Below are 222,700 nucleotides of genomic sequence, written 5' to 3' on the forward strand. Positions count from 1 at the left end.
ATGTTCGGTGCGGGCGTGCTGTTCTTCCTCACCGTCTATCCCGCGTTCCTGCTCTTGAACGCTCATCCGTCGCTGCTCATGCTGCTGGCCGCCGTGATCTGGATCGCAGTGCTCAAGGTCACCTATTTCGCGGCGATTCCGGCGCTCATGGCCGACTTCTTCCCTACGCGCACGCGCACGACGGGCATGGCGCTCGCGTACAACATCGGCACCACCGTGTTCGGCGGCTTCACCCCGCTCGCGGTCGCGTCGCTCATTGCGGCGACAGGCAACAATCTCGCGCCGGGGCTCTGGCTCATGTTCGCGTCAGTCGTGAGTCTCGTCACGCTGATCTGGGCGCGGGCGCGCCTGGGCGCACGCTGAACCGCAACGCGACGCAAAGAAAAAGGAAACACGTACGTATGCAAAACGATTTGCCGCAGGACGTTCAGGACGCCATTCAGTTTTCCGTCGATCACGAATCGGCATGGGACCGCAATGCCGATGGCAAATTCGGCGTGCACGTGAACGACCCGCCGCCCTGGAACCGCCTGCTCGGCCCCATTCACGACCGCGGCCCGGTGTCGGGCGCGGTAGCCGTGGAGGGCCGCCTGCTCGCGCAGTGGGGCGAGCCCGATCGGCCCGACCTGACGTTCAGCATTGCGAAGACGTACCTCGCGCTGCTCGCCGGTGTCGCGCACGACCGCGGCCTCCTGCCCGATCCCGATGAGCCGGTACGCTTGCGCGTGCCGGGCATCGGCTTCGACGACGATCACAATGCGCCAGTCACGTGGACGCACCTGCTGCAGCAGACGAGCGAATGGCAGGGCACGTGCTTCGGCCTTTCGGATCAGGCCGATCATTATCGGGCCGTGACGTTCGGCGAGCCGCCGAACGGAAAGAAAGGCGATTTGCGCCCCTTGCAGCAGCCCGGCACGTACTGGGAATACAACGACGTGCGCATCAATCAGCTTTCGCTCGCGCTCCTGCATCTGTTCGGCCGCTCGTTGCCCGAGGTGTTTCGCGAAGCGATCATGCGGCCCGTCGGTGCGAGCGAGAACTGGCAATGGGTCGGTTACGACGACGCGTGGATCGATATGGGCGGCAGGCGCGTGCAGTCGGTACCCGGCGGCTCGCATTGGGGCGGCGGCATGTCGGTGAGCGCGAACGATCAGCTCAAAGTTGCGCAGATGCTGCTCGACGACGGCGTGGCCCGGGGCCGCCGCGTGCTGTCGAGCGAATGGATCGCGCGCATGAGAACGCCATGCGCGCTGGCTCCGTTCTATGGCTCGCTGGTCTGGCTCAACACCGGGCAGCGCGTGTTCCCGAGCGTGCCGGAGTCGAGCTATTTCGGCGTGGGCGCGGGCAGCTCGTTCATGTGGATCGAGCCCGAACGCAGGATCGCGCTGATCGTGCGCTGGCTCGACTCGGCGTTCGCGGATGCGTTCTTCGGCAAGATGCTGCGCGCCATCGACGCCGTGCGCTCGCGCCAGAGCGCCGGCACACTCGCGCACTAGCGCGTTATCGCAGCGCCATTTCCAGCACGCGCGCCACATGCAGGGCCGACGTGTTCGCCCCGTCGTGGATCTGGTGGCGGCAACTCGTGCCGTCCGCCACCACGAGATCGGCGCGACCGGCTTTGCGCACGGCAGGCAAGAGCGACAGTTCGGCCATCGCCCGAGAGGCCTCGTAGTGCTCCGCTTCGTAGCCGAAGCTCCCCGCCATGCCACAGCACGACGATTCGATCGGCTTGACGTCGAGGCCCGGAATCCAGCCCAGCACCGTGAGCACCGGAAGGAAGGCGTCGAAGGCCTTCTGGTGGCAGTGGCCGTGCACCCAGGCGCGCGGCGCATCGAGTTCGCGCAACGGCAGGTCGAGACGGCCCGCGCTCTTCTCGCGCACGAGGAACTCTTCGAACAGCAACGCAGCGGCCGAGAGCTTGCGCGCCTCGTCGCCGTAACCGTATTGCAGGAACTCGTCGCGCATCGAGAGCAGGCACGACGGTTCGAGGCCGACGATCGACACGCCGCGCTCAACGAACGGCATCAGCGTATCGAGCAGCCGCCTCGCCTCGCGCTTCGCTTCGGCTACCCGCCCCGCCGCGAGGAACGTCCGGCCGCAGCATAGCGGGCGTTCGTCGCCGCGCACGTTGAAATGCACGAAATAGCCGGCCGCTTCGAGCACGCGGCGCGCGGCGCGTGCATTTTCAGGCTCGAAGTTGTCGTTGAACGTGTCGACGAACAGCACCACTTCTTTGCTTGCCGCCGCCGAGTCACGTTTCGCCCCCGCAACGCCCGAGACTTCGGAAAGAAACGAACGCTGGAACTGCGGCAGCGAGCGTTGCGGCGCGAAGCCGACAACTCGCCTCGCCCATGCCGTGACGAGCGGAATACGCGCGGCCACCTCCGCGAGCGAGCCCGCCTTCGCGGCGTGCCGCGCATAGCGCGGCAAATACGCAATCAGCTTCTCGCGCAGCGTCATGCCGTATTTCGCGCTCCACGCGGCGCGCGCCTCGATCTTGAGCTTCGCCATGTCCACGCCGGTCGGGCAGTCGCGCTTGCAGCCCTTGCATGAGACGCACAGATCGAGCGCGTCTTTCACGTCGGCGCTCGCGAGACCGTCTTCGCCGAGCTGCCCCGAAATCGCGAGCCGCAGCGTGTTCGCGCGGCCGCGCGTCACGTGCTGCTCGTCCTTCGTCACGCGGTAGCTCGGGCACATCGTGCCTGCGTCGAACTTGCGGCAGTGTCCGTTGTTGTTGCACATCTCCACCGCTTTCGCGAGGCCGCCGGTCACATCGTCGCCGCTGCCCGGCGGCGTTTGCACGCCGGACAACGGATCGCGCCGCACGTCCCACGCCGACCAGTCGAGTTCCGGGCGCATCTGTCGTTCGCGATAGCCGGGCGGGAAACGAAACAGCTTCGTGTCGTCCATCTTCGGCGGCCGCACGATCTTGTCGGGATTGAAACGGTTCTCGGGGTCGAATAGCTGCTTGATCTCGGAAAATGCCGCGTTGAGCTTCGGTCCGTACTGCCAGGCAATCCATTCGCCGCGGCACAGGCCATCGCCGTGCTCGCCCGAAAACGCACCCTTGTACTCGCGAACGAGTTCCGCGGCCTCTTCCGCTATCGCGCGCATTTTCGCGGCGCCGTCGCGGCGCATGTCGAGTATCGGGCGCACGTGCAGCGTGCCGACGCTCGCGTGCGCGTACCAGGTGCCCTCGGTGCCGTGCTTGTGAAAGATGTCGGTCAGGCGGCTCGTGTACCCGGCGAGATGCTCGAGCGGCACCGCGCAGTCCTCGATGAACGAAACCGGCTTGCCGTCGCCCTTCATGCTCATCATGATGTTCAGGCCCGCCTTGCGCACCTCCCACAGCGCCTTCTGCTCGTTCGCATCGGTCATCTTCACGACCGAATCGGGCAGGCCCAGGTCGCCCATCAGCGCGGTCAGTTCGCCCAGCCGGCGAACCTGCGCATCGTGCTCATCACCGGCGAATTCGACCAGCAGAATCGCATCGGGCCTGCCCGCCAGTGCTTTTTCGATGACCGGCCTGAAACCGGGATTGCCCCGCGCGAGTTCGATCATCGTGCGGTCGACCAGCTCGACCGCCGTCGGCTCGAGCCTGACGATATGCTGCGCCGCGTCCATCGCGTGCCGGAAGGTCGGAAAGCTCACCACGCCCAGCGTCTTATGCGCCGGCAGCGGCGCCAGCTTCAGCGTGATCTGGCGGCTGAATGCCAGCGTGCCTTCCGATCCCACGAGCAGATGCGCGAGATTCGCCACGCCGTCGTCGGTATAGGCGAGCGGGTTCTGGCAGTCGAACAGGTCGATGTTGTAGCCGGCCACGCGGCGCAGCACCTTCGGCATGCGCTCGGCAATTTCGCCGCGCTCGCGCGTGGCGATGCGCTGCAGGCCTTCGAGCAGCGCCGCCAGGCGCGCGCCTTCGTGCGGGCTTTTGAGGGATTGGAAGCGCGCTTCGGTGCCATCCGCGAGAATCGCGTCGATGCCGAGCACGTTGTGCACCATGTTGCCGTATTCGATCGAGCGCGAGCCGCACGAGTTGTTGCCCGCCATGCCGCCGATCGTGCACTGCGCCGCGGTCGATACGTCCACCGGGAACCACAGCCCGTGCGGCTTGAGCCACGCATTCAGATGATCGAGCACGACGCCCGGCTCGACGGTCACGGTGCGCGCATCGGCGTCGAAATCGACGATGTTGTTGAGCCACTTCGACGTGTCGATCACGAGCGCTTCACCCACCGTCTGCCCGCACTGGCTCGTGCCCGCCCCGCGCGCCAGCACGGGCGCGTGCTCGACGCGCGCGACGTCCAGCGCCGCGCGCAGGTCGTCCTGATCGCGCGGCACCACCACGCCGATGGGCAGGATCTGGTAGATCGAAGCATCCGTTGCGTAGCGTCCGCGGCTCGCGGCGTCGAAGAGCACGTCGCCGCGCAGCGCGTCACGCAGGCGCCGCGCGAGGGGCGAGCCACGGCCCGCGCTCGATGGAACGAGATGAATGGGCTTGACGAGCATGCCTGGCGCGCGGGTGGAACGTGTGTCTTCCATCGGGATTCACACTCGCTGATGCGAAACCGCGGCGTCTCCAGGCTTGCCGCCCAGCTCGAAGCGGCTCTCGGGCTGCATGCGCAACGCAAGGACCACACCGCACCCCATCAGCACCATGCTGCCCACGAACGGCAGATCCCAGTTGCCGAAGCGGTCGATCAGAAAGCCGCCGACCACCGGCGAGATGATCGCCGCGAGCGCCGAGCCCGTGTTCATCATGCCGCTCGCCGTGCCCGAGAATTGCGGTGCGATATCCATGGGAATCGCCCACATCGGCCCGATCGTCATTTCGGCGAAGAAGAAGCCCGCCGCGAGACACGCCATCGAAATGACGGGATCGTGCACGAACATCAGCGGCACCAGCACGATGAGCGTAATGAGCATGCACACCGACACCATCCAGCTGCGCGCGCGCTTGAGGTTGCCCGTGCGCTTGAAGAGCCAGTCGGTCACGAGACCGCCCAGCGTGTCGCCCACCACGCCCGCGAAGAACACCGCCGAGGCAAAGATCGCCGACTTGCCCAGCTGCAGGTGGTAGTTGTGCAGGAAGTACTGCGGAATCCAGCTGAGGAAGAGCCACAGCGTCCAGCCGTAGCAGAAGTAGACGATCGTCACCGGAATCATGCGCCTGAAGAGCGCCATCCACGGCAGGCCCGTCGCGCGCGGCTTGGGCGGCGGCAGAACGGCAAGCTCGGCCTCGGTGATGCGCGGGTGATCCTTCGGATGCTCGGTGAACGTGAACGCCCACACCACCACCCACAGCAGGCTCAACGCCCCGCATACGAAGAACGATTCGCGCCAGCCGTAGCGCGCCATCACGAGCACGACCACCGCGGGTGCCACCGCATTGCCGATGCGCGACGCCGAATGCGTGACGCCCTGCGCGAACCCGCGCCGCTCCTTCGCGACCCAGCGCGACATCGCCGAGGTCGAGGCGGGAAACGTTGCGCCCTCGCCGAACCCGAGCAAGAGGCGCGCCGCGAGCAGCGTGGCGAGGCCGCCCGCCATGCCCGTGAGCACCGTCGCCACGCCCCACACCGCGCCGCAAAAGAGCAGCGTGCGGCGCGCGCCGAAGCGGTCGCTCACCCAGCCGCCAATGATCTGAAACAGCAGATACGGATACGCAAACGCCGAAAAGACCAGCCCCACCTGCGTATGCGAGAGCTGAAACTCCTTGCCGAAGCCCGCCGCCGCCGTGCTCACGTTCACCCGGTCGAGGTAGGTGATGAAGTACATGATGCAGAGCATGATCAGCACGATGCTGCTCGCGCTCGTCAATCGATACCGTTTCATCGTCTGTCTCCGTTGTCTGGTTCTATCGGCCGCGTCGCTCTTCTTTGGGAGCCTCGGGCATGGGAGCTGCCTGTCGCCTGTCATTCGCTCGCGCTTCGTGCCGCGCCCCGGGCGCGGCGCGCAATCACGCACGGAAGCACGCCTGGAAGCACGCCTCGATTCAGGCGGCTTTCAGCGACACCACGTTGGGCTGCGCCGCGAGATACGCCATGGCGGCAGGCAAGCCGCTGTCCTTCAGGGGCACGCCCGCGATGCGCAGCCCCATCTCGCAGCCGGCCAGCGCCGCGAGCAGCGTGAGGTCGTTGCAGTCGCCGAGATGCCCGATGCGGAACATGCGGCCCTTCACCTTGCCGAGGCCCGTGCCGAGCGAGAGATCGAAGCGCTCGTAGATGATCTTGCGCACCGCATCCGCATCCACGCCCTCGGGCATCATCACGCCGGTGAGCACGGGGCTGTACACGGCGGGGTCGGCGCACTGGATCTCGAGGCCCCACGCACGCACCGCGCGCCGGCACGCTTCGCCCAGCCGTCGATGCCGCGCGAACACATTGTCGAGGCCTTCTTCCTCGATCATGTCGAGCGCCTCGGCAAGGCCGTACAACAGGTTCGTGTTCGGCGTGTACGGCCAGTAGCCGCTCTTGTTCATCTCGATGATCTCGGCCCAGCCCCAGAAGCTGCGCGGCAGCCTCGCCTCCTCGCTCGCCGCGAGCGCCTTCTCCGACACCGCGTTGAAGCTGATGCCCGGCGGCAGCATGAGGCCCTTCTGCGAGCCGGAGATGGTCACGTCCACGCCCCACTCGTCGTGCCGGTAGTCCGCGCTCGCGAGACCCGAGATCGTATCCACGAGCAGCAGCGCCGGATGCCCCGCTGCGTCGATCGCGCGGCGCACCGCGGCGATGTCCGAGGTCACGCCCGTCGAGGTCTCGTTATGCACCACGCAGACGGCCTTGACGGCGTGCTGCGTGTCCTCGCGCAGGCGCGCTTCGATCATGTCGGCCTGCACGCCGCGCCGCCAGCCTTCGATACCGGGCAGACCGAGGAATTCCGGTTTCAGGCCAAGGCGTTCGGCCATCTGCTTCCACAGCGTCGCGAAATGACCCGTTTCGTACATCAGCACCGTGTCGCCGGGACTCAGCGTGTTGGTGAGCGCCGCTTCCCACGCCCCCGTGCCCGAGGCCGGATAGATCACGACCGGCTGCTGGGTCTTGAAGATCTTCTTGATGCCTTCGAGCACCTTGAGCCCGAGCGCGCCGAACTCCGGGCCGCGATGGTCGATGGTCGGATAGCTCATCGCGCGCAGGATGCGATCGGGCACGGGGCTCGGCCCGGGAATCTGCAGGAAATGGCGGCCGGCGGGGTGGAAATCGAGCTTCGGCATGCAAGCGCTCCTGTTTTGAATTTTGCATGCAAAAAACTATAATCCGCTCAGCCAACGCGTACACAGACAATTCCGATGTGGTTTACCCCAAGCGCTGTCGCCCTCGTTGAAGTTCTGTCCCTCAGCTAAAATTCGGTGAAAATCGATGGCATTGCCTTTTGTATGCAAAATCCGAACCTGAAACCCGCTGTCGCGAGCCCGGCAATCGCCCCAGAGCTGCCGCCCATTGCGCGCCAGCAACTCCACGACACGGTCGTCGACCATCTGCGGCGGTTCATCGTGGAAGGCGTGCTGGAGCCCGGCCGCAAGCTCAACGAACGCGAACTGTGCGAGACCTTGGGCATTTCGCGCACGCCGCTGCGCGAGGCGCTGAAAGTGCTCGCGTCCGAAGGGCTGATCGAGATTTCGCCGAATCGCGGCGCATCGGTCTCCAGGATGTCGGAGGCGGAACTGCGCGAGACGTTCGAACTCATGAGCGGGCTCGAAGCGTTTTCGGGGGAGCTTGCCTGCGAGCGGATCACCGAAGCCGAGATCGCCGAGATCAAGGCATTGCATTACGCCATGCTCGCCTGCCGCGCGCAGAACGACCTGGCCGGCTATTACAGCCGCAATCAGGCGATTCACGACAAGATCAACGAAGCGGCGCGCAACTCGGCGCTGCGGCAGACCTATATCGCGGTGAACCGCCGCCTGCAGGCGCTGCGGTTTCGCTCGAACTTCGAGACGCCCAAGTGGGACCGCGCGATCCGCGAGCACACGCAGATGCTGGAGGCGCTCGACGCGCGCGACGGCAAGCGGCTCGCCGCAATTTTGCGCCAGCATCTGCTCGCCAAACGCGACGCAGTCCTGAGGATTGGAGAATCGCCGGCCGCGCACGATCAGCAGGACAATTGATTCGCTGCGCGCGCAACGATCTTACTTCGTGGCCGTTTCCAGAAAGCTCTGCGCGAGCTGCTTTCTCAGGTGATCGGCGGCTGGGGAAAGCCTGCGGCCCACGCGCGTGACCATCTGGCTCGAAAAGCCCGCCGCGATCGGATGATCGATCGGCACGGCCACCAGTTCGCCCAGGTCGATGCCGCGGCGCGCCGTGATCGACGACATGAACGCCACGCCGAGCCCGGCGGCCGCGAGCGTCTGCGCGGTGTTGAAGAGATCGACGCGATAGGCGGGAATCACGTTCAGGCGCGCGTCGTCGAACAGCGACTGCACGAAGTGCTGCACGCCGAACGCTTCGGTCATGAAAATGAGGCGCTCACTGGCGAGTTCGGCGGGCGGCACCTTCTGCATCTTCGCAAAACGGTGCGACGGCGCCACGAGCGCGCAAAGCGGGCGCGACGCGAACGGATGAATGCGCAAAGCGGGGTCGTCTGCGGTGCGCGTGCACAGGCCGATATCGACCATGTCGTCGCGCACGAGGGAAAGCACGACGGGCGTCGGCCCCGACCGGATCTCGACGAGAATGTCCGGATACGTCATCGAAAAACGCTGCAGGGCACGCGCGACCAGGTTGCCGATGAAACCCTCGCCCACGCCGAGCGCCACGCGCCCGCGCTTCAGATGCCGGTACTCTTCCAGCCGCGTCGCCAGATCGCGCTGACGACGCTGGCCGTCGCGATAGTGATCCACGAGCAGCTGGCCGATCTCGGTCACCACCACGTTGCGCCCACGACGTTCGATCAGCGAAAAGCGCAGCCGCCGCTCCAGCGCGGCCACCTGGCGGCTGATCACCGAGGCATTGATGCCCAGCGCCTCCGCGGCCATGCGCACGCCTCCCGCCGCGGCGATCTCGGCGAGATAGCGCAGCGGCCGCTCGCCGATGTCCTCGATCACGCCTTGCGGCGCGCCCTCATGCTCTCCCTTTCCCCGCACTGCACCGCTCCCTTTTGTTGGCTCGCCGTTGATCCTGTCAGTCAAGGCCGCCGGCGAAAAGACCGATTGTGGGCTTACCGCGTGCCGGTACACGGTAAGCCGGTTCGTTGGAATCTCCCGCGATCTTACAGGTCGGCGTCAGCGGCCGGATTACCACGCCCCGACACCCTGCGCAGCAGTTCGACTGGCGCCTGGCCGGTCGTCTGCGCCGAGATCGCGGGTGCCGCACGCGCCGCGATGATCTTCGCATGGCTGTCGCCGGGGAGCTTCGGGAGCGTTCTATCGCGCAGGATCGCATCCGGATCGCGACAGACAGCCTGCTGACTTGCGTCACGCTGGAATGCGGTGTATTTGAGGCGGCCTTTGCCGCTGGGCGGGGAATCCATCGACGCATCGGTGCATCCCCATGCTTCGCTGAGCGAGCGCACCATGCCCATTTTGCAGCGAGGTTGTTGCCTCGTAATCCGCTCCTTGACGCTCAGAAAAGCGGTGTCGTGCATCGCGACCAGCCGCTCATACGCGCGCCCCGCCGTGTCCAGATTCAGGGCGACCGCATCACGGTAAGCTTTGCGCGCATCTTCGGCGTCGTTCGCCTCCGAGGCTTCCAGCCATGCGGGACGACGATCGGCGGACGTCAGCCGCGCCGGCATAGCCGCGTCGCCCCGATTCGGGAAATCAACTTCCCGATAGTTTGGAGTGAGACGCGGTAGCCTCAGCGCGTCGCCTCGATTCACATAGGCTTCCTGATAACCCGGATCCAGTTCGATTGCAAGCTGGAGCATATCCAGCGCATCCCTGCGATAGTCGTGCAAGGCAGAGGTTCCAGCGGAGGCCCGCAGCCCGGCGTCGCTCTGCGCAGTGGCCAGCGCCAGCCAGGAACGGGCGAGCGCGTTGTAGCCGGCGGCATAGCGGGGGTTGAGCGTCACCGCCTGCTGCAGTACATCGGCGGCCTCTTCGTAGCAACCGAGATCGTTGAGCGCCACGCCCCAGCTGTAGTACGCCCATGGCTTGGCGGTAACCCAGTTGGGATCTGACTCGCTGCGCTCCACAATCTGCCGGGCGTGACGGATTGCGCCCGCCAGGTTGTGGTCGAACACATCGAGCTTGGCGAGCGCGAGATGCGCCCATGCCGCGTTCGCCACCCCATGCTTGTCATCGCTTTCTCGGGCAGCCATCCGTTCATAAAGCTCGCGCACTTTCCGAAAATCGCAGGCGAGGCCGTGTTCGATGCATCGCAACTGCTCCGTCTGCGTGAGATAGCCCGCGTAAGTCAGCGGGCTTTGGCGATTCAGGATTTCCTTTGCGGCGTTACGCATCACGTCCCTGAGAGCGTTGGTTTCCGCTGCAAGATGGCGTGCTTGTCCGCTACCGGATTCCCCCCTGGAAACCGCCACTCCGGGACTGGAGAGATCGAAGGACAGCACATCGCCGTGTGATTCGCGCAACGTGACCATCACCGAAAAGACGGCTGTCGACCCCGTCACGCTCGCGGATACCGAGGCATCTTTTTCCAGCAGGGATCGCGCATACTCGACCAGCGGACGCACCGAAGAACCCGTCCCAGGGATGGGGATATCCGGGAGTTCGAGCCCGGAAGCCACCACGTTGTCCGAAGACCTTGGCGTGACGGATCTGGCCACGCCGCGCAACTCGTCGAACGTATCGACCAATATGTGCTGCAGTTCCTCTTCCGAGTAGCCGCGTTCCTTGAATTGCTGCGACAGGTAAATCGGCTCGATGAGTGTCTCGGGTCCGCGCACGAATACTTCATAGGCGAAGAGGCACAGCCCGACCCCCGCAAGCAGAGCGATGCCCGCATTCTTGATATGGGCAAGCAAATTCATTTCGGTCTCCTGAAGCGCGCCTCGACGAACGGGGATACCGCCATCCGGTGTGGTGGATGTTTCAGTCGGCGCGACGGGGCTTTTGCATTGTCCGTGCCAGCGCCCGCAACGCCTTGCGGGACGGGCGAGACAAGCTTTAGCGCCGGCGCTCGCGCAGTCCGTCTGTCGGTCTTGCGGCGACGGTTCTTCGGAACAATGTTGGCTGCATACCATCAGAAAAGCGCTGGGTCCGTGGCGCGGCATCGCTGTCCGTGCATCGTCCGAAACGTGGCTCCAAGACGTCCGGACATCAAGGGGGCAGCGCCATCGCCGAACGTTGACCTATAGTCAACGTTTTCAGTGCATTTCAGTCATGGGTCGAGTTTTTCGACGGTGCAATACTCGGCGCTTGTCTTTTCCCTCACACCCTGTTCCAAATACAAGGAGCCCCCTTCGTGAGCCCTCGCTGCTACTGCGAAGTCGCCGACCTGGCCTACGCCCGCCCCGAACTCGACGAGATTCGCCATCACATCCACAAGCACCCCGAACTGTCATACGAGGAAGCGAACACGTCGCGTTTCGTTGCAGGCAAGCTCGAAGCCTGGGGCTACGAGGTCACGCGCAACGTAGGCGGGCATGGTGTCGTGGCGTCGCTCAAGGTGGGCACGGGCACGCGTACGGTGGGGGTGCGCGCCGATATGGACGCGCTGCCCATCCAGGAGCTGACCGGCCTCGACTACGCGAGCGTTCACGACGGCAAGATGCACGCGTGCGGCCACGACGGCCATACGACGGTCCTGCTCGGCGCGGCGCGCCAGCTCGCGAAGACGCGCAATTTCGATGGCACCGTGCACCTGATCTTCCAACCCGCCGAAGAAGCGGGCGCCGACAGCGGCGCCGAGCGCATGATCGCCGACGGCCTGTTCGAGCGCTTTCCGTGCGACGCCATTTTCGGGCTGCATAACCATCCGGGCGTGCCTGCTGGCACGTTCGGCTTTCGCGCCGGTCCGCTCATGGCCGCGTGCGACACCGTCAAGCTGCGCGTTCACGGTCGCGGCGGCCACGCGGCGCGCCCGCATCTGGCTATCGATCCGGTACTGGTGGGCAGCAGCATCGTTATGGCCTTGCAGTCGGTGGTGTCGCGCAACGTCGATCCCAATGAAGCGGCGGTCGTGACCGTCGGCGCGTTCCGCTCGGGCCACGCGCCAAACGTGATTCCCGAAGACGCCGTGCTGGAAATGAGCGTGCGTTCGTTCTCGCCCGAGGTGCGCGCCACGCTCGAAGCGCGCATTCGCGCGATCGTCGACGCGCAGGCGCGCAGCTACGGCGCGACGGTGGAGATCGACTTCATCCGCGGCTATCCGGTGCTCATCAACAGCGAAGCCGAAACCGAATTCGCCCGCCAGGTGGCCGAGGAGCTGCTCGGGCCCGAGCACGTCATCGCGCCGTTTCCACCCATTGCAGGCAGCGAGGACTTCGCGTACTACCTGCAGCAGCGCCCCGGTTGTTTCGTACGCCTTGGCAATGGCGAAGGCAAGCCGATGCTGCACAACGCACGCTACGACTTCAACGACGAAAACCTGACGATCGGCGCCGCCTTCTGGACGCGTCTCGTCGAACGCTTCCTCGACAAGGACCGCGCATGAACACCACGACCGAAACGCTTCTCAAAGCGGCCGAAGCCGCCCCGCTCGCACCCGGCGAGCAGCGCAAGATCGTCCTTGCGGCGGTGATCGGCAACCTGCTCGAATTCTTCGACTTCACCGTCTATAGCTATTTCGCGCTGACGATCGGCCATCAGTTCTTTCCGGCTGACAGCCAGGTCACGTCGCTGCTGCTCGCCTTCGCCGTCTTCGCGGTGGGCTTCGTCATGCGGCCGCTCGGCGGCATCGTGCTCGGCCGCTACGCGGACCGCGCAGGCCGCAAGCCGGCGCTCACGCTCACCATCCTGCTGATGGCGGTGGGCTCGGCGTCCATTGGGCTCGCGCCCACCTATGCGCAGATCGGTCTTGCCGCACCCGTGCTGATCGTCGTGGCCCGCCTCGTGCAGGGCTTCGCGCAAGGCGGCGAGTTCGGCGCGGCAACGGCCACGCTGCTGGAAATGGGCGGCCAGGCAAGCCGCGGCTTTCGTGCAAGCTGGCAGCTCGCGAGCCAGGGCGCGGCAGCGCTGCTCGGTTCGGGCCTGGCCGCGAGTCTCGGCTTTCTGCTTTCCGCCGAGACGATGCACAGCTGGGGCTGGCGCGTTCCGTTCCTGCTCGGCACGCTGATCGCGCCCGTCGGCATCTATCTGCGCCGGCACATTCGCGAGGAGCCGCCAGCGCAGCGCGTCGTGGCGGACCGCAACGATCCGAAGCGCGGTTTGTATGTGCGCAACTGGTTCCTCACGATCTTCGCGATCATGGGCATGTCGGTTTCGACGTACGTGATGATGTACTACATGCCGACCTACTGCATCCAATACCTGGGACTGCCACCTAAAATGTCGATCCTCGCGGGCGTGGCGTCGAGCACGATCTCGCTCGTGATGTGCCCGATTTACGGCGCGTGGTCGGACCGCATGGGCCGTCGCAAGCCGCTCACGGTGATCGGCCGCATCGCACTGATTCTGCTGCTCTATCCGGCGTTCTGGATCATGACGCATTTTCCGTCGCTGCCGGTCGTGCTCGCCGCGCTCATCGCGCTCATGCTCTGCTACACGATGGGCTCGGCGCCCGCTTACGCGCTGATGCCGGAGAACTTTCCGAAGCATCTGCGGGCGGGTTACATGTCGAGCGCCTATGCGATTTCCGTCTCGGTGTTCGGGGGCACGGCACAGCTCGTGGCCGGCTGGCTCATCCACGTGACAGGCAGCAAGATGGCGCCCGCGTGGTACATGATCGGCTGCGTGCTGATCTCGCTCATTGCCGTTTCGATGTTCGAGGAAACCGGCAACAAGGCGATTGATTGAGCACGCCCTTCAGGCCTGGCTAGGTCGTACGACGCGATCCGGTCGCAGGAAAGGCGTCGTCCGATGCTGTTCAGCCCTGCCTGCGTGCGCCGGACTGCGGGCCTGGCGCCGTCACCGACGCGGGGTTTGGCGGTACGGCCTGCTGGGGTGCGTCGCGCTTGACCGGCTGGGAGTCCGCCCCTACCAGCACCAGCTCGTTGCCGTTGACCTCGATCTTCACCGGGTCGGTTTTCTTCCACTGCTTCTTCAGGACGGTGAGCTTCCACGTCCTGTCCTGTACCGGCTCCCGAAAAAACGCGACCACACCCACGACTCGGGCATCCGGGTCCATCGGTTCGCTGAGACTCGCGCTCGCGCCCGGTCGCAGCACAACATCCTTCGTGGCCAGCAGGTCCGCCTTGAGCAGGTTCAGATCGTCAGACTGCAGTTGCGAATAATTGAGTTGTGTGAAGGTCCTGGCGTCCTTGAGCTGGTAGAAACGTACGACCGTCGAGAGCGATTGTCCCTGGACGTCCGCGTTAAGCGACGCACGACCGGAGAGATCCACGTTCATCGACTTGACCTGGGTCGTGAAGGCCCATTTCGCGGCATTCACGGTACTGTCGCCGACTGCCTGTGCAACACCGCATCCGGCTGTAGCAACAGCCGACAACATCGCAATCGCGAGAATGGCGTGACTTGACGCGCGTTTCATTTTCTTGTCCTTTTCGAGGATGCCCCCGTTCATATTGGTGTTCCTCATGCGTTTGCTTCCTCTGCTCCGCTCCAGCGACCGAGCTGTACGCGCGTGATGCCCACCGGCGCGCCACCCGAGGGCTGGACCGGCGCTTCCAGTTGCGCGGTAAAACCCAGGATTGCCTGGCGCGGCTCGAGCGTGGGCCTGGCCATCAGGTCCGCGCGCACGTGCATTTCCAGATCGGCTTCGCTTTCGTAGCCGAGATAGAACCGCAGCAGCGTCATGATCTCGCGATGGGTGGCCTGCCCCGGCACGAGCGACAGCACGGTTTCACGCGAAGCCGGCGTAATCACCACGCGGACCACGTTCGCACGGTCGTGGAAACCGCGGCCGAGCAGGCACTGTTCACCGAGCGCTGCCGCCTCAAAGTCAGTGATTTCGCGCCAGACCGGATGGAATTCCTCGACCGTGATCGAGGCGTCCGGCACGGCATGCAGCAGCACGCCTGCCAGCCCTTCGGCCGTGCGCGTTTTCTGCATCGCGAGCCCGAGCATCGAGAGCAACCGGCGCTTGTCGGTCAGTTCTGCGAGCCTCTGGCGTGCACCGGCGGATTTCCGCTCATCGCCGCTTGTGGCGGGAGAGAGGTTGGGGATCGAAACGGTGGTGCGCGTGGGTGCGCTGAACGCAAAGCCGGCAAAGCTGAGCAAATAGCGCGATACCGGGTCCGTGCCGTCCCGCCTGAAGCCGACCGGGTACCGGTATTTGCGCGCGACACGGTAGAGCTGCGTGACGATGCGGTGATGAAAGATGTCGAGAAACGCCGACAGCGGCTCCGCCCCGCCGCGGTGCTGCGCGATCTCGTCGACGAAATACGCGGGCATGCGCGCATCGACGCCATAGAGCCCAAGGAATGTGGTCACCACCGACGGCGGGCCTGTGGGATTGTCGATGTCGTATCGGACGGCATCGATCTCGCGGCCCGGAAAACCGAGTTGCGCACGCGAGCGAAACCGGACCGGGTCCGCTGCGGGCGAATCCGTCGTTCCCAGGGACGGCATATCCGGTGCGGCCAGTTCGAGCAATTCGCAGAAACGGATGAAGTTCATCCGCGTTGCCTGGGCGAATAGCGCTGGCAGCAAAGGTGCCATGTTGCCCGGCGCAGCCGCGCGCATCGTACGTGCGTTCAAAACGGCGCCCCCTCGCCCTTCGTTTCGGGCCATTCGATTCGCCGCCCCGTCGGCTGGGACACGATCACGAGCCTGGTGTAGAGGTTCAGCGTCGCATAGAGGCCAATGAAGCGGTTGAGCATGCTGCCGAAAAGTTCGAGGTCTCCATCGCCGGCAAAGCGCCCCGCATCAAGCGTGACGGTGATTTCCACGCCGCGCATCAGCCCGCCCTTCACGAGCTTGCTGAGCGGCCGGTGCCGCACGTCGGTGATGGCGTTGATGCGCCGGCTGTTGAGCTCGCCATCCGTCCAGTCGTAGAGCGCGAGCGAGCCGCGCAGGATCTCCGCGTCGAGCAGCGACAGATAGTTCGGCGCAAGATGGGAGAGCACGCGCCAATGGTACCGGTCGCCCGTGGGCGGGTAGACCGGGAGCGTGGGCGCGGTGAGGTTGCGTACCGCGCCAATGTTGGTGAAGCCCCCACGCATGCGCGTAATGCCCGCTTCGCGCAGGGCCTTGCGCGGCAGCATGCCGTTGGTGCCCGTCACCGACAGCGTCAGCGTTTCCGTGGGGAGGGTATTTGCCTGGTCCCACGCATGGCCGCCGAGCACGAGCCACGTATCGAACCGTCCGGAGGGGCCTCGCCGCATGCGGGTGTGGTAGTAGCGCTCAGGCATGTCGTGGCGCAGCATGCCGCCGCGATGCTTGAATGCAGCGAAAGGCACGTACTCGAAGCGCTGGCCGCGCTCGAAATACTCCACGCCATCGACCGAATAGATGTCGATGAGCGAACCGTGCCCGGCCCGCGCGCGCACGCGGTATTCGGTCTCGTACTGCGTGACCGTCACGGGATCGGCCCCAACCGTGAAGAGATTGATGACCGGCGTGCAATAGAGGCGGACGTTGTCCGCAGTGAAGCGCATGTCGTCCGGCCAAGGCCGCTCGAGCACGACCTCGAAGTCAACCGATGTGGCCGACGCAGGGATCGCCTGCAGATCGAGTCCGAACAGGTCGACGAACATGAACTTCTCGGGGAACGTGAAGTATTCGAGCAGCAGCTGGTAGCCGCCGAACGCGTTATCGGCCTTTGGCCAGAGGCGCTCTTCGGCTGCGAACCCGGCGGCCGCGAGGCGCAGGCCCGGCATCGCGACCGGCGCACCCGGCCTGTCTTCGGGCCAGCCGGGCACACGCACCTGCATCGCCACTGGCTTTGCCGTGAGGGCGGCATAGAGGGAGAGCGCCACGGGCCGGTCCGCATTGAGGTACAGGCGCAGGCGTGGCACCTGAAGCCGTGCGCGTTCGGTCTGCGTCTGGATGTCCAGACGCAGGCGGATGACGGAGCGTCCGTCCTCGCGCGCATAGACCCCGGCTTCGCTCAGAGCCAGCGGATACATGTCGACCGCCTGGGTGGTGCGGTACACGCACTCGGTCGCGGCGTTGCCCTCGCCTACCGGATCGGAGGTGGCCTCCAGACCTGCCTCCAGCGTCTCGTGCTTTTGCAGCGCACCCTTTTCCGGGATGAGTTCGAGAATGGCGAGCGAGGGAATCATGCGCAGGTAGTGCGGCCACAGCATGCTGACGAGCCCCTCGGTCAGCTCGGGCAGCTCGTCGTCGAGCTTGTGGCGAAGCCGCCCCATCAGGAAGGCGAAGCCTTCGAAGAGCCGCTCGATATGCGGATCGCGCTCGCCCACGCGGTCAAGGTCCAGCTCGCGCGCGCGATCGGGAAACGCCTGCGCGAACTCCTTGCCGGCCTCGCGCAGGTAGCGCATTTCCGCCTCGTAGTAGCGCAGGATCTCGTTGTCTCGGGTTGGGTCTGTCACGATCGCGACCTGTCAGTGGTTACTGGTTTCGTCCGCGTGCAGCCGGTCAGTCCGCAGCAGCGCTGGCGCGACGAAAAGCAGCTTGCGGACGCCCGAGCGCGGTGAAGCAATGTTGTCGCGTTCATTTAGGGCTGCCTCCGGGGATGGGAACGGCCGAGAGCTTCGCGGCGGCAATAGCGGCCCTGGGCAGCGGCGGCGGCCCGGCAGGCTGGGCCGTCTTCGCGCCGGGCGCTGCGCGCTCAACGAAGATGCGCGATGGCAACGTGAAGCCGCGCAGTGCCAGCAGTTCGAGCGGGCCCTTGCCGACATCGGTGCGTATCAGGTAGCGCAGCGGATGCGTCATGATCGATGGCGCCGGTGCGAGTGGCTCCTGGGCCGTCAGCGCCGCTGTGTCTGGCGCAGCGTCGGACTTTGCCGGGGCAGACTTTGGATCGGAGAGTTCCGTTTTGGCCTGCCACGTGAGCTGATACGTCGCGCTATCCACGGAGTCGACGCTTGCCCGCTCCAGCATACGCACGAGCGCCCAGCGGCCGCCAAATTCGAAGCCCCGGTTCGTGCCCGCCGTATCCGTCTGCCATTCGAGCCGAGTGCCGGCGCTGCGCGGATCGTTCGACGGCCATGTCATCGTGTGCCACGGCTGCACCTGGTTGTAGTAGTGCAATGTCTGTGCGTCGAGCGTAAGCAGCGTATCCGTGATCCCAGGTGTGGGCACGGGCTGGAGCGCAAACGTGTATTGCGGCTCGCCCTGGGCGAGCAGGTGCCCGGCGATCTGCTGCAGCGTATTGATAGCCTTCAGGAAATCGGGATCGAATGCACGTGTCATGCTGCCCGCGCCTGTACCACCCGACGTTGCCACCCACTGATCGCCCTGCAACTGCAGGGCGCCGGCAAGCTGGGTGGAGAGGAACGTATTGATGAGGCCGCCCTGGGGACGCACAAAGCGGGCGAGTTCGGGCAGCGAGGCATCGTTGGACGTGTTCGCAAACGGATAGCGGCCGGCAAATGAGCGGTTCCACGTAGCTACGATGGTCTGGCGCCAGGCATCGTTCAGGCTCGCCTGTGCGGGTCTCAGCACGGTCTGCGTGGCCTGCTCGATCGGCTGCACGAACAGCGCGCTGCCCATGCCCACCCATTGTTCGCCCAGACTCGCGGCGATGAGCTGCGCGTACGAGAGGGTATCCGAGAGCTCCGAGCCCTTGCCCTTGAAGAGCGACTGCGCGACCTGGCGCGCCTGGTCATCGGGGTCGGCGCTGTCGCTGATCTGCTGCAGCTTCAGTCGCAGTGTCGTCACGCGTTCCGCGAAGCGCTCCATGCTCAGATCGCTGCTAGCGGGGGGCGCAGCATTGCTCCTCCCAGCCTGCCCCACCAGCTTGAGCACCGTGCCGAACGAAGCGTCGAGCGGCCCGGCCGGCTCGGCCTGCGGAGCATCGTCCTTCCTGCCGAACAGATTCTGCGCTTTGCTAACCAGCGCATCGGATAGCGAGGCCTGCTGTGCGCCCGCCTCACCCTGCCAGGCGACCGACTTCATCAGCGCGATGAGCGGCGACTGCCGGGCATCGGCGATGAGCTTGAGCTGACCCACGGCGGCTGGCAGCGTGGGGGCCGTTGCGCACCGGATGCTGTTCATGAAGTCCTGCCAGTGCTCGGCATAGTCGGAGAAGTAATGCGCACGCAGGGCCGTACGCAGCGCATCAGCCGTCACGCCGCTGCCGGGCTGCGCAGCGCCGGCGTTGCCGAGCACCCAGTTTCCCTCGACGCCATTGTGTTTCGCGGCGGCGTCGATCGCGGCCTCGATGGAGCCTTCCCAAGCCTGGCGCGTGAAGACGCCCGGGACCGTTGCCGACGTCGCGAAGAGGCCGCGCGTGTCCGTGCCCGCCGTGAGTGAGGCGAGTGACTGGTCGGGATACTTGTGGCCGACCGAATCGAGGATGCCCTGATAGATGGTGTCTTCGGAGTTCCTCACGCCGATGACCGCGAGCAGCGTCTGGCGAGCGCCGCCCACGAGTTCCTCGCGCGGCTGGATGCGCCAGTCGGGATGGTCCGGCAGGTGCTGCGCCCAGAAACGCATGAGCTGCGCGGACAAGTCGAGCTTTTCGCCGGGCCGCAGGCCTGTGTCGAGGTTCCAGTGATGCACAAGCTGAGGCGTCATGAAGGCGGGATCGGCACGTTGCGGGTCGGCCATCATGAGATAGGTCTTCAGCGCCTGCTGGCCGTCCTGCGCCATCTGGCTGCTCTGGGTGTCGACCTGGGCGGTCGACATCTGCCCGAGATCGACGAGCTGGCCTTCGATGTCCTGCTGGGCCGGCGCGATGAGTAGCGGTTTTGCGGCACGCGCGTAAGGTGTCCACAATGCGTTGAGCACGGCCCGGTCGCGGTTCAGGCCGAAGCGGGCAAACAGCGGAGTATGCTCCTGCACGCGTGCCTCGTGCAGACTGATGCGTTGCTGGAGTCCGTGCAGTGCGCGCAGGCGAGCGGGGGTGTCGTTCGCGCGGGCAAGCGCCTCCAGTGACGCTTTCGTGAGCATGACTTCACGTGCGTTGTTCGTGCCCGAGATGAGCATGCCGATGCTCCATAGGCCGATGAGGGCAAGGGTGATCGCCGAAACGATCGTCACTGGATTGGAGAACGTGCGGCGGCCCGGAGTGCGGTTTGCGCTGGCGACCAGATAACGCCACAACGGCAGTCGCGCGCTATTCGAGCCACTCGACGACGCACCGCTAACAAAAAGCGGCGCAAAAAAAGCGCCTGCGACCGGCAAGGGGCGTCGCTGCCAGTCCGAAAGGCCTGCGATCCATTGTGCGAGTGGCGCCGCACGGGTATCGAGCCGCCTCGATAGGTCCGATGCATAGGCGTCTTCCCCGTTGGCGGCGAGCTGATGCACACTTCGATCGGCGAGTCGATCACGCAATTCAAGCAGTGCCGCTTCAATCGCGTCCGCACTGACGGGATGCGTAAATTCGCAGCCGGTCACCGGTGTAGCGGTCCGATGTACGGAATCCGTGCCGGCGACATCGACCACATACACGGGTGCCGACCAACGCAGGATTTCGGTGATGCGCGCCAGGTGAAGTCCCCAAGGATTCCTGTCAACCAAGTGGTCCGGCAACAAGGTCTTGTCGTCGAGCACCAGTGCAATCGCATCCAGGGGCCGGCTGCACCTCAGGCAGCTGAGCTGGCGCAGCCATGCCGCGTCGGGACGACCGTTTGTCCCCAAGCCTCTCCACAGCAGCACGGCATCATCGGTGATCAGATAGCCATACTCCACCAACTCGGGCAGCAGGCGCGTGATCGCCGCACTCTCACCCGTCACCAGCAGCCATGGCAACCGGTCCCGCCAACGCCAGCCATAACGGCTACGCATGTCGGCCCGAAAAGTCAGGAATGGCTTTTCCTCCGATTCAGGCGCCGTTGTCGTTTCATTGATCTTTGCCGAGCCGATCTCGGCCATGGCCGCCTTGCGTCGTGCGCGTCGACCCAACACGATACCGGCAATCACCACCAGCAAATAAAAAATAGCGAGACCGGCAACAACCAGCCAACGTGCAAGTGGAGACGCTAGTCCAAATTCACTTCCCTTCCACAGAACAAGGAGTGAGGCACCTACCACCGTGGCAAAGAGGGCGGCAAATTTGAGGTTCAATCGCATAGTGAAATTCTTCAGGACCGGGGTGCAATCACCGCAATAGTCAATACGTTGTCACCCGTCACGCTAACGAGCTGTTTTCGTGAGCACATGCCCGCGTAGGCTGCTGCGAGCGCGATGACAAGCCACGGTGCCACGAAGCGGGCGCTACCAATGCGCAAATCGATGTCGTGGTGCCCTTGCAAGCCAATTGCCTCTCCGACGGCCACCCCCTGCGAAACGAGCTGACCTTGCAGCGCCCGCTGAAGCGGCGCTTGCGCGCCTCCGCTGAACCAGTGGTCAAACAGTTCACCCCCCTTCGCCCGGCTCCAGAAGAGTGCCTGCAGAAGCAATTGAGACAGATCCGCCTCCCCCCCTCGCTCCGGTCGATAAAGCAGCGCCATTCCAGGCAGTCGTTTGCGCCGAACCAGTGAATCCGATGCGAGCACGAGAATCGCCCCCGCCTCGGCGACTCCGGCGTTGGGCACGACGTTCAGCAGAGGTTCGAGCCGAATCGCACAAACGACTTTTACCTCATCGGACGCGAAAGCCGGGTCGCCGTCCAGCCAGTTGTCGACGTCGATCAACTCCGGAGCAATGATGCGGACTATCGGCGCAGGGACTGGTCGAAGCCGTTGCGCCTCCCACGCGGCACGCCACAGCGCGTCCATGCAGGAAAGATCGAGCAGGGAATCGACTCTCACGTCGACCGTCAAGCGAATATTTTCCGGTAGCGCCCGAATAGTCTCCGCAATCTGCCCGACCAGGTAATTGGTCACGGATGCGAATACGTCCTCGTGACGTGCGCTGTCTACTGCGTCATCGCCAGGAAGCCAGCCCAAGCCGGATGGCGCTATCCATCGCGCCTCCACTGTCCGATCATCACCGGCAAACCGGCTGCGCGGTTCAAGCCGCAATTCCTTGTTGGCCACTGCCACCGGCGTGTTTTCGTGCTCGAGAGCGGAAAAGATAAAGCCCGATGCGAGGACGTGCAACGGAACACCGCCCTCTCTCTGAACCGCACGGATATAGTCGGCCCGGTCTTCATTGAACTCTTCGGCACGATGACGCCTCGATTGAAGGACTCCCAAGTACGCAAGGAAAGGAATTAGCCAGAACAAGAAGGGAATTCCCACGACCCAGAACCAGAACCATGTTGTGTGAGTCGGCGCGGCGCTACCCCACAGTCGCAACATGCCGAATGCGCCGCCACCCACAACGACTACGAACAGCGCCGCCCACCGTTTCCAGGCAGGTTCGAACGGGGGTATTGCTTTCTCCGGAGCCAGGCGGCGCAGGTCGTAGGCCATCAAGCGCTGCCCGTCTTGCCGCTCGATGAAAGGAGGATTGCGCCACAGCGCGTACGATGGCCGTGGAAAGCGAGCGGCAATTCTCCGTCTTTCATTCGCTCGTCACCCTCGGCGATCTCATTATCTCCACAACGAGGGCACGAAACCCTGTCTGTCTTGCGGGCTGCTCCGCGACCGTCCAGAGAAACGCGCGACGAGCCGGTCTGCACCACGCCGCCGTGGCTGGTGGCATCGCCGACATAGATGAGGTCAGGCATTTTCGTATCCTTTCAGATGGATGATTTGGACGCAGTGTTTAGTCGCACTGAAAAACTTTATATCATTCGCATATCTTACTGTTTGCCCTGTGTCACTGAAACCCCGTAGGATTGGTTCTCGAATCCCGTACAAAGGGGTCGCCCGCCTCGATGCGGCTGGCCGCCGCCACGTCCGCCGGCCACAGGGGCACTTTGGACACCGCACGCCAGACCAGACGGCCGATGAAAAACAGCACATGAAGCGGAAACATCAGCCATTTGATGACCGGGTTCCAGGCGTCATTCGATACCAGCACCACCCAGCCCTGATAAGCCGTTTCCTTCCTGTCCGCAATCGGCAGGCAGTACCGGAATCCTTCCGCGTTCAGCACCGCCTGCGGGTCATCCTCCATGTAGCGGCGCATGAATTCCCAGTGGCGCAGGCAGTCCCCCTTCTTCGGCGAGGAGTATCCAAAGAAGAACTGCTCCTGAACCGTTTTCTCATCCTTCATTACCAGCCCACAGATGCCCAGTGTGCGCATGCCGGCCACGTTCTTCACCACGTAGAGCGTGAAATACGTCGAGTCCCATGGCGTCTCGAGCACCGTGCCATCGCCACGGAACACATAGACCATGCGATTCCGCCGGTTCAGGCGGATCGGATAGTGCGTGTAGCCGAACCATTCCCCAATCCAGCGATTTAAAGCAACCATGCCCCAAACAAGCAGGGAGCAAATCAATATTGCATATGCCAGAGACGCAAACATTGGGACATCCTGGTTATGATCCCAAGCTGGAGCGAAATAAGCGCGGGCCGTCTGATACAAGAAGACAATAATCGAGACTGCACCAACACCTGCTGCGAACGCCCCAACCACACTCATCACGCCGCGATTGGAGTAATACCCATCAACAACCTCCAGGTAGGTCGAATTCATGCGAATTGCCAAGGCCGACGCATGCGGCTGACCTGCCGGTTGATTGACCGGTAAATGCCAGGCCCGATCCTGTTCGGTAAGGGGGCGCTCCTTTCTGATTGACTTCAGTGCGCGCGGTTTCATCGTCTTTACGCCCCCGCCATCACGTTGTTAAAGTCGGTCTGTTCCACATTCGCATCGGCATAGCGTGCCGTTTCGTTTAACGCCCCCCCAGTAGGATCGCGCCAGCCACTGCGCGATCTTGTTGTCTTTGACCGCATCGAGCCAGAGTGCAATGGCCGTCAGTAGTACGGCAAGAACGAATCCGATTCGGGTCAAGGCTAAGGAGACTGTCACGCCGGGAACACCAGGGAATTCATTCGCACAATTTACTGTTTTCCGCTGTGTCACTGAAACCCCGGAGGATTGGTGCTCGAATCACGTACAAAGGGGTCCCCCGCCTCGATGCGGCAGGCCGCCACCACGTCCGCCGGCCACAGGGGTGTCCTGGACACCGCACGCCAGACCAGACGGCCGATGAAAAACAGCACATGAAGCGGAAACATCAGCCATTTGATGACCGGGTTCCAGGCGTCGTTCGATACCAGTACCACCCAGCCCTGATAAGCCGTCTCCTTCCTGTCGGCAATCGGCAGGCAGTACCGGAATCCTTCCGCGTTCAGCACCGCCTGCGGGCCATCTTCCATGTAGCGGCGCATGAATTCCCAGTGGCGCAGGCAGTCTTCCTTCTTCGGCGAGGAGTATCCAAAGAAGAACTGCTCCTGAACCGTTTGCGCATCCTTCATTACCAGCCCACAGATGCCCAGCGTGCGCATGCCGGCCACGTTCTTCACCACGTAGAGCGTGAAATACGTCGAGTCCCATGGCGTCTCGAGTACCGTGCCATCGCCGCGGAACACATAGACCATCCGGTTCCGCCGGTTCAGGCGGATCGGATAGTGCGTATAGCCGAACCACTCGCCTGACCAGCGGTAGAAGGCTAAAAAAATGAAGACGAACAGCGCAATGATGACTGTCACGACCACCATAGTTACGAGCAGTGGTACTTCATCATGACGATCCCAGTCCGGGTTCAGATAGTTATAAAAAACGGTGATATATAGAGACGCTAACCATGCCGCACATACGGCGGTTAGGAAAAACACTCCGAATATGCTCAGTATTCCGCGATCGCCGTAATACCCATCCACCATCTCAAGATAGGTCGAGTTCATGCGAATCGCCAACGCGGAGGCATCCGGTTGACCTGCTGGTTGATTGACCGGCAGATGCCTGGCCCGATCTTCCGCCGTAAGCGGGCGCTCTTGCCTGATCGATTTCAGTGCGCGTGGTTTCATCGTGTTTATGCCCCCGCCATGACGTTGTCAAAGTCGGTCTGTTCCACATTCGCATCACCATAGCGCGCCGTTGCGTTCAACGTCCCCCAGTAGGATCGCGACAGCCACCCCGCGATCTTGTCGCCTTTGACCGCATCGAGCCAGAGTGCAATGGCCGTCAGTAGTACGGCAAGAACGAATCCGATTCGGGTCAAGGCTAAGGAGACTGTCACGCCGGGAACACCAGGGAATTCATTCGCACAATTTACTGTTTTCCGCTGTGTCACTGAAACCCCGGAGGATTGGTGCTCGAATCACGTACAAAGGGGTCCCCCGCCTCGATGCGGCAGGCCGCCACCACGTCCGCCGGCCACAGGGGTGTCCTGGACACCGCACGCCAGACCAGACGGCCGATGAAAAACAGCACATGAAGCGGAAACATCAGCCATTTGATGACCGGGTTCCAGGCGTCGTTCGATACCAGTACCACCCAGCCCTGATAAGCCGTCTCCTTCCTGTCGGCAATCGGCAGGCAGTACCGGAATCCTTCCGCGTTCAGCACCGCCTGCGGGCCATCTTCCATGTAGCGGCGCATGAATTCCCAGTGGCGCAGGCAGTCTTCCTTCTTCGGCGAGGAGTATCCAAAGAAGAACTGCTCCTGAACCGTTTGCGCATCCTTCATTACCAGCCCACAGATGCCCAGCGTGCGCATGCCGGCCACGTTCTTCACCACGTAGAGCGTGAAATACGTCGAGTCCCATGGCGTCTCGAGTACCGTGCCATCGCCGCGGAACACATAGACCATCCGGTTCCGCCGGTTCAGGCGGATCGGATAGTGCGTGTAGCCGAACCATTCCCCAATCCAGCGATTGAAAGCAATGGAGACCCAGATAAGCATGGAGAACAGCAAGTTGACATATAGCAGAGACGCAAACATTGGAACATCCTGGCGATGATCCCAATCCGAAGCGAAATAATTGCCGGCCGTCCGATACAAAAAGACGATAATCGAAACTGCACCGACACCTGCGGCGAACGCCCCAACCACACTCATCACGCCGCGATTGGAGTAATACCCATCAACAACCTCCAGGTAGGTCGAATTCATGCGAATCGCCAACGCGGAGGCATGCGGCTGACCTGCCGGCTGATTGACTGACAAATGCCAGGCCCGATCCTCCGCGGTAAGCGGACGCTCCTGTCTGATTGACTTTAGTGCGCGCGGTTTCATCGTCTTTACGCCCCCGCCATCACGTTGTTAAAGTCGGTCTGTTCCACATTCGCATCGGCATAGCGTGCCGTTTCGTTTAACGCCCCCCAGTAGGATCGCTCCAGCCACTGCGCGATCTTGTCGCCTTTGACCGCAGCGATCCAGAGTGCAATGGCCGCCAGTAGTACCGCAAGAACAAATCCGAGCATGGTCAAGGTTATGGAGATCGTCGTGCCGAGGACGCCGATCGATCCGATCACGGTAGCCCCTCCTTCTGATGCCAGCGCTGCCCATATGCTTACGATTGCTGCGATAACCCCAGCTGTGCCTGAAGACGCTTGAAGACTGAGAAGTTTCCACTGGGATTCGCGGTAGCTCTGTTCAGCATCCACAATATCCATCACCGCATACACCCCCGCAATCACCCCGGTCAGCACGCCCACCACGCGTAGCGCTATGGTCGCACGCGCCACCAGCTTCTCAGCCGACAACCGTTCAACCATCCCCACTGCATAAACGTTCCGCCAGTTGCCATACGCCTTGACGACGTTGCCAGCCCCCGTCGCCAGTGCGCCTACGTACAGCGCGCCCCCGGTCGTCACGCGCACGTCCTGCGTCCATGCTTTCTGCGACGGCAACGCCGATGCCTCGTCACTGATGCATTGCTGCCAGCTCGCGTATTTCGCAATCGCGTCCACAACAGTCAGTACACCTTCGGACACGGAGCCATAAAGCTCCCGCCGTTGCGCCACCCTCAGCGTGCCGTACTCGTGCAGGTTCATGGGCGTCCTGACATGCTCCGTCAGCCACCGGATCTTCTGCGTCGGATCCTTGATCGCGTCCAGTTCCCGGTTCATTTCCGGCGTGATGAAGACGGCCATTTTCGACCTTGTCTTATTCCCCAGCTGCGTCTCGAACGAACCGATATTGCCAGCCGGAAAGCTGGCCCTCACCTGACGCTCGGCATAGGTCGTCAGCTGCCGGATCAAGTCGTTCGAAAGCGGCTTGCCGCTTTGCCTGCCCGCCTCCACCAGGTTTGCCACGAAGATCTTCGCCAGACTTCGGGTCGTCTGCCCGACGTTGCCGTTGACTTCGATGACTCCCACCGGCGACCTGAGCGAAACGCCGACGATCACCATCCACTGCATCAGCTTTTTTTCCGCCGCGTTGCCGTTGAACTCGCGCAGCACGGTCGCCAGCGCCGAAGTCGTATAAACGAGCACCGTCGCGGCCCAGTCGGGAAGCAGCTTCGGGTTGGTATCCTGCTTCGCCTGCGCAGCAACCGACTGGCTGTTCTTCCATGCAGCCTCTGTCTTCTCCATCCGGCTCTTGACTGGGTTGTTAGACCATGCCACTCCGGGGTGATCGTTCACCGCCTTCATGTAATCCGCGAGGGCGTCCTCATATTCCGCTCTCGCCTTCGCCTCGGCCTTCTGTGACGCAGCCGCATTGGCCGGCGCAGTCGGGTCCGGCTTGAGCAGCGCCTTCAGATGGGTGGCGTACTGGTCCATCAGCGCCTGCCAGGGAACGCCCTCGGGAACCAGCGGGGCAGCAGCAACCAGCTGGATCAACCCGTCCTGTCTCAACAGCAAGGCGCGCAGCAGCAGGTTGCACTTGTCCGTGACATCGCCGCGAAGCCACGTTTCACAGACTTTCCGGCATCCTTCGATCTGCTGCGTGGCGCCGATGCAACGATGGAGCGTCCCGGCATAGACGTCACCGGAGAACGGGTCTGCGCCGTCGTGCGTACTTTCGAGCACGTTGGCGAGGCGGTTGCTCTGCAGCCACGCGGCATGCGCCTGGGCCAGGGGCGTGATGTGCTGCGACTGCAGCGTGTCGGAGGCTTCCCTGAACGCCGTTTGCCACTGCGTATAGGGCCCACGTGGCTGGTTGATGACCGTGCGCCCCAGATACCCGGTCCAGGACGTCGTCTGCGCCGTCTCAATAGTTTTCGGCGTGGGGTTTCTCAGCAACGCGTCGTACTTCTGCTGGCTGGCGAGTTCCTCCGCCGTCGGCTTCGCAGGGAACGATCCCGGCAAGACCGGGCGCCCGGGCATCGAAGACGTCGCGGCGCGTTCCGCCGCCTTCTCCCGTTCCATCTCCGCCAGCTGCTCGCGCGCGACCTCGTAACTCAGCTTCATGTAGTCGGCCAACGCCTCGCGGTCAGCGAAAACCTGAAGCTTGACCTTCTCGTCGTTGGAGCATTTCAGCGCCTTGAGCGAGCCCTCCAGGGCAACCAGGTTCCGGTAGGTCGTCGCATAGCCATACCCGTTTCCGAATCTGTTTTTTGGCACCGGCGTATCCAGCAGCCGATCCTGGTGCCACTGGATGAGCGCGGCAAGATCTCTCGCGATGCCGGAAGGATCGTCCAGTGCGACGATCGCCGCCTGCATGCCGGGACTGCGGCGCTCGCAGGCGGCAAGCATGGCGCCCGCATCGAACGATGCCAGGGCTTTCCCGCCGTCGCTCCTGTGATAGGCATGCATATGCGAAAACGGCGCAGTGTCCGGTATGAACGGCTTCGATGCTGCCTTGACCGCACTGGACACCGGTGCGTATTCCGCAACGGTGTCTGCAAGCACCGTGAGGGGAACGGCATGCGGCGTGCCGCCACGCTTGCCCGAGGCAGGTTGACCCGGCGTGGTCTTGTGCGCCTTCGCCCACGCCCCCGCATCGAACGCTCGCATATGCAGTTCACGCTGAGCCTTTCCGGCACTACCCCGATGCGCGCGGATCACGGCCGCCGTCCATTGCACGTCGGAAAAACCCAGCCAGACGATACCGGCGTGCCCGGCATCCTCAATCGCGATGCAGCCCGCCAGCTCCTTGTGACCGTCAAAATCGCATGGCGTCGCGGATTGGGCGCCCGGGTGAATCGGTAGCTCGGGCGGGAATTGCATGAAGCTGCCGTCCGCGGTGATCCAGTATGCAGACAGGCGATCGCGCAGCTCGTCGTAGACGTAGAGATAGCCGCTGCGCATGATGCGGGCCGTGTACTGTGCACTGCCCCGCAATGCGAGGTCCTGCTTCTTTCCCTTTCCGACGCTTTGCGCAGTGTCTTCCACCTTCAGTGGCGCGGAAACCGGTGGCAGGTGCATATCCTGCGGCGCTACGGCGTAGCGCACCGGCATGATCAACAGGCCCTGCTTGTCGCAAAAGGGGCAACTCGGTTCATTCATTGAGGAAGACATCGATTGAGCGCTCAGAAAGTCGAGGGGGGCTGATGCGGATGACGGCCGTTTCCGTCGAGAGCGGGCTGCTGCCGCTCCAGCATCTCGTAGTCGTCGTCCGTCAGTAGACGGGCGGCTTCAGCCCAGCCGCCCGACGCCTCGCGCGCTTCGCGCGATCGCCAGTACGCCGTGAGCCCGGGATGATTCGCGAAGGCCTCACCGTATCGGATAACGTGCTCGGCGTAGGGCAGCAGATCGTCGGCCCGATGCCAGTGAAGACGGCGCCGTGCGGTCTCCAGTGCGGACTCGATGCGTCTGGCGATGGAGACCCGCTGTGCCCAGACAAGATCGTTGGGCAAGCCCAGGCGTCCCAGCACCAGATTGATCTGCGCAATGCTTTGGGCCCTCTCCCAGACGCTGATCTCGACAGGCGTGGGACTGGTCGGCGAGATATCGCTTGCGGCATGCTCCGGCCGCCATGGCCATGTCCTTTCGACGGTGTACCAGTGCCCGAACCACGGAAACGACCAGCATGACACCGGCCCGAGCAGCGTGTGATGATCGCCTGCATCGAGCATCCAGCAGAGGTTCGCGAAGACGCGGGGATCGAAAATGCGCCAGAGGGCAGCGACACCTGACCGATACCCTCTCCTGTCGACGGGCAGCACGAGTATCTGCCGCGCGATGTGCGCGGCGACGTCAGCCAGCGAAGTCGATGCCGTGAGATGCCCGCAGATCGCCTGACGCGCCAGAGGAAAGTGCTCGCGCTGACCCTGCTCTGCAACAAGTTTCGATGTCAGCCATTCACGATGTACCGGCTCGCATCGTTCGAGATCGATCACCATTGGCAGGCCAGTGAGGTCGGATCCCCAATTGACGGGCGTGCATGTCGACGCGGCAAGCGCAGTCAACGGTGCATCGCTCTCCAGGGCACCGGGATCCACGAGCAGGAATCCGCGTTGCAATGACGGGCACGGTAGAAGTTCCGGTTCGGCGCCGCGCACGGCGGGCGCAAGAGTACGGTCGTCTTTCATGCCAGCGCTACACTGTTTTCGCCAGCGGTCGCTGCGGCGGCGTTGGAAGCATGGCATGCCTGAAAACCGGGCAATTTCCCCTTGATGCTGTCGGGACCGTCCCATTTGAAATTCGCCATCCTGATGGCGACTTGCGCCGGCGAGCCGATTGTCACGTGGCCGTTCTCGAGCTTGATGTAGGCCCCGCCTCCTTCGCTCAGCGTGAGCGACTTTCCGGCTTGCATGACCACATGGCCCTGGCTGCTCGTGATTGTCATGTTTTGCTGTGATGTCAGTTCGAGTTCGTCGTTTTGCGCCTCCATCTGGATTTTTCCCCGATTGGCGACGAACTTCATGCCCATATGGTGCGCGAAGAGACTGATCATCTCGCCCGCAAAGACCCTGAATCTGCGCAGCACGCCGAAGTCCGCGCTATCTCCGGCAGTCAGCATCAGGTTTGCTCCCGCGCTTTGGTGAATGGAATCGGGTGTAACAAGAGCGATTGAGGAGCTGGCCGACAACAGCATGACGGCCTCCTGCAAGTCCCTGATCTGTTTCTGCTGGACTTCTACAATTGCTTTCAGATCGGCGGCTTCGACCTGCGCAAGTTTCGCTGCCTGGGCAAGACCTTCCATACGCCTGTAGGCATCGTCGAGGTGTTGCAGCGCGTTGTCCATGTCGAGCTGCTTTCCCGACGCGCGTGGCTGGTCGTAAGTCGTTACCAGCAAGCCCTTTCCCGAGCGAATCGCTCCATACCCCGACGTCCGAAGCTCAAATCCCTCGCCCCGGTATTCAAGTTTCTGATTCACCAGATACCCGAGGTTCAGCTGCGACTTGCCGGAATGCTCCGTACTGAGCTTGATACCTTCCTGGCCCTCCCAGTCCTCCATGCGCAGCTTGTTGTTCTTCTGCGTGCGGATCACGTTGCGCGAGAGCCAGCGGCGATCGTTGGTCACCAGATCGCGGGCCTGGCTATGGTGATGGAAGCCGCTGATTTCCGGTTTGTCGGGGTCCCCATCTCTAAATGTGATCGTGGCCTCGTCGTTATCCAGTGCGACAAAGTGCATGCCGGTCTGCAGCTTGCCCGCGAAGGGTTTTGCGAGGCGCAGCGGCACACTCTCACCGCCCTTGGGCCAGTCCGCAAAATCCACGTCGAAACGCACGACGTAATAGCCGACGGAATTCAGGTAGCCGTAGGTGTACTTGTCCGGGCTGCAAATTCGCGCCGAAAGTGTGCCGGCGATCCTGGGCCACGTTTCCGGCCTCAGTTCCAGACGGAAACGCCGGTCGGCAGGAATGGCCTTGTAGCTGTTCGAATAAGCTTTATCGCGCGCGCCGCTGTGCGTGATCTCGATGATCACCTGGCCCTTCGGCGCTTCGGGCAACACCACATCCGTTTCGAGCACCCGCGCGCACTGCAGCCCGAGCACGTTACTTTCGCCTTCGTGCACCACCTGCCTTGCGATCGCGGCTTCGTGGCGCAGTTGCGCCTCCCACTTCGCACCCTTCTGATCAAGGTGATTTGTGCCGTAAATGTACGGCCTGCCGTACGTCGTTGGATCGTCTGGCGCGACGTTTGCCTCATCCCGGAAACGCTCCCAGGCGCTGTCCGGGTTGTAGTCCGCGACCATGACCGACTTCGGCACCGTTTGCATGTGCGTCCTGACGTAGGTGACGGCTTCTATGCCTCCCGCTTCGAGGCCCGCCGCTTCACGGTACGGCACAATGAGTCGCGGGTCGTAGAGGTAGTGGTCGATGTCGTCGCAAAACACGACCTGAGCGCCGTGCTCGGTCTCGACGATATAGAAGTAGATACCCGACTTCTGCATGAGCATCTGCAGATAAGCCAGATCATCGATCCTGTACTGGAAGCGAAAGAGGTGCTTGGGGTACTGCTTGCGCAGGCGGAAAACGAACTGGTGCTCACGCAGGTCATGCCGTCTCAGAATCGACGCCATGATCTCCGGCGTCGTCTGATGCTGGTAGATCTGCGTATTGGTGACCGCGCCAAGCCGTCCAACGTGCGATTTCAGAACAATCTCATATTTCCTGAAATCCTTCGTGGTCTGTACGATGGAAAAGCGCTCGATATATCCCGAAAACATCTTCGGCGCACCGTAGTCCGGCACGATCCTGAAGACCGCATCGCGGCTCAGATAATCGGCACGCTCAAGCTGGCCCGGATGGGTCACCACGATACGCACGATGTTGGGTTCGCCCATCTTCTCGGATGCGTCGAATGACACGACCGAGAGTTGCGCTGCACTGTCGGCGCCAGGCACATCCAGGAAATACGCCTGCCTTCCTGGTATCGCCCCCAAATTCGATACTAACTTCCCCGCTGCGTCAAACAGGCTTGCCATTCTCATCCATTCCTCACCTGATCAGTTTTGCTACAAAACCGCCATGCATAAATGATGACTTCGCGAGCGATGGGGATTTTGGGTGGTCGGTAAAGTACGCGCGTTTAGTCTGCTAGTGAAGCGCCAATCGCGTCGCGAAACATCGTTTATTGCTCTCGATCAGACTATTGTGACCGCTTGCACTTATTGATTTTTTTGAGATGCATCGCGTGCTAAACATCATCGCCCAAGCGAAGCCGGAATAGATTCACTCACTGAACGATGAGCGCAAGCTTCCAGAACAGCACCGGGCAAGACCTGAAGACCACGACACCCGACTCCTCCGCGCGCACTCGTGCGCGTGCTGAGCGTGTTCGGGCGAATGCCGTGGATGCATTGCGCATCGACCACGGTCTCGCCACCATCGACCTGTTGCTAGGCAAGCAGATCGACGCCATCCTGCACCACCCCGCTTTCCAGACGCTCGAATCGGCGTGGCGCGGCCTGCAGTTCCTCGTCGACCGGACGGAATTCCGCCGCAACGTGCGTATCGAGGTACTCGACGTCTCGAAGGAGTCCTTGCGTCAGGACTTCGACGATGCGCCAGAAGTCATCCAGAGCGGCCTGTTCCTCCAGACCTACACCCAGGAATACGATACGCCCGGCGCATACCCGTTCGCCGCAGTCATCGCGAACTACGAATTCGACGCGAGCGCGCCCGACATTGCGTTGCTGCGTAATCTCTCGAAGGTGGCGGCCGCAGCGCACATGCCGTTCATCGGCGCCGTCGCGCCGGCGTTCTTCGGCAGGACGTCGATGGAGGAAGTCGCGGGCATACGCGATCTACCGGGCCACTTCGAGCGCGCGATCTATCTCAAGTGGAAGGCGTTCCGTGAAACGGAGGATGCCCGCTATGTCGGGCTCACGCTGCCCCGGTTTCTCGCGCGCCTGCCGTACGGACCCGACTTCAATCCCGTGCACGCGTTCAACTACACCGAGGATGTTCGTAGCGGCGGCAGCGAAGCCTACGTGTGGGCAAATGCGGCGTTCGCCTTCGCCGTGAACCTCGTGAGAAGTTTCGTTCGCAACGGCTGGTGCCTTCAGATCCGCGGTCCGCAGGCCGGTGGCGTGATACCCGACCTGCCGGTCCATCTTTACGATCTCGATACCGGTCATCTGGGGAAGATCGCCACCGATGCGCTGATCCCTGAAACCCGTGAATTCGATTTCGCCGAGCAGGGTCTCGTTGCGCTTTCGTACACGAGCAATCACGACTACGCGTGCTTTTATTCCGCGCATTCGACCCAGAAGCCTGCTATTTTCGACGCGCTCGACGCCGCAGCCAACAGCCGCATCAATGCGCGCCTGCCATACATTTTCCTGCTCTCGCGTATCGCGCACCATCTCAAGATGATCCAGCGCGAGAATATCGGCACAACCAAGGATCGCAGACTGCTCGAGCTCGAGCTGAACACGTGGATCCGTTCACTCGTCACGGTCATGACGACACCGGGTGACGACCTGCAGACCTCACACCCGCTGCGCGAAGCCCGCGTCGTGGTGGAAGACATTGAAGACAACCCGGGCTTCTTTCGTATCGCGCTGTTCGTTGTTCCGCATTTCCAGATTGAGGGCATGGATGTGAGCCTGTCACTCATGTCGAAGATGCCGAAGGCCAGGCGTTGAACGCCATCCACCTCCCTACCTGAATCACGACCACTCTCATCGATGAAGATAACGAAACCCCTGTGGACGCGCGGCATTTTCATGACGCCACAGCACTTCCAGCAGCAGGCGCTGTGGGAGCAGTTCGCCAATGACCAGATCGCCCGTATCACAAGTCCCGACGCCTGGGGGGTGATCGGTGCCGCACTGGATACACAGGCGCTCGCGGTCGACCGGCTGCAGCTCGCGAGATTGACGGCGCGTCTGCGCGATGGCACGTTCATCGACAGCGAAACCGCCGACTGGCTACCTGGCGCGCGCAGTCTGTCCGATGTGCCGACCCATGTGGAAGCGGTGACGGTACTCGCCGGCGTGGCGTTGGTCGATGCCCAGGGCGGCAACTGCGTCGAGCCCGGCGAGAAGCCAGCACGGCCACGGCGCGTGACCCGCGAATTCGTCCATGTCGTCGACCTCAATGGGCAAGAAAAGGAAGAGATCAGCGTCGAGCGCCACGTCGTGGCGCTGCTGTTCGACTTCGAGAAGCCGGACGATTATGTAACGTGTCCCGTTGCCCGCCTTGTGCGTACGCCTCAGGGGCGCTTCGAGGTGGATGAGACGTTTGTGCCGCCGTGTCTATTCCTGTCGGCGAGTACGCGGCTCACGCAACGCATTCGGCGCCTCTCGGAGATCCTGACAGCCAAGAGCGCCAGTCTCGCGGTGCGCCGCAAGGAGCGTTCGGACCAGATCGCGGATTTCGCGGTGTCCGACGTGGCGCTATTCTGGCTGCTGCATTCGGTCAACAGCACGTGGCCGGAACTCGCGCGCCTCGCCCAGGCGCCAGACCAGCATCCCGAACGCCTGTACGTCTTGCTCGCGCGCTTCGCCGGATCGCTCCTTACCTTCTCGACCACGGAAACGCTGCAGGCCATCCCGGCATACGACCATCGCGCGCCGGAACCCGTGTTTGCGGAACTGGAATCGCTGATCCGCGCGCTGCTGGATGCCGTGATTCCTTCGCGGGTCGTACCCATTGCGCTCGAGCGCCTGCGCCCTTCGATGTGGCGTGGCCAGATCAACGAGGACCGGCTTACCGAAGATGTCGACTATTACCTGTCGGTGCGCGCGGCCCTACCCGCTTACGCCCTTCTCGAACAGATTCCGGCATTGTGCAAGATGGGCGCGCCGGACGAGGTCGAACAGGTCGTCAATTCCGCCCTGCACGGCATTGCGCTGCGTCCGGTGTCGCGTGTGCCTGCCGCGATTCCCGTGCGCATCGAGAACCAGTACTTTGCGGTGGACAGTACGGATCCGGCTTTTGCCCGCATGATTGCTGCGCGGGCCTGCCAGATCTACCTGCCCGGATCGATTCCCGAAGCCGAACTCGAGCTTTACGCGGTGCTGCCGTCATGAAATTCGCCATCGCACAAGCGGCCCCGGGCCCGGCCCTGCCGCCCCACTTGCCTGTGTCGCTGCGCGACACGGCACGCACCGTCGTTGCACTTGTGAGCGGGAACGCACCCTCGCTGGAAGCCTTGCGCAAGGACGCCGATGCCCAGATTAACGGCCTGCGTGAGGAACTGCAGCGGCGCGGCCATCCACGCGATGTGATCGATGACGCGCTTTATGCGCAATGCGCTCTGCTCGATGAAGCAGCCCTCAATGGACTTGATGGGGAGGCGCGTGACGCGTGGGAACGCGAGCCGCTGCAGGTGCGCGTGTTCGGCCGCAATGACGCGGGCGAAGAACTGCTCAGGCGGATAGGTCAGCGTCTGCGTGAAGCGAACCCAGTGCCGCCCCTGCTGGTGATCTTTGCGGCTGTGCTCGGACTCGGGTTCAAGGGCCGTTATGCCGTGAACGAGGGGGAAGCGCGCGCGAGGCTCATTCATTCCATTGAAGAGCGTCTTGCGCGCGCCACGGGCGCCAGCATGGACAGAAGTGCGCCCGATCGGTCAGGCCCCGTGGTGGTGAATCCGTCGCGTCGGCGCCGTCGGCCGCTGCCCCCGCTCGCGTGGGTGCTTCTCGCCTGTCTCGCGGCGGGACTTGGCTGGTTCGCGATCGACCGGTGGCTGCTTTCGTCGATCGCCGGCATGGGGCACTGAGGCACCATGCGTACGGGACCCGGACTTTTCGAGCGGATCACGGGGCATTTTGCCGATGGATCAACCGTGAATGACTTTACACCGCAGGAGCAGACGTTCCTTTCGGTGCGGGACAACATCGAGCGCATCCTGAACAGCCGGCGTCGCTCGCTCGCGCACCTGCCGGACTTCGGGCTCGATGACCTGTCGGAGATCTACCGGCACCTGCCCTCGTCCACACACCGGCTGCGCAACGCCATCGAGTCGACATTGCTCAAGTACGAGCCACGGCTGAGAGCGGTCGAGATCGAGGTGCACACCCCGGAGCCTGGCATGATGGTCAGCTTCACCATGGCTTGCCATCTGCATCAGGAGGGGCTCGTGCGTTTTGACACGGCCTTCACGCCTGACGGCAAAACGAGGCTCAAGATGTTGCAGGCGGCGCTCGACAAATATTGACGCACTACGAACGATTTGGAGACGAGAAGGCGCACGACATGGCAACGATGCTGGCAATCAAGGGGAACAAGACGACAACCGGCGGCGAAGTACTCGATGGCGACGAGGACTTCTTCGACGAGAACGGCGCGCTCGCGAAGGACGGGGGACTGGCGTCCTGCGGACGCTGCGGACATCACGGCCCGATGCTGGGCACGGCGAAAGGCTGGGGACTGTCGGGCGGCACGGCCGCTGTGAAGGACAACGATATCGTGGCCTGCCAGTGCCCGCGCGGTACGAACCGCGTGATCGCCCGCTCGGAGTATTACGACGAATGATCGGCTGGGCTCGAAGGCGACGCCGGCCCGATCACGAGAGCCGGCGAAACGCTCCTCACAGTCCCCGTACGTGGGCGTGCTGGTCAAGCACTACAGGCACTGCACCGCTCCTTGGCGGGAGGTGATGCGCCTGCCCGCTCCGGCAACGCCGCGCGCCTGCTCGCACGCTGCGCGGAAGAAGCCGTGTGAAAAAAAATCAAAAGAATCTGCGCGCCTTGAAACCACCGAAGACCCCGAATTGCAGACCAGTTGGCCGCCCAGGCCAACAGCCGCATCCCCCTCCTTGCACAATCCGCCAACCGCACCTATATTGGTTGCGAAGCGCAACCATCAGCGGTTCGCGCCTGCGTGCGGCCAGGCGGAGAGCATCATGGATTATGTCGACATACCCGTACAACCCCGCGAAACGACGATCCTGGAGTTGCGCGAGTTCTCCCGCAGGCTTGTGCGCGAGCTGGGCTTCATGCGCTCGACGCTCGCGGACAGCGATCTCGCCCCCTCCGCCGTGCACGCCATCATCGAGATCGGCGCCCAGCCGGGCATCAACGCGAAGGCGCTCGGCGACATCCTGCGGCTCGACAAGTCGAACACGAGCCGCCAGGTCGCGCGGCTCCAGGCGGCCGGCTTGGTCAAACGCAAGACAGCGGATGACGACGCGCGTTCCTCCGAGCTGTACCTGAGCGCCGCGGGCCAGAAGCTGCGCGCGAGGATCGACCGCTTCGCGACCGACCAGGTTTCCAATGCGCTGCGGCGTCTCGTGCCCGCCGACCAGCAGACGCTCGTGCGCGCGCTGGCGCTCTACGCCGACGCGCTCGCGCACGACAACCCCAACGCGACCCGCGAGGCCGCGCAAACGGCGGGCGTGCAGATCGTCGAGGGCTATCTGCCCGGCTGCATCGGTGACATCGCCAGCCTGCACGCGCGCTTTTACGCGGCGAACTGGGGCTTCGGCGCGTTCTTCGAGAAAAAGGTGGCAACGGAACTGGCGCAATTCGCGGGCGCGTTACCCGCCGAAGGCAAGGCCCTGTGGCTCGCCGTGGAACGGGGGCGCGTACTGGCTTCGCTCGCCATCGACGGCCACGCCGACCAGGTCTGCGACGCGGCGCATCTGCGCTGGTTCATCGTCGACGATTCGTTGCGCGGCACCGGCATCGGCCGGCAGCTGATGACGAACGCCATGCGGTTCGTCGATGCGCGCTACGGCGAGACTTATCTGTGGACGTTCAAGGGCCTCGACGCCGCGCGCCACCTGTACGAATCATTCGGCTTCCGCTTCGATGAGGAATCCGAAGGACATCAGTGGGGCACGAAGGTCACTGAGCAGCGCTTCGTGCGACCGAGGCCCTGACAGGCTCGTCCGGCCGTGAAGGCTACCGCCATGCTGAGTCCTTCGCCGTGCATCGCTTGTCGAGCAGATCGTGGAACGGCTTGTTGACGAGACGTCGACGCTCGGCGAACAGCGCGACGTTCATTCGCGTCTTCATCCAGTCGCCCCTTCGCACGCAATGCCCCGAGCGCATAGACAGAGGCCCGCCAGCCGCTAGAGACTGCACCAGCGTCTTGCCCGCCAATCACGATATCGAGCTGAGGGGCGTCGACGAGCTTCGGCACGCGCAGTTCGAACGGGCTCGGGTAAGATGGGAGCCTCGCTGGCGCCTTGACCTCTAACGCCTTCACCCAGCCGCGGATCCACCATCGTGAACTATTTCAATGTCCTGCTCGCCCTTTCGGGCGTCCTGCTGCTGAGCGTCGCCAGCCCTGGACCGAACTTCGTCATCGTCACTTCGACAGCCGTGGCTTCGCGGCGCGCGGGCCTCGCGACCGGCCTTGGCCTCGCCGCGGCCTCGGGCACGTGGGCATGGATCGCCATGGCAGGGCTGAGCCTGATCGTCGCCCATGTCGCCTGGATTGGCGTGGTGTTGCGCATTGCGGGTGCGAGCTACCTGATCTGGCTCGGCGCCAGAATGCTCATGAGCGCGCGCGAACCCATGCAGGTTGCGGCGCAAGCGGGCGCATCGGGCTGGGCCGCCGCGAAAATGGGCTATGTCGTCAGCATGACGAATCCCAAGGCGATTGCGTTCTACGGCAGCATCTTCGCGTTGATGGTCCCCGCCGCCGCGCCGCGTTGGCTGGAGGTGGCCGTCGTCGTGATCGCCGTCCTCATTTCGTGCGCCTGGTATTGCACGATGGCCCTCCTCGCCTCGCACCCCGCCGTGCGTGCGTTTCTTGTTCGGCGCAAGGCCGCGCTCGACTCGGCCGTGGGCGTCGTGCTGATCGCGCTCGGCGGCCGCATGCTCGCGGGCCGCTGAGTTTCGCGCTGCGGCCGTGATCCGACGGATACGTTCCCGGTCGCTGCACGACGCGCTGCTGGCCTTCGTGCTCGCCGCCTTCAGCCTGCTCGTTCACGCGCAAACGGCCCCGAGGGTCGTCGACATTCCCACGCGGCCCGGCGTCACGCAACGGTTTCTTTTCATCGTGCCTGCGGCGCCAAAGGCGGCCGCCATTCTTTACGCGGGCGGGCACGGCGGACTGCAACTGGACCCGCAGGGCAACTTTGGCTGGGGCGCCAACAACTTCCTCGTGCGCTCGCGCATGCTGTTCGTGAACGACGGCGTTGCCGTGGCCGTCATCGACGCGCCGAGCGACCGTCAATCGCCGCCCTGGCTGAACGGTTTTCGCCCCACGCCCGAGCACACCGCGGACGCACGCGCCGTAATCGCATGGTTGCGCGAGCAACTACATGTGCCGGTGTGGCTCGTGGGCACGAGCCGCGGCACGCAGTCCGCAGCGGCTATCGCCATTGCGCTCGCGAACGACGCAAGCCCCGGCAGCGGACCGGACGGCATCGTGCTCAGCTCGACCATCCTGCGCGACAACCGGGGCGGCGATCCGGTTACGGGCATGAATCTCGCGGCGCTGAAGATTCCCGTGCTCGTGGTCCATCACAAGGACGACGCCTGCAAGTTCTGCCCCGTTTCCGAAACGGACACGCTGATGCAAAAGCTCACGCAATCACCGAGAACGAGGCTGATGCTCGTTTCCGGAGGCGCCTCGCACGGCGACCCGTGTGAGGCGTTCGCGTATCACGGCTTCACTGGCATGGAAAGCGACGTCGTGCACAGCATGACGGCGTGGATGCTGGCGCCGTGAGCGCGTTCACACGCATCGACATTTTGAGACGCGTCGCGTGATGCACGCCCGCTGTGTCGAAAAAACCATCAGATGTCTCTGTGCGGCGGGCTTCGCCTCGAACGCGCTAACTGCGCTTTCTCCGCACTGGCGCGCTGTTGTGCCCGAACGAGCCCGGCGGCTCTGCGCGCCCGTGGCTGCCCAGCGGCACTTCCGCCGTCTGTTCCGGGTGCGGGCCGCCCTCGCGCGGCATGGACTCCGGCCGCGGCTCAGGTTGATCGAAGCTGCCGGGCGCACCCCGTGCGGGCTTTTCGCGAGCGGGTCGCTTGCCGGTGGCGACTTCGTCGCCGGCTTTAGAGGAATCGTCTGGACGTGGATTTTGCGTTGAAAGACCCATACTTTGCTCCTTGAATGGCCTATGTGTGCGCGCATCGCTTCGCACTGCTTTTCCTTTAATCCATCCCTCGTGTGCAATTGCAATTGCAATTGCACACGCGCTGGTTGTAATTCTTCTAGCCTGCGTCCCGCAGGACCGCCGCTTCGATGCGCGCACATGAACCCGCTGCGTCGTGCGCTTTCGCTGTTGCCCCCCGCTGTTGCCCCGCTGTTTCCCCTATTCCCGGTACGCCGCCATGACGATCCACATATCGCGTTCGCCGTTGCTCACTTCGGCAGCGAGCGCATAGGGGTCGTACGGGCTGCAGGCGTTCTGGAGCGCCTTGCGCGCCTGCTCCGTGTTGTCGTACTCCCGTTTCTCCATCGGGCGCACTTCGTCCCGACCCTCAAACATCTTCTGATCCTTGCGGTAGATGAGCGTCTCTTTTTTCCATTCGCGAAAGCATTCGCGCACGTGCTGAAAATCGCCGCCGCAAATATTGATCTCGTAGCGTGGTGTTGACTTCATGATCGCCTCCCTTTGCAGGTTCTGCGCGTATGCGAAGGGTGTTCTCGCGGCATTGCGCAGTGCACAACAACACCGTCGCATCGCGCGTGCCTCCCCGGCGCGGCGAGCGGGGAATCGCGCTTGCGCAACGAGTGAATCGTCACGTGGGAGAGGTCATGAGCACGAGTCAGCATCCGTCCACGCGCCGCAAAAGCGGCCGCCCGGCGCGACAGCGCCATGCCCGCACCAGCGCCGCGAAAGCGCGCACGAAGAGCGGTCACAAGAATGGTGCATCGAGCAACCGCTGGTCGAAACACGTCAACGAGACGAGCGACGCCATGGATATCGAGTCCGGCGTCTTCAAGTCGGGAAGCGCCGAGACCATCGCCCGTTCGCTCAAGGAGTCGTCGCTGCGCAGCCGCCGGCGCAAGGGCACGCCGTTTCAGTCGGCCATGTCGATGCTGAACTTCTATATCAACCGCGCAGGCAGAAACTTGCCCAAATCGCAGCGCGACACGCTTGAGAAGGCCAAAGGGAAGTTACGGGAAGCCTTTGGCCGCAAGCCCTGAGTGTCAGGCTTTCTTCACGTAGGCGTTGCACCAGCCTTTTGCATCGACGATGCTTGCCGCCGTAAATCGTGCACGGGCCATTCGCGGCGCCGGGTTTGCCCTGAAACAGCTGGCAGTTTCCGCAGGCCTGCCCCGCCTGAAAACGCGGAAACTTCGTCTTGTCGACCTGGCTCGCGTCGGTTTTGTAGCCGAGCGACATCGCGGTCGGATCGCTCTCGGAGAGCACCGCCGCGTCGGCGCGCGATTCGTTGGAGAGCACCGCCGTGGAAGCCACGGATGCGGCAATCATCATGAAGCGACGACGGGAAATCGGCATGGTGAGTCTCCTCAATAGGGAAGGTACCCCGGCTCTCGCGCTTGTCGAACTTGCCGGCGCCTTGCCGTGCACGTACTGTTCATATAATGCTGCGATGCGTCGCAAAGCAAGGAGGCGAAATCCCCAACTTAATTAGCAAGGCGAATCAATCTATTCGCACGCGCCATCATCACCCGCGAGAGCGGTGCTGCCTTACCACGCCGCGCAGATCTTGCCGAAATGCGCCCCGGCCTGCTGATGGGCGAACGCATCGGCCAGCTCGTCGAGACCGAAGGTGCGGTCCAGCACCGGACGGATGCCGGCCTGATCGAGCGCCGCGACATACTCCTGCTGCTGGCGGCGGCTCCCGACGATCAAGCCCTGCAAACGCGCCTGCTTCGCCATGAGGACCGAGGTCGGCACCGTGCCTTCGCGCCCGGTCAGCACGCCGATCAGCGCGATATGGCCACCCACGCGCACGGCGTCGATCGACTGCGCGAGCGTGCCCGGCCCACCCACTTCGACCACATGATCCACGCCCTTCCCGCCCGTCATGTCGCGAACGAGTGCGCCCCACTTCTCGTGCTGCCGGTAGTTGACCACCTGGTCGGCGCCCAGCGCTTTCGCTCGCGCAAGCTTCTCGTCCGACGATGATGTCACGATGACCGAGGCACCCATCATCCGCGCGATCTGCACGGCGGCGATCGACACGCCCCCGGTGCCCAGCGTCAACACGGTGTCGCCTGCCTTGAGGCCGCCGTCGGCCACCAGCGCGCGCCATGCCGTGAGGCCCGCCGTCGTGATGGTGGCCGCCTCGGCGTGCGTCCAGCCGCGCGGCGCGAGCGTGAATGCACTCGCGGGGCGCACGGCGTGCAAGGTCGCGAAGCCGTCCGCGCCGTCGCCGGGCGTCTGGGTGAAATTGCCCACTGCCTGCCACGGCGCGCCGTCCGCCCACTGTGGAAAGAAGCAGGACACCACGTGATCGCCGCGCTTGAACTCCGTCACGCCCGCACCGACCGCCGAGACGACGCCCGCCCCATCCGACATCAGTACGCGAGCGTCCGCCGTGGGGATCGCGCCATTGGCCACCAGCAGGTCGTGAAAGTTGAGCGACGTGGCGTGAAGCTCCACCCGGATCTCGCCGGCGCCGGGCGCGCCGGGCTCGGCGATGTCGCGAATCTCGATGCGGTTCAGACCGCCCGGCGCACGCACCACGGCGGCCTTCATTGCCGTGCTCCCTGCGCCCGGCGCGCGGCGCAAGGTTCAGCGACGGCGACTTCATCGGCGCAGACGTTGCCGGTAGTGCCGGCCAAGTCGTCTTCGGGCCAGAAAATCTCGTTCATGTTCGTTCCCTTTCGATGCTGACAGTTCAGGTTCGGTAGACACGAGAATCATGCGGATCAGCTGAAAAAATCCTGTCGCGACTCGCTATTTCGGTCATGAACACGTTCATAGCCAGAACCGCTCGATCCGAACCTATCGAGGGCGTTCGCCTTGCTCGGCGAACGCAACCTTACGCGCGCCGCGCGATGCACTGAGTCTCGCTCACGTCGCAGGCGGCGGCGAGCGCGATGCTGACTCGTCGATGCGACAGTTTCCGCGATCCGGCCGCGCCGCGCTCGCAACGTGCCAATGTGCCGACGGAACGTGCGCCGGTCATGCCTATGTGGGAGGAAGCTTAGCCGCGTGACGGACGAGGCGCTGTTGACTAGCCGGCGAAGCGAGAAAGAAATCTTCAGCAGGACGGGCTGCCGTTGGCCGTGCAGAACGCCGCGGGCGCGCCCGCGATCAGCGGCAGCGGCGTGACCGGGCGCGGTGGAGGGGGCGGAATCGTCACGGCCCCGCACCACGAAGTGTGGCTGTGCCCCACGCTGGGCAGGCACGGCGCATGACGCTCGCGCAGTTCCTCGGCGGCTTGCTCATTGCGTTCGTTGAGTTCGCGCGCCTCGAGCGCGGGCCGCAGTTGATCCTCCAGCCAGGACGCGAATGTGATGACGCAGCCCGTCGCGACGGCCAGCAAGAACAGCCGGGACTTGTGCTCGCGCAGCGTTTTGAGCACGCGCAGCGCGCGGCCCGTGCGGGCAGCGTCGCGCGTCGTACCCGTGTGGCCGCCCGCGGCCGGCGCATCGGCGCACGCGCGCACGCGCCCTGCGACAGGTGCCTGCTCCTGAACTTGTATCCTTGTCGCGGCCCGCACCGCCGCTCCTTCGATGATTCTCGTTGCCACTGTCTTTTCGTCTTGCTCTTGTGATTGCACCTGGCCCGCGTCGAGGCATACGGGTTAACGGCAAGACAAAGCAATACGAAAGGGGCCACGCGAAATTATTTCCGGCGCAAGCGTCACGGCAGCCCGCGCGATTGGCGTCGCGCAACGGTCGAAGCGGCGCGTGGCAGCACCGTAGCCGCCGTCAGGCCGGGGCGGCCGTCGTATCATAGCGGCTCGATTTCCGCCGGACGCGAGCACGCGAGCGTCCCTTCAACGACCGCCATGAGACGCCTTCCCCCGCTCAACGCCCTGCAGATTTTCGAAACGGTTGCCCGCTACGGCAGCTTCACGCGCGCGGCCGAGCACCTCTGCCTCACGCAAGGCGCCGTGAGCCGGCAAATTCTCGCGCTCGAGCAGTACTACGGCCTGCCGCTCTTTCGCCGCTCGTCGAGAGGCCTCACGCTCACCGCAGAGGGCGAGCAGTTGCTGCCGGCCGTGCGCGACGGGTTCGGCCGCATCGAGGAAGCCTCGCAACGTCTCACGCGCCAGCGCACCGAACTGGCGCTCAAGGTGCCGACCTGCGTGATGCGCTGGATGCTGCCTCGCATCATGCGCTTCCAGAACGAACACCCCGATCTGCAGATCCAGATCACGACCACGTGGGGCCATGAAGTCGACTTCCAGGCGGAACCCTTCGACGCGGCGATCATCTACGGTTCGTCGCCCGGCGCCGACGTGCACGCCGTGCCGCTCTTCGACGAATACCTCACGCCCGTCTGCACGCCCGAGGTGCTCTCGCGCCGCCCGCTCGCAACGGCCGACGACCTGGTCCATCAGACCTTGCTGCACCCCACCCGCGACCACGCCGACTGGCGCCTGTGGCTCGCGCACGCCGGCGCGAACCACGTCGACGCCAATCTCGGCCCCACGTTCGAATCGCTCGACCTGGCGGCCACTGCTGCCATGCAGGGCTTCGGCGTCGCCATCACCGACCGCACGCTCGTGCGCGAGGACGTCGAGGCGAGGCGGCTCGTCATGCCGTTCGACCTCGCCGTGCCAACGGGCTCGCGATACTGGTTCGTCTACCCGGAGTGCGTGGCCCAGCAGCAGAAGGTGCAGTTGTTCAGCGCGTGGATGGAGCGGGACCGCACCGCGACCCCAGAGCCGTCATGAGAACTGCGCATGGCGGGCATGAGAATTAATCGATTGCGCGCGGGCCGCACTTTCGGCGTAATGGGCCGCTGCGCGCGAGGCTCGACACCGGGCCGGCTGCGACCCTCGCGCCCGTAAGTCAAGCGGCCGCGCGCCGCCCGAAGGGAGACCGAACATGCAGAGCGCCGCCCAGGCCCGCTCCAAGCTGCCCGACGTGGGCACGACGATTTTCACGGTGATCGGCCAACTGGCCGCCGAACATCAGGCGCTGAACCTCTCGCAAGGCGCACCCAATTTCGACCCGAGCGCGAAGCTCGTGGAAGACGTGGCCGCCGCCATGCGCGCGGGCCACAACCAGTACGCTCCCATGGCGGGCCTCGGCGCATTGCGCGAGGCCCTCGCGGCAAAGTTCGAAACGCTCCACGGCGCGCGCTACGACCCGGCGAGCGAAGTGACCGTACTCGCAAGCGCGAGCGAAGGTCTGTACGCCACCATCAGCGCGCTCGTGCATCCCGGCGACGAAGTGATCTACTTCGAACCCGCGTTCGACAGCTATGCGCCCATCGTGCGCCTGCAAGGCGCGAAGCCCGTGGCGATCAAGCTCGCACAGCCGGACTTCCGGGTGGACTGGGACGCGGTGAGCGAGGCCATCACGCCGCGCACGCGCATGATCATCGTGAACACGCCGCACAACCCCACGGCCACCATCTTCGGCGAGAACGACATCGCGCGGCTCACGGCGCTCACGCGCAACACCGATATCGTCGTTCTCTCCGACGAAGTGTACGAACACGTAGTGTTCGACGGCGCCCCGCACCGAAGCATGGCGCGCTACCGCGAGCTGGCCGAGCGCAGCGTGATCGTCTCGTCGTTCGGCAAGTCGTACCACGTCACGGGCTGGCGTGTGGGCTACTGCCTCGCGCCTGCCGCGCTGATGGACGAGATCCGCAAGGTCCACCAGTTCATGGTGTTTTCCGCGGACACCCCCATGCAATACGCGTTCGCGCAGGCGCTCGCCGAACCGCAGAGCTATCTCGGCCTTTCGGCGTTCTACCAGCACAAGCGCGACCTGCTCGCGCGCGCGCTGGAACCCGCGCGCTTCGAGTTGCTGCCGAGCGAAGGCAGCTTCTTCATGCTCGCGCGCTTCCGGTCGTTCTCGGACGAGCGCGACAGCGACTTCGTGCTGCGGCTCATTCGCGACGCCCGGGTGGCAACGATTCCGCTTTCGGCGTTCTACACCGACGGCACCGACGAAGGCGTGATCCGCCTGAGCTTTGCCAAGGATGACGAAACATTGCTCGAAGGCGCGCGCCGCCTTTGCGCGATCTGAAGCAGGGCAGGATCCACGACGCGTCACCTTCATTCGCAACACAAGCAAACCACACGGCAAGGAGATTTTCCATGAAGCGACTCAAGGCGCTCTTCGCGCTGGCATGCGTGTACGGCGTACTGGTCCCGGCATCGGCATTCGCGGATGCGAAAGTGCTGCGCTTCGGCGTCGAGGCGCAGTACCCGCCATTCGAGACCAAGGCAGCGGACGGCACCCTGCAAGGCTTCGACATCGACATCGGCAATGCCGTATGCGCGAAAACGCAGATGACCTGCAAATGGGTCGAAACCTCGTTCGACGGGTTGATTCCAGCGCTGCAGGGGCGCAAGTTCGACGCCATCAATTCGGCCATGAACGCCACCGAAAAGCGCCGCGAAGCCATCGATTTCACGACCGTGATCTATCGCGTGCCGAGCCGTCTGATCGCACGCAGCGACAGCGGCCTCGTGGCCACCGGCGCATCGCTCAAGGGCAAGCGCGTGGGCGTGCTGCAGTCGTCGATTCAGGAAACCTACGCGAAAGTGCATTGGGAGCCGGCCGGCGTGACCGTCGTGCCCTACCAGGACCAGAACCAGATCTACGCCGATCTTGGCGCGGGTCGCCTCGACGCGACGCTCGTGCTCGCGCCCGCGGGCCAGAAGGGCTTTCTTTCGCAGCCCGAAGGAAAAGGTTTCGCATTCGTCGGCGAGGCGGTGCACGACGACAAGATTCTCGGCAGCGGCGTGGCCTTCGGCATTCGCAAGGGCGACGACGCCTTGCGCAAGAGCCTGAACGCCGCCATCGAACAGCTCCAGTCCGATGGCACGGTCGCGTCGCTCGCGCGCAAATACTTCGGCGATATCGACGTGACGCCGAAGTAAGCCACCGCGAAGCGGTTGCGAACTTCGAGCGCCGCAAGCACTACCGCTTGCCTAACCTGCTGCCGCGGCGCGGCGCTCCACGCGAGAGCGCCACGACGCGTGCAGCCCGAGGTTCGCCACGAGCGCGATCGACGCCGAACCGATCACGTACCACGCCGGCGCGGCGGGCGATCCGCTGATCCGCACGAAGGCCGCGCACAAGAGCGGCGCAAAGCCGCTGAACACGACCACCGAAACGTTGTACGCCAGCGCAATGCCGCTAAAGCGCACCTGCACCGGAAACAGATCGGCGAGCACCGAAGCCCACGTGCCGCTCGCAAGCGAGAACACCAGCGCGGCAAGCACGAACAGCACGACGACGTTCACGCTGTGTGCCGCGAGCGCCGTGTAGAACGGCCAGGCGAGCGCAACGAGCAGCACGCATGAAAGGCGCAGCAAATAACGGCGCGGCACGAAGTCGCCCGCCCAGGCCGCGGCGAGCAGCCCCACCGAACTCACGAGCAGGTACGCGTTCTGCGCGATCGCGGCATCACGCGGCGCGTAGTGCAGCGTCTCGATCAGATACGCGGGCATATGCCCGTAAAGCACGCCGTTGAAGCCCGCCATCACCGCAACCGAGAGCGCGCCGCTCACCACCGCGCCGCGATGATGCCGCAACGTCTCGCGAAACGGCTGCTTCACCACGGCGCCGTGCATCTGTTTGAACTCGGGAGATTCGTCGAGCTTGCGCCGCAGCAAGTATGAAACGATTCCGCAAAGACCGCCCACGAGGAAGGCAATGCGCCAGCCGTAGCTCGCGGCATCGGCGGGCGCGAGCGCGGACTGGACGACGAGATTCACGATCGTCGCGAGCAACACGCCCGTATTGATCGCGCAGACGATCACGCCCGCTGCGAGGCCGGCGCGACGCGGCGCCGCCTCCACCGCGTAGGTGATCGCGCCGGGCATCTCGCCTCCCACGCAAAAGCCTTGCAGCACGCGCAAACCGATCAGCGCGATGGGCGCGGCGATGCCCCAGTGCGCGTAATTGGGCAACAGACCGATGCAGATCGTCGCCAGCGTGACCACGACAATCGAGCCTACGAACACGGGCCGACGGCCCACACGGTCGCCGAGGCTGCTGAGCACGATGCCGCCGAGCGGCCGGATGATATAGCCGATAGCGAGCACCGAGAACGTGAGCAGCGTGCTCACGAGCGGATCGCTGGCCGGGAAGAACTGCGCCGCGATGGCGTGCGCGAAAAAGCCGTAAATGACGAAGTCGTAGAACTCCAGCGAGCCGCCCAGGCTCGCGATCAGAATCATCTTCCATTGCGCGCGAGTCAGGCCTGGCGCGGCGGCGGGCAACGCTGGCAGGGAGGGGGTCGTCTCCATCTGTGTCTCCTTGATAAGGGATAGGGCGGCGCGTGTGCCTTGGTTAGCGGATCTGCGTCCAGCGCCTGCGCTTCGAGAATGCTTCGATCATCTTCGCTTACATCGGGCCCGGCGGCCGCCAGGGCGACGGCTGACCGCCCGGCAATCGGGTCAAGCTGCGGCAGCCTCACGCGGCTGCATGCGCGCAACGCCTGCACGGTCGAGCAGCGCTTCCAGCTCGTTCGCATCGTGCGCCACGCCGGCGACATAGCGGTCGGGCCGCAACAGCACGGCGCGTGCGCCCGCGTCTGCGAGCCAGGCCCGCAGCACATCGCACGTGGCCGGCACGACCGCCACGCGCTCGCCCTGAGCTTCCGAAAGCGCGTCTTGCGCACGACGGGCCAACGCTTCATCGGCTAGCAGTGCGAAGCGATAGCCCACGCGATCGTCGAAACGCGAACCATCTTCGAGCAGGGGCTGCGGTCCGATCTGGCCTCCAGCGGCGCCCGCATGCCAACCGGGCCCCAGACGCGGCTGCGGCGTGCGGAACTCGCGAATCGCCGCAGTCATCTCGCGATCTCGCGCGGCAACGGTGTCGCTGTCGGTCGCCTGGATCACGCCGCCCAGCTGCACCGCCGTTTCGATGAACGTGCGCACGTGCGGCTCGCGCTCGCTCTCGTAGGTGTCGAGCAGCGTATCGGGCAGTACGCCGTCGATCACGTCGGCGAGCTTCCACGCGAGGTTCGCGGCGTCGCGTATGCCGGCCGCCATGCCCTGCCCCATGAACGGCGGCGTCTGGTGCGCGGCGTCGCCCGCGATCAGCAGCCTGCCGCGGCGCCAGCCCTGCGCGATCACCGAATGGAACGTGTAGATGGCCGAGCGTTCGAGTTGCGCGTCCTCCGGTGTGATCCAGCGCGCGAGGCGCTCCCAGATCCATGCGTGCGTGCCGATGAGGCGCTCGTCGTCGCCGGGCATCACCATGATTTCCCAGCGGCGGCGGTTATGCGGCCCGCGCGTGTAGGTGGTCGGGCGAGCGGGGTCGCAGTACTGGATCGAGTAGTCGCCCAGATCGGCGCGCTCGCGCTCGAGCAGCACGTCCACCACGACCCAGCGCTCGTGCGATTTCAGATCGGCCAGCTCCGTGCCGATGAAGCGGCGCACCGTCGAGCGCGCACCATCGCAGCCCACCACGTAGCGCGCCGTCGTTTGCGCTAGACGCCCTTGCGCGGTGTCTTCGAAGCGGATACGCACGTGGCCGTCGCATTCGTCGAGTGCGAACACCTCGTGACGCAGGCGCACATCGGCTGCGCCGCGCTCGCAAAGTTGCGCGCGCAACGCACGTTCGAGATCCGGCTGATGAAACTTGTAACTCGCGCACCAGCCCTGCGGGCCAATGCCGCCCGGACGGCTCCAGTCGATCATGAGCTCGCCGCGCGCGTTTACGAACTTCATGCCCGGCCCGACGAAGAGATCGGGCAGCAGCGCCTGCGCGACACCAGCGGTCTGGAACACCCGCATGCACTCGCCGTCGAAGTGCACCGCGCGCGGCAGTTGAAATACGTCCTTGTCGCGCTCGAACACCACCACGCTCATACCGCGCAGCGCGAGCAGATTGGCGAGCGTCGCACCGGTCGGCCCGAAGCCGACGATCGCGACGTCGTAATCGGGCGCCGGTCTCTGTGGAACCGATTCGCATACCGAATTAATCACGATGTCCCTCCTTCCATTCACCTGATACGTAGTCAATGCGTGAAAGACTGCGCGGCCCGCCAAATTGGGGGCCGCGCTCCACGCCTCATGCTTCGTCCGCGACCGGATTCGTCAGCGTGCCGATACAATCCACCTCGACTTCCACCACGTCGCCCTGCTTCATGAAGAGCGGCGGATTGCGCTTCGCACCCACGCCACCGGGCGTGCCGGTCACGATCACGTCGCCGGGGAAAAGTGGCGTGAAAGTGGAGAGATACGCGATCTGCTTCGCGATGCCATGAATCAGCATCTCCGTGGTCGCGCGCTGCACCTCCTGACCGTTCAGGCGCGTGACGAGCGTCATCAGCGCGTTCGGCTCGATCTCGTCACTCGTGACCATCCACGGGCCGAACGCGCCCGTGCGGTAGAAGTTCTTGCCGGGCCCCCATTGGCCCGTGTGGCGCTGCCAGTCGCGAATCGAGCCGTCGTTGTAGCAGCTGTAACCCGCGATATGGCGCCACGCATCGGCCTCGGCAATGCGACGGCCGCCCTCGCCGATGATCACGGCAATCTCGCCTTCATAGTCGAACTGGGTGGACTCGCGCGGGCGCAGCATCGGCTGCCCGGCGCCCACCTGCGAAGCCGGCAGACGCATGAAGATGACGGGCTGCTCGGTGGTTTCGCGATTGGTCTCCTTCACGTGCTCGGCGTAGTTCAGGCCCACGCAGAAGATCTGCTGCGGATTCGGAATGACCGGCTCCAGCGTGACCTCGGCGAGCGGATAGTCCCCCTTGCCTTCGCTCGCTGCGAGCTGTGCTTCGGCCAGCGCGCCCGCGGCGATCAGCGACTTGAGGTCCGCATAACGGCCGCCCAGGCGCTTCTTGAGGTCGAATACCGCGCCGTCGCGCACGACGCCGAACGACGAACCTTCATGGGTGGAAAAGCTGGCGAGTTTCATGTTGCTCCGCTGATAAAGAGTGAGTTCTTGATGGGGTCGAGACGCGCATTTTCTTGTGCGTTTATCGTATATTGAGAATACACTACGTAAAACACGCCCCACAACCTGATTTTTGTCGGGGTTTATCACTACTACTGGAGACAGCATGAATCTGCCGAAATCTGAACAAACCACGAAGCGAACCGGCCTCGCGCTCAGCCATATGGGCTTCTTCGTGAGCGACATGGCGAAGCTCGAAGACTTCTATACGCGGGTACTCGAATTCACGGTAACGGATCGTGGCACGCTGCCCTCGCCGCGCGGCACCGTCAGCCTTGTCTTTCTGAGCCGCGATCCCAAGGTGCATCACCAGATCGTGCTGGCGAGCGGCAGGCCCGAGCAGTTGGCGTTCAACCCGATCAACCAGATTTCACTGGAGGCGGACAGCCTCGCCACGCTCAAGCACTTTCACCGGCGCTTCGTGGAGGAAGGGATGGAGGAGATCGTTCCCGTCACGCACGGCAACGCCATTTCGTTCTATGCGCGCGATCCGGAAGGCAACCGGCTGGAGATATTCATCGACACACCGTGGTACGTGGACCAGCCGATGCGCGTGAGCGTGGACTTCACGCTGCCCGACGAGGCGTTGCTGGCCGAAGTCGAGCGCCATGCACGCACGTTGCCGGGCTTCCGGCCGCGCGCGGTGTGGGAGAGGGAGATGGCGGCGCGTATGGGGTTGGCGTGACGAGGTGGCGTGACGCCATCGCGTGACGCCATGCGCCCTCGCGCCCTCGCGCTGCTCAGGATTCGATCAGTGCGCGCACGCGCGTGGAGATCCGCGCCGCGGCGTCCTTCACGGCCTCGACCACGCGTTCGAGGTTGAAGAACGCCAGACGATGCTCGGGCACGACGAGCGCGAGCGCCGCCACGGCTTCGCCCGATGCATCGGTGAAGAGCGGCGAGGCGACGGCCGACATGCCCGCTTCGAGTTCGCCCTTCGAGAGATAGAAGCCCGCGCGGCGGATCTTGAGCAGGCTCGCACGAAATTCTTCGAGTGAAGTGCCGAGCCCGCTCGCGGCGATGTCTTCCGGGTACTGTTCGAACAGCGCGGCAAGCTTCGCCTTGGGAAACGTGGAGAGAATGGCCTTGGGCGCGGCGCCGAGAAATAGCGGACGCGGACGGCCTCGTCCATAGCGCAGATCGAACGCCGCGTCGTGGGTTTCGCGGTGCGTATCGACAAGCTCGTTGCCATACCAGCGCGACATGACGGCATCGAAACCGGACTGCTCGACGAGCTCGCGCATGATCGGCTGCCCCGCTTTGAGCAGCGGATCGGAAATGCGCAGATGGTAGTCGAGCGTGATGATGCGTGGCCCCAAACCGTATTCGCCGCCCACGAATCGCAACAGCATGCCGGTATCGACCAGCTCACGCAGATAGCGGTAAGCGGTCGGCACGGAGCATTGCAGTTCGGCCGCCACCTGTTCGGCGGAAAGAAAAGGCCGCGCCTCGGAAAAGAGTTCGAGGATGGACAGCAGTTTCGCAATGCTCGACAAAGGCCGGTCTCCGCTCACGTCTTGGGGTGGCCAATTATAGCGGCGCGCTTGCGCGCCATCGCGCCCCGAGAATCTGGCGGCGCCATGCAAAAACCGCCGCAGGGGCGGCCTACGCTTTGTGCGTGGCCCCCTTGCGGCGGTCGGCATGACTTACCGGCTCCTATGCGCAGCGCCTCCTCAGACGAAATTTGCCTGACATCATGGAAGCGCGACGCATCTGCGGCATAGCGTCACTGCATATGCTGGCCGCCATTGATAGGAATATTTGCGCCCGTCACGAAGCCTGCCTCGTCCGAGCACAGAAAAAGCACCAGCGCCGCGACTTCGCCCGGATTGCCAAGACGGCCCATCGGAATCTGCGGCAGGATCTTGGTGTCGAGAATGTCCTGCGGAATGGCGGTCACCATTTTCGTGGCGAGATAACCCGGTGAAATGGTGTTCACGGTCACGCCCTTGCGCGCCACTTCCAGCGCCAGCGACTTCGTGAAGCCGTGCATGCCGGCCTTCGCGGCCGCATAGTTGGTTTGACCGACCGAACCCTTCGAGCCGTTCACCGACGAAATATTGATGATGCGGCCCCACTGCCGCTCGACCATGCCGTCGCACAGCGGCTTCGAGATATTGAAGATCGAGTCGAGGTTGGTGCGCAGCACGGCGTCCCAGTTGACCTTGTCGAGCTTGCGGAACGTCATGTCGCGCGTAATGCCCGCGTTGTTCACGAGAATATCGACAGGCCCGATCTCGCTCTGGATCTTCGCCGCGCCGCGCTGGCACGAATCGTAATCGGCTACGTCCATGCCATATGCATGAAACTCGCGGTCCGTTTCTTTCATCCGGGCGAGCCAGTCCTTCGCCCCGGCGTTATCCGGCGAATGCGTCACGACGACGCGATAGCCCGCATCGTGAAGCTTCACGCTGATGGCCTCGCCAAGGCCCCCCATGCCGCCCGTTACCAATGCAATACGATTAGTCATCCTATATACCTGCGAGAGATCTATTTAAAAGAATTTGTGGCATCACCTGAGTAGATTGACACCACATTCGCCGTTGTCCTGCTTCCTCTTTCCACCCAAGACGAAGACAAGACTGAGACCGCGCGGCTTCTAGTCAGCTTTTATATTGCGCGTGGTTGCTGCTACTGACGGCTCGCCGTTGCTTGCGCACGGCGAGCCGCTTACTACCCGGTTAATGCTCTGCTGCTGCCTCGAAAAGAGGATCGAGCAGAGTCAATCGGCTATCAAGCGGAATTAAGCACGCTCGAGCGCGAGCGCCACGCCCATGCCGCCGCCGATGCACAGCGAGGCCAGACCGCGCTTCGCGTCGCGGCGCTGCATTTCGTGCAGCAGCGTCACGAGAATGCGGCAGCCCGACGCGCCGATCGGGTGACCGATCGCAATCGCCCCGCCGTTCACGTTGATCTTCGACGTGTCCCAGCCCATCTGCTTGTTCACCGCGAGCGCCTGCGCCGCGAACGCCTCGTTGATCTCCATCAGATCGAGATCGTTCACCGTCCAGCCCGCACGCTCCAGACAGCGCGTCGACGCCGGCACCGGGCCCATGCCCATCACCTTCGGGTCCACCCCGCCGCTCGCGTACGCCTTGATGCGCGCGAGCGGCGTGAGCCCCAGCGCCTCGGCCTTCTTCGCCGACATCACCACGACCGCCGCCGCGCCGTCGTTGATGCCCGACGCGTTGGCCGCCGTCACCGTACCTTCCTTCGAGAACGCGGGCTTCAGGCCCGCGAGCGAGTCGGCCGTCACGCCGTGGCGCACGAACTCGTCGGTGGCGAACTGCAGCGGCTCGCCCTTGCGCTGCGGAATCGCCACCGGCACGATCTCGGCGTCGAAGCGCCCCGCCTTCTGCGCGGCTTCAGCCTTGTTCTGCGAGAGCGCCGCGAAGGCATCCTGCTCTTCGCGCGTGATGCCGTATTCCTTCGCGACGTTTTCCGCCGTCACGCCCATGTGGTACTGGTTGTAGACGTCCCACAGGCCGTCCACGATCATGCTGTCGATGAGCTTCGCGTCGCCCATGCGGAACCCGTCGCGCGAGCCCGGCAGCACGTGCGGCGCCGCGCTCATGTTCTCCTGGCCGCCGGCCACCACGATCTCCGAGTCGCCCGCGATGACCGCGTTGGCCGCGAGCATCACCGCCTTCAGGCCCGAGCCGCACACCTTGTTGATCGTCATCGCGGGAACCGCCGTGGGCAGGCCCGCCTTGATCGACGCCTGGCGCGCCACGTTCTGGCCCGCACCGGCCGTGAGCACCTGGCCCATGATCACGTCGCTCACCTGCCCGGGGCTCACGCCCGCGCGCTCGAGCGCCGCCTTGATGACGATCGCGCCCAGGTCGGGCGCCGCCACCTTCGCCAGCGAACCGCCGAATTTGCCTACCGCCGTGCGTGCGGCCGAAACGATCACGATATCAGTCATTTCCAGATCCTCCGGGCGATTGGAAGTTGCTGCCCCGCCCGTCAAGTTGTTAATCCGATTTCCGCAGCAAGTGCGTTAGTCGCGCTGCTGCACGTAGCGCCCCGGCGCCGGCTCGATCTCGGGGAATTCCGCCGAGCCGGCTTGCGCATGCGGCTTCACCTTCTTGCCGCCATACTGATCGAGCCATTCGGCCCAGGTCGGCCACCAGCTGCCCGGCTTTTCCTCGGCAGCAGCGAACCAGTCGTCGGCCTCTTCGGGCAGATGCTTCGCGTCGGCTTCGATGGTCCAGAAGCTGCGCTTGTTCTTCGAAGGCGGATTGATCACGCCCGCGATATGGCCCGACGCTCCGAGCACGAACTTCAGCGGCCCGGAGAGGAGCGGCACCGATGCATACGCCGTGCGCCACGGTACGATGTGATCCTCGCGCGAACCGTAGATAAAAGTCGGCACGTCGATGCGCGAAAGGTCCACTTCCTCGCCGCACACCGTGAGCGCGCCCGGCTCGCGCAGTTTGTTCTCGAGATAGGTATTGCGCAGGTACCACGCGTACATCGGCCCCGGCAGGCTCGTGGAATCGCTGTTCCAGAACAGCAGGTCGAACGGCGCGGGCGTGCGCCCCTTCAGGTAGTTGTCGACGACGTAGTTCCAGACCAGATCGTTGGGCCGCAGGAACGAGAATGCGTTCGCGAACTCGACGCCGCGCATGAGCCCCGGCGCGCTGCCATTCTTGCCCCCGATGGTCTGTTCGCGCATCTGCACATGCGCTTCGTCGACGAACACGTCGAGCACGCCCGTATCGGCGAAATCGAGCATCGCCGTAAGCAGCGTCATCGACGAAACGGGATGCTCGCCGCGCGCGGCCGCGACGGCCAGCGCCGTGGCGAGCAGCGTGCCGCCCACGCAGAAGCCGAGCGTGTTGATCTGCTCGCGGCCGCTGATGCTGCGCGTCGTGTCGATGGCCGTGAGCACGCCTTCCTGCACGTAATCGTCCCAGGTTTTATGCGCGATCGACGCGTCACCGTTGTGCCAGGAGACGAGGAACACCTGCTGCCCCTGCTCCAGCGCATAGGCGACGAGCGAGTTCTCGGGCTGCAGGTCCAGGATGTAGTACTTGTTGATGCACGGCGGCACGATCAGAAGCGGCCGTTCGCGCACCGTGGCCGTGCGCGGCTTGTACTGAATCAACTGAAAGAGCGCGTTCTCGAACACCACCGAGCCCTCGGTGGTCGCGAGATTGCGGCCCACCACGAAGCGCGATTCGTCGGTTTGCGAGATCTTGCCGCGCGTGATGTCGCCGAGCAGGTTCATCACGCCCTGACGCAGACTCTCGCCCTTGCTTTCGAGCAATGCGTTCTGCGCGTCGGGGTTGAGTGCGAGGAAGTTGCTGGGCGACGCCGCCGCGGTCCACTGCTGGACGGCGAAGCGAATGCGCTCGCGCGTTTTCGGATCGGTGTCGATCGCGTCGACGAGTTCATGCAGGTAGCGCGCATTGAGCAGGTACCACGCGGCCGTGAACGCATAGCCGGGCGTCGCCTTCCAGGCGTCGGAGCTGAAGCGCTTGTCCTTGAGATCCGGCGGCTTCGGTGTTGCATCGGTAGCCTGGCGCAGCAAATCGAGTGCATCGCGCGAATATTCCGACTGCAGATGCTGAAGGCGCGTGGGTTCGATCGACGCCGTAGGAAGCTTCAAGGCCTCGAACGGGTTCGCCATGCCGAACGGCGTGGCACCGCTGAAGGGGTTCACTCCGGCGAAGGGGTTGGCTTCGCCAAAGGGCCTGGGCGCACTGAAGGGATTGTTCGGCGCACCGTTGGCGGGTGGCCACCAGTTGCCTGCGAGGCCGCCGAGCGGCGCCTGCTGCGCTGCGCCGCCCGCCTGCTGCGCGGCATTCAAGGCGCTCTTCCACGCGTTCGTCCACGCGTCGAGATACTGCTGCATGCTGGCTGCGTCAGGAGCGAAAGGCTGAGTGAAGCGCGTTGCACCATCAGTTGAAGCGCCCGTGCCCGGGGCAGTTTTGGAACGTTGAGATGCCGTCATGCCTGCTTTTGACCGATGTGTCCCGAAGGACTGGTTGAGAGGCAGGTGGGTACGCATACGGGCGCCGTTGCGGCGCTCGTCACGTCCTGTCCCGTGGGTGAAAGGACATTCTTGCTCCCCATTGCAAAGCGTGTCAATGCTTGTGCCCGATTTTGCCGCAGCGCGATATTTTTTTAATTATCGTTTTCCCGATGTAATCAATTGTTTAACCCGCGCGACACATCGTTGTGCGTCCCGGCGCACAAAAATCCGCCGCCTCCGCAAGCGCTTGCCATTCGAGGGAGCGTTCAGGGATTTCACGCTCCGGGCATTTGCACGGCGGCAGCGGGGCTTCGATGCGGTGCAGCAAAAATAGCCTGATATGGGTCAACCCTGGAGCCAGATCAGTGCCGCCATCCGGCCGGTGATGCGGTCCCGCCGATACGAATAGAAGCGCTCGCGCTGCGAAACCGTGCACATGTCGCCACCGCTCACGCGCCGTATGCCGAGCGCGTCGAGCCGCAGCCGCGCGAGTGCGGTGAGATCGGCGAGGAATTTGCCGCTTGCCTCGGGGCGCGCGACGAAAGCCGCAGCGGTGGCTGCACGATGAACCTCGCGTTGCGCCGTCTCAAGACGCTCTACGTGGGACATGAAGGCCTCGCGCACTTCTGCGCCGACCTCGAAGGCCGTGGGCCCGATCGCGGGGCCGAGGTACGCATGCAGATCGGCAGGCGAACAGCCCGCGAGCGCAGCGACGCGCTCGGCCGTGCGCTCGATGACGCCCGCGGCCAGTCCGCGCCAGCCCGCGTGCGCGGCGCCCACGGCACGGCCCGCGCCATCGCAGAGCAGGACGGGCATGCAGTCGGCCACCATCACCGTGCAGGCAATGCCGGGCTCGGCCGTCACGCTCGCATCGGCTTCGAGCGGTGCGCCCGCGCGCGCGGCGGCGAGCGCCGCGGCGGCATCGACCACGATCGGACCGTGGACTTGCTTGAGCCACGCAGCAGGCACGCCCGCAAGTGCGAGCAGCCGTTCGCGGTTCGCCTCGACATGCGCCAGATCGTCGCCGCAACCGCGCCCGAGGTTCAGACCGCCGGGCAGCTCGATGCCCTCGTCAGCCGCAGCGCCCTGTTCTGCCTGCGTCGCCTGCCAGCGCCCGAAAGGCGGCTCGCTCACGCCACCGTTGCGTGTCGTCACCAGCGCGCGCACGCGCGGCGAAACCTGCCAGTCGGGGTGCAGCAAATCGGCGGATGTCAGTTCCGGGCAGGTCGTCATGCGTGCTTGTCCTCGTCTTGCTGATCGTCTTCTTCGTAGTCGTCTTCGTCGCTGCCGATCACATAGCCTTCATCGGTGTAGGCGCTGTCGAACATGTCGTCATCGAAGCCGGGTTCGTCGTCTTCCTCGCTGCCGAAGCCGAGCGCCTCGATCAGCGCATCCATGTCGTCGGGGACTTCGGCGCGCCATTGCATCGAACGGCCCGTCACCGGATGGACGAGGCCAAGGCGCCAGGCGTGCAGCGCCTGGCGCGCAAAACCGTCGGGCAACGCCGCCACCGAGCGCTTGCCGCGCGCATGGCCGTACACGGGGTCGCCCAGCAGCGGATGGCCGATGTGCGCGCAATGCACGCGGATCTGGTGGGTGCGGCCCGTTTCCAGGTCGCAATGGATCGCGCTCACGGGCTGGTTCTGCCACACCGTCTTGTCGATGCGCCGGAAGTGCGTGCGCGCGGGCTTGCCCGCCGCGCCCTTGACGACGGACATACGCGTGCGCTCGCGCGGATCGCGGCCGATCGGCGCGTCGATCGTGCCTTTGTCGGGCATGTTGCCCCAAACGAGCGCGAGGTAGCGGCGCTTGACCGTGCGCGCCTGCAACTGGCGCACGAGATCGGTCTGCGCTTCGAGCGTGCGGGCGACGACCATCAGGCCGGAGGTCTCCTTGTCCAGACGATGGACGATGCCCGCGCGCGGCAGGCCCGCCGCGGCTTCGCCGTAGCGGTGCAGAAGGCCGTTGAGGAGCGTGCCGCTCCAGTTGCCCGCCGCCGGATGCACGACGAGCCCCGCTGGCTTGTTGATGACGACGATCGCGTCGTCTTCGTACACGACGTCGAGCGGCACCGGCTCGGGCGTGAACGCGAGCTGCTCGGGCAGCAGGTCGGGCACGAGCTCGATGGTCGCGCCGAGCGGCACGGGCTGGCGCACCTTGGCCGGCTTGCCGTCCACGTGCACGCGCTGCTCTTCGATCCAGCCCTGCAGCCGGCTGCGCGAAAATTCGGGAAACAGTCTGGCGAGCACCTTGTCGAGCCGCTCGCCGGCCAGGTCATCTGGCACCTCGATCGAGCGCGGTGCTTCGCCGCCGCGCGTGCGCGGGGCGCCAACGGCGTCTTCTCCGGCGAGTTCATCCTCTAGCGCCTCGCTGGCGCCTGCGTCATCGGGCGCATCGCCCAGGCTATAATCGCTGATGCTGTTTTGGGCGCCGGGAGCGCCGGCCCCCGGAATAACTGAACGGGTCATTGAGTCTGGGTCACCTGTGGACCTGAAGCTGGACTGGATAAATGCGAGCCTTGAACACGATTACGAAACTGGCCCAACACGCAGTGGCCCGAAACGCAATGCGCGCGACGCGAGCACAGACGCTCGGCAAGATTGGCAACATGGTTCGGCTCGCTGCCTGCGGCGCCGCGCTCGCTGTCGTCGCGGCCTGCCACGGCCTGCCGGAAAAAACCGACGAAACGGCTGCGTGGAACAACAACAAATTATATACGGAGGCCCAGGACGCGCTCTCCGGCGGCGACTGGGGCAAGTGCGCGAAGTACTTCGAGGCGCTGCAGGGCCGCGACCCGTTCGGCCATTTCGCCCAGCAGGCGCAGATCAACGTTGCCTACTGCGACTGGAAGGACAACGAGAACGACGCTGCCGACCAGGCGATCAACCGCTTCATACAGTTGCACCCGGATCACCCGGACGTCGCCTACGCGTACTATCTCAAGGGCATGATCCACTTCAACGACGACCTCGGTCTGTTCGGCCGCTTCTCGGGCCAGGACATGAGCGAGCGCGACCCGAAGTCGCTGCGCGAGTCGTATGACGCATTCAAGGTCGTGGTCGACAAGTATCCGCAAAGCAAGTACGCACCGGACGCAGCGCAGCGCATGCGCTACATCGTGAACGCGCTGGCCTCGCACGAGGTGCACGCGGCCGATTACTACTATCGCCGCGGCGCCTATGTGGCGGCCATCAACCGCGCGCAGCTCGCGATCCAGGAGTACAAGAGCGCGCCGGCGATCGAAGACGCACTGCACATCATGATCCTGTCGTACCAGAAGCTCGATCAGCCGCAGCTCGCCGAAGACACGCGCCGCGTGCTCGCGGGCACCTTCCCGGACAGCCCGTACATCACCGGCCACGCGCGCCCCACCAAGGAAGACAAGTCCTGGTGGCAGATCTGGTGATCGCCGCGCCTCGTTGTCGAGGTGCGTCGAAACGCAAAACGCCACGGATTTCCGTGGCGTTTTTTTATTCAGCGACAACGCAGGCGTAACGCCTGCGCTGCGTGGACATCTTCAATCGCGTTCGAACAGCGCGATCGACTCCACGTGCGACGTGTGCGGGAACATGTTGACGACGCCCGCGCCCTTGAGCCGGTAGCCGGCCTCGTTGACGAGCACCCCGGCATCGCGCGCCAGCGTCCCAGGGCTGCACGAGACGTACACGATGCGCCTCGGCAGCGGACCCTCGCCGCTCTGCGCGATTTCCGCGAGCGCCTGGCAAACGGCAAGCGCGCCTTCGCGCGGCGGGTCGACGAGGAACTTGTCGAAGCGGCCCAGCGCGCGCATGTCGTCGGCGGTGACTTCGAACAGGTTGCGGCATGCAAACGACGTATGACCGTCCACGCCGTTGGCACGGGCGTTCTCCAGCGCGCGGGCGGTCAGCGTATCGCTGCCTTCGATGCCCACGACTTCGCGCGCGAGACGCGCGAGCGGCAGCGTGAAGTTGCCGATACCGCAGAACAGGTCGAGCACGCGATCGCCCGGCTCCGGCGCGAGCAGGCGCAGCGCGCGGCCCACCAGCACGCGGTTGATCTGGTGGTTGACCTGCGTGAAGTCCGTCGGCTTGAACGGCATGCGGATGCCGAACTCCGGCAGCGTGTAGTCCAGTGCCTTGTCGAGCGGATAGAACGGGAACACGGAATCCGGGCCCTTCGGCTGCAGCCAGAACTGCACGTTGTGTTCGTCGGCGAAGGCGCGCAGCAGGGCTTCGTCGGCTGCCGTGAGCGGCTCGAGAATACGCAGCACGAGCGCCGTCACGCTCGAACCGACGGCAAGCTCGATCTGCGGCATGCGATCGCGAATCGACAGCGCCGCCACGAGATGGCGCAGCGGCACGAGCATCGCCGACACGTGCGGCGGCAGCACTTCACAGCTCGTCATGTCGACCACGTAGCTGCTCTTCTTCTCGTGGAAGCCCACCAGCACGCCACCCTTCTTCGGCACGTTGCGCACCGTGAGGCGCGCGCGATAGCGGTAGCCCCACGACGGGCCGTGAATCGGCCGGAACATCGTCTCCGAACGGACCTTCGAGATGTGCAGGAGGTTGTCCTCGAGCACGCGCTGCTTGACGGCGATCTGCGCGCGCACGTCGAGATGCTGCATCGAGCAGCCCCCGCAGGTGCCGAAAAACGCGCACTTCGGCTTCGTGCGGATCGCGCTCTCGCGCAGCACGTTCACCACCTGCGCCTGTTCGAACGTGGGCTTCTTGCGATAGCTCAGGTAGGTCACGCGCTCGCCCGGCAGCGCGCCCTCGACGAAGATGACCTTGCCGGGCTCGCCCGTCTCGGTGACGGTGCGGCCGACGCCGCGCGCCTCCATGTCGAGCGACTCGATCTCGAGAATGGGGGCATGAGCGACCGAGGCTTCAATCGCGGCGCGCTTTTCGGCGCGGCGTTCGCGCTTGCTGCGTTTCTTCGCGGGAGCGGACGGCACGTGCTCGGCCTGCACGGACGGGGCCTGAACAGGCTCGGCTTGAGGGTCGGGGGCAGCTTGAGACACCAGCGGTTTCCTGACTGACAATGAGTGAATTGTGGGCGAAGGCGAGATTGTAGTCGATGTCGGGACCGGCGCCCTCGACGCCCTTTTCGACTTCGTCGCCTCGGCCTCGCACTGATCGCTACAGCGATGCATGCTTCGGGCGCGCCATATGCGTTCACACTCCCGCCGCGCGCCAGAAAATATATGAAACAGCATGCCGGTAAAAACGGGCCAGGGTTGAACCTGCGTAGACCACCGCCGCGCCGGGCAAGGAGCACGAAGATGAAACTGGTGAGCTGGAATGTTCAATGGGGACGTGACGCCTCGGGCAACGTCGACCTTGCACGCACGGTGCGGGAGGCCCAGCGCCTCGCCGACTTCGACGTGCTGTGCCTGCAGGAAGTCACGCGCGGCTTTCGCGCGTTGCCGGGCGGCCCTGGCGACGATCAGTTCGCGGAACTCCGGACGCTGCTGCCCGGTTATACGGTGATCGAGGCGATCGGCGCCGATTTACCGGCATTGCCCAACGCCCAGGCCTCCAGTCAAAACGCGGCGCCCGCGCCGCGCCGCCAGTTCGGCAACGCACTCGCCACCCGCCTGCCCGTTGCGCAGGTTTTTCGCCACACCCTGCCGTGGCCTGCCGACTCGACTGCGCCGTCGATGCAGCGCGTCGCGCTCGAAGCGGTAGTCGATGCACCGGGCGGCGCGCTGCGGGTGCTGGTCACGCATCTGGAGTTCTATTCGCTGCGACAGCGGCTCGCGCAGGTTGACGAGCTGCGGCGCTTGCAGCAGGAAGCCGCCGATCATGCGGCGCACCCCGCACGCGCGGAAAACGACGTCGGCCCGTTCGCGCGCACCGCGCGGCCTGCCGCCGCGATCGTCTGCGGCGACTTCAACAGCGCGTGGGGCAGCGAGGCGTACACGCGCATGCTCGAGCCCCTCGCGGGCAGCCCCGCCTTCATCGACGCGTGGATGGCGCTCCACCCCGGCGCGACGCCGCCGCACACGGCGGGCGTGTATGACACGGCGCAATGGTCGGATGGGCCGCTCACGTGCGATTTCGTCTTTGTCACCGAGGATTTGCGAGCGCGCCTGCGTCGGTGCGAGATAGACGGCCTGACCCAGGCTTCGGATCACCAGCCGATCGTGCTCGAACTGGATTGACGGTAGTCGGTGGGCCGCGCGGCCGTTCGGTGTTCAGCGCTCGAATGCGCTCAAGTACTCGCCCCAATGCGGTGCGGTCTCCGCCGCGAGCGACTGCTTCACAAACTCGATCTCATCCGCATATTCGCGCTCGGTGAATCCACCGCGCATCATCTGAAACCGGCAATAGAGCAGGTAGGTGTTGACGACGTCGGTTTCGCAATAATTGCGGATCTCCTCGATGCGGCCTTGCTGGAACGCCGTCCACACCTGGCCGCCATCCATGCCGAGCTTGCCGGGAAAACCGCAGAGCTTCGCGAGCGCGTCGAGCGGCGCATTCGCGCGCGGCTGGTACATCGCGAGCAGATCCATCAAGTCCGTATGCCGCGTGTGGTAGCGGCTGATGTAGTTGTTCCACTTGAACTCGCGGTCCTCGTCGCCCATTTCCCAGTAGCGCACGGCGCGAATGCCGTGCACGAGCGCACGATAGTGCAGCACCGGCAAGTCGAAGCCGCCGCCGTTCCAGGACACGAGTTGCGGCGAGTACTTTTCGATCGTGCGATAGAACGAGTCGATCAGGCGTGCTTCGCCGTCTTCGGGCGTGCCGAGCGAGCGCACACGGAAACCCTGCCCGTCGCGAAACACGCACGAGATCGCGGCCACGCGCTGCAGATGATGCGGCAAGAAATCGCTGCCGGTCTTCTCGCGGCGTGCCGCGAAGGCATGCTCGGCCACTTCGGTGTCGGTGAGCGAGGCGGGCAGATCTTCCAGACGGCGAATGCCGTCGACATCGGGAATCGTCTCGATGTCGAATACGAGTACGGGAACTGTCATTCAGTCGGACTGCGAGGTGTTAGAGAACGGCGTCTTTGCGCACGCCGTTCGAAGCGAAAAAGCGCTTGAGGCGCACCAGCGCTTCCTGCTGGATCTGCCGCACGCGCTCGCGGGTGAGGCCCATTTCGTCGGCCAGCTCTTCGAGCGTGGCCGGCTCGATATGGTTCAGCCCGAAGCGCCGCTCGATGACGTGGCGATGCTTGTCGGATAACCGCCCGAGCCACGCGCGTGTAAGCGTTTCCAGTTCGCGATGCTGCACTTCCGCATCGGGCGACTGGCTCTGGTCGTCGGAGAGCAGGTCCAGCAGGCTGCTGGCCGGGTCGAGGTCGAGCGGCGCATCGAGCGATGCCGTGTGCTCGTTGAGCGCGAGAATGTCGGTGACTTCCTCGGTGGTCTTGCCCGTGAGGTAAGCGATGTCGTCGATGCTCGCGTCGCGCCGCTCCGAGGCCGAGTCGGCGTTGAGCGAGTTCTTCTCCAGATGGCGCTTCGCGCGCAGCACCTGGTTCAGTTCGCGAATCACGTGCACCGGCAGACGCACCGTGCGCGCCTGGTTCATGATCGCGCGTTCGATGCTCTGGCGGATCCACCAGGTGGCATACGTCGAGAAGCGGAAGCCGCGTGTCGGATCGAACTTCTCTATCGCGTGCATGAGACCGAGATTGCCCTCCTCGATCAGATCGAGCAGCGGCACGCCGCGATTGAGATACCCCTTGGCAATGCTGACCACGAGGCGCAGATTGCGCTCGATCATGACCTGGCGCGCCTCGAACTCACCCGCCTTGGCAAGGCGCGAGTAGCGCTGCTCTTCCTCGACGGTGAGCAGCGGCTTCACGCTGATCCGGTTCAGATAATGCTGAATGGTGTCGGCCGTGAGTTCGGCCTGCAGCATGGCGCGGAAATCGTCGGCATCGGGCGCGGCATCGGCGGCTTCGGCACCCTCGCCCGCACCGCCTTCGTCGGTCGCGGAATCGCGCTCTTCCGGCTCGTCGCGCTCTTCGCGCTCGTCATAGTCACGGCTGCTTCCAGGCTCGGGCAACGCGTCGTCGTCGCCCGACTGCGCGCCGTCCTCCACCGAAACCTGGGCGGCTTGGCTGTCAGACTCGGATTGCTGCAGACGGCGCTTCGATTTCGGCATAGTCGGCTCGCTTTATTGCGGCGGCAAGTACTTCAGTGGGTCGACGGGCTTGCCCTGACGGCGTACTTCGAAATGCAGCATCACCCTGTCTGAGTCGGTATTGCCCATTTCCGCGATCTTCTGACCTTTGGTGACTGCATCCCCTTCTTTTACCATCAAAGCCCGGTTGTGTGCGTACGCGGTCAGAAACGTCGCGTCATGCTTGATGATAATGAGATTGCCGTAACCGCGCAGCCCATTTCCGGCATAAACCACGCGTCCGTCGCCTGCTGCCTTGACGGAATCGCCCGGCGCACCACCGATATTGATGCCCTTGTTCTTCGAATCGTCGAAGCCGTTGAGCACCGGACCACGCACCGGCCATGCAAGCGCGATGTTGCCCGGCGCCGCGGCCATGTCGCCGCCGCTCGCAGCCGGCTGGGGAGGCACCGCGGCAGACGGCGCCGCTGCATTCGCACCCGAACCGTAGATCGGCGGCTGCGCCGGCCCTCCTGCTGCCGGCGCGCCCGGCGCCGCGCCCACGCCCGGAACCGGCGCGGTCACGACACCTGGCGTGTATGCCGACGCCGTGCCCGCACCAGGCGGCACCACGCGCAGCAACTGATCTACCTCGATCTGGTTCGGATTGGTGAGATTGTTCCACGTCGCGATGTCGCGATAATTCTGGCCGTTTTCGAGCGCAATCCTATAGAGAGTGTCGCCCGGCTTCACCCGGTAATATCCCGGAGGCGGCGGCCCGAGCGGCACAGGTGGCTGCGCCGCCGTGCCCAGCGGCGCCGTGCGGTCGACGACGGGCGCCTGATCGAGTCGCGTGGCGCATGCGGTCAGAAGACAGAGCGCGATGACCGAAGCGCCACGAGCGGCTGCGGTCAGATCGACAGTCAGGCGGTTTCTTTGGATCGCGCGCAACATACTCATCGGATTCAGATCACTCCAGATTTTAAGGGGACAAAGAAAACGCGATCGAGGCGCGACTCACGCCACTGCGCCGGCCCCGTGCGCTCGACGAGCGTCAGAACCTGCGTGGCTTCGCCAGCGCCGCCCGCCGCCCCCGATACGGCGACGGGCGCCACGAGCCGCCCGCCGATGGCGAGTTGCTCGCGCAGCGCCTGCGGCACGTCGAAGCCCGCGGCGGCGATCACGATCGCGTCGAACGGCGCCGCCGACGGCAAACCGAGCCGTCCGTCGCCGTAGTGCAAGCGGATATTCGGAATACGCAGCGGACGAAGATTCGTCTTCGCGCGCTCGTATAACGGCTTGATGCGTTCAATGGAATACACGTCGCGTGCAATCTGGCTCAGCACCGCCGCCTGATAGCCGCAACCGGTGCCGATTTCCAGCACGCGCTCCAGCACTCGGCCCGCGCCCGCCAGTTCGAGCATCCGCGCGACCACCGAAGGCTTCGAGATGGTCTGGTGATGACCGATCGGCAGCGCCGCGTCTTCGTAGGCCTGGGTAGCGAGGCCCGGGTCGACGAACATGTGACGCGGCACGGCCGCGAGTGCCTGAAGCACGCGCGCATCGGCGATGCCGTTTGCACGCAGCCGTTCGACCATGCGTTCGCGAACGCGTTCCGAAGTCAATGCGTGGGCGCCGTTGAGCGCAACGCCAGGTGCGCCCGTGACAGACGCCGCGGGGCGCGGCGCAGTTGCAGCGCCAGAGGGAACCGCGCGCGCCGACCCAACGTTGCCGGCCGCGAGCGTGGTCTTGATGGCAGTCGACGGCTTGGCGCCCGCCGCGACCGGCTTGGCGCTCGCCGGCTTGCCATTGACGGGCTTCGCAGGCGACGCTTTGAACGGCGCGTTTGCCGTGGACTTCGCAACGAGCGTTGCCCCTGGCTTCGCACCTGCGCCAGCGCCTGGCTTCGAAGGGCTCCCGTTGCCCGCGCCTGCCAGCGGCGTGCGCGCGTCGCCGGGCCGCGTGTCGTGCCTGCGCGTCTCACGCACGAGATCCGCGAGCCCAAGGGGAAAACGCTTCGTGCGCTCGCCCGTCATGAAGCGCTGCCGCCCTTGCGCGCCCAGTCGTGCGTCGCGGGGAGCATCTGTGTGTGGGTGAGATCGAGTTGCAGCGGCGTGATCGACACGTGGCCGTTCGATACCGCGTGGAAGTCCGTGCCCTCGCTTGCGTCGCGCGCGCTGCCCGACGGCCCGATCCAGTAGATCGGCTCGCCTCGCGGATTGGTCTCGCGGATCACGGGCTGCGAAGGATGACGCTTGCCGAGGCGCGTGACGCGCCATTCGCCAAGCTCGTCATACGGCAGGTTCGGAATGTTGACGTTCAGAAGCGGATGACCGGGCAGCGGATTCGCGAGGTAATGCGCGACGATCCCGGCCGCGACGCGCGCGGCGGAATCGAGATGCATCCAGTCCTTGTCGACCAGCGAGAACGCAATGGCCGGCACGCCGAACATGATGCCTTCGGTCGCCGCGGCCACCGTGCCCGAGTAGAGCGTGTCCTCGCCCATGTTCTGGCCGTTGTTGATGCCGGAGACCACGAGGTCGGGTTGGTGGTCGAGCATGCCCGTGAGCGCGATATGCACAGAATCGGTGGGCGTGCCGTTCACGTAGTAGAAGCCGGTCGTCGCGGAGCGCAGCACCGACAGCGGGCGCCACAGCGTAAGCGAGTTCGATGCAGCGCTGCAGTTCTGCTCGGGCGCCATCACGGTGACTTCGCCGAGCGGCTTGAGCGCTTCGTAGAGCGCGGCAAGGCCGGGGGCGAGATAACCGTCGTCGTTGCTGAGTAGTATTCGCATCGAGCGATTGTAACCGAGGAAAGAAGGCACGCGAACGACAGCCCGGCCCCGGCTGCGTGGCTACCCCGGACATCGGGTTCGCCCGCCGTTCCGCGGCACGTTCGCGTAAGCGATGCACTCCACCCGCAACAGCCCCGGCACCATAAATCGCACGATCGTTCGCGTCGAAGCGGATTGCCGTACACTGTTCCGCTGTAGCGAACCCAGGCTCGAAACGACCGAACGCAACCGAACCAGAAGATAAAGGAGACACGATGCGCGCAATCCGCTGCAACCAGTACGGCCCGCCCGACTCGCTCACGCTCGAAGAGCAGCCCGACCTCGTGCCCGGCGCGGGCCAGGTGGTGATCGACGTGAAGGCCGCAGCCGTCAATTTTCCCGACGTGCTCATCATCGAGAACAAGTATCAGATGAAGCCGCCGCTGCCCTTCACGCCCGGCGCCGAGCTTGCGGGCGTGGTGCGCGCCGCGGGCGAAGGCGTGAAGCTCGCACCCGGCACGCGCGTGGTGGCTTATGTGGGCACCGGCGCATTCGCCGAGCAGGCGCATGCCGATGCATCGGCATGCGTGGCGCTGCCCGAGGGCGCCGACTTCGCGACGGCCGCCGCCTTCACGCTGGCCTATGGCACGTCGCATCACGCCGTCGTCGATCGCGCCGCGTTGCGCGCAGGCGAGACGATGCTCGTGCTCGGCGCGGCGGGCGGCGTGGGCCTCGCGGCAGTGGAGATCGGCAAGGTCCTCGGCGCGCGCGTGATCGCCGCGGCGTCGAGCGAGGAAAAGCTCGAGGTGTGCCGCCGCTTCGGTGCCGATGCGACCATCAACTACAGCACCGAGGACTTGCGCGAGCGCATCAAGGCGCTCACCGGCGGCCAGGGCCCCGACGTGATCTACGACCCGGTGGGCGGCGAGTATGCGGAGCCTGCCTTTCGCAGCATCGGCTGGCGCGGGCGCTATCTCGTCGTGGGCTTCGCGAACGGCGAGATCCCGCGACTCCCGCTCAATCTCGCGCTGCTCAAGGGCGCGAGCCTCGTCGGCGTGTTCTGGGGAGATTTCGCGCGCCGCGAACCGCAGCACAATGCGGCGGCGTTCGCGCAGATGGTGGGCTGGATCGGCGAAGGCAAGCTCAAGCCTTATGTCTCGAAGCGCTACAAGCTCGCCGATACCGCGCAGGCGCTCAAGGACATGGCGTCGCGCAAGGTGACGGGCAAGATCGTGATCGAGCCCTGATCCCTTACTGCGAAGCGTGCAGCGATACCAAAACGGCTCGCGACGTGCGAGCCGTTTTGCCTGTCGAGCAGCGAAGCGAGTACGGCTGACGATACTGCCTCGAAGACACCCCGCTCATCGCGCCCAGCAGACCAGCACGAAGCCGCAGTGGAACGTCGTGAAGACGAACCGCCTTAGATAACTTGTTGCTCGCGCAACCGCGCGATGTGGTCTGCGTCATATCCCAGCGTCTGCAGGACTTCTTCCGTATGTTCACCGAGCGCGGGACCGAGCCAGCGCGTATCGCCCGGCGTGGCGGAGAGTTTGGGCGTGACCGAGGGCAGCGCGATGTCCACACCCTCGCCGTCCTTCGCACCCGGCGCCTGCCAGCGGAACTGCTGGATCATCTGGCGCGCCGCGAATTGCGGATCGGCGAACATGTCGGCCACACTGTAGATGCGGCCCACGGGCACATCGGCCGCGTTGAGCACGTCGAGTGCCTCGTCGATGGTGCGCGTGGAGAGCCATGCCGCGATCGCGCCGTCGATCTCCGCCGTGCGCGGCACGCGGCCGTCGTTGTGTGCGAGTTGCGCATCGTTGGCGAGATCCGCGCGGTCGATGGCCGTCATCAGGCGCTTGAAGATCGGATCGCTGTTGCCGCCGATCACGATGCTGCCGTCGCGGCACGGATAGGTGTTCGACGGCACGATGCCCGGCAGCGACGCGCCGGTGCGCTCGCGCACCATGCCGTACACGCCGTACTCAGGCACCACGCTCTCCATCATGTTGAACACGGCCTCGTAGAGCGCGACATCGACGATCTGGCCGCTGCCGCCGTTCATGTTGCGGTGATGCAGCGCCATCATCGCGCCGATCACGCCGTGCAACGCGGCAATCGAGTCGCCGATCGAAATGCCGATGCGCGGCGGCGGCAGGTCGGGATAACCGGTGATGTGGCGCAGGCCGCCCATCGATTCGGCGATCGCGCCGAAGCCCGGACGGTCGCGATACGGACCGGTCTGGCCGTACCCCGAAAGCCGCACCATCACGAGGCCGGGATTCTCTTTCGAAAGGACGTCGTAGCCGAGCCCGAGCTTTTCGAGCAGGCCGGGCCGGAAGTTCTCGATGACGATGTCGGCTTCCTTCGCGAGCCGCCGGACGATCTCCTTTCCCTCCTCGGCCTTGAGGTTCACCGTGACGGACTTCTTGTTGCGCGCCTGCACGGCCCACCAGAGCGACGTGCCCCCCGCCTCGGGATAGAGCTTGCGCCACTTGCGCAGCGGGTCGCCGCCCTTGGGATCTTCGATCTTGATGACCTCGGCGCCGAACTCGCCGAGAAAGCGCGCGGCGAACGGGCCGGCGATCAGCGTGCCGAGTTCGAGGACCTTGACGCCCGCGAGCGGACCCGCGCTTTTGGCGCCCGCTGCGTTCGCATGGGATTCGGGGGAAGCGGCTGCTGCGCTCATGGTGTCTCCTTTCGTTCTGTTGCCGAGGCGGCGCGGCTCGCAATGCGCCGCTATCGAGGCATCGCAAACGCTACATCGAGCGCCGGTCGAGCATGGCCCGCGCGATGGTGCCCGCGTCGACGTATTCGAGTTCGCCGCCAACCGGCACGCCGCGTGCGAGGCGCGTGACGGCGAGGCCGCGCGCCTTGAGCGTCTGGCCGAGATAATGGGCCGTCGCCTCGCCCTCGTTCGTGAAATTGGTTGCGAGCACCACTTCCTTGACGACGCCGTCCGACGCGCGCTTCACGAGCCGGTCGAAATGGATCTCTTTCGGTCCGATGCCGTCGAGCGGACTCAGATGCCCCATCAGCACGAAATACAGCCCGCGGTACGTCATGGTCTGCTCGAGCATGATCTGGTCGGCCGGCGTTTCGACGACGCACAGCAACGTCGGATCACGCTCCTCGTCGAGGCAAGTTTCGCACACCTGAGCTTCGGTGAAGGTATTGCACTTCTCGCAATGCTTCAGGTGCCCGGTTGCGAACAAGAGCGCGTTGCCGAGTTTTTGCGCGCCCTCGCGGTCGTGCTGCATCAGGTGGTAGGCCATGCGTTGCGCCGACTTCGGCCCGACGCCTGGCAACACGCGCAGCGCCTCCACGAGCGCAGCGAGAGCGGAAGGTTGTTTCATGCGGATTCAGCGCCGAACGCGCGAATGAGTTTGACGCGTAAGCGCCTTCTGGCCAGGTCCATCTGCTTCTGGCGCCTCGACGCCGGCGCGTGCACGACGCGCCGATCGCGGCCAGATTCACGCAAACGGGTACTGGCCCGTCCGAAGCCGGCCAGCGCCCGCACCGTGACTCAGAACGGCATCTTGAAGCCCGGCGGCAGCGGCAGACCGGCGGTCATGCCGCCCATCTTTTCCTGCGACGTGGCTTCGGCCTTGCGCACCGCGTCGTTGAACGCCGCGGCCACGAGGTCTTCGAGCATGTCCTTGTCGTCGGCGAGCAGGCTCGGATCGATCGACACGCGACGCACGTCGTTGCGGCAGGTCATCGTGACCTTGACGAGACCGGCGCCAGCCTGACCCTCGACTTCGATCTGGGCAAGCTGCTCCTGCATCTTCTTCATGTTTTCCTGCATCTGCTGGGCTTGCTTCATGAGCCCGGCGAGTTGGCCTTTCAACATAGTCACTGCTCCTTCTGTAGTCGTTCGAATCCATGCGCCCGAAAGCGCGCGACGCCCTCTCGCGCCGCGCGGCGCAAATCAGTGGGCGGATTGACTGCCGCCCGATGCGGCTTCTGGCGCGATCGGCCGGATCGAACCCGGCACGATGCTCGCGCCGAAGTCGCGAATCAGTTGCTGCACGAAGGGGTCGGCGCCGATCTCGCGCTCGGCTTCGCGTTGACGCTGCGCGCGCGCCGCGGCGTCGAGCGCGGCCGCTGTGCGGCGCGCCGGACCGACTTCCACGCTCACCTCGACCGGCTTGCCAAGGCGCTCGGCAAGCGCCGATTTGAGCTTCGCGACCTGCGAGGCTTCCGCGTACTGCGGCACCGGTACGCTGAGCTTGAGCAGCGTGCCTTCGAGCGCCGTCAGTTCGCTGTTGAAGGCGAGCTGGTACGAGATGCCCTTGAGCGAGAGCGTCGCGGCAAGCGCGGGCCAGTCGCCCGCGAAGCCGATCGGATCGAGCGCAATGCCCGGCGGCAGCTTGCTCACGTCGACCACGGCCGGTGAAGGCACCGGCGCCGAAGCGCTGGCGCGCGGCGCGGACGGCTCGCCGTCGTAAGCGGGCACGAAGCCGTCGTCGGGCGGCGCGAAGTAGGCGTCGTCGGCGCCGAGCGGCACGTAGTCGTCGGGCGGGATGTCGTCCCACGGCGGCGCACCGGAGGCGTCCTGCCGCGCATTCGGCTCGCGGGCCGGCTGGCGCACCTGCGCTTGCTGCGCAGCGGCGGCGCGGCGGGCGGGATCCGGCGTCGGCACCTTCACTTCGACGCGCGGCGCGGCCTTCGGCGCGGACGCGGGCGCAGCCGCCGCGCTCGCCGCGCCACCCGCTGCGCGGTTCGGGGAAACACGCATGCCCTTGCTGCGCAGCACGTCGAGCGCCGCGCTTGCGCCGCCACGAACAGACGTCGAGGCGGCTGCATCTTCGAGCGATTCGGGTTGCAGCGCGGGCGCGGCAGACTCCGCCTGAACCGCTTGCGGCTCTGCTGCAGGCGCGTCATCGATTGCGGGTCCGGCTTGCTCCGTGCGTGTGCCCGACGCGGTCTCACCCTCGTCTTCCCAAGGCGGGACGACCTTTGGTCCAGCAACGGCCATGGAAACCGGTGCGTCCGCGGCAGGCGACACAGTCGCATTGGCCGCCGTATCGGCGACGGTCGCCTTGACCGCCTGCGTTTCGACGGAGTTCGCCGCATTGAGCACGCTCGCGGCGCGCGGCGGCTCCGCTGCTTCGGCTCTGTGGACAAAAGCCTGGCCGGCCGGCGCCACAGTGCGTGCAGATGCCACCGCGGGAGCTGCTGCACGTGCCCCGGCACTCGCCGCGGCAGGCTTCGACGCGGGCGCGCTGCCCACGCTGCCCGCGCCCACGGAGGGCTCGAACGCGAGCATGCGCAAAAGCGTCATCGTGAAACCAGCGTATTCGTCGGGCGCGAGACCTATTTCGCTGCGGCCGAGCGTGGCGATCTGATAGAAAAGCTGGACCTGCTCCGGGCTCAAGGCTTGCGCAAAGCGGCGAATGTCGTCGGCTTCTGGCCACTCGTCGAGCACCGACGAAGGCGCGAACTGCGTCCAGCCGATACGGTGGAACAGGCTCGCGAGGTCCTGCAGCGCCGTGGAGAACGACAGGCTGCGCAGCGCCATTTCGTCGGCGATGGCCAGCACGCTCGCGCCGTCGCCGGCCACCAGCGCGTCGATGAGGCGGATCAGATAGCTCTGGTCGAGCGCGCCCAGCATGCCGCGGACCGCTTCTTCAGTGACCTGGTTGGCCGAATAGGCGATGGCCTGGTCGGTGAGCGAGAGCGCGTCGCGCATCGAGCCGTCTGCGGCGCGCGCGAGCAGGCGCAGCGCCTGCGTCTCGAACTCGACCTTCTCCTCGCCCAGGATGTGCGTGAGATGCTCGACGATGTTGCCCGCCGGCATCTGCTTCAGGTTGAACTGCAGACAGCGCGAAAGCACCGTAACCGGAATCTTCTGCGGATCGGTCGTCGCAAGGATGAACTTCACGTGCGGCGGCGGTTCTTCCAGCGTCTTCAGCATCGCGTTGAAGGCGTGGTTCGTGAGCATATGCACTTCGTCGATCATATAGACCTTGAAGCGCGCATCGACCGGCGCATAGACCGCGCGCTCGAGCAGCGCCGCCATTTCGTCGACGCCGCGATTGCTCGCCGCATCCATCTCGACATAATCGACAAAGCGCCCTTCGTCGATTTCCCGGCACGCACGGCATACGCCGCAGGGCTTGGACGTCACCCCAGTCTCACAGTTGAGCGCCTTGGCGAAGATGCGCGACAGCGTCGTCTTGCCCACGCCGCGCGTGCCAGTGAAGAGATACGCGTGGTGCAGGCGGCCGCCGTCGAGTGCATGCGTGAGCGCGCGCACCACGTGCTCCTGTCCGACGAGCGAAGCGAAATCCTTCGGTCGCCATTTGCGTGCGAGAACTTGATAGGTCATCCGGAAATTGTATCAGCAACACCCGCGCGCCCAGATGAATCAAAAGGCGGCGAACGGCTTGCCCGTGGCGGCTGCGGAACAGGGGGCACGAGCGACCGGGAGCGAGAAAGACCGCCCGAAACTGACGATCGCGACAAACTAGCGACAAACAAGCGACAAGCGAAGCATCGCGTCGCGCGCCAGATTGCGCGGCGTCGTAGCTGGGGAAAATACGGAAGAAAAAGAGGAAGGTGACGAGCCCGACCCTCGGCACTGGCGGAAAACGGCTGTGGCTGCTTCGTTCCCGACCTGACCAGGTTGACCGCCCCTCCATGCGAGGAGGCCCGTCACGGCGCATTCTAACATCGGTCGCGCCGCATTGCGACTCCGGCGGTGCCAAAAAGCGCGCCGAGCGGGTCACCGCATCTCGCACACGCTGCCCGGACGCATTCTTTGACGCTCTCTTGCAAAGGCCGGCTGCGCCATCAGATAGTGTTCGGGAGCACACGGTCTCGCGCGCAACGGTCGCGCCGAGGCGCCCGTCATATCCCTCGCATGCCCCGCCGAATGTGGCCTGGAGGACGGAAACCCTCCTTCCGGCATGAGTACTATCACCGTCGGCAACGCATAGGGATTTAGGCTACACTGGCGTCGGCAATCGGCTAAGCCGCGCGGTTTGCGCCCGAATGGCATGTGATTGGCATGGGGTGCGGCTTCGGCCTGGCCGCCCTCGCGGCCCCGGATGAATTTTCAGTTTTGGAGCATCGTGGCGAGCAATCTGCTCGGCCTCGAATCGAAAAGAGGTATTCATACAATGAGCGAACAAATCAAGCATATCAGCGACGCATCGTTCGAACAGGACGTCGTGAAATCCGACAAGCCCGTGCTGCTGGACTTCTGGGCCGAATGGTGCGGCCCGTGCAAGATGATCGCGCCGATTCTCGATGAAGTCGCGAAGGATTACGGCGATCGCCTGCAAATTGCGAAGATCAATGTCGACGAGCATCAGTCGACTCCGGTGAAGTTCGGCGTGCGCGGCATCCCCACGCTGATCCTCTTCAAGAACGGCGCCGTGGCGGCACAAAAAGTCGGTGCGCTCTCGAAGTCGCAACTCACCGCGTTCCTGGATAGCCACCTGTAACGGCCGTTTTTGCCGCCCTCACCTGCCCGGGCGCACTGCCCGGCCAGTCCACGCAGTCCGCGATGAGGCGAGCAACGCTGCGTGTTGTCACGCGACAACACGCACCCTGAAAACACGCGGAAACTTGCTGTCGGTCTACGCTGGCGGTTTCTGGCGTGTGCTATGCTAGAATTCATAAAGCGTCTACCGGCGCTCTTATAAAGCTTCAAGCAAAGTTCCAAGCAAAAGTCCTTGAGCGGTTCCGCTCGCTTCTTTTCCCCCAGACTTCTTTTCGTCGCACTCCTCCCCGACGGGTTCTCCGTATGCATCTTTCCGAGCTCAAGTCTCTGCACGTGTCCGAATTGATCGAGATGGCCAATGGCCTCGAGATCGAAAATGCGAACCGCCTGCGCAAGCAGGAACTCATGTTCGCGATTCTCAAAAAACGCGCCAAGACGGGCGAAACGATCTTCGGTGACGGCACGCTCGAAGTGCTGCCGGACGGCTTCGGCTTTTTGCGCTCGCCGGAAACCTCGTATCTCGCCAGCACGGACGATATCTACATCAGCCCGTCGCAGATCCGCCGCTTCAACCTGCACACCGGCGACACGATCGAAGGCGAGGTACGCACGCCGAAGGACGGCGAACGCTACTTCGCGCTCGTGAAGGTCGACAAGGTCAACGGCCAGCCGCCCGAGGCCTCGAAGCACAAGATCATGTTCGAGAATCTCACGCCGCTGCACCCGAACAAGGTGCTGCTGCTCGAGCGCGAGATGCGCGGCGAGGAGAACGTGACGGGTCGCATCATCGACATGATCGCCCCCATCGGCAAGGGTCAGCGCGGCCTGCTGGTCGCTTCTCCCAAGTCTGGCAAGACGGTGATGCTTCAGCACATCGCGCACGCCATCAAGCAGAACCACCCCGATGTGGTCCTCTTCGTGCTGCTGATCGACGAGCGTCCTGAAGAAGTGACGGAAATGCAGCGCTCGGTGGCCGGCGAAGTGATCGCCTCCACCTTCGACGAACCGGCCGCGCGTCACGTGCAGGTCGCCGAAATGGTGATCGAGAAGGCCAAGCGTCTCGTCGAAATGAAGCACGACGTCGTGATTCTGCTCGACTCGATCACGCGCCTCGCGCGTGCGTACAACACCGTTGTGCCCGCATCGGGCAAGGTGCTCACGGGCGGCGTGGACGCCAACGCGCTGCAACGTCCGAAGCGCTTCTTCGGCGCGGCGCGCAACATCGAGGAAGGCGGCTCGCTCACCATCATCGGCACCGCGCTGATCGAAACCGGCAGCCGCATGGACGACGTGATCTACGAAGAGTTCAAGGGCACCGGCAACATGGAAGTGCACCTCGAGCGCCGACTCGCGGAAAAGCGCGTCTATCCGTCGATCAACCTGAACAAGTCGGGCACGCGCCGCGAAGAACTGCTCATCAAGCCGGATATCCTCCAGAAGATCTGGGTGCTGCGCAAGTTCATCCACGACATGGATGAAGTCGAGGCCATGGAATTCCTGCTCGACAAGATCCGCCAGACGAAGAACAACTCCGAGTTCTTCGACATGATGCGCCGCGGCGGCTGATACCGTCGTCCCGGCTGGATTGACAACAAGACGCCCGCTGTTCGCGGGCGTTTTGCTTTTCCGGCGAGGGGCGCCGCGCGCCTCTCGCCCCCCCGCCACTGAAGCGTGGCTCATCCCGCCGCTGCCCCTGCGCGCCCTGCTGCTGTTCATTGCCCTGCCGATTGCCCATCTCACGTTCCACGTCTTCGCGATCGAGGAATGCACGGCTATCGCTTGAAAAACGTCGTCAGGCAGTTGACGATATCGTTCGACGGGCCGAGCTTTCCGAGCTCGTTCAACGCGGACAACCGCAAGCCTCCCCGAACATCTATCCGAAGCGATGCTCTCAAAACTCTCAAACTGGTTCGGCGCGCGCCGCCGCGAGAAGGCGCTGCGCACCTATGCGATCGACGACGCGCTCTGGAAGGCCACGCTCGCCGGCCTGCCGTTCCTCACGCATCTCGACGAAGCCGACCTTGTCCGCCTGCGCGAGATGACGAGTCTTTTCATCGCGCAGAAGGAGTTCTCGACTGCGCACGATCTCGTGCTCACCGACCCGATGACGGTGGCCATCGCCGCACAGGCGTCGCTGCCCGTGCTCAATCTTTCGCTCGATCTCTACAAGGGCTGGGTGGGGGTGATCGTGTATCCGGGCGAATTCGTGATCCGCAAGACCGTGGAGGACGAGGACGGCGTGGTGCACGAAGTCGAGCAGGATGCAAGCGGCGAGGCGTGGGAAGGCGGCCCTGTCATCCTGTCGTGGGAAGACGCGCAGATGACCGACGGCAGCGACGCCTACAACGTTGTGATCCACGAATTCGCACACAAGATCGACATGCTCAACGGCGAGCCGGACGGACACCCGCCCCTTTTTCGGCGCTGGCATGCGCCGCTCGACGCGCAGGCCTGGGCCGACGTGTTCGACAATGCCTACGACCAGTTCTGCGACAAGGTGGACGCCGTGCCGGAGCGCCGCTGGGCGCGTTTCGAGCGCGACTCGCTGATCGATCCCTATGCCGCCGATCACCCGTCGGAGTTCTTTGCGGTGTGTAGCGAGGCGCTGTTCGTCAAGCCGAAGGCGTTCGAGGCCGAATATCCCGAGCTTTACCGTCTGCTCGCGCGCTATTACCGCCAGGACCCGGCGCGCGTGGGCGCACTGGGCGCATAGTCACGCTGGGAAGCCAGCCTGAGCATCTGCCGGCAGCGCCGCAAAAAATCGCGAACCGGCTGATTTTCTGGCATAATCTCCTTTTTTCGACCTTGGGCAAGTGGCTCGCGCGAACGGTTTTTCGGCATGGTGCCGGGAGCACGCGGGTTGGCTACCGCCAGATTTGAGGAACAATCATGAAAGAAGGCATTCACCCGGATTACCGCGAAGTCCTGTTCGTCGACGTTTCGAACGACTTCAAGTTCGTGACCCGCTCGACCATCCAGACGCGCGAAACCGCCGAATTCAACGGCAAGACCTACCCGCTCGCCAAGATCGAAGTGTCGTCGGAATCGCATCCGTTCTACACGGGCACGCAAAAGATCATGGATACGGCCGGCCGTGTCGAGAAGTTCAACAAGAAGTTCGGCGCACGCGCCTCGGGCAAGGCCGCGAAGTAAATGCTTCGCCGCGCCGGCTGCTTGCCGGCCCCGCATTGGCAGGACTCAAAAGGGCAGCGTACGCTGCCCTTTTTTGTTGCTCGCGCCACCTTCGCGCGGCTCGGGCCACTCGCGGGTGCGACTGACTGCCCTGTTTCGCCTGTTTCTGCGAATTAGCCTGCTGCTCGTGCGATGACGCGCGATAGCCGGCCCGGCTAGAATGCCGGATTGCTCCGCGGGTACGGCCGGCCGTGCCGTCTGCCCCGCAAGCCTGCTTGCCCCTCTATGCGCACCCGCTCGCGCATACAGGGTTTATCCGTTTCCCTTCGCACTGCATGAAGCCAGCCATTCGACTGACCGCCTCCGCCACCAGCGCCTTGCCGCGCTGGCTGTTGCTGACCATCTGTATCGTCTTCGCGGCGTTCGGGCTCTTTGGACGCGATCCGTGGAAGAACGAGGACGCGGCGGGCTTCGGCGTGATGTGGACGATGGCGGGCGGCACCTCGCACGACTGGATGCTGCCGAACCTCGTCGGCAAGTACGTGACGGAGAACGGGCCGCTCGCCTACTGGCTGGGCGCCGCGTGCATCCGCCTGTTCGCGCCGTGGGTCGACGCGAGCAACGCCTCGCGCATCGCCACGGGCGTGTTGTTCTGTCTCGCGTGCGCGTTCGTCTGGTACAGCGCCTATCTGCTGGGCCGTCGTCCCGAAGTGCAGCCGTTCAAGTACGCGTTCGGCGGCGAGCCCGAGCCGCGCGACTACGGTCGCACGCTCGGCGACGGCGCCCTGCTCGTGCTGCTGGCGTGCTTTGGCCTTGCTGAGCGCGGCCACGAAACCACCCCGCAGCTCATGCAGTTCCTGGGCATCGCCATGCTCCTGTACGGCGTCGTGCGCGCCATCGACAAGCCGGTCCAGGGCGCGATCTGGTGGGGTGTCGCGCTGGGCGTCGTGATGTTGTCGAGCGGCCCCGTGCTCGTGGGCGCGCTCCTCATCGGCACGCTCGCCATGCTTGCCAGCGCGCCCGAAACGCGCTCGCGCTGGCTTCTCGTGGCGGGCCTGCCCGTCGCGCTCGCGATCTCGGCCTCGTGGCCTGTCGCCGCGCTGCACCTGTACCCCGACGACGCTGCCTGGTTCCTCAACCAGTGGGCGCGAACCAACGTCAACGCGTTCGCGGGGCCGCCGGGCTACGTACTGCGCTATGCGGCAAAGAACCTGCCGCTCTTCACGTGGCCCGCATGGCCGCTGGCGATATGGGCCTTCGTGAGCTGGGCCGGACTGCGCCGCAAGCCGCATATCGCGATCCCGCTCTCGGTGATCGTGCCGTTGCTCATTCTCGTGATCGTGCAGAGCCACGAGTCGAACCGGCTCTTCATGCTGGTGCTGCCCGCGCTTTCGGTGCTCGCGACCTTCGCGCTGCCCACGCTCAAGCGCGGCGCGATCAATGCGATCGACTGGTTCGCGGTGCTCAGCTTCACGATTCTCGGCACCTTCGTATGGCTCGTGTGGCTCGCGGGCATGACCGGATTTCCCGCACCGCTCGCACGCAATCTCGCGCGGCTCGCGCCCGGCTTCGTGCCGCAGTTCAAGATTCTCTCGTTCGCGTGCGCGGTGGCCGTCACCGTGTGCTGGATGGTTCTCGTGCAGTGGCGCGTGGCGCGCCATCCGAAGGTGCTGTGGCGCAGTGTCGTGCTGTCGAGCGGCGGCACCACGCTCATGTGGGTGCTGCTCATGACGCTGTGGCTGCCCGTCGTGAACTACAGCCGGACCTACAAGGACGTCGCCGAGCAGATCGCGGCGCACCTGCCCGCCGATTACCAGTGCATCTCCCCAGTGCGCCTCGGCGACGCGCAGATCGCCACCTTCGCCTATTTCGGCAGGATGCATTTCGCATTCGACGAGAACTGCGACGTGATCCTGCGCCAGGATACCCAGGACTACGGCGAGCCGAGCTCGATGCCTGACTACGAATGGAAGCTCGTGTGGGAAGGCCGCCGTGCCGCCGACCGCGACGAGCGCTTCCGCCTGTACGTGCGCATCGACCGTCCGAAGACGCCGCTCAAGAAGCCGCACGTCTGGCGCAAGCGCCCCGACTGAGGCCGCGGTGCCACCCTCACTCCTCGGCGACGTCCGGCGCATCGCTGCGCTCGCGTGGCCGGTGCTGATCGGCCAGCTCGCGATCATCGCCTTCGGCGTGATCGACACCGCGATGGTCGGCCGGTACTCGGCGCTCGATCTCGCGGCGCTCGGTCTGGGCTCGTCGATCTACGTCTCGGTTTATATCGCCCTCACCGGCATTCTCAGCGCGCTGCAGCCCGTCGCGGCTCAGCTCTATGGCGCGCGCAAGGACATCGAAATCGGCCTCGAAGTGCGCCAGGCATTCTGGCTAGCCCTCGTGCTGATGGCGCTCGGCTTCGCGGTCCTCTACTTTCCCGGCCCGCTGCTCGACCTCGCGCACGCACCAGAGGCGCTGCGCGAGCGCACGATCGGCTATCTGCGGCTGCTCTCGTTCGGGCTGCCCGCAGCGCTGGCTTTTCGGATCTACAGTTCGCTCGCCAATGCCGTAGGACGGCCGCGACTCGTGATGTTCCTGCAAGTCGGCGCGCTCGCGCTCAAGGTGCCGCTCAACACCTGGCTCATCTTCGGCGGTCTCGGCGTGCCGGCCCTCGGCGGCCCGGGCTGCGCGCTCGCGAGCACGTCGATCAACTGGGTGCTCGCCGTTTGCGCGGTGCTGGCGCTCACGCGCTTCGACGTGTTCGCGCCGTTCGAAATCTTCAGGCACTTCTGCTGGCCCGAGTGGAAGCGCCAGGCCGAATTGCTCAAGCTCGGCATTCCGATGGGGCTCTCGTACCTCATCGAGGTGACCTCGTACACGTTCATGGCGATCTTCATCGCGCGCATGGGAACGACCACGCTCGCCGGGCATCAGATCGCCGGGAACATCGGCGCGGTGCTCTACATGACGCCGCTTTCCATCGGCGTCGCGACTTCGACGCTGGTCGCCCAGGCGCTGGGCGGCAATCGCCCGGCCGAGGCTCGCACCCTCGCGAGGCACGGCGTGGCGACGGCCGTGGCGATCGCCTGCTGCTACGGCGCGATTGTGTTCGTGCTTCGGCCACTCGTCATCGGCGGGTATACGCCCGACCCCACGGTGGTGGCCGCGGCCATGCCGCTCGTCGCCATCGTCACCTGCTATCACGTCTTCGACGCGCTGCAGATCACCACGGCCTTTGCCTTGCGTGCCTACAAGGTCGCGGTCGTGCCGACCCTCATCTATGCGGTCGCATTGTGGGGCGTGGGGCTCGGCGGCGGCTATGCACTGGGTTTCGACGTGACGGGCACGATACCCGTCTGGGCGACGGGCGCGCGCGGTTTCTGGCTCGCCAACCTGGCGAGCCTCCTGATGGCCGGTGCTGGACTCCTGCTTTATCTCTCGCGCGTGAGTGCGTGGCATCTGCGTCGGGGCGGATAGCCGGCGGGTGTCACTCGATGGCGCGAGACAGGATGGCAGTTAGTTGCAATCCCCCCTCACCGCGGCAAGGCCTGCCGCGCCGCCTGCACCGTCTGCGCCGCGTGATACGACGAGCGCACGAGAGGCCCGGCCACGACCTCGCTGAAGCCCATCGCGAGGCCCTCATTGCGCAACGCCGCGAATTCGTCGGGATGCACGTAACGTTTCACCGGCAAGTGAAACCGGGACGGCGCGAGATACTGCCCAATCGTTAGCACATCTACGCGATGGCCACGCAAATCACGCATCGTCGCGAGCAACTCCCCATTGGTTTCGCCCAGCCCAACCATTAACCCTGACTTCGTGACGAGCGCGCCGTTCGCCGCTTTCGCGCGCGCCAGCAGATCGAGCGAGCCGCAATAATCTGCGCCCGGCCGCGCGGCGCGATAAAGCGAAGGCACGGTCTCGACGTTGTGGTTGAACACGTCAGGCCACGCGAGCGAAAGTGCCTCGATGGCACGCTGGATGCGGCCGCGAAAATCGGGCGTCAGCACCTCGACGCCGATGCCCGGCACGCACTCGCGCACCCGTGCGATGCAACGTGCGAAATGCGCCGCGCCCCCATCGCGCAAGTCGTCGCGATCGACCGACGTAATCACCACGTGACGCAAACCCAGCGCCCCAACTGCCGCCGCGAGATGCGCAGGCTCCTCCTCATCGAGCGGCGCGGGCCGCCCGTGCGCGACGTCGCAGAACGGACAGCGCCGCGTGCACAGCCCGCCCATGATCATGAATGTCGCCGTGCGCTGCGCAAAGCATTCGCCGATGTTCGGGCACATCGCTTCTTCGCACACCGAATGAAGCCGGTGTTCGCGCAAGACGGCCGCCACGCCCGCGACAGTCTCGCTCATGAGCGGGCGGGCGCGCAGCCAGGCAGGCTTCGGCAAGACCGCGTCCGTGCCGGAGGTTGGCACGATCTTCACCGGAATCCGCGCGAGCTTCTCGCGGCTGCGCAAGCCCTCCTGGCCCAGCGCCGTACTGGACGATCGAGACGTATGAGACGTAGCGGCCTCCATGCTCAGGCTCCTTCGTCGAGGAAGGCCTTGAGCAGGCGATTGACCTCCTGCGCAGCCTCCATCTGCACCATGTGCCCCTTGCCCGGGATCATCTCCACGTGCACCTGCGAAGGCAGCCCCTGCGCATGGCGCGCCGGGATGATCTGGTCGGCCTCCCCCCAGATCACGAGCGTGCGCGGAGCGAGCGAGGCGAGGCGCTCGCGGAAGACATGCCGCTGCGCGCCGCCCGCGAACGCCTGCCCCGCGATCATGCCGAGCGCGGCCTGCACGCCTTCTAGCCGCTTGTACTTCACGAGGTCCTCGACCAGCTGACGCGTGACCAGCGCGGGATCGGCGAACAGTTTCGTCACATGCGGCTTGAGCGCATTGCGGTTTGCCGCCGTGACGAAGCCCTCGATGTACGCCCCGTCGATCTCGCCGCCAAGGCCGGCGCTCGAGATCAGCGCGAGCGAGGCCACACGCTGCTGCGCGCTCTCGGCCACCGCCATGGCCACCGCGCCGCCCAGCGAGTGCCCAACGAGATGCGCGCGGTCGATCTTCTGCGCGTCGAGAAATGCAATCACGCTCTGCGCAAGCTCGTCGAGGCTCCCGCTCTCGACGGCCTTGCCCGATTCACCGTGGCCCGGCAGATCGAGTGCCCAGACGGTGCGCTCCGCCGCCAGATCAGTGTGATTGAAGAGCCAGTTGTTGAGATCGCCGCCAAAGCCGTGGATCAGGACGACGGGCACGCCCTCGGCTTCTCCCTGCTTCAGGTAGCGCAGGGTCCTGCCGCCGATCTGCATCTTCTCCGGCTGCGGTCCCGCGTCGGCATCGCCTGCCTGCGCCGGCACGAAGTCGCGCTGGAATTCGGCCACTGCGGCGTCGATATCGGCGTCGGCCGCTTCGGCATCGGCTACCACGCCCAGCAGCGCACCGACCGGGAGGGTGTCGCCCTCTTTGGCGATCTGCCGTCGCAACACGCCCTCGAATGCACACTCGACCCCCGAGGCGATCTTGTCCGATTCGACGTCGAGCAGTTCATCGCCCTTGGTGACCGTCTCGCCTGGCGACTTGAGCCACCCGTTCACCTGGCCCTGCTCCATCGAAAGGCCCCATTTGGGCATCGTGATCATGTGGATCGGCATGACTTCAGCTCCTTGCAGCGCGCGCGGCTTCGGCGATCTTTTCCGCCGACGGGATATAGAGATCTTCGAGCGACGCCGCGAACGGCACCGGCGTGTGCGGCGCCGTGACCATGCCGACCGGAGCCTTGAGCGCACTGAACGCCTTTTGCCCGACGAGGGCGGCAATGTCCGTCGCGATCGAGCAGCGCGGATTCGCTTCGTCGACGACGACGACCCGGCCCGTGCGGCGCGCGCTTTCGAGGATCGTCTCCTCGTCGAGCGGTGAGGTCGTGCGCAGGTCGATCACGTCTGCCTCGATGCCGTCTTTCGCGAGCTTCTGTGCGGCGTCGAGCGCGTAGTGGACCATTCGTCCATACGTGACGATCGTGATGTCGTCGCCGTCGCGCACGATGTTGGCTTCGCCAAACGGAATCGAATAGGATTCCTCCGGAACGTCACCTTCCATCGTGTAGAGCAGCTTATGCTCGCAGAAAATGACCGGGTCGTTGTCGCGAATGGCCTCGATCATGAGGCCTTTTGCGTCATAGGGCGTGGCCGGGCACACGACCTTGAGCCCCGGAATATGCGTAAAGAGCGAGGTCAGCATCTGCGAATGCTGTGCCGCGGCGCGCAGTCCCGCACCGTACATGGTGCGGATCACAACCGGCGTGACCGCCTTGCCGCCGAACATGTAGCGGAACTTCGCCGCCTGGTTGAAGATCTGGTCGAAGCACACGCCCATGAAGTCGATGAACATCAACTCCGCCACCGGCCGCATGCCGCACGCCGCCGCGCCCACGGCCGCGCCGATGAAGCCGCCCTCCGAGAGCGGCGTATCGAGCACGCGCCCCGGAAACTTGCCGTACAGCCCCTTCGTCACGCCGAGGACGCCGCCCCACGCGTCCTGCTCGCCCGGCGCGCCTGCGCCGCCCGCATTGTCCTCGCCCATCACGATCACGCTCTCGTCGCGCCCCATCTCCTGGGCAAGCGCTTCGTTGATCGCCTGCGAATAGGTGATTTTCCGTGCCATTTCCGTCTCCTTATTGATATGGGATCCTGATTACCTGAGCAGGCAGCGCTCAGGGATATGAAACGTACACGTCGGTGAGCAGCGCGTCGGCCGGCGGCAGCGGTGCGGCCTTGGCCTGCGCGACCGCATCATCGATCAGTTGCTTCACTTCGGCATCCACCTTGCGCAGATCGTCGCTGCTCGCGAGTTCGGCGCGCATCACTCGCTCCTCGAAACGCTTGAGGCAATCCTTTTCCTCGCGCAGTTTCTGCACTTCGCCGGGCGCGCGATAGGTCTGCGCGTCGCCCTCGAAGTGGCCGAAATAGCGCGAAAGCTTCATTTCCACGAGCGTCGGCCCGCCGCCGCTACGCGCTCGCGCGATGGCTTCACCCAGCGCCTCGTGCACGGCAAAGAAGTCGAAGCCGTCGACGATCACGCCCGGCATGCCAAAGCCGTTCGCGCGGTCTGCGATGTTGTCGGCCGCGACCGACCAGGTGGACGACGTCGCCTCGGCATAACCGTTGTTTTCCGCGACGAAGATCACCGGCAGGCGCCACACCGAGGCCAGGTTCATCGACTCGAAGATCACACCCTGGTTCGATGCGCCATCGCCGAAGAAGCACACGCCCACGCCGCCGGTCTTCTTCTGTTTGGCGGCGAGCGCCGCACCGCAGGTCAGGGGACCTCCCGCGCCGACGATGCCGTTTGCGCCCAGCATGCCTTTCGACAGGTCGGCGATGTGCATCGAGCCGCCTTTGCCGCGGCATGAGCCCGTGGCCCGGCCATAGATCTCGGCCATCATTTCGCGCACGTCCACGCCCTTCGCGATGCAATGGCCGTGCCCCCGGTGCGTGGTGGCTACGTAGTCGGTATCGTTCAGATGGCTCATAGTGCCGACGGCGGACGCCTCCTCGCCCGCATAGAGGTGCACGAAGCCCGGAATGTCGCCGGTCGCGAACTCGACGTGCAGCCGCTCCTCGAATTCGCGGATCGTGCGCATCGAGCGATACGCGGTTAGCAACTGCTCCTTGTTCAACTGAATAGACATGGTTGTCTCCTGTGGGTATGCCTGCTGGTGGAAGTGCATCTGCGCCTGATGGAAAGCGAAACCACCTCGTCTCCTTCTGTTGACTACGCGTTGGGGAACCGCGCCCGGCCGCTACACGCTTGCGGCGGCCTCGCGCAACAGTTGATGCGACGCCGCGTATCGCAGCGTGCGCGCGACGTCGACGGTCAATGGGCCCTGCCAGTCGAGTGTCACTTCGTAGCGGTCGCCGCGCGCCGGTTCGATCTCGCGCTCGCCGTCGAACGCGAGCGTGCCGTGGCCGGCTTCCAGCGGCAGCGCCACGCCGACTTCGAGGCGCTGACAGGTGCGCATCGTCAGTCGCGCAACGCGTCCTGGCGCGATCGGCGCAAGCAGCGGAACGCCCGCAGTCGCCCCCGCGGGGGCACCTGGCTCGGCGAAGGTCATGTGCAGCCCATGCGACGCATCTCGCCCGACCGGTGCCCATGCCCCGCCGATCGACGAAAGCCCGATGCCGTCGGACGGGGCGAAGGCGAGGAAAAGTGATTCGATATCCGAACTTTCCGATATCGCGCGCGCACCGATGAACGGCTGACGCGCCACGCAAATATCGACCAGCGCGAGTTCTTCGCGCCCGCGCGATGGTCCGTCGACGCAACGCGCGACGAGCCGCTTGTTGCGCGCGAGCGCCGCCTCGGCCGGCACCGCGCCCGTCGCGACGAGCGCACCGGCGAGCCCCGCGACGGTGGCTTCGCGCAATTCGGGAAACGCATTGTTGGTGCCGGTGGAAAGCGCAAGCAGCGGCGTCTCGCCGCAATGCGCCGCGACCGCGCGGTGGGTGCCGTCGCCGCCCAGGACCGCGATGAGCGCGACTTCCTCGCGCACCATGTGATCGACGCCGGCGTGCGTATCGGCCACGCTCTCGCTCACCGGCAAATCGATGAACTCGACCTCGGGCCAGCGCTCGTGCGTGGCAATGGCGGCGTGGGTCTCGATCGCACGCAGCAGCAGCGCGGCCACGCCGGTGTTGTCGCGCAGCGCGAGCACGCGCGCGACGCCAAGCGCGCCCAGACCCGCGAGCAGGCGCACGACCATGTTCGCCTTCTCCGCCGTGGGAAAGACGGATGCATGGGAGGTCAGACGGCGGATGTCGCGGCCCGATGCGGGATTCGCGATCACGCCTACGGTCACGGGCGTCGTCACGGGGTTTGTCTCCTTGGCGTCGCACGCTGAGATGCCGCGCTCCGCTTTTGCCCATCGACTCTGCAAGCGTCATGCCAATGATCTTCGAGACAACGCGTGAACGTGCAGAAGTCCGCGTGACGGGGCTCACCGGCCACTGCGCACGACCGCGCCAGCACCGCTCTAGGTTCGCGGTGCGTCTCACGGGCCGTCTCGCGCGCGCAAAGCACTGGATGCGCCGTGGCCGCTTCACCCGAACGAAAACGGGCAGAGCCCCGCGCAGCCTGCCCGAGCGGCGTCCCGACCCGTGCTCGAACGCGATACGCCGCGGGATGAGACGATTGTCTCAACCGTCTCGCATGCTGCGCTGCGGTGTGATCGAGCGCAAAGGATGTGCTACAAAAGACTCCCGCCGAACGCTTTCCGGTCCGACGTGACGTTATCTCGCCGTTTTTGCGACCGTTGTCCGCCAGCCACCGTCTGGAACCGCTCATGCCCTATGCCCTTGCGTCTACCCGGCACGCCGAGCGCGTGCGTGGCGCCGTAGAAGGCCGGCTCCCCGCGCCTTCCGGTTCACCGCGCCTCGTCTCGTCGTGGCAGCGCTCGTTCGAGCGCTATCAGCTCGATCCCGGCTCGGTGATCGGCCCGCGCGTGCTGAGCGCCGCCGAGCTGCGCGAGATCCGCGATCGCGAGGAGTCCTTCCTGCGCGCCTCGGGCCAATGCCTCACGCGTTTGCACGACATGGTGCGCGAGGCCGACTACTGCGTGATGCTGACCGACGGTCACGGCGTGACCATCGACTACCGCATCGACCGCGAGCGCCGCAACGACTTCAAGCACGCGGGGCTCTACATCGGCTCCTGCTGGTCGGAGAGCGAGGAAGGCACCTGCGGCATCGCCAGCGTGCTGACCGATCTCGCGCCCATCACCGTGCACAAGACCGATCATTTCCGCGCCGCGTTCACCACGCTCACCTGCAGCGCCGCACCGATCTTCGCGCCGGGCGGCGAGCTGATCGGCGTGCTCGACGCTTCGGCCGTGCACTCGCCCGACAATCGCGAGAGCCAGCGCATCGTCAACCAGCTCGTGCGACAGAGCGCGACGCTCATCGAGGACGGCTATTTCCTGCATCGCCTGGCGTCGTGCTGGATCCTCTTTGGGCACCAGAACCGCAATTACGTCGAAGCGCAGCCCGAAATGCTGATCGCCTTCGATGAGATGGGCAACGTGGTCGCCGCCAACCGGCGCGCGCGCGAATGCATTCCGTGCCTCGACGGCCCTCGCCATATCGACGAGATCTTCGATTCGTCGCATGTGCATTTGCGCGACATCGGGCGCATCGAGACCATCGCGGCGCTGCGTCTGCGCGCGAACGGCTCGATGCTTTACGCGCGCATTCGCGCGCCGCTCGGATCTGGCGGACACAGCGGACACAGTGGACACAGCGGACATGGCGGGCACGGCGCGGCACATGCCGCGATGCCGCTGCGGCGCGAATCCGCGACCAACGCGCAGGAATACGATCGCAGCGCGCTCGGCCCCTTCCTGCGCAGCGCCGACGCACGCGTGGCCGAAAACGCCCGCATCGCGCAACGTGTGGCAGGCAAGCGCCTGCCCATCCTGCTGCTCGGCGAAACGGGCGCGGGCAAGGAAGTGTTCGCACGCGCGATGCACGACGCAGGCGCACGAAGCAACCGGGCTTTCATCGCGGTGAACTGCGGCGCGCTGCCCGAATCGCTGATCGAAAGCGAGCTGTTCGGCTATGCGCCGGGCGCCTTCACCGGCGCGCGCCGCCACGGTGCGCGCGGCAAGATCGCGATGGCCGACGGCGGCACGCTCTTCCTCGACGAAATCGGCGATATGCCGCTCGCGCTGCAGACTCGCCTCCTGCGCGTGCTCGCGGAAGGCGAGGTGCTTCCGCTCGGCGCCGAAGCGCCGCTGCGCGTCGATGTCGACGTGATCTGCGCGACGCACCGGGACCTTGCGCAAATGGCCAGATCTGGGGCGTTCCGCGAGGATCTCTACTATCGTTTGAGCGGCGCGGTGCTCACGCTGCCGCCGCTGCGCGAGCGCCGTGACATCGCGACGCTCATCGACACCGTGTTCGCAGAAGAAGCACAGGCCGCCGGCCGCCCGCTCGCACTCGATGCCACGCTCGCCGCGCGGCTCGCCGCGTTCGCGTGGCCCGGCAATCTGCGGCAACTGCGCAATGCGATGCGCTACGCATGCGCCGTTTGCGACACGGTGCGGGTCGAGGCACGGCACCTGAGCGCGGATCTCGCCGAAAACCTGCCCGCGCTCGCGCCGACAGCCGCGGCATACGCGCGTCCCGCCGCGCCGCTCTCGCCGGAGGTCGAGCGTGAGCGCATCATCGCGGCGCTCACGGCGCACCGCTGGCGACCCAACGCGGCCGCGCAGGCGCTGGGCATCTCGCGCGCGACGCTGTACCGGCGCATTGCGAAGCTCGGCATCGCCGGGCCGCACCGCGCCTGAGACGGATTGCGCGGACAGCGCCGTCTCGCCCGCCACGGCTTTCAGCGGATTTCGCGTCGCCGGAATGCATAAACCATTAAATATTGTGCGGCGCGATTTACTTGCCACGAATCGGCCGGTATAACTCGATCGCGCCCGAATCACGGATACGCCAACTGTCCTATTCTTTTATCGCAGCCTTCCTGGCTGGATGCGTCGTCCGTTCCCGGCTAACCGAATTGCCCTCAATGGAGTGATTGCCATGCTCAAGAAGCTGCTGATGCTGTTCCTCGCAATGGGTTTGTCGCTGTCCGCGGCGCTCGCTGCCGCCGTCGAAGTCAACACCGCCGACGAAACCGCGCTCGAATCCGTCAAGGGCATTGGCCCCGTCCACGCCAGGGCGATCATCGACGAACGCACGAAGAACGGCCCGTTCAAGGACGCCGACGACCTCGCGAACCGCGTCAAGGGCATTGGCCCGAAATCCGTGCAGAACCTCGAAGCCGCGGGGCTCACGATCAACGGCTCCTCGGCGCCGCCGGCGGGCAAGGCGGCCACGACGAAGAGCAGCAAGAGCGCCGCGGCGACGGCCGCCGCGCCCGCTGCCACCACGGCGAACCCGATGACGGCGCCCGCTAGCGCCGCGCAGCCCGCCTCCGGCCCGGTGGCGGCCAAGTCGAAGCACAAGAGCGCGAAGGAGAAGACGGCCATTGCCGCGAGCGCGCCAGAAGCGGGCGCCGCGGCTTCGGCGCCGGCCACGGCATCCGATACGAAGGCGAAAAAGCCCGGCAAGTCGAAGAAGAGCAAGGCCGCATCGGAGGCGGCCGCTTCCGGCGCCTGATCGGCGCCGTCGTCCGGCGTACCAACCGTGCGCCGGCCCCGGATCCGGCGCCGCCATCGCGCCCGCCGTCCCACTTACCGGCCGCGCCCCCCGGCGCGGCCATCATCCAGAGAGATCGACATGAGTCTGCTAGATACCCTCGGTTCCCTGTTCGGTTCGCAGTCGCAACAGCAAGGCGGCGGCCAGGCCCAGCTCCTCGCCGCGGCGATGGAGTTGGTCAACAACCAGCCCGGCGGCCTGAACGGCCTCATCGAGAAGTTCAAGCAAGGCGGCCTCGGCGACATCGTGCAGTCGTGGGTCGGCAACGGCGAGAACCAGCCCGTCTCGCCCGATCAACTGCAAAACGCGCTCGGCTCCGACGTCGTTTCGGGCCTCGCGCAGAAAGTCGGCATGCAGCCCGACCAGGTGAGCGGCCTGCTCGCCCAGGTGCTGCCGCACGTGGTCAACGCGGGCACACCGAACGGAGAAGTTCCACAAGGCGGCCAGATCAACGCCGAAAGCGTGCTTGGCACGCTTGGCGGGCTGGCTTCGCTCTTTGGTGGCGGCAACAAGCAGGCATAACGGTGCTCGCGCTCTGAAATCAGCGCTTCTGCGGCAAAGAAAAGGGGCAGCGGATCACTCCGCTGCCCCTTTTCCGTTTCAGCCAGGCGAGCGCACCTCACGGTACGCGCCTGACCCGTGTTTCGATGCGCGGCTTTAGTGCACCACGCGCTCGAACACGAACTTGCCGTCGTTCACATCGACCGGAATCACGTCCTTCGGCCCGAACTTGCCCGCGAGAATCAGCTTGGCGACAGGATTCTCGATCTCCTGCTGGATCGCGCGCTTGAGCGGCCGTGCGCCGAACAGCGGGTCGTAGCCGACCTTGGCGATCTGCCCGAGCGCTTCGTCGGACACCATGAGCTCCATGTCGAGCTTCTCCAGACGCTCGCGCAGACGCTGCAACTGGATCTTCGCAATGGCCTCGATATTCGTGCGATCGAGCGCATGGAACACGACGACCTCGTCGATGCGGTTCAGGAATTCGGGGCGGAACTGCTGCTTCACTTCGTTCCACACCGCGTCCTTCACCGCTTCCTGCGGCTCGCCCGCCATCGACTGGATGAGGTGCGAACCGAGGTTCGACGTCATCACGATCACGGTGTTCTTGAAGTCGACGGTACGGCCCTGGCCGTCGGTCATGCGGCCGTCGTCGAGCACCTGCAGCAGCACGTTGAACACATCCGGGTGCGCCTTTTCGACTTCGTCGAGCAGGATCACGCTATACGGCTTGCGCCGCACGGCCTCGGTCAGATAACCGCCCTCCTCGTAGCCCACGTAGCCCGGCGGCGCGCCGATCAGGCGAGCCACGCTGTGCTTCTCCATGAACTCGCTCATGTCGATGCGGATGAGATGATCCTCCGCATCGAACAGGAAGCCGGCCAGCGCCTTGCAGAGCTCGGTCTTGCCCACGCCCGTCGGTCCGAGGAACAGGAACGAGCCGTACGGCCGGTTCGGGTCCGCGAGACCGGCGCGCGAGCGACGGATCGCGTCGGCAACGGCGGTGATCGCCTCGTCCTGGCCCACCACACGCTCGTGCAGCTTCTCTTCGATCTGCAGCAGCTTTTCGCGCTCGCCCTGCATCATGCGCGACACGGGAATGCCGGTCGAACGCGACACGACTTCCGCGATTTCCTCGGCGCCCACGAGCGTGCGCAGCAAGCGCGGGCGCGTGGGATTGTTCTGCTCGTTCGCCTCGGCCAGCGCGACCTGCTTGAGCTGCGCCTCGAGTTCCGGCAGCTTGCCGTATTGCAGCTCCGCGACCTTCTCGAGCTTGCCTTCGCGCTGGAAGCGGTTGATTTCCGCGCGCACGCGGTCGATCTCTTCCTTGATCTGCGCGCCGCCCTGCACCGCGGCCTTCTCGGTGGTCCAGATCTCTTCGAGGTCCTTATATTCGAGGCTCAGCCGGTCGATCTCCTCCTCGATCAGCTGCAGACGCTTTTGCGACGCCTCGTCCTTCTCCTTCTTGACGGCCTCGCGCTCGATCTTCAGCTGGATCAACCGGCGATCGAGCTTGTCCATCGCTTCGGGCTTCGAATCGATTTCCATCTTGATCTTCGAAGCGGCTTCGTCGATCAGGTCGATGGCCTTGTCCGGCAAGAAGCGGTCGGTGATGTAGCGATGCGAGAGCTCCGCCGCCGCGACGATCGCCGGGTCGGTGATTTCCACGCCGTGGTGCAGCTCGTACTTCTCCTTCAGGCCACGCAGGATCGCGATGGTCGCCTCGACCGTCGGTTCGTCGACGAGCACCTTCTGGAAGCGGCGTTCGAGCGCGGCGTCCTTCTCGATGTACTTGCGATATTCGTCGAGCGTGGTCGCGCCGATGCAGTGCAGCTCGCCGCGCGAGAGCGCGGGCTTGAGCATGTTGCCTGCATCCATCGCGCCTTCGGCCTTGCCTGCGCCGACCATCGTATGGATCTCGTCGATGAAGACGATGGTCTGCCCTTCGTCCTTCGCGATGTCGTTGAGCACGGCCTTCAGGCGCTCCTCGAACTCGCCGCGATACTTGGCGCCCGCGAGCAGCGCCGCCATGTCGAGCGACAGCACGCGCTTGCCCTTGAGCGTCTCGGGCACTTCGCCGTTGACGATGCGCTGCGCGAGGCCCTCGACGATCGCCGTCTTGCCCACGCCCGGCTCGCCGATCAGCACCGGATTGTTCTTGGTGCGGCGTTGCAGGATCTGGATCGAGCGGCGGATTTCGTCGTCGCGGCCGATCACGGGGTCGAGCTTGCCCGAGCGCGCACGCTCGGTCAGATCGACGGTGTACTTCTTGAGCGCTTCGCGCTGGCTCTCGGCGTCCTGGCTGTGCACCTGCGCACCGCCGCGCACCGCGACGATGGCAGCTTCGAGCGCCTTGCGCGTCAAGCCATGCTGCCGCGCGAGGCGGCCCGCCTCGCCCTTGTCGTCGGCGACGGCCAGCAGGAACATCTCGCTCGCGATGTACGTATCGTTGAGCTTCTGCGCTTCCTTGTCGGCCTGATTGAGCAGACCCGTGAGCTCGCGGCCGATCTGCACGTTGCCGTCGGTGCCCCGCACTTGCGGCAAGCGGTTGATGGCGTCGTTGAGCGCGTTCTGCAGCGCCTGCACCTGCACGCCCGCACGCGACATGAGCGAGCGCGCCGAGCCGTCCTGCTGCGCGACGAGCGCGGCCAGCAGGTGAACGGGTTCGATGTACTGGTTATCGTGGCCAACGGCGAGGCTTTGTGCATCGGCGATGGCTTCCTGGAACTTGGTGGTGAGTTTGTCGATTCTCATTTGAAACGAGGCCTCCAGATTTCTAGACTGTCACCAAATTTGAGGGGGGAGACGCCGGTTTCAAGCGCGCTAGCGTCATTTTTTCCGATTTCCGCAATCGTGGCGCGCACCGCGGCCGCCGGCGCACGATGCCGGGGCGTGCGACGACGGGAGAGGGATGATCGGCAGTCAGGCGCCGGATTTCGTCTCGGAGACCCACCGCGCCGGGCGCGAGTGAGCAAAACGCCAGTCTGGAAACAGGCAGGCAGAGGCGCCGCTCAATGCTCTCGCGAAGGCGCCGGCCGCGGCACCTGCACACGCGGCATGAGCTGGATCGGAGCCAGGCCCAGCAAGCCCGTCAGTTCGTCCGCCGGCTGCGCCAGTTCGCCGATCGTGTGGCGGTCGAGCTCCGCGAGGAACGCGTCGCGCGCGGCCGCCAGCGCATGCTTGAGCCGGCACTGCGGCTCGATGACGCAGCCGCGCCGCTCGCCATGTTCGTCCGGAAAACAGCCAACGAGAGAAAAATCGCTCTCGGTTTCGCGCACGACCGCGCCAACGGTCAGATCGAGCGAAGCCGGCGCGAGCCGCAAGCCGCCATTGCGCCCACGAACGGTATCGACCCAGCCTAGCTCACCAAGACGCTGGACGACTTTCATCAGATGATTCTTCGAAACGCCGTAGGCCTCCGAGATCTCCTGAATCGTTGCCATGCTCTCGCGACGGAGCGCGAGATAGAGCATCACGCGCAACGAATAGTCGGTGTAGTCGGTCAGTCTCATAGCGGCGCCATCAAAGGGGCAGTTCGGGCAGCAGAAACCATACAATAACATGCAGGGGTCATGCAGGTTTTGTCTGGACTCGGTATCATGGTCACTTCGTATTGCCTGGCGGCTCATTGCGGCTGAATGCGGCTCAGGGCCGCATCGTGCAGGGAGAGCCCCGCCCGCTAGACTCCAGGCTCTCACGCATCATCCGGACCCCGAAATGACTCGCCCCGACTCCAGCCCTGCTGCCATGCTGCACGTCCAGCCCACCGAAGACAACATCCGCGAACTCGTCTACGCGTTCTACGACCGCGTGCGCGACGACGCGACGCTCGGCCCGGTGTTCGACGGCGTGCTCGCCGGGCGTTGGGACGAGCATCTGCCGAAGATGTGCCGGTTCTGGTCGAGCCTCGTGCTCGGCACGCGAACTTACCGCGGCAATGTGCAGCAGGCGCACGATCCGGTGCCCGGCGTCGAGCCCCGGCATTTCAGCCGCTGGCTCTATCTCTTCCTCGATACGGTACAAGCGCGCTACGAACCCGCGGCAGCCGTGCAGTTCATGGAGCCGGCGCTGCGCATCGCGCAGAGCCTGCAACTGAGCCGCTTTGGCTGGGACTATACGATTCCGCCCGAGCAGCAGGCCATCCTCGATCGCATCGCGCCGCGCCGGCGCCCCGGTCACGGACACGATCTCCCCACGCGCTCCACTGGCGAGCCCTTCCCGGCCCGCTTCATTGGTCGTCCGCTGGATATCGACGAAACTACGCCGTCCGCGTAACGGCTTTCGCGTCCGGTCGCGAGGCGGAACAGGCGGTTAGTTGCATTAAAGCGAAGCTCATGCCTGGCAAAGCTGCCGCTCCCGCACGGCGCTCGGGCGCTTAACCGTCACCGCGCGAGGCATTCCCCGACGCCACACCCCAGCGCGCCAGCGCGGCATCGTCGCTCTCGCGGGCGTCGACCCAGCGCGCGCCCTGCTCCGTCTCTTCCTTCTTCCAGAACGGGGCCTCGGTCTTGAGGAAATCCATCACGAACTCGCAGGACGCAAAGGCGTCACCGCGATGTTTCGAGGTCGTCGCGACGAGCACGATCTGATCGAGCGGCGCGAGCCTGCCCACCCTGTGGACGATCAACACCTCGATACCCGCCCAGCGTCGCTGCGCCTCGCCGACAATCGCCTCCAGCGCCTTTTCCGTCATGCCGGGATAGTGCTCCAGCTCCATCGACGCGATCGTGCTGCCGTCGTTGAGGTCGCGCACCGTGCCGACGAAGCATGCGACCGCTCCGATCGCCGGATTGCGCGCGCGCAACTGCGCCACCTCGGTGGTGAGGTCGAAATCTTCCGTTTGTACGCGCACGGGCATCGCGAGTCTCCTGTGGCGCTCAGCCGCCCGTCACGGGTGGGAAAAACGCGACCTCGCAACCCTCGGTGATCCGCGTGCGCGGATCGGTCATCACGTGATTGCAGGCCATGCGAAGCGCGCGGCCTTCCGCCAGCGTTTCGGCCCACACGCCGCCGCGCGCGCGCAGCCAGCCGCGCACGTCGCCGACCGTCACGACGCCATCGGGCAGCGTGACCGTTTCATCCGCGACGCCCAGCGCCTCGCGCACACTCGCAAAAAACTTCAACTGGATCTTCATCGCTTGAGACTTCATTCAGGCTTCAATACAGCAATTCGGTGAACGGGATGAAACGCACGGTCTCGCCCGCGCTGATCGCATGGTTAGGCGGATTGTCGATGAGGCCGTCGGCCCAGACCGTCGAGGTCAGCACGGCCGAACTCTGATTGGGGAACAGGTCGAGGCCGCCCGCCGGATTCACGCGCGCGCGCAGGAATTCGTTGCGACGGTCGCTCTTCGTCTGGGTGAAGTCGGCGCGCAGTGACAGCGCCCGCGGGCTTACGTGCGTCGCGCCCGCGAGACGCAGCAGGAACGGGCGCACGAACAGCAGGAACGTGACGAAGCTCGACACCGGGTTGCCCGGTAGCCCGATGAAGAACGCCTCGCCGGCTTGAGCCGCAGTGTCGCCCGGCCCTTGCGGGCGACGTACCGCGCCGAACGCGAGCGGCTTGCCCGGCTTCATGGCGATCTGCCACAGGTTGATGCGGCCTTCGGCCTCCACGGCGGGCCGCACGTGATCTTCCTCGCCCACCGACACGCCGCCCGAGGTGAGGATCAGGTCGTGCGCGGCGGCCGCTTCGCGCAGCGTCGCGCGCGTAACGTCGAGCTGGTCGGGCACGATGCCGTAGTCGGTAACCTCGCAGCCCAGGTTGCGTAGCAGACCCGTGAGCGTGAAGCGGTTCGAGTTGTAGATCGCGCCGGGTTTGAGCGGCTCGCCCGGCATGGTCAACTCGTCGCCGGTGAAGAACACCGCCACCTTCACGCGGCGCAAGACGGTGAGCGCGGCGCAGCCCACCGATGCCGCCAGCCCGAGGGCCGCCGGCGTGAGGCGCGTACCCGCTGGCAGGATGACCGTATTTTTGCGGATGTCCGCGCCCTGCGCCGTGATCCACTCGCCCGCCTTCGGCGTATGCAGGAAGGTGACGGCGCCTTCGGCAGCCTCGGCCTGCTCCTGCATGACGACGGCGTCCGCGCCCGGCGGCACGGTCGCGCCCGTGAAAATGCGCGCCGCCGTGCCCACCGCGAGCGGTTGGGGCGCATGTCCCGCCGGAATGCGCTGCGACAACGGCAGATGGCGGCTGCCCTGCGCCAGATCGGCCACGCGCACCGCGTAGCCATCCATGGCGCTCGTGTTCATCGGCGGCACATCGAGCGGCGAAACGACGTCCTCGGCAAGCACGCGATTGAGTGAATCGAACGTCGAAATCGTTTCGATGCCGGCGAGCGGCTTCGCGGCAGCAAGCAACGCCGCGAGCGCGTCGGCAGTGGAGAGCATCGGCGCGCGCGGCGCGGGCGCCGGCGCAGCGGAAGACGGGGACGTAGGCGTGGACATCGAGGTCGTCTCGGACTCGGCGGGCGGGCCGCCGGCAACGGTTGGTCTGTCGTTATTGTAGCGGCGCGACGGTCGCGCGGCGCCCTGGGGCGTGGCCGGGCCTCGCGCGGATCGCGTGCGAGTGCTGTGGATCGGCTGGAGTCTTGCAGCGCCCGGTTCGGGAGAGCCCGGGCGTACGGCCAGGAAGGAGCGCCCGACAGCTCGAAGCGCCAGGGCCGGAAGCGGATCCGGCCCCCAGGTGGTACGTCAGTCCGCAGTGTGAGCGGCGATGTAGTCCTTCACGCGCTGAGCGTCAGCGGGCACGACTTCGAAGCGCTGCGGCAGCGCCTCCAGTCCCTCGAACGCCGCGGGGCGCTCCGGCTCGCGGTCGAGCGCTTCGCGAATCGTCTCGCCGAACTTCACCGGCTGCGCGGTTTCGAGCACGATCATCGGCACGCCCGGCTGCAGGTGTTCGCGTGCGACCTTCACGCCGTCGGCCGTGTGAGTGTCGATCATCGTCTTGTAGCGAGCATAGATGTCGCGAATCGTCGCGATGCGATCGTCATGGCTGCTGCGGCCCGACACGAAGCCGAACTGCTTCACGCGCCCGAAGTCGCCGCTCGCGACGAGATCGAAGCCGCCCTTCTCCTCCACATCGCGGAACAGTTGCGTGACGCGTGCGGGATCGCGGCCCAGCAGGTCGTAGACGAAGCGCTCGAAGTTCGACGCCTTCGAGATGTCCATGCTGGGGCTCGTCGTGTGATACGTCTCCGCGGAGCCGCGCACGCGGTAAATGCCGGTGCGGAAGAACTCGTCGAGCACGTCGTTCTCGTTGGTCGCGACCACGAGCTTTTCGATGGGCAGGCCCATCATGCGCGCGATATGCCCCGCGCAGACGTTGCCGAAATTGCCCGACGGCACCGTGAACGAAACACGCTCGTCGTTCGACTTCGTCGCCGCGAAATAGCCGGCGAAGTAGTACACGACCTGGGCCACGACGCGCGCCCAGTTGATCGAGTTGACCGTGCCGATCTTGTACTGCGCCTTGAACGCGTGATCGTTCGAGACGGCCTTGACGATGTCCTGGCAGTCGTCGAACACGCCTTCCACGGCCAGATTGAAGATGTTCGGGTCTTGCAGGCTGAACATCTGGGCCGTCTGGAACGCGCTCATCTTCCTGTGCGGCGAGAGCATGAACACGCGCACGCCCTGCTTGCCGCGCATCGCGTACTCGGCGGCGCTACCCGTGTCGCCCGACGTCGCGCCGAGAATGTTCAGCTCCTGACCGGCCTTCGCGAGCGCGTACTCGAACAGGTTGCCGAGCAGCTGCATCGCCATGTCCTTGAACGCCAGCGTCGGGCCGTTCGAAAGTTCGAGCAGCGAGAGCTGCGCGCCGTTTTCCTCGCCGAGCGTGGTCAGCGGCGTGATCCTGCTCGCGTCTTCGCCGTGGCGCACGTTGCGGTACGTCTCGCCCGTGTAGGTGCGGCGCGTGATGTCCCGCAGGTCTTCGGCGGGAATGTCGCCCGCGAACTTCGAGAGAATCTCGAACGCGAGATCCGCGTACGGAAGGCCGCGCCAGCGCGCGAGCTCTTGCTGGCTGATCTGCGGGTACTCGGCCGGCAGATAGAGACCGCCGTCGCGCGCGAGGCCGCCCAGCAGGATGTCGGAAAACGAATGATGCTCGCCGGCGCCCGCGCCGCGCGTTGATACGTAATTCATAGCCCTTGCCTCAAATGCGCCTTAGTTCAGTCCTTCCATGCGCAGCTTCGTGACCTGCGACTTCACCGTCGCGAGTTTCTCGATCTGCGCGATCGCCGCGTTCACGTTCTTTTCGACCGTTTCATGCGTGATCAGGATGATGTCGGTTTCCGCCTTGCCCTGCGCGTCGACCTCTTCCGATTCCTTTTGCAGCAGCGCGTCGATCGAGATGCCGCTATCGGCGAGGATGCGCGTGATGGCGGCCATGACACCGGTCTGGTCGGCCACGCGCAGGCGCAGGTAATAGCCGCTCGTGACTTCGTCGATCGGCAGGATCGGCGTGTTCGAGAGGCTGTCCGGCTGGAACGCGAGGTGCGGCACGCGGTGCTCGGGGTCGGCCGTGTGCAGGCGCGTCACGTCCACGAGATCGGCCACCACGGCCGAGGCCGTCGGCTCCGCGCCCGCGCCCTTGCCGTAGTAGAGCGTCGTCCCCACCGCGTCGCCATGCACGACCACGGCGTTCATCGCGCCTTCCACGTTGGCCAGCAGGCGCTTGGCCGGGATCAGCGTGGGATGGGTGCGCAGCTCGATGCCCTTCTCGGTGCGGCGCGCGATGCCGAGCAGCTTGATGCGATAGCCGAGCTCTTCCGCGTACTTGATGTCGATGGCGTCGAGCTTGCTGATGCCTTCCACGTAGGCCTTGTCGAACTGCACGGGCACGCCGAACGCGATCGCGCTCATGATCGTGGCCTTGTGCGCGGCGTCCACGCCTTCGATGTCGAAGGTCGGATCGGCTTCTGCGTAGCCCAGCTCCTGCGCAGCCTTCAGCGCGGTCGCGAAGTCGAGTCCGCGCTCACGCATTTCCGAGAGGATGTAGTTCGTCGTGCCGTTGATGATGCCCGCGATGTATTCGATGCGGTTGGCCGTGAGCCCTTCGCGCAGCGCCTTGATGATGGGAATGCCGCCCGCCACCGCCGCCTCGAACGCGACCATCACGCCCTTCGCGCGCGCCGCTTCGAAGATTTCGGTGCCGTGCACCGCCAGCAGCGCCTTGTTCGCCGTCACCACGTGCTTGCCGTTGGCGATCGCCCGCAGCACGAGGTCTTTCGCGAGCGTCGTGCCGCCGATCATTTCGGCGACGATCGAAATCGACGGGTCGTCGACGACGGCGTTGAAGTCAGTCGTCAGATCGACGGTGCCGGCTTGTGCGCCGAGCGCCGCGGTGGCCTTGGCGGGGTTGCGCACGGCAATGCGCGCCACCTCGATGCCGCGGCCCGCGCGACGTTTGATTTCTTCCTGGTTGCGCCGCAGTACCGTGAAGGTGCCGCTGCCCACCGTGCCGAAGCCCAAGAGACCTACTTTGATCGGATCCATGCAGCGTGTGTTCGTCTAGAGATGTGAAAGGGAGTGCGTTTGCGCGCGCGGCTCAGTGGCCGGACCCATGGGCTCGTCAGTTGCCGTGCCGCTGGCGATAACCGTCGAGGAAGCGCGCAATGCGGTTGATCGAATCGGTCAGGTCGTCGACGTTCGGCAGGAACACCACGCGGAAGTGGTCCGACTGCTTCCAGTTGAAGCCCGTGCCTTGAACGAGCAGCACGCGCTCCTGCAGGAGCAGGTCGAGGATGAACTGCTGGTCGTCCTCGATCGGGTAGAGCTTCGGGTCGAGGCGCGGGAACATGTAGAGCGCCGCCTCGGGCTTCACGCAGGTCACGCCGGGAATGGCCGTGAGCAGGTTGTACGCAAGCTCGCGCTGACGATAGAGACGCCCGCCCGGCTGGATCAGCTCGTTGATGCTCTGGTAGCCGCCCAGTGCCGTCTGGATCGCATACTGGCCCGGGACGTTCGCGCACAGGCGCATCGAGGCGAGAATGCCGAGGCCTTCCGTGTAGTCCTTCGAGCGGCGCCGGTTTTCGCCCGTCATGCCCGAGAGGAACATCCAGCCCGCGCGATAGCCGCAGGCACGATAGCTCTTCGAGAGGCTGTTCAGGGTGACGGTGATCACGTCTTCGGAGAGCGAGCCAAGCGCCGTGTGCGTCTTGCCGTCGTAGATGATCTTGTCGTAGACCTCGTCGGCGAAGAGGATCAGGCCGTGCTCGCGCGCGATGGCCACGATGCCGTGCAGCAGTTCGTCCGAATACAGCGCGCCAGTGGGGTTGTTCGGGTTGATAACGACGATCGCGCGCGTGTTCGGCGTGATCTTCGAGCGAATGTCGTCGAGGTCGGGCATCCACGCGTTCGATTCGTCGCAGATGTAGTGCACCGGCGTGCCGCCCGAAAGGCTCACGGCCGCCGTCCACAGCGGATAGTCGGGCGCGGGCAGCAGCACCTCGTCACCGTCGTTCAGGAGCGCCTGCATGGCCATCACGATCAGCTCGGAGGCGCCGTTGCCGATGTAGATGTCGTCGAGTTCCACACCCTTGACGCCCTTTTGCTGCGCGTAATGCATGATCGCCTTGCGCGCGGCGAACACCCCCTTCGAATCCGAGTAGCCCGACGAGCCCGGCAGGTTCAGGATCATGTCCTGAATGACCTCGTCGGGCGCGTCGAAACCGAATGGCGCGAGATTGCCGATGTTCAGCTTGATGATGCGGTGGCCTTCTTCTTCGAGGCGCTTCGCATGCTCGAGCACCGGCCCGCGGATGTCGTAGCAGACGTTCTGCAGCTTGTTGGATTTGAGAATCGGTTTCACGGCGGGCTATCAGTCAGAGGCGAGTAAAAAGCTGTAAAAGGGCTGGAACGGGGTTGACCGCGGGTTGATCGACCGCGGGTTGAACGACAGTTGACCAGGCAGCGGATGGCGCCAGGGCGGACGTGACATGCAGGGCAGCGAGCTGAGCATTCCGGGCAGCGCGGCCTACCCTGAAGGACACCTGCCGCGCCCCCCTTCGGCCTCGCTTCGGCCTGGCTGCGCCCGGTTGCGCCGCGCTTTGTGTGCAGGGGTCGGCGCACATGCGACGCCACAGGAGGGATCCTTGACCAACCGCACGGCAGCTTATGGCTGCCCTCGCCCGATGCGCGGATAGGCGCGAGCGGGTCTTCCAGCGGGGTCTGCCGAGCTGGTTTGCCCGCAGGCACCGCTGCGGCGGCGGCTAAAAAGCTATAATTTAGCGGATTTTGACCAACTTCCGCAATGCGCAATCTGTCAAGATGCGGGCCGGGAAGCGGACCCGGAGGCGGATCGCGAAGCCGGTAGCGCCGGCCGCCCCGGCCAGCATCGGCACAGGATGTGCGCCCCTTGCCTGCGCATCCGAACCGCCGCATCCGAACCGCCATTACCCCGGAACCCCGTTTTGAAACTACACCAGGACTCCAGCGGCGCGCTGAATACCGTTACCGGTTACGGCGCCGATTATGTCGAAGTGAATCTCGAACGCCATACAGGCAGCATCATCATGATGCCCGAGTCGCCGGTCACCCCCTGGCCGGTGCAAGCGTTCGACGCCCTGACGCCCGAACTCTTCGAAATGCTGCTTCCGCTCAACCCCGAGGTGGTGGTGTTCGGCAGCGGCGAGCGCCTGCGCTTTCCGCACCCGCGCCTGACCGCGGCGCTGGCTGCCCGGCGCATCGGCGTCGAGGCGATGGACTTCAAGGCCGCCTGCCGCACCTACAACATTCTCATGGCCGAAGGCCGCCGCGTGGCGGCCGCACTCCTGCTCGAAAGGTGACGCAGCTTAAGCTTGTCATCAGGTAGCCGCGCAGCGCCGTAGTACACTTGCGCGCCGCGTGATGGCGCGCGCCGCCGCACACACGGGGTGCGGACGGGGCGAGCCCGCGCCATCCGAACCTCGACCGCAACGACTGCAACAAGAACAGGCTGAAACCCATGAACGATACGCCATCGAGGCTACCGCTCAACCGCAGCGCGATCCTGCTCCTGATCCTCGCCCTCGCCGTGATCTGGTTCCTGCCGCTCGGCTGGCGCCATCTGTTGCCGAGCGACGAAGGCCGCTACGCCGAAATGGCGCGCGAGATGCTCGCCTCCGGCGACTGGATCACGCCGCGCTACAACGACTACAAGTACTTCGAGAAGCCGCCGCTGCAGACCTGGATGAACGCGCTCACATTCGCGTGGTTCGGCATTGGCGAGTGGCAGGCGCGCCTTTATACGGCGCTCACCGGCTTCGCGGGCGTGCTGCTCATCGGCTTCACGGGCGCGCGCGTGTTCAACGCCGCCACGGGCTTCTTCGCTGCGGTCGTGCTCGCGTGCGCGCCGTACTGGAACCTGATGGGCCACTTCAACACGCTCGACATGGGCCTGTCGTTCTGGATGCAGCTCACGCTGTGCGCGCTCTTGCTCGCGCAGCGCCCCGACCTGCCCAAGGCAAGCGCGCGGCTCTGGATGTGGGTGTGCTGGGCGGCCATGGCAATGGCAGTGCTCTCCAAAGGTCTGGTCGGGCTGATCCTGCCGGGCGCGGTGCTCGTCCTCTACACGGGGATTTCGCGCGACTGGGCGCTCTGGAAGCGCCTCTATCTCGTGAGCGGCCTGATCGTGTTCTTCGCGATCGTTGCGCCGTGGTTCATCCTCGTGCAGCAGCGCAATCCCGAGTTCTTCAACTTCTTCTTCATCGTCCAGCAGTTCCGGCGCTACCTCACGCCGGAGCAGAACCGCCCCGGCCCGTTCTACTACTTCGTGCCGGTCATGCTGGTCGGCTTTCTGCCGTGGCTCTCGGTGAGCGTGCAGAGCGTGCGCCACGCGCTGCGCGCGCCGCGCCAGCCCAACGGCTTCTCGCCCGTCACGCTGATGTTCGTGTGGACGGTGTTCATTTTCCTGTTCTTCAGCGTTTCCCACTCGAAGCTGGTCTCCTACGTGCTGCCCATCGCGCCGCCCGTCGCGCTCATCATCGGCATGTATCTGCCGCTCATGACGCGCGCGCAGTGGAACCGGCACCTCGCAGGCTACGCGCTCCTCGCCGCCGCGCTGATGGCCGGCTCCTTCGTGCTCACCCGCTTCGGCGATGCGCGCAACCCCAACGCGCTCTACCGGGCGTTCCAGGTATGGGTGTTCGCCGCCGCCGCGGTGGCCTTCGTCGTGACCATGGTCGGCCTGCGCCTGAACCGCGCGAAGCGCACGCCGGACACCGGCGCGCGAGCGCCGGCGCTCGCGCTCGGTACCGCGTGGCTGCTGCTCGCCACCATCGCCGGCACGGGCCACGACGTATTCGGCACGCTGAGCTCGGGGGCGCCGCTCGCACCCGCGGTGCGCGCCGCCATCGCGAAGCTGCCGCCCGACACGCCGTTCTACTCGGTGGGCGTGCTCGACCACACCATGCCGTTCTACGTGCGCCACTCGATGACGATGGTCGAGGTCACCGACGAGCTTGCCTTCGGCATCTCCGAGGAACCACAAAAATGGGTGCCGACCATCGCCGAATGGGAAACCCGCTGGAAGGCCGACCGCTATGCGCTCGCGCTGATTCCCGTGAAGCGCTACGAAGAGCTCGCCGCGCAGGGCTTGCCGATGCAGGTCATTGCCCGCGACGCGCGCCGCGTGATCGTCGAGAAGCCCCAATCCTGACCACTTCCGGCCCCCCGTGGCGCATGCGCGATAATTGGCGCGGCCGGCGAGGCGCGGCCGGCGAGGCGCGGCCGGCCAGGCGCGGCCGGTAACGTCCCGCCTGCGCCAGCGGCCAACGGCCACGATCCCGCCGCACCCCCATAACCCGTTGAACCACCCTTTCCGATGAATCCGATTTCCCTGATCTGCATCCTCGCCGGCGTCGGCCTCAATGCCTGTGCGCAACTGTTGCTGAAAGCCGGTGTCAATGCCGTTGGACACTTCGAATTCACCCGTGCGAACATCCTGCCCATCGGCTGGAAGCTTGCAACGCAAGTGCCGATTCTGGGCGGCCTCGCCTGCTACGTGTTCAGCGTGGTCGTGTGGATCGTCGGGCTCTCGCGCGTGGACGTCTCGATCGCCTACCCGATGCTCTCGCTCGGCTACGTGGTCAATGCGTTCGCGGCGTGGTATCTGTTCGGCGAGGTCATGAGCGTGCAGCGGCTCGTCGGCATCGGCATCATCCTGATCGGCGTGTTCGTGCTGGCGCGCAGCTAGAACGCCGCGGCGCCCCGTATTCTCGCTTGTCGCGCTGCATGCCCCGCCCCATATAAGGAATTCGTAAGGCGTGCAGATTCTTTCGCCTGGCCCACTTTCTGACGAGCAACGACTCCCACACCCATGTCCCAGTCATCCTCGCAGTCTCTCCCTTTCCTGCCGTTCGTGCGCCCCGAAATCGACGAGGAAACCATCCAGGGCGTCGCCGATGTGCTGCGCTCGGGCTGGATCACGACCGGTCCGCAGAACCAGGCGTTCGAGGCCGCGCTCTCCGCGTATTGCGGCGGCCGGCCCGTGCGCACGTTCAACTCGGGCACGGCCACGCTCGAAATCGGCCTGCGCATCGCCGGCGTCGGTCCCGGCGACGAGGTCATCACCACGCCCGCGTCGTGGGTCGCCACGAGCAACGTGATCTATGAAGTGGGCGCGACGCCGGTGTTCGCCGACATCGATCCGCTCACGCGCAACATCGACCTCGACAAGCTCGAGGCCGCCATCACGCCGAAGACGAAAGCGCTCATCCCCGTCTACCTCGCGGGCCTGCCCGTCGACATGGACCGCCTTTACGCGATCGCCCGCCAGCACAAGCTGCGCGTGATCGAGGACGCCGCGCAGGCGTTCGGCTCGCAGTGGAATGGCAAGCGAATTGGCTCGATCGGCGACCTCGTGTCGTTCAGCTTCCACCCCAACAAGAACCTCACCTCGATCGAGGGCGGCGCGCTCGTCCTCAACGACGAGGCCGAGGCCGTCCTCGCGCAGAAGTACCGCCTGCAAGGCATCACGCGCACCGGCTTCGACGGCATGGACTGCGACGTGCTCGGCGGCAAGTACAATCTCACCGATGTCGCCGCGCGCGTCGGGCTCGGCCAGCTCAAGCACATCGAGCGCTTCACCCGTCAGCGCATCGCGCTCGCGCGCGCCTACTTCGCGGGGCTGGAGGGCGGCGCGGCGGTCAAGCTCGGCGTGGGCCTGCCGCTCGCCGATTTCACCAACAGCAACTGGCATATGTTCCAGATCACGCTGCCGCTGGAGAAGCTCGCCATCACGCGCGGCGGCTTCATGGGCGAGCTCAAGGAACGCGGCATCGGCTCGGGCGTGCACTACCCGGCCATCCACCTTTTCACGCTCTACCGCGAGCGTGGTTTCAAGGCGGGTATGTTCCCGCACGCGGAGCGCTTCGGCGCGAGCACGGTCACGCTGCCGCTCTTCACGCAGATGACCGAAGCCGATGTGGCGCGCGTATGCCACGCGGTGAACGAAATCTGTACGAAGTTCGCGAAGTAAGCCGCGGAAAGAGTCGGCCGGGAAGCATCAGGGGAAACGCAGACAGACGGTGCAGCTCATGCGCTACCGGTCTGCGCACGCAGTAAACCGCAGCATCAATAACGGAATCGACGCACACATGAGTCAAACGGAACAACGCACCTTGACCCCGGACACGCCGGAAGTCTCGGTCATCATTCCGGTCTACAACGAGGAAGCAGGCCTTCCCGCGCTGTTCGCGCGCCTGTACCCGGCGCTCGACAAGCTAGGCACCTCGTACGAAGTGATCTTCATCAACGACGGCAGCCGCGACCGCTCGGCCGCGATGCTCGCCGAGCAGTTCCGCGCACGCCCCGACGCCACCCGCGCGATCCTGCTCAACGGCAACTACGGGCAGCACATGGCGATTCTCGCGGGCTTCGAGCAGGCGCGCGGCGAGATCGTCATCACGCTCGACGCCGACCTGCAAAATCCGCCCGAGGAGATCGGCAAGCTCGTCGAGAAGATGCGCGAAGGCTACGACTACGTCGGGACGATCCGCAAGCAACGCCAGGACAGCCTGTGGCGGCGCAAGGCGTCGCAGGCCATGAACCGGCTGCGCGAGCGCATCACGCGCATCAAGATGACCGATCAGGGCTGCATGCTGCGCGCGTACGACCGCCGCATCATCGACACGATCAACCGCTGCGGCGAAATCAACACGTTCATCCCCGCGCTCGCGTACACGTTCTCGCAAAACCCCGTCGAGGTGGAGGTCGCGCACGAGGAGCGCTTCGCGGGCGAGTCGAAGTATTCGCTCTATAGCCTGATCCGGCTGAATTTCGACCTCGTGACGGGTTTCTCCGTCGTGCCGCTGCAGTGGCTCTCGTTCATCGGCGTGATCCTGTCGCTCGGCTCGGCCGGCCTCTTCGTGCTGCTGCTGATTCGCCGCTTCATCCTCGGCGCGGAAGTGCAAGGCGTATTCACGCTCTTCGCCATCACGTTCTTCCTGCTCGGCGTGATCATCTTCGCGCTCGGTCTGCTCGGCGAGTACATCGGCCGCATCTACCAGCAGGTGCGTGCACGCCCCCGCTATCTGATCCAGACGATCCTCGAGGAGCGCAACGACCGCGCCGTCGCCGATACGCCGCGCCAGGACGTCATGCAGGCCGCCGCGTTCGCACGACCGGCCAACGTCGGGACCAACCCGGCCAACGAAGGAGCCCGTCAATGAAGCCGCGCGCCGTCGTCTTCGCGTATCACAACGTGGGCGTGCGCTGCCTGCAGGTGCTGCTCGCGGGCGGCGTCGACGTCGCGCTCGTCGTCACGCACGAGGACAGCCCGACCGAGAACATCTGGTTCGGCAGCGTGAAGTCGGTGGCCGAGGAGCATGGCATCGAAGTCGTCACGCCTGCCGATCCGAGGAGTGCCGAGCTGCGCGCCGCCGTTTCCGCGGCGCGTCCGGACTTCATCTTCTCGTTCTACTACCGGCACATGCTGCCCGTGGACCTGCTCGCGCTCGCAGCGCGCGGCGCGTACAACATGCACGGCTCGCTGCTGCCTAAGTACCGCGGACGCGTACCCACGAACTGGGCCGTGCTCAACGGCGAGACCGAAACCGGCGCCACGCTGCACGAAATGGCCGCGAAGCCCGATGCCGGCGCCATCGTCGCGCAGACGCCTGTGCCGATCCTCCCCGACGACACCGCGGCACAGGTCTTCGACAAGGTGACGGTGGCCGCCGAGCAAACCCTCTGGCGCGTGCTGCCCGCGCTGATCGCGGGCGAAGCGCCGCATCTTCCGAACGATCTCGCCAAGGGCAGCTACTACGGCGGGCGCAAGCCCGAGGACGGCCGCATCGACTTCGGCCAGAGCGCGCAGCAGGTGTACAACCTGATTCGCGCCGTCGCGCCGCCCTATCCGGGCGCGTTCACGGATGTCGGCAACGCGCGGTTCGTGATCGCCCGCGCGCGCCTCGTGCGCCCCGGCTCGCAAGACGCCGAAAGGGTCCGCACCCTCGCCCGATTGCCCGTCGGCATCCACGTAAGCGATAATGCGTTTTTCGCCGTCTGCGGCGACGGCCGCGCCATCGCGATCCACGAACTGCGGCATGCGCCGAGCCATGGCGGTCAGGAGACCGTCATCCGCCCCGCCGCGTTCTCCGAACTCATTTCATCTGTCCCCCGTCCATGACCAAAAAAGTTCTGATCCTGGGTGTGAACGGCTTCATCGGCCACCACCTGTCCAAGCGCATCCTCGAAACCACGAACTGGGAAGTGTTCGGCATGGACATGCAGACGGAGCGCCTCGGCGACCTCGTCAAGCATGAGCGTATGCACTTCTTCGAAGGCGACATCACGATCAACAAGGAGTGGGTCGAGTATCACGTCAAGAAGTGCGACGTAATCCTGCCGCTCGTCGCCATCGCCACGCCCGCTACCTACGTGCAGCAACCGCTGCGCGTGTTCGAGCTCGACTTCGAGGCGAATCTGCCCATCGTGCGTTCGGCCGTGAAGTACCGCAAGCACCTCGTCTTCCCGTCGACCTCCGAGGTCTACGGCATGTGCAGCGACGAGCAGTTCGACCCCGATGCATCCGCCCTCACCTACGGCCCGATCAACAAGCCGCGCTGGATCTATGCGTGCTCGAAGCAGCTCATGGACCGCGTGATCTGGGGCTACGGCATGGAAGGCCTGAACTTCACGCTGTTCCGTCCGTTCAACTGGATCGGCCCGGGCCTCGACTCGATCTACACGCCGAAGGAAGGTTCGTCGCGCGTCGTCACGCAGTTCCTCGGCCACATCGTGCGCGGCGAGAACATCAGCCTCGTGGATGGCGGCGCGCAAAAGCGCGCGTTCACCGACATCGACGACGGCATCGAAGCGCTCATGAAGATCATCGAGAACAAGGACGGCGTCGCCACGGGCAAGATCTACAACATCGGCAACCCGACCAACAACTTCTCGGTGCGCGAACTCGCGCACAAGATGCTCGCGCTCGCGGCCGAGTTCCCCGAATACGCGGAGTCGGCCAGGAAGGTGCAACTCGTCGAAACGTCGTCGGGCGCCTACTACGGCGCGGGCTATCAGGACGTGCAGAATCGCGTGCCGAAGATCGACAACACGAAGCAGGAACTCGGCTGGGCGCCGAAGTCGACCTTCGACGAAGCGCTGCGCAAGATCTTCGAAGCGTACCGTGGCCATGTGGCCGAAGCCCGTGCGCTCGTCGAGCAACACTAAGCTTCAGACAAAGGTCCCAGTCACTTGGCCCGCATCGTCCTGAAAATCGACGTCGACACGCTGCGCGGCACGCGCGAAGGCGTGCCGAACCTCGCGCGCATCTTCGACCGCTACAAGGCGCGCGCCACGTTTCTGTTCAGCCTCGGTCCCGATCACACGGGCTGGGCGCTGCGGCGCGTCTTCCGGCCGGGCTTTCTCAAGAAAGTCTCGCGCACATCCGTGGTCGAGCATTACGGCTTGAGGCAGCTGATGTACGGCGTGCTGCTGCCTGGCCCCGACATCGGCGTGGAGGCGGCTGCGCAAATGCGCGCGATACACGAAGCCGGCTTCGAGTGCGGCATCCATACGTGGGATCACGTGTACTGGCAGGACAACGTTCGCACACGCGATGCGCGATGGACCGCGCGCCAGATGCAGAAGAGCCATGACCGCTTCACGCGGATCTTCGGCACGCCGCCCGTCACGCACGGTGCGGCAGGCTGGCAGATGAACGAGGCCGCCTTCGAGCAGATCGACGCCTGGGGCATGAAGTACGCTTCCGACGGGCGCGGGCATTCGCCCTATCGCCCCGTGGTGGCAGGCCGCACGCTGAACCACGTGCAAATGCCCACCACCTTGCCCACGCTCGACGAAGTGCTCGGCGTGGACGGTGTCGATACCGGCACGGTCGCGGCGTGGCTGCTCAAGCGCACGGAGAACAATCCGCACGACCAGGTCTTCACGTTGCATGCCGAACTCGAAGGCCAGAAGCTCGCGGGCGTGTTCGAGCAACTGCTGGCCGGCTGGCGCGCACAAGGCCACACGTTTGCCACGATGGGCGATTACCATGCGACGCTGGACCCGGATTCGCTGCCATCGTACCCTGTCACCTGGGGCGAGATCGCCGGCCGCTCGGGCCAGTTGATCGTTCAGCCCGACTGAATCCGCCGCCCGCGGGGCGCCCGCCAGGATCCGTGCCCGTCCAACGCCCCGCACCGCGGGCGGCACGCCGTTCCGGCGGACCGGCACCGCAGCGCGTCCAGCCTGAAGGCGCTGCGGCAGCGCCCGCCAATAACAAAGGGAGAGCCACGTGCCTGACGTGACCATCGCAGTCGATCAACCCGTTCCCGACTTCACCGCGCCCGCCACCGGCGGCGACTTCACGCTCTCGAGCCTGAGGGGCAGCAAGGTGGTGCTGTACTTCTATCCGAAAGACAACACGCCGGGCTGCACGACCGAAGGCCTGCAGTTCCGCGACCTCTCTCCGAAGTTCAGGAAGGCCGGCGCGCAGATCGTGGGCGTGTCGCGTGACAGCGTGCGCTCGCACGATAACTTCAAGGCCAAGCTCGAACTGCCGTTTACCTTGGTATCGGATGCCGACGAAGCGCTCTGCACGCTCTTCGACGTCATCAAATTGAAGAAAATGTATGGCAAACAGGTTCGAGGTATCGAACGCTCGACCTTCCTCATCGACGCCGACGGGGTACTGCGCCAGGAGTGGCGCGGAATCAAGGTGCCGGGCCATGTCGAGGAAATTCTGGAGGCTGTACAAGCGCTTTGAGGAGCGTTATATTGGGCTGCAATGAGTGCCTGTCCAACCCTTTTTACGTCGCGTTGCGTCGGTGTCGCTGCCGGTCATGGGATGACCGGAAATGCGCATCGGAGGCAACGGGTCAACACCGAAGTGAAGCCGCTTGCCTCGTCATCCGGGGCGGCGGCTTTTTTGTTTGTCCTACGCTGTTCCCTACCGCTTTTCTTTCCGTCCATGCCGGCTCTGCGACCCGGCATGCGCAAACGTCAAGGAGCTGATCGAAAACCAGGCGAACCGGCATTTTCTGACCTGAGCGCGCACCTTGCGCAGTAACGGCGGGCGCCTACCCGGCATCCGCACGCACCGCCCGAAAGCGCGCCTTACTGGGTAACCCCGCGACCACTCGACCCGATTTTTTCGAGGGACACCATGCCTTTGCCTACTCCCCCCAGCAAGCTCGGCAACCTGCTGCCGCCCGAAGAATACAAGGCGCGCGCCCGCACGACGCGGAGCACACGCAAAGCCGCGAGCGAGAACGACGCTGCCGACGTTGGCGAATACGGCCCGGCCAGCGTCGCCGAGCCGATGACGCCGGCGGCCAACGCCGCGACCACGTTGCGCACGGTCCCGCTCTCGAGCGCGAGTGCCGAACTGGCCGCGCTCGAGCCCGTCGCCCCGGCGCCCGCACGCAACAAACGCAAACAGGCCACGCCTGTGCTGTTGCAGCCGCTCGAAGCGCGCACCGGCGGCGACGAGGCACCGGTTGCACGCGGCGGCAAACCCGTCTCGACCAAAGCGTCCGGCGGCGCTGCTGCACCGGCCACGCGTCCCGGCACGAAAAAGCGCGTGCATCCGGAAGAGAGCACGGAAGTCCAGAAGCTTTTCGTGCTCGACACGAACGTGCTCATGCACGACCCGACCTGCCTTTTCCGCTTCGAGGAACACGACGTCTATCTGCCGATGATGACGTTGGAAGAACTCGACAACCACAAGAAGGGCATGTCGGAAGTCGCGCGCAACGCGCGCCAGGTGAGCCGCACGCTCGACCAGCTGGTCGCCAATGCCGGCCCCATCTCCGAAGGCATTTCGCTCGGCCGCCTCGGCAGCCGCGAGGCGCTCGGACGCCTGTACTTCCAGACCACGCTCACACACATCGATCCGGTCGATGGCCTGCCCCAAGGCAAGGCCGACAACCAGATCCTCGGCGTCGTGCGCGCGCTGCAGCGCGACCGCCCAGACCGCCTCGTCGTGCTGGTGTCGAAAGACATCAACATGCGCATCAAGGCCCATGCGCTGGGCCTGCCCGCGGAAGACTACTTCAACGACCAGGTTCTCGAAGACAAGGATCTGCTCTACTCGGGCGTGCGCGCGCTGCCGCAGGACTTCTGGACGAAGCACGCCAAGGGCATGGAGTCCTGGCAGGAGACCAAGACCGGCACGACGTATTACCGCGTGACGGGTCCCGAATGCCTCTCGATGCTCGTGAACGAGTTCGTCTATCTGGAGCCGCAGAACGGCGAGCCCGCGTTTCATGCGATCGTGCGCGAGCTCAACGGCAAGACGGCGCTGCTGCAAACGCTGCGCGACTACGGCCACCACAAGAACAACGTGTGGGGCATCACGGCGCGCAACCGCGAGCAGAACTTCGCGCTGAACCTGCTGATGAACCCGGAAATCGACTTCGTCACCCTGCTCGGCCAGGCCGGCACGGGCAAGACGCTCGTCGCGCTCGCGGCGGGCCTCGCGCAGGTGCTCGACGAGAAGCGTTACAACGAGATCATCGTGACGCGCGCGACGGTGCCGGTAGGCGAGGACATCGGCTTCCTGCCGGGCACCGAAGAAGAAAAGATGCAACCGTGGATGGGCGCCTTCGACGATAACCTCGAAGTGCTCCAGAAGACCGACGACGCCGCCGGCGAATGGGGCCGCGCCGCGACCCAGGAACTGATCCGTTCGCGTCTGAAGGTCAAGAGCATGAACTTCATGCGCGGGCGCACGTTCGTGGACAAGTATCTGATCATCGACGAGGCGCAGAATCTCACGCCCAAGCAGATGAAGACGCTCGTCACCCGTGCGGGTCCGGGCACGAAGATCGTGTGTCTTGGCAACATCGCCCAGATCGACACGCCGTATCTGACGGAAGGCAGCTCGGGCCTCACCTATGTGGTGGACCGTTTCAAGGGCTGGGCGCATAGCGGCCACGTGACACTCGCCCGCGGTGAGCGTTCGCGGCTTGCCGATTACGCGTCGGACATTCTGTAAGCCGTTCGCCGGACGCCCTTTTACCGGGCGTTCACGCGCAAGTGAGGACCGTAGCGGGGTAACCCGATACGGTCCTTTTTTCTTGGGCGCGTTCCCCGAGCGCAACAGTTGGCGCACGAACTTCAAGTAAGTTATGAAGAATTCTTGCGAAAGCACTGACGGACCGGCTACTATCCGCCCATGACCGACCGTTATTCCGATGGCGCCTGCGTCGCACGCGCCTCGCCCGCTTCATGCGCCGACTCTGGCTCCCGCTTCTGATCGCCGTGTTGCTTGCCGCGTGTTCGAGCGCGCCGCAAAAGGTGTCGCGCGGAGCATCGTCCTCGAGCGAAAACGCGTGGCGCACGCGCCCCCCGGAGTTGCCGGATTTTGTCGATCACAGCATAGGCCGCGAGGAAATCTCGATCCAGGCGATGGCTCTCGTCGGCATTCCGTATCGATGGGGCGGCAATACGCCCGACAGCGGCTTCGATTGCAGCGGCCTCGTGAAATACGTGCTCGTGCGCTCGGCCTCCGTCGATTTGCCGCGCACCACCATCGAGATGAGCACACGCGGCGAAACGATCGAACCCGGGGAGATCGCGCCAGGCGACCTCGTCTTTTTCAATACGACGGGTCGGCCCCATTCGCATGTCGGGATTTACGTCGGCAAGCTGCGGTTCGTCAACGCGCCCTCGACCGGCGGCACGGTGCGCCTCGACTATCTGACCAATCCTTACTGGGCCAAGCGCTTCGACGGCATCCGCCGCATGGCGCCGCCCAGGCGCACGCCTTTCGATGCGCCGACCCTGCAAGCGTCTGCGCCTGCCGAAAGCGCCGCCGGTTCGAGCAATGCGCGAGGAGCTTCCGCGATGGCGAGCGCATCGCCTGCGCCGGCGCCCGAGCCCGCACGCGCGCCTGGCGGCAGCCGGAACCGCGCCGCGGCGGCGGCGCCGCCCTCGCCTTATGCTGCTGTGCCGCCTGCTGTGCCGGTTGCTTCGACGGCTGCCGACGCATCCGCCGACGCGTTCGAGCCGCCGCCAGCCTCGCTCGGCAGCGCACAAGCGCAGGCGCGAGAAGCGGGCGCCGTTGCGCCCGTCAATGAGGCGCCTGTCTATGCCGCGCGCCCCGTCACCAGCCTCGCCGCCGGCGCTACGGTAGGTGCCGCCGTCAGCGCTGAGCGCGACCCCATCGAGGCCGCAGCCGATGCCTTCGAGCCCCCGCCGCCCAACGCCGCAGCAGCGGCGCGCCAGGCAGGCCTCGCGGGTTCGACGCCGATCCAGGCGTCCTCACTGCCCGTAGGCAGCGCGCAGATCATGCGCGCCTCGACGGCTGGCGCAGTCTCCCCCGCCCCGACCCAGTCCAGCGACGACCCGATCGCGCGCTTCGCCAACGGCGGCGACTGAAACGCCGACCGCGGCGCGGGAGGGCGCAATCTCGCCCCTGGCCGAACGGCGAGGCGGGTTTGCGGCGCCGGTCGCGTCTGCTATCGTTTTGGTACCGTTTTCGATACTTTCGCGCAGCGAGGCGACGATGGATCTCGGACTCAGCAAGAAGGTGGTGCTCGTAACGGGCGGCAGCAAAGGCATTGGCCTCGCCTGCGCGCGCGCGTTTGCGAAGGAAGGCGCGCGCGTGGCGATCGTCTCGCGCGACCCGGCTAATCTCGCGCGCGCCCGCGAGCAACTGACGAGCGAAGGCCTGCACGTGCATCTCACGCGTGCGGACCTGCACGAAGCGCACAGCGCCGCCGACGTGGTCGAGGAAGTCTCTACGGCGGTCGGCCCCATCGATATCCTCATCAACAGCGCGGGCGCGGCACGCCGCTACGACCCGGAAGCGCTCGACGCCGACGCTTTCAGGGCCACGATGGAGGCGAAGTATTTCCCTTATATCTACCCGCAGCAGGAAGTGCTGCGCCGCATGGTGCAGCGGATCAAGGCAGGCGAGAGCATGGAGCCCGGCGCGATCGTCAATATCATCGGCATGGGCGGCAAGTTCGCGAGCGACATCCATATCGCCGGCGGCGCGGCCAACGCGGCCCTGATGCTCGCCACGGTTGGTCTTGCTCACTACCACGCGCGCTACGGTATCCGCATCAACGCGATCAACCCGGGCGCCACGCTCACGGAACGTCTGCAGGAAGCCGTTCAGCTCGAAGCTCAGAGGGCAGGCGTCGACGCCGCCCAGGCACTCGCAAGCGGCGAAGCGAAGATTCCGCTCGGGCGCTACGCGAAACCGGAGGAAATTGCCGATGTCGCGCTTTTCCTCGCAAGCCGCCGCGCGAGCTACGTGACCGGTGCCCTCATCCCCATGGACGGCGCCAGCACACCGCTCATCTGAGGCGCGCGGCAGCGCGGGCAAGCCCCGAAAAGCACCGCGGCGCCCGAAGGCGCCGCAGGTTTTACATGAAGCGGTGACCGAGCCACCAGGCGGCCGCGGCCAGCGTGGCCGAGGCCGGGATGGTCAGCACCCACGCCCAGACGATGTTGCCGGCAACGCCCCAGCGCACGGCGCTGAGCTTCTGCGTCGCGCCAACTCCGACGATGGCGCCCGTGATCGTGTGCGTGGTCGACACGGGAATGCCCATCCATGAAGCCGTGAAGAGCGTGAGCGCCCCGCCTGCCTCCGCACAGAAGCCGCCGACCGGCTTGAGCCTGGTGATTTTCTGACCCATCGTTCGCACGATGCGCCAGCCGCCAAACAGCGTGCCCAGACCCATCGACAGATAGCAGCCGCCAATCACCCAGATGGGCGGCGCATCCGAGCCGATTGCCGAGTAGCCCGTTGCGATCAGCAGCATCCAGATGATGCCGATGGTCTTCTGCGCATCGTTGCCGCCGTGACCAAGGCTATAGAGCCCCGCCGACACAAGCTGCAGACGCCGGAACCGGCGGTCGACCTTGCTGGGCGGCGTGCGGAAATAGAGCCACGACACCGTGAGCATGAAGAATGATCCCAGCACGAAGCCGAGCAGCGGCGAGACGAAGATGAACGCCACGGTCTTCATGAGGCCGTCGAAATTCAGTGAGCCCCAGCCCGACTTCGCGAGCGCCGCGCCCACCAGGCCGCCGATCAGCGCATGCGAGGAACTCGACGGAATGCCGTAGTACCAGGTCAGCACGTTCCAGCCGATCGCGCCCATCAGTGCGCCGAACACCACATAGTGGTCGACGATATCGGGGTCGATGGTGCCCTTGCCCACCGTCTGCGCGACCTTCAGATGGAACACGAAATAGGCGATCACGTTGAACATGGCGGCGAATGCAACCGCCTGCTGCGGCTTGAGCACCCCCGTCGACACGACCGTGGCGATCGAATTCGCCGCATCGTGAAAGCCGTTCATGAAGTCGAAAACGAGGGCGATGGCGATCAGCGTAGCGACCGCCCAGAGGGCGAGTTGTATCGATTGCATCGCAGTCCGCTCAGGCGTTTTCCAGCACGATGCCTTCGATGATGTTCGCGACATCCTCGCACTTGTCCGTGATCGTTTCGAGCAGCTCGTAGATCGCTTTCAGCTTGATCAGCGTCTTGACGTTGTCTTCCTCGCGGAAGAGCTTCGACATGGCCCCGCGCAGCAGGCGGTCCGCGTCGGACTCGAGTCGGTCAATGTCCTCGCAGGCCTTCAGGATCTCGCGCGCCTGTTTCATGTCGGAGAGCATTCCCACCGCAAGCTGCACGCGCTGCGCCGAAGCCGCCACCACGTGCGCGAGCTGGCTCGCCTCGGCGGTCACCGACTGCACGTCGTAGAGCGAAATCGCGGTGGCGACGTCTTCCATCAGATCCAGGCAGTCGTCCATCGTCGTGATCAGCTTGTGGATCTCGTCGCGGTCGAGCGGTGTAATGAACGTCTTGTGAAGGAGATCGATCGCCTCGTGCGTGAGCTTGTCGGCCTGCTTTTCGGCCGCCTGCACGTTCTGCTTGTGGACCTCGGCATCCGCGAGGTTATCGATCAGGAGTTCGAGCTCGCGGCTCGCGGAAACGATGCACTTCGCGTGCGCATTGAAGATCTCGAAGAATTTGCCCTCGGTGGGCATGAAGCGACCGAACATTGGTATCCCGGAAATTGGTCTCGAATTGCCGTCACAAAACAGCAAAATAGCCGTCACAAAACGGCAATATTGTATCGTCAGCAGAGAACGGCCGCATTGAATGACGGGCGCAACAGCGGCTTTTGCGCCACTATGGCGCAACCGCCGCCTGCAAGTCACTCGCCGTAGAAGGTCTGCGCGCCCGCAAAATTATCGAACTTCGTGTATTGACCGTGGAACGTGAGCCGAACGGGACCGATCGGGCCGTTACGCTGCTTGCCGATGATGATCTCCGCGGTGCCCTTGTCGGGGCTGTCCGGGTTGTAGACTTCGTCGCGGTAGATGAACAGGATGACGTCCGCGTCCTGTTCGATAGCGCCTGACTCGCGCAGGTCCGACATCACGGGGCGTTTGTTCGGACGCTGCTCGAGACCGCGGTTCAGCTGCGACAGCGCGATCACGGGCACATCCAGCTCCTTCGCCAAGCTCTTGAGCGAGCGCGAGATTTCTGAAATCTCGGTGGCGCGGTTCTCCCCCGTCGACGATCCGCTCATGAGCTGCAGATAGTCGATGATGATGAGCCCGAGTTTGCCGCATTGACGCGACAGGCGCCGCGCGCGCGAGCGCAGTTCCATCGGGTTCAGCCCGCCCGTTTCGTCGATGAAGATCTGCGCCTCGCTCATTTTCTGCACCGCGTGCGTGAGCTTCGGCCAGTCCTCGTCGGTCAGGCGCCCGGTGCGCATGCGGTGCTGGTCGAGACGACCCACGGAGCCGAGCATACGCATGATCAGCTGCGTGCCCGGCATTTCCATCGAGAACACCGCGACGGGCAGGCCGTACTCCACGGCCACGTACTCGCCGATATTCATCGAGAACGCGGTCTTACCCATCGACGGGCGTCCCGCCACGATGATCAGTTCGCCGCCGTGCATGCCCGACGTCATGCGGTCGAGATCCATGAAGCCCGTTGGCGTGCCCGTCACGTCGCTGGGATTGGCCGTGTGATAAAGCGTGTCGATGCGTTCCACGACCTGCGTGAGCAGCGGCCCGATCTCGAGGAAGCCTTGGGTGCCGCGTGCGCCATCTTCGGCGATCGAGAACACCTTCGATTCCGCCTCGTCGAGCAACTGACGCACTTCCTTGCCCTGCGGGTTGAACGCATCGGCCGAGATTTCATCGGCGACGGAGACGAGGCGGCGCAGCACCGCGCGGTCGCGCACGATTTCCGCATAGCGGCGGATGTTCGCCGCGCTCGGCGTGTTCTGCGCGAGGGCGTTCAGGTACGCGAGGCCGCCCACGTCGTCGGCCTTGCCCGAGGTGCCGAGCGCCTCGTACACCGTCACCACGTCGGCCGGGCGCGTAGCCGCGATCAGGCGGCCAATATGCTCGAAGATGATGCGGTGATCGTAGCGGTAGAAGTCGCTTTGTGAGAGGAAGTCGGCAATCCGGTCCCAGGCGCCGTTATCCAGCAACAGGCCGCCGAGCACCGATTGTTCGGCTTCGATCGAGTGCGGCGGGACTTTCAGCGAGTCGAGTTGGGGATCTTTCGGAGCGTTCATGGAGGGCAATTATCGGGCAATCGGGGCGCGCGGAACAAGCTTGAAAACACGCAATGAGCACGCAACAAAAAAGGCAGAAGCCCTGCGGCTCCTGCCCTTCCTGAATTTTGCGTCAAACCGTGCAGCCCGAGCGGGCGTGCACGGCAAGCGCTGAGTGCTTAGGCGTGCTCGCCCAGCACCGACACCGTGACGTCGACGAGGACGTCGGTGTGCAGCGAAACGTGCACCGGGTGGTCGCCCACCATCTTCAGCGGGCCTTCCGGCAGACGCACTTGCGCCTTTTCCACTGCGAAGCCTTGCTTCGTCAGCGCAACGGCGATGTCCGCGTTGGTGACCGAACCGAACAGACGGCCGTCCACGCCGGCCTTCTGGCCGATCTGAACGGTCAGGCCGTTGAGCTTCTCGCCTTCGGCTTGTGCAGCTGCCAGCTTCTCAGCGGCGGCCTTTTCGAGTTCAGCGCGGCGAACTTCGAATTCGGCGATTGCGTCCTTCGTTGCACGGCGTGCCTTCTTGTTCGGGATCAGGAAGTTACGTGCGTAACCGTCCTTCACCTTGACGATGTCGCCGAGGTTGCCCAGGTTGACGACTTTTTCCAGAAGAATGATCTGCATTCTATTGCTCCTTATCGCGTCGTCTTGTTAGGCCTTGTGCTGGTCGGTGTACGGCATCAGCGCGAGGAAACGCGCGCGCTTGATAGCCGTGTCCAGCTGACGCTGATAGTGGGCCTTCGTACCCGTCAGGCGAGCCGGCGTGATCTTGCCGTTTTCGCCGATGAAGTCCTTCAGCGTTTCGATGTCCTTGTAGTCGATCTGCTCGACGCCTGCAGCCGTGAAGCGGCAGAACTTCTTGCGCTTGAAGAGCGGGTTTTGTTGCTGACGACGCTTGTCGAATTTTTTACCAGTCGGGCGGGCCATGATTAGTCCTTTCCTGTACCTTGCATTTCGGTGATGTGAAACACCAGGGTTCGCGCATTGCGGTGCTTCTTCGCCAGAAAGCCGGTGAAGAGCGCTTCCACGCCCATCTCGCAGCTTTCGACGAGACCGCAGGCTTTGCCGGCCGCCACCGCGGGCATCGTGAGTTCGACGAAGCGGGGAATGCCGGCTTCGACGACCTCCGTGCGATGCTGCAACGTGACGCTAGCGATCGGAACGCCGGCGGGCGTATAGCGCACCGGTTCGCGCTCCACGACGCTAGCCGTGAGTTGCAGCCTGTTCACGGGGCAATTTCGGGCAAATGCGTTAAATCCTGATGGCTTGTGCCATTAAGCCTGCGCTTCGGTCGGCTGGGCAGCCGCCTTCTTGGCTTCTTCGCGCTGCACTTCCTTCATCATCGGCGACGGGCCGGTTTCGGCCTTCTTCATCTTGACGATGAGGTGACGCAGGACAGCGTCGTTGAACTTGAACGCGTGTTCCAGTTCGTCGAGCGTGCTCTGGTCGCATTCGATGTTCATGCAGACGTAGTGAGCCTTCGCGAGTTTCTCGATCATGTAGGCCAGTTGACGACGGCCCCAGTCTTCGATGCGGTGGACCTGGCCACCGTGCGACGTGATCGTGCTCTTGTAGCGCTCGATCATGGCGGGCACCTGCTCGCTCTGATCGGGATGCACGATGAAGACGATTTCGTAATGACGCATGTATCACTCCTTTTGGATTAAAGCCACCCGGGCGTCGGAACCGGTGCGGCAAGTGAGAAGCCGAAGATTGTAGCGCGGATGGGTTGCGCGCGCAAGCTAGATCGGGCCTTGGCGCGATGATTCGGGCGTGTTTTCAATGACTTGCGCGGCGCCTGGCGCGCCGGGGGCGCCCCCGCAGTGCGCCCGTTGGAAACGAAAGACGCGAAAGCCTAATGCCGCCTAGCTGCCGTGCGCCTCGCCCGCGCCTGCCGCGAGCCGCGCGTCGAGCGCCGCGCGCAGGCCGTCAATCGCGTCTGCGCCGGCATCCGTCACTGCCCACCAGGTCATGCCCGCCGCCTGCCAGCGCTGGAGTGCGTAGCCTTCGCTCGAAGGCGGCGGCGCGGCGCCCGAGACGGCCGGGCCGCTCGCGCCCGGCGGGAACACGTAGACGTCGATCACGTGCTTGCGATAGTGATAGACGAGGACCGCCACCCGCTCGCGCCCCACATAATCGAGGCGGCCGCCCGCGAGCGCAAAGCCCTCCTGCGCCAGATCGAAGACGGGCGGCGCATAGTCGATGCGGCCGTTGAACCATGGTTTCACGGTGTGGCGGTCCGTCGAGATCACGTCGAGGTCGCGGCCCGAGATCTGGGCGCGCACGTGGCTAGAAACGAGATCGTCGACGAAAGCGGCTTGCGCAGCAGGCCCGCGCAGATGCAGCGTGGCGATCACGGCGAGCGCGCAGAGCATCAGCAGGGCGCCGCCGAACCACGCGAACGTCGCCGCGCGCGGGCCGGCGTTTGGGATCGGCACACTCCACCCCGCATCGCCCCGCGCCCCGCCGCCACTGGATGGCCACCAGCTCCGCACCCAGTCGCGCCAGCCGCCCGCGGCGCGCCCTCGCGAAGGCGGAGGCGGCACCGTTGCGGATTCCGCGACCGTCGCCGGCAGCGCTGCGACGACGCGTGCGGCAAGCCCGGCGGGCGCCCGATGATAGGGCGCCGAGCGAATCATGCGAGAGATGGCCTGCGCGTCGTCGGCGGCGCGGCGGCACTGCTCGCAGCCTGCCAGATGCTCGCGCATGCGCCATTCGTCGGCGGGGGAAAGTTCACGATCGACGCTGGCGTCGACCAGCGGGCGCGCTTCGTTACAGTTCATCGGGCGCCTCCTTCGTGCGGCCTTCGGCGTGCGGGAGTCGCCGCAACGACGCTCCGCCGTCGGCGGCCGGCTCCTCGCGGAACCGGCCGCCGGTCTCCCGGACGGATGGTCTCCTGGCTTGACTGCTTCCCCCGACTCCTGCTGCGCCGTCCGCGCATCCTTGCGCGCGGACGACCGAATCGTTTGTTGCTTCCCCTGCCGATGCCCCGCGAGGCTCGCCCCGATACGACGCCAGCAGCGTCGCGAGGCGCCGCCGGCCGCGTGCGAGCCGCGACATCACGGTTCCCAGCGGCAAGTCCGCGATGGCCGCAATCTCGCGGTAGCCCAGCTCCTCCAGTTCGCGCAGCACCAGCACTTCCCGGTACTCCACCGGCAGGCGCCGCAACGCGTCCTGAACGTGGCGCGTATCCTCGGCGCGGATCGCCAGCGTCTCGGGATCGACGCCGCCCGTCTCCCAGCCTTCGAGCGGCGTGTCGTCGCGCAACTCGTCGAACGGTGCCACCTCTTCCGCGCCCGCGCGCCGCCGCCACTCGTCGTACCAGACGCGCCGCACGATCGCGAGCAGCCAGGGGCGCGCCTCGTCGCCGCGAAACGCGTCGAAGAAGCGAAACGCGCGCAGAAACGCCTCCTGGACGATGTCTTCGGCGTCGCCGGGATTGCGCGAGAGCCAGCGCGCGAGGTTATAGGCTGCGTCGAGATGCGGCAGCGCCAGCGCCTGGAAGCGGCGGCTGCGTCCTGCCTCATCCTGCTCGTACGCGGTTTCGCCCACGTCGTCCCCTCGCCTCTTCGTCTGGCTCGCGCGGCCCTGGCCGCCATAGACGCACTACCGATGCCGGGCCCAGTTTATTCCCGCTGACTGCGCGCGAAAACGAAAATAAATCGGCGAGCGCGGCGTGATCCGTCGCCGGTCGCGTGCTACGCGTCGCTCCAGTAACCGGGCCGCGCATAAACCTCTTTGAGGAAATCGATGAAATAACGGACTCGCGCCGGGACGTAACGCTGTTGCGGGTACACCGCGAGAATGTCGTAATCGGGCAGCGCGTACTCGTCGAGCACCGTTTCGAGTTCGCCGCGCGCGAGCTGGGCATCGATCTCCCAGGTCGAACGCCAGCCGAGCCCGAGCCCCTCGGTCACCCAGCGGTGCAGCAGCTCGCCGTCGTTGCAGTCGAGCGTGCCGCCCACGCGCACGGTCACGAGCTTGCCGTTGCGGCTGAAGTACCAGCCGCGGTTCTGCCCGCCCTGGAGGTTGAACGCGAGGCAATTGTGGCTCGGCAGGTCTTCCAGCGTTTTCGGGCGCCCGTGCTTGCGGAAGTACTCGGGCGTGCCGCACACCACGCGCCGGTTCGTCGCGAGCTTGACGGCGACGAAGTTCGGATCCACGGCGCCGCCGATACGAATCGACAGGTCGTAACCCTCGCGCACCAGATCGACCACACGGTCGGTGAGATTGAACGACACCTGCAAACCGGGCTTGTCGACGAGAAACTCGGGCGCGAGCGGCGCGACGTGCTTGCGCCCGAAGGCGGCCGGCGCCGAGACGATCAAATGGCCGTTCACCACCTGGCGCCCCGCCGAAAGCTCGTTTTCGGCCTGGTCCCAGTCGGCGAGCAGGCCGCGGCAGCGCTCGAGGAACGCCGCGCCCTCCTCGCTCACCACGAGCCGCCGCGTCGAGCGGTATATGAGCTTCACGCCGAGACGCTTTTCGAGCGCATCGATACGCCGCCCGAGGATCACCGGCGAGACGCCTTCCTCGAGCGCCGCCGCTGCGAGGCTGCCCGCGTCCGCGACGCGCACGAAGGTTTCGATCTGCTTGAAGCGGTCCATTGCATGTCTCCTGTCGGCAGCAGGTTGCGCTTGAGCGCCTCTTGCTGCCCCATGCCGCGCGCCGAAGGCGCCGACGCCACCCCTGGCGCTGAACGGGATGTCCCAAAGCCCCGTCGCGCCAGCATTCCATACTTTTTGTTTCGAAATAAGCGACCCAGACTGATCTTATCAAACCTTTCCTGCGCCACTACAGTGGGCCTCAACCGCTTCGCCATTCCTTGCATACGAGACATTCAGGAGACATTCATGGCCAAAATGAGAGCCGTCGACGCCGCCGTGCTGGTGCTCGAAAAAGAAGGCATCGATACCGCTTTCGGCGTGCCGGGCGCAGCCATCAATCCGTTCTACTCGGCGATGAAGAAGGCCGGCGGCATCACCCACGTGCTGGCGCGCCACGTCGAGGGCGCTTCGCACATGGCCGAGGGTTATACGCGCGCCGCACCCGGCAACATCGGCGTGTGCATCGGCACCTCGGGCCCCGCGGGCACCGACATGATCACGGGCCTCTATTCCGCCCAGGCCGACTCGATTCCTATTCTCGCGATCACGGGCCAGGCGCCGCGCGCCCGCCTCTACAAGGAAGACTTCCAGGCCGTCGACATCGAGTCGATCGCCAAGCCCGTCACCAAGTGGGCCGTGACCGTGCGCGAGCCGGCGCTCGTGCCGCGCGCATTCCAGCAGGCATTCCATCTCATGCGCTCGGGCCGTCCCGGGCCGGTGTTGATCGATCTGCCCATCGACGTGCAGCTCGCCGAAATCGAGTTCGACATCGACACCTACGAGCCGCTGCCCGTCTACAAGCCGAAGGCCACGCGCAAGCAGATCGAAGCCGCGCTCGAACTGCTCAACGCGAGCGAGAGGCCGCTGATCGTTTCCGGCGGCGGCGTGATCAACGCGGCGGCCGAAGACCTGCTCGTCAAGTTTGCCGAAACGGTGGGCGTGCCGGTCATCCCGACGCTCATGTCGTGGGGCGCCATTGCCGACGACCACCCGCTCATGGCCGGCATGGTCGGCCTGCAGACCTCGCACCGCTACGGCAACGCCACGATGCTCGCCTCGGACTTCGTGCTGGGCGTGGGCAACCGCTGGGCCAACCGCCATACGGGCAGCGTCGAGGTCTACACGAAGGGCCGCAAGTTCGTGCACGTCGACATCGAACCGACGCAAATCGGCCGCGTGTTCGGCCCCGATCTCGGCATCGTGTCCGATGCGAAGGCCGCGCTCGAGCTCTTCGTCGAAGTCGCGCAGCAATGGAAGGCCGCGGGCAAGTTGAAGGACCGCAGCGCGTGGGTGGCCGACTGCCAGGCGCGCAAACGCACGATGCACCGCAAGACGCATTTCGAGAACACGCCGATCAAGCCGCAGCGCGTGTACGAAGAGATGAACAAGGCGTTTGGCCGCGACACCTGCTACGTGAGCACGATCGGCCTTTCGCAGATCGCGGGCGCGCAGTTCCTGCACGTGTACAAGGCACGCAACTGGATCAACTGCGGCCAGGCGGGCCCGCTCGGCTGGACGATTCCAGCGGCGCTCGGCGTGCGCGCGGCCGATCCGACCCGCCCCATCGTGGCGCTCTCGGGCGACTACGACTTCCAGTTCATGGTCGAAGAGCTGGCCGTGGGCGCGCAGTTCAAGCTGCCGTACGTTCACGTGGTGGTGAACAACTCGTACCTCGGCCTGATCCGTCAGGCGCAGCGTCAGTTCGACATGGACTTCTGCGTGCAGCTCGCGTTCGAGAACATCAACGCGCCCGAAGTGAACGGCTATGGCGTCGACCACGTAACAGTGGCCGAAGGCCTGGGCTGCAAGGCGCTGCGCGTGTTCAAGCCCGAGGAGATCGCCCCGGCGCTCAAGCAGGCGCAATCGATGGCTGCGGAGTTCAGCGTGCCGGTCGTCGTCGAAGTGATTCTGGAGCGCGTGACCAACATCTCGATGGGCACGGAAATCGACGCGATCAACGAGTTCGAGGAGCTGGCCGAGAAGCCCGAGCACGCGCCGACAGCGATCGCTTTGCAATCCTGATCATCCGACGCCGCTGCAACGCAACTTGCATTCCCCCGCTTTTCGCACCCAGCCCTGATGTGCGAAAAGCGGACTCTCACCCACACTCATTGCCCCGAGAGACGAACCCATGCCGAAATTTGCCGCGAATCTCACCATGCTGTTCAACGAGATGCCCTTCCTCGACCGCTTCGCCGCGGCCGCGCTTGCGGGCTTCGACGCCGTGGAATTCCTCTTCCCGTATCCGTACAAAGCTGCCGAACTGGCCGAGCGCCTCGAAATCAACGGACTGAAGCTCGTGCTCCACAATCTGCCGGCCGGCAACTGGGAGGCGGGAGAGCGCGGCATTGCCTGCCTGCCCGATCGCCGCGGCGAGTTCCAGGAAGGCGTTGGCCGCGCAATCGAGTATGCCAAGGCGCTGAAGGTGCCGCAGCTCAATTGCCTCGTCGGCATTCCGACGGCTGGCGTCGATCGCGAGACAGCGCTCGCCACGATCGTCGAGAACCTGCGCTACGCTGCCAGCGAACTCAAGCGCGAAGGCATCCGTCTGCTAGTGGAACCCTGCAACTCTTACGATATCCCCGGCTTCGCGCTGAACCGCTCCGGCGAAGCGCTCGACGTCATCGCACAGACGGGCTCGGACAACGTATTCCTGCAGTACGACATCTATCACATGCAGCGCATGGAAGGCGAACTCGCCGCGACGATCAAGAAGCACTTCGCGAAGATCGCCCACATCCAGCTCGCCGACAACCCCGGCCGCAACGAACCGGGCACGGGTGAAATCCACTACCCGTTCCTCTTCGATCTGCTCGACACGCTCGGCTACGAGGGTTACATCGGCTGCGAGTACAAGCCGCGCACGACGACCACGGAAGGTCTCGGCTGGCTGCGCAACGCGCGGCTGCGCACCGCCGAACTCGCCTGAATATCGAGAGACAACCGCATTCGCTTTATCGGAGACACGAAGATGGCAAAGATTGGCTTTATTGGACTGGGCATCATGGGCGCGCACATGGCGCGCAACCTCATCAAGGGCGGCCACACGCTCGCCGTGAACGGCAAGTATCCGGTGCCCGACGACCTGCGCGCGCAAACGGAAGTCGTCGCCGATTCGACGGCTGTCGCGAGGGCCTCGGACATCGTCATCGTGATGGTGCCCGACACGCCCGATGTCGCCAACGTCCTGTTCGCCGACGATGGTGTCGCCAAAGGTCTCTCGGCCGGCAAACTCGTGATCGACATGAGTTCGATCTCGCCGATCGAAACGCAGCAGTTCGCGAAGCAGATCAACGCGCTCGGCTGCGACTATCTCGACGCGCCGGTTTCTGGCGGCGAAGTCGGCGCGCGGGAAGCCACGCTCACGATCATGGTGGGCGGCCCGCAGAAGTCGTTCGATCTCGCGAAGCCGCTCTTCGAACTGGTGGGCAAGAACATCTCGCTCATCGGCGACAACGGCGCGGGTCAGACCTGCAAGGTGGCGAACCAGATCATCGTCGCGCTCAACATCGAGGCCGTTGCCGAAGCGCTGCTGTTCGCGGCACGTTCGGGCGCCGACCCCGAGCGTGTGCGCAAGGCGCTGATGGGAGGCTTCGCTTCGTCGCGCATTCTCGAAGTGCACGGCGAGCGCATGACGAAGCGCACGTTCAACCCGGGCTTTCGCATCGAGCTGCACCAGAAGGATCTGAACCTGGCGATCGATGGCGCCCGCAAGCTCGGCATCGCCCTGCCCCACACGGCCAGCGCGCAGCAACTCTTCAGCGTGTGCGTGGCGAACGGCGGCAAGGCGTGGGACCACTCGGCGATGATCCGCGCGCTCGAGATCATGGCGAACTTCGAGATCGCCGAGCCGCAAGCGCAAGTCAAGGCGGCTTGAGCTGGTTTACCGGTTGCATGAAGGCGGTTCGCGCGAGGTTAAGCGCGCACCGCCCCCAGAACCGGATCACGCATACCGGCTCGTGCGCAGCGGCAGTGGCTGTTAGCACACGAGCCTCCCGAGGGGCGCTTCGCGGCGGCGGCAACCGTCGCGGAGCAAATCGGTGCCGCTCTGGGCTGAGGGCGGCCAGTGGGGTCCGAAAGCGGCACCTGGTGACGACGGGGAAGCCTTGGTCGGTCAGACGTCGTCATCGGGTGTCCGCCTGTCGGATGCCCTTTTTTGTTTCGCTTCCCTTTTCCCCCCACGTTTCACACTCTTTGACGCTGCCCCGATGGACCCTGCGCGGCCGCGTTTCTAGAATCGTGCTTTCATCCGTCTGTCATGCGGACGGATCAAGGTGGATGTAGTACGTCACCACCCAGTCATTTCCAGCACGTGAGGAGTGTGATCGATGGGCATTATCAATTTCATCAAGGAAGCCGGCGAAAAACTGTTTGGCACGGCCGCTGCGCCGGCCGCCGCCGCGCAATCAGACGCGGCGCCCGCCGACCAGAACCAGAAGGCGGCCGACGCGATCGTCGCCTATATCCGCTCGCAAGGTCTCGACGCCGATAACCTCGGCGTGACCTATGACGGCGCCTCGCACACCGTCACGGTGACAGGCAACGCCGCCGACCAGCCAACGAAGGAGAAAATCCTCGTCGCGGCGGGCAACGTGCAGAACGTCGACAAGGTCGACGACCAGATGACCGTGACGAACCCAGCGCCCGAAGCGCAGCACCACACCGTGGTCTCCGGCGACAACCTCTGGAAGATGGCCGAGAAGTACTACGGCAGTGGCGCGAAGAACGACCTGATCTTCCAGGCGAACACGCCGATGCTCAAGAGCCCGGACAAAATCTATCCGGGTCAGGTGCTCGTGATTCCGCCGCTGCAGTAAGTCGCGGCTGCAAAAGCAACAGGCCTGGCGAACTCGCCAGGCCTGTTTGTCTTTCGTGCGATGCTTGTGTTCTGAACGCGCGTTCGCTCAGTATGTATCGAATGCGTTCTGCAACGCCTCTTTGTCGACTGCGCCCGCGGCAAGCGCGAGCAGTAGCAGCACACGCGCCTTGTAAGGGCTGAGCGAGCCAGCGGAGACGAACCCGAGCGCATCGTCCTTCGCCGCGCCGTTGTGCATCACATGGCCCGAGCCTACGCGCGAGGCGCGCACGACTGCGACACCCCTTGCGGCCGCCTCGGCCAGCGACTGCTGCAAGCCGGCGTGAATCGAGCCGTTACCGGTGCCGGCCACGACGAAACCATCCACACCCGCGGCCACGAGCGCCTCCACTGCCGCGCGCGAGACGCCCGCGTAGCTCGTCACGATCTCGACCTGCGGCCATTGCGCAGTGGCGCTGAACGGTGCGTCCACCGTATGCGGGCGCAGCGCGCGGCGCTGAAATTCGACGCGCCCATCCTGTACCCAGCCCAGCGCGCCGATTTCGGGCGACTGGAATGCATCCACCGCGTAGGTGCTGATCTTCGCGACGTCGCGCGCGCAATGGATGCGGTTGTTGAACGCCACCAGCACGCCCTGCCCTGTCGCCGCTTCGCTCGCGGCAAGCGTGACGGCGTTGAGCAGATTGAGCGGGCCGTCGGCCGAAAGCGCCGTGGCGGGGCGCATGGCGGCCGTCAAGATGCACGGCTTCGCGCTCTTCACCGTGAGGTGCAGCAGATACGCGGTTTCTTCGAGCGTATCGGTGCCGTGCGTGATCACCACGCCGTCGATCTCGTCGCTTGCCAGCACATCGTTCACGCGCTGAACGAGCGTCGTCCACAACGCGAGCGACATGTCCTTGCTGTCGATGCTCGCGACCTGCTCGGCATGGATCTGCGCGATGGCGTCGAGGCCCGGCACGGCCGCGAGCAGCTGGGCGACACCGATTACACCGGCCTGGTAGCCGGCGGTGTTCGCCGCGTCCGCCGCGGAGCCGGCGATCGTGCCGCCCGTGGCGAGCACCGCAATGCGCGGCAGCCCACGGGCCGCCGCAGAAGAGGAAGTGGATGTGTTCATGGCGGCGATTTTAAGCGATCCGCCGGCCGCCGGGAAAACCGGACTTCAGCCCGGCTCGCGCAACTGGCTGGCGATCTGCTGCTCGTTGAGCTGCGGCGCGAACATCTCGATGAGCCGGTATGCATATTGGCGCAGGAACGCGCCCTTGCGCAGGCCCACCCGCGTCGTGCTCGCATCGAACAGATGCTCCGTGTCGAGTGCGACGAGTTCGCTGTCACGCTTCGGGTCGTAGGCCATCGCCGCGACGATGCCCACGCCCATGCCGAGTTCGACGTAGGTTTTGATCACGTCGGCGTCGATGGCGGTCAGCACGACGTCGGGCACCACGCCCGCCTTGGCGAAGGCCTGGTCGATATGCGAGCGGCCCGTGAAGTCCTGATCGTAGGTGATGACCGGATATTCGGCCACGTCTTCGAGCGTGAGATTCTCGCGGCCCACGAGCGGATGGCTCTTCGGCACGACCACCACGTGATGCCACGAATAGCACGGAAAGGTGACGATGTCCGCGTAGCGGTCGAGCGCCTCGGTCGAGATGCCGATGTCGGCCTCGCCGTTGATGATCATCTGGGCGATCTGCTGCGGGTTGCCCTGGCGCAGCGCGAGGTGAACCTTCGGAAACACTTCGCGGAACTGGTGCACGACCTTGGGCAGCGCGTAGCGCGCCTGCGTGTGCGTGGTGGCGACGACGAGGTGGCCGCTGTCCTGATCCGCGAACTGACGCGCCACGCGGCGCAGGTTCTCGGCGTCGAGCAGCATGCGCTCGATCAGCTGATGCACCGCCTTGCCCGGCTCCGTGAGGCCCGTGAGGCGCTTGCCGCGGCGAATGAAGATGTCCACGCCGAGTTCGTCTTCGAGATCCTTGATCTGCTTCGAAACGCCCGACTGCGACGTATACAGCACGTTCGCCACTTCGGTCAGGTTCATGTTCTGCCGTACGGCTTCGCGCACGAAACGCAACTGCTGAAAATTCATCGTCTTTTCTCCGATACTGCTGACCGTTTATTCGTTTTATTCGATGCGAGCGCTTTCGCGCGAATCATGCGCTCATTGCGCGGGGAAAACGCGCAGGCCGCGTGGCACCGCCGTGACGCCCTCGCCCACCGCGAGCCCCAGCGCGCGCCACGACTCGCGGTCGAGCTCGGCTTCGAGCGCCCCGCCCGTGCGGCTCTCCAGCTCCACGCGCACCGAGCCGCCCAGCGTCACCACGCGGCGCACGTCGACGACGATGCCGTCGCGATGATCGCTCGCTTCGCGATGCAGCACGAGATCGTGAGGCCGCACGTAGGCGAGCGCCGGGCCCTCGAAGCCGGCACGTACTGAGATCGGCTGGTCCGCGCCGTCGGCCACGAAGCCGCGCGCGTCCACGTTGCCGCGCAGACGGTTCGCCGCGCCGAGGAATTCGTAGACGAACGCCGACTGCGGATGATCGTAGACGTCCTGCGGGCTTCCTACCTGCTCCACGCGTCCATGGTTCATCACGACGATGCGATCGGCCACTTCGAGCGCTTCTTCCTGATCGTGCGTGACGAAGATCGTCGAGATGTGCAGGTCGTCGTGCAGGCGGCGCAGCCATGAGCGCAACTCCTTGCGCACCTTGGCGTCGAGCGCGCCGAATGGCTCGTCGAGCAGCAGCACCTTCGGCTCCACGGCGAGCGCGCGGGCGAGCGCAATGCGCTGACGCTGGCCGCCCGACAGCTCGGACGGGTAGCGCTGCGCAAGCCAGTCGAGCTGCACGAGCTTGAGCAGCTCGTGCACCTTTTCGCGAATCACGGCCTCCGAGGGCCGCTCGCCGCGTGGCTTCACGCGCAGGCCGAACGCCACGTTCTCGAACACCGTCATGTGGCGAAAGAGTGCGTAGTGCTGGAACACGAAGCCCACCTGGCGCTCGCGCGCCCCCACCTCGCCTACGTCCTGGCCTTGCAGCACGACCTGGCCCGCGTCCGCGTATTCGAGGCCCGCGATCACGCGCAGGAGCGTGGTCTTGCCGCAGCCGGACGGGCCGAGCAACGCGACGAGCTCGCCCGCCGGAAAGTCGAGCGACACGTTGTCGAGCGCGGTGAAGTTGCCGAAGCGCTTTTGCAGATTGGTGACGGTGATGGCCATCTTTATTGCTCTCCCAAATGTACCGGTTGACGCACCACGCGAGGCGCAGCGGCATGCTTCGAGGGTTGTTGCAACGCTGCGGCCGGGGGGCCGGCGTACGCGGGAACGTCGTGCGCGCCGCGCAGCTCGGCCGAAAGACGGCGCTCCGCGAGCAGCTTCAGACCAAGCGTGACGAGCGCGAGCAACGCGAGCAGCGAGGCCACGGCAAACGCCGCCGCGAAGTTGTACTCGTTGTAAAGGATCTCGACATGCAGCGGCATCGTGTCGGTCTGTCCGCGAATATGTCCCGACACCACCGAGACGGCGCCGAACTCGCCCATCGCGCGCGCATTGCAAAGAATTACGCCGTACAACAAGCCCCAGCGAATGTTGGGCAGCGTGACGCGGCGGAACATCTGCCAGCCCGAGGCGCCCAGCACGTGCGCGGCCTCTTCCTCGTCGCTGCCTTGCGCCTGCATGAGCGGGATCAGCTCGCGTGCGACGAACGGGAACGTCACGAAGATCGTCGCGAGCACGATGCCCGGCACGGCGAAGATGATCTGCACGTCGTGGTCCGCGAGCCACGGGCCGAGCCAGCCCTGCGCGCCGAACAGCAGCACATAGATGAGACCCGAGATCACGGGCGAGACCGAGAACGGCAAATCGATCAACGTGGTGAGCAGCGCCTTGCCGCGAAACTCGAACTTCGCGATCGCCCACGAAGCGGCAAGGCCGAACGCCAGATTGAGCGGCACCGCGATCGCCGCCGTGATGAGCGTGAGCTTGATCGCCGAGAGCGCGTCGGGGTCGGCTAGCGATTCGAAATAGAAACCAACGCCTTTCGAAAGCGCCTGCCAGAACACCGCGACGAGCGGCACCACCAGAAACAGCGCCAGAAACACGAGCGCGACGCCCGTGAGCAGCCAGCGCACCCAGGCGGCTTCGGTGACCGGATCCAGCCGGCGTGTGCTTCGTTGTTGCGGCAGCGTGCTCATTGCGCACCTCCCGCGATCGTTGCGCCCGCAACGGCATGCGGCGCGCCGCCCGAGGTGATACCCCGGCTCGTGCGGCGTTGCAGATACCACTGCAACGAATTGATGAGGAGCAGCATGACGAAGGAGACGCACAGCATGACCACGGCGAGCGCCGTCGCGCCCGCGTAATCGTATTGTTCGAGCTTCGTGATGATGAGGAGCGACGTGATCTCCGACTTCATCGGCACGTTGCCCGCGATGAAGATGACCGAGCCGTACTCGCCCAGCGCACGCGCGAAGGCGAGCGCGAAGCCGGTGAGCAGCGCCGGCACCAGCGCGGGCAGCACGACGCGGCGGAACGTGAGCCAGCGCGACGCGCCGAGGCACGCCGCGGCCTCCTCCTGTTCGCGCTCGAAGTCCTCGAGCACCGGTTGCACCGTGCGCACGACGAACGGCAGGCCGATGAAGGTCAGCGCCACGAGCACGCCGAGCGGCGTGAACGCGACTTTGAGCCCGAGCGGTTCCAGGAACTGGCCGATCCAGCCATTGCCCGCATAAACGGCGGCAAGCGAAATGCCGGCCACGGAGGTCGGCAACGCGAACGGCAGGTCGACGAGCGCATCGATCAAACGCTTGAACGGGAACGTATAGCGCACCAGCACCCACGCGAGCAGAAAGCCGAACACCGCGTTGATCAGCGCGGCGCCGAGCGCAGCCGTAAAGGTGAGCCGGTACGACGCGATCACGCGCGGCGACCACACGGCGCGCACGAACTGGCTCCAGTCGAGCGTCGCGGTCTTCAGGAAGGTGGCGGCAAGCGGAATGAGCACCACGAGGCTCAGATACGCCACCGTGATGCCGAGCGTGATGCCGAATCCCGGCAGCGCACTGGGCTTGCGTAATCGAAACGTCGATCGAAACGTCGTCATGCTCATCGTCCAGACATGGGTTGCGCGCGTGTTCCAACGCTGCGCCGAAAAGCGCGCCCGTGGGCGCGCTTCGTTGTTATGCGGTGGGATCGTGATCGAATCCCGACCGGTGCTGCATAGTCTTACTGCGGCTGATAAATCGAGTCGAACACGCCGCCATCGGCGAAATGCGTCTTCTGCGCGTTGGTCCAGCCACCGAACGTGTCGTCGACCGTGTAGAGCTTGAGCTTCGGAAACTTCGCCGTGAGCGCCGCGGGGACCTTGTCCGAACGCGGACGATAGAAGTTCTTCGCGGCGATCTCCTGGCCCTCTTCGCTATAGAGGAACTGCAGGTACGCTTCGGCCTCCTTGCGCGTGCCGCGCTTGTCGACGACCTTGTCCACCACGGCCACCGGCGGCTCCGCGAGAATGCTCACCGAAGGCACCACGATCTCGAACTTGTCCGGGCCGAACTCCTTGAGCGAGAGGAACGCTTCGTTCTCCCATGCGATCAGCACGTCGCCGATGCCGCGCTGCACGAAGCTCGTCGTCGCGCCGCGCGCGCCCGAGTCGAGCACCCCGGCGTTCTTGTAGAGCTTCGAAATGAAGTCCTTCGCCTTTTGCTCATTCCCGCCCGGCTGGTGCGACGCGTACGCCCACGCGGCGAGATAGTTCCAGCGCGCGCCGCCCGAGGTCTTGGGATTCGGCGTGACGATCGAGACGCCGGGCTTCACGAGGTCGTCCCAGTCCTTGATGTGCTTCGGATTGCCCTTCCTCACGAGGAACACGATCGTCGACGTGTACGGCGAGGCATTGTCGGGCAGCCGCTTTTGCCAGTCCTTCGCGACGATGCCCTTGTTGGCGAGCGCGTCGATGTCCCAGGCAAGCGCGAGCGTCACGACGTCGGCTTGCAGGCCGTCGAGCACCGAGCGCGCCTGCGCGCCCGAGCCGCCGTGCGACTGCTTGATGGCGAGCGTCTCGCCCGACTTCGCCTTCCATTGCTTGATGAACGCGTCGTTGATGTCCTGGTACAGCTCGCGCGTCGGATCGTAGGACACGTTGAGCAGCGACGTATCCGCATGAGCCGCCGGCGCCATAGCCGCGAGGCCAACGAGCGGTGCAATGCCGATGACCAGTTTTGCCGCCAGCGTCTTCAGCCAACCGGCGTTCCCCGTGTTCCTGGTGCCCATCTATCTGTTCTCCATTTTTGTCCTGCGTAGTGACAACCACTGATGGAGGCCAGTCTAGCGATCCGCTTACATCATTAAAAATAATGTTTCCTCATTCTTTAATACGCAAAAGTGGTAAAGGCGGAGGAAGTCGCTGCCGCAACACGTTTTCGGCTACCGAAGCGCCTCGAAGCGGCGCTATGGCAACGCCCGGTTGTCGAACTTCAAGTAATACTTGAAAAGCGACGGATACTGTATAAAAATACAGTTACCTGTTCAAACATACAGTGGCGCCATGACCAAACTCACCGCACGACAGCAGCAGGTTTTCGATCTCGTTCGCCGGGCAATCGAGCGCACGGGCTTTCCGCCCACGCGCGCGGAAATCGCCGCGGAACTCGGTTTCAGCTCGGCCAACTCTGCGGAGGAGCATCTGCGCGCCCTCGCGCGCAAGGGCGTGATCGAACTGGCTGCAGGCGCCTCGCGCGGCATCCGGCTCGTGCCTGGGCCCGACGACCTGCCGCACCAGTTCACGCTGCCGCATCCGGGCATCATGCAGCTCTCGCTGCCGCTCGTAGGCCGCGTCGCGGCGGGTAGTCCGATCCTCGCGCAGGAGCACATCTCGCAGAACTACATGTGCGACCCTGCGCTCTTCTCGAGCCGTCCCGACTATCTGTTGAAGGTGCGCGGCCTCTCGATGCGCGACGCCGGCATTCTCGACGGCGACCTGCTCGCGGTGCAGAAGAAGGCCGAGGCGAAAGACGGCCAGATCATCGTGGCGCGCCTAGGCGACGACGTGACCGTCAAGCGCCTGAAGCGCCGCCCGAACGGCGTCGAGTTGATCGCCGAGAATCCCGACTACGACAATATTTTTGTCGAGGCCGGCAGCGCGGATTTCGCGCTCGAAGGCATTGCGGTCGGCCTGATCCGGCCTACCGAATTCTAAGCAATCCGCTTGCGCTCATTTGCGCCCCCGTTGCGCCCCGTTTGCGCGATCTCTGGAGAGAGTCATGGAACGCCTTGCCCGCTTGCTGCCCTTCCGTCAATTCGGCCGTCTGCGCCATCTTCGTGGAATCGCGTCATGCGCGCTTCGCGAAGTCCGCGTCCCCGCCGCAGCGCTGAACCGCTCGCTTTTCGAAGAGACGCCAGGCATGGTGGCGGCCAGCACCGCCGATCTCCCGGCGCTGCCCTCGGCACAGCCGGCGTTTGCGCGCGTTTCGCTCAACAGCACGCTCAACACCGAGCAGCCCATGCGCCGGGCGCCGGTGCGCGTCTACCAGGGCCCGTCGCGGCTCATCCTCGTCGGCACGGTGGATGCGGTTTGCCGCGCGATCGACCGCTGCATCGCCGAACAGTCCACCGACCTCCCGGCGGCGCTCGCGAAGTAAGGTCGCGAGCCGGTTTTCCGCTCAAGAGGTCGCGCTCGGGATCACGTGGGGATTCTTTTCGCTGGTTTGCGGTCAACACCACGTTTGAACGATTTACCCTATCCCGATGACGGAATCCCTCACGACTCCACGTAAGACGCACGGCTGGAAAAAAACCGTTGCGATCACGGTTGCGATCGCCATGGTCGTTGCCGCGGTCGGCTACGCCTACGCGTCGCCCTATATCGCGGTGAATCGCATGAAAGCCGCGGCCGACGCGCGCGACGCCGCCACGCTCGACCAGTACGTCGATTACCCTGCGCTGCGCTTGAGCCTCAAGCAGCAGGTTGGCGAGATGCTGCAGCGGCGCATTCATGCGGAACACAGCAGTAACCCGCTGGTGATCCTCGGCGCCGTGATCGGCGCGGCGCTGATTGGCCCGCTCGTGGATGCGTACGCTACGCCTGAGGGCGTCGCCGCGCTGCTCGATGGCATGCCGCCGACGGGCAAGCCCGGCGACCGGCCGCACGCGCCATCGCCAGAGGAATCAGGCGCGCAGGCAGCACAATCGGCACAATCGGCGCAACCGGCGCAATCGGCACCCGCCCCCGCAGCGCCGCCTGCCGCGCCGCCCGCGCCGGCGTCCGGGAATCCCGCGCCCGGGGCACGGCCAGTTACCACGGCTGCCTATCGCGGCCTCAACGAGTTCGCGCTCACATGGGACCGCGGCAGTACGGGCGAGCACTATGCCGCCATCCTGCAGCGTCACGGGCTCTTTGGGTGGAAGCTCTCGGCAGTGGAGCTCAATGAAGGAAACGCCTCGAATTGAGGCGTTTGTGAAACGATGCCGGAACAGGTCCGTTCCAGGGGAACCGGGCGCGCTCCCAGCGCACTACGCGGCGGCTTGCTGCTTGTCCTCGGCAGCCGACGAACACGCCACCAGAATGCTGCACGACACGCGATCGAGCAGCGGCGTGTTGCCCGCCCCCATCCACCAGCGCGAGAGCCCGGTACGGCAGCGATGGCCCACAACCACGAGGTCGACATGCAGTTCGTTGGCCAGATTCGCAATCTCGTCGATCGGATGCCCGAACGCGAAATGCCCCTGCGCGCGCACGCCGCGCTCGGTCAGCCAGTCCACGCCTTCCTGAAGGATTTCTCGCGCCGTTTCCTCGAAGCGGCCGCAGGCCACATCGGTGAGGAGGCCGGCACTCTGCGCGATCGTCGAACGCATGTCGACGACCGACAGCAAATGCGTTTCCGCCTGCAGATCGAGCGCAAGATCAGCGCCGCAACGCAGCGCCTTGCGGCCTTCGCGCGAGCCGTCGTAACAGAGCAGAATTTTTTTGTAGCTCGCCATGATCGCTTCTCCGTGCCCGCATGATTGCCGGCTGTGCGATGCTCATCATGGTGCGCCGCAATTGCGCGTGCAAGGGCTGGAAAACGCCAGGTCAGCATCGGAAAACGCCAGATGCGCCTTGGGCGAGCCGAATACTTGTCGCGGCATGCATTAACCTCGAACAGCGCAAAGGGCCGAGAGCGGCCGCCCACTCGCTGCGCCGCAATGCACTAGAATAGGCCGCCTTGTTTCGTGCGATTGTTCGTTCAGCTCTTCGTTCGTTTTTTGTTCGACTCGCGCGCCGCCCGTTCGACTCACGTTCAACCGGTCCATGCCCGCACCCGCCATCGAATTCGAGCAGGTCTTCAAACATTACGGAGACAGGACGGTCGTCAACGGCCTGTCGTTCGATGTCCTCCCGGGCGAATGCTTCGGGCTGCTCGGCCCCAACGGCGCGGGGAAAACCACGACGCTGCGCATGCTCCTTGGCATCGTTTCGCCCGATGCCGGGCGCATCAGCCTGTGCGGGGAACCCGTGCCGGCGCGGGCGCGCCATGCTCGTCAGCGCGTCGGCGTCGTCCCGCAGTTCGACAATCTCGATCCCGACTTCACCGTACGCGAGAACCTGCTCGTGTTCGGCCGTTACTTTGGTTTATCCGCGCGTGAAACGAAAGCGCTCGTCGCGCCGCTGCTCGAGTTCGCGCGCCTCGAAAGCAAGGCCGACGCGCGCGTGGGCGAGCTTTCGGGCGGCATGCGCCGTCGTCTCACACTCGCGCGCGCGCTCGTGAACGACCCCGACGTGCTCGTGATGGACGAGCCCACCACGGGCCTCGACCCGCAGGCGCGTCACCTGATCTGGGAGCGCCTGCGCTCGCTGCTCGCGCGCGGCAAGACGATTCTCCTCACCACGCATTTCATGGAGGAGGCCGAACGGCTTTGCAATCGCGTGTGCGTGATCGAAGAAGGCCGCAAGATTGCCGAAGGCGCGCCCAAGGCGCTGATCGAAGCGGAAATCGGCTGCGATGTGATCGAGGTCTACGGACCGGACCCGGTTGCACTGCGCGACGAACTCGCCGCCGACGCAAAGCGTACCGAGATCAGCGGCGAGACGCTGTTCTGCTACGTCGACGACCCCGCGCCCGTGCATGCGAAACTGCGCCATCGATCGGACCTGCGCTACCTGCACCGGCCCGCGAATCTCGAAGACGTGTTCTTGCGGCTCACGGGCCGCGAGATGCAGGATTGACGGCGTCAAAATCCAGGATCGCCAGGGACACCATGGAGACACGCACCAGCCCCCCCGCACCCGCGCGCCCGGCCCATTCGCCGGTGCGCGAGCCCCGCGCCGCCCTGCCTTCGAACGCCACGCACTGGATTGCCGTGTGGCGGCGCAACTATCTGGTCTGGCGCAAGCTCGCCATCGCCTCGATGTTCGGCAATCTCGCCGATCCGATGATCTATCTGTTCGGCCTCGGCTTCGGGCTCGGGCTGATGGTCGGCCGCATCGACGGCGTCTCGTACATCGCCTTTCTCGCGGCGGGCACGGTGTCGTCCTCGGTGATGATGTCGGCGAGCTTCGAGTCGATGTATTCGGGCTTTTCGCGCATGCACGTGCAGCGCACATGGGAGGCGATCATGCACACGCCGCTCACGCTTGGCGACGTCGTGCTCGGCGAGGTCATGTGGGCCGCGAGCAAGTCGATGCTTTCGGGCGCGGCGATCATGGTGGTGGCCGGCATGCTCGGTTATGCGAGCTTTCCTTCCATGCTGCTCGCGCTGCCCGTGATCGCATTGGCCGGCCTCGCCTTCGCGAGCTGCGCGATGATCGTGACGGCGCTCGCGCCGTCCTACGACTTCTTCATGTTCTATCAGACGCTCGTGCTCACCCCGATGCTGCTGCTCTCCGGCGTGTTCTTCCCAATCGCGCAGTTGCCCGCGGCCGCCCAGCACATCACGCTGATGCTGCCGCTCGCTCACGCCGTTGCGCTGATCCGGCCCGCCATGCTCGACCGGCCTGTCGAAGACGCCGGCCTGCATCTGCTGGTGCTCGCGATTTACGTCGTCGTGCCGTTCGCGATCGCTTCGATACTGTTCCGCCGGCGCATGATGCGCTAGGACACCGCGAGGCATTCAGTCCTCGTCATCGCCCCAGGGAATATCGACGTCCGAAATAAACGCGACCGTCGCAAACGGTCCGCCTTCCTGGCGGCCGATCTTGCCGTCGGCGCGATGCCATTCCACGCGGAACATCGTCGACTGGGTCTGGGCGAGCAGGCGGACCGTGCGGATCTCTTCAGGATCGGACTCCTCCACCGGACCATCGAGCGAGACGAGCAGCGACTGCGGCCAGAGACCATCGGCCGGGTCGTAAATGCGATCGCCATCGGGAATCGACGTGTGCGCCTCGACGCCAATGGTGGCCGACGCCTCGACGATCATTTTGCCGAGCGCACGCAGCACTGCCGTGGCGCGGGCCGAATTCGCCTGGCGAATGGCGAGATCGCCGCGCGTGAGCGCCTGCTCGAGTTTCGGATTGGTTTTTTGCTGTGCCATGCTGTTTTTCGGGCTGTGGCCCGCTCCGTGGCGGACGGCGAACCGTCCGCGTATTGACTGGTAGGCAGACGCTGGACGCATCGCACGTTCCTCGTCCCATGTCCCTGGAAGCGTCGCTAGAAACCGAGTGCCACCGCCGCGAGCCCCGCGGCGATGCCGAAGCACACCACCGTGGTGCCCACGATCGCGAGCATGCGCGGCCGGAACGAACCCGCCAGCATCGCGAACGACGGCACGCTCACCGGCGGCAGCGTCATCAGGAGCGCGCCCGCGGGCCCCACGCCCATGCCGAGCGCGAGCATCGCCTGGATGATGGGGACCTCGCCGGCCGTAGGGATCACGAACAGCATGCCGACAAAGGCGAACGTGACGATCCAGCCGAGGCTGCTCGTCACCTCCGGGCCGATGTGCGGGAAAAGCCACGCGCGCGCGGCGCCAAGCAGCAGCACCAGCACGATGTACTCCGGCACGAGGCGCACGGCCATGCGCGCGAAAATGCGCAGCCAGCGCACGAAGACGTTGCCGCCTTCCGCCTGCTGCCGGGCGAGCTGCGCGAGGCGGTCGTCGGCGGCACGCGTTTCCTCGGGCGTGACGAGGCGGTTGCAGAGCCAGCCGAGTCCGAACACCATCAAGAGGCCCAGCGCGAGACGCAGTGCGCTCCAATGCCAGCCGAGCACGAAGCCCATGAAGACGAGCGTCGCCGGGTTGAGCACGGAATTGCCGAGCCAGAACGCAATCGCGCCGCCCGCCGATGCATTGCGCGCGCGCAGGCCCACTACCACGGGCGCGGCGCAGCAGGTGCACATCATGCCGGGCACCGCGAGCAGGCCGCCTGCCGCCACGCTGCCGAAGCCCCGCCGGCCGAGCACGCGCGCGACCCATTGCACGGGCAACAGCGCCTGCACCGCGGAGCCGAGCAGCAGGCCGAGCACCATGGCCTGCCAGATCGCCTTGCCGTAGGCGTAAGCGTAATCGAGCGCGGCGGCAAACGACGGCGCGGGGGCGCTGGCCGCGCCGCCCGTGAGAATCGATTTGCCGATGGAGTGCGTCTCCTCGGCCGTGAACGCGCGGTGATAGTAGGGGAACCACTTCACGTAGAACAAGCCGGCCACCGCCAGCAAAATGAAAATGGGCCAGCCGTAAGACGGCGGCGATTGCGCTGGACGTGCGCTCGTCATTGTGAAGTCTCTCCCGGATTGAGCGTACGGACGGCCGGCGGGGCGTCATCGCACGAAGCGCAGTGCGTGCGCATCGCGTGATGGTGCCCCGATCGGCGCATGCTGGATCGTAGTGTATGCCCTGCGAATCGCCAACGATTTTGGTGTATCAGCGTTCGCTATCGCATCGGCCTGGCGCTGCGCGCGTCGTTCAAGCGCCGCGCGTGTCGCGGCCTGTTCGGGAGCTTCCCGTCAAGGGGCGGGATTCGGCTGCTGCTCATGCAGCGCATCGATATGCGAGAGCAGCTCGGGCGTGAGTTTGACGTCCACGCTCGCGATGTTTTCCTTCAGCTGTTCGAGCGACGTGGCACCGATCAGGTTGCTGGTGAGGAACGGCCGGCTGTTGACGAAAGCCAGCGCGAACTGCGCGGGCGTATAGCCGTGCGCTCTCGCGAGCTCGACGTAGCGCGTGGTCGCGGCCACCGATTCCGGCTTGCTGTAACGCTTGAATCGCTCGAAGCGCGTGATGCGCGCGCCTTCCGGACGCGCACCGCCCTCGTACTTGCCCGAGAGCCAGCCGAACGCGAGGGGCGAGTACGCGAGCAAACCCACGCCTTCGCGATGCGTGAATTCGGAGAGGCCGCTCTCGAACGTGCGGTTGAGCAGGCTGTACGGATTCTGGATGCTGACGATGCGCGGCAGCCCGAGCGTTTCGGCAGCGCGCAGGAATTGCGCGACGCCCCACGGCGTCTCGTTCGACACGCCGATGTGGCGGACTTTGCCCGCCTTCACAAAATCGGCGAGCACGCTCAGCGTCTCCTCGATCGGCACCGTGTAGGTATCGTCGATATACGGATAGGCGTTTCGGCCGAACGTCATCGTGCTGCGGTCGGGCCAGTGCAACTGATACAGGTCGACATAGTCGGTCTGCAGGCGCTCGAGGCTGCCGTCGAGCGCTTCGGTCAGGTTCTTGCGGTCGAACTGGTTCCCGGGTCCGCGAATATGCTGGGGATTGTGCGGCTGGCGTGCGGGGCCCGCTATCTTGGTGGCAAGCACGATGCGTTCGCGCGCCGAGCGATGTCTGGCGAGCCAGCTTCCGATGAATCGCTCGGTCTGCCCCTGGGTCTCCGGGCGCGGCGGCACAGGGTACATTTCCGCCGCGTCGATCAGCGTGACACCCTGGTCGAGCGCATAGTCGATCTGCTCGTGCGCCTCGCGCTCGGTGTTCTGCTCGCCCCAGGTCATCGTGCCGAGGCCGATCAGACTTACCTTGACGCCGGTATTGCCGAGTGTGCGGTATTCCATGGAAACCTTGTCCATCAGTGCGGTTGGGGAAACGGTGAAACTACCACGGCACCGGAATTTTTTTAAGGAGACGCCGAATGAACCGCAGCGCGCCGTGGCGCGAGGAGACGTGCCAGAATCGGCACATGCGCCCACGAGGAGGATTCGGCATGGAACACCGACGCAGCTACGAGTACATGGGTTTCGACATGACAGCCGGCGTGGACGGCGACCATGAAGCCGGCTTCTTCGTCTCGACGCAAATCATCCAGAGCCTCACGAGCAGTGAAACCGGCAACGTGCCCGTCGACGGCGTCGCTGCGGGCCGATTCCCCACTCAGGACAACGCGTTCGATGCCGCCTTCGACCGCATTCGCGAAGCTATCGACAAGCGCGTGCGCGACGCGTCCTGAGTCGTACGAGTGCCACGGGACGCACCTGACGACACCGCAGGCGCACCTCAAATGCGAAAAGCCGGATGTCGAAACGACATCCGGCTTTCTTGCCGCCCGGCTCGCGAGCGGCTCGGCAACTTCAGCTCGACTTACTGGCCAAAATAGACCGATTGCGACGCCGGGGCCTTGACGTGGCCGCCCGACTGCGAAGCCGAGCCGGCCACACCGCCGTAGGCCGTTTCGGCGCCTTGTGCCTGGACGCGCTCAGCGGCGACGGTCTGCACGCTCTGGCCGCGCTGCGAAGCAGGCGCGCCGACGTCAGGGCGATAGAACGGTGCCGGGCCGTAGCCGCTGGCGAAGGCGGGAGCGGCGACAGAAGCGGTAGCTGCGACCAGCAGCGCTGCGATCAGTTTGGTCTTCATGGTGGACTCCATATTCAGGTTCAGTTGCGGATCGGGATGGCGCCTCGCCTGGGAGGTCTGTGCCCATGAGCTGCGTCAACGGAACCCAGTGTATACACCTACTATCGGAAAATAATCGCGATAATCCGAATTTACTATTCTGGCTTCGGAAACAATCGCGGGAGGCAATACCGGCGGGGGTGAGCGACGAACAGACCCTAAAAGTCGGCTCTAAAAATTGGTGCGACGCATCAGATTTCCAGGCAGATGACATACCACTGGCAGGGTCTTTCTGCGGCGGAAACCCACTGGAAACGCTTCCCAACGCGCAACAAGCGAACTTGGCACAACCCGCAAGGGGCAGAAGCAGTAACGCCAACATGCGCTAAAATGCAAGGTTGATCCACGCCAGCCGTCTCCCGTCCCCATGTCCGCCAACCGTCAAGCCAGCCCCCGTCGCGTCTGTGTCGCGCCGATGATGGACTGGACCGATCGCCACTGCCGATCGCTGCATCGTTTCATTTCCCGGCATACGTGGCTGTATACGGAGATGGTGACGACGGGCGCCCTCCTTCACGGCGACGTGCCGCGCCACCTCGCCTTCACGCCGGCGGAGGCGCCGGTTGCGCTTCAGCTGGGCGGCAGCGAGCCCGATGATCTCGCGCGTGCCGCGAAGCTCGGGGAACAGTGGGGCTACGACGAAATCAATCTGAACTGCGGCTGCCCTTCCGAGCGCGTGCAGCGCGGCGCCTTCGGCGCGTGCCTGATGAACGAGCCGCAACTCGTGGCGGACTGCGTCAAGGCCATGCGCGACGTCGTGTCGGTGCCGGTCACGGTCAAGCACCGAATTGGCGTCGATGCGGTCGAGAACTACGCGTTCGTGCGCGACTTCGTCGGCACGATTGCCGAGGCGGGCTGCGAAGTCTTCATCGTCCATGCGCGCAACGCGATCCTGAAGGGCTTGAGCCCGAAGGAGAACCGCGAAATTCCGCCGCTCAAGTACGACTACGCGTATCAGCTCAAGCGCGACTTCCCGCAACTCGAAATCGTGATCAACGGCGGCATCAAGACGCTCGACGAAGTCGAACAGCATTTGCAGCACGTGGATGGCGTGATGCTCGGCCGCGAGGCCTATCACAACCCCTATGTGCTCGCCGACGTCGATGGGCGCTTCTACGGCGCGACCGATGCAGCGCTCACGCGCGAAGAGGTGGAAGCCAGGCTCATTGATTACTGTGCGGGCGAAATCGCACGCGGCACCTACCTGGGCGCAATCGTGCGCCATGCGTTGGGCCTCTATCGCGGCGAAGCCGGAGCGCGCGGATGGCGCCGCGTTCTCTCGGACAGCCGCAAGCTCGCAAAGGGCGACCTCGCCATCTTTGACGAGGCCCGCGAACATCTGCGCCTTCCCGATGAAATTCTTGAATAAAGGGCTAGGCAAGCCAGCTTTGGTATGTATATAATCTTGCTTCTTGATTGACGCCGCTTTCGAAGCAGCGCCGATTGGGGAAACAGCGGTGGCTGTAGCTCAGTTGGTAGAGTCCAGGATTGTGATTCCTGTTGTCGTGGGTTCGAGTCCCATCAGCCACCCCAAAGAATTCAGCAAGATCAAGCGCTTAGCCGCTGCCGATGATTGCACATAGCAAAATTCGGAACGAAATTTGAGATTTCGGAATTGAGCCCGCACACAGTTGCGGGCTTTTTTACGCCGGTTCGAAGTGCGCAAAAGCACATTTGCCTGTGCATACGTACAGTGGTCGAGAATTCATTGGGCGCGGTCGAATAACAAATCATTGGAAGTAGCGAATCCACCGTAGCGGAGCGAAGCTTTGGGCAAGAAAATTCAAAAGCAGCTGTTCTATAAACACGCGCAGTTTTTGACACCAGAGCAGCAGACGCTGCAGGTAATGTTCACTAAAGCGATTTCGGCTGTTCCTATCGCGCAACGCGGTGAGTCAAGTTCGTCCGTCACCCCTACCGGCACCGGGGGCGCGTGGGTGCGCCTAGTGAACTCGCCGCGCCACTACGCTGATTTCTCATTTGGCGTGCTCGTGCTGTACTCGCCGGGCATTCACCATATGGTCATCAACCTCGCTGCTGCCGAAGGCAAGGATGAGCTCGATGTCTCAAAATTTCCTCCGCCGACAGGCAAGCAATTTATGGAGACGCCGCTCTATTTCGCGATCAAAGATAACCACATCGTCTTGATCCAATCCAAGGCACTCCGCGCACCAGATTTGGAGCGCCATCTCAACTGGCTTTTCGAGATCGCCGGTGTCATGGAACCGGAGCAGCACATAGTCCTCTCGGACGCTATTCCGCAGTCGACCCGCAAGCGGCTTGAGAAAGAGCCTGTTCGAAAGATCCAGATAGGCGTGCCACTGGTAGAACAGTCAACGGCTCAAGCTGCTACCGTACTGAGTGCAGATGCGCCGACTTCGCTTGCGATCAAAGATAAGGTCGCTTCTGTGAGCAAGGTGGCACTTGGCAAAGGCATCGACGTGCTGAAGGGTTTCTTGGCACCAAAGGCTCTCGAAGCGCTAAAATTTGATGATCTAGCGCAGGCGCATGACATTGAGGTAAACGTTGAAATCCGGGTCGTCGGTCGCCGCAAGAAGGCGAGCAAGGACGAGCAGATTCGAGAGCAAGGCGAGTCGGAAAATCGCCTGATGGGAGCCCTGATGCGGGAGTTGAGAAACGTCGAAGACGTAGATTTCCTGCATATTGAGACCGAGGGCGGCGGCCATCTGCATGGCGGCGAGCTCCGAGTGCAGGTCGAAAAAGGCATCGACAGCTCAGAAGGCGTTCTTGACACAAGCCACGCGTTTGAAGTGATGCGAAAGTGGCTGGTGGACCTGATAGGCCAACATACCATCGAATTGGACTGACTAAAATGAAGCTCCTAGGCGCGGTGGTTGGATTAGCGGTGGTCTGGGCGCTGTTTCGTTTTTTTCCGGACAAGCTCGCCGCAGTGCCATTAACCGCCAGCGCGGGGGCTGTGCTCGCTGGGATCGCAACGACGCTGACCGCCCCATGGGCGGTCGCACTCGCGCGACTTAGCGTGTTTGAAAAGCTGGACGATCTAACATCCAAGCAGCAGGACATCGCGATCGGGCGGGCCCGATCAATGCGTCGCTTTATCATCCAAAGCATTTTCGTCAATGCACTCACCGCGATAGCGTGTGCGCTTGGCCTGTTTTTCTCCGCTAGCTCAGCTCCCGTGCTCTATCTTGTCGCAGCCAGCTTTTGCGTTTGGCTGGTTGGTTTTTTTCAGGCCTATCGGTGCTGGGTCGCGGCAGACGAAAGCCGTCTGTCGCTCCTCGCGGCGCAAGCAAACGAACGAAAACGAAAGAAATATCTCGATGCATTGGTCGAAGCAGACCGGAAAAGTCCTGTGAACCGACAAGACCCTCATCTGAATGGCTACAGTCGGTGACTTCCGCCACCGAATATATAAGGCTCCCGGCTAGGGAGCCTTTTTGTTTTGGGTGATTCGCGCAGCGGCCGGAAGCCCTTGACGCATCGGGAATGCGGCGAATCCAGACCACATTCTCCGCATAGACTGCGGCGATTTCGAATCCGGAAACGCGCTAGACTACTGTATGTTTATACAGTGGTATAGCTAGCATGCCGCATCGCCCTCCACTCACTGCAGAGCGCCTCGCCCAGATATGGGACGCGCACCCCGAGCCTGTGGTGCTCGAGCTTCTGTGGGAGATCCACCGGCTGCGCGCGACGATCGCCCGAGCAGACCAAGTGCGCAAGTTCATGGGGCCGCACGGCCTGCACAGCGTGCCCGGGCCGGTGTGGGAATGCTTTAACCGCGAGCTCGACGCCGAACCGTGCCTGACGGATCCACTGACCGCACGACAGCGGGCGCTCGTCGACAGGCTCATTGATCGCTCGCCTCGCGGCCTGGATCTGTACGACCGGGAGGACGATGAAAAATGATCGGCGCGTCAGCTCAGGCTTGATGCTTGCGGCACTGTGCGCAAGAGAACTAAACGCGCGGCGTATTGCGCCGCAGAGTTTTCAGACGGCGTGGACTGAAAGCACATTGTCTGATACCTTACGTATCGGTTGCGTCGACACTCCGCAACCTCCAGCAACCTCCCAGCTGGAAGACAATGCTTTAGGCCGCCGCACTCCAGGGCGGCCTCTTTTCATAGTCACCATCAGCCGCTGGAGCCGGCGCGCGCGATGAGACCCTGCCCCTGCTCGCTTGAGCGCTTGGACGAAACGCAGCGCGACCGGAGCGCAGTCAAGGCTGACTGGCGCGCGAGCAGCACGGGCTCGCTGAACACATGGAACCATGGCGGTTTGCCGCACAGTCGAGACGATTGAGATTCGACGGCATGGTCAATGCGCGCCGTCCCGGGTGGCTTGGAAGACTGGTTCTCAGCTGCGGGGGACTCCCGCGCTGGCCGAAGCGCGTTTTACGGCTGCTGCTTTCCCCCGGAAGCAGCAGCTCTTTTTCATCTTGCCAGTGATGCGCTGACTGCTTGGCGGTTCTTTCATCACCGCGCTGCCGATTGTGTGGCACAGCCAGGCGTCTTCGGCCTGACCGCGCACACATACGCCTGCAGCGCCTTCACTTTGTCGATTTCGTGCTGGTCGTCTCCAGCGACCCGGAAAACGCGTTCTGCAACCGCTGGGTCGAGGTCTGCGACGGCGGCGCCACCATCGCCCACGCCGGCGGCGCCGGGAGATCTGGTGACGGCGTTGCCACCGACTGCAGCGCAGTTTCGCACTGCGACGCGCACGCGCTCAGTGCCAGCAGCGAGAGCACTGCGATAGTTGCGGTTATCAGCTTCATGAGCATCCTTCTCCTGTGTGATTGCGGCATCCGCCGCGGCTAGCGCGTCCTGCGCCACGTTGTGCGCGTCGATCGCGCGTTGCTCGCCCTCCAGCGCCGCGCGCGACACGTTCAGCATGTCGTTCGCGTGCTGCTCGTTGTCCTTCGCTCGAGCGGCCTGCTCGGCAGCGAGTTGCCGGGCACCGATCAAGTGCGCCACCTCGGCGCCGGCCGCCGCGCCCAGCAGCGCAGCGATCAGGTACGGAATCAAAGCCTTCAGCATCACAGCCCCCTTTCGCAGAGCGCGCGCTCGTCGGCGCGCCGTTTCACCAGACCGGGCAGCACCCTGCCGCCCGACGTCACCCACTGCGGATGCCCCGCGTCCGATTCGTTGATCGCCCGGCATGCGCCGCGCCAGTCGCCCGCATTGAAGCGGCGCGCCGTCGAGCTGCCGCAGTACGCGTTGGCGCCGATGTTGTAGGCGAAGCTCACTGCAGCCGCGAGCTGGTACGCGTGGCCCGCGAGAGTCGGAGTGCACTTAAGCACTGGCTCGGCGTGCGCGATGAGCTGCGTTTCGAGCGACTCGCGGCACTCGGCCTCGCTGTATCGCTTTCCGACCACGACGTCATGCGTATCGCCCATGCACTTCGTCGGGATGCCTACCGGGTCGCGATAGCCCTGATAGACGACACCCTCGAAGCGCGGCACGACAGACAGCAAAAGGGCCGCAGACGCGGCCCCAACGACTCCAACCAGTGTTTTCCTCGATGCACTAGCCACCGTGTTCCTCCAGCTCGTGCAGGCGCGCGTCCGACTCGCGCTGATCGCGCTGATCCTTGCGCCACATGAAGTAGGCGTTGAGCCCGAACGTCAGAATCGCAGTGGCGATACCGACGATCACGCCAACGTCCGTCAGCGTGAGTGCGGAGCCCAGCGATACAGCGCTCCCCGCATAACTCGTTGCCTCGCTTGCACTGACTCGCATCCATTCCCCCGGAAATGAAAAAGGCCGCTCGCGCGGCCATAAAAAAAGCCAGCTGAATAGCTGGCGTGGCTACTCCTACTCGACGGCTTCAGGTGCCGTTCAGATACCCTTTGTACCGGTCCGCTAGATCGTCAGCGATCTTTTGAATGTGGAGGTTTTGGACGTAAGCGTCCGGCGTTCGGCAGTCCGTGCCCATGTGCCCGGCTGTAACCTGGTCCGAATACGCAAGAAGCCCCACCGGCGTCAACGATGATTGCGCCGCCTTGTTAATCGCAGTCACGAGGCCATCGGACGCGGTATTTTGGTTCGCCACGTCGCATGTCACGATCGGCATGATCGCGAACACACGTTTTCCCGACACCATTGCACGTTGGTTGAAGACATACAAATCCTGCGCAAACTGCGCTTCTGCCGCGAGCTGGGCAGGATCGTCAGCCTTTGTGAACATGTCGTCTAGCTGAAAATTCACGACAATCCACTCGCTGGGCTCAGTCTTGAACTGATCATTCGTCGGCGGAAGTCCATTGTTCTCGCCCATCACGATCTGGTGTAGCGTCGTGCCGTCCATGACGCCAGGAGTGACCTGCGCGGGCACGCCGCGCGACGTAAGCGCATCCTGAAGCGTCTGCACAGTAGCCTGCGCATCCGATGCGGGACTCGAAACCACATCGGCCACTGCGGACGAAATAAAGCTGAATTGGGTTCGCGCCACTTTCGCAGTTGTGCCGGTCGCGAGCGGGTTGCCGTACATGGAAACTGTGAGCTGCTTCTTCGTGGTGGCGCCGGTATCGTTGCTGCTGCTACCGCTGCCGCCACCGCCGCACGCGGCAAGTGCGACGCACCCCAAGAGCAGAGCGCTCAATCTCTTCTTCATTTTTTTTCCCCGGATTGGTAGTTCTCGTTTCGCTGCGGCATTAAGTTTACAGATATATTTCCACGCTGAAAGGTTCGTGCGAAAAATACCCGCCGCGCATCATTCGACGATCGTTGCGCCCGCAAAGGCGTACCGATTCGGGAAACCCGGAACCACACTGCCATCGGTCGGCTCCGCTTCCGCGAGCTGCGCCTCAACATACGCGAGCGTGTTCTCCCCGGGCGCCGGAATGCCATGAAGCTGAATCTGTTGCGTATACATCGCGAACCTGCCGGCGTCCTTCGCATCCTTCGAAAGAAACGATGCGACAGTCGCGCCAACGAGATTCGATACATAGTCGAGCGACACCTGCTGCACGACGTGATACGACGCAACGGCGCCGGTGGACGGGGTAACGTAGTCTTGCTGAAGTGGCATGCTCCCTCCTAGATAATGCCGGTCATGTCGAGCACCATGAATCGGTATGCAGTCGCCTCGCGAAACCCAACGAATTGATTGCCACGCGTGCCGTTGAATGTGTGGAATTCCCACGTGACGGTGCCGCCCGAGACGGCAATTCCGCTCATCGTCGTTTCACCTTGGCCGCCGTTGTTGTCGCCCGAGTTGAACATGTAATGCGCCGGCCAGCATCCCGCGATTGCGACATTGGCGCCGTACGTCTGACTCTGCGTGTTCGTGCCAGGCATCGTCGTGCCGCTCGCGTCCCAGCCCGACCCACTTAGATACTGGCCCGACTTCACATCGATCACGCGCGCAAACGGCTTCGCAGCGTCGGCGATCAGGACACCCGACGCGCTGAACACCTGCAAGCCGAAGTTCGAAGCCGTGACGGGCACATTGTCAAAGACATAGAGCCTCACGACCGTCTGAGCCGCCCCGATGAATTCCGCCGTGTACGTGTTCCCCGACTGGGAAAACCTCCACGGCGTCACCATTACCCCTCCATCAGCCGTGAAGGCAAACAGCGGGTTGTTCGCTGTGAATGTGAACGTGGTGTGCCAATACGTTGCGTTGAACTGCGTGCCGACATTGTTGTAGACCGTGGGCAACGACTGAGACTGCAACGTCTGAGCGAGCGACGAAATCAGCTGGAAATTTGGATTCAGCCCATCGATCTGCACGAGCCCGGTATCGGTGAAAGCCTGAAACCCTGCCGTCATCAATACACCCCCACAATCAAGGTTCCCTTGACCGGCTTCCCGTACGTGAGCCCAGATAGCGAGCTGTACGCCCAATACACTCCGTTCGCGTCGATCGTGATGATTGGCGAGGCCGTCTCGTTAGAAATGTGGAAGTAGAGTTGGTCAGGCTGAAACGACCAGAACGGCGTGCCGTCCGAAAGATCAACGGGATAGGAGCCGTTTGAACCCTCGATGCGCTTAATCCCCTTGATGCGACCAAGCCTGCTGGTCGCATCAAGCACAAGCTGACCGTTCGCATTCCATATCTGAAGTCCCGCCGTCATTACCAGAGCCCCAGCCGCACGCGCAGCGTGCCGTTGTTGTCGTAGACCAGCAGCGTCGAATCGTTCAGCGTCATATACCCGCTGCCGCCGTTCGCGCCGTTGAGCGTCAGCGTGCCGTTCTTATCGAGCTTCCAGCGCGGCTGCCCGTTCGCACCGACTGCCGTCGACTGGATCACGTCGCCGATCATGGCGTTCTGGATCCAGCCCGTGCCAATGAAAGCCTGGCTGATGAACACCTGACCGCCCTGCACGATGAACGGCGACGACACAGCCGACCCGGTGTTGTCGAGGATCGCGAAACGCTGCGCCGCGACAAGCACCTGCGACTCGACCACGCCGCTGCTGTTGTCGATCCCGATGCCGATCCCAGCGACGTACGTGCGGCCGCCCGTCGTGATCTGTGTCTTGATGGTGTAGGAGGCCGACAACTGGCCATTCAGGTTCGCATACGACTGCGCCACGGTTTGCACTGCCGCCGTGTTCGAGTCCGCCTGCGCCTGCACCGTCGTGACCTGCGTTGCCAGCGCGCTATCACCATCGACTCGGGCCTGAGTCTCCGTTTGCACCGCCGCAAGCAGTGTCGCCTTTGTCGAACTCATCTGCGCCGTGGTCGTCTCGATGTTCTTCGCAAGCGCCATGTCGGCTTCAGCGCGCGCCGACTGCTCCGACCAAACGCCCGCATACACCTGCGTCGAACCAGCATAGCCGCCATCGTCGCCCGCCATGTTCGGCACGAGCACCTGGGCGCTCACCTGGTCGAGCCGGTTGGAGAGCGCGGTGTCGCCTGCAACGCGCGCCTGCTGCTCGGTTGTGATCGCTGCAGCGTTCGCCTCGACGTTCTGCTGCAGTCCCGGAATCGCGTTGATCGGATCGAGCACATCACTTGCGAGCTGCGTCTTCGTGATCACGCCGGTGAGGTACGACAGGATCTCATCGGCATCACTGCTGCTCTGCCCGTTGACGCCCGCACCGTCCGGATACCACGGCCCGATGTTGCCCGACGTGTCGACGAGGCGAGCCCAGAAGTAGAACGACTGCCCCGCGGCGAGGCCCATCAGGTTCGCGCGCGCCTGCGGATACGCGTAATCGGACAGCTTCACGGCATCGTCGCGAACCGGCGTCTTGCTGTACCAGATCTCGGTGCGCTGCGTATCGTTGGCCGAGCCGTCGGCCGGGAACGTCCAATCAAGCTCGATCGCGAAAACCTGCGTCGTGGTCGTCAGCGACGTCACCGCCGGCGGCGGGCTCGTCTTGCCGGTGAGCGCCGTTTGCACGCTGTATGCCGGTATTGACGTCACGCCAAGCGCGTTCTGCGCTCGCACGCGGGCGATATAGCTGCCCTCGTAGATGCCCGCAACCTCGACCTGCAGGCCGCCCGTCTGGTTAGCCGAGACCCACTCGCCGTTGTCCTTCTGCCACTCAGGTATGTAGTTCACCGCCTTGTCGGCGGCATCCCACGCGATCACCATGTTCGTCTTGGCGATGCCCTGATCAGTAAACGAATACGTCGAGACGCGCACGTTCGTCGGCGGCGTTTGCACTGACGGCGGAATGATCGTCGTCGGTCGCTGCTGGATTTGCGCTCCGTTGTCGATCGCTGCGTACTTGCCAGGCTCGTGCTGGGCTGCTGTGATCGTGTAGGTGATCTGCCCGTTGTCCGAGCTCTCTTCGACGCCCGTTACCCGGAAAAGCTGCGACACTAGGTCGGCGCTCTCCAGCATCCACACGGCACCGGCCACAGCATCCTTGTCGAATGCCGTCGTCATTGTGAACGTGTCGCCGTCCACCGACTGCACGCTACGCGCCTGCGCGATGCCGTCTGGCATGATCACGGTGAGGATGTCACCGGCCGCCGCCGTCGGCGCCTTGTCGAGCACTACCGTGCGCCCGCTCATCGAGCGGATGCGACCGCCGATGCGTCGGCCCGCCTTGTTCGAATCGGCGACGGCGATCACCTCGCCAGGCGTGCAGAGCGTGCCATCTAGACCAACCTGAAACGACACAGTGTTCGTCTCGTAGCGGCTCGTTAGCAGCGTCCACAAGCCAAGCCGGTGCGCCTGCGCCTGCGACGTGGTGCCGAAAGCCGTGATCTGCGCCTTGACGACGCCGTAGCGCGCGAGGCCGTCATCGTCAGCCACATATTCGACGGCCTGCTGATACTTGTTTGCCGGGTCATTCCAGCTTACCTGCGCGACGGTGTAACGAGACTTGCGCTCCGAGCCGGTGTACGAGAATTGGCCGCCAACGACGTTCGCCTGCGTGTACACATGGACCGGATCTGACGGCATGTCAGCCGTCGCGACGACATTGCCCGCGCCCCAATACGCCTGCCCGCGAAAGATGCTGGCAATGTCCTGCAGCACCTTGAAGGCGTCTGCTTGCGACTGGATCACGCAATTGCACGTGAAGCGGGGCTCCTGGCCGCCCTTGCCATCCGACACCATGGCGTCGCAGTACTGCGCGATCTCGTACAGCGACCACTTGTCGAGCGACGACGCGTCGACGAACTTGCCCGCGCCGTATCGATCGTTTTGCACGAGGTCGTAGAAGATCCACGGCGGGCAATTGGTCCACGCCTGCTTGAACGTTCCATCCCACGCGCCCGAATACGTGCGCGTTTCCGGGTCGTAGTTCGACGGCACGCTGATGATGCGGCCTTTCACGTCAAACGAACGCGTCGGCACCGAGCTGAATGACCGCGCATCGAACTGCATGCCGACGAGCGCGCTCATCGGATAGCGCAACTTGCGATCGATGATTTCGGTGATCGCCTCGATGTTGACCGTGTCCTGAATATAGGTGTTGTGCGCGTTCGCGGTGATGCGCCGCACGCGCACCAGCCACCCGGTCGTCGCGGCAGGAAGCTCAATGCGCGCGCTACGCTCGTACAGCGACGTCGTCTTGCCGTCGAAGGCGCCGGTCAGTACCTGCGCATACGAGCCGCCATCGACAGCGATGTCGATCGCATATGCAATGCGATAGCCGGTCACGTCACCGGTCGAGGTGTTCGTCTGCTCGAGCGCGGGCACGCCGAAGCGAATGCGCACCGCAGTCAGTTGCGTATTCTCCACCTGACGCACCCACGGCGTGTCGCTCGTGAGCGCGACGCCGATGGCCGTCTCGTTCTCGACCGACGGAAAGCCGCTCAGAAATTCCTGATCCTGCGTGCCAACGCGCGTGTCAACCGAATAGTTCGAGAAGTTGGTCGAGCCGTCGCCGTTCTGGATCGGCGTGCCGTCGAGAAAGACGGATTGCAGGCCGTTGACCAGGCCGACAATCGGCCCTTCCGAGATGAGGTCGAGCACCTTCGCGTAGGCGATCGAATGCAGGCTATCCGGCGATTCCGACGGCGAGCCGCCGCTACTGCTGCCCTTTGCACCTGAAATTCGCATCAGCTTTGATCCTCGGCATAAATGCCAGAACTGATCACCTTCGAACCCACCACCATGCGCCCGTACACAATGGGCACTGGCTCGCCCTGTGCAGAGCTGTTCACCGGACCATTGAAGTAATACGAGGTGCCGTTGTTCGTGACACCTGCGAGCCCGCCCGTCTGCGGGCTGAGCATCTGCACGACGCCGCCGAGCGCCATCGAGACGCCGAGCCCGATCAGTTGCGCGCCCCACGCCTGGCCGTACGCCGATGCAACCGCGCCCACCACAACGAGAGCGGCGCCGAAAATGGTCTGGAACAGGCCGCCGCGCTTGCTGCCGAGCAGCACCGGCGCCACGCGGATCTCATCGGCGCCGACTGGATACTCAAGCTCATCTCGCGTCAGGTTCTGTTTGCCGACGAATACGGCGAACGTCAGGCCCCGCTCACGCGACCGCGCCATGAATTGACGAAAGCCGGGCAGCACCACGCCAAGCGCGCGCATCGCCTCCGATGAGGAGTTGACAGCGAGGCGGTGCACGCGCCCGAAGCGCGCGCCGAGCACTCCGTACAGCCTGATCGTGCGCAGTTGCTCGCTCATACACTCCCCTTGTATCGCAGCACCGTGCGAAGGCATTGCGCCCACATGCCGCCCCATACGGCGCGACCGGAAAGGCGTCCATGCATGTGGTGTAGAAACTGCCCGTCGCCGAGATAGACGCCCGCGTGATTCGGCACGCCGTTGCGACTGCGGATCTGCATCAGCAGCACGTCGCCGGGCTGCAGCTCGCCGGCGGGCCCGACGTCTTCGAAGCCCGCGGCGCGATAGTTGTCGAGGTAGAGCGACGAGTGACCATCGTCCCACCAATCGTCGCGGCGCTCGAAGTCCGGCAGCTCGACGCCGCGCTCAAGCCGATACCAGTCGCGCACAATCGCGAAGCAGTCGTGCACGCCGTGCGCGAACTGGCGCCCGATGAGCGGCGCGACATATCCGCTCGGCCCGAACTCGCACCAATCATCGACGGCGAGCGATCCGTCGGCCTGCACGCCCAGCGAGACGATCACCCAGCGCGCAATGCCGCTCTGCTCACACATTGCCCTGTCGGCAGCGCTGGGTCGCGCTGGCGCGCCCGGATGCGAGTGCACAAGCGCGACGATCTCGCCTGCGTCCTCAGTGCGCGCATAGTCCTCGCCTGACAGCACGAATTGCTCGCTCGGCGTGGCCGCCCAGTTCGCGCACGGCATGTACGTTTCCGTGCCCAGGACGAGCGCCACAAGCCCGACGCACTCGCGCGGGTATTCCGCGATCGCATGCGCGGCGATCGCGGCCTTCGTCGTTTCGTTCATTCAGGAAAGCGTGTCGCTCAAGAAGCCACCGAAAGGCAGCGGATTGTTCGCGCCGAATCGGCACTGGCAGCCGCTCGTTCGCATGCTGCAGCGGTCGAGCGCCGGGTCGGTCACTGCTCGGTCACTCGCATCGAAATACGCGGTGCCCGTATAGCCGCAGTTCGCGTCGCGATACTTCCACTGACAGATGCTCACGATCTGGCGCGCGGGAAGCTGCTGCCCGCCAAAGTCAAGCGGAGAAGCGACAGTGAATTCGACTTGCAGACCGGGCTGCTCGTTGGTCTTTTGCTCCACGCGCCAGATTTCCGCCGGCATCTCGGCAGTCGGATCCGCCGTCAGGTTGCCGTCGGGGAAGTTGACCGCGTCGAGATACTTCCCGAGCGTACGGCGGCGGCGCACCGTCGCGCCTACCAGATCTGCCAGATAGACGCACAGCGCCGAGATCGTGCCGTTGATGTCGCCCACCGTGAGCGTCGGCGTCGGCTGCTGCGAATCGTTCGTGCGCTTGAAGCCAGAGGCCTGAATCGGCCACGGCTTGTACTCGTTGCCCTGCCACCATATCGACGTCGATTGCAGGTGTCCATGGAATCGCAGCATGTCACCGCCGATCCCCGTGCAGTCCACCTCGAACATCTCGATCAGACGGCCGGGCTCAAGCTGCTGAACGTCCGCTGTGATGGTCATAGTTGCACAATAGCAATTTGATTGGTTGGACCGTCAGCGACGGATGTGGTAGACGTAGAACAGCTAACGCGGAAATCAATTGTTGTCCCAGCCGCCACGTAGACCACTGCACAGACGGAGAGGCTGTACTGGCCTGTGGCAATTGTCTTAATGTCGGACTGGAATTCCCCACCGTTTAGAAACACGCGGAGCGCTGCGACTCCGGAGCCTCCAGATGTATTCCAGAATGCCCTACCGGTCACCAAATACATACCGGCTACAGGTGCGGTAAATACCCCGTTGGACGAATTCCAGCCGCCCCCAACATTTCGCGTTGGGGCGTCGTACGCCTGGAGCAGAGCCGTTGTCGTAGGTACTGTGTAGGATCCGGAGTGAGTAGCCACCGCGATAATGCGCTGTGCACCAAGAGCACCAAGACTTGATTGCGCAACAGCGGCAGTAGCGAAGTTGAGCGCGGCGGACAGCGTCGTCTGCCCTGTAACGCCGAGTGTGCCGGCCACCGTAGCATTGTTTGCAACGGAGAGCGTCCCGATAGTCACAAGCCCCGTAGCGTTAGAGACGTAGATAGGGTTATCTACAGGTGCCCCGTTAACATAGCGTTGTAGTCCCCAATCACGCGACGCCATCAGCCACGTAGCCCAAGCAGCGCTACCGTTGGATTGATAACCGTAGCCTCCCTGACTATTACCGGATGTGTCATTGATCCATGAGGTAGCACCCGCGTACGACACCTTTGTAGCGCCCCCGGCAGTCAACGTGCCCGCAGCAGTGATCGCCCCCGTAACGTTCAGCGTGCCCGAAGCAGTGACAGCACCTGTAACGTTCACCGTACCGGAGGCAGTGAACGCGCCCGCCACGGTCAGCTTTCCCTGCACAACCTCATCGAGAGCTTTCTTGCGGCCAATCGTGCGCCACACCGAAACGCCGTCGGTTTCCCACGTCAACATCTCTCCGGGCTTCACCACCACGATCACCGGTGACGCATCGCCACTTCCCGTTGCGATAGCCATCGTGATGTCATAGGCTGTCGCGAGGTTGTGGACCGCAACAAGCTGATCCGCGCCTGTCGTGGCCGCCGCCGGGAAATGCACCGTCGCGGCTGCAGTAGGCGTGAAGTTGATGCGCTTGCCCATGTCGGCGACCGTCAGGTCGCGCACTGCATTCGGCGACGAGCTCGTGAGCGTGGCCTGCGTGCTGAGCACATCGACATTCGCGTTTGCCTTCACATTGGCAGTGCGAACGGTATCACCATCGGTGCCCGTCGGCGCAGTGCCAAGATTTACTTTCTGGAGTGCCGTCATGGTGCGTTACGGTGCAAAGGTTTGGTTGAATGTCGCTGTGATCGTGTACGCCGGGCCGTCTTTCGTCGGCTCCGTGTAGGTCTCGCATGTGAAGAGCAACGCCTGTGTTCGCAGCGGAGGCGTCCACAGGAAAGCCGTCGCGCCCGCGTGAGCGTCGAGGAACGCGACGATTGCCGAAATCGTCGCCTCGTCGTCGACGAACTGAAGCTGAAACGACGACACGCGGCTGTTAATGCCGTCCGCCGTGCGCTGCGTGTATCCGTCGCCGAATTGCGCCTTGCGCACGCGCTGCGTTGCCGTCCCCGTCGACTGAGCAGTCGTCGGGTTCCAGTTGAAGGTGTCAGCCATTCATGGACTCAATAAAAAACGCCCCGAATACATCTAGGGGCGTAGTGGCCATCTCGGTACGCCTTTCAGGCTAGACGCTCCGGTTCCTGATCTGCCAGGCGTACCCGCCCTGGCCCTTCATCCGCTTGTCCATCCGCTGATCCATCCAGCCCCCAAGCACCTGCTGGAGAGACGCAAGGTCCTGTTGCGACCACCCCCCGCCACCGGAATCGCCGAGCGTGATGTTGAACTGGTTCGAGGTGCCGCCACCGCTGCCCGCAATCGATGACAGCGCATGGTTCGGAACGACAGCACCCGACGCACCAGGAACAAACAGCTCGGGGCCTTTCTCGCCGATGAGATACGCTGACCCGCCATCCACCGGGCCGCCTGCCGCGCGTGCCGGCACCGTCCCCCATCCGCCGGTCGAGCCGATCAGCCCGTCGAGACCGGTGCCCTGAACGTTCGCGGTGATCGTTGCTCCGGTATTGCCGAACATGCTGCCCAATGCGCTGATTGCAGTACCAAGCAGGCCGGAAATCGCGGCGCGCGCCTGGATGCGCGCAATGTCGGCAATCACGCTCGTCGCGAAACTGCTGAAATTGAACTTGCCGGTCGTCACGAATGAGGTGAGCGAATCTTCCATGCCCTTCATCACGTTGGTGAACGCCGATTCAGTCTGCGCTGCCATGTTGTGAGCAGAATCGAGGTAGTTCGCGACGCCGGCCGTGAAGCCGTTAACCCAATCGCCCTGCTTCGTCTTCAGTGCCGCGTAGTAGGCGTCGTAGTCCTTCAGCGATTGGTCGAGCCCGGCCTTGATGTTCGCCGTCGCCTTCTGGTAGTCGTCGCCGCCGATGAGATCCTTCGGCGTTGCCTTGTCGAGCTGCTCCTGAAGGTGCTGATACTCCGCGTAGATCGACTTGACGGCCTGGGCATTCTTGACCGCATCGGAGCCCATTCCAAACGCGTCAAGTTGGCGCGCGTACTGCTCCGTCTGGCCCTTCTGGTAGCTCGCCATCGACGCGCTGATCTGCTGCGAGCGCTCGAGCAACTTCTGCACGTCCTGACGATGCGCAACCTCTTTCTCGAGCTCGACGTTCGTCTGCAACTGCGCGCGGATCTGGTCCTGATGAGCCAACAGGCTCTTCTGGTCCGCGGTGAGCGTCTTTCCCTGCCAGTCGTTGACCTGCTGGTTGAACTTGGCAAGCTCCTTTTGGGCGTTCGTCAGTTTGTCAGTGGTCGAAAGCTGCGACTGCAACTCGGCAGATTGGTCGTGCAACTGTTGCAGGAACTTCGTCGCTGCGTCGTCGGTATAGGCCTTTGGCTTCGGCTGCTTCGGATCCTTATATTTGTCGTTGATGTCAGCGACCATGCTGGCATAGTCGGTGTCCGAGAACTTGCCGCCGGCGCCGAGGATCGACGCGCGGTCCGCGGCGAGCTGCTTCAGCTCCTTCTGCCGCTTCTGCGCATTCGACATGATCTGATCGCGCATCTTGTCGATGCGGGTTTCAGCGTCGATGGCCGCTTGCTGTTGCTGCGCTGCCTTTCCTGCTGCATCTGCCGCGTCGTTCTCGGCCTTTTGCTTGGCGCCGAGGGCCTCGATTTGACGGTTGATCTCAGCAATGCGGCCTGCGACGTCTTCTCGGCTCGTGCCGAATGGAAGCATCGGAGCGCTGGAGATTTCCTCGCGCTCACGCGACAGCGTATCGATCTGATCCTGCAGGCTGGGCCCAGAGCTGGCCCCCTGCTTCAGCTTTGCCCAGAACGTGTCGATTTCCTGCGATAGGCTGCGCCACGCTTGCGCGGCTGCTGACAAGTGCGTTTGCGACGACTGCTCGACCTGCGCTGCCGTCGCATCAATTACCGCCTGAATCGCCTGATGCTTGTCGCCAGCCTCCTGCAACGCTCGAATATGCTCGTACGTCGCAACGTCCATGAAATGCATCGACGCGTTGTGCTCAGCGGCCCACTTCGCCGGGTCGTCCGCGAGCTTCGCGTATTCCTTGCTTACGTCTTCGAGCGCTTGGCCGGAGATCTGCGCTGTGCGCACGATCACGTCGGCGAGTCCGCTCATCTCTTGCGACGTGTATTTGCCACTGCTCGCGAGGCCGAGCAACACGTCGGTCGACTTGCTCAGCGAAGCGCCCGACGAATCGGATACCCGCGCAGCCATGGCGTCAAGCGCGTCGCGCGTCAGTCCAGCATAGTTGCTAGTCAGCACCAATGCAGCATTGAAGCGCTTGACGTCTTCGGCGCCCTTCACGGCCGCATAGCCGAGCGCAGCGAATCCCGCGAGCACCAACCCGACCGACAGGCCCGAAGCGCTCAGCGCCGCACTAAGCGCGTCCGTGCGCTCGCCGAGCACGAGCAACGAGCCACCGAAATTTTTCCAGCTACCTTGCGCCGCCTCGTGCGCCAGCACCAGCAATTCCCGGCGCGCTGCTGCTGTTTCAAGGTTGAAGCCGTGCGCAGCGTGCCCGCCGCTATTCAGCGCGGCCTCTGCGGCTTTGATCTTGTCGATATAGGGCTGCGCCGCGTCGGATACGCCCAGCTCGGCAGCACGCAGCTCCATCAATTGCGCGCGGGATTTGCCAGCCTGATCGGCCTGCTTCTGAAGCGACGTGAGCCACGTTTCTGCAGAGCGTGCCGACTTATTGAACGCGTCGACGGCGGCCTGCCCTTGATCCTGGAGCGCTTTACGCGATGCATCGATCGCACTGGCTGAGTTCGTGAGGCGCTGGCGAAGCGTGTCCTGGCTCGTCACGAAATCGGCAGCGCTCTTGCGCGCCCGGTCCATCTCGGACACATAGCCCGAGGCATCACCGGTCAATCGTACGACGGTTTCATTGGACACTCGTCAACTCCCTCACCTTCTCGTCAATCACATCGCTGAACTTCTGTGCGGCCGCCTCGCGCGTCGCCTCGTAGGCTGGTCGCAAAAAAGCTTGCGCGGCCATCTTCGAGTTGCCGTACTCAACCCAGCGTCCATAGAACGCCTCTTTACTCCACGTCACGAGATAGGTCGCGCGAATGCCCTCCGCAGAGCGCTCTTTGTCGAACGCCAGCAGAATGTTGTCGCGCAGGAAGCCGGGATAGCGCTTTTGCTTGCCGTCCCGGCTTTCCCACGAGGTAATGCCCACCGGCGTGCGCAGCTTCACCTCTTCGAAGATTACGCGCGCGCCCGCGACGGTCGCCTGTCGCAAGACAGACTCGCTCGCGACCTGCGTTAGCGCTTCTATCGCGCCGGTCAAGCCGTCCGGATTGTCGATCGCCAGCTTGAACGCCATCAGGCCACCTTGTTCGGAAACAGCATCGTGAGCATGAGCTTCGACTGGGCTTCGGGATCGTCCAGCAGCACCGGTGCAGGCGCTGCCGCGCCAGCTTGCGAGTGCTCGTTCCACGACATGAAGTCCAGCGGGCTGAACGGCTTGTCGCGCACCTTCGTATTGCGGTGCACGTTGGCGATCACTGACGCAATCGCGCCGGCGCGCAAATCGTCGTAGTGCGGCCCGCGCCCGTCGATCTCGTAGAGCGCCATGTACTCGACGAACTCCGAACTCGTGACGCGGTCCTGCAGCTCTCTTACTGGGATTCCGAAGTCGCAGGAGAGTTGGAGCCAGAATCGCCGCTCGGGGCGGCTGCGGAGTTTTTTGCCGCTTCCTCCACAGCATTCGGGCGCATGCCGTTGAGACGCATCGCAGCGTCGGCCACTCGATCGAGTGCCGCGCTACCCTGGGCGCGCAGCGTCTCGACGTCGCTTTCGTCGAACACCGGAGTACCCGACTCATCGACGACCGTCGAAATCAGCAGGTCTGCCTGCACGATGCTGATCGGCACGTCCTTCTCGCCCTTGTGCTTGGCGTAGTACGCGTCGCGCGCGACGCCTGACATTTCGGTGACGATCACGACAACGCCGTCGCCCCATTCGGGCACGGGCACGCTCTCGGTCTTGAGGCGAGCGGCGGCGAGAATAGCCGCCTTGGTTTCCTTCGAGAAGATCTGCACGTTCTATCCTTGATCTGTTGGAGGGTCCTGATCGGCTCGCGTTATGCGAACGTGACGTCGCCGCTGATGCGCAGCGAGACGCCGGTCGTGGCGAGCAGCTGATCGACGCCGCCGTCGAGCGGGTCGTTCTTAACGTAGGCGGCCCACGTCGCCGTGGTGCCGTTCGGCAGCGTCAGGCGGAAATTCTTGAGCGTGCCAGCGCGCTTCGCGGCGCTGCAGGCAAGTTGGCCCGGGTCCGCGAAGTCCTTGTCGACGTCGAAGGTGAAGTGACCGAAGTCCTGCAGGCCGAGCATGTATTCCTTCGCGGTGCTCGACAGGTTCGTCTTGTCGATTTCGTTTGCCTGGCCGTCGAAGCCCTTGAAGCTCTTCAGGTTGGCGATCGGCGCCCATTGCGCCGGCGTTGCCGTACCGCCATTCACATACGCCGCGCCGCCCGTCGTATCCACCTCGACAGCGAACGTATCCGTCGTGACGTTCTTCACGACGGCGGTAACGCCGTTCAGCGTGGTATTGCCGGTGAGCGCTGCGAACGTCACGATGTCGCCGTTGGCCATGCCGTGAGCAACGGCCTTCAGAATCGTCGGGAAGCCGAGCGCGAGCCCGGTGATGTTCTTCGCAGCACCCGAGCCGCCGGACACTTCCAGCTTCGAGCCCTGAGCGGAAATCGCAGTCGATGTCATTCCAAACCCCTCAATGAAAAATGCCCGCTCAGGGCGGGCGCACGGTTGAAAGTAAAGCGGTGACGGTTACGGCGTGAACCAGATCGAGAAGTCTTCGCGCGACCCGAACAGCTTCGTGTCGGCCTCATAGGTGCTGACCGGCGCCCCAATGGTCGTCGCATTCACCGGACCGCCAGTCAGCGAAGCGATAACGCTCTGCATGACGGAAGTAGCCGATGCGCGCGTGTCCGCCCACACGTTGACCTGCATGCGCGCGTTTTGGAGCGCGATGGTGTTGCTTAGGTAGTTCGGCGACTGCCCGCCGACCGCCTGGTATGTCGCATATGGCCGCAACGTACCGGCGGGCGCGACGTCAGGAAAGCAGCGACCGCCAACCAGCGCCTTGATCGCACCAAAGACGATCGCCTCGGCGGAATTAGCCATTGTTCGCCCCCACGCTGCACGCCAGATCGACGAAGCGACGGCCAGCGTAGTCCGGAAGCACCGCCTCGATGTTGAATATGCCGCCGTCGTAGAGAACGCGCATAGCAGCCGTGATGTCGGTGCGCCACCGAATGCGCATGCTCACCTGGGCCTTGCTCACCTCTTCGCTAGAGGCTACATATTCCTTGCCGGTCGTGGCGAGCAGGTTCGCGGGGACGCCAACGGCAACGGCAACCCATGAGGTGAACGGTTGCCCGAGTTCGTCCTCGCCGTCCTGCTTCGCCTGGATCGTGATGCGCCGGTTGAAGTCGCCAGATCGCATTACGCATACCCCATGATCCGGTACGGATCGAGCAACTGATCGACATATGGAAGGTCGTGAACCTGTCCGCGACCGAGCACCGCGACCTCTTCCCGATTCTCGTAGAGCGTCGCAAGCCGGATGAGAATCCACGACTTGATGCCGGCCGGCACGTCTGCAGCGGCACCGTAGCCCGCGGTGAAACTGATCTGCACGGCGTTCGTGGTGTTCAGCGTGGCGGGCCAGTACGTGCCAGTCTTCGGCGTGAGCACGCCCGGCTCGCTCACGTTGTCGACCACGTACAGCGACGGATCGAGCGTCTGCTGATTGCCGAGCGCGTCGGTGTACTGCACCGCATCGACCGACTGCAGGCGCGGAAACGGGATCTCGATCTTGCTGCCCCGAAACCGTACCGAGTAGTTGCGCATCGTCATCCACGCCGCCGGCAACTGATCGACTGGCACATAGCCGGGGATCACGCCGTAATACGTGTAGAACGGAAACGCGTCGAGGAAGAGGTCCCACTTTTGCGTGACGAACACGCGCCTGCAGACGTTCTCCGCATGGATGCGCGCCGCGGTGATCAGCATCGAGATCAGCGTGTCCTCACTGGAGTCGATGACGCGTAGGTGCAGCTTCGCCTCGTCGAGCGTGACCGGCTCTTCGGCAGGCGCCTGAGTGAGCCTGATCCCCATATTTATTGCGCCGCTGCGGACTGCGCGCCGTCGGCCTGCTTCGCGTCGGTCACGGCCGCCGCAATTTCAGCGGCTGCATCCGGGTCTTGGAGCCCGACTACTTCGGCACCATTCTTGGATGCATACGACACAGCATCCTCGTGATCGTCCACCGCGCCCGCCGCGGTGAGCGCCTTGATGACACCCTCGGGACCCTCCACGATCTGGCCGTGCTTGAGACCGAGGCCAACGTGATCCGACAGAACGCGCGCGCGCGCGGTTTGAACCTTTGCCATGGTGAACTTCCTCTGTGATGTGATGTGGCGAGCCTAGACTCGCCACTTGCCCAACCGAGAGCCTCGCTTCCGGATTACGTCGCCGAGTTCGCGTAGGTCTTGACGGCGCCGCCAACGTCGATCAGGTTGCCGCCCGTGCGCAGGAAGCCGACGAAACCGATCTGGCCGTTCAGCGTGAATGCGCTGTCCGTCATGCGGAAGATCGTCAGATCCATGACGTCGCGGATCACATACTTCGAAAGCTGGCCGAACGCGATCGATTCCGCATTCGCCGCCATCACAGGCATGTCCTGATTGATGTAGATCGGTCGGCCCATCAGACGGTCGGGCGCGCCGCCGTTCACCATCGCATCGGCTTCATAGCCCGGCACGAAGATCGGACGGCCTTGCGAGTCCTTGATCTTGCGGATCACCTTGACCGACGAGTCGTGCATCATGTAACCGACGCCCGGCTGGCTGCGGTATGCCGGATCGACCGAATGCTCCAGCTCGACCAGGTCGTCGTAGATGACCGTCAGCGTTTGGCCAGTCGCACCGGTGCGGCCGGTGCTGGCAGCCGTGATGAGGCCATTCGGCTGCGTCGTGCCGTTACCGGTCGTGAAGTGCGTGTTCTGGATGCGGCCGAGGCGCATCGCGAGCAGCCCTTGAATGTAGGCCTCGATGTCGATGAACGAGTCTTGCACCAGTTCGAACGGCAGAGCGATCTTCTTCGAGCTGTACTTGAACACGTTCAGCACGATGTTGCCGAACGTGGTGTCCTGGCCAGTGACAGGGGCGTTCTGACCAACGATTTCACCGACTTCCGCCGTCGGATCCGTCGTCGGGAAGTTCATCGCGGCGCCCGTCGCCGTACGGATGGCGTGCGCAACTGCGCGCATACCGCCGTATGCCTTCATCGCGATTTCGAGCGAGCGCTGGTATTCCGTCGCCACAGTGAAACCGCCTTCCGTCGAGGTCGTCGTCGACATCGCGTTGCGAATGTCAGGCGTCTGACGCGCAAGCATGCGCGCGCGATCGCCATCGGCCATGTTCGCCACACCGCCCGCGAGGAACGCGCGGAGCGCCTTCGCTTCGTCACCCTGCTGCGCCGGATCGCGCGTCGCTGCGTTCAGCAGCGCAGCGGCCTGGACAGCCGGGTCTTCGGCGGCCAGTTGCGCACGGCGATTCTCGCGCGCGATGTCACCGTCGATTGCCTCGATTTCGGCGAGGATCGCGTCCATGCGCTCGGCTTCGGCCGCCGGCATGCGTTGGTCAGCCGGATACCTGTTGTTCAGCTCGTTGGCTTCGCGCGCCTTCGAATTGCGCAGCTCGCGCAGTTGTTGCAGCTTCATGTGACTCTCTCCGTTAAGAGTTGACCGCTCGCGCAGGTCGTTTGGACGAAAAAAAACCGCCTTGCGGCGGCAGTTCTCAGTTGCGCGAGGCGCGTCACTGATGATTGATGCGGTTCAGCATGCGCAGGCGCTGATGCTGACGTTCGCGGTGTTCGGCAGTGATAGCGTCGATCGGCTCGGGCGCAGAGGCCGACGCGGCGATCTTCGGTGCGTTGGCGTAGGCGCTCAGATCCCACGAGGCCTGTGCCTGCGTTGCGCTCTCGGCGATGCTGTCAGCTAGGCCGACATCGACGGCCTCCTGCGCGGTGAACCACGTTTCGGCCTCCATGAACGCCTTCATTTCGTCGACGCTCTTGCCGCTGCGCTTCGCATACTGGCCCGCAATCACGCCGTCGACCTTGTCGAGCAGCGCCGCAGTGTCGGTCATGTCTTTCGAGTTACCGATTGCCATCGTCCAGCCGCAGTGGATCATGTACATCGCGCCATCGGACATGATGACTTCGTCGGCCGCCGAGGCGATCACCGTGGCTGCACTGGCCGCGAAGCCGTCGATGTGCGCGATTACCTTCGCACCCGTGTCGCGGATTGCGGCAACGATCGACTGCGCGGCAAACACGTCGCCGCCGGGCGAATTGATACGCAGGTTGAGCGTTCCGCCCGTGATGTTGCGAATCTCCGGCACGATCGATTGCGCGGAAACACCGCCGCACCAGTATGCGGTGTCGTCATCCGCGACGATCGCGTCATAGATGTACAGCGTCGCATCGCCGCCGCTCATTTCGAGCGCGCGCGGACGCGCCGTCGGCCGGCGATTGCTCGCCAGCAACTTAATCAGCTTGCTCATGTTGCTCCCTGGTCAGGTTGGCCAGATGGCTCCGGCGCCGTTTCGCTCGCCGGCGCGGGTTCGGTGACTGCCGCCGTCTGCGTGACGCCCTGATTGATCACATCGCCGCCTGCGATCGGAGGCAGCAGCTTGATGTGGCGCACTTCGTTGACAGACATCCACCCCGGCTCGCCAGCGCGACCCAGCGCGACGCGAAATGCATCGTTTTCTGTCTTCAGGTCGCCGCGCTCCATGCCGGAAACATCGAACTCGCAAAATATTCGCTGCCGCGTTGGCCAGAGCTTGCGATTGAATTCCTGATTGAACTTCACCAGATCGCGCAGCAACGTGAACTTCACGAATCCGCGGCTCATGTTCTCGACGCCGCTGCCCCACGATGTCGTCTTCTCTGTCGAGCCAACCATGAACGGCGGCACGCCGAGGATGCGGCAGATCTCTTCGAGATCCCACTTCGATGTCTCGAGGATCTGCGCATCGACCGGTGTCATGGTCAATTCCTTGACCTGCAGGCCGCCGGTAAGGATGGCCGGAAGGTGAGAGTTAGCGACACCGCTGTGACGCTCGCCCCACGTGGCGCGCAGCAGTCGCGCCTGCTCTTCCGTCATATTGCCGTCGGTCGTCAGCGCAAAGTCAGGGCGCGCCCCGTTAGAAAAGAAGCGCGCACTGTACTCGGCCGCTGCGATCGACGTTCCGACAGCCTGCCGCGCCGCGTAGGTGATCGGGCTCGGGCTGCGGATGCCGTCGTAACCGAGACTCGGTATATGGATGATGTCCGCGGGATGCAGCACATACTCGGCACCGACCAACGGCTGCACGCGGTACCAGAGATCACCTTTGCTATCGCGAAACGGAAACACGCGCAGCGGATGATGAGCCTTAAACGCCGATACAGAACTGCTGCGGAACGATGGGCGCACGATCTCGGCAAAGCAGTCGCCGTAGAAGAGCCGCGCCGCGACCATATACTCCCAGAACACGGCCGCCGACACGTCAGGCTCCGGCTGCTCGTTCAGCAGCCACCAGTATGGATGCTCGACGCTTGATCGACCCGTCGGCGTTCGCTCGTAGATCTGCATCGGCAGCGTCGAGATCGCGCCAGCGATGAGCGCCACGCACGCATAGACCGCCGACACCTTCATCGCGGTCGTCTCGTTGACGACCGGACCGGCGTTGCTGATCGCCCCGCCGCCAATGATATTCGCCAACTCCTGAACAGTCAGGCTCTGCCGCGTCTCATTGATATTGTTGATGCGGCCGGTGGCCTCGGGCCCATGGTTCGCGCGCCAGGCATTCAGCACAGACGAGCCCGGCGTCCGAGCTTTCGCCTGCGCTGCTTTGAATGCCTCTTCGCTCATAGGATGTAGATTCCTGGTTGTGCAGCAGACTGCGGGTTCAGGCTGATCAGCGACACCGCATTAAACGTCGCCATCAGCGGGTCGATCTTTGCGGATCCGCTCGCCTGCTTCGTGATCAGGATCGCATTGCCGCGAGGCTCAACGCGCGCGTTCCCGACACACCAGGCCATCAGGCGCTGCCCGCCGTGCACGAGCACGCCTTCGGCGAGCTTCCGCTCGGTTGTCTTGATCGCGCCGCCGAGCTTCCAGCCCTGGGAGATCGCGATCACCTTGTCTTCGGGCACGCCTCCGTCGACGAGCGCGTCGAGAATCGCGCCAATACCAGCAGGGTCCACGCCGACGCGATCGAGCTTTCCAGACTGCTCACACTGCGCGACATAGCCAGCGAGTTCGTCAACGTCGTCACCGATCGCCTCGACCAGCGTCAGATGGCCGTCGCGGGCGAAATCCTCAAAGCGTGCCGCTTCTGCCTTGCGCCGCTCAAGCACGGACGGATGAGCCCACGCATGCGTCCACAGCAACCACTTGCCAGTGCCAGCTTCGCGGCCAGTTACCGCGAGCCCGAGCAAGTCGTCGAGGCCGCCGCCGTCGATACCGACGTCGATCACCTCGGATCGGGCTATCAGATCGTCAAGCGACAGGCCCTCGGCGGCCTGTTGTTCCCAAAACTCCGCACCCGCCCATCGATCACTACGCAGGGCGAGGCCAATCTCGACGTTGGCGTGCTTTGCGAGAAAACCCCGGAACGACTCTTCGCCGCCCTCCTTCGCCTTCCTGAATTCACGCTCCAGGAACGCCTGGTCGACCGAGTAGCCCAGATTCGGATTCACCATCCCGAGGTTCTCGGCCAGCAGGTGCTCTTTGCGCGCGACCATCTCGGGCGGGTGCTCAAAGATCACCGGCACAAAGCACGGGTCGTGAACCTTGCCGTCGCGCACGTCGCGCGCGTAGCGCAGCTTTTGCAGGAACACGCCCGCCGGCGGATCGTCGGATTGCGTCGTGAGGTAGATCACGAAGCCTTCAGGCCGCGAAGCAAGCCCGCCGATCGCCTCACGCAGCATGTTTTCGGCGTTCGGCTGCTTGCCGAAGAGCCAGACTTCATCAACGAGCGTGCCGACGCTCTTTTTCCCGCCTACCGTATTGGAGTCGGCGGCCACAACCTTGAGCGTCGCACCCGTCGTGCGGTGCGTGATCGTCTTGATGTGGGTCTGCACCTGAAACAGGTCGTCGAGCTCGTCTTCGTGCTTCACCATGTCGCGGCTCGGCGCGAAGCTGTTGCCGGCGACCTCAATCGTCGGCGCGAGAATCGCGTATTCCGCCGACATGCGCCAGTTCAGGATCATGGCCGTCATCATGATCCCCGCGGCCAGCGTCGATTTGCTGTTCTTCTTGGGGATGCAAACGAACCATTCAGTGATCAGGCGGCGCCCGCTCTCTGCATCGTAGGCGCCGAAGATCGAGGCGACGAGATCGAAGACCCATTGCGCAGACGACTCGCCGAACGTCGGGCTGCCCGGCGCGTCGACGATCTTGAGCTGTTTGAACACGGCGAGCGCGTGCTCGGCCTGCTCGGGAAAGATCGGCGGCGGGATGATCGACTCGCCAGCCTTGAGCCGCTCGGCCCAGTCGGGGCATGCAGTCGACCATTCCATGCGTCACTTCCTGTTGTTCACGACCAGCTTCGGCGGCGTCAGCGCGCCGAACTTACTCGCGGCCTTCTTTGCCGCCTCCGCTTGCGCGTCCTTTTTGCCGCCCTCGCCGAGCTTCTGATGGAAGAACGGCATGAGCGTCTGCGCCGCCGTCACGCGAAGCTTCGGCTCGGTGTTCTGGTCATTCATCGCCGCGAGCAGGAACTGCTTCGGGTCCGAAAACGTCAGGATCGCGTCGAGATCGAACCCGGCCGACACTGCGGCCTTCGTGATCGCCGCGCTCTCGTCGTCGGTCGGCGGCGCAAGCGGCGCTGGCTTCCCTGCGCCCTTCTTTTTGCGCTGTGCCAGATAGCCGACGACATCCTTGTCTTTAACAAGGCGAGATCCGGCGGCCGACGCCGTCGCTGCGCTGTACCCGGCGGCGATTGCCGCGTCCCTATTGGACTTGCCGGCCAAAACAGCATCGGCGAACGCGCGCTTTTTTGCTGTTAAAGCCATTAACAAAATCTCCAAACGGGGAAATTTTCTCCGCGTGCGGGAACGCGCGGTGTCCCGGCATGCGAAACGTCAGACTTTCGCACCCCCACCCACAAATGCGAATCAGCCGTATTTATCCCAGCCGCGCCTGACTGCTGATCGTTGCGAATGCAAACGATTCGCGTTTGCCTGTCAGCGTGCGCGAGCGCTCGCCTCGTCCGCAGTCTTCAGCTTGTGGCAGTCGTCGCACAGCAGCTTCAGATTGCTGTCGTCGTTGCTGCCGCCCTGCTCGAGCGGCACGTCGTGATCGACTTGATCGCGCCACGGAAGCCACACACAACCGCAGCGCTGGCACTTGAACTGCTGGTTGACTGCGACGCGCTGGCGTGTCTTGACCCAGCGACTACCGCGAATGCGCGGCGTTGTGCCTGCCTTCGCTTCCAGCATCGGCACGCGCGTGGCTACCAGCGACTGCACGCGCGGCTTGAGCGTCGTTAGCTTGCGACTCATTCGGTGCTAGCAAGCACGAATGCACGACGTTACGCTGCGGCGGGTGCAGCGGGTGCCGTAGCCGGCGCTGGGTACGCAGCAGCGAGCGCGGCGTTCGTCGCGGCCTGCACGGCGTCGGCGCTCAGCGTGGCGTCGATCGCCTTCAGTGCGAGAGCGATCTGGATTGCGGTGTTGATGCTGGGGTTCATATAAGCTCCAATGACGGCTGTCACAAGGTTGGTTGCGGGCGTCACGAGATCGGCGAGCGTCTTGCTCGCGTCGGTCGTGAGGTCCGTTTTGATTTCCGAGACAACTGCCTCGGCTTTCTGCTCGACTGCTTGCGCCTCGCTCTTGAACCACGAGACGATCGTTTGAATGATGGCTTTGAGGTTCATATAGAGAGGGTAGAATCGTTGCGCCGGAAGGGCCGGCACACAAAAAGGAGAATCAAATGTCACACGGCGGACCAGCTTTCCCGACCCCAGAAGTTGTTCTCGTAAACGGGCAAGTCAGACACGCAGATGCAACCGGCATGACATTGCGCGACTACTTTGCAGCGCAGATGCTCGCGGGCGATGCCGCTAACTCCGCTGATGACCAATCCTGGAATACGGACGCGACGTCCGAGGGCTTGGAAAAGCGCGCTCGGCTTTACTACCGCATGGCGGACGCCATGATCAAAGCGCGCGGCCACGCGGATTGACGTAAAAAAACCCGCAGGGCTTTTCGCCTTGCGGGTTCGCTGTACGCACGATTGGTACGGTATATGAAAACGCAGTTTATGCGGGCGTTTCCCGCATGTCAAGTAGTCCTCAAAAGCATCCCGATTTCGTCGAGGCGCTCGCTGAACGCCGTCAAGCCATTCTTTTCCAGATCGCGAATGCACTTTCGGATCGCCGTGATGTGCCGCTCGGCGGCGTTCTTCTTGATTTCGAGGTGTTTCGCCACTTCGAGCGGGTCGGTCTTCTCGCCAAAGTACTTCATGATCACAGCGACTCGGAATTCCTTGACCGGTGGGACAGGCGTCAGCGTGAGCGCAACGTAATCCGCAAGCTGATTCACTGCCTCTTCAAAAATCGGATTCAGCTTCCAGCCGCGGCAGCATGAGCGTCGGCAGTCGCAGCGCTCACTGCGCGCGAGCTTCCCAGTGACGAGCGCGGCGAGCTGCCAGTAATCGATGCGCTGCAGCTCGGCGAACACCATGCCCGCCTGCCCTGCGCCGTCCAGGCCAACCAGTCCGCGACCGCTGCCGCGCGACGGGCCTTGCAGCAGCTTCGCCATCGGCGACATTGCATACTGCTGGCTGGAGAAGTTGCAAGCGAACATGATCGCCTCTTGCGCGCTCTTGAAAATGCCGTTTTTGGTTGCTTCCATGTTCACCTTGTTGGAATTGTTGTTTAGGGGACGACCACGAACGCAATGCCGTGATGCGTGAACCAATCGCCCAGCGCGTGCCGCAAGTCGAGGCTGTTCGGCCACGCGTATTCAATCTGTGTTTCGCCTGCCGACGTTTCGCTGATCTCACCGCTGAACGGGCAGTCGTCGAACGCTATGAGCTGCGCGCCGGTGACCGTGTCGTGGTGGCGCAGCGCCGAGTCGACAAGCTGCTCGGGCACGTCGGCGTATTGGATATAGGCGTGTGCGCTCATTCGCCAGCGACCTCGCCAGACGTTTCGTGGTGCACCGTGATCGTCGCCAATGCCTCGATGTCGCCACCGGACCGGCTGCTCAGTTCGACACGCACGCCAACGCTCGCGTCGAGCGGATCAACGCCGGCCTGCCGACAAACCTCCTCCCAGACAAGGCGCTTGATCTCCGCGGAGCGAAGCACTGCGCGGTGCGTCGTCGTGTTGGTTCGGCTCGTATCGATTTTGATTTCGCTCACGTTGCTTCCTCCAGTGACAATTCGAGTGCGCCGCTAGCGATGAACTCGCCAAGCGCCGCCTTGTTTCCTTCGTGCCGCTTGATGTCCGCCGGCAACCACGCATAACCATCATCCGCCCGTCGCTTGTCCGCCTTCCCGAGAAAGCGATTCAGGTGGTCGGGCACCAGCACAAGCGCCGAGACTGCCCACGGATTGATCCAGTTCGGCGGATACCGTGACGTGATGCGCCGCACTGCTCGCACCGTGGCGCTGAAGAAGTACGACGGTGGCGGGCAGGCGCCCATGCGGCCGATGTGCTTCGAATGGTCCGCCGGCAGGCTCAACTCAACCTCTAGAATCATTCGCCAGTCTCCTTGCACGTCCACTTCTGCTCACCGCTCGCGATGAACTCCGTAAGCGACCTCTTGTTCATCGCGACGCGCGCGGTGCACTGCAGCACGCTTCCGGATTTCCACGTGTGATCGCGCTGCGAAATCCCTTTGCGGTAGTGCGGCGGGATATAGGCTTCCACGAGCACGACGTCTTCGCTGGCAACGCCCTTCGTGACCGAGCGACGCACCACAAACACGGTCGTCTCGAATGACTGAACCTGCGTGCCGCGCCTCGTCTCGACTTCCACATCAATCAGCAGCCTCAAGCGATCACCTCCTGCAATCCCATCTTTCGTGCGCGCACTGGCGCCCATTCGTCGAACGCCGGCAAAAACACCGACTGTTTCTCAGCTCGTGGCGCCGGGCCCTGATCGAGCCAAACGTGACACCAGTAGCAGCCCGGCACCGTGCGAGCGTGGTTTGCCTTCAATCCCATGCCCTTCCCGGCTGCCAGGCTGTTCTCGTGGCACGGCACGACCGTTTCGTCGTTCGGGTTGCGACGGCAGACGCCCGGCACGCGCAGGTAGCACGGTTCGCCGCGGCACGCCGCCAGATACTTCGAGCCTTCCGCGACGGTCGGCTTCTTCGCACGCTTCTTCATCGCCGTGCGGCGCAGTGCCGTGCCGCGATTCGCCAGACTGCTGAACGGCGAACCCAGCTTGCGCGCGAAACCGGTGCGCTTCATCGGCGCCGAACGCTTCATCGCGGCTCCTGCAGTGCGCGAATCTCGACCGGCGCGCCGGCCGCCTCGATCAGCGATAGACGACCATGCCGCCAGAATTCGAATCCGACAGCCCGAAGCCATTCGGGCACGTCCAGACCCCCAAACCGGCGCGCGAACCATGCTTCGTACTCTTCGCGTTCGGTCATCGAGCTACCTGCACCATGAGCGAGGCGAAAGGATTGGCGATGCCAGTCTCGCGGATCTGCTTTTTCAGCTTGCGTCGCTGCCAGTGGCGTGCGTACTTCTGGTGGAGGCCGAGATGCGGATACGGCGCATCCTTACGCTTGCCCAGCGCGTAAATCGCCGGGCGCTTGTAGCCTTGCCCCTGCACTTCGCCCCAATCCTTGATGTACAGCAGCTGATTCGGCCCGATGTGTGCGCGCGAGATGGCGCGACGAACCGTGTCGTACGATTCGCCAATCTCCTTCGCGATCTCGGCAGAGGTGAGCGGGCCAAGGCGATTGATCGCGTCGAGTACGATCAAAATCAGGCTCTGCGCCCGCGGCTTGCTTCCTGCCATCTCAAATCTCCTTGATCGTGATGTCGTGCACGGCCAGCATTTGCTTGCGCTTCTGCACATACGTAGTGTTTTTGCGCGTCGCTTCGGACTTCACGTCTTCGACGACCTGCTTGCCCGTCGCTGCGTCGACGTAGACGAAGTCCGCCACGTATTTCGAGGCGCGCTCCCATGTGCCGTCGTCGCGCTGCTTGCGAGGCGTCAGGACGAACGCCACCTGCAGCTGCAGATCGCGAATCGCGCCGGCCGCCTGCAGCTGGATCAGGTGAAACCAGCGTGAGCGCTCTTTCTCGCTGTCGAACTTGATGCCGTTGTGCTCGCACCTACGGTTGCCGTACTTCGGGCCCTTCTTCGTCTTCACCATGCCAAGCGGAGGTACCGCGTCGCGGCGATATGACGGCGTCAGCATCGCGCGCGCGCCGTCGCCGTCGGCGATCTCGTCGAAACCGTGCGCCGGCTGCGTGCCGAATTTCTCAGCCAGCTTTTTCTGCGCGTACGGCATTGGCGCCTCGTCGCGCACGCGCGCCGTGCCGACCGTCTTCGTGCCGGGCGGCACTACCATCGGCCATGATGTGGTGCGCTTCGTCATCCGCGCCTCCGAATGAGCGCGATTGCGAAGACCTTCGCGACCGTCACCGCGGAGTCGCCGATGAGAAACGCGATGATCACCGTCAGGATCGGATGCTCACCCATGAATTCGAATCCGTTCATTGCTTTTGCTCCCAGCGTTGCGGCTTCACGGTGCATGCCTGGTGGCCGGGCACGAACACGTATTCAGGTTTTTGCGCGCAGTTGCGATAGCCGAGCCGATACATCTTTTCGTGGCCGGGCTTCGTCGTCGCGTGTTTGCAGTCGCGGCAGGCGCTCACGAGGCCTCCCAGATGACCTGCTTGATCCCGTCCACGCTGACGATGTCTACGCCGCGAGTCGAATCGCACCATCGGTCCACTTTCTCGCGAGCGGCGCGTTCGGCAGATTCGTAGACTTCGCGTGTCGGCGTGTCTCCGGTGAACCCGCCAACGCGCACGCGGATCGTGATCGCTACATCGGCATATGAGCGGACGGTTCTTTTGCTCATGCGGCCTCCGTGTTGCCGCTCTTGTCGCGCGGAATGTCGTTGAAGTAGCCGTAGAGCGCTTCGTATTGCTCGTCGCCAAAGCGCGCCGCGTCGCGGAGCATTTCCTCCATCCATTCGCCGGGGCCCGCCGCCTTGACGACGCGCGCCTTGAAGCGCATGAACACCTCGCCGTCGAGCTGCGTAACGCCAAGCTGCTTGCCGCGCTCCGTGACGCCGGCGACCGTCTTGTGCCAGTCGGCGGGCACCGCGGTGGCTGCGGTGGTCTGCGCCGCATCGGCCTTCACCGGAAACAGCCCCGTCCAGCCGCGCAGCACAGCTTCGTCGATGGTCGTCTCCACCGACTGGCCTGCATCGAGCAGCTTCTTAAGCCGCTTGATCGACACCTTCGCCGCCGCCAACGTCCATGGAGCGTCTTTTGCTTTCGCCTCGCGGTGCTCGCACCATGCATCCCACGACTCGTACGGCAGCCAGTCGGGCAGTTCGAGGTTCAGAATCTGGCCATGCAACGCAACTCGCGGCGCACGCCGCGCAGGTTGACGGTTCAATGACGGTTCTTCTGATGGTTCTTTACGGTTAGACGGCATCTGGTGCGGGGGTGCGACGCATCCCGTGCGGGGGTCCCCCGCATTTGCTGCGGTGGTTGGTGCATCTCCTGCGCCGGTGCATTTCGTGCGGGGGTGCATTTCCTGCGGGGGTGCATAGGATGCGGGGGTAATGGTGTAGCTCGTGTGCCGACCATTCGCGCGATTTGCCGTAAGCGCGCCGTGTTGTTCAAGCCACTTGATGGCGTTTTGCACCGCACGCTCAGACACACACGTCCGCTTTCCGATCGTCGAGATTGACGGCCAGCAGACGCCCTGATCGTTCGCGTTATCCGCGAGCGAGATGAGCACCGACTTTTGCACCGGCGACATCTTCTGCAGCGGCCAGCACGCCGACATGATCATCGTGCTCATGTGATCCTCAGTTCGCCGCCGGCAGGCCGAGCGTTTCGTTTTCGTGGCCCGTAGCGGCGCACTTACGCGTGCCGAACACCGCGAGCTTTCCAGCGTCGATCAGCGCGCGTACTCGACCACAGACGCTCGACAGGCGCATATTCGTGCGGTCTGCGATGTCCTGACGCGTCAGCCGCATGTCGGGCGCCGTGAACAGGTCGACGATCATTTGCTTTTGCGTGCGACGCGTCTCTGGGTCGAGCGCGTCGAATGCCGCAAGTTGGGTTGCTGTGGTTCGCATATGGGTTACTCCGCCATGCCGCGCAGGCGCGCGGAAATGTTGAACAGGACCTGCGCGTGGGCGTAGATGCGCTGCTCGACGCGATCAACTTCGCCGAATTCAACGCGACCATCCTCGAGCGTCTTGCAGATCTCTTTGCCGACTTCGCCGTGCGTGGCCCAAGCCGCGCCCATCAACTCGACAATCGCTGCGTCGTTGCACTCTTCCATCGACGGCGTTTTCACGAGCGCGAAGCCGAGCTCGTTCGCGATGGCCTCCGCGATACGCACATCGCCGGTGATCTGCGACATACGCACAGCTTCGGCCAGCGTCAGGTGATGCGTGGTGTTGTTCGGGTTGACCTTGTTGCGCAACACAGCGCCCGACATTCCGAGGCGCGGTGCAAGCGATTCCGTGCCGCCCGGATAGTCATGCGCTACTGCGTAGGCTGCGTCGGTGATGTGCACGTTGGCTCCAATTGAACGTTGTTCGCTGCGTTGAGGACTACTAAAGTGCAACTCAACAACAAGAAACGGGGGAAGGATAAAAATGAAAACGTTGCTGCCGGTTAGAGCCGGTACTGCTTCGGGCCGTGCCAGTGCGGCCTTTTACGATCGAGGCGCGGGGATTCGCCTCGTATCTCTTTCGCGCGCTCCGCTCGATGGAGCTGCGCGAACTCAAACAATGTCAGCAGCCAGTTCGCAAGCTTCATTCGTGTTCTCGCTGCTGTTGCTCGCCGCGCTCGTACCGCCGCTGGCCTGAGAGATGCGCGTGGCCTTCTCGACCGTTGCCCAGTCCACATGCTTGACGAAGCCCTTCATCGGGATGTCGCGCACGGGCTGATGGAAGAAAACGCGCTGCGACAGTGTCTCGTTATCGCCAGTCTCAACGTGCAGCGCAGTGCCGTTTTCTTTTTCGATGATGCTTATCACCGCGTTGATGCCGCCGTGCTTGGTCGCGTTGCGCAGCATTTCTTGGTGGTGCGGGAGGTGCATTTATGCTCCTTAAGTATGTGGGTGAGGATCCCGACTTTCGTCTGTAGAATTGGCAGCTCTCACACAACCAATCTCTACGGGGATCCTCATGGAAGAAGAAATCAAGGCACTCATCGGCGTCGCGCAGGGCATGCAATCTCAACTGGCATATCTGATTGCCGAGAACGCCGCTATGGCAGCAATCATCCGTGCGCTCGTCGAAGCCAACACCGGAAACCCCACGTTTCAGGCTGCTCTCAATACGCTCGTAGAAGCACGCAACATTCGTCAACTGAACAGCACCATGTCCGACGAGGGCATCGCAGCATTCAAGAAGGCCTTGAACTCATTGCTGCCTCAGCCACTTCGCGACATCTGAATTCGTGGTCCAAGGCGGCGGTAAGCGAATCGCTTGATGTGCGCATCCGCCAAATAGCGGCGCCCTGTCGCGCTTCTTCACGCAGGGCGCGCTGTACCGCGGGGCGTATCAGCCACAGCAGGAATCGCGCAGACAGATTCTTCATTTAACTGGTCCTCATGGAAAACTTGGATAATCAAACAATCGATATTGGCTGCGCCGAATGCGGCCATCAAATCTCGGAGACGATCGGTCGGCTCAAGACAGATCCGAAGCTCGTGTGCCCCAGCTGCTGCCACGTTCAGGCGGAAAGCCTCCGAGACGTCGCAGAACGTATTGCGAAAGACATTGGCGAACTCAGGGGACTCTTCAACAAGCTGTGAAATCCGGGCGATCAACGCCTTCGATGTGGCGCCGTCGTAGAAAAGCTGAATCGTTACTCGTGACATATCAGGACTCCCCGTTATTGGTACTGCCGCCAGTGGGCGGCTGGGTGTCGTCGCTGGTTTGAGCTCGGTCGGCAACATCCGGCCCTGTGCTGTCAGCGATAGACTGAGCGGAGTTTCGGACATAGGCCCAGTCGACGTATGGGGCAAGGTCCTCGCATCGCACCTTCCCCGAACTCTCGCGATCGAGGTTGATGCACAACGATTCGCCGAGGCGCTGCCCCGCGCTAATCGCCTTGCGCAGATAGCCGATGGTGGTCCCGCTGCGGCGCGCGTAGTCGCGCTGTGCGGCGGGACTGAGTGAGTTCAGGTATGCGAGAAGCTTGTCCATACCCATATATTACCGAATGGTAATTCAAAGTCAATACCGTTCGGTGTTTTACCTTTAGGTAATTCGAAGGGAGAATGTGCGCCATGAGCACAATCACCGAAATTCGGAAACAGGAAGCCGACCGCCGCCGGCGTCGGCTGGCAGAACTCATCCGTCTCCATTTTTCGGATAAGCAGTCTGAGTTTGTTGCGCGCGTCGATGGGAATCAGGGCGAGATCTCCGCCCTTCTGCGCGACCCGAAAAAATCGTTTGGCGCCGTGAAGGCGCGGAACCTCGAGGAGCAAGCCGGGCTACTGAAGGGAAGCTTGGACGCCGAGGTAGGCGCGCCTTTCTTTGCTTACCAACTTGAAAGCACAGGCAAAGGATCGAAGTCGGCGGGAAAGGCTGGTGTAATTGGACAGTCAACTGACGAGGCTCTTGGTAGACTCGCGAACAGCCTTCCGCAACCTACCGAAGAAGAGTTTGCATTCGTGCCCCAATTAGACGTTGCTGCCGCTTGCGGGGAAGGCCGGTTCCAAGATCACGTGGTGGTCAAAGGCGGACTGGCCTTCAAGCGAAGCAGCCTGAGAGATTTCGGCGTTCCAGAGAAAGCCGCCCGCATCATCTATGCCGCCGGCGGAAGTATGCAGCCGACGATTCAAGATGGATGTGTCGTGCTCATCAACACGGCCGACAGAAGCCCGCTCGACGGAAAGGTCTACCTGATCTGCAAGCCAGACGGTGGCCTGGTGCTCAAGCGGCTAATTCGTGACTACCACCCTAGCGTGGGCGGCCAAGCGTGGATCATGCGCAGCGACAACCCAGACAAGATCGCGCACCCTGACAAGGTGCTGCCGCCAGACGACCGCACCATGATCGCCGGCCGCGCAGTGTGGAATGACAATCGACTCTAAACCAAGGGCACCACAACCGGGGAAGCAATGAAGAAAACGACCTTGTCGGCAGTCGTGGTTGCCGTTATTGCAGCCAGCATTGGCGGGGCTTTTGCATATCGGTCTCATGCGCGAACAGCCGAGATTGACTCCATGAGGCCGGCCGTGAATCTCACCAGCGCATATGTTTCACAGGTGCTGCAGGCAGATACAAAGCCGAGTTCGATGACCTTTGGCGAGTTTTTCTCAAAAACCAATCAGGCCCTCGAGGAGATCGATAAAAAGGAAATTGAGCTCAAGAGCCAGGACATTAAATATGCGGTAGATGAACGGGCTACTGCGCTGGCATACATGGCTAGCGCACAGGAGGCAATACGCGGCGAATCCGCGCTCTACCACAAAAAGAGCGATGTCAAGTTTGCATTCTCGCAGACCGATGATGCAATCGCCGAGATGACCAGCGCATCGACCTCTGACAACCCTTATTCATTCAAGTACGCCCGCGAGCGCGCAGACAAGGCCCTTGAGCGCGCGAAGAAGAGCGCCAGTGAACTTACCGATGCTCAGAACGATCTGGTCACGTCCCTAAAAGCAGTGCGCGCCGCTAGTGAAAATGCGACGCAAACATTCGCGAGCAAAGATACACCCGCCGCGGACATTGATGCAGCGCTAAAGGCCAATGCGCCTGCCCCAGCCTCTGGAACTGCAGCCCCGAAGACTGCCGACGCAGCGCACTAGCGACCTGAGACGCGGAAAATCGTGTCAGCAATATCCGACGCGATAGTTCACCGAGGCTAGAGCCGCGCATCACCCTGCAAGCCCCGCCCTCGCGGGGCTTTTGCTTTTCCGCCGCAAAGCTGGCCGGGGCGAACTGCGCCCCAGGCAGCACGCGATCAAAAAAATTACCGTTTGGTATTGACACCGCAATTTACCATTCAGTAATATTCACCTCACGCACTCACCGAAACACCACAGATCACTGCGATGCTCGGTCAACCGGAGATGGATCAATGAGCGGTCAAAGCCTTCAACTACTGAGCATCAAATACGGTTCGACTGTTGTCGTACCCCAGCGCGAGGCAGGCCATATCGTAGGTTTTCGCTGTCTGGCAAATGAAGATCACGATGTCGCCATTCCGCGCCCCCTGCAATACTTCGGCGACCTCCTTCGCAGCTTTGCTCGCTTTCTGGATAAGCGAGACATGAATCTTGCCGTCACCGTCCGGGTAGTCCCTCTCGGGGATGGCATCGACGCTGGATCCCAGGACAACGGTCGCGTCAATGGTTCCGCTAGGGATTTGAGTGTTCAGGATGATGCTGTCGGTGCCTCTCTGCACGAGCCTGCTAGTCGCCTTCATTTTTCACCTTGGTTTTTTAAATCATTCTCGGGTCGTGTGGTGACGGTGTACGTCAACCCGAATTCTATCGGCTAATGAATTTCAATCAACACTGAGCGGGGGCGCTTCAAGCCGTCGCGGCGGCTCTAAATAGCCCGTATGGTCTCCTTCAGGTTGTGTGAACGAGGCGCTCCCGCTCAGTGCTGCGAACTAATTGGAGCTGAGAGATGAATCGAGTTTCCTGCGACAACGCCCTGCTTCTAGCATGCGACGACTTATCGGTCCGCGTGCTGAGGGTGTGCAAGGTCGTCGGAACCGGGCTCGCTATCGGCGCGAGCTGGTGGCTGATCGTCGCGATTCGCGCTGGAGCTCTGTGATGTCATTCATCAAATACGCGGCCGCATCGACGCTCGCAATGGCTCTGGTTTTCGCGCTTCTGGCCCTGCAGGCGACGCTCGATGAGCGCGGCGCAGATCCACTTGTCGTCTGCCACGTGCGTAGCTGCACCTGATCCCGTAAATGCTCACCATTGGACACTTCGCAGTCTTGCAATTAGGTGTCCTACTTAAATTGAGGTTGCTGATGCGCTGTCATGTCCGATGCCGCCACTGCGCCACGCGCCGCTGCCTGAAGCGGAAGCTGTCCGAATACCTGCGCGTGCCTGCGTGCGAAGTCTGCGGCAAACGTGATTACCGCGTCGACCGCTGGATGAATCGCCGCAACACGACGCGCATGACGTGCACGTGTGCGGGCTACTGGTTCCCGCACCGGCAAGGCTCGCTGTTCTGCTGGAGCCGCGCCGACGGCACGCAGCGCTATCCCGGCGATCCCGACTTCGCCGACCGAAATTACGACTGCCTCGCAGCCGCGTAGAACAGTTTCCATGGCGCAGGGAGGCTCCTGCGTTGTGGCGTGTTTGGCCGGCGCCCGTATGGGCCGGTCCTTTTTGAAGGACAACAGCAAGTGGACATTCACGGTTTGCCGTTCAGGTCGCCTCATCCAGCATGGCAGCCGACCTTGAAATCAGCTGTCAGGGCCGAGGATCAAATCGATTGCAGCCTGACCGGCAATCTCTCCAATGAGGTAACCCCATCTTTGGCTGAAGGGCCCACGGCGCACGTCAACGATTGCTCCGTCCACACTCGTGCGGCCTACGTTATGTCCGGTTATCTGAAACGTGACGCTATACATGTCCTCTTCGACGAGGCGAAGCGTGACGCGAATTTCGAAACCTCGATAGGGGATTACTCGATCCATGGCCACGCTTTGAGAGATTCAGAAAACGGTGACGACCTAGCGAAGATTCTGGAAGCCGCGCAATTTGATCTCGCAGCTGATGGCGAATTGACAGCTCTTGAACGCAGCCTCGAAAGCTGCGTCCGAACTACCAAACGGTCCATACGAGCCACGTGGATCCGCCTGAACGCCGGCGACGGTCGAAAATTCCTTGTATGTGATCGGCTCAACAATGTAGTACTCGAAGCCGCCAATAGAACAAGGCCTGCCTTCGACTGTTGCTCTCATTTGCCAGCCATTGAATGTGTCAAGGCGCGTTTCCATAGATCCTTCAACGTCCGGATCGGACATGGCGACCTCCAAGGTAACGAGGAAATCCAAGCATGCCAATGAGTCATCGTCTCGCAACAATGGCAACGTCACTTGACGTGTCGCCCCCCCCGCAATCTGACGACGTTCCCAATAGCGCGTCGACAGCTTTCGAAGGCGGCACTAAAAGCGTCATCAGAGCAATCAAATGGGCCGCGCACACCGCGAGCCTCCGCTTCGGTTCGAGGAGCGATTCTGGAGTATTCGCTGTATGTAACGGGCTCGACTATGTAGTACTTCGCCTCACCCGCGGGCGTCAGCCTACTTTCGACCGTCACCCTCATTTTCCAGCCATTGAATGTGTCAAGGCGCGTTTCCATAAGTCCTCCCATCGAGCACCGGGAAGACCGTCGCGAGATCGAAAGTACGATTCCCGAGCCCATAGTGCGCCAAATGCTGCACACGCACAAGGCATATATTCCAGCGCGACAGTAGAGGGCTCACGATGCCAATGAAAGCGCTACCGGTGCTTCTGGCAGTCTCGGCTACCGTGACTGCAGCGTGCCTCTCGATCATGGCTGGCTGGCAGCGTGGCGGATTCCTCGCCGAACGCGTGCTGTGGATCGCCGTCGGCGCCGTGCTCGTCGTCGCGGCTCACCTGTTGCCTGCCCTCTGCCGGCCGCACGGTTTGCGCGTGCGCGCCGTCGGCGCCCTGCTCTGGATCGGCTGCGTCGCCGCGACCTGCTACGGGCACGCAGTCTTCTTCCTGATGGCGCAGAAGCATGCGGGCGAGCTGCGCGCCGCCGCGGTGCCGGTCGTGACTACGCATGGTCGTGACTTGAGCGTGATCGCACGTGACCGCGCAGACGCAGTAACGCGACTCGCCCGCGCCACGGCACGCCGCTGCGTCGAGCCGTGTACGAGCCTGCGTGCTGACCGCACCGCCCTCGCCGCGCGCGTCGAAGCTCTCGACGTCGAGAATGCCGAAGCGCTCCGCGCCGAGGCAGCACAGGACCGAGCCAGCGCAGCGCGCGCCGCCGCCCTGGCTGATCCGGTGACCGGCGCCCTCACCGCCTTCGGCGTGGCTGCGCCGCGTGCCGAGCTCGTGAGCGGCCTCGCCTTCGCCGCCGTGCTCGAAGCCGTCGCGTGCTTCTGCTGGCTGCTCGCGCTGCGCCCGGCTGCCGTGACTGAAATCCCGGTAACGCCCGCCACACAAGGCAGTCACGCAGTCGCGGTAACGCCAGTCACGCCAGAAAGTAACGCCGCCGCGCCTGTCGCGGAGCCGGTCGCGGTCGAGTCCGCCCCGGTGCTGCGACTGCCAGTAGTCGAGCAGCACGACGACGTGACGCGAGTCATGACCGCAGTAGCAGCCGGCCAGTTGCGCGCGACCGTGACCGAGATCCGGAAATTTTTGGGCTGCTCGCAGTCACGCGCCGCAGCAGTCCGCAAGCAGCTTGAACTCCAAACCTGAGACGACCATGAACTGTAACTGCCTCAACGAAATGGAAGACAAAGTGGCCGCGAAGTTTTCGGCCGATCTCGGCGTGCCGGTCGAAGCGCAGTGCCAAGCGGTCGCATTTGGGATGTCCGATTCGGGCGTGACGCTCTGGCACAAAACCGAATTCAAGATCACTGCGCCGACGAAGGGCTATGCCCGCGGCAAGCTCGTTCCGGTGATGGCGAGCTTCTGCCCGTTTTGCGGGAAGTCGGCGAAACCGGAAGAAGCGGCCTCGCCCGCGCAAGCGGCATAGAAACATGCGCATTCACATCTCCTACGGCCCGACGCGGCCGAAGCCGCGCGTAGGCGACCGGCGCGTCACGAAGAAGCATGGCGAGCAAATCCGCGTGTTCTCGATGGTGCGCGACTTCCGAGGGCGCGTGCTCGGCTACGACTGCACAGGTGGGCGGCAGCGTTACGAATGGGTGCCGATTGCCGATGCCCGCAAGCATGGTGCGGCTCATCACTGGACCGACGAAGAGCGCGCGAAGTACGACAACGAAAACCCGGCCGGCTACATGCAGCAGCGTGGCGCCGCATAACGAATAGAGGAAACGATGGCCGAATTAAAACTGAAGCCGAAGTCATTCGCAGCCGGAGCAATTCAGTCAGATTACCGCGATCGAATGCTGATGCTCGGCTTGGCTAGAAACATCCGCAAAGCGCGCCTCCGCGTTCACCGAATCGCGCGTGTTGTGATCTATCCAGTCCAACGCCTGGCGCTTTCCGACTTCGGCCATCGACTCCGCAGTGCCGCGAAGACCAAGGTCCCCGCTCGAGTACGGTACCCCACCGCTCCGCGCATCGCATTTCCAGATGGTCCACTGAGCTCCGAAAACGCCTGCGTCGACCTCAAACGGTGTGTGGTCAATTAGGAAGTCCCGGTAATCAAGCGAGTAACTCATTGCTTTGCCCCATCGAGTATTCGCGTCTGGACATAAATTTAGTACGAGCGACAGAAACCGCAAGTATCCGATACGCATGAATTCTTATGAGGAAACGATGGATACGAATCAACTGAAACCGTGCCCGTTCTGCGGGAGCGAAGATACCTACACCGACTCCGCGCTCGGAAAGCGCCAGGTGTTGTGCAACTCCTGCGAAGCGTCTGGCCCCACGGGAGAAGATGACGACGAGGCTATCGCCGCTTGGAACCGACTCGCCGCTCTCGCCCCTTCCGATGCGGCGGGAGCGCCGATCACATGGGCTGCCGTTCATTTCGGCGGCAAGCACGACGGGAAGGTCTACAGCACCTGCGATACGGAAGATCAGATCAATCAGTACATCGATCAAGTCCACCAGAGCAGCGATTCGATCACGCTGATTGCCAAGCCGCTCTACGCCGCTCCCGTCGCCCCTGCTGCGACGTACGCGCAACCGTATGCGCTGCGGTTTCCAACCGTGCTCCGCAAAATGTGGTCGGGTGGCGAGGTGCAAGCGTGGCTCGACGAGCTGCCGCCGCTCTACCTCACGCCGACAAGCGCCCAGGGGAGCGACGAATCGGAGGCAAGTCCGAAAGCACTCGTCGAGCGCGCTCAGTCTACTCCCGTCGCCCCTGCTGCGGTAGCGCCGGTAGACGAGCGCGCAGCGTTCGAAGCGAAGTTTCCCCTCCCAGGCGGCGTCCATTGGGACGGGACGAAATACGTCGTGCGCGATGGCTACGAGAACTCCTATCCGGTCGAGCGCTTCGGCGGTCAGTGGGAAGCGTGGCAAGCTCGCGCAGCCGCCCCTACGCCTACCGTCGCCGAGATTGAGCGCATCGACCGCGCTGGGGGTGAGGTATGAGCGCAATCATCAGCCCGCGCGGTCAGTACCGATACCGCCTCGACCGCGAGGTGCCGCGCGATCGGCCCGTGAAAGGCTCGCTCGTGTTCGCCTACTTTGGCGTCAACCCGAGCACCGCCGATGCATCGATCGACGATGCCACAGTGCGCAAGTGGCGCGGTTTTGGCAAGCGCTGGGGAGCGACCCGTTTCATCGTCGGCAACGCGTTCGCGTATCGCGCCACAGATGTCCGCGCGCTCGCTACCGTGCAGGCCGTCGGCCCCGAGAATGACCGCTATCTCGCGCAGATCATCGCCGAGGCTGACATCCTGGTGCCGTGCTGGGGTGACCGTGGCAAGGTGCCGACTCACCTGCGCGAACGCTTCGATGCCGTGCTGGCCGTGCTGCGCGCGAGTGGCAAGCCCGTCGTGACGTTCGGACTGACGAAGGGCGGCGATCCGAAACACCCGCTCATGCTTAGCTACAAAACGCAGCTTATTCCTTGGAGAGCCGAAGGTAACCGCACTCCCATAGGCGGGGACCGAAACATAGAAGGCAAGTAGCGGATGGAGCAAACGATGAGCGACTACCTGACCACGAGCGAACTCGCCGATCTGATCGGCTGCAAGCCGAACCAGCGAACGAGCATGATCAACTGGCTTTCGGACAACCGATGGAAGTTCGTCATCGATCGCAACGGCATTCCAAAGGTCGCACGTGCATTCCGTGATTTGAAGCTTGGACTCAGCACTGACACCAAAGCAACGAAATATGACAATGGGCCGAACCTCCAGGCATTCGCCTAAAATCGCCTGCAAGAACGAACCCACCGGGATCGACCGGCTGTACAAGCGCACCGGCGTGCGCAAAGTGTCGTTCTGGTACAAGTTCCCCGACGGCCGCAGCGAGACATTCGAAACCGCGGCGCGCGGCGATCGCACGGCTATCCACGAAGCTGAGCGCCGTGCGAAGCGGCGCGCCGTGGACGTGCAGGAAGGCCAGATCATCGCAGGCTCGGTAGCGGACGCGATCGACCGTTTCAAGACTGAATATGACGTGAACCATTTCAGGGACCAGTCGCGCGACGGCAAGTACGTGCGCGACTCGTACTACGAGAAGCTGACGCGCTTCTTCGGCAAGATGGCGCCGGCCCGCTTGGAGACGATCCACGGATACCAGTATCTCGACGCGCGTGCCGCCGCCGGCGCACCGATGGGCGCCAACAAAGAACTGGCGCTGATGCAGACCATGTGCAACTACTGGATCCGTTGGGGGCTTATCAAAATCAATCCGTTCATCGGCATGATGCTCAACCAAAGCGACCCAGACGTCCGCACCGTCACGAAAGCGGAAATCGTCCCGTTCTACTTGTGGGCAGTGCGCCAGCAGCAGGCGTATCGCACGATGGGCGTCGCAGCCATGTTCACCTACCTCACCGGCTTTCGCGCGGCAGAAGTGCGACCGTTCCATATGTCGGGCCTCACCGAAGCCGGCGTGCGCGTCATTTCGGCGAAGCGGAAGAGAGGCGAAGCGCAAACGGTCAAGCTACGCGAGTGGTCCCGGCGCCTTCGCGTCGTCGTCGAGCGTGCGAAGCGCGATCGCAAGGTCGCCAGCATTTACCTTTTCCCGAACCGCCGAGGCCAGGCTTATTCGAAAAGTGGTTGGACATCGGTCTGGCAGGACGCCATGTACGCATACATCGGCGAATTCGATCCAGCGATCGCGCGCGAATTCGAGGCGAAGTGCAAGCGAGAGGCCGCACAACGCCGCGGCGAAAAGGTGGACAACGTCGAGCTCAAGCTGGTTGAGCACCCAGCTTATTTCGCACTGTCTGACGTTCGCCCCGCCGCCATTACCGCGAAGCTCGAGGCGCGCGACGCCGATGCCTATGACTTCGCCGCTCACGCGAATCCAACCACCACACACAAGCACTACGACCGGCGCAAAGTCAAGCGCGCAAGCGCGACGGAGTAGCCCCGTGGTCTACCACGGGATCGCTTGCGCTCGACCGGTCACCTTGCGGCCATCATGGCGCAGAACCAGCGCGCCACCAGCGCCTTATGGCTTCATCAGTGTGAATTTCAAACGGTCCGCTTTGGACGAATTGGCTTGGCGAGTATTCGCATCGCTGCTGCAGCGCGCGTCTTCCATGACGAGCATGAGTGCCTCGCAGGAGAACGGCTTCTGCAGATAGACATCGAAGAGCCGGGCAATGTCTGCCTGACTGACAGCGTCTCCAGTCATTGAAACGAGGAAAGCCGCTGAGCGAATCGGCGTTTCGCTCAGCGACCGTGCGACAGCACTGCCTTTTATGTCGGGCAGGTTCTCGTCAAGGAAAACGATTTCAAATGCGCCGGCATGAAGGAGCCTGAGCGCAGTTTCGCCATCGTAGGCCACAGCAGCATGATGGCCATAGCAGTCCAGCAGGAAAGCGAGACTGTCCGCGACAGACTCATTGTCGTCAACGACGAGCACGTTCATTCAATACGTCCCATTACGAGAAGTTCGCGGCGCTGCCCAGAATTCTTCTTATGTAATATGTATTATTAAATGATAGTGGCGTTGCCAAGTGATTAGCATCTTGCAATCTTGGAAAGCAACTCTATAGGAATCTGAAAGCAATTTGTATGCGTCAATGCGTCGCCAAGGCTCGCTTAATTCGCGCAGTCCATACGGTTGGTCAACCAAGCCGAGTAGACCGAGGCGCTTCGGAATTGAGTGACCATGCGCCCGCAATCATGGGGAGATGCAGCGGGCCCCCGATGCCCATCGAAGGTCAGCAGTGCCTTCAAACCAGCTGCGTGTGACTTCTCAGAATACTGTATAAGTACACAGTGCGACGGAGGCGACGGCAGCGGCTAAAATAGGCCCGAAATTTCGGAACGCCTCGTCGCAAAGCCGCGCAACTGCTGGGTCGATAAAGAGGACTATATTCCGAAATCGAAATCACAGGGCCTTGATTTGTAAGCGGAATTGGCGGTTTGACGACTCGATTGTGATTCCTGTTGTCGTGGGTTCGAGTCCCATCAGCCACCCCAAAGAATTCAGCTGTGTACTGTGTATTCCCGGCATCTGCACCGGTATCCGCAGTGAACAAACGAGCCCGCACTGGTTGCGGGCTTTTTTGCGTCTACCTTCCAGGAAAATTCGAGGAAGACCCGAGGAAAATTCCAGGACAACCCGCAGGCACACCCGGGAACGCGTTTGAACTTCGAGGAATACTACAGGCGACTGCAACTGCCGGAGACTGCATCGCCGGCAGAGATCAAACGCGCCTACCGTCAGCTGAGGGCGAAATATCATCCCGACCGCAACAAGGGAAGTGAAGCGGCCGTCGAGCCGGTGTTCAAGCGCATCCAGGAAGCGTTCGAGATTCTGACCGGCAGGCGTGTCGCGCCGTCGGCCAGGTCAGCCAGCGCAACCGCGTCAGTCAACCCGACACGCGGCAGCCAAGCCCCGCTGCGCCAGCGCCGCGCGCCGCCGCCCATGCGCGGCGCGAATTGCCTCGTCGAGCTTTTCGTGCCGCTCGAAGTCGCGATCGATGGCGGCGGCGTCGAAGCCCACTACGCTGTCAAAGGACCGTGTGTCGCGTGCCAGAAAGAAGATCGCGGCGTGCTTTGCGAGCAGTGTCACGGCACAGGCGTGCAGACCTCGCGCAAGTCCCATGTCGTCGAGATTCCTCGCGGCGCGTGGGACGGTCAACGGCTGGTCGTGGAAGGCGGCGGTCATCCCGGCGTGAGCGGCGGTCCGCCGGGAGACGCAACGTTCTCGATTACCATCGTCTGTGGCCCCGGCTTCACGCGCAACGGGCTCGATCTCGCTTGCGAGATTCAGATCGACTTCGTGACGGCCATGTTGGGCGGCGCCATTCACGCGAAGATCCTGGGCCGCACAATCGAAGTGAAGATTCCCGCCAATGCGAGTTCGGGTACGCCAATCCGTCTTCCGGATCTCGGGCTATCGGACCGTAACGGCACGCGCGGCAGCCTGACGCTGAAGCTGTTGCTCACCATGCCAGCCGCCGCCGCGCACCTCACCGACGCCGATCGGCAACATCTGCGCGAGATCTTCGCTGCGGCAGAGCGGCGAGCGAAGATCTCGCCGCCCGGCGGCTCGCACGACAAGCGCTAGCGCGCCTGCGCGCCATCACGCGAATCGATCCACGCGCGAGCCGCATCGAAGCCGGCCTGCGCGGCCGCATGCTCGGTGGACCAGAGGCGCGTGATAGGCACGAGCTGCCAGTCCTCCACGACCGTATCGCCCTTCAGCACGCGATAGTGCGCCTTGACCCCCGTGAGCACCTGTTCGACCGCGACTTCGATGTCGTAGTCCTTGTAGTGCTCCTGGTAGTCGCCCATGTCGATGCCCTTCGGCTCCATGATCGCCACTCCGTCCGTATGCTGACGGTTCATCGTAGCACTTCGAGCGCGCGCATCTCGTGTCAAAGGCGCGCGATCGACACCTCCGTGGACTTCACCAGTGCGACCACTTCCGAGCCCACCTTCAACGCGAGTTCGTCGATCGAGCGCGTGGTGATCACCGAGGTCACGATCCCGAATGCCGTGTCGACATCGACTTCCGAAACGACGGGCCCGCGAATGATCTCCTTGATCTTGCCGCGAAACTGGTTGCGCACGTTGATGGCGGTAATGCTCATGGATTCGTCTCCGTGAATTCGAATGAAAAAGTGAGGATTGGAATGAATACTCAGGCAGGCCGCCCGCTCGTTGGCTGCGAGCCCGGATTGAGCAGGTACTGCAGCACGTTCCCTTCGAGCGCGGCGAAACGCGCATCGACGCGGGCGCGTGGGCGTTCTAGCGCCACGGCCTCATCGAGCGCGATGCGCCCGGACTCCACGAGCAAGATCCGGTCGCCGAGCGCGACGGCCTCATGCACATCGTGCGTCACCAGCAGCGAGGTGAAGCGATGCTCGCGCCACAGGCGCTCGATGAGCGCATGCATCTCGATGCGAGTGAGCGCGTCGAGCGCCCCGAGCGGTTCGTCGAGGAGCAGCAGGCTCGGCCGGTGCACGAGCGCACGTGCGAGCGCGACGCGTTGCTTCTGGCCGCCCGAAAGACGCGCGGGCCACTCGTCGGCGCGCTCGAGAAGACCCACCTCGTTCAGCACCGCGCGGGCGTCCTCGCGTGCGCCGCGCCCGAGCCCGAGCATCACGTTCTGCAGCACGGTTTTCCACGGCAAAAGGCGCGCATCCTGAAACATGATGCGCGTATCGAGGACCGCGCCATTTGCGCCGCGCCGTTCCACGGCGCCCTCGTCCGCGATTTCGAGGCCGGCGATCAAGCGCAGCAACGTGGACTTGCCGCATCCGCTGCGTCCGACGATCGAGACGAAACTGCCGCGCTCGATTGCAAGATCGAAGCCGTTCAGCACGACGCGCTCGCCATAGCGTTTTCCCACGCCGCGCAGTTCAACGGCAGCGTCCCCTGAGCGCGAAGTCGTGCGCAACGCCACAGCCTCACCCGTGCCTTCTCGCGTGTCGCTTCGCGCACGTGCATGCACGCGCTCGCGCCCTGCACCATAGCGTGGTGCCAACTGGCTTGCGCTCATGCTTCGCCCTCCTCTTGATATGCAGGATGCCAGCGCAGCGCCACGCGCTCCAGCCACTTCGCGAGCCAGTCGGCGAGCTTGCCGAGCCCCGCATAAAGCAGGATGCCGACGACCACCACATCGGTCTGCAGGAACTCTCGCGCGTTCATCGTCATGTAGCCGATGCCCGACTGTGCAGAGATCGTCTCCGCGACGATCAGCGTCACCCACATCAGGCCGAGCGCAAAGCGCACGCCGACGAGAATCGACGGCAATGCCCCCGGCAAGATCACTTCCCGATAGAGCGCGAAACCCTCGAGCCCATAGCTGCGCGCCATCTCGACGAGATTGGCGTCCACCGAGCGTATGCCGTGGAACGTGTTCACGTAGACGGGAAAGAAAACGCCCAGCGAGACGAGAAACACCTTCGCCTCTTCGCCGATGCCAAACCAGAGGATCACTAACGGAATCATGGCGAGCGCCGGGATGTTGCGCACCATCTGAACCGTCGAATCCAGCGCGGTTTCCACGCGCTTGAAGAGGCCGGTAGCGAGCCCGAGCACGAGACCGATGCCCCCGCCGATCGCGAAGCCCGAGAGCGCCCGCCAGGTGCTCACGCGCACGTCCTGCCACATTTCTCCCGATTCGATCAGCGACCATGCTGCCCGCACCACGGCGAACGGCTCGGGCAGCACACGCGTCGAGAGGGCGCCGCTTTTCGCCGCAATTTCCCAGCTCACGAGAATCGCCAGCGGCACGAGCCAGGGCGCGAGCCGGCGCCGGCTCGCGCGCGCGAACGCCAGCACGGCGCGCGCACCAGCGTCACCGACCGCGCCGCTTGCGGGTGCGACTGTCACTTCTTTCACTTCCGTCACTGCCGATTGCGCCATCGTCGCGTCCTCCACGGTTGCTGCATTCGTCCGCCCTCTCAGCTCTGGCTAGCCTTCGGCAGAAAGTGATTGCCGACCACTTCGCCGAATGGACCGGAAAGCGGGCCGCCCGCGCGCTTCCCGGCACGCCCGGGCAGCAGCGGAAACACGAGTTCCGCAAACCGGTAAGACTCCTCCAGATGGGGGTAACCGGACAGAATGAACGTCTCGATGCCGAGTTCCGCATACTCCTTCATGCGTGCGGCCACTTGCTCAGGATTCCCGACGAGCGCCGTGCCCGCGCCGCCCCGCACGAGGCCCACGCCGGCCCACAGGTTCGGATAGACCTCGAGGTCCTTGCGCGTGCCACGCTTGCCGCCGTGCAGCGCGGCCATGCGGCGCTGGCCTTCCGAATCCATCTTCGCGAACGCGGCCTGGGCGCGCGCCACGGTGTCGTCGTCGAGGTGGCTGATGAGCTTGTCTGCGGCGGCCCACGCTTCGTCTTCGGTCTCGCGCACGATCACGTGCAAACGGATGCCGAAGCGGATCGTGCGGCCATGCTCCGCGGCACGCGCGCGAATGTCGGCGATCTTGCGCGCGACGGCTTCGGGCGGCTCCCCCCAGGTCAGATAGGTGTCGATATGCGCGCCCGCCATGGCGTGCGCGGCCGGCGACGAGCCGCCGAACCACAGCGGCGGATGCGGACGCTGCGCCGGCGGATAAAGCACCTTGCCGCCCACCGAACGCAAATGGCGTCCTTCGAAGTCGATGGCCTCGTTCGTGTGCGAAGCCGCGAGCAAGTTGCGCCAGATGTGCAGGAACTCGTCGGTGATGGCATAGCGGGTGTCGTGATCGACGAAGAGGCCGTCGCCTTCGAGTTCGGCCGTATCGCCGCCGGTCACGACGTTGATGAGCAGACGCCCGTTCGAGAGCCGGTCGAACGTCGCGGCCATGCGCGCGGAGAGCGCCGGCGACGAGAGGCCCGGGCGGATCGCCACGAGAAACTTCAGGCGCCGCGTCGCGGCAATGAGGCTCGACGCCACGACCCAGGCGTCCTCGCACGAGCGGCCCGTGGGCAGCAGCACGCCCTCGTAGCCGAGCGTATCGGCGGCGACGGCGATCTGCTGGAAGTACGCGAGGTCGGCAGCGCGTGCGCCCTCGGTCGTGCCCAGATAGCGGCTGTCACCATGAGTCGGGATGAACCAGAACACATTCATGCGTTACTCCTGCCTGTCATTTCGAAATGCGAATCGGGTGAACAACAGCGGCAAGCGGGGTCGCGCCGCGCAACGAGCGCGCCGCTCGAGGCCGGCTCAAAAAAAGGATTGGATAGCGGACGGGATGCGCCAGCGCCTCGCGCAGCGCGCGACGACAGCGGCGCCGTCTTCATGGGGGACCAGTCTAGGGAGGGGCCTCGCGCTTTAGAACGATTTTTTTGAGCTTAGGTTTTCCACTTTCGTGCTTTGCCCGACGCTTTAGCATACGGTGCAGCCCCGCTGCGTCGCGCGCCGATATAATGGCGCACGCACCCACAAATACACCGGCACGCCGCGCGAGAATGCGCAAGACGCGGCGAGGCCACGCAAGCCCTCGCACGATTCCATGCAAAAACTGATTCTGCCGTTCGTATCCGGCTTTCTGGCGTCGCTCTTCTTTCGCGAGGCGACGCTCGCGTTACTGCACGCCGCGCAGGTCATCGACGTGGCTGGATTTTCGACGGCCCCGTTCCTGCCCCTCGGGCTGCCCGAGTTCCTCGCCAACGCGATCTGGAGCGCCGTCTGGGCCGTGCTGATGGCGTGGCTGCTGCGCGTGTCGCCGTCACGGCCCGCACCGTGGGTTCAAGCCTTTGTTTTCGGCGGCATCGTCCTCACGGCCGCAACGGTGTTCGTCGCCAATCCGCTGCGCGGTATCTGGCCGAGCGGCAACATGCTGCCGCGGCTCGCGACGGGCTTCGCCTCGAACGCGATGTGGGGCTGGGGTGCGCTCGTATTCATGCGCGCGTTCATGAGCGAAACCGTAGAAGACTGACCCACGACTGCAAGATCTACAGGCCGCGCGCGAAGCACGGTCTGTACTTGCGCCTGCGTCCCCTCTTCCTCTTCTCCAGTCGGATCAGCCGATCAGCTCGCGTAACGGATGCTCAGTCACGCTCCAGGGACTCTCGAACATCTGCTCGACCGCTTCCCGGGGCACGTCTTCTATATTCGCGAAGCGCCACTGCGGGTGATCGTCCTTGTCGACGATGCGTGCGCGGATGCCTTCCATCACGTCGCCGGTCGCGAAGCTCGATCGCGTGAGATCGAGATCGCGGCGCAGGCAGTCGGCCATCGTTCCCTCCGCGCGCGACACGACTTCGAGCGACACCGCCATCGAGAGCGGCGAGCGCGCGCGCAAAACGCCCACGATCTGCTCGGCCCATTCGGCATGCTCACGCTCGCCCGCAAGCCGGGCAGCTTCTAGCGAAGCCAGCATGGCGGGCACATCGGCCAGCGAGAAATGCCGATCGAGCCAGCGACGAACCGCCGCCAGCGACGAACCCTCGGCGAGGCGCCGCGCCTCGTGTTCGGGCAGCGCTGCCTGCCTGATGCGCGCCACCACCTCGGCGCCGGTCGCAAACGGCTCGCTCTCGAGCGCGTCAAGCAGCCCCGGCCATGCGGTTTCGTCGAGCGACGCATCGGCGAGCCCTGCATATAGCGCGCTCGCCTGATCGAGCGTCTCGCCCGTCACCGCGAGATACCTGCCGATCGCGCCAGGCGTGCGTGCGAGAAACCAGCCCATGCCGACGTCGGGAAAAAGGCCGATGCGCGTCTCCGGCATCGCCATGCGCGTGGTCGCGCCAACGAGGCGCAGGCCGCCCGTGCGATACGCGCCCTGCGAAATGCCCATGCCGCCGCCCATGACCACGCCGTTGAGCATCGCGATATACGGCTTCGGGTAAGTGAAGATGGCGTGATTGAGGCGATATTCGTCGGCAAAGAACGTGTCGAGCGCCGCCTGGTCGCCGGCGCGATACGCCTCATAGAGAAAGCGGACATCACCGCCCGCGCAGAACGCACGCGCGTGGCGCGTGCGCACGATCACCGCCAGCACGCCAGGGTCGTTGCGCCAGCGATCGAGCGCTGCGTGCATGGTGCGTACCATTGCGGTCGTCAGCGCGTTGAGCGCCTGCGGACGCTCGAGTTCGATATAGCCGATGCGGTTTGCCACGCGCGTGAGCACGTGCGGATCGGCGTGGGAAGCGGTCGGACTTGCAGTGGCTTCGTGTGACATGGTGATCGGCAGGACGAAACGATGGACGGTGAATCGATACCGCTTCCGAGGCTATCACGACGCTGCGCCAGCCGTCCGCACCGCCGGCGGCTCGCCCGGCGCAGCGCGAACGCCGAACCAGGCATCGAGCGCGGCGTCGATCATCGGACCGTGCGCCGCGCGCTCCAGCCTCTTTGCGTTCGGCGATACTCATGGCAGCGCGAGCGGGTCGCGGCGGCCGGGACGTCATTACCTCCGGGCCGCGCGCCCTGGGCTACGAGTCCAGGCGACCGGGCGGAAAATGACCGCTCTTGAGCAGCACGGGCGTGCCGTTGCTGAGTTCGAGATGGGCGCGGGCCACCGCCTCGATACGCGGACGGCCGGCATCGAAAGCCTGCATCCATGCATCGCGAGTCGCGGGCAGCGCGCCGAAATGGTCCTCGAGAGCCTCGACGGAAATCGCGCACGGTACGCGCGCGCCGTCAACGAGCGCGGGAAAGACCACCGTGAGATTGGAGTCGCGATAGAGCGGCGCATCGGCGGGGAAACGAATGATCATGTCCTGCCCCAATGGGGAAATTCAGCGAATAGCCCTCCCGCCAGCCAACGACGCGGTGCACGGCGGTAACCGGCCATGTTACGCGCGGGAGAAAAAGCCTGGGGCGAACGTGACCGACGCCCTTGCCGACGCTATGGCCAGGCCGCCCGGGGCCTTGACGTCGTGCTGCGCGCCAAGGGTTTTCAGTGCGCCTGCATCTTCGAGAACAGATTGAGCACGACCACGCCGGCCACGATGAGGCCAAGCCCGAATACGGCCGGCAGATCGGGCACCTGCCGATAGAGCGCCATCGCAACGAGCGTGATGAGCACGATACCCACGCCGGACCACACCGCATAGACGATGCCGACCGGCAAGCTGCGCAAGGTGAGCGAGAGCCCGTAAAACGCGACGCCGTATCCCGCCACGACGATCGCCGACGGCACGAGCCGCGTAAAGCCGTCCGAGGCGCGCAGCGCAGAGGTCGCGATGACTTCCGCGACGATCGAGATGACGAGCCAGGTCCACGCAGACAAGACTGGGAAGCGCATCGCGTCAGACCTTCGCGAGCGCGAGCTGCGCGTACTCGACGTCGAGCTGCGCGCAAAGCGCCTCGACCACCAGTTCGTGATCGGCGCGTTGCGGCATGCCCGAGACCGTCACCGAGCCGATCACGCCCGCACCGGCCACGGTCAGCGGAAACGAGCCGCCGTGCGGCGCGAAATCGGCGATGGGCAAGCCGTGCTTTTCTGCGAGCGTCGAGCCGGTTTGCTGCATGCGTAGGCCGATCGCATAGGAGCTGCGGCGAAAGTGCTCGACCACGCGTGACTTGCGGCGCACCCAGTCGGCGTTATCGGGCGTGGCGCCTTCGAGCGCGCAGAAGAAGAGCGGTTGCCCGAACATGCGCACGTCGATGGCAACGGGAAGCGCGCGGGCTCGGGCAAGCTCGTGCAGATGCGAACCGAGCTGCCAGGCGCGATCGGCGTCGAAACGGGGAAATACCAGCGCATGCTCCTGCGCGGCTATCGATTGCAGATCGAGGGGAATGTCCATGAATGAGGCGTATGAAGGGAGCGTTGGGGGCGCAAGATGCCGGGGCGAGCGCGCAAGTCCGCGCAAGTCTATGTCCGAGCCACGACGAGCACTCCTGCGACCGAGCCCCGATTCTATCCCGAAGGATGGACAGGCCGTCCGCCGGCGTCGTGCAATCGTTCTGCAAACGCACGGAAAGGCACTCGTCATTTATTGTTGCAACGCCGCGCGATCTGTCATATAATTTTTTCTTCGACGGACGCGGGGTGGAGCAGTCTGGCAGCTCGTCGGGCTCATAACCCGAAGGTCGTAGGTTCAAATCCTACCCCCGCAACCAGCAGAATTCGAAAGGGTTACAAGGCAAGGGTCTTGTAACCCTTTTCCCGTTTACGGTCTCCCACGCCGGGAAGTGCAATCGAGCGCGGATTTCCCCCTCTTCTTCGAGCCGTCTTCGAGCAACATCCGGCAGCGATGTGCAGCGGTGATAAACTCGCATCACCCATCCCCCTATCGTGCCCATGAAATTCTGCTCGACTTGCGGTCAGGCGGTCAGCCTGCTCATTCCGCCCGGCGACAATCGCGAACGCTATGTCTGCTCGCACTGCGGCACCGTCCACTACCAGAATCCACGCAACGTGGTCGGCACGGTGCCGGTCTGGGAAGACAAGGTGCTCTTGTGCCGCCGCGCGATCGAGCCGCGCTACGGCTACTGGACACTGCCAGCAGGCTTCATGGAAATGGGCGAGACAACCGCCGAAGCCGCGGCGCGCGAAACACTCGAGGAAGCCGGCGCACGCGTCGAGGTGCAGAATCTCTTTTCGCTGCTGAACGTGCCGCGCGTGCACCAGGTGCATCTGTTCTATCTCGCGCGCCTGCTCGACATCGAAATCGAAGCCGGTGAGGAAAGCCTCGAAGTGAGGCTTTTCGAAGAGCACGAGATTCCCTGGGACGACATTGCGTTCCCCACCGTCGGCCAGACCCTGCGCTTTTTCTTTGCCGATCGCCAGTCCGGCAGCTACGGGCTGCACACCGGCGACGTCCTGCGCTCGCTGCGCGACGGCTGACAGTCCCGCGAGTCCCCGCGACGATGGTCCCCTGGCTTTCGCCCGACGACCCCTTTCCCGCCGTCGAGCGCGCGCTCGGCGCGTCGAGCGGCGCGCCGGGCCTGCTCGCCGCGAGCGCGGACCTGCTGCCCTCGCGCCTCGTCGACGCCTATCGGCGCGGCATCTTCCCCTGGTACTCCGACGGCCAGCCGGTCCTCTGGTGGAGCCCCGACCCGCGCATGATCCTGCGGCCCGACGAGTTCAAGGTCTCGCCTTCGTTCAGGAAGACGCTCAAGCGCGTGCTGCGCGAGAACGCGTGGGAGATTCGCGTCGACAACAATTTCGCCGCCGTGATGCGCGCATGCGCGAGCGCGCCCCGGCGCGGACAGCGCGGCACCTGGATTACGGGCGACGTGATCGATGCCTACTCCACCCTGCACCGCGTGGGCGATGCGCACAGCGTCGAGGCATGGTGCAACGGCGAGCGTGTAGGCGGTCTTTACGGCGTGGCGCTCGGCACGATGTTCTTCGGCGAGTCGATGTTCGCCTCGGTCACCGACGCCTCGAAGATCGCGCTCGCGGCGCTCGTCGCGCACCTGCGCCGCCACGGCGTCGAGATGATCGACTGCCAGCAGAACACCGCGCATCTCGCCTCGCTCGGCGGACGCGAAATCTCGCGCAAGGTGTTCATCGCCCACGTGCGCACGCACGTGAACGCGGCACCCATTCCCTGGAAATTCGACAAAGCCGTGCTCGCCGATCTGCTCGGCGGCAGCGGCGCGCCCGACGAGTTCCTGCCCGCCGCATGAAGGGCGAGCGAGCCGCGCATGCGCGGCGAAAGCGCCCCGCTTGCGCACGCGCGACGGCGCGCGCAATTCGATGGATCCCTGCTCGGCGTCGATGTTAGACTAAAAAGCGAACCCGTCGCCCCCTCCGCCCAGCGCCGTTCAGGCTGGCGAACGTCACGCGCGAGGCCGGGTGCGCGATGCGCGCCTGAGGGACGATCCGAACTGCTACGAGAGCTGCCAACGTGACGCATCCAAACGAGCTGCCGCTTTCACCGCTTTCCGCGCTGCAATTCTATGCAACGGCGCCCTACCCTTGCAGCTACCTGGAGGGGCGCATCGCACGCTCGCAGGTGGCCACGCCGAGCCATCTCATCAACTCCGACGTCTATACCGATCTCGTGAAGGCGGGCTTCCGGCGTTCCGGCGTATTCACCTATCGGCCCTACTGCGACGGTTGCCGCGCGTGCGTGCCGGTGCGCGTGCCGGTCGAGCGCTTCGCGCCTGGCCGCACGCAACGCCGCGCGTGGAAGCGCCACGCCGCGCTCGTCGCAACGGTCGCGCCACTGCACTATGACGAGGCGCACTACGCGCTCTATATGCGCTACCAGTCCGCGCGCCACGCGGGCGGCGGCATGGACCGCGACAGCCGCGACCAGTACGAGCAGTTCCTGCTGCAAAGCCGGATCAACTCGCGGCTCGTCGAATTCCGCGAGCCCGATCCCGCGCATCCCGACGAGCCCGGCACGCTGCGCATGGTGAGCATGATCGACATCCTCGGCGACGGGCTCTCCTCGGTCTACACGTTCTTCGACCCCGATACGCCGCATACGAGCTACGGCACCTACAACATCCTCTGGCAGATCGAACAGGCGCGCAGCCTTCAACTGCCTTACGTCTATCTCGGCTACTGGATCCGCGAGAGCCCGAAGATGGCGTACAAGGCCCGCTTTCAGCCGCTCGAAGGCCTCTTCGACGGCGCATGGACCACGCTCCCACCCGGAGCCTGAGCGTCCGGCCGGTCGAATCGGGCCGCCCCCGCATCGCCCTCGGGCGGCGTTACCGCTAAAATACCGGGTTCCCATTTTCCGGCGCCCGCGCCTTTCCCTTCCGTGTTCAGCACCCTTTATCCGTTCGTCCGCGACCAGCTCTTTCGCATGGACGCCGAAGATGCCCACCACCTTTCCCTGCGCATGATAGGCGCCGCCGGGCGCACCGGCATGGCCGGGCTCCTCGCGCCGCGCGTGCCCGATTCGCCGCGCACCGTCATGGGCCTCACGTTCCGCAATCCCGTGGGCCTCGCCGCGGGCCTCGACAAGGAAGGCGCCGCCATCGACGGCTTCGCCGCGCTGGGCTTCGGCTTCATCGAAGTGGGCACCGTGACGCCGCGTCCGCAGCCGGGCAATCCGCGGCCGCGCATCTTCCGGCTGCCCCAGGCGGGCGGCATCATCAACCGGATGGGGTTCAACAATCACGGCGTCGAGCAGTTCGTGAAGAACGTGCAGGCCGCGCGTTATCGCGGCATTCTCGGCCTGAACATCGGCAAGAACGCCGATACGCCGATCGAGCGCGCCGCCGACGATTATCTCTTCTGCCTCGAGCGCGTCTATCCGTTCGCGAGCTACGTGACGATCAACATCTCGTCGCCGAATACGAAGAATCTGCGCCAGTTGCAGGGCGCGGGTGAACTCGATGCCCTCCTCGCGGCGCTCAAGGACAAGCAGCAGCGCCTTGCCGACATGCACGGCAAGCTCGTGCCGCTCGCGCTGAAGATCGCGCCCGATCTCGACGACGAGCAGATCAAGGAGATCGCCGACACGCTCCTGCGCCACAAGATCGAAGGCGTGATCGCGACCAACACCACGCTCTCGCGCGCGGCGGTGGAAGGCATGCCCAATGCGAACGAAGCGGGCGGCCTCTCCGGGCGCCCCGTGTTCGATGCGTCGAACAACGTCATCCGCAAGCTGCGGGCCGAGCTGGGCGATCAAGTGCCGATCATCGGCGTGGGCGGCATTTTTTCGGGCGACGACGCGCGCGCGAAGATCGCGGCCGGCGCCTCGCTCGTGCAGCTCTATACGGGCTTCATCTACCGCGGCCCGGCGCTCGTCGCCGAATGCGCGCGGGCGCTGGCCTCGGGCCGCGCGTGAAGCTATAGTGGCAGGCTGGTCATGGCGCATCGAAGGCGCCGTGCACTAGCACCAAAGAATCGCAGCAGCAGAACAAGAGGAAAACATGAAATCCGGTTTGCTGAAAAAACTCCTTGCACTCGCCGTCGTCGGCGCATCGTTCGCCGCGGCCGGCGCCCACGCCGAAGACCTGCTCGATCAGGTCAAGGCACGCGGCACGCTGCGCGTGGGTCTCGAAGGCACGTTCCCCCCGTTCAATTCGAAGGCGCCCAATGGCGAGCTGGTCGGCTATGACGTCGACATCGCCAAAGCCGTGGCAGCGAAGATGGGCCTGAAACCCGAGTTCGTCACGACCGAGTGGAGCGGCATCATCGCCGGCCTCCAGGCGGGCAAGTTCGACGTGATCGTGAACCAGGTCGGCGTCACCGATCAGCGCAAGGCTGCGCTCGACTTCTCGCCGGCATACACCTACTCGGCCGCGCAACTCATCCAGCGCAAGGACGACACACGCCAGTTCAAGTCGCTCGAGGACCTCAAGGGCAAGAAGCTAGGCGTCGGTCTCGGCACGAACTACATGGACATGGCCAAGTCGGTGCCGGGCATCGACGTGAAGACCTATCCGGGCGCGCCCGAATATCTGCGCGACCTCGCCGCGAACCGTCTCGACGCGGCGCTCAACGACCGCCTGATGCTCGCGTATCTGCTGAAGAACTCGCAGCTGCCGCTGCGCACTGGCGCGATCGTAGGCGACGGCAACCCGTCGGCCATCCCTTTCAGGAAGGGCAATCCGAAGTTTGCCAAGGCGATCGACGACGCGATGACGCAACTCGAAGCCGACGGCACGTTCTCGAAGATTTCAGACAAGTGGTTCGGCATCGACGTGACCAAGCCGCTCTCGCGCTGATCTCGCCATGTTCCTGAGCACCGCACAGCCGGGCTGACGCGAAGGGCGGCATCGCACGATGCCGCCCTTCGTCTATCTGCGGCCATCGATGCGGCCACAAGCAAACCGCGCAACTTAATCTCGTAACTACGCCCATGCCCATTTACACGCTCATCATCCAGTCGTTGCCGGTGCTCGCGCAGGGCGCTGTGCTGACGGTCAAGTTCGCCGTGCTCTCGATGATCTTCGGGCTCATCGGCGGTGCCACGCTCGCACTCATGGGCATCAGCTCGAACCGCGCGCTCGTGTACGTCGCGCGCGTGTACGTGAGCCTGATGCGCGGCACCCCGCTGCTCGTGCAGATCTTCGTCGTGTACTATGGACTGCCGAGTATCGGCATCTCGCTGGATCCAACGCCCGCGGGCGTGATCGCGCTTTCGGCGAACGTGGCGGCGTATCTCTCCGAGAGCATGCGCGGGGCGATTCTCGGCATTCACAGCGGCCAGTGGCACGCGGCCTACAGCCTCGGCCTCTCGCGCACTCAGACGCTGCGCTACGTAATCGCGCCGCAGGCGCTGCGCATTGCCGTGCCGAGCCTCTCGAACAGTCTCATCAGCCTCATCAAGGACACTTCGCTCGTCTCCGTCATCACCGTGACGGAGTTGCTGCGCAGTGCGCAGGAGATCATCGCCTCGACCTATCAGCCGCTGCCGCTCTATCTCGCGGCCGCCGCCATTTACTGGGTGCTGTGTCAGGTGCTCGAGTGGATCCAGCACTGGTACGAAAAGCGCCTTGCGCTGCCCGCGCGGCACTGAAACTCCGCGCCCGACCGAGCTTTCGCACACGGCCCGCACATGCGGGCCGTGCCGTTTCCAGCCCGCTCGCGAAGCTTTCACTCGCAGGGAAAGCGCAGTCCGAGCGCCGCGCGCGCGGCGTCCGCCATGGCAAGCATGCGGCGCGACGTGTCGTGCGTCATCACCGGGCTTTCCAGCGCACCCGCGCGCAGCAGTTCGCAGAAGTGCGCGGTCTCGTAGTTGAGGCCGCCGCCCTCGAACGGCTCGTCGAGTTCGACGACGCGGCCATCGGCATAACGCACCGTCGCGCGCGACGGATTCCACCAGTTCGCATGAATCGTCACGTTGCCAAGCGGCCCGGCGAGCAGCGCGTCGCCATGGCCGTGGAGATCGAGCCCGCAAAATAGCTGCGCGATGCCATGCTCGTGCTGGCAGTTCAGGCTCGCAAACGTATCGACGCCAGTCGCACCTAGACGCCCGATGGTCTGCACCTCGCGTGGCGCGCCGAGCCAGTCCACCGCGAGAAACATTTCGTAGACGCCGATGTCGAGCAGCGCCCCGCCCGCCTGCTCGAACGAATACGACGGATGATCGGCCGGCACGTTCGCAACCGAGCAGCCCGCGCGCACGAGCCCGACGGGTCCGATCGGATCGGCAGCAAGTTGCGCGCGCAACGTTCGATAGAGGGGATAGAACGGCGGCTTCATCGCCTCCATGAAGAGGCGCTGCGCGCGGCGCGCCGCGTCGAATACGCGTTCGAGCTGCGCGCCGTTGACCGTTGCAGGTTTCTCGCACAGCACGGGCAGGCCGGCTTCGAGCGCCGCAATGGCGTAGTGCGCGTGGCTGTCCTGCATCGTGGCGATGTAGACGGCGTCGATGCCGCTGGCGAAGAGTGCGTCCAGACTCTCGCACGCCTGGGCGCCGCAGGTGGCGGCAAGCGCCTGCGCGGTTGCCGCGCGCCGCGACCAGACCGCTTCGACACGTGCATGCGGCACGTGTGCGGCGCCCTGCGCGAAGCGGTGCGCAATGCGGCCCGCGCCGACGATGCCCCAACGTATGGTTTTGGTGTCGCTCATGTGCTGCGTGCTCCGGCTGTGAGGTCCGAGGCCGCCGCGTCGCTCGCGGCGCGCCCAAAGACACGCACGATACCGGCACGCACGCCGCGCCGCAATGCACTCGCCGCCATCCCGCTCGGTTCGCCCGTAGCGGTAGCGAATCGAGCCGGTGAATCCATCCCGAAAGCGGCCTTAGCGCTGCTCCAGTGCCTCGGGGGCGAACGCGCGAGTGAGTTCGTCGGCGGTGTACTCGATCATCGCGAGCGCGGCCGCTTCGGCCTCTTTGGGTGCGCGCCGCTCGATCGCGTCGATCACGCGTTCGTGCGCCGCCAGGACGTTTTGCCAGCCGCCGTCCCGCGCGCTGAGAATCGGGTTGACGAGCGAGAGCGCGCCGCGAATGATCGCCGCCATCTGCTGATAAAACTGATTCCCGCTCGCGGCGAGGATGCGCGTATGCAAAAGCGCGTCAGCGTTCTGAAAGTTCGGATCGTCGGTGCCCGTCTGCCGCAGCGCCTCGAACGCATCGCGAATGCCAGCGATGTCCGCCGCACTGGCACGCGTAGCCGCGAGCGCGCATGCGGCCGGTTCGATCAGGCCGCGAAACTCGATCACGTCGCGCAAGAACGTCTTGTCCGGCTTCGAGCGAAACCGCCAGTTCACGACATCCTCGTCGATCATGCGCCAGTCGCGCATGGGCCGGATGCGGGTGCCGATCTTCGGCCGCACATCGAGCATGTGACGCGCGAGCAGCATGGATAGCGCCTCGCGCATCACCGTGCGGCTCACGTCGAACTCCTTCGAGAGGATATCCTGCGGCGGCAGCACGGCGCCATACCGCTCCTCGACGATGCCTGCGATCAGCCCGTCCATCACTTTGCTGACGAGCGAGCGTTCCTTGTTCCCCAGTTCCATGACCCTACCCCCCCGATGTGGCGTTATCGCCCATGTTTGCCGGTTACTGCGCGGGCCCTCGTGCGTGGTCGAACTTATGTCATACGTTGCCATGCTGTTCGCATAATTCGCCAGCCAGGATATCTCCTGACATGTGGCTTGCTACGCAGGCGTGTTGTTCGTATTGACTCTTGCTGCGGCGGCCCTTGTGCTGTGCGAAGGTGCTGCTTTGCTGCTCTTCTTGTAAGGCGATCGTATACATCGCCCACTTACTTCACAGATCGTTCTGTATCCATCGGCACTCCCTGGCTGTGCATATGCAGGGACACCGGTACGCATGTTTCTCTTTCGCACGCTTTTTAGCGCGCGCGTTATCGCCTCCGGCGCTTTCAGCGCTCTCAGCGCTCTACACGACCGTACTGGTCGTCGAAGCGCACGATGTCGTCTTCGCCCAGGTATCCGCCCGACTGCACCTCGATGATCTCCAGCTGCGTCTTGCCCGGATTCTCCAGCCGGTGCTTCACGCCAAGCGGGATGTACGTGGACTCGTTTTCCGCAAGCAGGAAAATCTCCTCGCCGCGCGTGACGCGCGCCGTGCCGCGCACCACGGTCCAGTGCTCGGCGCGGTGGTGATGCATCTGCAGCGACAGGCGCCCGCCCGGCTTCACGACGATGCGCTTGACCTGGAAGCGTTCGCCCCGATCGAGCGAGTCATAGCAGCCCCAGGGCCGCTCCACACGGCGGTGGTGCTGCGCGACCTCGCTGCGTTGCACGCGCAGCTTGTTCACGACGGCCTTCACGTCCTGTACGCGATCTTTGGCCGCGACCAGCACCGCGTCGGCCGTTTCCACCACCACGACGCCGTGCACGCCCACGCAAGCCACGAGGCGCCCATCCGAATGCGCGAAGGTGTCCGTCACGTCTTCGAGCATCACGCGGCCGCGCGCCACATTGCCGCTCGCGTCCTTGGTCGACGCCTGCCACACCGCGTCCCAGGCGCCGACGTCCGACCAGCCCGCCACCAGCGGCACGACCACACCCGCGAGCCGTGCGTCCGAGCCGACCGACTCCATCACCGCGTAGTCGATCGAATCGGACGGGCACGCGGTGAGCGCGTCCGCGTCGAGATGCACGGTGCCGTCGGCGTCGACGACGGCGGCCTCGAACGCCGCCGCGCATTGCGCCGCGATGGCCGGCCGGCAATGCGCGATCGCGGCAAGCCATACCGATGCACGCGCGACGAAAATGCCGCTGTTCCAGAGGTAATCGCCGCAGGCGAGGTAGCTCGCCGCCAGCTCGGCGTCGGGCTTCTCCACGAAGCGCTCGATCCGGCGCGCGCCGCTCGCGCCCAATGCGACGCCCGCGCCGATGTATCCATATCCGGTTTCGGCGCGCTGCGGCGGCACGCCGAGTGTGACGATCGCGCCGCGCGCCGCGTACGCCACCGCTTCTTCCAGCGCGGCGGCAAAAGCCGCGCGATCGGCAATCAGGTGGTCCGCCGGCATCGCAACGAGGATCGGGTCGCTGTCGCAAACGGCGCCTGCGTCGTCGCTCGTGAGCGCCGTCTGCTGGGCACTGCGCGCCACCAGCGCCGCGAGCGTCAAGGCGGGCGCCGTGTTGCGCGCCACCGGCTCCAGCACGACGCGCGCGGGCTGGCCGCTGCGGCTGAGGCGGTCGGCGGTCATGAGCCGAAGTTCCTCGCTGCTCACGACGATAGGCGCGGCCTTGCGGATCACCGAGCCCGCCTGCGCGTACACGCCGTCGAGCCGCCGCACGGTCGCCTCGAGCAGCGACTCGCCGTCGAGCAGATCGATCAGCTGTTTCGGACAATGCTCGCGCGAAAGCGGCCAGAGGCGCGTGCCCGAGCCACCGGCCAGCACCACGGGCTGAACGATCAGTGCGACTTCGCGTTCATTGGCTGCCGAGAGCAGGCCGGCAGGCGTCACGAGCTGGTTCATGCAGTGTGCTCCCCGTTGAAATACGCCGGGTCGCGCAGGCGATCTGCGCCGCTTCCTGTTGGCGATCTCGCCCGAAGCATCGCGCGCCTCCCGGACCTCTCAGACGTCTGCGGTCTCTTAACCTCCGAGACCTTTTACGGGCTTCATTGGACCAAAGCTCACCGAACCACTCTGTACGTATACCCACATTGATCGCACGTGCCCAGGCGAGCGCACTCGCGGCGCGACGTTTCACCGTCGAACGTTTTTTTGCGAGGAACGCATGCGTAGCAACAGAACTGAATCAAAAACCCTGATTTTCCGCGTAGCCGCCAATAGCAGACCAGAGCTTCCCGCGTCGATGTTTCAGTAAGGAGCCATTTCTGAACGTCTCCAGCCGTGCGCTGCAAAAATCAATGAAATCAGCGGCTTGCGCCTTACAAAAATTCGCTGCGCACAGTGATGCAACGCAAAATGGCCGTACAAAACTGAAACAAAAACGCGGCGTTATACCGCGCTGCATCATGGACGCATCGCGCCAGCCCGCATGCAGACGTGGTTTCGCTGCCGCTGGCACATACCCTGCTAAAGAGAGATCGCCACACGAGCGCAGGCGCGAACGAACGACACCGCGCGCGGGAGCACGCAGGGCTATGGGGCCGGCACGACGAACACAAGAGCCGTACGGGAAACGGCGAACAAAAAACAGTTCGCGGACGGAATCAAAAAACAGGAGGCAGCGCGAGCCGCCTCGCACGAGGACCAGTCATGTTAACCCTTCAATCCGATCTTCACGGCAACCATTTGCTGGGCGCCCTCCCGTCGCATGAATGGCAGGCTCTCGCCCCGCACCTCGAACTCGTTCATCTGCGCACCGAACAGCTGATCTGCGATTCCGGCCAGCGCATTCATCACGTGTACTTCCCGACCACTGCGATCATCTCGCTGCTCTCGACGATGGAAGACGGGAGCTCGGTCGAGATCGCCGCGATCGGCCGCGAAGGCATGTCGGGCGTGCCCGTGCTCACCGGCGGAGAGACGATGCCCAACCGCGTGCAGGTGCAATGCGCGGGCTTCGCCTATCGCATGAGCGCACAAGCGCTCAAACAGCAGTTCGCACGCTCCGACTTCCTGCGCCGCCTCATGCTGCTTTATATGCATGCGCTGCTCACGCAGGTCGCGCAGACCGCCGCGTGCAATCGTCATCACTCGCTCAACAAGCAGCTGTGCCGCTGGCTGCTGATCGAAGTGGACCGCGTGGCGTCCAACGATCTCGCCGTCACGCAGCAACTGATCGCCGACATGCTCGGCGTGCGCCGCGAGGGCATTACCGAAGCAGCGGGCAAGTTGCACGACGAAGGCCTCATCCATCACAGCCGCGGCCATATCCGTGTGCTCGATCGCGAGGGCCTCGAAGCCCGTGCCTGCGAATGCTACGGCCTCGTTCGCCGAGAGTTCGACCGGCTGCTGCCGCGACTGCGCCAGGCCGAAACCGTCGAGTGAAATCAAGCTCGCGCGCGTTGGCATTGCCCGCCGCGAGCTTCTCCCTTCGACGTCTGCGCGCAAAGCGTGCCTTTCGTGGCACGCTTTTGCGCATCTGGATGCCTCGTCTCCATCATGACGAAGACAGTCGAGCGAGATCGAGTGCAGCACAAACATAGAGGATAACGAAACAATCGAATCCGGTTCAGTCGGAGAGAGAACAGGGAGTACCCTCTTCTCTCCGGCCTCGCGGGATTCAGTGTGTCGAAGGTGCCAGCGCCTGGGCAAGCGGCAACGGAGGCAGGTTCTCGGGTTCGCGCACGAACGGGTCGGCCGGTTCCTGGACCTTCGCATCCGTCCTGGTATCGGCGTTGCGCAATCGCACCGACGCGCCGTCGTTCTTCACGACCTTGCGGTTCCCGCCACAGGGATGATCGGTCAGTGCAGCCGCCTCGCGGAAGTCGTCCACACCCACGCTGCGCCTGCAAACAACGACACCTCCGCAGCAGCTAGGCGCGACATTGCGTTCGGCAGGCCAGCCAGGCCTGCCGGAAAAAAGAGCGGCAGCGTACAGGCAAAACCTGCCGCAGCTACCGCCCGCGCGAGGTCGCTCAGGCCTTGCGGTATTCGATGCGCTCGACGCCGGCTGCGCCGCCGAGCAGGCAAAGGTCGGCGCCGCGCGCAGCGAACAGACCCACCGTCACTACGCCCGGCCATGCATTGACATGCGCCTCGAGCGTGCGCGGGTCATTGATGTGCAAGCCTTTGACATCGAGGATCTCGTTGCCGTTGTCAGTGATGAAGGGCGAGCCGTCCTTCTGGACGCGCAGCACCGGCACGCCGCCGAGCGCCGTGACGCGGCGGCCGATCGCCGTGCGCGCCATCGGCACGACTTCGATGGGCAGCGGGAACTGCCCGAGCACGTCGACGCGCTTGCTCGCGTCCGCGATGCAGACGAATACGTCCGACACCGATGCGACGATCTTCTCGCGCGTGAGCGCGCCGCCGCCGCCCTTGATCATGGCGCCAGCGCCGTCGATTTCATCGGCGCCATCCACATATACGGGCAGCGATTCGATCTCGTTGAGATCGAAAATCTTGAAGCCATGCGCTTCGAGGCGCGCGGTGGTGGCGACGGAACTGGACACGGCGCCGCGATAGCGGCTCTTGCTCGCGGCGAGCGCGTCGATGAAACAGTTCGCGGTGGAGCCCGTGCCGACGCCGATCACGGCGCCTTCCGGCACGTTCGCGTTGACATAGTCGGCGGCGGCCTGGCCGACCAGTTGCTTGAGTTCGTCTTGAGTCATGGGAGTACAGCCCGAGGAGGGGAAAAACGGGGAATCTGCGTAGTTTACCGGAGATGCGGGCACGGGCTGCCCGCATCTCGCGGATCACGCGTAAGGCGATCAGCGCGCGGCCGAGCGCTGCCGCACCGCTTCGAACAAACAGACGCCCGAAGCGACGGACACGTTCAGGCTCTCGACCGTGCCCGCCATCGGAATCTGCATGACTTCGTCGCAGGTTTCACGGGTGAGGCGGCGCATGCCCTCGCCTTCGGCGCCGAGCACGATTGCCACCGGGCCATCGAGCTTCGTCTCATAGAGGTTCGCGCTCGCGTCGCCGGCGGTGCCGACCACCCACACGCCCGCGTCCTTGAGTTCGCGCAGGGCGCGCGCGAGGTTCGTGACGGTGATGTACGGCACGGTGTCCGCCGCGCCGCTCGCCACCTTCGCGGCCGTGGCGTTCAGCCCGACGGCGCGGTCGCGCGGCGCGATTACCGCGTGCGCGCCGGCCGCGTCGGCTACGCGCAGACACGCGCCGAGATTGTGCGGATCGGTCACGCCGTCGAGCACGAGCAGCAGCGGCGAGCCCTGGATGCCGTCGAGCAGCTCCGCGAGGTTCTGGGCGAGCGCCAGATCGCGCACGCGGGCCACCACGCCCTGGTGACGTTCCGTATGAGCGAGGCCCCAGAGGCGCGTTTCGTCGGCTGCGATCACGCGCACGCCGGCTTCCTTCGCGGCGTGCAGGAAGTCCTGCATGCGGCGGTCGCGGCGCGTCGGATCGTAGTAGACATCCTCGACCGTGGACGCGTCGTGCCGCAAACGCGCGGTCACCGCATGAAACCCGTAAAGAACCTTGAGACGTGACATGACTGAGACAACCCCTGATGAACGGTTCGCGGCGCAGACACTGCGCCGCCGACAACCCTGATACAGCCGGCCGCGCGATGCGTTCGGCGCTTGCGCGTCACGCCCGCAACTGGCAAGCGAGGCGTGGCACGCAAGTGAAAAAACCGGGCACGCGCTCGGCGGCGCGGCCCGGACATGAAACGGCGGCGGAGCGCGGCAGGCGCCCCGCTTAACGCTCAGCGCTTCTTGCGCGACGGCTGTTTTTTGGCCGTCGACTTGGCGGCCGAACGCTTCTTCGCGGTCTTGGCTGCGCCGCGCGCCGCGCGCGCCTCCTTGACCGCGGCGCTCGGCGCCGGCGCGGCTCGCTTCTGCCGCGCGGCGTCGCCGCCCGCTATCGCGCGCACGCGCGGACCGCCTTCCATACCGCCCTTCTCGGCCGGCATCGGCCGGCTGCCACCCGCCTTCACGGGCGTATCGCGCACGAGACGGAAGTCGATCTTGCGGGCATCGAGATCCACGCGGCTCACCTGCACGCGTACGCGATCCGAGAGGCGATAGCGAATACCGGTGCGTTCGCCGCGCAGCTCGTTCTTGATCTCGTCGTACTGGAAGTAGTCGGAGCCCAGCTCCGTCACGTGCACGAGACCTTCGATGAAGAGCGCGTCGAGCTGCACGAAAATGCCGAACGACGTCACGCCGCTCACCATCCCGCCGTATTCCTCGCCGAGCTTGTCGCGCATGAAGTAGCACTTGAGCCACGCCTCGACGTCGCGCGAGGCTTCGTCGGCGCGGCGCTCGTTTGCCGAGCAGTGCAGGCCCAGTTCTTCCCAGATCGCCGTGTTGCTCCCCCGGGCGCGCCGGCCGCGCTTCTCTTCGTCCTCGGCCTGCAACGCGCGCGCGCGCGGCGAAAGCGCGGTGTTGAGCTCGACGCCCTCGGGCGCGTGCGGCTGATACTTCTTGCCCTGCAGGATCGCGTAGATCGCGCGGTGCGTGAGCAGATCGGGATAGCGGCGAATCGGGCTCGTGAAGTGCGCATAGGCCTCGTACGCGAGCCCGAAGTGCCCGATGTTGTCCGGGCTGTAGACGGCCTGCTGCATCGAGCGCAGCAGCATGGTCTGCAGCATCTGCGCGTCGGGCCGGTCGCGGATGTGCGCCATCAGCGCGGCGTAATCGCTCGCGTGCGGCGTGTCGCCGCCACCGAGCGAGAGCCCCATGCCGCGCAGGAAGGTGCGCAGATTCTCGAGCTTTTCGGCGGTCGGTCCCGCGTGCACCCGATAAAGGCCGGGGTGCTTGTGGCGCTTCATGAAGTCCGCCGCGCAGACGTTCGCGGCGAGCATGCACTCCTCGATCAGCTTGTGTGCGTCGTTGCGCTGACGCGGCACGATTTGCTCGATCTTGCCCTGCGCGTTGCAGACGATATACGTCTCCGTCGTATCGAAGTCGATCGCGCCGCGTTTCTGGCGCGCGGCGAAGAGCGACTTGTACACGCCGTAGAGGTTCTGCAGTTGCGGCAGCAGCGCCGCGCGGCGTGTCGCCTCCGGTCCCTTGGTGTTCGTGAGCACCGCCGCGACTTCGGTATACGTGAGGCGCGCGGCCGAGTGCATGACACCCGGATAGAACTGGTACGCCTTGATCTCGCCGCGCGCGGTGATCACCATGTCGCACACGAGCACGCAGCGATCGACGTGCGGATTGAGCGAACACAGCCCGTTGGAGAGCTTCTCGGGCAGCATGGGAATCACGCGGCGCGGGAAATACACCGAGGTGCTGCGCTCGATCGCGTCGATGTCGAGGCCCGTGCCGGGCAGCACGTAATGCGAAACGTCGGCGATCGCGACGATCAGGCGGAAGCCCTCGCCGCGGCCGACCTGGATCGGCTCGCAATAGACGGCGTCGTCAAAGTCGCGCGCATCTTCGCCGTCGATGGTGACGAGCGGCACGTCGCGCAGGTCCACCCGATAGCGGATGTCGGCGGGACGCACGGCGTCGGGCAGCTTTGCGGCTTCGTCGAGCGCGGGCCTGCTGAATTCGTGCGGCACGCCGTACTTGCGCACGGCGATCTCGATCTCCATGCCGGGATCGTCGATGTCGCCCAGCACTTCCATGACGCGACCGAGCGGCTGCGAATGGCGGCTGGGGAAGTCGGTCAGCTCGACGACCACGACCTGGCCGACCTTGGCCTTCTTGGGATTCTGCGTGACGAGAATGTCGTGGCCGATGCGCTTGTCCTCGGGCGCGACGATCAGCGCGCCGTTCTCGTTGAGCAGACGCCCGATCACGCTGCGATTCGCGCGGTCGGTGACTTCGACGATATGCCCTTCCGGGCGGCCGCGCCGGTCATAGCCGACGATGCGCGCGAGCACGCGATCGTTGTGCATGACCTTTTGCATTTCGCCTTGCGGCAGGAACAGGTCGTCCTGTCCGTCGTCGCGTACCAGGAAACCGTAGCCGTCACGATGGCCCTGCACGCGTCCCGCGACGAAACTGGAGGGATGGGCGAGCTGGTAATGGCCGCGCGAATCGAGCCGGATCTGCCCGTCGCGCTCCATGGCGGCGAGCCGCCTGAAGAATCCTTCGCGCTCCTGGCGCTTGATGGAAAGCGCCTCGGCGATATCGTTCGCGGTGCACGGCGAGTCGCTGGTCCGCAGCACGCCCAGGATTTCTTCGCGGCTGGGAATCGGGTACGGATATTTGCTCAAGGGCTTGTCGATGGTTGTTCTCGTTGCGTGGACGTCGGATTTCGCGCGACCCAAATTTGAGATACGAATGTGCAATATGTGCAATCCATCCGGGCGGCGCCCCGGTCTTCGAGTGCTGCAATCCGCCGGCCCGCGCGAGGACATCCACTCGCACCGCGATGCGCCCGCGCAAACCCGGGAGACCGCTTACGTTCGCCGGCGGAACTGCTGCGAGGCATTCTAACACTCGCATCGCACCCTAAGAGCCGCGCGAGCGGCGTCGCGGCGTGCCGAACCGGCCACGCCGTGCGACCGACGAAGCATCGGAAACCGCATTCCGTAGCGCAACACAAAACGCTTGACAGACACATTCGGCCCGCTATAATGGCGGTCTTTGCTGCACGACACACGTTGAACAGCAAACGACACCTTGCCCAGGTGGCGGAATTGGTAGACGCACCAGGTTCAGGTCCTGGCGGTGGCAACACTGTGGAGGTTCGAGTCCTCTCTTGGGCACCAGATTCAAAGGCCGGCTTAGCGCCGGCCTTTTTCATTCGTGTCGGCGCTTTATGGCGATGCGCTCGAGGACGACTGCGCCGATATCGCCCGAAGCGCAGTGGTCATCTTCCCGCGATGAAGATATTTTGAAAAGAATTATTGACAACCGAATTCAAACGCGTCATAATTTTTTTCTAGCTTGAAGACGTGCCCAGGTGGCGGAATTGGTAGACGCACCAGGTTCAGGTCCTGGCGGTGGCAACACTGTGGAGGTTCGAGTCCTCTCCTGGGCACCATGTGAAGTTCCATAAACTTCCATCGGAGTCTTCAAGTCATTGAAAAAGCCCGCAAATTGCGGGCTTTTTTGTTTTTTGACACCCTATCGAAACTCATTGCCCGGCACATTCAACGTTCGCGTTCGCTCCAGACCGCTACGCCTGGGCGCGCCTCGTCGGCCACAACGACCGCAACACGGGCACGAACCGCAACGCAGGTGGTAGCCCCATCCTTGCCGCACTGCAAGCCGGAATCGATCTTCATCGCAGCGAACTCGACGGTGCCAGCATCGGCATCTATGGCGCGATGGGCCACAGTCACGGCGCGGCCGATCATATCGACGCCACCGGCACCACGACGCGCGCCGACAACATCAACTTCACCGGCTACTGCCTGGGACTCCGTACGGCACCTGGCTCGAAGACCACGGCGGCTATCTGGACGCCGCGCTGCAAGGCAGGGAGTCTATGGGCATCCACCGCGACGACGACAGGTTCTGGCACGACTGGCAAGCTCTGCCGTGGCACGCGTCAGAGGCACGCCAACATCCGGGATGCGGACAGCGAGGCGAGGTATCCCCCCACAGAAGAAACTCCGAAGGACAACTACAGGATTTGGGTGCAGCGGACCCAGGAGCTTTACGATGGCAGAATCCAGCCTCGCAAATTCACGCTATTGGCCACTGGAATCCATCGAGATTCATGGACGTTTGCGATGGAAAACACCGCGCCTGGCGCCAAACATTTGCTAGTCGGTTTGCGAGTACCCACAAACAAAAAACCCCGCAGAACCTGAATTCTGCGGGGTTTCGCCGCCATGACTGGCGGAGACGGAGGGATTCGAACCCTCGATCCAGGTTTTGGCCCAGATGCTCCCTTAGCAGGGGAGTGCCTTCGACCTCTCGGCCACGTCTCCCGAAAACTTCGTTCGCGCCAGGGAGGCAGCGCAACGAAGCCAAGATAATAGCGGGTTAGCGCGTCCCGGTCAATTCATACGACGCTTTTTTTGCGAAGTTTTTTCTGCAGGCGCGCAACGGATGACGCTCGTGGCGTCAAGACTACGCAGACACGCAAGGCGCCTGACAGAACACCAAAAGCCGGACACGAAAAAGCGCGAATTACGCGTGCTCGAGATCGAACGCCTTATGCAGTGCGCGGACCGCCAGCTCCATGTATTTCTCGTCGATCAGCACCGAGATCTTGATTTCGGAGGTCGAAATCATCTGGATGTTGATGCCCTCTTCCGAGAGCGTGCGGAACATCTTGCTCGCCACACCCACGTGCGAGCGCATGCCCACGCCGACCACCGAGACCTTCGACACCTTCGGGTCGCCCAGTACCTGCTCGGCGCTCACGTGCCCCTTCACCTGGTTGGTGAGGATGTCCATCGCGCGCTGGTAGTCGCCGCGGCCCACCGTGAACGTGAAGTCGGTCTTGCCGGCCACGCTCTGGTTCTGGATGATCATGTCGACGTCGATGTTCGCGTCCGCCACCGGGCCGAGGATCTGGTACGCGATGCCCGGCTTATCGGGCACGCCCATCACGATGATGCGGGCCTCGTCGCGCTGGAACGCGATACCCGAGATGACTGCTTTTTCCATGGTCTCGTCTTCTTCAAAAGTAATCAGGGTGCCCGATTTCATTTCCTCGTCGAGGTTCATCATCGGGTCGGTCAGGCTGGAGAGCACACGCGTCTTTACCTGATACTTACCCGCGAATTCCACCGAGCGGATCTGCAGCACCTTCGAGCCGAGGCTGGCCATTTCCAGCATTTCTTCGAACGTAATGCGGTCGAGCCGGCGTGCGTCGTCGACCACACGCGGATCGGTCGTATAAACGCCGTCGACGTCGGTGTAGATGAGGCATTCATCGGCCTTCAGCGCGGCTGCGACCGCCACCGCCGACGTGTCCGAGCCGCCGCGGCCGAGCGTGGTGATGTGGCCTTCCGGGTCGATACCCTGGAAGCCCGTGATCACGACCACCTTGCCAGCGTCGAGATCGGCCAGCACGCGGTCGCCGTCGATGTCGTTGATGCGCGCCTTGGTGAACGAGCTGTCGGTTTTGACCGGGACTTGCCAGCCGGTGTAGCTGATGGCGTCGACGCCGGCTTCCTGGAGGGCGATCGACAGAAGGCCGACGCTCACCTGCTCACCGGTCGACGCGATCATGTCGAGTTCGCGCGGGTTCGGCTGCGGCGAAAGTTCTTTCGCGAGACCGAGCAGACGATTCGTTTCGCCGGACATTGCCGAAGGCACGACGACCATCTTGTGGCCAGCCTTGTGCCACTTGGCGACGCGCCTGGCGACGTTCTTGATGCGCTCCACCGAGCCCATCGAGGTGCCGCCGTATTTGTGTACGATGAGTGCCATTGTCGTTCTGAACTGGAGATGTTACCGCGCTGGCGCACTGGAAGACCGCGCCGCCCGGAGATTCACGGCCGTGGCGACGGCTTCATGCAGCGCGTGCAGCACGCGCGGGTTTTGCCTCAGGGGCGCGAAGCCCGGCGCATCGTATCGATGCGCGCATGGCCCAGGTTGTCCCTGGCTCTCGCGCCCTGCCCGCATGCCGCTATGACGTCCCTGCAACCGTCGGGTACCGCTCGAAGGAAAAATCGCACCTTCACGACACGGGCCGCTGTTGGCGGCGTTGGTGCACAAGCCGCTTTTGGCGGCGTCCGTGCACAGCCGCTTTTGGCGGCGTCCGTGAATGCGAAAAAGCGCGCGAAAAAAGCGGGCTGGACAAACGACTTACACTACCCGATCGGGCTCAAAATTACAAGACGCAACGGGCTCGCCGAAGACGAAAAAGGCTTGCGCGGCAAGCATTTGCGGGGGAAAGATCGACCGTTGCGGCACGATTTAACCGGACAAGGCCACTCGCGCTGCGAAAAAAAGTGCGCGACTGCCAGCAGGATCATGCGACCAGCAAGTCCTCGCGCCATTCGATGCGGCGCCACCTCGCGCCCTGATCGATCGGCAAAGCACCGAACGCCGACCTGTTCACGCCGATACCGGGAACGAACAGCAACGTCTCGCCCGCGAAGAGGAGCGGCACGTCGCGCTCCCACGCCGGCACGCCGCGCAACTGAAACAGATTCTTGAGCGTGCGGCTCGACTTCGCCGCTTCGTCGCGCAGGCGCTCGCCACCGCTGCGCTCGCGCGCGATCAGCGGGGCGCCCGCCAGCACGTGCTCGGGAACGGAATCGGGATCGTCGGCAGTCGCGGGGGCAAAGACGTAGGTTCCGCGCCACGCTGGCAGGCGCCAGATTTCCTCGCCGCTCCAGTTCAACGACACCGGCGCGCGCGATGCGCGTTTCCCCGTGCCCTCGCCTTGCCCCCCGGCGCGCGCATGCTTGTCGTCCGCGTGTGCCATTTCCCAGAACACGCGTCCGCGATACGCGCGCAGCCGGCGTCCCGCATGATCGACGCGCAACGCGTGCCCGTTTCCGTCGTCGCGCGCGACTTCGCGTAACTGCCGCAGCATGTCCGCAAGCCGTCCAGCCGAGGCCGCCGGCATGCCGAGCGTTCGCATCCAGTAGCGCAGCAGGTTGAGCGCGCGCGCGTCGTCGCGCATGATCAGCGCGGCGTGGGAAAGCGCGCTGCCGCCTTCTCTCCCAATCTCGCGTAAATCGATATGGGCAAGCTCGTCGAGCAAACGCTGCGACGCGGCCGCATGCGCCGCCGTGCGCGCGAGCGCGTCGCGATAACCTGGAAAATGCGCGGAGAGCGCCGGCATCACGTCGTGACGCAAGGCGTTGCGCGCGTAGCGCGTATCGTCGTTCGACTCGTCGTCGATCCAGTTCAGGCCATGCGCGCGCGCATAGCGCTCCAGTTGCGCGCGCAACAAAGGCAGCAAGGGCCGCATGCGCGCCACGCCGTTCGCGCTCATGCGCGCCGGCGCCATCGCCGCGAGCCCAGCGAGACCGGCGCCGCGTAGCAATTGCAGCAGGACCGTCTCCGCCTGGTCGTCCGCATGCTGGGCGAGCCAGAGCGCCTGCGCGCCGTGCGCCTCGCACATCGCGTCGAGTGCGCGGTAGCGGGCATCGCGGGCTGCGGCTTCGACGCCCGCCGCGTCGTCGCGCGCGACCTCGACGCGCCGCGCGTCGAACGTCACGCCGTATGCGCGTGCCGTCGTCTCGCAATGCGCGAGCCACGCGTCTGCGTTCGGACTGAGCCCGTGATGGACGTGCAGGGCGACGAGACGCGCTGCTCCCGCCGCGCGCACGGCGGCATCGAGCAGCACCGACGAGTCGAGGCCGCCGCTATACGCAATCGCGATACGGGCATCGACGGGAAGCGTGGAAAGCACAACGCCGAGCGCATCGAGAACGATGCGCCCGGCGTCGGATTCGGGATGGTCGGTCACGGCACGAATGCGCCGGCAGACATTAAACGCGATGACGTCGCGCGCCTTACGCGCCCGGCGTCGTTTCCTTGAACTTGCCGTAGGCCATCAGGCGCTCGAAGCGGCGCTCCTTGAGGTCGGCGATGCTCATGCCCTGGAACTGGCGCAGCGAATCGGCAAGCGCGCGGCGCAGAAGCGCGGCCATGCCCTTCGGATCGCGATGCGCGCCGCCGAGCGGCTCGTTCACGATCTTGTCGATCAGACCGAGCGCCTTCAGGCGATGCGCCGTGAGGCCCAGCGCTTCGGCGGCTTCCGGGGCCTTCGCGGCGCTCTTCCAGAGGATCGACGCGCAGCCTTCCGGCGAAATCACGGAATAGGTCGAGAACTGCAGCATCATGACCGTGTCGGCCACCGCGACGGCGAGCGCGCCGCCCGAACCGCCCTCACCGATGATCGTCGTGATGATGGGCGTCTTGAGCTCGGCCATCACGTAGAGATTGCGGCCGATCGCCTCCGACTGGCCGCGCTCTTCGGCGCCGATGCCCGGGTAAGCACCCGGCGTGTCGACGAACGTGAAGATGGGCAGACCGAACTTCTCGGCAAGGCGCATCAGGCGCTCGGCCTTGCGATAGCCTTCCGGGCGCGGCATGCCGAAGTTGCGCGCGGCGCGCTCCTTCGTGTCGCGGCCCTTCTGATGCCCGATCACCATGCACGCCTGGCCGTTGAAGCGCGCGAGGCCGCCGACGACGGAGAGGTCGTCCGCAAACGAGCGATCGCCGTGGAGTTCGTGAAAATCGGTGAAAAGCTCGTGCACGTAATCGAGCGTGTAGGGACGCTGCGGATGACGCGCGATCTGCGAAACCTGCCACGGGCTCAGGTTCGCGTAGAGATCCTTCGTGAGCTGCTGACTCTTCTTCGACAGCCGCTCGATTTCTTCCGAAATATCGACGGCCGAGTCGTCCTGAACGAAGCGCAGTTCTTCGATCTTCGCTTCCAGTTCAGCGATCGGCTGTTCGAAATCCAGAAACGTGGTCTTCATGTGTGGGAATCCTTCACTTTGCGGCAGCGCGTATTCTAACCGCGCCAGCCCGCGCCGAAATCGGCCAAGAACTATCGATTTCTTTGATCGATAGCATTATCTTCACTAACAGACGAAGCGCCAGTCGATCACGACGGTTCGAGGCTGCGCCACATATACCAGGTCGCGACAGTACGCCACGGCTCCCAGTTGGCCGCGACTTCGCGCGCCTCGCTGCGCGTGACCGGCTCGCCACTGAAATAGTTGACGCTGATTGCGCGAATCAGGCCGAGATCGTCGAGCGGCAGCACGTTGGGGCGCGCAAGATTGAAGATCAGGAACATCTCGGCGGTCCAGCGCCCGATGCCGCGAATCGCCGTCAACTCGGCGATCACGTCCTCGTCTTCCATCGAGGTCCATTTGCCGACATGCAGCGCACCCGAGACGAAATGCTGCGCGAGATCGAGGATGTATTCCGTCTTGCGTTTGGAGAGCCCACAGGCGGCGAGCTTCTCGTGACCGAGCTTGATGAACTGCTGCGGCACGAGCTTCGGGCACGCGGCTTCCACGCGCTGCCAGAGCGCCTGCGCCGCCGCCGTCGAGATCTGCTGACCGACCACGGAGCGCGCGAGTGTGACGAACGGATCGTCGCGGCTCAGCAGATGCACCGGCCCGAACTTCGGAATCAGTTTCTTGAGAATGCGGTCGCGCTTGACGAGGTCGGCGCAGGCCTTGTCCCAATAGCCGGGGCGCTGCACTTCGAATTCGAGATCGCCGAGCGCGTTCGCCGCGGGCTCCACAGCCTCGAGCGCCGCCGGACCATTGGCGAGCACGGCGTCGATCGCCGCGCCGTCGAGCGCCTCGCGCTGCGCGGCCGAGCCGTTGGCCTTCGCGCGCGGGCGCTTTGCAGTCGCCTTTGCGCCCGGCTTGAGCGTTGCTTTCCCGCCTGCACCGTTGAGCGCGCGCCTCACGCCGGCCTTTGCGCCCGTCGTCCCGCCCGTTAGCGACGCAGACCGCCTGGTCTGCGTCTTCGTGGCCGTTACCATCCTGCCTCCTGCCTCGCGAATCGATCAGTGGAAACTGGACAGCCCGCTTACACGCGGCGCCACTCGGTCAACCCGCCCGGTTTGTCTTCGAGCGCGACACCGGCATCGAGCAGTTCGGCCCGAATCCGGTCTGCCTCCGCATATTGCTTCGCCTGCTTGGCCGCCGTGCGTGCCGCGATCTTCGCTTCGATCGCAGCCACGTCGAGCGCATCCGCATCTTGCGCGCCCGCGGCTTGCTGCAGGAACACGCGCGGCTCGCGCACGAGCAGTCCGATCAAGCGTGCGAGGCGCTGCAGCTGACGCGCGAGCACCGCATCGCGCGTGCGATTCACCTCGCTCGCCAGTTCGAACAGCACGGCAATCGCCACCGGCGTGTTGAAGTCGTCGTTCATTGCCGCACGAAAACGCTGTGCATAAGGCTCATTCCAGTCGAGCTCCCCCGCGTCGGGCGTCACGTCCTTCAACGCCGTGTAAAGACGCGTGAGCGCGTTGCGCGCGTCGTCGAGATGCACGTCGCTGTAGTTCAGCGGCGAGCGGTAATGCGCGCGCACCATGAAGAAGCGCACCACTTCAGCATCGTACTTCGCCAGCACTTCGCGGATCGTGAAAAAGTTGCCAAGCGATTTCGACATCTTCTCGTTGTCGATATTCACGAAGCCGTTATGCATCCAGGTATTGACGAACGTCTTGCCGGTTGCACCCTCGCTCTGCGCAATCTCGTTCTCGTGGTGCGGAAACTGCAGATCCTGGCCGCCGCCATGAATGTCGAAGTGCTCGCCGAGCAGCGCGCAGCTCATGGCAGAGCATTCGATGTGCCAGCCAGGACGCCCGCGCCCGTACTTCGAGTCCCAGCTCGTGTCGGCCGGCTCCTGCGGTTTTGCCTGCTTCCACAGCACGAAGTCAAGCGGATCCTGCTTGGCATCGTTCGTCGCCACACGCTCGCCCGCGCGCAGGTCCTCGATCGACTTGCCCGAAAGCGCACCGTAGTTCGCGAACTTGCGCACCGTGTAGTTCACGTCGCCGTCCGAACCCTGGTAGGCATAGCCGTGTTGCTCGAGCTTGCCGATCATGTCGAGCATCTGCGGGATGAACTGCGTCGCGCGCGGCTCGAGGTCGGGACGCTCGATGCCGAGCGCGTCCGCGTCTTCGTGAAGCGCCGCGATGAAACGGTCGGTGAGCTGCTTGATCGTCTCGCCGTTTTCCACCGCGCGACGAATGATCTTGTCGTCGATGTCGGTAATGTTGCGCACGTAGGTCACGTTGTAGCCGAGCGCGCGCAGCCACCGCTGCACGACGTCGAACACCACCATCACACGCGCATGCCCGACGTGACAATAGTCGTACACCGTCATCCCACAGACATACATACGCACGACGCCGGGCACGAGGGGCACGAAATTCTGTTTGTCACGCGCGAGCGTGTTGTAGATGCGCAGTGATTCCATAAAGACGATGGATACGTGGGTCGAAGGAAATCCGCGGCGACGCCGACGGCAGCCGGCGGGCGCGTTGGCCCGCGTTGTTCAGGCTGCTGTCTGTCGGCGCCCGGCCTGCAAACAGATTGCTACCGGAGCGGAGACGACCACGAGTGGCGAAAGAAAGCCCGGCGATTCAAGCGGCGCGCCCCGAATGCCCCGCACTGCAATTGCAATTCGACTATAACGAGCGAGGGACAAAGCGCGCGACGAAAACGCACAGACCTTTTGTTAGAATGGCTCGGAGTATAACACCGCGACCTCACCCTATGAAACCTTCCAGCGGCCGCACGCCTCGTGCTGCGACCCTTGCCGCGTCGGCGCTTGCGAGCGCCGCGATCGTGCTGTGCAGCGTGAGCATCGCGCATGCCGCGCCCCCTCCGGCGACGGCTGACGGCACGCCCGGCGCAGACGCGGCGATCAGCCAGCACGACTGGGCGTCGGCGCTCACGCAGCTCGACGAGCGCATCAAGACGAATCCGCGAGACGTGCAGGCCAAATTCAAGCGGGCGACCATTCTCGCGCGCCTGAAC

General features: G+C 64.2%; 227 protein-coding genes, 5 tRNA genes, 1 other RNA gene and 3 pseudogenes (2 of these 236 only partly in view). 88 read left to right on the top strand and 148 right to left on the bottom strand.

Annotated features, from left to right (window positions below):
- Together VSR34_RS00240 and VSR34_RS00245 are read left to right on the top strand one after the other, a co-directional pair.
- Positions 1-363, top strand: partial view of an MFS transporter gene (locus tag VSR34_RS00240; protein ID WP_028232149.1) — the 3' portion only. Its footprint begins 951 nt before the window's first position; the window shows 363 of its 1,314 coding nt (coding positions 952-1,314); its start codon lies beyond the left edge, outside the window; the stop codon is at positions 361-363.
- 38 nt (positions 364-401) lie between these two features.
- Entirely contained in the window at positions 402-1,496 is a 1,095-nt protein-coding gene (locus VSR34_RS00245; RefSeq protein WP_342961565.1) for a serine hydrolase, read from the top strand.
- Positions 1,497-1,500: 4 nt separating this feature from the next.
- Here VSR34_RS00245 and VSR34_RS00250 read toward each other — a convergent pair whose 3' ends face one another.
- The 3 genes from VSR34_RS00250 to VSR34_RS00260 all read right to left on the bottom strand — a co-directional run bounded on the left by VSR34_RS00250 (position 1,501) and on the right by VSR34_RS00260 (position 7,213).
- Positions 1,501-4,542 (bottom strand): FAD-linked oxidase C-terminal domain-containing protein, encoded by a 3,042-nt coding sequence (locus VSR34_RS00250; RefSeq protein WP_342961566.1) that lies wholly within the window; start codon positions 4,540-4,542, stop codon positions 1,501-1,503.
- A gap of 6 nt (positions 4,543-4,548) precedes the next feature.
- Complete coding sequence (locus tag VSR34_RS00255; protein ID WP_342961567.1) at positions 4,549-5,835, bottom strand: MFS transporter; 1,287 nt, start codon at positions 5,833-5,835, stop codon at positions 4,549-4,551.
- Positions 5,836-5,995: 160 nt separating this feature from the next.
- The gene (locus VSR34_RS00260; protein ID WP_028232152.1) at positions 5,996-7,213 is read right to left on the bottom strand and encodes an aminotransferase class V-fold PLP-dependent enzyme; all 1,218 of its coding nucleotides are present in this window, start codon (positions 7,211-7,213) and stop codon (positions 5,996-5,998) included.
- Positions 7,214-7,375: 162 nt separating this feature from the next.
- Here VSR34_RS00260 and VSR34_RS00265 point away from each other — a divergent pair, with 162 nt between their 5' ends.
- Positions 7,376-8,107 (top strand): GntR family transcriptional regulator, encoded by a 732-nt coding sequence (locus VSR34_RS00265; protein WP_342961568.1) that lies wholly within the window; start codon positions 7,376-7,378, stop codon positions 8,105-8,107.
- A gap of 21 nt (positions 8,108-8,128) precedes the next feature.
- On the opposite strand, the gene VSR34_RS00270 is transcribed toward VSR34_RS00265, so the two are convergent.
- Together VSR34_RS00270 and VSR34_RS00275 are read right to left on the bottom strand one after the other, a co-directional pair.
- Positions 8,129-9,082, bottom strand: coding sequence for a LysR family transcriptional regulator (locus VSR34_RS00270; RefSeq protein WP_238327979.1), 954 nt, complete (start codon positions 9,080-9,082; stop codon positions 8,129-8,131).
- Positions 9,083-9,207: 125 nt separating this feature from the next.
- Positions 9,208-10,926, bottom strand: coding sequence for a tetratricopeptide repeat protein (locus VSR34_RS00275; RefSeq protein WP_342961569.1), 1,719 nt, complete (start codon positions 10,924-10,926; stop codon positions 9,208-9,210).
- Positions 10,927-11,360: 434 nt separating this feature from the next.
- Between VSR34_RS00275 and VSR34_RS00280 the strand changes: the two genes are divergently transcribed.
- Both VSR34_RS00280 and VSR34_RS00285 read left to right on the top strand, forming a co-directional pair.
- Positions 11,361-12,551, top strand: coding sequence for a M20 aminoacylase family protein (locus VSR34_RS00280; RefSeq protein ID WP_342961570.1), 1,191 nt, complete (start codon positions 11,361-11,363; stop codon positions 12,549-12,551).
- Positions 12,548-13,852: an MFS transporter gene (locus VSR34_RS00285; protein WP_342961571.1), complete on the top strand. Its 1,305-nt coding sequence runs from the start codon at positions 12,548-12,550 to the stop codon at positions 13,850-13,852. The genes VSR34_RS00280 and VSR34_RS00285 overlap by 4 nt, the downstream gene beginning before the upstream one ends.
- A gap of 70 nt (positions 13,853-13,922) precedes the next feature.
- Here the strand turns inward: VSR34_RS00285 and tssJ are convergent, their stop codons facing one another.
- The 12 genes from tssJ to vgrG all read right to left on the bottom strand — a co-directional run bounded on the left by tssJ (position 13,923) and on the right by vgrG (position 32,689).
- Entirely contained in the window at positions 13,923-14,546 is a 624-nt protein-coding gene (gene tssJ, locus VSR34_RS00290; RefSeq protein ID WP_342961771.1) for a type VI secretion system lipoprotein TssJ, read from the bottom strand.
- Positions 14,547-14,590: 44 nt separating this feature from the next.
- Positions 14,591-15,634, bottom strand: coding sequence for a type VI secretion system baseplate subunit TssG (tssG, locus tag VSR34_RS00295; protein WP_342961572.1), 1,044 nt, complete (start codon positions 15,632-15,634; stop codon positions 14,591-14,593).
- A 77-nt stretch (positions 15,635-15,711) separates the two neighbouring features.
- Positions 15,712-17,511, bottom strand: coding sequence for a type VI secretion system baseplate subunit TssF (gene tssF / locus VSR34_RS00300; RefSeq protein ID WP_342961573.1), 1,800 nt, complete (start codon positions 17,509-17,511; stop codon positions 15,712-15,714).
- 121 nt (positions 17,512-17,632) lie between these two features.
- Complete coding sequence (locus VSR34_RS00305; RefSeq protein ID WP_342961574.1) at positions 17,633-20,959, bottom strand: ImcF-related family protein; 3,327 nt, start codon at positions 20,957-20,959, stop codon at positions 17,633-17,635.
- Positions 20,960-21,168: 209 nt separating this feature from the next.
- Positions 21,169-22,443 carry a hypothetical protein gene (locus VSR34_RS00310; protein ID WP_342961575.1) on the bottom strand — a complete coding sequence of 425 codons (1,275 nt, stop codon included), beginning with the start codon at positions 22,441-22,443 and terminating at the stop codon, positions 21,169-21,171.
- Entirely contained in the window at positions 22,443-22,700 is a 258-nt protein-coding gene (locus VSR34_RS00315) for a PAAR domain-containing protein (RefSeq protein WP_342961576.1), read from the bottom strand. The genes VSR34_RS00310 and VSR34_RS00315 overlap by 1 nt, the downstream gene beginning before the upstream one ends.
- Positions 22,701-22,792: 92 nt before the next feature.
- Entirely contained in the window at positions 22,793-23,740 is a 948-nt protein-coding gene (locus tag VSR34_RS00320) for a DUF6708 domain-containing protein (protein WP_342961577.1), read from the bottom strand.
- A gap of 263 nt (positions 23,741-24,003) precedes the next feature.
- Complete coding sequence (locus VSR34_RS00325) at positions 24,004-24,954, bottom strand: DUF6708 domain-containing protein (protein ID WP_342961578.1); 951 nt, start codon at positions 24,952-24,954, stop codon at positions 24,004-24,006.
- A 262-nt stretch (positions 24,955-25,216) separates the two neighbouring features.
- Positions 25,217-26,041, bottom strand: a complete 825-nt coding sequence (locus tag VSR34_RS00330; RefSeq protein ID WP_342961579.1) for a DUF6708 domain-containing protein — start codon at positions 26,039-26,041, stop codon at positions 25,217-25,219.
- 128 nt (positions 26,042-26,169) lie between these two features.
- Positions 26,170-29,322 (bottom strand): T6SS effector BTH_I2691 family protein, encoded by a 3,153-nt coding sequence (locus VSR34_RS00335; protein ID WP_342961580.1) that lies wholly within the window; start codon positions 29,320-29,322, stop codon positions 26,170-26,172.
- A gap of 23 nt (positions 29,323-29,345) precedes the next feature.
- On the bottom strand, positions 29,346-30,317 hold the full coding sequence (locus tag VSR34_RS00340; RefSeq protein WP_342961581.1) for a hypothetical protein: 972 nt from the start codon (positions 30,315-30,317) through the stop codon (positions 29,346-29,348).
- 26 nt (positions 30,318-30,343) lie between these two features.
- Entirely contained in the window at positions 30,344-32,689 is a 2,346-nt protein-coding gene (vgrG, locus tag VSR34_RS00345; protein ID WP_342961582.1) for a type VI secretion system tip protein VgrG, read from the bottom strand.
- Positions 32,690-32,950: 261 nt separating this feature from the next.
- Here vgrG and tssC point away from each other — a divergent pair, with 261 nt between their 5' ends.
- The 8 genes from tssC (at position 32,951) to VSR34_RS00385 (ending at position 40,337) form a co-directional block, all read left to right on the top strand.
- On the top strand, positions 32,951-34,354 hold the full coding sequence (gene tssC / locus VSR34_RS00350; RefSeq protein WP_342961583.1) for a type VI secretion system contractile sheath large subunit: 1,404 nt from the start codon (positions 32,951-32,953) through the stop codon (positions 34,352-34,354).
- Between the two features lie 42 nt (positions 34,355-34,396).
- Entirely contained in the window at positions 34,397-35,743 is a 1,347-nt protein-coding gene (gene tssK / locus VSR34_RS00355; protein WP_342961584.1) for a type VI secretion system baseplate subunit TssK, read from the top strand.
- Positions 35,740-36,432 carry a DotU/TssL family secretion system protein gene (locus VSR34_RS00360; protein WP_342961585.1) on the top strand — a complete coding sequence of 231 codons (693 nt, stop codon included), beginning with the start codon at positions 35,740-35,742 and terminating at the stop codon, positions 36,430-36,432. Before tssK ends, VSR34_RS00360 begins: the two co-directional genes overlap by 4 nt.
- Before the next feature lie 6 nt (positions 36,433-36,438).
- The gene (gene tssE, locus VSR34_RS00365) at positions 36,439-36,870 is read left to right on the top strand and encodes a type VI secretion system baseplate subunit TssE (protein ID WP_342961586.1); all 432 of its coding nucleotides are present in this window, start codon (positions 36,439-36,441) and stop codon (positions 36,868-36,870) included.
- Positions 36,871-36,908: 38 nt separating this feature from the next.
- Complete coding sequence (locus VSR34_RS00370; protein WP_342961587.1) at positions 36,909-37,187, top strand: PAAR domain-containing protein; 279 nt, start codon at positions 36,909-36,911, stop codon at positions 37,185-37,187.
- 370 nt (positions 37,188-37,557) lie between these two features.
- Positions 37,558-38,535, top strand: a complete 978-nt coding sequence (locus tag VSR34_RS00375) for a bifunctional helix-turn-helix transcriptional regulator/GNAT family N-acetyltransferase (RefSeq protein ID WP_028232158.1) — start codon at positions 37,558-37,560, stop codon at positions 38,533-38,535.
- Between the two features lie 346 nt (positions 38,536-38,881).
- Entirely contained in the window at positions 38,882-39,496 is a 615-nt protein-coding gene (locus tag VSR34_RS00380; RefSeq protein WP_036046225.1) for a LysE family transporter, read from the top strand.
- A 16-nt stretch (positions 39,497-39,512) separates the two neighbouring features.
- Positions 39,513-40,337, top strand: coding sequence for an alpha/beta hydrolase (locus VSR34_RS00385; RefSeq protein ID WP_342961588.1), 825 nt, complete (start codon positions 39,513-39,515; stop codon positions 40,335-40,337).
- Positions 40,338-40,929: 592 nt separating this feature from the next.
- Here VSR34_RS00385 and VSR34_RS00390 read toward each other — a convergent pair.
- Entirely contained in the window at positions 40,930-41,220 is a 291-nt protein-coding gene (locus VSR34_RS00390) for a hypothetical protein (RefSeq protein ID WP_028213476.1), read from the bottom strand.
- Positions 41,221-41,375: 155 nt separating this feature from the next.
- Between VSR34_RS00390 and VSR34_RS00395 the strand changes: the two genes are divergently transcribed.
- A complete protein-coding gene (locus VSR34_RS00395; RefSeq protein WP_028213477.1) occupies positions 41,376-41,768 on the top strand; it encodes a DUF3175 domain-containing protein in 393 nt (130 codons plus the stop codon).
- A gap of 3 nt (positions 41,769-41,771) precedes the next feature.
- Here the strand turns inward: VSR34_RS00395 and VSR34_RS00400 are convergent.
- From VSR34_RS00400 to VSR34_RS00410, 3 genes and pseudogenes are all read right to left on the bottom strand, one after another.
- Positions 41,772-42,084: pseudogene (locus tag VSR34_RS00400) on the bottom strand (high-potential iron-sulfur protein).
- Positions 42,085-42,276: 192 nt separating this feature from the next.
- Positions 42,277-43,290, bottom strand: a complete 1,014-nt coding sequence (locus VSR34_RS00405; RefSeq protein ID WP_028232163.1) for an NAD(P)-dependent alcohol dehydrogenase — start codon at positions 43,288-43,290, stop codon at positions 42,277-42,279.
- 508 nt (positions 43,291-43,798) lie between these two features.
- A complete protein-coding gene (locus tag VSR34_RS00410; protein ID WP_154671366.1) occupies positions 43,799-44,290 on the bottom strand; it encodes a hypothetical protein in 492 nt (163 codons plus the stop codon).
- A gap of 261 nt (positions 44,291-44,551) precedes the next feature.
- Between VSR34_RS00410 and VSR34_RS00415 the strand changes: the two genes are divergently transcribed.
- The 3 genes from VSR34_RS00415 to VSR34_RS00425 all read left to right on the top strand — a co-directional run bounded on the left by VSR34_RS00415 (position 44,552) and on the right by VSR34_RS00425 (position 47,611).
- Complete coding sequence (locus VSR34_RS00415; RefSeq protein WP_028213481.1) at positions 44,552-45,442, top strand: LysR substrate-binding domain-containing protein; 891 nt, start codon at positions 44,552-44,554, stop codon at positions 45,440-45,442.
- Between the two features lie 154 nt (positions 45,443-45,596).
- The gene (locus tag VSR34_RS00420; protein ID WP_028213482.1) at positions 45,597-46,751 is read left to right on the top strand and encodes a pyridoxal phosphate-dependent aminotransferase; all 1,155 of its coding nucleotides are present in this window, start codon (positions 45,597-45,599) and stop codon (positions 46,749-46,751) included.
- Positions 46,752-46,822: 71 nt separating this feature from the next.
- Complete coding sequence (locus tag VSR34_RS00425; protein WP_028232164.1) at positions 46,823-47,611, top strand: ABC transporter substrate-binding protein; 789 nt, start codon at positions 46,823-46,825, stop codon at positions 47,609-47,611.
- Between the two features lie 51 nt (positions 47,612-47,662).
- Here the strand turns inward: VSR34_RS00425 and VSR34_RS00430 are convergent, their stop codons facing one another.
- From VSR34_RS00430 to VSR34_RS00440, 3 genes are all read right to left on the bottom strand, one after another.
- A complete protein-coding gene (locus VSR34_RS00430; RefSeq protein WP_028232165.1) occupies positions 47,663-48,985 on the bottom strand; it encodes an MFS transporter in 1,323 nt (440 codons plus the stop codon).
- Between the two features lie 150 nt (positions 48,986-49,135).
- Complete coding sequence (locus tag VSR34_RS00435; RefSeq protein WP_028232166.1) at positions 49,136-50,674, bottom strand: bifunctional 3-(3-hydroxy-phenyl)propionate/3-hydroxycinnamic acid hydroxylase; 1,539 nt, start codon at positions 50,672-50,674, stop codon at positions 49,136-49,138.
- Positions 50,675-50,759: 85 nt separating this feature from the next.
- Positions 50,760-51,611 (bottom strand): fumarylacetoacetate hydrolase family protein, encoded by an 852-nt coding sequence (locus VSR34_RS00440; RefSeq protein ID WP_028213486.1) that lies wholly within the window; start codon positions 51,609-51,611, stop codon positions 50,760-50,762.
- A 145-nt stretch (positions 51,612-51,756) separates the two neighbouring features.
- Here VSR34_RS00440 and VSR34_RS00445 point away from each other — a divergent pair, with 145 nt between their 5' ends.
- Positions 51,757-52,335 carry a VOC family protein gene (locus tag VSR34_RS00445; protein WP_342961589.1) on the top strand — a complete coding sequence of 193 codons (579 nt, stop codon included), beginning with the start codon at positions 51,757-51,759 and terminating at the stop codon, positions 52,333-52,335.
- Positions 52,336-52,390: 55 nt separating this feature from the next.
- Here the strand turns inward: VSR34_RS00445 and VSR34_RS00450 are convergent, their stop codons facing one another.
- From VSR34_RS00450 to VSR34_RS00475, 6 genes are all read right to left on the bottom strand, one after another.
- Positions 52,391-53,146: an IclR family transcriptional regulator gene (locus tag VSR34_RS00450; RefSeq protein WP_028213488.1), complete on the bottom strand. Its 756-nt coding sequence runs from the start codon at positions 53,144-53,146 to the stop codon at positions 52,391-52,393.
- A gap of 230 nt (positions 53,147-53,376) precedes the next feature.
- Entirely contained in the window at positions 53,377-54,120 is a 744-nt protein-coding gene (gene phbB / locus VSR34_RS00455) for an acetoacetyl-CoA reductase (RefSeq protein WP_342961590.1), read from the bottom strand.
- A 273-nt stretch (positions 54,121-54,393) separates the two neighbouring features.
- A complete protein-coding gene (locus VSR34_RS00460) occupies positions 54,394-55,575 on the bottom strand; it encodes an acetyl-CoA C-acetyltransferase (protein ID WP_042291150.1) in 1,182 nt (393 codons plus the stop codon).
- Between the two features lie 75 nt (positions 55,576-55,650).
- Positions 55,651-57,609, bottom strand: coding sequence for a class I poly(R)-hydroxyalkanoic acid synthase (gene phaC, locus VSR34_RS00465; RefSeq protein ID WP_342961591.1), 1,959 nt, complete (start codon positions 57,607-57,609; stop codon positions 55,651-55,653).
- A gap of 366 nt (positions 57,610-57,975) precedes the next feature.
- Positions 57,976-58,863, bottom strand: coding sequence for a peptidoglycan editing factor PgeF (pgeF, locus tag VSR34_RS00470; RefSeq protein WP_342961592.1), 888 nt, complete (start codon positions 58,861-58,863; stop codon positions 57,976-57,978).
- Entirely contained in the window at positions 58,860-60,098 is a 1,239-nt protein-coding gene (locus VSR34_RS00475; RefSeq protein ID WP_342961593.1) for an RluA family pseudouridine synthase, read from the bottom strand. Before VSR34_RS00475 ends, pgeF begins: the two co-directional genes overlap by 4 nt.
- A gap of 140 nt (positions 60,099-60,238) precedes the next feature.
- Here VSR34_RS00475 and VSR34_RS00480 point away from each other — a divergent pair, with 140 nt between their 5' ends.
- A complete protein-coding gene (locus VSR34_RS00480) occupies positions 60,239-61,036 on the top strand; it encodes an outer membrane protein assembly factor BamD (RefSeq protein ID WP_174480078.1) in 798 nt (265 codons plus the stop codon).
- Positions 61,037-61,147: 111 nt separating this feature from the next.
- On the opposite strand, the gene rlmD is transcribed toward VSR34_RS00480, so the two are convergent.
- The gene (gene rlmD / locus VSR34_RS00485; RefSeq protein WP_342961772.1) at positions 61,148-62,503 is read right to left on the bottom strand and encodes a 23S rRNA (uracil(1939)-C(5))-methyltransferase RlmD; all 1,356 of its coding nucleotides are present in this window, start codon (positions 62,501-62,503) and stop codon (positions 61,148-61,150) included.
- A 390-nt stretch (positions 62,504-62,893) separates the two neighbouring features.
- On the opposite strand from rlmD, the gene VSR34_RS00490 reads away from it, so the two are divergent.
- The gene (locus VSR34_RS00490; RefSeq protein WP_342961594.1) at positions 62,894-63,775 is read left to right on the top strand and encodes an endonuclease/exonuclease/phosphatase family protein; all 882 of its coding nucleotides are present in this window, start codon (positions 62,894-62,896) and stop codon (positions 63,773-63,775) included.
- A gap of 33 nt (positions 63,776-63,808) precedes the next feature.
- Here VSR34_RS00490 and VSR34_RS00495 read toward each other — a convergent pair whose 3' ends face one another.
- From VSR34_RS00495 to surE, 5 genes are read right to left on the bottom strand one after another with little or no spacing between them, the layout of a single operon-like run.
- Complete coding sequence (locus tag VSR34_RS00495; protein WP_028209908.1) at positions 63,809-64,588, bottom strand: 3'-5' exonuclease; 780 nt, start codon at positions 64,586-64,588, stop codon at positions 63,809-63,811.
- A 19-nt stretch (positions 64,589-64,607) separates the two neighbouring features.
- Complete coding sequence (gene rpoS / locus VSR34_RS00500) at positions 64,608-65,723, bottom strand: RNA polymerase sigma factor RpoS (RefSeq protein ID WP_028209909.1); 1,116 nt, start codon at positions 65,721-65,723, stop codon at positions 64,608-64,610.
- A 12-nt stretch (positions 65,724-65,735) separates the two neighbouring features.
- Positions 65,736-66,641: a peptidoglycan DD-metalloendopeptidase family protein gene (locus VSR34_RS00505; RefSeq protein WP_028209910.1), complete on the bottom strand. Its 906-nt coding sequence runs from the start codon at positions 66,639-66,641 to the stop codon at positions 65,736-65,738.
- A 5-nt stretch (positions 66,642-66,646) separates the two neighbouring features.
- The gene (locus VSR34_RS00510) at positions 66,647-67,717 is read right to left on the bottom strand and encodes a protein-L-isoaspartate(D-aspartate) O-methyltransferase (RefSeq protein WP_028230454.1); all 1,071 of its coding nucleotides are present in this window, start codon (positions 67,715-67,717) and stop codon (positions 66,647-66,649) included.
- Complete coding sequence (gene surE, locus VSR34_RS00515) at positions 67,714-68,475, bottom strand: 5'/3'-nucleotidase SurE (RefSeq protein ID WP_028209912.1); 762 nt, start codon at positions 68,473-68,475, stop codon at positions 67,714-67,716. Before surE ends, VSR34_RS00510 begins: the two co-directional genes overlap by 4 nt.
- A 254-nt stretch (positions 68,476-68,729) precedes the next feature.
- On the opposite strand from surE, the gene VSR34_RS00520 reads away from it, so the two are divergent.
- Entirely contained in the window at positions 68,730-69,701 is a 972-nt protein-coding gene (locus VSR34_RS00520) for an NADPH:quinone oxidoreductase family protein (protein WP_342961595.1), read from the top strand.
- A gap of 173 nt (positions 69,702-69,874) precedes the next feature.
- Here the strand turns inward: VSR34_RS00520 and VSR34_RS00525 are convergent, their stop codons facing one another.
- The 5 genes from VSR34_RS00525 to ffs form a co-directional block, all read right to left on the bottom strand.
- The gene (locus VSR34_RS00525) at positions 69,875-71,146 is read right to left on the bottom strand and encodes a CaiB/BaiF CoA-transferase family protein (RefSeq protein WP_028209914.1); all 1,272 of its coding nucleotides are present in this window, start codon (positions 71,144-71,146) and stop codon (positions 69,875-69,877) included.
- A gap of 70 nt (positions 71,147-71,216) precedes the next feature.
- On the bottom strand, positions 71,217-71,813 hold the full coding sequence (recR, locus tag VSR34_RS00530; protein WP_028209915.1) for a recombination mediator RecR: 597 nt from the start codon (positions 71,811-71,813) through the stop codon (positions 71,217-71,219).
- A 170-nt stretch (positions 71,814-71,983) separates the two neighbouring features.
- On the bottom strand, positions 71,984-72,310 hold the full coding sequence (locus VSR34_RS00535) for a YbaB/EbfC family nucleoid-associated protein (protein ID WP_028204938.1): 327 nt from the start codon (positions 72,308-72,310) through the stop codon (positions 71,984-71,986).
- Between the two features lie 78 nt (positions 72,311-72,388).
- A complete protein-coding gene (locus tag VSR34_RS00540) occupies positions 72,389-74,791 on the bottom strand; it encodes a DNA polymerase III subunit gamma/tau (RefSeq protein WP_342961596.1) in 2,403 nt (800 codons plus the stop codon).
- A gap of 229 nt (positions 74,792-75,020) precedes the next feature.
- An RNA gene (gene ffs / locus VSR34_RS00545) (signal recognition particle sRNA small type) lies at positions 75,021-75,119 on the bottom strand.
- Positions 75,120-75,584: 465 nt separating this feature from the next.
- Between ffs and trxA the strand changes: the two genes are divergently transcribed.
- From trxA to VSR34_RS00580, 7 genes and pseudogenes are all read left to right on the top strand, one after another.
- Complete coding sequence (gene trxA / locus VSR34_RS00550) at positions 75,585-75,911, top strand: thioredoxin TrxA (protein ID WP_027797264.1); 327 nt, start codon at positions 75,585-75,587, stop codon at positions 75,909-75,911.
- Between the two features lie 302 nt (positions 75,912-76,213).
- Entirely contained in the window at positions 76,214-77,476 is a 1,263-nt protein-coding gene (gene rho, locus VSR34_RS00555) for a transcription termination factor Rho (RefSeq protein ID WP_027818379.1), read from the top strand.
- Positions 77,477-77,576: 100 nt separating this feature from the next.
- A pseudogene (locus VSR34_RS00560) lies at positions 77,577-77,725 on the top strand (MFS transporter); the annotation flags it as partial.
- A 70-nt stretch (positions 77,726-77,795) separates the two neighbouring features.
- On the top strand, positions 77,796-78,623 hold the full coding sequence (locus tag VSR34_RS00565; RefSeq protein WP_028209917.1) for a M90 family metallopeptidase: 828 nt from the start codon (positions 77,796-77,798) through the stop codon (positions 78,621-78,623).
- A 176-nt stretch (positions 78,624-78,799) separates the two neighbouring features.
- A complete protein-coding gene (locus VSR34_RS00570) occupies positions 78,800-79,063 on the top strand; it encodes a type B 50S ribosomal protein L31 (protein ID WP_028209918.1) in 264 nt (87 codons plus the stop codon).
- A 314-nt stretch (positions 79,064-79,377) separates the two neighbouring features.
- Positions 79,378-81,135: a UDP phosphate-alpha-4-amino-4-deoxy-L-arabinose arabinosyl transferase gene (locus tag VSR34_RS00575; protein WP_028209919.1), complete on the top strand. Its 1,758-nt coding sequence runs from the start codon at positions 79,378-79,380 to the stop codon at positions 81,133-81,135.
- Positions 81,136-81,142: 7 nt separating this feature from the next.
- The gene (locus VSR34_RS00580) at positions 81,143-82,510 is read left to right on the top strand and encodes an MATE family efflux transporter (RefSeq protein ID WP_028209920.1); all 1,368 of its coding nucleotides are present in this window, start codon (positions 81,143-81,145) and stop codon (positions 82,508-82,510) included.
- A gap of 56 nt (positions 82,511-82,566) precedes the next feature.
- Here VSR34_RS00580 and lipA read toward each other — a convergent pair whose 3' ends face one another.
- The 5 genes from lipA to VSR34_RS00605 form a co-directional block, all read right to left on the bottom strand.
- The gene (lipA, locus tag VSR34_RS00585; protein WP_028209921.1) at positions 82,567-83,565 is read right to left on the bottom strand and encodes a lipoyl synthase; all 999 of its coding nucleotides are present in this window, start codon (positions 83,563-83,565) and stop codon (positions 82,567-82,569) included.
- A 2-nt stretch (positions 83,566-83,567) separates the two neighbouring features.
- On the bottom strand, positions 83,568-84,689 hold the full coding sequence (locus VSR34_RS00590; protein WP_028209922.1) for an acetoin dehydrogenase dihydrolipoyllysine-residue acetyltransferase subunit: 1,122 nt from the start codon (positions 84,687-84,689) through the stop codon (positions 83,568-83,570).
- 4 nt (positions 84,690-84,693) lie between these two features.
- Positions 84,694-85,698, bottom strand: coding sequence for an alpha-ketoacid dehydrogenase subunit beta (locus tag VSR34_RS00595; protein ID WP_028209923.1), 1,005 nt, complete (start codon positions 85,696-85,698; stop codon positions 84,694-84,696).
- A 49-nt stretch (positions 85,699-85,747) separates the two neighbouring features.
- Positions 85,748-86,725, bottom strand: coding sequence for a thiamine pyrophosphate-dependent dehydrogenase E1 component subunit alpha (locus tag VSR34_RS00600; protein ID WP_028209924.1), 978 nt, complete (start codon positions 86,723-86,725; stop codon positions 85,748-85,750).
- 111 nt (positions 86,726-86,836) lie between these two features.
- Positions 86,837-87,904, bottom strand: coding sequence for an NAD(+)/NADH kinase (locus VSR34_RS00605; RefSeq protein WP_028209925.1), 1,068 nt, complete (start codon positions 87,902-87,904; stop codon positions 86,837-86,839).
- A gap of 471 nt (positions 87,905-88,375) precedes the next feature.
- Here VSR34_RS00605 and VSR34_RS00610 point away from each other — a divergent pair, with 471 nt between their 5' ends.
- The 3 genes from VSR34_RS00610 (at position 88,376) to VSR34_RS00620 (ending at position 91,757) form a co-directional block, all read left to right on the top strand.
- Complete coding sequence (locus VSR34_RS00610) at positions 88,376-90,376, top strand: sigma-54-dependent Fis family transcriptional regulator (protein WP_342961597.1); 2,001 nt, start codon at positions 88,376-88,378, stop codon at positions 90,374-90,376.
- A gap of 241 nt (positions 90,377-90,617) precedes the next feature.
- Complete coding sequence (locus VSR34_RS00615) at positions 90,618-91,196, top strand: helix-hairpin-helix domain-containing protein (protein WP_028209927.1); 579 nt, start codon at positions 90,618-90,620, stop codon at positions 91,194-91,196.
- Between the two features lie 120 nt (positions 91,197-91,316).
- Positions 91,317-91,757 (top strand): YidB family protein, encoded by a 441-nt coding sequence (locus VSR34_RS00620; RefSeq protein ID WP_342961598.1) that lies wholly within the window; start codon positions 91,317-91,319, stop codon positions 91,755-91,757.
- 135 nt (positions 91,758-91,892) lie between these two features.
- Here the strand turns inward: VSR34_RS00620 and clpB are convergent, their stop codons facing one another.
- Positions 91,893-94,490 carry an ATP-dependent chaperone ClpB gene (clpB, locus tag VSR34_RS00625; protein ID WP_028209929.1) on the bottom strand — a complete coding sequence of 866 codons (2,598 nt, stop codon included), beginning with the start codon at positions 94,488-94,490 and terminating at the stop codon, positions 91,893-91,895.
- 257 nt (positions 94,491-94,747) lie between these two features.
- Positions 94,748-95,248, bottom strand: a complete 501-nt coding sequence (locus VSR34_RS00630; RefSeq protein ID WP_342961599.1) for an Rrf2 family transcriptional regulator — start codon at positions 95,246-95,248, stop codon at positions 94,748-94,750.
- A 205-nt stretch (positions 95,249-95,453) separates the two neighbouring features.
- Here VSR34_RS00630 and VSR34_RS00635 point away from each other — a divergent pair, with 205 nt between their 5' ends.
- Positions 95,454-96,011, top strand: coding sequence for a group III truncated hemoglobin (locus tag VSR34_RS00635; RefSeq protein ID WP_342961600.1), 558 nt, complete (start codon positions 95,454-95,456; stop codon positions 96,009-96,011).
- A gap of 100 nt (positions 96,012-96,111) precedes the next feature.
- On the opposite strand, the gene VSR34_RS00640 is transcribed toward VSR34_RS00635, so the two are convergent.
- The 6 genes from VSR34_RS00640 to VSR34_RS00665 form a co-directional block, all read right to left on the bottom strand.
- A complete protein-coding gene (locus VSR34_RS00640; RefSeq protein WP_342961601.1) occupies positions 96,112-96,594 on the bottom strand; it encodes a molybdenum cofactor biosynthesis protein MoaE in 483 nt (160 codons plus the stop codon).
- Between the two features lie 19 nt (positions 96,595-96,613).
- Entirely contained in the window at positions 96,614-96,871 is a 258-nt protein-coding gene (moaD, locus tag VSR34_RS00645) for a molybdopterin converting factor subunit 1 (protein ID WP_028209932.1), read from the bottom strand.
- Positions 96,872-96,893: 22 nt separating this feature from the next.
- Positions 96,894-98,126, bottom strand: a complete 1,233-nt coding sequence (glp, locus tag VSR34_RS00650; protein ID WP_342961773.1) for a gephyrin-like molybdotransferase Glp — start codon at positions 98,124-98,126, stop codon at positions 96,894-96,896.
- A gap of 303 nt (positions 98,127-98,429) precedes the next feature.
- Positions 98,430-99,881 carry a threonine synthase gene (thrC, locus tag VSR34_RS00655; RefSeq protein WP_028209934.1) on the bottom strand — a complete coding sequence of 484 codons (1,452 nt, stop codon included), beginning with the start codon at positions 99,879-99,881 and terminating at the stop codon, positions 98,430-98,432.
- Between the two features lie 21 nt (positions 99,882-99,902).
- Positions 99,903-101,234 carry a homoserine dehydrogenase gene (locus VSR34_RS00660; RefSeq protein ID WP_028209935.1) on the bottom strand — a complete coding sequence of 444 codons (1,332 nt, stop codon included), beginning with the start codon at positions 101,232-101,234 and terminating at the stop codon, positions 99,903-99,905.
- Positions 101,235-101,310: 76 nt separating this feature from the next.
- Positions 101,311-102,549: a pyridoxal phosphate-dependent aminotransferase gene (locus VSR34_RS00665; protein WP_342961602.1), complete on the bottom strand. Its 1,239-nt coding sequence runs from the start codon at positions 102,547-102,549 to the stop codon at positions 101,311-101,313.
- A 601-nt stretch (positions 102,550-103,150) separates the two neighbouring features.
- On the opposite strand from VSR34_RS00665, the gene VSR34_RS00670 reads away from it, so the two are divergent.
- From VSR34_RS00670 to VSR34_RS00725, 12 genes are all read left to right on the top strand, one after another.
- Positions 103,151-103,525, top strand: coding sequence for an Mth938-like domain-containing protein (locus VSR34_RS00670; RefSeq protein WP_342961603.1), 375 nt, complete (start codon positions 103,151-103,153; stop codon positions 103,523-103,525).
- A 158-nt stretch (positions 103,526-103,683) separates the two neighbouring features.
- Positions 103,684-105,375 carry a glycosyltransferase family 39 protein gene (locus tag VSR34_RS00675; protein ID WP_036017900.1) on the top strand — a complete coding sequence of 564 codons (1,692 nt, stop codon included), beginning with the start codon at positions 103,684-103,686 and terminating at the stop codon, positions 105,373-105,375.
- A 165-nt stretch (positions 105,376-105,540) separates the two neighbouring features.
- On the top strand, positions 105,541-105,912 hold the full coding sequence (locus VSR34_RS00680; protein WP_028209938.1) for an SMR family transporter: 372 nt from the start codon (positions 105,541-105,543) through the stop codon (positions 105,910-105,912).
- Between the two features lie 123 nt (positions 105,913-106,035).
- The gene (locus tag VSR34_RS00685) at positions 106,036-107,196 is read left to right on the top strand and encodes a DegT/DnrJ/EryC1/StrS aminotransferase family protein (protein WP_028209939.1); all 1,161 of its coding nucleotides are present in this window, start codon (positions 106,036-106,038) and stop codon (positions 107,194-107,196) included.
- Positions 107,197-107,314: 118 nt separating this feature from the next.
- Complete coding sequence (locus VSR34_RS00690; protein WP_028209940.1) at positions 107,315-108,388, top strand: glycosyltransferase; 1,074 nt, start codon at positions 107,315-107,317, stop codon at positions 108,386-108,388.
- Positions 108,385-109,347 carry a formyltransferase gene (locus VSR34_RS00695; protein ID WP_342961604.1) on the top strand — a complete coding sequence of 321 codons (963 nt, stop codon included), beginning with the start codon at positions 108,385-108,387 and terminating at the stop codon, positions 109,345-109,347. The genes VSR34_RS00690 and VSR34_RS00695 overlap by 4 nt, the downstream gene beginning before the upstream one ends.
- Positions 109,344-110,393: a bifunctional UDP-4-keto-pentose/UDP-xylose synthase gene (locus tag VSR34_RS00700; RefSeq protein WP_028209942.1), complete on the top strand. Its 1,050-nt coding sequence runs from the start codon at positions 109,344-109,346 to the stop codon at positions 110,391-110,393. Before VSR34_RS00695 ends, VSR34_RS00700 begins: the two co-directional genes overlap by 4 nt.
- A 24-nt stretch (positions 110,394-110,417) precedes the next feature.
- On the top strand, positions 110,418-111,314 hold the full coding sequence (locus VSR34_RS00705; protein WP_028209943.1) for a polysaccharide deacetylase family protein: 897 nt from the start codon (positions 110,418-110,420) through the stop codon (positions 111,312-111,314).
- Positions 111,315-111,471: 157 nt separating this feature from the next.
- Positions 111,472-111,933, top strand: a complete 462-nt coding sequence (locus VSR34_RS00710; protein WP_028209944.1) for a peroxiredoxin — start codon at positions 111,472-111,474, stop codon at positions 111,931-111,933.
- Positions 111,934-112,332: 399 nt separating this feature from the next.
- Positions 112,333-114,165: a PhoH family protein gene (locus tag VSR34_RS00715; protein ID WP_028209945.1), complete on the top strand. Its 1,833-nt coding sequence runs from the start codon at positions 112,333-112,335 to the stop codon at positions 114,163-114,165.
- A 233-nt stretch (positions 114,166-114,398) separates the two neighbouring features.
- Positions 114,399-115,550 (top strand): C40 family peptidase, encoded by a 1,152-nt coding sequence (locus tag VSR34_RS00720; protein WP_342961605.1) that lies wholly within the window; start codon positions 114,399-114,401, stop codon positions 115,548-115,550.
- Between the two features lie 127 nt (positions 115,551-115,677).
- Positions 115,678-116,484 carry an SDR family oxidoreductase gene (locus VSR34_RS00725; protein ID WP_028209947.1) on the top strand — a complete coding sequence of 269 codons (807 nt, stop codon included), beginning with the start codon at positions 115,678-115,680 and terminating at the stop codon, positions 116,482-116,484.
- A 61-nt stretch (positions 116,485-116,545) separates the two neighbouring features.
- Here VSR34_RS00725 and VSR34_RS00730 read toward each other — a convergent pair whose 3' ends face one another.
- From VSR34_RS00730 to VSR34_RS00775, 10 genes are all read right to left on the bottom strand, one after another.
- Positions 116,546-117,556 carry an inorganic phosphate transporter gene (locus VSR34_RS00730; protein ID WP_028209948.1) on the bottom strand — a complete coding sequence of 337 codons (1,011 nt, stop codon included), beginning with the start codon at positions 117,554-117,556 and terminating at the stop codon, positions 116,546-116,548.
- 10 nt (positions 117,557-117,566) lie between these two features.
- The gene (locus tag VSR34_RS00735) at positions 117,567-118,193 is read right to left on the bottom strand and encodes a DUF47 domain-containing protein (RefSeq protein WP_028209949.1); all 627 of its coding nucleotides are present in this window, start codon (positions 118,191-118,193) and stop codon (positions 117,567-117,569) included.
- Between the two features lie 155 nt (positions 118,194-118,348).
- Positions 118,349-119,731, bottom strand: a complete 1,383-nt coding sequence (locus tag VSR34_RS00740) for a replicative DNA helicase (protein ID WP_028209950.1) — start codon at positions 119,729-119,731, stop codon at positions 118,349-118,351.
- A gap of 158 nt (positions 119,732-119,889) precedes the next feature.
- Positions 119,890-120,342, bottom strand: coding sequence for a 50S ribosomal protein L9 (rplI, locus tag VSR34_RS00745; protein WP_028209951.1), 453 nt, complete (start codon positions 120,340-120,342; stop codon positions 119,890-119,892).
- Positions 120,343-120,369: 27 nt separating this feature from the next.
- Entirely contained in the window at positions 120,370-120,645 is a 276-nt protein-coding gene (gene rpsR, locus VSR34_RS00750) for a 30S ribosomal protein S18 (protein ID WP_017776738.1), read from the bottom strand.
- Between the two features lie 2 nt (positions 120,646-120,647).
- Positions 120,648-120,947, bottom strand: coding sequence for a primosomal replication protein N (priB, locus tag VSR34_RS00755; RefSeq protein ID WP_028204898.1), 300 nt, complete (start codon positions 120,945-120,947; stop codon positions 120,648-120,650).
- Positions 120,948-120,992: 45 nt separating this feature from the next.
- Positions 120,993-121,364 (bottom strand): 30S ribosomal protein S6, encoded by a 372-nt coding sequence (gene rpsF / locus VSR34_RS00760; RefSeq protein ID WP_028209952.1) that lies wholly within the window; start codon positions 121,362-121,364, stop codon positions 120,993-120,995.
- Between the two features lie 219 nt (positions 121,365-121,583).
- The gene (locus VSR34_RS00765; RefSeq protein WP_028209953.1) at positions 121,584-122,501 is read right to left on the bottom strand and encodes a zf-HC2 domain-containing protein; all 918 of its coding nucleotides are present in this window, start codon (positions 122,499-122,501) and stop codon (positions 121,584-121,586) included.
- Positions 122,491-123,270, bottom strand: coding sequence for an RNA polymerase sigma factor (locus VSR34_RS00770; RefSeq protein ID WP_028209954.1), 780 nt, complete (start codon positions 123,268-123,270; stop codon positions 122,491-122,493). The genes VSR34_RS00765 and VSR34_RS00770 overlap by 11 nt, the downstream gene beginning before the upstream one ends.
- A gap of 146 nt (positions 123,271-123,416) precedes the next feature.
- Positions 123,417-124,325: a LysR substrate-binding domain-containing protein gene (locus VSR34_RS00775; protein WP_028209955.1), complete on the bottom strand. Its 909-nt coding sequence runs from the start codon at positions 124,323-124,325 to the stop codon at positions 123,417-123,419.
- A 246-nt stretch (positions 124,326-124,571) separates the two neighbouring features.
- On the opposite strand from VSR34_RS00775, the gene gcl reads away from it, so the two are divergent.
- From gcl to lysM, 4 genes are all read left to right on the top strand, one after another.
- Positions 124,572-126,347 (top strand): glyoxylate carboligase, encoded by a 1,776-nt coding sequence (gene gcl / locus VSR34_RS00780; protein ID WP_342961606.1) that lies wholly within the window; start codon positions 124,572-124,574, stop codon positions 126,345-126,347.
- A 109-nt stretch (positions 126,348-126,456) separates the two neighbouring features.
- A complete protein-coding gene (gene hyi, locus VSR34_RS00785; protein ID WP_028209957.1) occupies positions 126,457-127,254 on the top strand; it encodes a hydroxypyruvate isomerase in 798 nt (265 codons plus the stop codon).
- A gap of 42 nt (positions 127,255-127,296) precedes the next feature.
- Positions 127,297-128,202 (top strand): 2-hydroxy-3-oxopropionate reductase, encoded by a 906-nt coding sequence (locus tag VSR34_RS00790; RefSeq protein ID WP_342961607.1) that lies wholly within the window; start codon positions 127,297-127,299, stop codon positions 128,200-128,202.
- Between the two features lie 451 nt (positions 128,203-128,653).
- Positions 128,654-129,142, top strand: a complete 489-nt coding sequence (gene lysM / locus VSR34_RS00795; protein ID WP_028209959.1) for a peptidoglycan-binding protein LysM — start codon at positions 128,654-128,656, stop codon at positions 129,140-129,142.
- 87 nt (positions 129,143-129,229) lie between these two features.
- Here lysM and VSR34_RS00800 read toward each other — a convergent pair whose 3' ends face one another.
- The 6 genes from VSR34_RS00800 to VSR34_RS00825 form a co-directional block, all read right to left on the bottom strand.
- Positions 129,230-130,255, bottom strand: a complete 1,026-nt coding sequence (locus tag VSR34_RS00800; protein ID WP_342961608.1) for an asparaginase — start codon at positions 130,253-130,255, stop codon at positions 129,230-129,232.
- 45 nt (positions 130,256-130,300) lie between these two features.
- Positions 130,301-131,227, bottom strand: coding sequence for a CysB family HTH-type transcriptional regulator (locus tag VSR34_RS00805; protein WP_028209961.1), 927 nt, complete (start codon positions 131,225-131,227; stop codon positions 130,301-130,303).
- Between the two features lie 72 nt (positions 131,228-131,299).
- Positions 131,300-132,358 (bottom strand): sulfate ABC transporter ATP-binding protein, encoded by a 1,059-nt coding sequence (locus VSR34_RS00810; protein ID WP_028209962.1) that lies wholly within the window; start codon positions 132,356-132,358, stop codon positions 131,300-131,302.
- 2 nt (positions 132,359-132,360) lie between these two features.
- On the bottom strand, positions 132,361-133,332 hold the full coding sequence (cysW, locus tag VSR34_RS00815) for a sulfate ABC transporter permease subunit CysW (protein WP_342961609.1): 972 nt from the start codon (positions 133,330-133,332) through the stop codon (positions 132,361-132,363).
- Complete coding sequence (gene cysT, locus VSR34_RS00820) at positions 133,329-134,240, bottom strand: sulfate ABC transporter permease subunit CysT (protein ID WP_342961610.1); 912 nt, start codon at positions 134,238-134,240, stop codon at positions 133,329-133,331. The genes cysW and cysT overlap by 4 nt, the downstream gene beginning before the upstream one ends.
- Before the next feature lie 122 nt (positions 134,241-134,362).
- Positions 134,363-135,409 (bottom strand): sulfate ABC transporter substrate-binding protein, encoded by a 1,047-nt coding sequence (locus VSR34_RS00825; RefSeq protein ID WP_028209964.1) that lies wholly within the window; start codon positions 135,407-135,409, stop codon positions 134,363-134,365.
- Between the two features lie 274 nt (positions 135,410-135,683).
- On the opposite strand from VSR34_RS00825, the gene lexA reads away from it, so the two are divergent.
- The 3 genes from lexA (at position 135,684) to VSR34_RS00840 (ending at position 137,584) form a co-directional block, all read left to right on the top strand.
- Positions 135,684-136,334 (top strand): transcriptional repressor LexA, encoded by a 651-nt coding sequence (gene lexA / locus VSR34_RS00830; protein ID WP_028209965.1) that lies wholly within the window; start codon positions 135,684-135,686, stop codon positions 136,332-136,334.
- A gap of 64 nt (positions 136,335-136,398) precedes the next feature.
- Positions 136,399-136,776, top strand: coding sequence for a hypothetical protein (locus tag VSR34_RS00835; RefSeq protein ID WP_028230457.1), 378 nt, complete (start codon positions 136,399-136,401; stop codon positions 136,774-136,776).
- A 106-nt stretch (positions 136,777-136,882) separates the two neighbouring features.
- Positions 136,883-137,584, top strand: a complete 702-nt coding sequence (locus tag VSR34_RS00840) for a DUF2939 domain-containing protein (protein ID WP_342961611.1) — start codon at positions 136,883-136,885, stop codon at positions 137,582-137,584.
- Between the two features lie 63 nt (positions 137,585-137,647).
- Here the strand turns inward: VSR34_RS00840 and VSR34_RS00845 are convergent, their stop codons facing one another.
- Complete coding sequence (locus VSR34_RS00845) at positions 137,648-138,115, bottom strand: universal stress protein (protein WP_028209968.1); 468 nt, start codon at positions 138,113-138,115, stop codon at positions 137,648-137,650.
- Between the two features lie 310 nt (positions 138,116-138,425).
- On the opposite strand from VSR34_RS00845, the gene nodI reads away from it, so the two are divergent.
- Both nodI and VSR34_RS00855 read left to right on the top strand, forming a co-directional pair.
- On the top strand, positions 138,426-139,340 hold the full coding sequence (nodI, locus tag VSR34_RS00850) for a nodulation factor ABC transporter ATP-binding protein NodI (protein ID WP_028209969.1): 915 nt from the start codon (positions 138,426-138,428) through the stop codon (positions 139,338-139,340).
- A gap of 32 nt (positions 139,341-139,372) precedes the next feature.
- Positions 139,373-140,209, top strand: coding sequence for an ABC transporter permease (locus tag VSR34_RS00855; protein WP_028209970.1), 837 nt, complete (start codon positions 139,373-139,375; stop codon positions 140,207-140,209).
- Between the two features lie 15 nt (positions 140,210-140,224).
- Here the strand turns inward: VSR34_RS00855 and VSR34_RS00860 are convergent, their stop codons facing one another.
- The 3 genes from VSR34_RS00860 to VSR34_RS00870 form a co-directional block, all read right to left on the bottom strand.
- Positions 140,225-140,647 (bottom strand): hypothetical protein, encoded by a 423-nt coding sequence (locus tag VSR34_RS00860; RefSeq protein WP_028209971.1) that lies wholly within the window; start codon positions 140,645-140,647, stop codon positions 140,225-140,227.
- A 116-nt stretch (positions 140,648-140,763) separates the two neighbouring features.
- On the bottom strand, positions 140,764-141,825 hold the full coding sequence (locus VSR34_RS00865; protein WP_028209972.1) for a permease: 1,062 nt from the start codon (positions 141,823-141,825) through the stop codon (positions 140,764-140,766).
- Positions 141,826-142,056: 231 nt separating this feature from the next.
- On the bottom strand, positions 142,057-143,109 hold the full coding sequence (locus VSR34_RS00870) for an NADP(H)-dependent aldo-keto reductase (RefSeq protein ID WP_342961612.1): 1,053 nt from the start codon (positions 143,107-143,109) through the stop codon (positions 142,057-142,059).
- Positions 143,110-143,258: 149 nt separating this feature from the next.
- Between VSR34_RS00870 and VSR34_RS00875 the strand changes: the two genes are divergently transcribed.
- Complete coding sequence (locus tag VSR34_RS00875; protein WP_342961613.1) at positions 143,259-143,501, top strand: hypothetical protein; 243 nt, start codon at positions 143,259-143,261, stop codon at positions 143,499-143,501.
- 131 nt (positions 143,502-143,632) lie between these two features.
- Here VSR34_RS00875 and VSR34_RS00880 read toward each other — a convergent pair whose 3' ends face one another.
- Positions 143,633-143,905, bottom strand: a complete 273-nt coding sequence (locus tag VSR34_RS00880) for a hypothetical protein (RefSeq protein WP_028209974.1) — start codon at positions 143,903-143,905, stop codon at positions 143,633-143,635.
- A gap of 406 nt (positions 143,906-144,311) precedes the next feature.
- On the opposite strand from VSR34_RS00880, the gene dusA reads away from it, so the two are divergent.
- From dusA to VSR34_RS00905, 5 genes are all read left to right on the top strand, one after another.
- Positions 144,312-145,313 (top strand): tRNA dihydrouridine(20/20a) synthase DusA, encoded by a 1,002-nt coding sequence (gene dusA, locus VSR34_RS00885; protein ID WP_342961614.1) that lies wholly within the window; start codon positions 144,312-144,314, stop codon positions 145,311-145,313.
- 88 nt (positions 145,314-145,401) lie between these two features.
- A tRNA-His gene (locus VSR34_RS00890) sits at positions 145,402-145,477 on the top strand.
- A gap of 236 nt (positions 145,478-145,713) precedes the next feature.
- Entirely contained in the window at positions 145,714-146,772 is a 1,059-nt protein-coding gene (locus VSR34_RS00895; protein WP_342961615.1) for a hypothetical protein, read from the top strand.
- Positions 146,773-146,777: 5 nt separating this feature from the next.
- Positions 146,778-147,320: a hypothetical protein gene (locus VSR34_RS00900; RefSeq protein WP_342961616.1), complete on the top strand. Its 543-nt coding sequence runs from the start codon at positions 146,778-146,780 to the stop codon at positions 147,318-147,320.
- 260 nt (positions 147,321-147,580) lie between these two features.
- The gene (locus tag VSR34_RS00905; protein WP_342961617.1) at positions 147,581-147,835 is read left to right on the top strand and encodes a hypothetical protein; all 255 of its coding nucleotides are present in this window, start codon (positions 147,581-147,583) and stop codon (positions 147,833-147,835) included.
- Positions 147,836-148,401: 566 nt separating this feature from the next.
- Here VSR34_RS00905 and VSR34_RS00910 read toward each other — a convergent pair.
- The 14 genes from VSR34_RS00910 to VSR34_RS00975 all read right to left on the bottom strand — a co-directional run bounded on the left by VSR34_RS00910 (position 148,402) and on the right by VSR34_RS00975 (position 160,970).
- Complete coding sequence (locus tag VSR34_RS00910) at positions 148,402-148,962, bottom strand: lysis system i-spanin subunit Rz (RefSeq protein ID WP_342961618.1); 561 nt, start codon at positions 148,960-148,962, stop codon at positions 148,402-148,404.
- Positions 148,962-149,459 carry a lysozyme gene (locus VSR34_RS00915; RefSeq protein WP_342961619.1) on the bottom strand — a complete coding sequence of 166 codons (498 nt, stop codon included), beginning with the start codon at positions 149,457-149,459 and terminating at the stop codon, positions 148,962-148,964. Before VSR34_RS00915 ends, VSR34_RS00910 begins: the two co-directional genes overlap by 1 nt.
- The gene (locus tag VSR34_RS00920) at positions 149,452-149,664 is read right to left on the bottom strand and encodes an HP1 family phage holin (RefSeq protein ID WP_342961620.1); all 213 of its coding nucleotides are present in this window, start codon (positions 149,662-149,664) and stop codon (positions 149,452-149,454) included. The genes VSR34_RS00915 and VSR34_RS00920 overlap by 8 nt, the downstream gene beginning before the upstream one ends.
- A gap of 88 nt (positions 149,665-149,752) precedes the next feature.
- Entirely contained in the window at positions 149,753-150,538 is a 786-nt protein-coding gene (locus VSR34_RS00925) for a hypothetical protein (protein WP_342961621.1), read from the bottom strand.
- A gap of 99 nt (positions 150,539-150,637) precedes the next feature.
- The gene (locus tag VSR34_RS00930; RefSeq protein WP_342961622.1) at positions 150,638-150,955 is read right to left on the bottom strand and encodes a hypothetical protein; all 318 of its coding nucleotides are present in this window, start codon (positions 150,953-150,955) and stop codon (positions 150,638-150,640) included.
- A gap of 8 nt (positions 150,956-150,963) precedes the next feature.
- Complete coding sequence (locus tag VSR34_RS00935) at positions 150,964-151,698, bottom strand: hypothetical protein (protein WP_342961623.1); 735 nt, start codon at positions 151,696-151,698, stop codon at positions 150,964-150,966.
- Positions 151,698-152,003, bottom strand: coding sequence for a hypothetical protein (locus VSR34_RS00940; RefSeq protein ID WP_342961624.1), 306 nt, complete (start codon positions 152,001-152,003; stop codon positions 151,698-151,700). Before VSR34_RS00940 ends, VSR34_RS00935 begins: the two co-directional genes overlap by 1 nt.
- Positions 152,003-155,395: a phage tail protein gene (locus VSR34_RS00945; RefSeq protein ID WP_342961625.1), complete on the bottom strand. Its 3,393-nt coding sequence runs from the start codon at positions 155,393-155,395 to the stop codon at positions 152,003-152,005. The genes VSR34_RS00940 and VSR34_RS00945 overlap by 1 nt, the downstream gene beginning before the upstream one ends.
- Positions 155,395-155,976: a tail assembly protein gene (locus VSR34_RS00950; protein ID WP_342961626.1), complete on the bottom strand. Its 582-nt coding sequence runs from the start codon at positions 155,974-155,976 to the stop codon at positions 155,395-155,397. The genes VSR34_RS00945 and VSR34_RS00950 overlap by 1 nt, the downstream gene beginning before the upstream one ends.
- Positions 155,973-156,722 carry a C40 family peptidase gene (locus tag VSR34_RS00955; RefSeq protein WP_342961627.1) on the bottom strand — a complete coding sequence of 250 codons (750 nt, stop codon included), beginning with the start codon at positions 156,720-156,722 and terminating at the stop codon, positions 155,973-155,975. Before VSR34_RS00955 ends, VSR34_RS00950 begins: the two co-directional genes overlap by 4 nt.
- On the bottom strand, positions 156,723-157,406 hold the full coding sequence (locus VSR34_RS00960) for a phage minor tail protein L (protein WP_342961628.1): 684 nt from the start codon (positions 157,404-157,406) through the stop codon (positions 156,723-156,725).
- A complete protein-coding gene (locus tag VSR34_RS00965) occupies positions 157,403-158,707 on the bottom strand; it encodes a hypothetical protein (RefSeq protein ID WP_342961629.1) in 1,305 nt (434 codons plus the stop codon). Before VSR34_RS00965 ends, VSR34_RS00960 begins: the two co-directional genes overlap by 4 nt.
- 6 nt (positions 158,708-158,713) lie before the next feature.
- Positions 158,714-159,055, bottom strand: a complete 342-nt coding sequence (locus VSR34_RS00970) for a phage tail protein (RefSeq protein ID WP_342961630.1) — start codon at positions 159,053-159,055, stop codon at positions 158,714-158,716.
- A gap of 70 nt (positions 159,056-159,125) precedes the next feature.
- A complete protein-coding gene (locus VSR34_RS00975; RefSeq protein ID WP_342961631.1) occupies positions 159,126-160,970 on the bottom strand; it encodes a phage tail tape measure protein in 1,845 nt (614 codons plus the stop codon).
- Between VSR34_RS00975 and VSR34_RS00980 the strand changes: the two genes are divergently transcribed.
- Positions 160,947-161,759 carry a hypothetical protein gene (locus VSR34_RS00980; protein WP_342961632.1) on the top strand — a complete coding sequence of 271 codons (813 nt, stop codon included), beginning with the start codon at positions 160,947-160,949 and terminating at the stop codon, positions 161,757-161,759. The two genes, VSR34_RS00975 and VSR34_RS00980, sit on opposite strands and share 24 nt — an antisense overlap.
- 118 nt (positions 161,760-161,877) lie before the next feature.
- On the opposite strand, the gene VSR34_RS00985 is transcribed toward VSR34_RS00980, so the two are convergent.
- The 15 genes from VSR34_RS00985 to VSR34_RS01055 all read right to left on the bottom strand — a co-directional run bounded on the left by VSR34_RS00985 (position 161,878) and on the right by VSR34_RS01055 (position 171,953).
- Positions 161,878-162,321: an HK97-gp10 family putative phage morphogenesis protein gene (locus VSR34_RS00985; RefSeq protein ID WP_342961633.1), complete on the bottom strand. Its 444-nt coding sequence runs from the start codon at positions 162,319-162,321 to the stop codon at positions 161,878-161,880.
- Complete coding sequence (locus tag VSR34_RS00990) at positions 162,321-162,572, bottom strand: hypothetical protein (protein WP_254314136.1); 252 nt, start codon at positions 162,570-162,572, stop codon at positions 162,321-162,323. The genes VSR34_RS00985 and VSR34_RS00990 overlap by 1 nt, the downstream gene beginning before the upstream one ends.
- A gap of 44 nt (positions 162,573-162,616) precedes the next feature.
- Positions 162,617-163,039 carry a hypothetical protein gene (locus VSR34_RS00995; protein ID WP_342961634.1) on the bottom strand — a complete coding sequence of 141 codons (423 nt, stop codon included), beginning with the start codon at positions 163,037-163,039 and terminating at the stop codon, positions 162,617-162,619.
- 41 nt (positions 163,040-163,080) lie between these two features.
- Positions 163,081-163,719 carry a phage tail tube protein gene (locus VSR34_RS01000; protein ID WP_342961635.1) on the bottom strand — a complete coding sequence of 213 codons (639 nt, stop codon included), beginning with the start codon at positions 163,717-163,719 and terminating at the stop codon, positions 163,081-163,083.
- Between the two features lie 66 nt (positions 163,720-163,785).
- A complete protein-coding gene (locus VSR34_RS01005; RefSeq protein ID WP_342961636.1) occupies positions 163,786-164,142 on the bottom strand; it encodes a DUF3168 domain-containing protein in 357 nt (118 codons plus the stop codon).
- Positions 164,135-164,464 carry a phage head closure protein gene (locus tag VSR34_RS01010; RefSeq protein WP_342961637.1) on the bottom strand — a complete coding sequence of 110 codons (330 nt, stop codon included), beginning with the start codon at positions 164,462-164,464 and terminating at the stop codon, positions 164,135-164,137. Before VSR34_RS01010 ends, VSR34_RS01005 begins: the two co-directional genes overlap by 8 nt.
- Positions 164,464-165,138 carry a head-tail connector protein gene (locus VSR34_RS01015; RefSeq protein ID WP_342961638.1) on the bottom strand — a complete coding sequence of 225 codons (675 nt, stop codon included), beginning with the start codon at positions 165,136-165,138 and terminating at the stop codon, positions 164,464-164,466. The genes VSR34_RS01010 and VSR34_RS01015 overlap by 1 nt, the downstream gene beginning before the upstream one ends.
- Before the next feature lie 2 nt (positions 165,139-165,140).
- Positions 165,141-165,413 (bottom strand): hypothetical protein, encoded by a 273-nt coding sequence (locus VSR34_RS01020; protein WP_342961639.1) that lies wholly within the window; start codon positions 165,411-165,413, stop codon positions 165,141-165,143.
- Positions 165,414-165,487: 74 nt separating this feature from the next.
- A complete protein-coding gene (locus VSR34_RS01025; RefSeq protein WP_342961640.1) occupies positions 165,488-166,744 on the bottom strand; it encodes a phage major capsid protein in 1,257 nt (418 codons plus the stop codon).
- A gap of 94 nt (positions 166,745-166,838) precedes the next feature.
- Positions 166,839-167,588, bottom strand: coding sequence for a head maturation protease, ClpP-related (locus VSR34_RS01030; RefSeq protein ID WP_342961641.1), 750 nt, complete (start codon positions 167,586-167,588; stop codon positions 166,839-166,841).
- Positions 167,585-168,943: a phage portal protein gene (locus tag VSR34_RS01035; protein ID WP_342961642.1), complete on the bottom strand. Its 1,359-nt coding sequence runs from the start codon at positions 168,941-168,943 to the stop codon at positions 167,585-167,587. The genes VSR34_RS01030 and VSR34_RS01035 overlap by 4 nt, the downstream gene beginning before the upstream one ends.
- Entirely contained in the window at positions 168,940-170,595 is a 1,656-nt protein-coding gene (locus tag VSR34_RS01040) for a terminase large subunit (RefSeq protein ID WP_342961643.1), read from the bottom strand. Before VSR34_RS01040 ends, VSR34_RS01035 begins: the two co-directional genes overlap by 4 nt.
- Before the next feature lie 3 nt (positions 170,596-170,598).
- Entirely contained in the window at positions 170,599-171,090 is a 492-nt protein-coding gene (locus tag VSR34_RS01045; protein ID WP_342961644.1) for a terminase small subunit, read from the bottom strand.
- Positions 171,091-171,261: 171 nt separating this feature from the next.
- Positions 171,262-171,579: an HNH endonuclease signature motif containing protein gene (locus VSR34_RS01050; RefSeq protein WP_342961645.1), complete on the bottom strand. Its 318-nt coding sequence runs from the start codon at positions 171,577-171,579 to the stop codon at positions 171,262-171,264.
- 29 nt (positions 171,580-171,608) lie between these two features.
- The gene (locus VSR34_RS01055) at positions 171,609-171,953 is read right to left on the bottom strand and encodes a hypothetical protein (RefSeq protein ID WP_342961646.1); all 345 of its coding nucleotides are present in this window, start codon (positions 171,951-171,953) and stop codon (positions 171,609-171,611) included.
- A gap of 56 nt (positions 171,954-172,009) precedes the next feature.
- Here VSR34_RS01055 and VSR34_RS01060 point away from each other — a divergent pair, with 56 nt between their 5' ends.
- A complete protein-coding gene (locus VSR34_RS01060; protein ID WP_342961647.1) occupies positions 172,010-172,261 on the top strand; it encodes a hypothetical protein in 252 nt (83 codons plus the stop codon).
- A 98-nt stretch (positions 172,262-172,359) separates the two neighbouring features.
- On the opposite strand, the gene VSR34_RS01065 is transcribed toward VSR34_RS01060, so the two are convergent.
- The 16 genes from VSR34_RS01065 to VSR34_RS01140 form a co-directional block, all read right to left on the bottom strand.
- Positions 172,360-173,037 (bottom strand): hypothetical protein, encoded by a 678-nt coding sequence (locus tag VSR34_RS01065; protein ID WP_342961648.1) that lies wholly within the window; start codon positions 173,035-173,037, stop codon positions 172,360-172,362.
- Complete coding sequence (locus VSR34_RS01070) at positions 172,956-173,207, bottom strand: phage portal protein (RefSeq protein WP_342961649.1); 252 nt, start codon at positions 173,205-173,207, stop codon at positions 172,956-172,958. The genes VSR34_RS01065 and VSR34_RS01070 overlap by 82 nt, the downstream gene beginning before the upstream one ends.
- The gene (locus VSR34_RS01075; RefSeq protein WP_342961650.1) at positions 173,204-173,443 is read right to left on the bottom strand and encodes a hypothetical protein; all 240 of its coding nucleotides are present in this window, start codon (positions 173,441-173,443) and stop codon (positions 173,204-173,206) included. Before VSR34_RS01075 ends, VSR34_RS01070 begins: the two co-directional genes overlap by 4 nt.
- Complete coding sequence (locus VSR34_RS01080; RefSeq protein ID WP_342961651.1) at positions 173,440-173,784, bottom strand: hypothetical protein; 345 nt, start codon at positions 173,782-173,784, stop codon at positions 173,440-173,442. Before VSR34_RS01080 ends, VSR34_RS01075 begins: the two co-directional genes overlap by 4 nt.
- Positions 173,781-174,080, bottom strand: a complete 300-nt coding sequence (locus VSR34_RS01085) for a hypothetical protein (protein ID WP_342961652.1) — start codon at positions 174,078-174,080, stop codon at positions 173,781-173,783. Before VSR34_RS01085 ends, VSR34_RS01080 begins: the two co-directional genes overlap by 4 nt.
- Positions 174,077-174,517 carry a nuclease domain-containing protein gene (locus VSR34_RS01090; RefSeq protein ID WP_342961653.1) on the bottom strand — a complete coding sequence of 147 codons (441 nt, stop codon included), beginning with the start codon at positions 174,515-174,517 and terminating at the stop codon, positions 174,077-174,079. The genes VSR34_RS01085 and VSR34_RS01090 overlap by 4 nt, the downstream gene beginning before the upstream one ends.
- A complete protein-coding gene (locus VSR34_RS01095; RefSeq protein ID WP_342961654.1) occupies positions 174,514-174,684 on the bottom strand; it encodes a hypothetical protein in 171 nt (56 codons plus the stop codon). Before VSR34_RS01095 ends, VSR34_RS01090 begins: the two co-directional genes overlap by 4 nt.
- On the bottom strand, positions 174,681-175,058 hold the full coding sequence (locus tag VSR34_RS01100; RefSeq protein ID WP_342961655.1) for a hypothetical protein: 378 nt from the start codon (positions 175,056-175,058) through the stop codon (positions 174,681-174,683). Before VSR34_RS01100 ends, VSR34_RS01095 begins: the two co-directional genes overlap by 4 nt.
- A gap of 1 nt (position 175,059) precedes the next feature.
- On the bottom strand, positions 175,060-175,644 hold the full coding sequence (locus VSR34_RS01105) for a DUF1064 domain-containing protein (protein WP_342961656.1): 585 nt from the start codon (positions 175,642-175,644) through the stop codon (positions 175,060-175,062).
- The gene (locus VSR34_RS01110; RefSeq protein ID WP_342961657.1) at positions 175,641-175,766 is read right to left on the bottom strand and encodes a hypothetical protein; all 126 of its coding nucleotides are present in this window, start codon (positions 175,764-175,766) and stop codon (positions 175,641-175,643) included. The genes VSR34_RS01105 and VSR34_RS01110 overlap by 4 nt, the downstream gene beginning before the upstream one ends.
- Positions 175,763-175,924 (bottom strand): hypothetical protein, encoded by a 162-nt coding sequence (locus VSR34_RS01115; protein WP_342961658.1) that lies wholly within the window; start codon positions 175,922-175,924, stop codon positions 175,763-175,765. Before VSR34_RS01115 ends, VSR34_RS01110 begins: the two co-directional genes overlap by 4 nt.
- Positions 175,921-176,133 carry a hypothetical protein gene (locus tag VSR34_RS01120; protein WP_342961659.1) on the bottom strand — a complete coding sequence of 71 codons (213 nt, stop codon included), beginning with the start codon at positions 176,131-176,133 and terminating at the stop codon, positions 175,921-175,923. The genes VSR34_RS01115 and VSR34_RS01120 overlap by 4 nt, the downstream gene beginning before the upstream one ends.
- Positions 176,130-177,089 carry a helix-turn-helix domain-containing protein gene (locus VSR34_RS01125; protein ID WP_342961660.1) on the bottom strand — a complete coding sequence of 320 codons (960 nt, stop codon included), beginning with the start codon at positions 177,087-177,089 and terminating at the stop codon, positions 176,130-176,132. Before VSR34_RS01125 ends, VSR34_RS01120 begins: the two co-directional genes overlap by 4 nt.
- Before the next feature lie 7 nt (positions 177,090-177,096).
- Positions 177,097-177,369: a hypothetical protein gene (locus VSR34_RS01130; RefSeq protein ID WP_342961661.1), complete on the bottom strand. Its 273-nt coding sequence runs from the start codon at positions 177,367-177,369 to the stop codon at positions 177,097-177,099.
- A 5-nt stretch (positions 177,370-177,374) separates the two neighbouring features.
- Entirely contained in the window at positions 177,375-177,815 is a 441-nt protein-coding gene (locus VSR34_RS01135; protein WP_342961662.1) for a phage regulatory CII family protein, read from the bottom strand.
- A 210-nt stretch (positions 177,816-178,025) separates the two neighbouring features.
- Positions 178,026-178,343 (bottom strand): hypothetical protein, encoded by a 318-nt coding sequence (locus VSR34_RS01140; protein ID WP_342961663.1) that lies wholly within the window; start codon positions 178,341-178,343, stop codon positions 178,026-178,028.
- Between the two features lie 88 nt (positions 178,344-178,431).
- Here VSR34_RS01140 and VSR34_RS01145 point away from each other — a divergent pair, with 88 nt between their 5' ends.
- On the top strand, positions 178,432-178,701 hold the full coding sequence (locus VSR34_RS01145) for a hypothetical protein (RefSeq protein ID WP_342961664.1): 270 nt from the start codon (positions 178,432-178,434) through the stop codon (positions 178,699-178,701).
- Between the two features lie 77 nt (positions 178,702-178,778).
- On the opposite strand, the gene VSR34_RS01150 is transcribed toward VSR34_RS01145, so the two are convergent.
- Positions 178,779-179,129: a hypothetical protein gene (locus VSR34_RS01150; protein WP_342961665.1), complete on the bottom strand. Its 351-nt coding sequence runs from the start codon at positions 179,127-179,129 to the stop codon at positions 178,779-178,781.
- 1 nt (position 179,130) lies between these two features.
- Complete coding sequence (locus VSR34_RS01155) at positions 179,131-179,457, bottom strand: Cro/Cl family transcriptional regulator (RefSeq protein WP_342961666.1); 327 nt, start codon at positions 179,455-179,457, stop codon at positions 179,131-179,133.
- An 83-nt stretch (positions 179,458-179,540) separates the two neighbouring features.
- Between VSR34_RS01155 and VSR34_RS01160 the strand changes: the two genes are divergently transcribed.
- The 9 genes from VSR34_RS01160 to VSR34_RS01200 all read left to right on the top strand — a co-directional run bounded on the left by VSR34_RS01160 (position 179,541) and on the right by VSR34_RS01200 (position 185,251).
- Complete coding sequence (locus VSR34_RS01160; protein ID WP_342961667.1) at positions 179,541-180,350, top strand: S24 family peptidase; 810 nt, start codon at positions 179,541-179,543, stop codon at positions 180,348-180,350.
- A gap of 27 nt (positions 180,351-180,377) precedes the next feature.
- Positions 180,378-181,067, top strand: a complete 690-nt coding sequence (locus tag VSR34_RS01165) for a hypothetical protein (protein ID WP_342961668.1) — start codon at positions 180,378-180,380, stop codon at positions 181,065-181,067.
- A gap of 272 nt (positions 181,068-181,339) precedes the next feature.
- Positions 181,340-181,762, top strand: a complete 423-nt coding sequence (locus VSR34_RS01170; RefSeq protein ID WP_342961669.1) for a hypothetical protein — start codon at positions 181,340-181,342, stop codon at positions 181,760-181,762.
- Positions 181,763-182,042: 280 nt separating this feature from the next.
- Positions 182,043-182,177, top strand: coding sequence for a hypothetical protein (locus VSR34_RS01175; RefSeq protein ID WP_342961670.1), 135 nt, complete (start codon positions 182,043-182,045; stop codon positions 182,175-182,177).
- A 197-nt stretch (positions 182,178-182,374) separates the two neighbouring features.
- Positions 182,375-182,539: a hypothetical protein gene (locus VSR34_RS01180; protein WP_342961671.1), complete on the top strand. Its 165-nt coding sequence runs from the start codon at positions 182,375-182,377 to the stop codon at positions 182,537-182,539.
- A gap of 90 nt (positions 182,540-182,629) precedes the next feature.
- Complete coding sequence (locus VSR34_RS01185) at positions 182,630-183,295, top strand: hypothetical protein (RefSeq protein ID WP_342961672.1); 666 nt, start codon at positions 182,630-182,632, stop codon at positions 183,293-183,295.
- Between the two features lie 427 nt (positions 183,296-183,722).
- Positions 183,723-184,682, top strand: a complete 960-nt coding sequence (locus tag VSR34_RS01190) for a hypothetical protein (RefSeq protein WP_342961673.1) — start codon at positions 183,723-183,725, stop codon at positions 184,680-184,682.
- A 7-nt stretch (positions 184,683-184,689) separates the two neighbouring features.
- Positions 184,690-184,962, top strand: a complete 273-nt coding sequence (locus tag VSR34_RS01195) for a hypothetical protein (RefSeq protein ID WP_342961674.1) — start codon at positions 184,690-184,692, stop codon at positions 184,960-184,962.
- 4 nt (positions 184,963-184,966) lie between these two features.
- On the top strand, positions 184,967-185,251 hold the full coding sequence (locus tag VSR34_RS01200) for a hypothetical protein (RefSeq protein ID WP_342961675.1): 285 nt from the start codon (positions 184,967-184,969) through the stop codon (positions 185,249-185,251).
- Between the two features lie 66 nt (positions 185,252-185,317).
- Here VSR34_RS01200 and VSR34_RS01205 read toward each other — a convergent pair whose 3' ends face one another.
- Positions 185,318-185,614, bottom strand: a complete 297-nt coding sequence (locus tag VSR34_RS01205; RefSeq protein WP_342961676.1) for a hypothetical protein — start codon at positions 185,612-185,614, stop codon at positions 185,318-185,320.
- A 97-nt stretch (positions 185,615-185,711) separates the two neighbouring features.
- Here VSR34_RS01205 and VSR34_RS01210 point away from each other — a divergent pair, with 97 nt between their 5' ends.
- Genes VSR34_RS01210 through VSR34_RS01225 form a run of 4 tightly spaced genes read left to right on the top strand, consistent with a single transcriptional unit; the run spans position 185,712 to position 188,447 of the window.
- Positions 185,712-186,494: a Lar family restriction alleviation protein gene (locus VSR34_RS01210; RefSeq protein ID WP_342961677.1), complete on the top strand. Its 783-nt coding sequence runs from the start codon at positions 185,712-185,714 to the stop codon at positions 186,492-186,494.
- Positions 186,491-187,036, top strand: a complete 546-nt coding sequence (locus VSR34_RS01215; RefSeq protein ID WP_342961678.1) for a DUF1643 domain-containing protein — start codon at positions 186,491-186,493, stop codon at positions 187,034-187,036. Before VSR34_RS01210 ends, VSR34_RS01215 begins: the two co-directional genes overlap by 4 nt.
- Before the next feature lie 15 nt (positions 187,037-187,051).
- Positions 187,052-187,279 (top strand): DUF4224 domain-containing protein, encoded by a 228-nt coding sequence (locus VSR34_RS01220; protein ID WP_342961679.1) that lies wholly within the window; start codon positions 187,052-187,054, stop codon positions 187,277-187,279.
- Positions 187,251-188,447, top strand: coding sequence for a hypothetical protein (locus VSR34_RS01225; protein ID WP_342961680.1), 1,197 nt, complete (start codon positions 187,251-187,253; stop codon positions 188,445-188,447). The genes VSR34_RS01220 and VSR34_RS01225 overlap by 29 nt, the downstream gene beginning before the upstream one ends.
- Positions 188,448-188,531: 84 nt before the next feature.
- Here the strand turns inward: VSR34_RS01225 and VSR34_RS01230 are convergent, their stop codons facing one another.
- A complete protein-coding gene (locus VSR34_RS01230; RefSeq protein WP_342961681.1) occupies positions 188,532-188,954 on the bottom strand; it encodes a response regulator in 423 nt (140 codons plus the stop codon).
- 723 nt (positions 188,955-189,677) lie between these two features.
- Here VSR34_RS01230 and VSR34_RS01235 point away from each other — a divergent pair.
- Positions 189,678-190,604, top strand: coding sequence for a DnaJ C-terminal domain-containing protein (locus VSR34_RS01235; RefSeq protein WP_342961682.1), 927 nt, complete (start codon positions 189,678-189,680; stop codon positions 190,602-190,604).
- Here the strand turns inward: VSR34_RS01235 and VSR34_RS01240 are convergent.
- The 5 genes from VSR34_RS01240 to ssuD form a co-directional block, all read right to left on the bottom strand.
- A complete protein-coding gene (locus tag VSR34_RS01240; protein WP_342961774.1) occupies positions 190,601-190,852 on the bottom strand; it encodes a DUF6566 family protein in 252 nt (83 codons plus the stop codon). The two genes, VSR34_RS01235 and VSR34_RS01240, sit on opposite strands and share 4 nt — an antisense overlap.
- A 62-nt stretch (positions 190,853-190,914) precedes the next feature.
- Positions 190,915-191,130 carry a TOBE domain-containing protein gene (locus tag VSR34_RS01245; RefSeq protein ID WP_028209978.1) on the bottom strand — a complete coding sequence of 72 codons (216 nt, stop codon included), beginning with the start codon at positions 191,128-191,130 and terminating at the stop codon, positions 190,915-190,917.
- Positions 191,131-191,180: 50 nt separating this feature from the next.
- On the bottom strand, positions 191,181-192,041 hold the full coding sequence (locus VSR34_RS01250) for an ATP-binding cassette domain-containing protein (RefSeq protein WP_342961683.1): 861 nt from the start codon (positions 192,039-192,041) through the stop codon (positions 191,181-191,183).
- Positions 192,038-192,910 carry an aliphatic sulfonate ABC transporter permease SsuC gene (ssuC, locus tag VSR34_RS01255; RefSeq protein WP_028209979.1) on the bottom strand — a complete coding sequence of 291 codons (873 nt, stop codon included), beginning with the start codon at positions 192,908-192,910 and terminating at the stop codon, positions 192,038-192,040. The genes VSR34_RS01250 and ssuC overlap by 4 nt, the downstream gene beginning before the upstream one ends.
- A gap of 38 nt (positions 192,911-192,948) precedes the next feature.
- Positions 192,949-194,106: an FMNH2-dependent alkanesulfonate monooxygenase gene (ssuD, locus tag VSR34_RS01260; RefSeq protein WP_028209980.1), complete on the bottom strand. Its 1,158-nt coding sequence runs from the start codon at positions 194,104-194,106 to the stop codon at positions 192,949-192,951.
- A 385-nt stretch (positions 194,107-194,491) separates the two neighbouring features.
- On the opposite strand from ssuD, the gene VSR34_RS01265 reads away from it, so the two are divergent.
- A complete protein-coding gene (locus VSR34_RS01265; RefSeq protein WP_028209981.1) occupies positions 194,492-194,917 on the top strand; it encodes a membrane protein in 426 nt (141 codons plus the stop codon).
- Positions 194,918-195,001: 84 nt separating this feature from the next.
- Here VSR34_RS01265 and VSR34_RS01270 read toward each other — a convergent pair whose 3' ends face one another.
- The 4 genes from VSR34_RS01270 to VSR34_RS01285 form a co-directional block, all read right to left on the bottom strand.
- Positions 195,002-196,159: an enoyl-CoA hydratase/isomerase family protein gene (locus VSR34_RS01270; protein ID WP_342961684.1), complete on the bottom strand. Its 1,158-nt coding sequence runs from the start codon at positions 196,157-196,159 to the stop codon at positions 195,002-195,004.
- A 253-nt stretch (positions 196,160-196,412) separates the two neighbouring features.
- A complete protein-coding gene (locus VSR34_RS01275) occupies positions 196,413-196,697 on the bottom strand; it encodes a DUF1488 domain-containing protein (RefSeq protein ID WP_028209983.1) in 285 nt (94 codons plus the stop codon).
- A 182-nt stretch (positions 196,698-196,879) separates the two neighbouring features.
- A complete protein-coding gene (locus tag VSR34_RS01280; RefSeq protein ID WP_028209984.1) occupies positions 196,880-197,227 on the bottom strand; it encodes a multidrug efflux SMR transporter in 348 nt (115 codons plus the stop codon).
- 4 nt (positions 197,228-197,231) lie between these two features.
- Positions 197,232-197,729, bottom strand: coding sequence for a heme-degrading domain-containing protein (locus VSR34_RS01285; RefSeq protein ID WP_028209985.1), 498 nt, complete (start codon positions 197,727-197,729; stop codon positions 197,232-197,234).
- A gap of 239 nt (positions 197,730-197,968) precedes the next feature.
- Here VSR34_RS01285 and VSR34_RS01290 point away from each other — a divergent pair.
- The 7 genes and pseudogenes from VSR34_RS01290 (at position 197,969) to VSR34_RS01320 (ending at position 203,360) form a co-directional block, all read left to right on the top strand.
- Positions 197,969-198,045, top strand: a tRNA-Met gene (locus VSR34_RS01290).
- Between the two features lie 181 nt (positions 198,046-198,226).
- Positions 198,227-198,772, top strand: coding sequence for an NUDIX hydrolase (locus VSR34_RS01295; protein WP_028209986.1), 546 nt, complete (start codon positions 198,227-198,229; stop codon positions 198,770-198,772).
- A 23-nt stretch (positions 198,773-198,795) separates the two neighbouring features.
- On the top strand, positions 198,796-199,560 hold the full coding sequence (gene aat / locus VSR34_RS01300) for a leucyl/phenylalanyl-tRNA--protein transferase (protein ID WP_028209987.1): 765 nt from the start codon (positions 198,796-198,798) through the stop codon (positions 199,558-199,560).
- Between the two features lie 221 nt (positions 199,561-199,781).
- Positions 199,782-200,522, top strand: a pseudogene (locus VSR34_RS01305) (arginyltransferase); the annotation flags it as partial.
- A gap of 126 nt (positions 200,523-200,648) precedes the next feature.
- Positions 200,649-201,683, top strand: a complete 1,035-nt coding sequence (locus VSR34_RS01310) for a quinone-dependent dihydroorotate dehydrogenase (protein ID WP_028209988.1) — start codon at positions 200,649-200,651, stop codon at positions 201,681-201,683.
- 85 nt (positions 201,684-201,768) lie between these two features.
- The gene (locus VSR34_RS01315) at positions 201,769-202,566 is read left to right on the top strand and encodes a transporter substrate-binding domain-containing protein (RefSeq protein ID WP_342961685.1); all 798 of its coding nucleotides are present in this window, start codon (positions 201,769-201,771) and stop codon (positions 202,564-202,566) included.
- A 134-nt stretch (positions 202,567-202,700) separates the two neighbouring features.
- Entirely contained in the window at positions 202,701-203,360 is a 660-nt protein-coding gene (locus VSR34_RS01320; RefSeq protein ID WP_028209990.1) for an amino acid ABC transporter permease, read from the top strand.
- Positions 203,361-203,437: 77 nt separating this feature from the next.
- On the opposite strand, the gene VSR34_RS01325 is transcribed toward VSR34_RS01320, so the two are convergent.
- The 4 genes from VSR34_RS01325 to VSR34_RS01340 all read right to left on the bottom strand — a co-directional run bounded on the left by VSR34_RS01325 (position 203,438) and on the right by VSR34_RS01340 (position 207,243).
- Complete coding sequence (locus tag VSR34_RS01325) at positions 203,438-204,415, bottom strand: Gfo/Idh/MocA family oxidoreductase (protein ID WP_342961686.1); 978 nt, start codon at positions 204,413-204,415, stop codon at positions 203,438-203,440.
- Positions 204,416-204,586: 171 nt separating this feature from the next.
- Positions 204,587-205,306: an FCD domain-containing protein gene (locus VSR34_RS01330; protein WP_028209992.1), complete on the bottom strand. Its 720-nt coding sequence runs from the start codon at positions 205,304-205,306 to the stop codon at positions 204,587-204,589.
- Between the two features lie 79 nt (positions 205,307-205,385).
- Entirely contained in the window at positions 205,386-205,547 is a 162-nt protein-coding gene (locus VSR34_RS01335; RefSeq protein ID WP_342961687.1) for a hypothetical protein, read from the bottom strand.
- 136 nt (positions 205,548-205,683) lie between these two features.
- Positions 205,684-207,243, bottom strand: coding sequence for a mannose-1-phosphate guanylyltransferase/mannose-6-phosphate isomerase (locus VSR34_RS01340; protein ID WP_342961688.1), 1,560 nt, complete (start codon positions 207,241-207,243; stop codon positions 205,684-205,686).
- A gap of 747 nt (positions 207,244-207,990) precedes the next feature.
- On the opposite strand from VSR34_RS01340, the gene VSR34_RS01345 reads away from it, so the two are divergent.
- A complete protein-coding gene (locus VSR34_RS01345; protein ID WP_342961689.1) occupies positions 207,991-208,725 on the top strand; it encodes a Crp/Fnr family transcriptional regulator in 735 nt (244 codons plus the stop codon).
- A 235-nt stretch (positions 208,726-208,960) separates the two neighbouring features.
- Here VSR34_RS01345 and VSR34_RS01350 read toward each other — a convergent pair whose 3' ends face one another.
- The 4 genes from VSR34_RS01350 to rnr form a co-directional block, all read right to left on the bottom strand.
- Positions 208,961-209,173 (bottom strand): hypothetical protein, encoded by a 213-nt coding sequence (locus VSR34_RS01350; protein ID WP_028209995.1) that lies wholly within the window; start codon positions 209,171-209,173, stop codon positions 208,961-208,963.
- 142 nt (positions 209,174-209,315) lie between these two features.
- Positions 209,316-210,011, bottom strand: coding sequence for a ribose-5-phosphate isomerase RpiA (gene rpiA / locus VSR34_RS01355; protein ID WP_342961690.1), 696 nt, complete (start codon positions 210,009-210,011; stop codon positions 209,316-209,318).
- Between the two features lie 99 nt (positions 210,012-210,110).
- A complete protein-coding gene (gene rlmB / locus VSR34_RS01360; RefSeq protein ID WP_028209997.1) occupies positions 210,111-210,854 on the bottom strand; it encodes a 23S rRNA (guanosine(2251)-2'-O)-methyltransferase RlmB in 744 nt (247 codons plus the stop codon).
- Positions 210,855-211,069: 215 nt separating this feature from the next.
- Positions 211,070-213,532, bottom strand: coding sequence for a ribonuclease R (gene rnr / locus VSR34_RS01365; RefSeq protein ID WP_028209999.1), 2,463 nt, complete (start codon positions 213,530-213,532; stop codon positions 211,070-211,072).
- 411 nt (positions 213,533-213,943) lie between these two features.
- Here rnr and VSR34_RS01370 point away from each other — a divergent pair.
- A tRNA-Leu gene (locus VSR34_RS01370) sits at positions 213,944-214,030 on the top strand.
- Positions 214,031-214,218: 188 nt separating this feature from the next.
- Positions 214,219-214,305, top strand: a tRNA-Leu gene (locus tag VSR34_RS01375).
- 109 nt (positions 214,306-214,414) lie between these two features.
- Here VSR34_RS01375 and VSR34_RS01380 read toward each other — a convergent pair.
- From VSR34_RS01380 to cysS, 7 genes are all read right to left on the bottom strand, one after another.
- The gene (locus VSR34_RS01380) at positions 214,415-214,621 is read right to left on the bottom strand and encodes a hypothetical protein (protein WP_342961691.1); all 207 of its coding nucleotides are present in this window, start codon (positions 214,619-214,621) and stop codon (positions 214,415-214,417) included.
- A 485-nt stretch (positions 214,622-215,106) separates the two neighbouring features.
- A tRNA-Ser gene (locus tag VSR34_RS01385) sits at positions 215,107-215,200 on the bottom strand.
- Positions 215,201-215,402: 202 nt separating this feature from the next.
- A complete protein-coding gene (locus VSR34_RS01390) occupies positions 215,403-216,653 on the bottom strand; it encodes an aspartate kinase (protein WP_028210001.1) in 1,251 nt (416 codons plus the stop codon).
- 544 nt (positions 216,654-217,197) lie between these two features.
- Positions 217,198-218,649, bottom strand: a complete 1,452-nt coding sequence (gene tilS, locus VSR34_RS01395) for a tRNA lysidine(34) synthetase TilS (protein ID WP_342961692.1) — start codon at positions 218,647-218,649, stop codon at positions 217,198-217,200.
- 46 nt (positions 218,650-218,695) lie between these two features.
- Positions 218,696-219,667 (bottom strand): acetyl-CoA carboxylase carboxyltransferase subunit alpha, encoded by a 972-nt coding sequence (locus VSR34_RS01400; RefSeq protein WP_028210003.1) that lies wholly within the window; start codon positions 219,665-219,667, stop codon positions 218,696-218,698.
- 128 nt (positions 219,668-219,795) lie between these two features.
- A complete protein-coding gene (locus VSR34_RS01405) occupies positions 219,796-220,692 on the bottom strand; it encodes a DNA-3-methyladenine glycosylase (RefSeq protein ID WP_028210004.1) in 897 nt (298 codons plus the stop codon).
- Positions 220,693-220,739: 47 nt separating this feature from the next.
- Entirely contained in the window at positions 220,740-222,137 is a 1,398-nt protein-coding gene (gene cysS, locus VSR34_RS01410) for a cysteine--tRNA ligase (protein ID WP_342961693.1), read from the bottom strand.
- Between the two features lie 299 nt (positions 222,138-222,436).
- Between cysS and VSR34_RS01415 the strand changes: the two genes are divergently transcribed.
- Positions 222,437-222,700, top strand: the 5' portion of a protein-coding gene (locus tag VSR34_RS01415) for a tetratricopeptide repeat protein (RefSeq protein ID WP_028210006.1). The gene runs 450 nt beyond the window's last position; the window shows 264 of its 714 coding nt (coding positions 1-264); its start codon is at positions 222,437-222,439; its stop codon lies off the right edge, out of view.

Origin of the sequence: Paraburkholderia sp. JHI2823 (assembly GCF_038900695.1) — a bacterium.
GTDB lineage: Bacteria > Pseudomonadota > Gammaproteobacteria > Burkholderiales > Burkholderiaceae > Paraburkholderia > Paraburkholderia mimosarum.

What these genes read in the sequence shown, in the direction of transcription:
- VSR34_RS00955 (WP_342961627.1), bottom strand. Translation starts at nt 156,722, where the DNA reads ATGAACGAAACGACGAAGGCCGCGATCGCCGCGCATGCGATCGCGGAA.
- VSR34_RS01390 (WP_028210001.1), bottom strand. Translation starts at nt 216,653, where the DNA reads ATGGCACTCATCGTACACAAATACGGCGGCACCTCGATGGGCTCGGTG.
- VSR34_RS01045 (WP_342961644.1), bottom strand. Translation starts at nt 171,090, where the DNA reads ATGGCTTTAACAGCAAAAAAGCGCGCGTTCGCCGATGCTGTTTTGGCC.
- VSR34_RS00860 (WP_028209971.1), bottom strand. Translation starts at nt 140,647, where the DNA reads ATGGCACAGCAAAAAACCAATCCGAAACTCGAGCAGGCGCTCACGCGC.
- VSR34_RS01005 (WP_342961636.1), bottom strand. Translation starts at nt 164,142, where the DNA reads ATGGCTAATTCCGCCGAGGCGATCGTCTTTGGTGCGATCAAGGCGCTG.
- tssJ (WP_342961771.1), bottom strand. Translation starts at nt 14,546, where the DNA reads ATGAAACGCGCGTCAAGTCACGCCATTCTCGCGATTGCGATGTTGTCG.
- VSR34_RS00700 (WP_028209942.1), top strand. Translation starts at nt 109,344, where the DNA reads ATGACCAAAAAAGTTCTGATCCTGGGTGTGAACGGCTTCATCGGCCAC.
- VSR34_RS01405 (WP_028210004.1), bottom strand. Translation starts at nt 220,692, where the DNA reads ATGGTAACGGCCACGAAGACGCAGACCAGGCGGTCTGCGTCGCTAACG.
- VSR34_RS00440 (WP_028213486.1), bottom strand. Translation starts at nt 51,611, where the DNA reads ATGAAACTCGCCAGCTTTTCCACCCATGAAGGTTCGTCGTTCGGCGTC.
- VSR34_RS01055 (WP_342961646.1), bottom strand. Translation starts at nt 171,953, where the DNA reads ATGAACCTCAAAGCCATCATTCAAACGATCGTCTCGTGGTTCAAGAGC.
- VSR34_RS00740 (WP_028209950.1), bottom strand. Translation starts at nt 119,731, where the DNA reads ATGAACGCTCCGAAAGATCCCCAACTCGACTCGCTGAAAGTCCCGCCG.
- VSR34_RS00965 (WP_342961629.1), bottom strand. Translation starts at nt 158,707, where the DNA reads ATGACGGCACTCCAGAAAGTAAATCTTGGCACTGCGCCGACGGGCACC.
- VSR34_RS00660 (WP_028209935.1), bottom strand. Translation starts at nt 101,234, where the DNA reads ATGGATCCGATCAAAGTAGGTCTCTTGGGCTTCGGCACGGTGGGCAGC.
- VSR34_RS00480 (WP_174480078.1), top strand. Translation starts at nt 60,239, where the DNA reads ATGGTTCGGCTCGCTGCCTGCGGCGCCGCGCTCGCTGTCGTCGCGGCC.
- VSR34_RS01265 (WP_028209981.1), top strand. Translation starts at nt 194,492, where the DNA reads ATGCAAAAACTGATTCTGCCGTTCGTATCCGGCTTTCTGGCGTCGCTC.
- VSR34_RS00490 (WP_342961594.1), top strand. Translation starts at nt 62,894, where the DNA reads ATGAAACTGGTGAGCTGGAATGTTCAATGGGGACGTGACGCCTCGGGC.
- VSR34_RS00880 (WP_028209974.1), bottom strand. Translation starts at nt 143,905, where the DNA reads ATGAAGACCAAACTGATCGCAGCGCTGCTGGTCGCAGCTACCGCTTCT.
- VSR34_RS00520 (WP_342961595.1), top strand. Translation starts at nt 68,730, where the DNA reads ATGCGCGCAATCCGCTGCAACCAGTACGGCCCGCCCGACTCGCTCACG.
- tssG (WP_342961572.1), bottom strand. Translation starts at nt 15,634, where the DNA reads ATGAACTTCATCCGTTTCTGCGAATTGCTCGAACTGGCCGCACCGGAT.
- VSR34_RS00685 (WP_028209939.1), top strand. Translation starts at nt 106,036, where the DNA reads ATGTCCCAGTCATCCTCGCAGTCTCTCCCTTTCCTGCCGTTCGTGCGC.
- VSR34_RS01340 (WP_342961688.1), bottom strand. Translation starts at nt 207,243, where the DNA reads ATGAACCAGCTCGTGACGCCTGCCGGCCTGCTCTCGGCAGCCAATGAA.
- lipA (WP_028209921.1), bottom strand. Translation starts at nt 83,565, where the DNA reads ATGGAGGCCGCTACGTCTCATACGTCTCGATCGTCCAGTACGGCGCTG.
- VSR34_RS01080 (WP_342961651.1), bottom strand. Translation starts at nt 173,784, where the DNA reads ATGATTCTAGAGGTTGAGTTGAGCCTGCCGGCGGACCATTCGAAGCAC.
- VSR34_RS00800 (WP_342961608.1), bottom strand. Translation starts at nt 130,255, where the DNA reads ATGAACACATCCACTTCCTCTTCTGCGGCGGCCCGTGGGCTGCCGCGC.
- VSR34_RS01145 (WP_342961664.1), top strand. Translation starts at nt 178,432, where the DNA reads ATGGAAGAAGAAATCAAGGCACTCATCGGCGTCGCGCAGGGCATGCAA.
- VSR34_RS01380 (WP_342961691.1), bottom strand. Translation starts at nt 214,621, where the DNA reads ATGATCGGCCGCGCCGTGACTGTGGCCCATCGCGCCATAGATGCCGAT.
- cysS (WP_342961693.1), bottom strand. Translation starts at nt 222,137, where the DNA reads ATGGAATCACTGCGCATCTACAACACGCTCGCGCGTGACAAACAGAAT.
- VSR34_RS01120 (WP_342961659.1), bottom strand. Translation starts at nt 176,133, where the DNA reads ATGAGCAAAAGAACCGTCCGCTCATATGCCGATGTAGCGATCACGATC.
- VSR34_RS00855 (WP_028209970.1), top strand. Translation starts at nt 139,373, where the DNA reads ATGGAGACACGCACCAGCCCCCCCGCACCCGCGCGCCCGGCCCATTCG.
- VSR34_RS00540 (WP_342961596.1), bottom strand. Translation starts at nt 74,791, where the DNA reads ATGACCTATCAAGTTCTCGCACGCAAATGGCGACCGAAGGATTTCGCT.
- VSR34_RS00640 (WP_342961601.1), bottom strand. Translation starts at nt 96,594, where the DNA reads ATGCCCGTGCGCGTACAAACGGAAGATTTCGACCTCACCACCGAGGTG.
- VSR34_RS00425 (WP_028232164.1), top strand. Translation starts at nt 46,823, where the DNA reads ATGAAGCGACTCAAGGCGCTCTTCGCGCTGGCATGCGTGTACGGCGTA.
- VSR34_RS01070 (WP_342961649.1), bottom strand. Translation starts at nt 173,207, where the DNA reads ATGAGCGCACACGCCTATATCCAATACGCCGACGTGCCCGAGCAGCTT.
- VSR34_RS00790 (WP_342961607.1), top strand. Translation starts at nt 127,297, where the DNA reads ATGGCAAAGATTGGCTTTATTGGACTGGGCATCATGGGCGCGCACATG.
- VSR34_RS00320 (WP_342961577.1), bottom strand. Translation starts at nt 23,740, where the DNA reads ATGAAACCGCGCGCACTGAAGTCAATCAGAAAGGAGCGCCCCCTTACC.
- VSR34_RS01230 (WP_342961681.1), bottom strand. Translation starts at nt 188,954, where the DNA reads ATGAACGTGCTCGTCGTTGACGACAATGAGTCTGTCGCGGACAGTCTC.
- VSR34_RS00695 (WP_342961604.1), top strand. Translation starts at nt 108,385, where the DNA reads ATGAAGCCGCGCGCCGTCGTCTTCGCGTATCACAACGTGGGCGTGCGC.
- vgrG (WP_342961582.1), bottom strand. Translation starts at nt 32,689, where the DNA reads ATGGCAAGCCTGTTTGACGCAGCGGGGAAGTTAGTATCGAATTTGGGG.
- VSR34_RS00635 (WP_342961600.1), top strand. Translation starts at nt 95,454, where the DNA reads ATGACTCGCCCCGACTCCAGCCCTGCTGCCATGCTGCACGTCCAGCCC.
- VSR34_RS00805 (WP_028209961.1), bottom strand. Translation starts at nt 131,227, where the DNA reads ATGAATTTTCAGCAGTTGCGTTTCGTGCGCGAAGCCGTACGGCAGAAC.
- VSR34_RS00305 (WP_342961574.1), bottom strand. Translation starts at nt 20,959, where the DNA reads ATGGCCGAGATCGGCTCGGCAAAGATCAATGAAACGACAACGGCGCCT.
- VSR34_RS00595 (WP_028209923.1), bottom strand. Translation starts at nt 85,698, where the DNA reads ATGGCACGGAAAATCACCTATTCGCAGGCGATCAACGAAGCGCTTGCC.
- VSR34_RS01200 (WP_342961675.1), top strand. Translation starts at nt 184,967, where the DNA reads ATGCGCATTCACATCTCCTACGGCCCGACGCGGCCGAAGCCGCGCGTA.
- moaD (WP_028209932.1), bottom strand. Translation starts at nt 96,871, where the DNA reads ATGAAGATCCAGTTGAAGTTTTTTGCGAGTGTGCGCGAGGCGCTGGGC.
- VSR34_RS01020 (WP_342961639.1), bottom strand. Translation starts at nt 165,413, where the DNA reads ATGGCAAAGGTTCAAACCGCGCGCGCGCGCGTTCTGTCGGATCACGTT.
- VSR34_RS01315 (WP_342961685.1), top strand. Translation starts at nt 201,769, where the DNA reads ATGAAATCCGGTTTGCTGAAAAAACTCCTTGCACTCGCCGTCGTCGGC.
- VSR34_RS00920 (WP_342961620.1), bottom strand. Translation starts at nt 149,664, where the DNA reads ATGCGAGTCAGTGCAAGCGAGGCAACGAGTTATGCGGGGAGCGCTGTA.
- VSR34_RS00245 (WP_342961565.1), top strand. Translation starts at nt 402, where the DNA reads ATGCAAAACGATTTGCCGCAGGACGTTCAGGACGCCATTCAGTTTTCC.
- VSR34_RS01320 (WP_028209990.1), top strand. Translation starts at nt 202,701, where the DNA reads ATGCCCATTTACACGCTCATCATCCAGTCGTTGCCGGTGCTCGCGCAG.
- VSR34_RS01150 (WP_342961665.1), bottom strand. Translation starts at nt 179,129, where the DNA reads ATGTCACGAGTAACGATTCAGCTTTTCTACGACGGCGCCACATCGAAG.
- pgeF (WP_342961592.1), bottom strand. Translation starts at nt 58,863, where the DNA reads ATGACGACCTGCCCGGAACTGACATCCGCCGATTTGCTGCACCCCGAC.
- VSR34_RS00615 (WP_028209927.1), top strand. Translation starts at nt 90,618, where the DNA reads ATGCTCAAGAAGCTGCTGATGCTGTTCCTCGCAATGGGTTTGTCGCTG.
- VSR34_RS00570 (WP_028209918.1), top strand. Translation starts at nt 78,800, where the DNA reads ATGAAAGAAGGCATTCACCCGGATTACCGCGAAGTCCTGTTCGTCGAC.
- VSR34_RS01000 (WP_342961635.1), bottom strand. Translation starts at nt 163,719, where the DNA reads ATGACATCGACTGCGATTTCCGCTCAGGGCTCGAAGCTGGAAGTGTCC.
- VSR34_RS00730 (WP_028209948.1), bottom strand. Translation starts at nt 117,556, where the DNA reads ATGCAATCGATACAACTCGCCCTCTGGGCGGTCGCTACGCTGATCGCC.
- VSR34_RS00475 (WP_342961593.1), bottom strand. Translation starts at nt 60,098, where the DNA reads ATGACCCGTTCAGTTATTCCGGGGGCCGGCGCTCCCGGCGCCCAAAAC.
- VSR34_RS00390 (WP_028213476.1), bottom strand. Translation starts at nt 41,220, where the DNA reads ATGAAGTCAACACCACGCTACGAGATCAATATTTGCGGCGGCGATTTT.
- VSR34_RS00255 (WP_342961567.1), bottom strand. Translation starts at nt 5,835, where the DNA reads ATGAAACGGTATCGATTGACGAGCGCGAGCAGCATCGTGCTGATCATG.
- ssuC (WP_028209979.1), bottom strand. Translation starts at nt 192,910, where the DNA reads ATGGCGCAATCGGCAGTGACGGAAGTGAAAGAAGTGACAGTCGCACCC.
- tssE (WP_342961586.1), top strand. Translation starts at nt 36,439, where the DNA reads ATGCGTACGGGACCCGGACTTTTCGAGCGGATCACGGGGCATTTTGCC.
- VSR34_RS01330 (WP_028209992.1), bottom strand. Translation starts at nt 205,306, where the DNA reads ATGGAACTGGGGAACAAGGAACGCTCGCTCGTCAGCAAAGTGATGGAC.
- VSR34_RS00845 (WP_028209968.1), bottom strand. Translation starts at nt 138,115, where the DNA reads ATGGCGAGCTACAAAAAAATTCTGCTCTGTTACGACGGCTCGCGCGAA.
- VSR34_RS01040 (WP_342961643.1), bottom strand. Translation starts at nt 170,595, where the DNA reads ATGGAATGGTCGACTGCATGCCCCGACTGGGCCGAGCGGCTCAAGGCT.
- VSR34_RS01125 (WP_342961660.1), bottom strand. Translation starts at nt 177,089, where the DNA reads ATGAGCACGATGATCATGTCGGCGTGCTGGCCGCTGCAGAAGATGTCG.
- VSR34_RS01170 (WP_342961669.1), top strand. Translation starts at nt 181,340, where the DNA reads ATGAGCGGTCAAAGCCTTCAACTACTGAGCATCAAATACGGTTCGACT.
- VSR34_RS00310 (WP_342961575.1), bottom strand. Translation starts at nt 22,443, where the DNA reads ATGGCCTACGACCTGCGCCGCCTGGCTCCGGAGAAAGCAATACCCCCG.
- VSR34_RS01270 (WP_342961684.1), bottom strand. Translation starts at nt 196,159, where the DNA reads ATGTCACACGAAGCCACTGCAAGTCCGACCGCTTCCCACGCCGATCCG.
- VSR34_RS00430 (WP_028232165.1), bottom strand. Translation starts at nt 48,985, where the DNA reads ATGGAGACGACCCCCTCCCTGCCAGCGTTGCCCGCCGCCGCGCCAGGC.
- VSR34_RS01110 (WP_342961657.1), bottom strand. Translation starts at nt 175,766, where the DNA reads ATGAACGGATTCGAATTCATGGGTGAGCATCCGATCCTGACGGTGATC.
- rplI (WP_028209951.1), bottom strand. Translation starts at nt 120,342, where the DNA reads ATGCAGATCATTCTTCTGGAAAAAGTCGTCAACCTGGGCAACCTCGGC.
- rlmB (WP_028209997.1), bottom strand. Translation starts at nt 210,854, where the DNA reads ATGTCACGTCTCAAGGTTCTTTACGGGTTTCATGCGGTGACCGCGCGT.
- VSR34_RS00610 (WP_342961597.1), top strand. Translation starts at nt 88,376, where the DNA reads ATGCCCTATGCCCTTGCGTCTACCCGGCACGCCGAGCGCGTGCGTGGC.
- VSR34_RS00680 (WP_028209938.1), top strand. Translation starts at nt 105,541, where the DNA reads ATGAATCCGATTTCCCTGATCTGCATCCTCGCCGGCGTCGGCCTCAAT.
- VSR34_RS00370 (WP_342961587.1), top strand. Translation starts at nt 36,909, where the DNA reads ATGGCAACGATGCTGGCAATCAAGGGGAACAAGACGACAACCGGCGGC.
- lexA (WP_028209965.1), top strand. Translation starts at nt 135,684, where the DNA reads ATGACCAAACTCACCGCACGACAGCAGCAGGTTTTCGATCTCGTTCGC.
- VSR34_RS00940 (WP_342961624.1), bottom strand. Translation starts at nt 152,003, where the DNA reads ATGACGGCGGGACTTCAGATATGGAATGCGAACGGTCAGCTTGTGCTT.
- VSR34_RS00330 (WP_342961579.1), bottom strand. Translation starts at nt 26,041, where the DNA reads ATGAATTCGACCTACCTGGAGGTTGTTGATGGGTATTACTCCAATCGC.
- surE (WP_028209912.1), bottom strand. Translation starts at nt 68,475, where the DNA reads ATGCGAATACTACTCAGCAACGACGACGGTTATCTCGCCCCCGGCCTT.
- VSR34_RS00725 (WP_028209947.1), top strand. Translation starts at nt 115,678, where the DNA reads ATGGATCTCGGACTCAGCAAGAAGGTGGTGCTCGTAACGGGCGGCAGC.
- VSR34_RS00935 (WP_342961623.1), bottom strand. Translation starts at nt 151,698, where the DNA reads ATGACGGCAGGGTTTCAGGCTTTCACCGATACCGGGCTCGTGCAGATC.
- VSR34_RS00865 (WP_028209972.1), bottom strand. Translation starts at nt 141,825, where the DNA reads ATGACGAGCGCACGTCCAGCGCAATCGCCGCCGTCTTACGGCTGGCCC.
- VSR34_RS01180 (WP_342961671.1), top strand. Translation starts at nt 182,375, where the DNA reads ATGAATCGCCGCAACACGACGCGCATGACGTGCACGTGTGCGGGCTAC.
- VSR34_RS00810 (WP_028209962.1), bottom strand. Translation starts at nt 132,358, where the DNA reads ATGGCCATCACCGTCACCAATCTGCAAAAGCGCTTCGGCAACTTCACC.
- VSR34_RS01050 (WP_342961645.1), bottom strand. Translation starts at nt 171,579, where the DNA reads ATGAGTCGCAAGCTAACGACGCTCAAGCCGCGCGTGCAGTCGCTGGTA.
- clpB (WP_028209929.1), bottom strand. Translation starts at nt 94,490, where the DNA reads ATGAGAATCGACAAACTCACCACCAAGTTCCAGGAAGCCATCGCCGAT.
- VSR34_RS00945 (WP_342961625.1), bottom strand. Translation starts at nt 155,395, where the DNA reads ATGCGAATTTCAGGTGCAAAGGGCAGCAGTAGCGGCGGCTCGCCGTCG.
- VSR34_RS01275 (WP_028209983.1), bottom strand. Translation starts at nt 196,697, where the DNA reads ATGATCATTCGTTTCCCCGCCGATGCGCCGCTCTATCGCGACTCCAAT.
- VSR34_RS01245 (WP_028209978.1), bottom strand. Translation starts at nt 191,130, where the DNA reads ATGAGCATTACCGCCATCAACGTGCGCAACCAGTTTCGCGGCAAGATC.
- VSR34_RS00525 (WP_028209914.1), bottom strand. Translation starts at nt 71,146, where the DNA reads ATGAGCGCAGCAGCCGCTTCCCCCGAATCCCATGCGAACGCAGCGGGC.
- VSR34_RS00620 (WP_342961598.1), top strand. Translation starts at nt 91,317, where the DNA reads ATGAGTCTGCTAGATACCCTCGGTTCCCTGTTCGGTTCGCAGTCGCAA.
- VSR34_RS00260 (WP_028232152.1), bottom strand. Translation starts at nt 7,213, where the DNA reads ATGCCGAAGCTCGATTTCCACCCCGCCGGCCGCCATTTCCTGCAGATT.
- VSR34_RS01060 (WP_342961647.1), top strand. Translation starts at nt 172,010, where the DNA reads ATGTCACACGGCGGACCAGCTTTCCCGACCCCAGAAGTTGTTCTCGTA.
- lysM (WP_028209959.1), top strand. Translation starts at nt 128,654, where the DNA reads ATGGGCATTATCAATTTCATCAAGGAAGCCGGCGAAAAACTGTTTGGC.
- rpoS (WP_028209909.1), bottom strand. Translation starts at nt 65,723, where the DNA reads ATGCCGAAATCGAAGCGCCGTCTGCAGCAATCCGAGTCTGACAGCCAA.
- VSR34_RS00985 (WP_342961633.1), bottom strand. Translation starts at nt 162,321, where the DNA reads ATGGCGTTCAAGCTGGCGATCGACAATCCGGACGGCTTGACCGGCGCG.
- VSR34_RS00335 (WP_342961580.1), bottom strand. Translation starts at nt 29,322, where the DNA reads ATGAATGAACCGAGTTGCCCCTTTTGCGACAAGCAGGGCCTGTTGATC.
- VSR34_RS00445 (WP_342961589.1), top strand. Translation starts at nt 51,757, where the DNA reads ATGAATCTGCCGAAATCTGAACAAACCACGAAGCGAACCGGCCTCGCG.
- VSR34_RS01240 (WP_342961774.1), bottom strand. Translation starts at nt 190,852, where the DNA reads ATGGAGCCGAAGGGCATCGACATGGGCGACTACCAGGAGCACTACAAG.
- VSR34_RS00575 (WP_028209919.1), top strand. Translation starts at nt 79,378, where the DNA reads ATGAAGCCAGCCATTCGACTGACCGCCTCCGCCACCAGCGCCTTGCCG.
- VSR34_RS00765 (WP_028209953.1), bottom strand. Translation starts at nt 122,501, where the DNA reads ATGAACTGTAACGAAGCGCGCCCGCTGGTCGACGCCAGCGTCGATCGT.
- VSR34_RS01335 (WP_342961687.1), bottom strand. Translation starts at nt 205,547, where the DNA reads ATGTATACGATCGCCTTACAAGAAGAGCAGCAAAGCAGCACCTTCGCA.
- recR (WP_028209915.1), bottom strand. Translation starts at nt 71,813, where the DNA reads ATGAAACAACCTTCCGCTCTCGCTGCGCTCGTGGAGGCGCTGCGCGTG.
- VSR34_RS00870 (WP_342961612.1), bottom strand. Translation starts at nt 143,109, where the DNA reads ATGGAATACCGCACACTCGGCAATACCGGCGTCAAGGTAAGTCTGATC.
- VSR34_RS00360 (WP_342961585.1), top strand. Translation starts at nt 35,740, where the DNA reads ATGAAATTCGCCATCGCACAAGCGGCCCCGGGCCCGGCCCTGCCGCCC.
- VSR34_RS00495 (WP_028209908.1), bottom strand. Translation starts at nt 64,588, where the DNA reads ATGACAGTTCCCGTACTCGTATTCGACATCGAGACGATTCCCGATGTC.
- VSR34_RS00600 (WP_028209924.1), bottom strand. Translation starts at nt 86,725, where the DNA reads ATGTCTATTCAGTTGAACAAGGAGCAGTTGCTAACCGCGTATCGCTCG.
- VSR34_RS00950 (WP_342961626.1), bottom strand. Translation starts at nt 155,976, where the DNA reads ATGAGCGAGCAACTGCGCACGATCAGGCTGTACGGAGTGCTCGGCGCG.
- trxA (WP_027797264.1), top strand. Translation starts at nt 75,585, where the DNA reads ATGAGCGAACAAATCAAGCATATCAGCGACGCATCGTTCGAACAGGAC.
- VSR34_RS01175 (WP_342961670.1), top strand. Translation starts at nt 182,043, where the DNA reads ATGTCATTCATCAAATACGCGGCCGCATCGACGCTCGCAATGGCTCTG.
- VSR34_RS01025 (WP_342961640.1), bottom strand. Translation starts at nt 166,744, where the DNA reads ATGAAGCTGCAACAACTGCGCGAGCTGCGCAATTCGAAGGCGCGCGAA.
- cysT (WP_342961610.1), bottom strand. Translation starts at nt 134,240, where the DNA reads ATGACGACGTTTCGATCGACGTTTCGATTACGCAAGCCCAGTGCGCTG.
- VSR34_RS00980 (WP_342961632.1), top strand. Translation starts at nt 160,947, where the DNA reads ATGCTCGTACGTCGCAACGTCCATGAAATGCATCGACGCGTTGTGCTC.
- VSR34_RS00840 (WP_342961611.1), top strand. Translation starts at nt 136,883, where the DNA reads ATGACGGAATCCCTCACGACTCCACGTAAGACGCACGGCTGGAAAAAA.
- VSR34_RS00250 (WP_342961566.1), bottom strand. Translation starts at nt 4,542, where the DNA reads ATGGAAGACACACGTTCCACCCGCGCGCCAGGCATGCTCGTCAAGCCC.
- VSR34_RS00375 (WP_028232158.1), top strand. Translation starts at nt 37,558, where the DNA reads ATGGATTATGTCGACATACCCGTACAACCCCGCGAAACGACGATCCTG.
- VSR34_RS01160 (WP_342961667.1), top strand. Translation starts at nt 179,541, where the DNA reads ATGAGCACAATCACCGAAATTCGGAAACAGGAAGCCGACCGCCGCCGG.
- VSR34_RS00315 (WP_342961576.1), bottom strand. Translation starts at nt 22,700, where the DNA reads ATGCCTGACCTCATCTATGTCGGCGATGCCACCAGCCACGGCGGCGTG.
- VSR34_RS00265 (WP_342961568.1), top strand. Translation starts at nt 7,376, where the DNA reads ATGCAAAATCCGAACCTGAAACCCGCTGTCGCGAGCCCGGCAATCGCC.
- VSR34_RS00735 (WP_028209949.1), bottom strand. Translation starts at nt 118,193, where the DNA reads ATGTTCGGTCGCTTCATGCCCACCGAGGGCAAATTCTTCGAGATCTTC.
- VSR34_RS01015 (WP_342961638.1), bottom strand. Translation starts at nt 165,138, where the DNA reads ATGGGGATCAGGCTCACTCAGGCGCCTGCCGAAGAGCCGGTCACGCTC.
- VSR34_RS00565 (WP_028209917.1), top strand. Translation starts at nt 77,796, where the DNA reads ATGCTCTCAAAACTCTCAAACTGGTTCGGCGCGCGCCGCCGCGAGAAG.
- VSR34_RS00975 (WP_342961631.1), bottom strand. Translation starts at nt 160,970, where the DNA reads ATGGACGTTGCGACGTACGAGCATATTCGAGCGTTGCAGGAGGCTGGC.
- VSR34_RS01140 (WP_342961663.1), bottom strand. Translation starts at nt 178,343, where the DNA reads ATGCACCTCCCGCACCACCAAGAAATGCTGCGCAACGCGACCAAGCAC.
- ssuD (WP_028209980.1), bottom strand. Translation starts at nt 194,106, where the DNA reads ATGAATGTGTTCTGGTTCATCCCGACTCATGGTGACAGCCGCTATCTG.
- VSR34_RS01090 (WP_342961653.1), bottom strand. Translation starts at nt 174,517, where the DNA reads ATGAAGCGTTCGGCGCCGATGAAGCGCACCGGTTTCGCGCGCAAGCTG.
- tssC (WP_342961583.1), top strand. Translation starts at nt 32,951, where the DNA reads ATGAGCGCAAGCTTCCAGAACAGCACCGGGCAAGACCTGAAGACCACG.
- VSR34_RS01095 (WP_342961654.1), bottom strand. Translation starts at nt 174,684, where the DNA reads ATGACCGAACGCGAAGAGTACGAAGCATGGTTCGCGCGCCGGTTTGGG.
- VSR34_RS00970 (WP_342961630.1), bottom strand. Translation starts at nt 159,055, where the DNA reads ATGGCTGACACCTTCAACTGGAACCCGACGACTGCTCAGTCGACGGGG.
- VSR34_RS00775 (WP_028209955.1), bottom strand. Translation starts at nt 124,325, where the DNA reads ATGGACCGCTTCAAGCAGATCGAAACCTTCGTGCGCGTCGCGGACGCG.
- VSR34_RS00395 (WP_028213477.1), top strand. Translation starts at nt 41,376, where the DNA reads ATGAGCACGAGTCAGCATCCGTCCACGCGCCGCAAAAGCGGCCGCCCG.
- VSR34_RS01190 (WP_342961673.1), top strand. Translation starts at nt 183,723, where the DNA reads ATGAAAGCGCTACCGGTGCTTCTGGCAGTCTCGGCTACCGTGACTGCA.
- VSR34_RS00460 (WP_042291150.1), bottom strand. Translation starts at nt 55,575, where the DNA reads ATGACTGATATCGTGATCGTTTCGGCCGCACGCACGGCGGTAGGCAAA.
- VSR34_RS00910 (WP_342961618.1), bottom strand. Translation starts at nt 148,962, where the DNA reads ATGCTGAAGGCTTTGATTCCGTACCTGATCGCTGCGCTGCTGGGCGCG.
- rho (WP_027818379.1), top strand. Translation starts at nt 76,214, where the DNA reads ATGCATCTTTCCGAGCTCAAGTCTCTGCACGTGTCCGAATTGATCGAG.
- phbB (WP_342961590.1), bottom strand. Translation starts at nt 54,120, where the DNA reads ATGACTAATCGTATTGCATTGGTAACGGGCGGCATGGGGGGCCTTGGC.
- VSR34_RS00535 (WP_028204938.1), bottom strand. Translation starts at nt 72,310, where the DNA reads ATGTTGAAAGGCCAACTCGCCGGGCTCATGAAGCAAGCCCAGCAGATG.
- thrC (WP_028209934.1), bottom strand. Translation starts at nt 99,881, where the DNA reads ATGAATTACGTATCAACGCGCGGCGCGGGCGCCGGCGAGCATCATTCG.
- VSR34_RS00510 (WP_028230454.1), bottom strand. Translation starts at nt 67,717, where the DNA reads ATGACGGGCGAGCGCACGAAGCGTTTTCCCCTTGGGCTCGCGGATCTC.
- VSR34_RS00925 (WP_342961621.1), bottom strand. Translation starts at nt 150,538, where the DNA reads ATGAAGAAGAGATTGAGCGCTCTGCTCTTGGGGTGCGTCGCACTTGCC.
- rpsF (WP_028209952.1), bottom strand. Translation starts at nt 121,364, where the DNA reads ATGCGTCATTACGAAATCGTCTTCATCGTGCATCCCGATCAGAGCGAG.
- VSR34_RS01295 (WP_028209986.1), top strand. Translation starts at nt 198,227, where the DNA reads ATGAAATTCTGCTCGACTTGCGGTCAGGCGGTCAGCCTGCTCATTCCG.
- VSR34_RS01130 (WP_342961661.1), bottom strand. Translation starts at nt 177,369, where the DNA reads ATGCGAACCACAGCAACCCAACTTGCGGCATTCGACGCGCTCGACCCA.
- VSR34_RS00405 (WP_028232163.1), bottom strand. Translation starts at nt 43,290, where the DNA reads ATGAAGGCCGCCGTGGTGCGTGCGCCGGGCGGTCTGAACCGCATCGAG.
- VSR34_RS01205 (WP_342961676.1), bottom strand. Translation starts at nt 185,614, where the DNA reads ATGAGTTACTCGCTTGATTACCGGGACTTCCTAATTGACCACACACCG.
- VSR34_RS01210 (WP_342961677.1), top strand. Translation starts at nt 185,712, where the DNA reads ATGGATACGAATCAACTGAAACCGTGCCCGTTCTGCGGGAGCGAAGAT.
- VSR34_RS00630 (WP_342961599.1), bottom strand. Translation starts at nt 95,248, where the DNA reads ATGAGACTGACCGACTACACCGACTATTCGTTGCGCGTGATGCTCTAT.
- cysW (WP_342961609.1), bottom strand. Translation starts at nt 133,332, where the DNA reads ATGAGCACGCTGCCGCAACAACGAAGCACACGCCGGCTGGATCCGGTC.
- VSR34_RS01030 (WP_342961641.1), bottom strand. Translation starts at nt 167,588, where the DNA reads ATGAGCAAGCTGATTAAGTTGCTGGCGAGCAATCGCCGGCCGACGGCG.
- VSR34_RS01250 (WP_342961683.1), bottom strand. Translation starts at nt 192,041, where the DNA reads ATGAGCGCAAGCCAGTTGGCACCACGCTATGGTGCAGGGCGCGAGCGC.
- VSR34_RS00825 (WP_028209964.1), bottom strand. Translation starts at nt 135,409, where the DNA reads ATGGGCACCAGGAACACGGGGAACGCCGGTTGGCTGAAGACGCTGGCG.
- tssK (WP_342961584.1), top strand. Translation starts at nt 34,397, where the DNA reads ATGAAGATAACGAAACCCCTGTGGACGCGCGGCATTTTCATGACGCCA.
- VSR34_RS01165 (WP_342961668.1), top strand. Translation starts at nt 180,378, where the DNA reads ATGAAGAAAACGACCTTGTCGGCAGTCGTGGTTGCCGTTATTGCAGCC.
- VSR34_RS00675 (WP_036017900.1), top strand. Translation starts at nt 103,684, where the DNA reads ATGAACGATACGCCATCGAGGCTACCGCTCAACCGCAGCGCGATCCTG.
- VSR34_RS00930 (WP_342961622.1), bottom strand. Translation starts at nt 150,955, where the DNA reads ATGCCACTTCAGCAAGACTACGTTACCCCGTCCACCGGCGCCGTTGCG.
- VSR34_RS00325 (WP_342961578.1), bottom strand. Translation starts at nt 24,954, where the DNA reads ATGAAACCACGCGCACTGAAATCGATCAGGCAAGAGCGCCCGCTTACG.
- phaC (WP_342961591.1), bottom strand. Translation starts at nt 57,609, where the DNA reads ATGACGGCATCTCAACGTTCCAAAACTGCCCCGGGCACGGGCGCTTCA.
- VSR34_RS01100 (WP_342961655.1), bottom strand. Translation starts at nt 175,058, where the DNA reads ATGGCAGGAAGCAAGCCGCGGGCGCAGAGCCTGATTTTGATCGTACTC.
- VSR34_RS01035 (WP_342961642.1), bottom strand. Translation starts at nt 168,943, where the DNA reads ATGAGCGAAGAGGCATTCAAAGCAGCGCAGGCGAAAGCTCGGACGCCG.
- glp (WP_342961773.1), bottom strand. Translation starts at nt 98,126, where the DNA reads ATGCTCTCCACTGCCGACGCGCTCGCGGCGTTGCTTGCTGCCGCGAAG.
- rpiA (WP_342961690.1), bottom strand. Translation starts at nt 210,011, where the DNA reads ATGACTCAAGACGAACTCAAGCAACTGGTCGGCCAGGCCGCCGCCGAC.
- VSR34_RS01400 (WP_028210003.1), bottom strand. Translation starts at nt 219,667, where the DNA reads ATGAAGACCACGTTTCTGGATTTCGAACAGCCGATCGCTGAACTGGAA.
- dusA (WP_342961614.1), top strand. Translation starts at nt 144,312, where the DNA reads ATGTCCGCCAACCGTCAAGCCAGCCCCCGTCGCGTCTGTGTCGCGCCG.
- VSR34_RS00960 (WP_342961628.1), bottom strand. Translation starts at nt 157,406, where the DNA reads ATGACCATCACAGCGGACGTTCAGCAGCTTGAGCCCGGCCGTCTGATC.
- VSR34_RS01105 (WP_342961656.1), bottom strand. Translation starts at nt 175,644, where the DNA reads ATGACGAAGCGCACCACATCATGGCCGATGGTAGTGCCGCCCGGCACG.
- VSR34_RS01155 (WP_342961666.1), bottom strand. Translation starts at nt 179,457, where the DNA reads ATGGACAAGCTTCTCGCATACCTGAACTCACTCAGTCCCGCCGCACAG.
- rpsR (WP_017776738.1), bottom strand. Translation starts at nt 120,645, where the DNA reads ATGGCCCGCCCGACTGGTAAAAAATTCGACAAGCGTCGTCAGCAACAA.
- VSR34_RS01325 (WP_342961686.1), bottom strand. Translation starts at nt 204,415, where the DNA reads ATGAGCGACACCAAAACCATACGTTGGGGCATCGTCGGCGCGGGCCGC.
- VSR34_RS00415 (WP_028213481.1), top strand. Translation starts at nt 44,552, where the DNA reads ATGAGACGCCTTCCCCCGCTCAACGCCCTGCAGATTTTCGAAACGGTT.
- gcl (WP_342961606.1), top strand. Translation starts at nt 124,572, where the DNA reads ATGGCCAAAATGAGAGCCGTCGACGCCGCCGTGCTGGTGCTCGAAAAA.
- VSR34_RS01345 (WP_342961689.1), top strand. Translation starts at nt 207,991, where the DNA reads ATGTTAACCCTTCAATCCGATCTTCACGGCAACCATTTGCTGGGCGCC.
- nodI (WP_028209969.1), top strand. Translation starts at nt 138,426, where the DNA reads ATGCCCGCACCCGCCATCGAATTCGAGCAGGTCTTCAAACATTACGGA.
- VSR34_RS00835 (WP_028230457.1), top strand. Translation starts at nt 136,399, where the DNA reads ATGGAACGCCTTGCCCGCTTGCTGCCCTTCCGTCAATTCGGCCGTCTG.
- VSR34_RS01280 (WP_028209984.1), bottom strand. Translation starts at nt 197,227, where the DNA reads ATGCGCTTCCCAGTCTTGTCTGCGTGGACCTGGCTCGTCATCTCGATC.
- VSR34_RS00420 (WP_028213482.1), top strand. Translation starts at nt 45,597, where the DNA reads ATGCAGAGCGCCGCCCAGGCCCGCTCCAAGCTGCCCGACGTGGGCACG.
- VSR34_RS01285 (WP_028209985.1), bottom strand. Translation starts at nt 197,729, where the DNA reads ATGGACATTCCCCTCGATCTGCAATCGATAGCCGCGCAGGAGCATGCG.
- VSR34_RS00590 (WP_028209922.1), bottom strand. Translation starts at nt 84,689, where the DNA reads ATGCCGATCCACATGATCACGATGCCCAAATGGGGCCTTTCGATGGAG.
- VSR34_RS00875 (WP_342961613.1), top strand. Translation starts at nt 143,259, where the DNA reads ATGGAACACCGACGCAGCTACGAGTACATGGGTTTCGACATGACAGCC.
- VSR34_RS01220 (WP_342961679.1), top strand. Translation starts at nt 187,052, where the DNA reads ATGAGCGACTACCTGACCACGAGCGAACTCGCCGATCTGATCGGCTGC.
- VSR34_RS00715 (WP_028209945.1), top strand. Translation starts at nt 112,333, where the DNA reads ATGCCTTTGCCTACTCCCCCCAGCAAGCTCGGCAACCTGCTGCCGCCC.
- VSR34_RS00285 (WP_342961571.1), top strand. Translation starts at nt 12,548, where the DNA reads ATGAACACCACGACCGAAACGCTTCTCAAAGCGGCCGAAGCCGCCCCG.
- VSR34_RS00990 (WP_254314136.1), bottom strand. Translation starts at nt 162,572, where the DNA reads ATGGCGCTCTACGAGATCGACGGGCGCGGGCCGCACTACGACGATTTG.
- VSR34_RS00275 (WP_342961569.1), bottom strand. Translation starts at nt 10,926, where the DNA reads ATGAATTTGCTTGCCCATATCAAGAATGCGGGCATCGCTCTGCTTGCG.
- VSR34_RS01215 (WP_342961678.1), top strand. Translation starts at nt 186,491, where the DNA reads ATGAGCGCAATCATCAGCCCGCGCGGTCAGTACCGATACCGCCTCGAC.
- VSR34_RS01225 (WP_342961680.1), top strand. Translation starts at nt 187,251, where the DNA reads ATGGGCCGAACCTCCAGGCATTCGCCTAAAATCGCCTGCAAGAACGAA.
- VSR34_RS01010 (WP_342961637.1), bottom strand. Translation starts at nt 164,464, where the DNA reads ATGCGATCTGGCGACTTCAACCGGCGCATCACGATCCAGGCGAAGCAG.
- VSR34_RS01195 (WP_342961674.1), top strand. Translation starts at nt 184,690, where the DNA reads ATGAACTGTAACTGCCTCAACGAAATGGAAGACAAAGTGGCCGCGAAG.
- hyi (WP_028209957.1), top strand. Translation starts at nt 126,457, where the DNA reads ATGCCGAAATTTGCCGCGAATCTCACCATGCTGTTCAACGAGATGCCC.
- VSR34_RS00505 (WP_028209910.1), bottom strand. Translation starts at nt 66,641, where the DNA reads ATGAGTATGTTGCGCGCGATCCAAAGAAACCGCCTGACTGTCGATCTG.
- VSR34_RS00720 (WP_342961605.1), top strand. Translation starts at nt 114,399, where the DNA reads ATGCGCCGACTCTGGCTCCCGCTTCTGATCGCCGTGTTGCTTGCCGCG.
- VSR34_RS00900 (WP_342961616.1), top strand. Translation starts at nt 146,778, where the DNA reads ATGAAGCTCCTAGGCGCGGTGGTTGGATTAGCGGTGGTCTGGGCGCTG.
- VSR34_RS00690 (WP_028209940.1), top strand. Translation starts at nt 107,315, where the DNA reads ATGAGTCAAACGGAACAACGCACCTTGACCCCGGACACGCCGGAAGTC.
- aat (WP_028209987.1), top strand. Translation starts at nt 198,796, where the DNA reads ATGGTCCCCTGGCTTTCGCCCGACGACCCCTTTCCCGCCGTCGAGCGC.